The 230,686-nt window shown below is 46.0% G+C and carries 220 protein-coding genes, 4 tRNA genes, 1 other RNA gene, 5 pseudogenes and 1 riboswitch (2 of these 231 only partly in view); of the genes and pseudogenes, 135 read left to right on the top strand and 95 right to left on the bottom strand.

The features are described from left to right. The 12 genes and pseudogenes from hisC to cysM form a co-directional block, all read left to right on the top strand. Positions 1-492, top strand: partial view of a histidinol-phosphate transaminase gene (gene hisC / locus FD968_RS07515; protein ID WP_215365192.1) — the final stretch only. Its footprint begins 627 nt before the window's first position; 492 of the gene's 1,119 nt are visible here — the last part of the coding sequence; its start codon lies beyond the left edge, outside the window; its stop codon occupies positions 490-492. Beyond that, positions 489-1,370 (top strand): prephenate dehydrogenase/arogenate dehydrogenase family protein, encoded by an 882-nt coding sequence (locus tag FD968_RS07510; RefSeq protein ID WP_215365190.1) that lies wholly within the window; start codon positions 489-491, stop codon positions 1,368-1,370. Before hisC ends, FD968_RS07510 begins: the two co-directional genes overlap by 4 nt. Before the next feature lie 8 nt (positions 1,371-1,378). Further along, positions 1,379-2,698 (top strand): 3-phosphoshikimate 1-carboxyvinyltransferase, encoded by a 1,320-nt coding sequence (gene aroA / locus FD968_RS07505; RefSeq protein WP_215368107.1) that lies wholly within the window; start codon positions 1,379-1,381, stop codon positions 2,696-2,698. Positions 2,699-2,702: 4 nt separating this feature from the next. Beyond that, entirely contained in the window at positions 2,703-3,365 is a 663-nt protein-coding gene (cmk, locus tag FD968_RS07500; protein WP_215365188.1) for a (d)CMP kinase, read from the top strand. Positions 3,366-3,497: 132 nt separating this feature from the next. Beyond that, the gene (rpsA, locus tag FD968_RS07495) at positions 3,498-5,171 is read left to right on the top strand and encodes a 30S ribosomal protein S1 (protein ID WP_215365186.1); all 1,674 of its coding nucleotides are present in this window, start codon (positions 3,498-3,500) and stop codon (positions 5,169-5,171) included. A 52-nt stretch (positions 5,172-5,223) separates the two neighbouring features. Then, a pseudogene (locus tag FD968_RS07490) lies at positions 5,224-5,562 on the top strand (integration host factor subunit beta); the annotation flags it as partial. A gap of 66 nt (positions 5,563-5,628) precedes the next feature. Next, the gene (lapB, locus tag FD968_RS07485; RefSeq protein WP_215365184.1) at positions 5,629-6,840 is read left to right on the top strand and encodes a lipopolysaccharide assembly protein LapB; all 1,212 of its coding nucleotides are present in this window, start codon (positions 5,629-5,631) and stop codon (positions 6,838-6,840) included. 44 nt (positions 6,841-6,884) lie between these two features. Further along, the gene (locus tag FD968_RS07480) at positions 6,885-8,249 is read left to right on the top strand and encodes a UDP-glucose/GDP-mannose dehydrogenase family protein (RefSeq protein WP_215365182.1); all 1,365 of its coding nucleotides are present in this window, start codon (positions 6,885-6,887) and stop codon (positions 8,247-8,249) included. A 41-nt stretch (positions 8,250-8,290) separates the two neighbouring features. After that, a complete protein-coding gene (rfaE1, locus tag FD968_RS07475) occupies positions 8,291-9,220 on the top strand; it encodes a D-glycero-beta-D-manno-heptose-7-phosphate kinase (protein ID WP_215365180.1) in 930 nt (309 codons plus the stop codon). Further along, positions 9,217-10,236: an ADP-glyceromanno-heptose 6-epimerase gene (gene rfaD / locus FD968_RS07470; protein WP_215365178.1), complete on the top strand. Its 1,020-nt coding sequence runs from the start codon at positions 9,217-9,219 to the stop codon at positions 10,234-10,236. Before rfaE1 ends, rfaD begins: the two co-directional genes overlap by 4 nt. 87 nt (positions 10,237-10,323) lie before the next feature. Further along, positions 10,324-10,749, top strand: coding sequence for a helix-hairpin-helix domain-containing protein (locus tag FD968_RS07465; protein ID WP_215365176.1), 426 nt, complete (start codon positions 10,324-10,326; stop codon positions 10,747-10,749). A 41-nt stretch (positions 10,750-10,790) separates the two neighbouring features. Beyond that, positions 10,791-11,702, top strand: coding sequence for a cysteine synthase CysM (cysM, locus tag FD968_RS07460; protein ID WP_215365175.1), 912 nt, complete (start codon positions 10,791-10,793; stop codon positions 11,700-11,702). Positions 11,703-11,711: 9 nt separating this feature from the next. Here cysM and FD968_RS07455 read toward each other — a convergent pair whose 3' ends face one another. After that, positions 11,712-12,977, bottom strand: a complete 1,266-nt coding sequence (locus FD968_RS07455; RefSeq protein WP_215365173.1) for a lytic transglycosylase domain-containing protein — start codon at positions 12,975-12,977, stop codon at positions 11,712-11,714. 83 nt (positions 12,978-13,060) lie between these two features. Between FD968_RS07455 and FD968_RS07450 the strand changes: the two genes are divergently transcribed. The 5 genes from FD968_RS07450 (at position 13,061) to FD968_RS07430 (ending at position 19,273) form a co-directional block, all read left to right on the top strand. Next, complete coding sequence (locus FD968_RS07450; RefSeq protein WP_215365171.1) at positions 13,061-13,981, top strand: histone deacetylase family protein; 921 nt, start codon at positions 13,061-13,063, stop codon at positions 13,979-13,981. Between the two features lie 43 nt (positions 13,982-14,024). Continuing rightward, positions 14,025-15,677: an acyl-CoA synthetase gene (locus FD968_RS07445; protein WP_215365169.1), complete on the top strand. Its 1,653-nt coding sequence runs from the start codon at positions 14,025-14,027 to the stop codon at positions 15,675-15,677. Positions 15,678-15,761: 84 nt separating this feature from the next. Then, positions 15,762-16,511 (top strand): electron transfer flavoprotein subunit beta/FixA family protein, encoded by a 750-nt coding sequence (locus FD968_RS07440; RefSeq protein WP_215365167.1) that lies wholly within the window; start codon positions 15,762-15,764, stop codon positions 16,509-16,511. Then, positions 16,512-17,447, top strand: coding sequence for an electron transfer flavoprotein subunit alpha/FixB family protein (locus tag FD968_RS07435; protein WP_215365164.1), 936 nt, complete (start codon positions 16,512-16,514; stop codon positions 17,445-17,447). 38 nt (positions 17,448-17,485) lie between these two features. Beyond that, entirely contained in the window at positions 17,486-19,273 is a 1,788-nt protein-coding gene (locus FD968_RS07430) for an acyl-CoA dehydrogenase (protein WP_215365162.1), read from the top strand. A gap of 47 nt (positions 19,274-19,320) precedes the next feature. On the opposite strand, the gene FD968_RS07425 is transcribed toward FD968_RS07430, so the two are convergent. Further along, entirely contained in the window at positions 19,321-19,767 is a 447-nt protein-coding gene (locus FD968_RS07425; protein ID WP_215365160.1) for a hypothetical protein, read from the bottom strand. A gap of 17 nt (positions 19,768-19,784) precedes the next feature. After that, positions 19,785-20,315, bottom strand: coding sequence for an META domain-containing protein (locus tag FD968_RS07420; RefSeq protein WP_251367542.1), 531 nt, complete (start codon positions 20,313-20,315; stop codon positions 19,785-19,787). A gap of 224 nt (positions 20,316-20,539) precedes the next feature. On the opposite strand from FD968_RS07420, the gene rpsP reads away from it, so the two are divergent. The 6 genes from rpsP to FD968_RS07390 all read left to right on the top strand — a co-directional run bounded on the left by rpsP (position 20,540) and on the right by FD968_RS07390 (position 24,509). After that, positions 20,540-20,785: a 30S ribosomal protein S16 gene (gene rpsP / locus FD968_RS07415; protein WP_215365158.1), complete on the top strand. Its 246-nt coding sequence runs from the start codon at positions 20,540-20,542 to the stop codon at positions 20,783-20,785. A gap of 93 nt (positions 20,786-20,878) precedes the next feature. After that, a complete protein-coding gene (gene rimM, locus FD968_RS07410; protein WP_215365155.1) occupies positions 20,879-21,445 on the top strand; it encodes a ribosome maturation factor RimM in 567 nt (188 codons plus the stop codon). Between the two features lie 29 nt (positions 21,446-21,474). Further along, the gene (gene trmD, locus FD968_RS07405) at positions 21,475-22,221 is read left to right on the top strand and encodes a tRNA (guanosine(37)-N1)-methyltransferase TrmD (RefSeq protein WP_215365152.1); all 747 of its coding nucleotides are present in this window, start codon (positions 21,475-21,477) and stop codon (positions 22,219-22,221) included. Between the two features lie 136 nt (positions 22,222-22,357). Continuing rightward, positions 22,358-22,753, top strand: coding sequence for a 50S ribosomal protein L19 (rplS, locus tag FD968_RS07400; RefSeq protein WP_114636525.1), 396 nt, complete (start codon positions 22,358-22,360; stop codon positions 22,751-22,753). Between the two features lie 65 nt (positions 22,754-22,818). Further along, positions 22,819-23,556 (top strand): CoA pyrophosphatase, encoded by a 738-nt coding sequence (locus FD968_RS07395; protein ID WP_215365151.1) that lies wholly within the window; start codon positions 22,819-22,821, stop codon positions 23,554-23,556. Further along, a complete protein-coding gene (locus tag FD968_RS07390; protein ID WP_215365148.1) occupies positions 23,553-24,509 on the top strand; it encodes a CobD/CbiB family protein in 957 nt (318 codons plus the stop codon). Before FD968_RS07395 ends, FD968_RS07390 begins: the two co-directional genes overlap by 4 nt. On the opposite strand, the gene rsgA is transcribed toward FD968_RS07390, so the two are convergent. Further along, positions 24,454-25,467, bottom strand: a complete 1,014-nt coding sequence (rsgA, locus tag FD968_RS07385) for a ribosome small subunit-dependent GTPase A (protein WP_215365146.1) — start codon at positions 25,465-25,467, stop codon at positions 24,454-24,456. The two genes, FD968_RS07390 and rsgA, sit on opposite strands and share 56 nt — an antisense overlap. Positions 25,468-25,482: 15 nt before the next feature. Then, positions 25,483-26,733, bottom strand: coding sequence for a M48 family metallopeptidase (locus tag FD968_RS07380; protein ID WP_215365144.1), 1,251 nt, complete (start codon positions 26,731-26,733; stop codon positions 25,483-25,485). Positions 26,734-26,748: 15 nt separating this feature from the next. Here FD968_RS07380 and orn point away from each other — a divergent pair, with 15 nt between their 5' ends. Continuing rightward, complete coding sequence (orn, locus tag FD968_RS07375) at positions 26,749-27,333, top strand: oligoribonuclease (protein WP_215365142.1); 585 nt, start codon at positions 26,749-26,751, stop codon at positions 27,331-27,333. Here orn and mog read toward each other — a convergent pair. After that, on the bottom strand, positions 27,330-27,959 hold the full coding sequence (mog, locus tag FD968_RS07370) for a molybdopterin adenylyltransferase (protein WP_215365140.1): 630 nt from the start codon (positions 27,957-27,959) through the stop codon (positions 27,330-27,332). The two genes, orn and mog, sit on opposite strands and share 4 nt — an antisense overlap. 71 nt (positions 27,960-28,030) lie before the next feature. Between mog and pmbA the strand changes: the two genes are divergently transcribed. The 3 genes from pmbA to FD968_RS07355 all read left to right on the top strand — a co-directional run bounded on the left by pmbA (position 28,031) and on the right by FD968_RS07355 (position 31,345). Next, positions 28,031-29,332, top strand: coding sequence for a metalloprotease PmbA (gene pmbA / locus FD968_RS07365; RefSeq protein WP_371817760.1), 1,302 nt, complete (start codon positions 28,031-28,033; stop codon positions 29,330-29,332). Between the two features lie 65 nt (positions 29,333-29,397). Continuing rightward, a complete protein-coding gene (locus FD968_RS07360) occupies positions 29,398-30,480 on the top strand; it encodes a TRAP transporter substrate-binding protein (RefSeq protein ID WP_215365135.1) in 1,083 nt (360 codons plus the stop codon). A gap of 79 nt (positions 30,481-30,559) precedes the next feature. Next, the gene (locus FD968_RS07355) at positions 30,560-31,345 is read left to right on the top strand and encodes a sulfite exporter TauE/SafE family protein (protein ID WP_215365133.1); all 786 of its coding nucleotides are present in this window, start codon (positions 30,560-30,562) and stop codon (positions 31,343-31,345) included. On the opposite strand, the gene FD968_RS07350 is transcribed toward FD968_RS07355, so the two are convergent. Further along, entirely contained in the window at positions 31,342-32,025 is a 684-nt protein-coding gene (locus tag FD968_RS07350) for an alpha/beta hydrolase (RefSeq protein ID WP_251367540.1), read from the bottom strand. The genes FD968_RS07355 and FD968_RS07350 overlap by 4 nt on opposite strands. Before the next feature lie 88 nt (positions 32,026-32,113). Here FD968_RS07350 and FD968_RS07345 point away from each other — a divergent pair, with 88 nt between their 5' ends. Then, positions 32,114-32,341: a hypothetical protein gene (locus FD968_RS07345; RefSeq protein ID WP_215365131.1), complete on the top strand. Its 228-nt coding sequence runs from the start codon at positions 32,114-32,116 to the stop codon at positions 32,339-32,341. Next, positions 32,342-32,719, top strand: a complete 378-nt coding sequence (locus FD968_RS07340) for a hypothetical protein (protein ID WP_215365130.1) — start codon at positions 32,342-32,344, stop codon at positions 32,717-32,719. It abuts the gene before it with no gap. Between the two features lie 5 nt (positions 32,720-32,724). Here the strand turns inward: FD968_RS07340 and FD968_RS07335 are convergent, their stop codons facing one another. Then, positions 32,725-32,943 carry a hypothetical protein gene (locus tag FD968_RS07335; protein ID WP_215365128.1) on the bottom strand — a complete coding sequence of 73 codons (219 nt, stop codon included), beginning with the start codon at positions 32,941-32,943 and terminating at the stop codon, positions 32,725-32,727. A 242-nt stretch (positions 32,944-33,185) separates the two neighbouring features. Here FD968_RS07335 and FD968_RS07330 point away from each other — a divergent pair, with 242 nt between their 5' ends. Then, entirely contained in the window at positions 33,186-33,611 is a 426-nt protein-coding gene (locus FD968_RS07330) for a gamma-glutamylcyclotransferase (RefSeq protein WP_215365126.1), read from the top strand. A 14-nt stretch (positions 33,612-33,625) separates the two neighbouring features. Here the strand turns inward: FD968_RS07330 and FD968_RS07325 are convergent, their stop codons facing one another. The 8 genes from FD968_RS07325 to FD968_RS07290 all read right to left on the bottom strand — a co-directional run bounded on the left by FD968_RS07325 (position 33,626) and on the right by FD968_RS07290 (position 41,113). Continuing rightward, positions 33,626-34,423: a DUF4239 domain-containing protein gene (locus FD968_RS07325; RefSeq protein WP_215365124.1), complete on the bottom strand. Its 798-nt coding sequence runs from the start codon at positions 34,421-34,423 to the stop codon at positions 33,626-33,628. 93 nt (positions 34,424-34,516) lie between these two features. Beyond that, positions 34,517-35,389 carry a CoA ester lyase gene (locus FD968_RS07320; RefSeq protein WP_215365122.1) on the bottom strand — a complete coding sequence of 291 codons (873 nt, stop codon included), beginning with the start codon at positions 35,387-35,389 and terminating at the stop codon, positions 34,517-34,519. Between the two features lie 125 nt (positions 35,390-35,514). Further along, positions 35,515-36,600, bottom strand: a complete 1,086-nt coding sequence (locus FD968_RS07315; RefSeq protein ID WP_215365120.1) for an amidohydrolase family protein — start codon at positions 36,598-36,600, stop codon at positions 35,515-35,517. Positions 36,601-36,622: 22 nt separating this feature from the next. After that, entirely contained in the window at positions 36,623-37,324 is a 702-nt protein-coding gene (locus FD968_RS07310; RefSeq protein ID WP_215365117.1) for an extracellular solute-binding protein, read from the bottom strand. A gap of 76 nt (positions 37,325-37,400) precedes the next feature. Then, positions 37,401-38,054, bottom strand: a complete 654-nt coding sequence (gene maiA / locus FD968_RS07305) for a maleylacetoacetate isomerase (protein WP_215365115.1) — start codon at positions 38,052-38,054, stop codon at positions 37,401-37,403. A gap of 3 nt (positions 38,055-38,057) precedes the next feature. Then, positions 38,058-38,843 carry an alpha/beta fold hydrolase gene (locus tag FD968_RS07300; RefSeq protein WP_215365113.1) on the bottom strand — a complete coding sequence of 262 codons (786 nt, stop codon included), beginning with the start codon at positions 38,841-38,843 and terminating at the stop codon, positions 38,058-38,060. Positions 38,844-38,883: 40 nt separating this feature from the next. Then, positions 38,884-40,404 (bottom strand): aldehyde dehydrogenase, encoded by a 1,521-nt coding sequence (locus tag FD968_RS07295; RefSeq protein ID WP_215365110.1) that lies wholly within the window; start codon positions 40,402-40,404, stop codon positions 38,884-38,886. A 28-nt stretch (positions 40,405-40,432) separates the two neighbouring features. Further along, a complete protein-coding gene (locus FD968_RS07290; RefSeq protein ID WP_215365108.1) occupies positions 40,433-41,113 on the bottom strand; it encodes a GntR family transcriptional regulator in 681 nt (226 codons plus the stop codon). Between the two features lie 209 nt (positions 41,114-41,322). On the opposite strand from FD968_RS07290, the gene FD968_RS07285 reads away from it, so the two are divergent. From FD968_RS07285 to FD968_RS07260, 6 genes are read left to right on the top strand one after another with little or no spacing between them, the layout of a single operon-like run. Continuing rightward, positions 41,323-42,570 (top strand): ABC transporter substrate-binding protein, encoded by a 1,248-nt coding sequence (locus FD968_RS07285; RefSeq protein WP_215365106.1) that lies wholly within the window; start codon positions 41,323-41,325, stop codon positions 42,568-42,570. A gap of 10 nt (positions 42,571-42,580) precedes the next feature. Next, on the top strand, positions 42,581-43,441 hold the full coding sequence (locus tag FD968_RS07280; protein WP_215365103.1) for a branched-chain amino acid ABC transporter permease: 861 nt from the start codon (positions 42,581-42,583) through the stop codon (positions 43,439-43,441). Next, positions 43,438-44,373: a branched-chain amino acid ABC transporter permease gene (locus FD968_RS07275; RefSeq protein ID WP_215365100.1), complete on the top strand. Its 936-nt coding sequence runs from the start codon at positions 43,438-43,440 to the stop codon at positions 44,371-44,373. Before FD968_RS07280 ends, FD968_RS07275 begins: the two co-directional genes overlap by 4 nt. Before the next feature lie 2 nt (positions 44,374-44,375). Beyond that, entirely contained in the window at positions 44,376-45,116 is a 741-nt protein-coding gene (locus FD968_RS07270; RefSeq protein ID WP_215365097.1) for an ABC transporter ATP-binding protein, read from the top strand. Beyond that, on the top strand, positions 45,106-45,825 hold the full coding sequence (locus tag FD968_RS07265) for an ABC transporter ATP-binding protein (RefSeq protein ID WP_251367539.1): 720 nt from the start codon (positions 45,106-45,108) through the stop codon (positions 45,823-45,825). Before FD968_RS07270 ends, FD968_RS07265 begins: the two co-directional genes overlap by 11 nt. An 11-nt stretch (positions 45,826-45,836) precedes the next feature. Then, complete coding sequence (locus FD968_RS07260) at positions 45,837-46,643, top strand: alpha/beta fold hydrolase (protein WP_215365094.1); 807 nt, start codon at positions 45,837-45,839, stop codon at positions 46,641-46,643. Here the strand turns inward: FD968_RS07260 and FD968_RS07255 are convergent. Beyond that, positions 46,640-47,344, bottom strand: a complete 705-nt coding sequence (locus FD968_RS07255; RefSeq protein ID WP_215365092.1) for a phytochelatin synthase family protein — start codon at positions 47,342-47,344, stop codon at positions 46,640-46,642. The two genes, FD968_RS07260 and FD968_RS07255, sit on opposite strands and share 4 nt — an antisense overlap. A 230-nt stretch (positions 47,345-47,574) precedes the next feature. Between FD968_RS07255 and FD968_RS07250 the strand changes: the two genes are divergently transcribed. Both FD968_RS07250 and FD968_RS07245 read left to right on the top strand, forming a co-directional pair. Next, positions 47,575-48,129 carry a glutathione S-transferase gene (locus FD968_RS07250; protein ID WP_251367537.1) on the top strand — a complete coding sequence of 185 codons (555 nt, stop codon included), beginning with the start codon at positions 47,575-47,577 and terminating at the stop codon, positions 48,127-48,129. 104 nt (positions 48,130-48,233) lie between these two features. Then, the gene (locus FD968_RS07245; RefSeq protein ID WP_215365088.1) at positions 48,234-49,493 is read left to right on the top strand and encodes a hypothetical protein; all 1,260 of its coding nucleotides are present in this window, start codon (positions 48,234-48,236) and stop codon (positions 49,491-49,493) included. Here the strand turns inward: FD968_RS07245 and FD968_RS07240 are convergent, their stop codons facing one another. Then, on the bottom strand, positions 49,494-50,501 hold the full coding sequence (locus FD968_RS07240; RefSeq protein WP_215365085.1) for a GNAT family N-acetyltransferase: 1,008 nt from the start codon (positions 50,499-50,501) through the stop codon (positions 49,494-49,496). A 162-nt stretch (positions 50,502-50,663) separates the two neighbouring features. Here FD968_RS07240 and FD968_RS07235 point away from each other — a divergent pair, with 162 nt between their 5' ends. Further along, positions 50,664-51,158, top strand: a complete 495-nt coding sequence (locus FD968_RS07235) for a hypothetical protein (RefSeq protein ID WP_215365083.1) — start codon at positions 50,664-50,666, stop codon at positions 51,156-51,158. A gap of 37 nt (positions 51,159-51,195) precedes the next feature. On the opposite strand, the gene FD968_RS07230 is transcribed toward FD968_RS07235, so the two are convergent. From FD968_RS07230 to FD968_RS07220, 3 genes are all read right to left on the bottom strand, one after another. Further along, on the bottom strand, positions 51,196-52,038 hold the full coding sequence (locus FD968_RS07230; protein ID WP_215365081.1) for a DUF6671 family protein: 843 nt from the start codon (positions 52,036-52,038) through the stop codon (positions 51,196-51,198). A gap of 12 nt (positions 52,039-52,050) precedes the next feature. Further along, positions 52,051-53,019 carry a sodium-dependent bicarbonate transport family permease gene (locus FD968_RS07225; protein ID WP_215365079.1) on the bottom strand — a complete coding sequence of 323 codons (969 nt, stop codon included), beginning with the start codon at positions 53,017-53,019 and terminating at the stop codon, positions 52,051-52,053. 64 nt (positions 53,020-53,083) lie between these two features. Beyond that, on the bottom strand, positions 53,084-53,962 hold the full coding sequence (locus tag FD968_RS07220) for a LysR family transcriptional regulator (protein WP_215365077.1): 879 nt from the start codon (positions 53,960-53,962) through the stop codon (positions 53,084-53,086). A 125-nt stretch (positions 53,963-54,087) separates the two neighbouring features. Between FD968_RS07220 and FD968_RS10565 the strand changes: the two are divergent. The 7 genes and pseudogenes from FD968_RS10565 to FD968_RS07190 all read left to right on the top strand — a co-directional run. Continuing rightward, positions 54,088-54,750, top strand: a pseudogene (locus FD968_RS10565) (TerC family protein); the annotation flags it as partial. A gap of 96 nt (positions 54,751-54,846) precedes the next feature. Further along, a complete protein-coding gene (locus tag FD968_RS10560) occupies positions 54,847-55,356 on the top strand; it encodes a universal stress protein (RefSeq protein WP_251367678.1) in 510 nt (169 codons plus the stop codon). A gap of 157 nt (positions 55,357-55,513) precedes the next feature. Further along, positions 55,514-55,846, top strand: a complete 333-nt coding sequence (locus FD968_RS07210; RefSeq protein WP_215365072.1) for a hypothetical protein — start codon at positions 55,514-55,516, stop codon at positions 55,844-55,846. Between the two features lie 297 nt (positions 55,847-56,143). Continuing rightward, entirely contained in the window at positions 56,144-57,403 is a 1,260-nt protein-coding gene (locus FD968_RS07205; protein ID WP_215365069.1) for a TolC family protein, read from the top strand. Then, positions 57,400-58,746 carry an efflux RND transporter periplasmic adaptor subunit gene (locus FD968_RS07200; protein WP_215365067.1) on the top strand — a complete coding sequence of 449 codons (1,347 nt, stop codon included), beginning with the start codon at positions 57,400-57,402 and terminating at the stop codon, positions 58,744-58,746. Before FD968_RS07205 ends, FD968_RS07200 begins: the two co-directional genes overlap by 4 nt. A 3-nt stretch (positions 58,747-58,749) precedes the next feature. Further along, the gene (locus FD968_RS07195; protein WP_215365065.1) at positions 58,750-61,845 is read left to right on the top strand and encodes an efflux RND transporter permease subunit; all 3,096 of its coding nucleotides are present in this window, start codon (positions 58,750-58,752) and stop codon (positions 61,843-61,845) included. Next, entirely contained in the window at positions 61,842-62,165 is a 324-nt protein-coding gene (locus FD968_RS07190; RefSeq protein WP_215365063.1) for a P-II family nitrogen regulator, read from the top strand. Before FD968_RS07195 ends, FD968_RS07190 begins: the two co-directional genes overlap by 4 nt. Positions 62,166-62,464: 299 nt before the next feature. Here FD968_RS07190 and FD968_RS07185 read toward each other — a convergent pair whose 3' ends face one another. From FD968_RS07185 to tsaE, 4 genes are all read right to left on the bottom strand, one after another. After that, complete coding sequence (locus FD968_RS07185; RefSeq protein ID WP_251367535.1) at positions 62,465-63,280, bottom strand: hypothetical protein; 816 nt, start codon at positions 63,278-63,280, stop codon at positions 62,465-62,467. 228 nt (positions 63,281-63,508) lie between these two features. Then, a tRNA-Lys gene (locus tag FD968_RS07180) sits at positions 63,509-63,584 on the bottom strand. Between the two features lie 87 nt (positions 63,585-63,671). After that, complete coding sequence (locus FD968_RS07175) at positions 63,672-65,015, bottom strand: N-acetylmuramoyl-L-alanine amidase (protein ID WP_215365061.1); 1,344 nt, start codon at positions 65,013-65,015, stop codon at positions 63,672-63,674. Further along, positions 65,016-65,543: a tRNA (adenosine(37)-N6)-threonylcarbamoyltransferase complex ATPase subunit type 1 TsaE gene (tsaE, locus tag FD968_RS07170; protein WP_215365059.1), complete on the bottom strand. Its 528-nt coding sequence runs from the start codon at positions 65,541-65,543 to the stop codon at positions 65,016-65,018. 42 nt (positions 65,544-65,585) lie between these two features. Here tsaE and queG point away from each other — a divergent pair, with 42 nt between their 5' ends. From queG to FD968_RS07155, 3 genes are read left to right on the top strand one after another with little or no spacing between them, the layout of a single operon-like run. Further along, complete coding sequence (gene queG / locus FD968_RS07165; protein WP_215365057.1) at positions 65,586-66,686, top strand: tRNA epoxyqueuosine(34) reductase QueG; 1,101 nt, start codon at positions 65,586-65,588, stop codon at positions 66,684-66,686. A 33-nt stretch (positions 66,687-66,719) separates the two neighbouring features. After that, positions 66,720-67,505: an AzlC family ABC transporter permease gene (locus tag FD968_RS07160; protein WP_215365054.1), complete on the top strand. Its 786-nt coding sequence runs from the start codon at positions 66,720-66,722 to the stop codon at positions 67,503-67,505. Then, positions 67,502-67,855 (top strand): AzlD domain-containing protein, encoded by a 354-nt coding sequence (locus FD968_RS07155; protein WP_251367533.1) that lies wholly within the window; start codon positions 67,502-67,504, stop codon positions 67,853-67,855. Before FD968_RS07160 ends, FD968_RS07155 begins: the two co-directional genes overlap by 4 nt. Before the next feature lie 21 nt (positions 67,856-67,876). Here the strand turns inward: FD968_RS07155 and FD968_RS07150 are convergent, their stop codons facing one another. Both FD968_RS07150 and FD968_RS07145 read right to left on the bottom strand, forming a co-directional pair. Further along, on the bottom strand, positions 67,877-70,939 hold the full coding sequence (locus tag FD968_RS07150; protein WP_215365052.1) for an FAD-binding and (Fe-S)-binding domain-containing protein: 3,063 nt from the start codon (positions 70,937-70,939) through the stop codon (positions 67,877-67,879). Next, positions 70,936-71,622, bottom strand: a complete 687-nt coding sequence (locus tag FD968_RS07145) for a GntR family transcriptional regulator (RefSeq protein ID WP_215365050.1) — start codon at positions 71,620-71,622, stop codon at positions 70,936-70,938. The genes FD968_RS07150 and FD968_RS07145 overlap by 4 nt, the downstream gene beginning before the upstream one ends. A 177-nt stretch (positions 71,623-71,799) precedes the next feature. Between FD968_RS07145 and FD968_RS07140 the strand changes: the two genes are divergently transcribed. The 3 genes from FD968_RS07140 (at position 71,800) to FD968_RS07130 (ending at position 74,998) form a co-directional block, all read left to right on the top strand. After that, positions 71,800-72,984 carry an alanine--glyoxylate aminotransferase family protein gene (locus FD968_RS07140; protein WP_215365048.1) on the top strand — a complete coding sequence of 395 codons (1,185 nt, stop codon included), beginning with the start codon at positions 71,800-71,802 and terminating at the stop codon, positions 72,982-72,984. Positions 72,985-73,150: 166 nt separating this feature from the next. Next, positions 73,151-73,555, top strand: coding sequence for a heme-binding protein (locus FD968_RS07135; protein WP_215368101.1), 405 nt, complete (start codon positions 73,151-73,153; stop codon positions 73,553-73,555). Between the two features lie 6 nt (positions 73,556-73,561). Continuing rightward, complete coding sequence (locus tag FD968_RS07130) at positions 73,562-74,998, top strand: DEAD/DEAH box helicase (protein ID WP_215365046.1); 1,437 nt, start codon at positions 73,562-73,564, stop codon at positions 74,996-74,998. On the opposite strand, the gene gluQRS is transcribed toward FD968_RS07130, so the two are convergent. Further along, the gene (gene gluQRS, locus FD968_RS07125) at positions 74,999-75,949 is read right to left on the bottom strand and encodes a tRNA glutamyl-Q(34) synthetase GluQRS (protein WP_215365044.1); all 951 of its coding nucleotides are present in this window, start codon (positions 75,947-75,949) and stop codon (positions 74,999-75,001) included. It lies immediately after the preceding gene. A gap of 3 nt (positions 75,950-75,952) precedes the next feature. Here gluQRS and dnaE point away from each other — a divergent pair, with 3 nt between their 5' ends. Further along, positions 75,953-79,567 (top strand): DNA polymerase III subunit alpha, encoded by a 3,615-nt coding sequence (gene dnaE / locus FD968_RS07120; RefSeq protein ID WP_215365042.1) that lies wholly within the window; start codon positions 75,953-75,955, stop codon positions 79,565-79,567. Positions 79,568-79,580: 13 nt separating this feature from the next. On the opposite strand, the gene FD968_RS07115 is transcribed toward dnaE, so the two are convergent. Genes FD968_RS07115 through FD968_RS07105 form a run of 3 tightly spaced genes read right to left on the bottom strand, consistent with a single transcriptional unit; the run spans position 79,581 to position 82,271 of the window. Then, complete coding sequence (locus FD968_RS07115) at positions 79,581-80,720, bottom strand: glycosyltransferase family 9 protein (RefSeq protein ID WP_215365041.1); 1,140 nt, start codon at positions 80,718-80,720, stop codon at positions 79,581-79,583. Between the two features lie 11 nt (positions 80,721-80,731). Further along, a complete protein-coding gene (locus FD968_RS07110; protein WP_215365039.1) occupies positions 80,732-81,514 on the bottom strand; it encodes a glycosyltransferase family 2 protein in 783 nt (260 codons plus the stop codon). Beyond that, positions 81,504-82,271 (bottom strand): glycosyltransferase family 2 protein, encoded by a 768-nt coding sequence (locus tag FD968_RS07105; RefSeq protein ID WP_215365038.1) that lies wholly within the window; start codon positions 82,269-82,271, stop codon positions 81,504-81,506. Before FD968_RS07105 ends, FD968_RS07110 begins: the two co-directional genes overlap by 11 nt. 10 nt (positions 82,272-82,281) lie before the next feature. Between FD968_RS07105 and msbA the strand changes: the two genes are divergently transcribed. Continuing rightward, positions 82,282-84,045 carry a lipid A export permease/ATP-binding protein MsbA gene (msbA, locus tag FD968_RS07100; RefSeq protein ID WP_215365036.1) on the top strand — a complete coding sequence of 588 codons (1,764 nt, stop codon included), beginning with the start codon at positions 82,282-82,284 and terminating at the stop codon, positions 84,043-84,045. A 4-nt stretch (positions 84,046-84,049) separates the two neighbouring features. Here msbA and rng read toward each other — a convergent pair whose 3' ends face one another. The 8 genes and pseudogenes from rng to FD968_RS07060 form a co-directional block, all read right to left on the bottom strand. Beyond that, entirely contained in the window at positions 84,050-85,513 is a 1,464-nt protein-coding gene (rng, locus tag FD968_RS07095) for a ribonuclease G (RefSeq protein ID WP_215365034.1), read from the bottom strand. Next, complete coding sequence (locus FD968_RS07090) at positions 85,510-86,133, bottom strand: nucleoside triphosphate pyrophosphatase (RefSeq protein ID WP_251367531.1); 624 nt, start codon at positions 86,131-86,133, stop codon at positions 85,510-85,512. The genes rng and FD968_RS07090 overlap by 4 nt, the downstream gene beginning before the upstream one ends. 4 nt (positions 86,134-86,137) lie before the next feature. Then, positions 86,138-86,581, bottom strand: coding sequence for a 23S rRNA (pseudouridine(1915)-N(3))-methyltransferase RlmH (rlmH, locus tag FD968_RS07085; protein WP_215365032.1), 444 nt, complete (start codon positions 86,579-86,581; stop codon positions 86,138-86,140). 27 nt (positions 86,582-86,608) lie between these two features. Then, a pseudogene (gene rsfS / locus FD968_RS07080) lies at positions 86,609-86,995 on the bottom strand (ribosome silencing factor); the annotation flags it as partial. 46 nt (positions 86,996-87,041) lie between these two features. Then, positions 87,042-87,731, bottom strand: a complete 690-nt coding sequence (locus FD968_RS07075; protein ID WP_215365031.1) for a nicotinate-nucleotide adenylyltransferase — start codon at positions 87,729-87,731, stop codon at positions 87,042-87,044. Next, positions 87,728-88,639, bottom strand: coding sequence for an oxygen-dependent coproporphyrinogen oxidase (gene hemF, locus FD968_RS07070; protein WP_215368098.1), 912 nt, complete (start codon positions 88,637-88,639; stop codon positions 87,728-87,730). Before hemF ends, FD968_RS07075 begins: the two co-directional genes overlap by 4 nt. 39 nt (positions 88,640-88,678) lie before the next feature. Then, positions 88,679-89,956, bottom strand: coding sequence for a phosphoribosylamine--glycine ligase (gene purD / locus FD968_RS07065; protein WP_215365029.1), 1,278 nt, complete (start codon positions 89,954-89,956; stop codon positions 88,679-88,681). Positions 89,957-89,977: 21 nt separating this feature from the next. Then, positions 89,978-90,697, bottom strand: coding sequence for a YebC/PmpR family DNA-binding transcriptional regulator (locus tag FD968_RS07060; protein WP_215365028.1), 720 nt, complete (start codon positions 90,695-90,697; stop codon positions 89,978-89,980). A gap of 152 nt (positions 90,698-90,849) precedes the next feature. Here FD968_RS07060 and FD968_RS07055 point away from each other — a divergent pair. Beyond that, a tRNA-Leu gene (locus tag FD968_RS07055) sits at positions 90,850-90,934 on the top strand. Between the two features lie 47 nt (positions 90,935-90,981). Here FD968_RS07055 and FD968_RS07050 read toward each other — a convergent pair. The 3 genes from FD968_RS07050 to lptF form a co-directional block, all read right to left on the bottom strand. Beyond that, positions 90,982-91,923, bottom strand: coding sequence for a CysB family HTH-type transcriptional regulator (locus tag FD968_RS07050; RefSeq protein ID WP_215365027.1), 942 nt, complete (start codon positions 91,921-91,923; stop codon positions 90,982-90,984). 63 nt (positions 91,924-91,986) lie between these two features. Further along, entirely contained in the window at positions 91,987-93,141 is a 1,155-nt protein-coding gene (gene lptG / locus FD968_RS07045; protein ID WP_215365025.1) for an LPS export ABC transporter permease LptG, read from the bottom strand. After that, positions 93,138-94,256, bottom strand: coding sequence for an LPS export ABC transporter permease LptF (gene lptF / locus FD968_RS07040; RefSeq protein ID WP_215365024.1), 1,119 nt, complete (start codon positions 94,254-94,256; stop codon positions 93,138-93,140). Before lptF ends, lptG begins: the two co-directional genes overlap by 4 nt. Before the next feature lie 168 nt (positions 94,257-94,424). Between lptF and FD968_RS07035 the strand changes: the two genes are divergently transcribed. The 7 genes from FD968_RS07035 to FD968_RS07005 all read left to right on the top strand — a co-directional run bounded on the left by FD968_RS07035 (position 94,425) and on the right by FD968_RS07005 (position 102,377). Next, a complete protein-coding gene (locus FD968_RS07035; RefSeq protein ID WP_251367530.1) occupies positions 94,425-96,029 on the top strand; it encodes a leucyl aminopeptidase in 1,605 nt (534 codons plus the stop codon). Positions 96,030-96,043: 14 nt separating this feature from the next. Next, positions 96,044-96,508, top strand: a complete 465-nt coding sequence (locus FD968_RS07030) for a DNA polymerase III subunit chi (protein WP_215365022.1) — start codon at positions 96,044-96,046, stop codon at positions 96,506-96,508. 12 nt (positions 96,509-96,520) lie between these two features. After that, complete coding sequence (gene lgt, locus FD968_RS07025) at positions 96,521-97,312, top strand: prolipoprotein diacylglyceryl transferase (RefSeq protein WP_215365021.1); 792 nt, start codon at positions 96,521-96,523, stop codon at positions 97,310-97,312. A 12-nt stretch (positions 97,313-97,324) separates the two neighbouring features. Continuing rightward, complete coding sequence (locus FD968_RS07020) at positions 97,325-98,230, top strand: LysR substrate-binding domain-containing protein (RefSeq protein ID WP_215365019.1); 906 nt, start codon at positions 97,325-97,327, stop codon at positions 98,228-98,230. 133 nt (positions 98,231-98,363) lie between these two features. After that, the gene (locus FD968_RS07015) at positions 98,364-99,668 is read left to right on the top strand and encodes a malonyl-CoA decarboxylase domain-containing protein (RefSeq protein WP_215365018.1); all 1,305 of its coding nucleotides are present in this window, start codon (positions 98,364-98,366) and stop codon (positions 99,666-99,668) included. 166 nt (positions 99,669-99,834) lie between these two features. Beyond that, a complete protein-coding gene (locus FD968_RS07010) occupies positions 99,835-100,815 on the top strand; it encodes a tripartite tricarboxylate transporter substrate binding protein (protein ID WP_215368094.1) in 981 nt (326 codons plus the stop codon). 38 nt (positions 100,816-100,853) lie between these two features. After that, the gene (locus FD968_RS07005) at positions 100,854-102,377 is read left to right on the top strand and encodes a malonyl-CoA synthase (protein WP_215365016.1); all 1,524 of its coding nucleotides are present in this window, start codon (positions 100,854-100,856) and stop codon (positions 102,375-102,377) included. On the opposite strand, the gene FD968_RS07000 is transcribed toward FD968_RS07005, so the two are convergent. The 5 genes and pseudogenes from FD968_RS07000 to FD968_RS06980 form a co-directional block, all read right to left on the bottom strand. Beyond that, positions 102,378-103,196, bottom strand: coding sequence for a sulfite exporter TauE/SafE family protein (locus FD968_RS07000; protein ID WP_215365014.1), 819 nt, complete (start codon positions 103,194-103,196; stop codon positions 102,378-102,380). Continuing rightward, positions 103,197-103,415, bottom strand: a non-coding RNA gene (gene ssrS / locus FD968_RS06995) — 6S RNA. Between the two features lie 99 nt (positions 103,416-103,514). Beyond that, a pseudogene (locus FD968_RS10625) lies at positions 103,515-103,730 on the bottom strand (cell division protein ZapA); the annotation flags it as partial. Next, positions 103,711-103,992 (bottom strand): hypothetical protein, encoded by a 282-nt coding sequence (locus tag FD968_RS06985; protein ID WP_215365012.1) that lies wholly within the window; start codon positions 103,990-103,992, stop codon positions 103,711-103,713. The pseudogene FD968_RS10625 and the gene FD968_RS06985, both read right to left, overlap by 20 nt. 28 nt (positions 103,993-104,020) lie before the next feature. Beyond that, positions 104,021-106,033 (bottom strand): TonB-dependent receptor domain-containing protein, encoded by a 2,013-nt coding sequence (locus FD968_RS06980; RefSeq protein ID WP_215365010.1) that lies wholly within the window; start codon positions 106,031-106,033, stop codon positions 104,021-104,023. A 139-nt stretch (positions 106,034-106,172) separates the two neighbouring features. After that, positions 106,173-106,388: riboswitch (cobalamin riboswitch) on the bottom strand. An 82-nt stretch (positions 106,389-106,470) separates the two neighbouring features. Here FD968_RS06980 and FD968_RS06975 point away from each other — a divergent pair. The 6 genes from FD968_RS06975 to FD968_RS06950 all read left to right on the top strand — a co-directional run bounded on the left by FD968_RS06975 (position 106,471) and on the right by FD968_RS06950 (position 113,120). Next, positions 106,471-107,088, top strand: coding sequence for a Crp/Fnr family transcriptional regulator (locus FD968_RS06975; protein WP_215365008.1), 618 nt, complete (start codon positions 106,471-106,473; stop codon positions 107,086-107,088). Positions 107,089-107,302: 214 nt separating this feature from the next. Further along, the gene (gene oxc, locus FD968_RS06970) at positions 107,303-109,012 is read left to right on the top strand and encodes an oxalyl-CoA decarboxylase (RefSeq protein WP_215365006.1); all 1,710 of its coding nucleotides are present in this window, start codon (positions 107,303-107,305) and stop codon (positions 109,010-109,012) included. Between the two features lie 49 nt (positions 109,013-109,061). Beyond that, entirely contained in the window at positions 109,062-110,312 is a 1,251-nt protein-coding gene (gene frc / locus FD968_RS06965) for a formyl-CoA transferase (RefSeq protein ID WP_215296613.1), read from the top strand. Positions 110,313-110,381: 69 nt separating this feature from the next. Beyond that, positions 110,382-110,810 carry a PAS domain S-box protein gene (locus tag FD968_RS06960; RefSeq protein WP_215365004.1) on the top strand — a complete coding sequence of 143 codons (429 nt, stop codon included), beginning with the start codon at positions 110,382-110,384 and terminating at the stop codon, positions 110,808-110,810. A gap of 128 nt (positions 110,811-110,938) precedes the next feature. Beyond that, the gene (gene frc, locus FD968_RS06955) at positions 110,939-112,186 is read left to right on the top strand and encodes a formyl-CoA transferase (protein WP_215365002.1); all 1,248 of its coding nucleotides are present in this window, start codon (positions 110,939-110,941) and stop codon (positions 112,184-112,186) included. 1 nt (position 112,187) lies between these two features. Beyond that, positions 112,188-113,120, top strand: coding sequence for a methionyl-tRNA formyltransferase (locus FD968_RS06950; protein ID WP_215365000.1), 933 nt, complete (start codon positions 112,188-112,190; stop codon positions 113,118-113,120). A 13-nt stretch (positions 113,121-113,133) separates the two neighbouring features. Here the strand turns inward: FD968_RS06950 and panC are convergent, their stop codons facing one another. From panC to metG, 4 genes are all read right to left on the bottom strand, one after another. After that, positions 113,134-113,985, bottom strand: coding sequence for a pantoate--beta-alanine ligase (gene panC, locus FD968_RS06945; RefSeq protein ID WP_215364998.1), 852 nt, complete (start codon positions 113,983-113,985; stop codon positions 113,134-113,136). Further along, entirely contained in the window at positions 113,982-114,857 is an 876-nt protein-coding gene (locus FD968_RS06940) for a ScpA family protein (protein ID WP_215364996.1), read from the bottom strand. The genes panC and FD968_RS06940 overlap by 4 nt, the downstream gene beginning before the upstream one ends. Then, positions 114,850-115,038: a DUF3460 family protein gene (locus tag FD968_RS06935; RefSeq protein ID WP_215364994.1), complete on the bottom strand. Its 189-nt coding sequence runs from the start codon at positions 115,036-115,038 to the stop codon at positions 114,850-114,852. The genes FD968_RS06940 and FD968_RS06935 overlap by 8 nt, the downstream gene beginning before the upstream one ends. A gap of 103 nt (positions 115,039-115,141) precedes the next feature. Next, positions 115,142-116,812: a methionine--tRNA ligase gene (metG, locus tag FD968_RS06930; protein ID WP_215364992.1), complete on the bottom strand. Its 1,671-nt coding sequence runs from the start codon at positions 116,810-116,812 to the stop codon at positions 115,142-115,144. Positions 116,813-116,963: 151 nt separating this feature from the next. On the opposite strand from metG, the gene FD968_RS06925 reads away from it, so the two are divergent. The 5 genes from FD968_RS06925 to FD968_RS06905 are packed head-to-tail and all read left to right on the top strand — an operon-like array spanning position 116,964 to position 124,057. Next, a complete protein-coding gene (locus FD968_RS06925) occupies positions 116,964-117,815 on the top strand; it encodes a formate dehydrogenase accessory sulfurtransferase FdhD (protein ID WP_371817731.1) in 852 nt (283 codons plus the stop codon). A 40-nt stretch (positions 117,816-117,855) separates the two neighbouring features. Then, complete coding sequence (gene dcd, locus FD968_RS06920; protein WP_068948880.1) at positions 117,856-118,422, top strand: dCTP deaminase; 567 nt, start codon at positions 117,856-117,858, stop codon at positions 118,420-118,422. A gap of 13 nt (positions 118,423-118,435) precedes the next feature. Further along, positions 118,436-119,350: an ion channel gene (locus tag FD968_RS06915; protein WP_215364989.1), complete on the top strand. Its 915-nt coding sequence runs from the start codon at positions 118,436-118,438 to the stop codon at positions 119,348-119,350. After that, on the top strand, positions 119,347-121,614 hold the full coding sequence (locus FD968_RS06910) for an arginine/lysine/ornithine decarboxylase (RefSeq protein ID WP_215364987.1): 2,268 nt from the start codon (positions 119,347-119,349) through the stop codon (positions 121,612-121,614). The genes FD968_RS06915 and FD968_RS06910 overlap by 4 nt, the downstream gene beginning before the upstream one ends. A 52-nt stretch (positions 121,615-121,666) precedes the next feature. After that, the gene (locus FD968_RS06905; protein WP_215364985.1) at positions 121,667-124,057 is read left to right on the top strand and encodes a bifunctional diguanylate cyclase/phosphodiesterase; all 2,391 of its coding nucleotides are present in this window, start codon (positions 121,667-121,669) and stop codon (positions 124,055-124,057) included. Between the two features lie 7 nt (positions 124,058-124,064). On the opposite strand, the gene FD968_RS06900 is transcribed toward FD968_RS06905, so the two are convergent. From FD968_RS06900 to argH, 3 genes are read right to left on the bottom strand one after another with little or no spacing between them, the layout of a single operon-like run. After that, entirely contained in the window at positions 124,065-125,594 is a 1,530-nt protein-coding gene (locus FD968_RS06900) for a TRAP transporter large permease subunit (RefSeq protein WP_215364983.1), read from the bottom strand. Then, the gene (locus tag FD968_RS06895; protein ID WP_215364981.1) at positions 125,591-126,142 is read right to left on the bottom strand and encodes a TRAP transporter small permease subunit; all 552 of its coding nucleotides are present in this window, start codon (positions 126,140-126,142) and stop codon (positions 125,591-125,593) included. Before FD968_RS06895 ends, FD968_RS06900 begins: the two co-directional genes overlap by 4 nt. A 5-nt stretch (positions 126,143-126,147) precedes the next feature. After that, a complete protein-coding gene (argH, locus tag FD968_RS06890) occupies positions 126,148-127,566 on the bottom strand; it encodes an argininosuccinate lyase (protein ID WP_215364979.1) in 1,419 nt (472 codons plus the stop codon). Between the two features lie 43 nt (positions 127,567-127,609). On the opposite strand from argH, the gene hemC reads away from it, so the two are divergent. Together hemC and FD968_RS06880 are read left to right on the top strand one after the other, a co-directional pair. After that, complete coding sequence (gene hemC / locus FD968_RS06885; RefSeq protein ID WP_215364977.1) at positions 127,610-128,587, top strand: hydroxymethylbilane synthase; 978 nt, start codon at positions 127,610-127,612, stop codon at positions 128,585-128,587. An 18-nt stretch (positions 128,588-128,605) separates the two neighbouring features. Next, positions 128,606-129,430, top strand: coding sequence for a uroporphyrinogen-III synthase (locus tag FD968_RS06880; protein WP_215364975.1), 825 nt, complete (start codon positions 128,606-128,608; stop codon positions 129,428-129,430). Between the two features lie 14 nt (positions 129,431-129,444). Here the strand turns inward: FD968_RS06880 and FD968_RS06875 are convergent, their stop codons facing one another. Together FD968_RS06875 and FD968_RS06870 are read right to left on the bottom strand one after the other, a co-directional pair. Then, entirely contained in the window at positions 129,445-130,017 is a 573-nt protein-coding gene (locus FD968_RS06875) for a chorismate lyase (protein WP_215364973.1), read from the bottom strand. Between the two features lie 2 nt (positions 130,018-130,019). Beyond that, entirely contained in the window at positions 130,020-131,531 is a 1,512-nt protein-coding gene (locus FD968_RS06870) for a DEAD/DEAH box helicase (RefSeq protein WP_215364971.1), read from the bottom strand. A 251-nt stretch (positions 131,532-131,782) separates the two neighbouring features. Between FD968_RS06870 and leuE the strand changes: the two genes are divergently transcribed. After that, complete coding sequence (gene leuE / locus FD968_RS06865) at positions 131,783-132,460, top strand: leucine efflux protein LeuE (protein ID WP_215364969.1); 678 nt, start codon at positions 131,783-131,785, stop codon at positions 132,458-132,460. Here the strand turns inward: leuE and FD968_RS06860 are convergent, their stop codons facing one another. Continuing rightward, positions 132,461-133,858, bottom strand: a complete 1,398-nt coding sequence (locus FD968_RS06860) for a coniferyl aldehyde dehydrogenase (RefSeq protein WP_215364967.1) — start codon at positions 133,856-133,858, stop codon at positions 132,461-132,463. It lies immediately after the preceding gene. 49 nt (positions 133,859-133,907) lie between these two features. On the opposite strand from FD968_RS06860, the gene msrA reads away from it, so the two are divergent. After that, positions 133,908-134,480, top strand: coding sequence for a peptide-methionine (S)-S-oxide reductase MsrA (gene msrA, locus FD968_RS06855; protein ID WP_215364965.1), 573 nt, complete (start codon positions 133,908-133,910; stop codon positions 134,478-134,480). A gap of 7 nt (positions 134,481-134,487) precedes the next feature. On the opposite strand, the gene pdxH is transcribed toward msrA, so the two are convergent. Further along, the gene (pdxH, locus tag FD968_RS06850) at positions 134,488-135,123 is read right to left on the bottom strand and encodes a pyridoxamine 5'-phosphate oxidase (RefSeq protein WP_215364963.1); all 636 of its coding nucleotides are present in this window, start codon (positions 135,121-135,123) and stop codon (positions 134,488-134,490) included. A 22-nt stretch (positions 135,124-135,145) separates the two neighbouring features. On the opposite strand from pdxH, the gene FD968_RS06845 reads away from it, so the two are divergent. From FD968_RS06845 to FD968_RS06820, 6 genes are all read left to right on the top strand, one after another. After that, entirely contained in the window at positions 135,146-135,928 is a 783-nt protein-coding gene (locus tag FD968_RS06845) for a ThiF family adenylyltransferase (protein WP_215364961.1), read from the top strand. Between the two features lie 273 nt (positions 135,929-136,201). Further along, on the top strand, positions 136,202-137,527 hold the full coding sequence (locus FD968_RS06840; RefSeq protein ID WP_305848948.1) for an amino acid permease: 1,326 nt from the start codon (positions 136,202-136,204) through the stop codon (positions 137,525-137,527). A 12-nt stretch (positions 137,528-137,539) separates the two neighbouring features. Beyond that, the gene (gene ald / locus FD968_RS06835; RefSeq protein WP_215364955.1) at positions 137,540-138,658 is read left to right on the top strand and encodes an alanine dehydrogenase; all 1,119 of its coding nucleotides are present in this window, start codon (positions 137,540-137,542) and stop codon (positions 138,656-138,658) included. Positions 138,659-138,712: 54 nt separating this feature from the next. Then, entirely contained in the window at positions 138,713-139,288 is a 576-nt protein-coding gene (locus tag FD968_RS06830) for a TMEM165/GDT1 family protein (RefSeq protein WP_215364953.1), read from the top strand. Positions 139,289-139,332: 44 nt separating this feature from the next. Continuing rightward, the gene (gene pepN / locus FD968_RS06825; RefSeq protein ID WP_215364950.1) at positions 139,333-141,942 is read left to right on the top strand and encodes an aminopeptidase N; all 2,610 of its coding nucleotides are present in this window, start codon (positions 139,333-139,335) and stop codon (positions 141,940-141,942) included. A 73-nt stretch (positions 141,943-142,015) separates the two neighbouring features. Further along, positions 142,016-143,014 (top strand): class 1 fructose-bisphosphatase, encoded by a 999-nt coding sequence (locus tag FD968_RS06820; protein WP_215364947.1) that lies wholly within the window; start codon positions 142,016-142,018, stop codon positions 143,012-143,014. A gap of 84 nt (positions 143,015-143,098) precedes the next feature. On the opposite strand, the gene cphA (FD968_RS06815) is transcribed toward FD968_RS06820, so the two are convergent. Together cphA (FD968_RS06815) and cphA (FD968_RS06810) are read right to left on the bottom strand one after the other, a co-directional pair. Beyond that, on the bottom strand, positions 143,099-145,669 hold the full coding sequence (gene cphA / locus FD968_RS06815) for a cyanophycin synthetase (RefSeq protein ID WP_215364944.1): 2,571 nt from the start codon (positions 145,667-145,669) through the stop codon (positions 143,099-143,101). A gap of 33 nt (positions 145,670-145,702) precedes the next feature. After that, a pseudogene (gene cphA, locus FD968_RS06810) lies at positions 145,703-147,862 on the bottom strand (cyanophycin synthetase); the annotation flags it as partial. A 203-nt stretch (positions 147,863-148,065) separates the two neighbouring features. Here cphA (FD968_RS06810) and FD968_RS06805 point away from each other — a divergent pair. From FD968_RS06805 to FD968_RS06755, 11 genes are all read left to right on the top strand, one after another. Continuing rightward, complete coding sequence (locus tag FD968_RS06805; RefSeq protein ID WP_215364938.1) at positions 148,066-150,432, top strand: ABC transporter ATP-binding protein; 2,367 nt, start codon at positions 148,066-148,068, stop codon at positions 150,430-150,432. Then, positions 150,429-150,908 (top strand): DUF1854 domain-containing protein, encoded by a 480-nt coding sequence (locus FD968_RS06800; RefSeq protein WP_215364934.1) that lies wholly within the window; start codon positions 150,429-150,431, stop codon positions 150,906-150,908. Before FD968_RS06805 ends, FD968_RS06800 begins: the two co-directional genes overlap by 4 nt. 15 nt (positions 150,909-150,923) lie before the next feature. Next, a tRNA-Thr gene (locus FD968_RS06795) sits at positions 150,924-150,999 on the top strand. A 300-nt stretch (positions 151,000-151,299) separates the two neighbouring features. Then, positions 151,300-152,304 carry a Bug family tripartite tricarboxylate transporter substrate binding protein gene (locus tag FD968_RS06790; protein WP_371817730.1) on the top strand — a complete coding sequence of 335 codons (1,005 nt, stop codon included), beginning with the start codon at positions 151,300-151,302 and terminating at the stop codon, positions 152,302-152,304. A gap of 84 nt (positions 152,305-152,388) precedes the next feature. Beyond that, positions 152,389-152,916 (top strand): tripartite tricarboxylate transporter TctB family protein, encoded by a 528-nt coding sequence (locus tag FD968_RS06785; RefSeq protein WP_215364930.1) that lies wholly within the window; start codon positions 152,389-152,391, stop codon positions 152,914-152,916. Between the two features lie 40 nt (positions 152,917-152,956). Continuing rightward, positions 152,957-154,456 carry a tripartite tricarboxylate transporter permease gene (locus FD968_RS06780; RefSeq protein ID WP_215364926.1) on the top strand — a complete coding sequence of 500 codons (1,500 nt, stop codon included), beginning with the start codon at positions 152,957-152,959 and terminating at the stop codon, positions 154,454-154,456. Positions 154,457-154,548: 92 nt separating this feature from the next. Then, the gene (locus FD968_RS06775; RefSeq protein WP_215364921.1) at positions 154,549-154,920 is read left to right on the top strand and encodes a DUF2946 family protein; all 372 of its coding nucleotides are present in this window, start codon (positions 154,549-154,551) and stop codon (positions 154,918-154,920) included. Positions 154,921-154,989: 69 nt separating this feature from the next. Then, complete coding sequence (locus FD968_RS06770) at positions 154,990-157,149, top strand: TonB-dependent receptor (RefSeq protein WP_215364917.1); 2,160 nt, start codon at positions 154,990-154,992, stop codon at positions 157,147-157,149. After that, the gene (locus FD968_RS06765) at positions 157,149-158,393 is read left to right on the top strand and encodes a sialidase family protein (RefSeq protein WP_215364914.1); all 1,245 of its coding nucleotides are present in this window, start codon (positions 157,149-157,151) and stop codon (positions 158,391-158,393) included. The genes FD968_RS06770 and FD968_RS06765 overlap by 1 nt, the downstream gene beginning before the upstream one ends. Further along, positions 158,390-158,869 (top strand): TlpA disulfide reductase family protein, encoded by a 480-nt coding sequence (locus FD968_RS06760; RefSeq protein ID WP_215364911.1) that lies wholly within the window; start codon positions 158,390-158,392, stop codon positions 158,867-158,869. The genes FD968_RS06765 and FD968_RS06760 overlap by 4 nt, the downstream gene beginning before the upstream one ends. A 32-nt stretch (positions 158,870-158,901) precedes the next feature. Then, on the top strand, positions 158,902-159,378 hold the full coding sequence (locus FD968_RS06755; RefSeq protein WP_215364909.1) for a copper chaperone PCu(A)C: 477 nt from the start codon (positions 158,902-158,904) through the stop codon (positions 159,376-159,378). A gap of 69 nt (positions 159,379-159,447) precedes the next feature. Here the strand turns inward: FD968_RS06755 and ilvD are convergent, their stop codons facing one another. Further along, complete coding sequence (ilvD, locus tag FD968_RS06750) at positions 159,448-161,142, bottom strand: dihydroxy-acid dehydratase (protein ID WP_215364906.1); 1,695 nt, start codon at positions 161,140-161,142, stop codon at positions 159,448-159,450. A 230-nt stretch (positions 161,143-161,372) separates the two neighbouring features. On the opposite strand from ilvD, the gene FD968_RS06745 reads away from it, so the two are divergent. Next, the gene (locus FD968_RS06745) at positions 161,373-162,002 is read left to right on the top strand and encodes a response regulator transcription factor (RefSeq protein ID WP_215364903.1); all 630 of its coding nucleotides are present in this window, start codon (positions 161,373-161,375) and stop codon (positions 162,000-162,002) included. 109 nt (positions 162,003-162,111) lie between these two features. Next, entirely contained in the window at positions 162,112-163,107 is a 996-nt protein-coding gene (locus FD968_RS06740; protein WP_215364901.1) for a RodZ family helix-turn-helix domain-containing protein, read from the top strand. 27 nt (positions 163,108-163,134) lie between these two features. Here the strand turns inward: FD968_RS06740 and FD968_RS06735 are convergent, their stop codons facing one another. The 3 genes from FD968_RS06735 to ppa form a co-directional block, all read right to left on the bottom strand. Continuing rightward, the gene (locus FD968_RS06735; protein WP_215364898.1) at positions 163,135-163,473 is read right to left on the bottom strand and encodes a P-II family nitrogen regulator; all 339 of its coding nucleotides are present in this window, start codon (positions 163,471-163,473) and stop codon (positions 163,135-163,137) included. Positions 163,474-163,544: 71 nt separating this feature from the next. Then, positions 163,545-165,164 (bottom strand): NAD+ synthase, encoded by a 1,620-nt coding sequence (locus FD968_RS06730; protein ID WP_215364896.1) that lies wholly within the window; start codon positions 165,162-165,164, stop codon positions 163,545-163,547. Positions 165,165-165,206: 42 nt separating this feature from the next. After that, entirely contained in the window at positions 165,207-165,743 is a 537-nt protein-coding gene (ppa, locus tag FD968_RS06725) for an inorganic diphosphatase (RefSeq protein WP_068948849.1), read from the bottom strand. A gap of 172 nt (positions 165,744-165,915) precedes the next feature. Here ppa and FD968_RS06720 point away from each other — a divergent pair, with 172 nt between their 5' ends. The 4 genes from FD968_RS06720 (at position 165,916) to FD968_RS06705 (ending at position 168,962) form a co-directional block, all read left to right on the top strand. Next, positions 165,916-167,976, top strand: a complete 2,061-nt coding sequence (locus FD968_RS06720; protein ID WP_215364894.1) for a sodium-translocating pyrophosphatase — start codon at positions 165,916-165,918, stop codon at positions 167,974-167,976. 94 nt (positions 167,977-168,070) lie between these two features. Beyond that, complete coding sequence (locus tag FD968_RS06715; RefSeq protein ID WP_215364892.1) at positions 168,071-168,247, top strand: hypothetical protein; 177 nt, start codon at positions 168,071-168,073, stop codon at positions 168,245-168,247. A gap of 41 nt (positions 168,248-168,288) precedes the next feature. After that, on the top strand, positions 168,289-168,564 hold the full coding sequence (gene vapB / locus FD968_RS06710) for a type II toxin-antitoxin system VapB family antitoxin (protein ID WP_305848941.1): 276 nt from the start codon (positions 168,289-168,291) through the stop codon (positions 168,562-168,564). Continuing rightward, complete coding sequence (locus FD968_RS06705; protein ID WP_068948847.1) at positions 168,564-168,962, top strand: type II toxin-antitoxin system VapC family toxin; 399 nt, start codon at positions 168,564-168,566, stop codon at positions 168,960-168,962. The genes vapB and FD968_RS06705 overlap by 1 nt, the downstream gene beginning before the upstream one ends. A 64-nt stretch (positions 168,963-169,026) precedes the next feature. Here FD968_RS06705 and trxB read toward each other — a convergent pair whose 3' ends face one another. Further along, a complete protein-coding gene (gene trxB, locus FD968_RS06700) occupies positions 169,027-169,983 on the bottom strand; it encodes a thioredoxin-disulfide reductase (RefSeq protein WP_215364890.1) in 957 nt (318 codons plus the stop codon). 105 nt (positions 169,984-170,088) lie between these two features. Here trxB and FD968_RS06695 point away from each other — a divergent pair, with 105 nt between their 5' ends. From FD968_RS06695 to FD968_RS06680, 4 genes are read left to right on the top strand one after another with little or no spacing between them, the layout of a single operon-like run. Then, entirely contained in the window at positions 170,089-172,326 is a 2,238-nt protein-coding gene (locus FD968_RS06695; protein WP_215364888.1) for a DNA translocase FtsK, read from the top strand. 8 nt (positions 172,327-172,334) lie between these two features. Next, positions 172,335-173,030 (top strand): outer membrane lipoprotein carrier protein LolA, encoded by a 696-nt coding sequence (locus tag FD968_RS06690; RefSeq protein ID WP_215364885.1) that lies wholly within the window; start codon positions 172,335-172,337, stop codon positions 173,028-173,030. 27 nt (positions 173,031-173,057) lie between these two features. Next, the gene (gene serS, locus FD968_RS06685; protein WP_215364884.1) at positions 173,058-174,368 is read left to right on the top strand and encodes a serine--tRNA ligase; all 1,311 of its coding nucleotides are present in this window, start codon (positions 173,058-173,060) and stop codon (positions 174,366-174,368) included. 31 nt (positions 174,369-174,399) lie between these two features. Then, a complete protein-coding gene (locus tag FD968_RS06680; RefSeq protein WP_215364882.1) occupies positions 174,400-174,804 on the top strand; it encodes a hypothetical protein in 405 nt (134 codons plus the stop codon). A 64-nt stretch (positions 174,805-174,868) separates the two neighbouring features. On the opposite strand, the gene FD968_RS06675 is transcribed toward FD968_RS06680, so the two are convergent. Beyond that, positions 174,869-175,291, bottom strand: a complete 423-nt coding sequence (locus FD968_RS06675; RefSeq protein ID WP_215364880.1) for a type II toxin-antitoxin system VapC family toxin — start codon at positions 175,289-175,291, stop codon at positions 174,869-174,871. Continuing rightward, entirely contained in the window at positions 175,291-175,536 is a 246-nt protein-coding gene (locus FD968_RS06670; RefSeq protein ID WP_215364879.1) for an AbrB/MazE/SpoVT family DNA-binding domain-containing protein, read from the bottom strand. The genes FD968_RS06675 and FD968_RS06670 overlap by 1 nt, the downstream gene beginning before the upstream one ends. Before the next feature lie 133 nt (positions 175,537-175,669). On the opposite strand from FD968_RS06670, the gene FD968_RS06665 reads away from it, so the two are divergent. From FD968_RS06665 to FD968_RS06655, 3 genes are all read left to right on the top strand, one after another. After that, positions 175,670-175,759: transfer RNA gene (locus FD968_RS06665), tRNA-Ser, on the top strand. A 112-nt stretch (positions 175,760-175,871) separates the two neighbouring features. Further along, complete coding sequence (locus tag FD968_RS06660) at positions 175,872-177,374, top strand: amidohydrolase family protein (RefSeq protein WP_215364877.1); 1,503 nt, start codon at positions 175,872-175,874, stop codon at positions 177,372-177,374. A 51-nt stretch (positions 177,375-177,425) separates the two neighbouring features. Beyond that, a complete protein-coding gene (locus FD968_RS06655) occupies positions 177,426-177,680 on the top strand; it encodes a hypothetical protein (protein ID WP_251367527.1) in 255 nt (84 codons plus the stop codon). Positions 177,681-177,683: 3 nt separating this feature from the next. On the opposite strand, the gene FD968_RS06650 is transcribed toward FD968_RS06655, so the two are convergent. Continuing rightward, positions 177,684-178,541, bottom strand: a complete 858-nt coding sequence (locus FD968_RS06650; protein ID WP_215364874.1) for a hypothetical protein — start codon at positions 178,539-178,541, stop codon at positions 177,684-177,686. 224 nt (positions 178,542-178,765) lie between these two features. Between FD968_RS06650 and FD968_RS06645 the strand changes: the two genes are divergently transcribed. Next, a complete protein-coding gene (locus tag FD968_RS06645) occupies positions 178,766-178,984 on the top strand; it encodes a YdcH family protein (RefSeq protein WP_215364872.1) in 219 nt (72 codons plus the stop codon). 9 nt (positions 178,985-178,993) lie between these two features. On the opposite strand, the gene FD968_RS06640 is transcribed toward FD968_RS06645, so the two are convergent. Beyond that, a complete protein-coding gene (locus FD968_RS06640) occupies positions 178,994-179,335 on the bottom strand; it encodes a zinc ribbon domain-containing protein YjdM (protein WP_215364871.1) in 342 nt (113 codons plus the stop codon). A 38-nt stretch (positions 179,336-179,373) separates the two neighbouring features. Between FD968_RS06640 and FD968_RS06635 the strand changes: the two genes are divergently transcribed. Next, a complete protein-coding gene (locus FD968_RS06635; protein ID WP_215364869.1) occupies positions 179,374-181,215 on the top strand; it encodes an AsmA family protein in 1,842 nt (613 codons plus the stop codon). Between the two features lie 10 nt (positions 181,216-181,225). Here FD968_RS06635 and FD968_RS06630 read toward each other — a convergent pair whose 3' ends face one another. The 5 genes from FD968_RS06630 to FD968_RS06610 all read right to left on the bottom strand — a co-directional run bounded on the left by FD968_RS06630 (position 181,226) and on the right by FD968_RS06610 (position 182,774). Beyond that, positions 181,226-181,576: a phage holin family protein gene (locus FD968_RS06630; protein ID WP_251367675.1), complete on the bottom strand. Its 351-nt coding sequence runs from the start codon at positions 181,574-181,576 to the stop codon at positions 181,226-181,228. A 57-nt stretch (positions 181,577-181,633) separates the two neighbouring features. Continuing rightward, the gene (locus FD968_RS06625; RefSeq protein WP_215364866.1) at positions 181,634-181,939 is read right to left on the bottom strand and encodes a helix-turn-helix transcriptional regulator; all 306 of its coding nucleotides are present in this window, start codon (positions 181,937-181,939) and stop codon (positions 181,634-181,636) included. Further along, a complete protein-coding gene (locus tag FD968_RS06620; RefSeq protein ID WP_215364865.1) occupies positions 181,936-182,268 on the bottom strand; it encodes a type II toxin-antitoxin system RelE/ParE family toxin in 333 nt (110 codons plus the stop codon). Before FD968_RS06620 ends, FD968_RS06625 begins: the two co-directional genes overlap by 4 nt. A gap of 69 nt (positions 182,269-182,337) precedes the next feature. Further along, positions 182,338-182,538: a SlyX family protein gene (locus tag FD968_RS06615; protein WP_215364863.1), complete on the bottom strand. Its 201-nt coding sequence runs from the start codon at positions 182,536-182,538 to the stop codon at positions 182,338-182,340. A 14-nt stretch (positions 182,539-182,552) separates the two neighbouring features. Next, positions 182,553-182,774, bottom strand: a complete 222-nt coding sequence (locus tag FD968_RS06610) for a hypothetical protein (RefSeq protein ID WP_215364862.1) — start codon at positions 182,772-182,774, stop codon at positions 182,553-182,555. Between the two features lie 29 nt (positions 182,775-182,803). Between FD968_RS06610 and FD968_RS06605 the strand changes: the two genes are divergently transcribed. Next, the gene (locus tag FD968_RS06605) at positions 182,804-183,802 is read left to right on the top strand and encodes an LLM class flavin-dependent oxidoreductase (RefSeq protein ID WP_215364860.1); all 999 of its coding nucleotides are present in this window, start codon (positions 182,804-182,806) and stop codon (positions 183,800-183,802) included. 5 nt (positions 183,803-183,807) lie between these two features. Here FD968_RS06605 and FD968_RS06600 read toward each other — a convergent pair whose 3' ends face one another. Together FD968_RS06600 and FD968_RS06595 are read right to left on the bottom strand one after the other, a co-directional pair. Beyond that, on the bottom strand, positions 183,808-184,224 hold the full coding sequence (locus FD968_RS06600; RefSeq protein ID WP_215364858.1) for a putative toxin-antitoxin system toxin component, PIN family: 417 nt from the start codon (positions 184,222-184,224) through the stop codon (positions 183,808-183,810). 20 nt (positions 184,225-184,244) lie between these two features. Then, positions 184,245-184,793, bottom strand: a complete 549-nt coding sequence (locus FD968_RS06595; protein ID WP_215364856.1) for a YaeQ family protein — start codon at positions 184,791-184,793, stop codon at positions 184,245-184,247. A 79-nt stretch (positions 184,794-184,872) separates the two neighbouring features. Between FD968_RS06595 and FD968_RS06590 the strand changes: the two genes are divergently transcribed. From FD968_RS06590 to FD968_RS06575, 4 genes are all read left to right on the top strand, one after another. Next, positions 184,873-185,862, top strand: a complete 990-nt coding sequence (locus tag FD968_RS06590) for a tripartite tricarboxylate transporter substrate-binding protein (RefSeq protein WP_215364854.1) — start codon at positions 184,873-184,875, stop codon at positions 185,860-185,862. A 28-nt stretch (positions 185,863-185,890) separates the two neighbouring features. Beyond that, complete coding sequence (locus tag FD968_RS06585; protein ID WP_215364853.1) at positions 185,891-187,504, top strand: NAD(P)/FAD-dependent oxidoreductase; 1,614 nt, start codon at positions 185,891-185,893, stop codon at positions 187,502-187,504. Between the two features lie 26 nt (positions 187,505-187,530). Beyond that, entirely contained in the window at positions 187,531-188,946 is a 1,416-nt protein-coding gene (hemN, locus tag FD968_RS06580) for an oxygen-independent coproporphyrinogen III oxidase (protein ID WP_215364850.1), read from the top strand. A 167-nt stretch (positions 188,947-189,113) separates the two neighbouring features. Beyond that, positions 189,114-189,743, top strand: coding sequence for an OmpW family protein (locus FD968_RS06575; protein WP_215364847.1), 630 nt, complete (start codon positions 189,114-189,116; stop codon positions 189,741-189,743). 55 nt (positions 189,744-189,798) lie between these two features. On the opposite strand, the gene FD968_RS06570 is transcribed toward FD968_RS06575, so the two are convergent. Then, positions 189,799-190,398 carry an ATP-binding protein gene (locus FD968_RS06570; protein ID WP_215364844.1) on the bottom strand — a complete coding sequence of 200 codons (600 nt, stop codon included), beginning with the start codon at positions 190,396-190,398 and terminating at the stop codon, positions 189,799-189,801. A gap of 76 nt (positions 190,399-190,474) precedes the next feature. On the opposite strand from FD968_RS06570, the gene FD968_RS06565 reads away from it, so the two are divergent. Further along, positions 190,475-192,391, top strand: a complete 1,917-nt coding sequence (locus tag FD968_RS06565) for an ATP-binding cassette domain-containing protein (protein ID WP_215364841.1) — start codon at positions 190,475-190,477, stop codon at positions 192,389-192,391. A gap of 12 nt (positions 192,392-192,403) precedes the next feature. Here the strand turns inward: FD968_RS06565 and FD968_RS06560 are convergent, their stop codons facing one another. The 4 genes from FD968_RS06560 to FD968_RS06545 all read right to left on the bottom strand — a co-directional run bounded on the left by FD968_RS06560 (position 192,404) and on the right by FD968_RS06545 (position 196,308). Continuing rightward, positions 192,404-192,715: a chaperone modulator CbpM gene (locus FD968_RS06560; protein WP_215364838.1), complete on the bottom strand. Its 312-nt coding sequence runs from the start codon at positions 192,713-192,715 to the stop codon at positions 192,404-192,406. Between the two features lie 4 nt (positions 192,716-192,719). Continuing rightward, positions 192,720-193,709, bottom strand: a complete 990-nt coding sequence (locus tag FD968_RS06555) for a DnaJ C-terminal domain-containing protein (RefSeq protein WP_215364837.1) — start codon at positions 193,707-193,709, stop codon at positions 192,720-192,722. 62 nt (positions 193,710-193,771) lie between these two features. Next, positions 193,772-195,319, bottom strand: a complete 1,548-nt coding sequence (locus FD968_RS06550; protein WP_215364835.1) for a UxaA family hydrolase — start codon at positions 195,317-195,319, stop codon at positions 193,772-193,774. A 26-nt stretch (positions 195,320-195,345) separates the two neighbouring features. Continuing rightward, positions 195,346-196,308, bottom strand: a complete 963-nt coding sequence (locus tag FD968_RS06545) for a tripartite tricarboxylate transporter substrate binding protein (protein WP_215364833.1) — start codon at positions 196,306-196,308, stop codon at positions 195,346-195,348. A gap of 64 nt (positions 196,309-196,372) precedes the next feature. On the opposite strand from FD968_RS06545, the gene FD968_RS06540 reads away from it, so the two are divergent. After that, positions 196,373-197,518 (top strand): mandelate racemase/muconate lactonizing enzyme family protein, encoded by a 1,146-nt coding sequence (locus FD968_RS06540; protein WP_215364831.1) that lies wholly within the window; start codon positions 196,373-196,375, stop codon positions 197,516-197,518. Here FD968_RS06540 and FD968_RS06535 read toward each other — a convergent pair. After that, on the bottom strand, positions 197,505-198,440 hold the full coding sequence (locus tag FD968_RS06535) for a 3-hydroxyacyl-CoA dehydrogenase family protein (protein ID WP_215364828.1): 936 nt from the start codon (positions 198,438-198,440) through the stop codon (positions 197,505-197,507). The two genes, FD968_RS06540 and FD968_RS06535, sit on opposite strands and share 14 nt — an antisense overlap. Positions 198,441-198,582: 142 nt before the next feature. On the opposite strand from FD968_RS06535, the gene FD968_RS06530 reads away from it, so the two are divergent. The 4 genes from FD968_RS06530 (at position 198,583) to FD968_RS06515 (ending at position 202,318) form a co-directional block, all read left to right on the top strand. Then, complete coding sequence (locus FD968_RS06530; RefSeq protein ID WP_251367525.1) at positions 198,583-199,515, top strand: SMP-30/gluconolactonase/LRE family protein; 933 nt, start codon at positions 198,583-198,585, stop codon at positions 199,513-199,515. Further along, entirely contained in the window at positions 199,502-200,251 is a 750-nt protein-coding gene (locus tag FD968_RS06525; protein WP_215364825.1) for a GntR family transcriptional regulator, read from the top strand. Before FD968_RS06530 ends, FD968_RS06525 begins: the two co-directional genes overlap by 14 nt. A 6-nt stretch (positions 200,252-200,257) precedes the next feature. Then, positions 200,258-201,307 carry an Ldh family oxidoreductase gene (locus FD968_RS06520; protein ID WP_215364822.1) on the top strand — a complete coding sequence of 350 codons (1,050 nt, stop codon included), beginning with the start codon at positions 200,258-200,260 and terminating at the stop codon, positions 201,305-201,307. A gap of 69 nt (positions 201,308-201,376) precedes the next feature. Further along, positions 201,377-202,318, top strand: a complete 942-nt coding sequence (locus FD968_RS06515; RefSeq protein ID WP_215364820.1) for a tripartite tricarboxylate transporter substrate binding protein — start codon at positions 201,377-201,379, stop codon at positions 202,316-202,318. A 23-nt stretch (positions 202,319-202,341) separates the two neighbouring features. Here the strand turns inward: FD968_RS06515 and FD968_RS06510 are convergent, their stop codons facing one another. After that, complete coding sequence (locus tag FD968_RS06510) at positions 202,342-203,043, bottom strand: pirin family protein (protein ID WP_215364818.1); 702 nt, start codon at positions 203,041-203,043, stop codon at positions 202,342-202,344. A 79-nt stretch (positions 203,044-203,122) separates the two neighbouring features. Here FD968_RS06510 and FD968_RS06505 point away from each other — a divergent pair, with 79 nt between their 5' ends. Beyond that, the gene (locus tag FD968_RS06505) at positions 203,123-204,535 is read left to right on the top strand and encodes a TAXI family TRAP transporter solute-binding subunit (protein WP_215364816.1); all 1,413 of its coding nucleotides are present in this window, start codon (positions 203,123-203,125) and stop codon (positions 204,533-204,535) included. Here FD968_RS06505 and FD968_RS06500 read toward each other — a convergent pair whose 3' ends face one another. The 3 genes from FD968_RS06500 to FD968_RS06490 all read right to left on the bottom strand — a co-directional run bounded on the left by FD968_RS06500 (position 204,536) and on the right by FD968_RS06490 (position 206,704). Then, complete coding sequence (locus FD968_RS06500) at positions 204,536-204,994, bottom strand: phosphate-starvation-inducible protein PsiE (protein WP_215364814.1); 459 nt, start codon at positions 204,992-204,994, stop codon at positions 204,536-204,538. A 104-nt stretch (positions 204,995-205,098) separates the two neighbouring features. Then, complete coding sequence (locus FD968_RS06495) at positions 205,099-206,373, bottom strand: NAD(P)/FAD-dependent oxidoreductase (protein WP_215364812.1); 1,275 nt, start codon at positions 206,371-206,373, stop codon at positions 205,099-205,101. A gap of 13 nt (positions 206,374-206,386) precedes the next feature. Next, positions 206,387-206,704, bottom strand: coding sequence for a c-type cytochrome (locus FD968_RS06490; protein ID WP_215364810.1), 318 nt, complete (start codon positions 206,702-206,704; stop codon positions 206,387-206,389). Positions 206,705-206,911: 207 nt separating this feature from the next. Between FD968_RS06490 and FD968_RS06485 the strand changes: the two genes are divergently transcribed. The 5 genes from FD968_RS06485 to FD968_RS06465 are packed head-to-tail and all read left to right on the top strand — an operon-like array spanning position 206,912 to position 212,240. Beyond that, positions 206,912-208,633 carry a glycosyltransferase family 39 protein gene (locus FD968_RS06485; RefSeq protein ID WP_215364806.1) on the top strand — a complete coding sequence of 574 codons (1,722 nt, stop codon included), beginning with the start codon at positions 206,912-206,914 and terminating at the stop codon, positions 208,631-208,633. Next, entirely contained in the window at positions 208,630-209,913 is a 1,284-nt protein-coding gene (locus tag FD968_RS06480) for an exo-alpha-sialidase (RefSeq protein WP_215364804.1), read from the top strand. Before FD968_RS06485 ends, FD968_RS06480 begins: the two co-directional genes overlap by 4 nt. Further along, a complete protein-coding gene (locus FD968_RS06475; protein ID WP_215364802.1) occupies positions 209,913-210,533 on the top strand; it encodes a hypothetical protein in 621 nt (206 codons plus the stop codon). The genes FD968_RS06480 and FD968_RS06475 overlap by 1 nt, the downstream gene beginning before the upstream one ends. A 49-nt stretch (positions 210,534-210,582) precedes the next feature. Continuing rightward, complete coding sequence (locus FD968_RS06470) at positions 210,583-211,851, top strand: DUF3300 domain-containing protein (protein WP_215364800.1); 1,269 nt, start codon at positions 210,583-210,585, stop codon at positions 211,849-211,851. 20 nt (positions 211,852-211,871) lie between these two features. Continuing rightward, positions 211,872-212,240 (top strand): Rap1a/Tai family immunity protein, encoded by a 369-nt coding sequence (locus FD968_RS06465; protein WP_215364798.1) that lies wholly within the window; start codon positions 211,872-211,874, stop codon positions 212,238-212,240. Between the two features lie 74 nt (positions 212,241-212,314). Here the strand turns inward: FD968_RS06465 and FD968_RS06460 are convergent, their stop codons facing one another. From FD968_RS06460 to fabI, 6 genes are all read right to left on the bottom strand, one after another. Next, the gene (locus FD968_RS06460) at positions 212,315-213,301 is read right to left on the bottom strand and encodes a tripartite tricarboxylate transporter substrate binding protein (RefSeq protein WP_215364796.1); all 987 of its coding nucleotides are present in this window, start codon (positions 213,299-213,301) and stop codon (positions 212,315-212,317) included. Positions 213,302-213,397: 96 nt separating this feature from the next. After that, entirely contained in the window at positions 213,398-214,243 is an 846-nt protein-coding gene (locus FD968_RS06455; RefSeq protein ID WP_215364794.1) for a CoA ester lyase, read from the bottom strand. 12 nt (positions 214,244-214,255) lie between these two features. Continuing rightward, positions 214,256-215,632, bottom strand: coding sequence for an MmgE/PrpD family protein (locus FD968_RS06450; RefSeq protein ID WP_215364792.1), 1,377 nt, complete (start codon positions 215,630-215,632; stop codon positions 214,256-214,258). Between the two features lie 37 nt (positions 215,633-215,669). Beyond that, entirely contained in the window at positions 215,670-216,554 is an 885-nt protein-coding gene (locus tag FD968_RS06445) for a MaoC family dehydratase N-terminal domain-containing protein (protein WP_215364790.1), read from the bottom strand. A gap of 22 nt (positions 216,555-216,576) precedes the next feature. Beyond that, complete coding sequence (chrA, locus tag FD968_RS06440) at positions 216,577-217,914, bottom strand: chromate efflux transporter (protein WP_215364788.1); 1,338 nt, start codon at positions 217,912-217,914, stop codon at positions 216,577-216,579. Then, entirely contained in the window at positions 217,911-218,696 is a 786-nt protein-coding gene (gene fabI / locus FD968_RS06435) for an enoyl-ACP reductase FabI (RefSeq protein ID WP_215364785.1), read from the bottom strand. The genes chrA and fabI overlap by 4 nt, the downstream gene beginning before the upstream one ends. A gap of 50 nt (positions 218,697-218,746) precedes the next feature. Here fabI and FD968_RS06430 point away from each other — a divergent pair, with 50 nt between their 5' ends. The 5 genes from FD968_RS06430 (at position 218,747) to FD968_RS06410 (ending at position 225,154) form a co-directional block, all read left to right on the top strand. Further along, entirely contained in the window at positions 218,747-220,615 is a 1,869-nt protein-coding gene (locus tag FD968_RS06430) for an extracellular solute-binding protein (RefSeq protein WP_215364783.1), read from the top strand. Positions 220,616-220,626: 11 nt separating this feature from the next. Beyond that, on the top strand, positions 220,627-221,691 hold the full coding sequence (locus tag FD968_RS06425) for a microcin C ABC transporter permease YejB (RefSeq protein WP_215368087.1): 1,065 nt from the start codon (positions 220,627-220,629) through the stop codon (positions 221,689-221,691). Beyond that, positions 221,688-222,713 (top strand): ABC transporter permease, encoded by a 1,026-nt coding sequence (locus tag FD968_RS06420; protein WP_215364781.1) that lies wholly within the window; start codon positions 221,688-221,690, stop codon positions 222,711-222,713. The genes FD968_RS06425 and FD968_RS06420 overlap by 4 nt, the downstream gene beginning before the upstream one ends. Then, positions 222,710-224,347, top strand: coding sequence for an ABC transporter ATP-binding protein (locus FD968_RS06415; RefSeq protein ID WP_215364779.1), 1,638 nt, complete (start codon positions 222,710-222,712; stop codon positions 224,345-224,347). Before FD968_RS06420 ends, FD968_RS06415 begins: the two co-directional genes overlap by 4 nt. 147 nt (positions 224,348-224,494) lie before the next feature. Then, a complete protein-coding gene (locus FD968_RS06410; RefSeq protein WP_215364777.1) occupies positions 224,495-225,154 on the top strand; it encodes a C40 family peptidase in 660 nt (219 codons plus the stop codon). A 9-nt stretch (positions 225,155-225,163) separates the two neighbouring features. Here FD968_RS06410 and FD968_RS06405 read toward each other — a convergent pair whose 3' ends face one another. From FD968_RS06405 to FD968_RS06395, 3 genes are all read right to left on the bottom strand, one after another. Beyond that, entirely contained in the window at positions 225,164-225,436 is a 273-nt protein-coding gene (locus tag FD968_RS06405; RefSeq protein WP_215364775.1) for a BrnA antitoxin family protein, read from the bottom strand. Next, positions 225,420-225,689 carry a BrnT family toxin gene (locus FD968_RS06400; protein ID WP_215364773.1) on the bottom strand — a complete coding sequence of 90 codons (270 nt, stop codon included), beginning with the start codon at positions 225,687-225,689 and terminating at the stop codon, positions 225,420-225,422. Before FD968_RS06400 ends, FD968_RS06405 begins: the two co-directional genes overlap by 17 nt. 88 nt (positions 225,690-225,777) lie before the next feature. After that, complete coding sequence (locus FD968_RS06395) at positions 225,778-226,566, bottom strand: patatin-like phospholipase family protein (protein WP_371817759.1); 789 nt, start codon at positions 226,564-226,566, stop codon at positions 225,778-225,780. Positions 226,567-226,871: 305 nt separating this feature from the next. Here FD968_RS06395 and scpB point away from each other — a divergent pair, with 305 nt between their 5' ends. The 4 genes from scpB to nusA all read left to right on the top strand — a co-directional run. Further along, positions 226,872-227,558, top strand: a complete 687-nt coding sequence (gene scpB, locus FD968_RS06390; RefSeq protein ID WP_215364767.1) for an SMC-Scp complex subunit ScpB — start codon at positions 226,872-226,874, stop codon at positions 227,556-227,558. A gap of 3 nt (positions 227,559-227,561) precedes the next feature. Then, entirely contained in the window at positions 227,562-229,328 is a 1,767-nt protein-coding gene (rluB, locus tag FD968_RS06385) for a 23S rRNA pseudouridine(2605) synthase RluB (protein ID WP_215364764.1), read from the top strand. 172 nt (positions 229,329-229,500) lie between these two features. Continuing rightward, positions 229,501-229,992: a ribosome maturation factor RimP gene (rimP, locus tag FD968_RS06380; RefSeq protein ID WP_215368085.1), complete on the top strand. Its 492-nt coding sequence runs from the start codon at positions 229,501-229,503 to the stop codon at positions 229,990-229,992. Continuing rightward, positions 229,989-230,686 carry the 5' portion of a transcription termination factor NusA gene (nusA, locus tag FD968_RS06375; RefSeq protein ID WP_068948790.1) on the top strand. It continues 784 nt past the right edge of the window, so 698 of the gene's 1,482 nt are visible here — the first part of the coding sequence; the start codon lies at positions 229,989-229,991; the stop codon falls past the right edge of the window. Before rimP ends, nusA begins: the two co-directional genes overlap by 4 nt.

Here is a 230,686-nt window from a genome sequence, read left to right as displayed (position 1 = left end):
CGTTACGATGCGATCGCTTGGGTAAAACGTTTCCCTAATATGATTTTGTCGCGCAGCTTCTCAAAAGCTTACGGCTTGGCTGGCTTGCGTATTGGTTACGGTGTAGCTCAGCCGGACTTAACCGATTTACTCAATCGTATCCGTCAGCCATTTAATGTGAATAGCCTTGCGCAAGCTGCAGCGATTGCAGCTTTCCAAGACAAGGCATTTTTACAACAAGGATTTGAACTTAATCAGGCTGGTTACGAACAGTTAACTAAGGCATTTGATCAGTTGGGTCTGCGGTATTTACCTTCCGCGGGAAACTTTGTCTTGGTTAAAGTGGGTGATGATGACCAGGCCGGTGCTCGCATCAATTTGGAGTTACTCAAGCGCGGCATTATTGTTCGACCTGTTGGTAACTATGGCTTACCGCAATGGTTACGCATTTCCATTGGCTTGCCAGAAGAAAATGCGGCTTTTATTGCTGCCTTAAAAGATATTCTTAAATGACCATCATTAATCCTGCAAGTAATTTCGGTACCGTCACTATCGTTGGTGTTGGTTTGATTGGCGCCTCACTTGGCTTAGCTTTAAAAAAAGCAGGCGTAGTAACTAAAGTATTGGGCGTTGGTCGCAGCAAAGAAAATTTAGATCAAGCGCAAAAGATGGGTGCGATTGATGGTGTAGTGGATTTAGTTGAAGCAGCAAAACAATCTGATGTGATTGTGCTTTGTGTGCCAGTAGCGCAAATGCGCGCCGCATTCGAAGCGATGGAGCCGCATCTAGAGCCTCGCACAATGATTACTGATGCTGGAAGCACTAAGGGTGATGTCATCCTGGCGGCTAAAGAAGTGTTGGGTAAGAAGGCTTGTCAATTTGTGCCAGCACATCCGATTGCGGGAGGCGCACAGCATGGCGCGGCAGCTGCTAAAGCGGATTTATTCCAGGGCAAGCAAACCATTATTTGCCCGTTACAAGAAAACTCTCCTGAAGATACCGCCTTGATCACTGGCTTTTGGGAGTCTGTTGGCTCTGATGTGAAGAAGATTGGTGTCGTGCAGCATGATGCAATTTATGCGGCTGTTTCTCATCTCCCCCACCTCCTGTCTTATGCCTTAATGGCAAGCGTGGTGAACTCGGAAGATGCTGATCAAAAGTTGAGTCATGTTGGCGCCGGCTTTAAAGATTTCACTCGCATTGCAGCTTCTAGTCCAGAAATGTGGCGAGATATTTGCTTGGGTAATCGCACAGCGATTCTGAAGGAGCTGGATCAATACCTCTTGATCGTCAACCATATGCGCAAGCTCGTTGCGGAAAGCGATGGCGCAGGTTTAGAAAAATTATTTAATAAGGCGAGCAAAGCACGTCAAGACTTGGACGTCCTTTAATGAGTGGTTTGCCAGACATCAGTATTGGACCATTTCAGCGAGCGCAAGGCTCGATCGTGTTGCCAGGCTCCAAAAGCATCTCTAATCGTGCATTGCTATTAGCCGCTTTATCAACTGGCACAACTACTCTTAAGAATTTGTTGGATGCCGACGATACTCAGGTGATGCGCAACGCTTTGCGTCAGCTGGGCTTAAATGTCATAGATATGGCTGACAAGGTTTGCGTCGTTGAGGGTTGTGGCGGCAAGTTCCCTGTGCGGAATGCAGACCTCTTTATGGGTAATGCTGGCACTGCGATTCGTCCGCTCACTGCAGCTTTAGCTATGCAAGGTGGTAATTACCGCTTATCTGGTGTTGCTCGCATGCATGAAAGACCAATTCGGGATTTGGTAGATGGTTTGCGTCAAGTGGGCGCGAAGATTGAATATGAATTACAAGAAGGTTATCCACCAATCAAAATCTTGGCGGCAGATATTCAGATTAAAGATGTTGTGAAAGTACGCGGCGATGTATCGAGCCAGTTCTTAACGGCCTTGCTGATGGCTTTGCCCTTAGTTGCAAACGAGCCCGTTCGCATTGAAGTGATCGGCGAACTGATTTCTCGCCCGTACATCGACATTACATTGAAGTTAATGGCGCGCTTCGGCGTCAACGTGGCTTGCCCTGATCAACAATCATTCATCATTCCTGCAAAAACATCAGATGCTGTTTACAAAAGTCCAGGTCAGTTATCGGTAGAGGGTGATGCCTCATCAGCCTCTTACTTCTTGGCTCTTGGCGCCATAGGTGGTGGCCCGGTGCGAGTGCTGGGTGTAGGCAATGACAGTATTCAAGGGGATGTGGCATTCGCTGATGCGCTTGGGCTTATGGGTGCAAGCATTACCGCTGGCGAAGATTGGATTGAAGTAGCTGGTGTGAAAAATACTAATGGAAAACTGAGTGGCATCACGATTGATTGCACGGAAATTCCGGATGCTGCAATGACGCTTGCGGTTGCCGCTTTATTCGCAGAAGGTCCAACACGTTTAAATAATATTGCTAGCTGGCGCGTCAAAGAAACGGATCGTATTGCGGCAATGGCCAAAGAGTTAAAAAAGGTTGGCGCGATCGTAGAAGAGGGTGCTGATTACATCGTTGTGCAAGCTCCCGCCTCACAAAGCGATTGGAAGTCACCAAGTGAAGGTATTGATACTTACGATGACCATCGTATGGCAATGTGTTTTTCGCTCGCTGCATTTGGCCCAAATCCACTGAAGATTAATGATCCCAATTGCGTGGCAAAAACTTTTCCAACTTACTTTGCAGAGTTTGCGAAGGTAGTGAATTAAGTTCATGAGTACTTTTCCAGTCATCGCAATTGACGGACCTACCGCTTCTGGCAAAGGAACGGTGGCCTCCTTGGTAGCTGAGAAGTTGGGATTTCATTATTTGGATAGCGGCGCGCTCTATCGCTTGGTTGCTCTAGCCAGCGAAAAACAGGCAATTGACGTCAAAAATGGCTCAGAATTGGGTCTTTTAGTTCCTAAGTTATTGATTTCATTCAAAAATAGCCAAGTTTTTCTCAATGGTGAGGATGTTACTGACGCGATTCGGGTAGAAAATATTGGCCTGCGGGCCTCCACCTTGGCGGCTCATCCTGAGGTGAGGTCTGCATTGGTGGGGCTGCAGCGCAGTTTTCGCCAGGCTCCAGGCCTGGTGGCCGATGGCAGGGATATGGCCAGCGTGATCTTTCCAGACGCAGTTTTGAAGGTTTTTTTGACGGCAACGGCTTCCGCCAGAGCGGAGCGTCGCTATAAGCAATTGATAGCTAAGGGAATTTCTGCTAAACTTTCCGACTTACTGCAAGATTTGCAGGAGCGCGATGCCCGCGATAGTAGCCGAGGTACCGCACCCCTGTTAGTTGCAGAAGGTGCAAAAGTGCTTGAAACATCAGATTTGTCGATAGATCAAGCAGTTAAGACAGTTTTGGATTGGTATCAATCTGCAATTGTTTAGTTTTGTAAGTAGCAAGTTTTACGTAGTAGTTTTGGCGTCTTAAGAAACTCCACAACGCGATCATTAGCGTGTTTCTTTAAGGCTTTTTTAACCTAACCCGTCGGGCCTTCTGACGGCACAAAGTGAATACACATGTCTGAATCATTTGCAGAATTATTTGAAGAATCATTAACCCGATCGAATATGAAGACCGGCCAAGTTATTTCGGCTGAAGTTCTTCGCATCGACCATAACTTCGTCGTTGTTAACGCTGGCTTAAAGTCTGAAGCGTTTATTCCTGTTGAAGAATTCCATAACGACGCCGGCGAGATTGAAGTAGCTCCTGGCGATTTCGTTTCTGTTGCTATTGACGCCCTCGAAAACGGCTATGGCGACACCATCCTCTCCCGTGATAAAGCAAAGCGCTTGGCATCATGGTTGAATTTGGAAAAAGCGCTTGAGCAAGCTGAAATCGTTACCGGTACTGTTACTGGTAAGGTTAAAGGCGGCTTGACTGTGATGGTGAACGGTATCCGCGCATTCTTGCCTGGATCACTCGTTGATACACGTCCAATCAAAGACACCAGCCCTTACGAAGGTAAGACGATGGAGTTTAAGGTTATTAAGCTTGACCGTAAGCGTAACAACGTCGTGTTGTCACGCCGTGCGGTAGTTGAAGCTAGCCAAGGTGAAGAGCGTGCTAAGTTGATGTCTAACCTTAAAGAAGGCGCTGTTGTTACTGGCCTCGTTAAGAACATCACTGATTACGGTGCATTCGTTGACCTCGGCGGTATCGATGGCCTCTTGCACATCACCGATTTGGCATGGCGTCGTGTGCGTCACCCAAGCGAGATGTTGACTGTTGGTCAAGAAGTTACTGCGAAGATTTTGAAGTTCGATCAAGAAAAAAACCGTGTTTCACTCGGTGTGAAGCAGCTTGGTGATGATCCTTGGGTTGGTATTGCTCGTCGCTACCCACCAAACACCCGTTTATTCGGCAAAGTAACGAACTTGACCGATTACGGCGCGTTCGTTGAAATCGAATCTGGTATCGAAGGTTTGGTACACGTTTCTGAAATGGATTGGACCAATAAGAACGTTGCTCCAAGTAAAGCTACTGCATTGGGTACCGAAGTTGAAGTCATGGTTCTGGACATTGATGAAGACAAGCGTCGTATTAGCTTGGGCATCAAGCAGTGCAAAGCAAATCCATGGGAAGAGTTTGCACGTTCACAACAAAAAGGCGACAAGCTTTCTGGTGCGATCAAGTCTATTACTGACTTCGGCGTGTTCATCGGCTTGCCTGGCGGTATCGACGGTTTAGTTCACCTCTCAGACCTTTCATGGAATGAGCCAGGCGAAGAGGCTGTTAAGAAATACAAAAAAGGTGATGAAGTTGAAGCCACTGTATTGGCAATCGATGTTGAGAAAGAGCGTATCTCTCTCGGTATCAAGCAATTGTCTGGTGACCCATTCAACAACTACACTTCCGTGAATGACAAAGGTGCCTTGGTAACTGGTACCGTTAAAGCGGTTGATGCTAAGGGTGCAACAATCCACTTGGCTGATGAAGTTGAGGCTTACTTGCGCGCTTCTGAGATCTCAACGGATCGTGTTGAAGATGCACGCAATGTATTGAAAGAAGGCGATAGCGTAACTGCAATGATCATTAACATTGATCGTAAGTCACGTGCTATTAACCTTTCAATCAAAGCAAAAGACAGTTCTGATCAACAAGATGCAATGAACAAGCTCCAAGGTGATGCGCAGTCTGGCACAACCAATTTGGGTGCTTTGTTGAAAGCAAAATTGGACAATCAAGGCTAAATCAATACCGCCGCTTTCCACTAGGGGAGCGGCGGTTTTTTATTGATAGATCATGACAGATCAAGAGCAACAAGCAATTACCCGCTCCGAACTCGTGGAGAGCCTCGCGGAACAGTTTCCGCAGCTGCTACCTAGAGATGTGGAGTTGGCGGTAAAAACACTGCTGGACACAATGACTCAAGCATTGGCTGAGGGTAAGCGGATCGAGTTGCGTGGCGTTGGAAGTTTTGTACTTCACCATCGTCCTGCGCGCACTGGTCGCAATCCAAAGTCTGGCGAGAAAGTGTTGATTCCAGAAAAACGCGTTCCGCACTTTAAGCCTGGCAAAGAGTTGCGTGAGCGAGTAGATTACAAGCCATTGAAACAGGCGGGCCCCAAAGAGGGTTCAGGTGCCTAGTATTCTGGCTCATTCTCAGTGGTCCATTCGGACCATTTTTTTATTTAGAATCTGCACGCTATGATTCAGATAGCTACTGCTTGGTTACTGCTTCTGCCGGTAATGTTTGGCATAGGCTGGCTGGCATCACGCTGGGACTTGCGTCTTGAAAATCGCATGGATGAGCGTGAGCGTATGCGTCAGCAGCGCTCTACCTTTAAAGGTTTAAGCCTTTTATTGAACGAGCAGCCGGACCAAGCGATTGAAACATTGGTCAAGATTGCTCAATTAGATCCTGAAACGGTTGAGCTTCATTTTTCTCTTGGCAACTTATTCCGTCGTCGTGGCGAGACTGAGCGTGCTATTAAAGTACACCAGCATTTAGCCAACCGCGATGACTTAAAGCCGCGTGATCGCGATCATGCTGCTTATGAATTAGGCCGTGACTTCTTACGCGCTGGTTTATTGGATCGCGCTGAGGCATCGTTAAACCGTGTTGGTGACGGCAAGTATGCTGTTCCAGCAAAAGAGAGTTTGCTGGAGATGTATCAAGTAGAGCGTGATTGGAAAAAAGCCATCATCGCCGCTACTGAACTTGAGGGCTTACAGGGCAAATCGCATCAAACCGAGATTGCTCAGTTTCACTGTGAGTTGGGGCAAGATGCTTTGCGTCGCAAAGATTTAGTGGATGTAGAACAGTCAATCTCACGAGCGCTACAAGCCGTACCCAATCATGCTCGTGCCCTAATTTTGCAAGGTGATTACTTAATGGCATTAGAGCGCCCTGCACAAGCGATTGAAGCTTGGAGTTTAGTTGCCGCATCTCATCCCGCCTACATGCATTTATTGGCCGATCGTTGGATGGTGGCCCACGCTGCTCTCGGCAAGGAAAATGAGGGGCTTGATCATCTCTGCGAATTACTCAAAACCCAAGCCTCTGGCGAACTATTAGATATTGTTCATAAGCAGGTCATGAAAATTCGTGGACCTGAGGCTGCCAATGTGATGTTGGCTGAAGTCATGCAGCACTCACCAAGTTTGAGTGCCTTATCGAAGTTGGCAGAAACCCGTCTCGCCTTAGAGGAGGGAAGCGCCAATCCTGAAAGACTATTGGAGTTGCAATCGATTCTTCAGCTCTTGCGTCAGCGCACTACAAGTTTGGCTCGCTATACCTGTGGTAACTGTGGTTTCCGAGCCCGACGTTTTTATTGGCAGTGCCCTGGTTGTAATAATTGGGAGGCATACTCCCCAAGACGTTCCGAGGGTGCTGCACCAAGCGGCCCATCGATGTAATACCATTTATAAAAATAGATACTTAGACATTACTAGGGGTTTACTTGAAAGTTACGATTATCGGCAGTGGTTACGTAGGCTTGGTTACCGGCGCTTGTCTTGCTGAACAAGGCAATAATGTTTTTTGCCTAGATTTGGATCCTAAAAAGATTGAGATACTGAACTCAGGTGGGGTTCCTATTTACGAACCAGGCTTAAAAGAAATGATCGAACGTAATCGAGCTGCTGGTCGCCTACAGTTCTCGACTGATATCGCTGCTTCTGTAGCTCATGGCGATGTTCAGTTCATTGCAGTAGGTACACCTCCTGATGAGGACGGTTCTGCTGATCTTCAGTATGTTGTTGCCGCAGCTCGCAATATTGGGCGTCATATGAGTACCGCGAAAGTGATTGTGGATAAATCTACCGTACCAGTGGGTACAGCGGATAAAGTATCAGCAGCAATCACTGAAGAATTGGGAAAAAGAAGTTTGCCTGCCGAGCTCTGTTCGGTTGTATCTAACCCAGAGTTCTTAAAAGAGGGCGCGGCTGTAGAAGACTTTATGCGTCCTGACCGCATTGTGATCGGCACAGAGAATACTCCAGCAGGTTTGCGTGCGAAAGAGCAAATGCGAAAGCTCTATGCGCCTTTTAATCGCCATCATGAGCGCACCTATTACATGGATGTCAAGAGCGCAGAGCTCACTAAATATGCTGCGAATGCGATGTTAGCTACTCGTATCTCCTTTATGAATGAATTGGCCAACTTGGCTGATTTAGTGGGCGCGGATATTGAGGCTGTACGCCAAGGCATTGGTTCAGATTCACGGATTGGCTTTGGATTCTTATACCCAGGTACTGGGTATGGTGGCTCGTGCTTCCCAAAAGACGTATCTGCTTTATCTAAAACCGCAAAAGAGCATGGGCGCGATCTCAAGATCTTAGATGCAGTTGAGGCAGTGAATGAAATTCAGAAGTACGTTTTGGTTGAAAAGATTGAAAAACGTTTTGGCAAAGATCTCTCCAAGATGAAGTTTGCTATATGGGGCCTCGCATTCAAGCCAAATACTGACGATATGCGTGAAGCGCCTAGTCGCGTCATCATTCAAGAATTGGTCAAGCGTGGCGCCACAGTTATAGCTCACGACCCAGTCGCAATGCCAGAAGCAAAACATTGTTTAGAATTGGATTTTCAAGGCAATCCAGAGGGCCTCAAAAGGGTATCTATGGTTGCTGATCCAATGACGGCATTAGATGGCTGTGACGCACTGGTTATCGTGACCGAGTGGAAAGCATTCCGTAGCCCAGATTTTGATGCAGTCATGCAAAAACTCAAACACGCCATCATCTTTGATGGACGTAATCTGTACGAGCCTGCTTCTATGCAAGAATTGGGTATTGAATACCATGGCATTGGGCGACATAATTAAGCTCATATCGAAATAGCAAGAGATAAATAAAAAACCTTCAAATGGAAAAAGCCAACCGCGAACAATTTTCTAAGGCACGCCTGCTGGTAGTGGGTGATGTGATGTTGGATCGCTATTGGTTCGGTGATACTCATCGCATTTCTCCTGAGGCGCCAGTCCCAGTAGTGCAGGTTGGCAAGATCGATGAGCGTTTGGGTGGCGCCGCTAACGTTGCTCGTAACGTCGCAGCTCTCGGTGCGCAAACCACTATCCTGGGTATTGTTGGTAAAGATGAGCCAGGTCAGCGGGTTATTGATTTACTCAAGTCTGGTGGCGTTGAGAGTCAACTAGAAATTGATTCTGCAGTACCAACAATTGTGAAGTTGCGTGTGATTGCGCGTCAGCAACAATTGATTCGTTTGGATTTTGAAGAGGCTCCTAGTGAAAAAGCCTTGGCACATAAGTTGGAGCGTTTTGAGAAGTTAGTTGGCTCAGCTGATGTAGTTATTTTGTCCGATTACGGTAAAGGTGCCTTAGGTCAAGTAGCTCATATGATTGAGCAAGCTCGAGCGCAAAACAAAATGATCCTAGTTGACCCTAAGGGCGAAGATTACGAAAAGTATCGTGGCGCTACTGTGTTAACCCCAAATCGAAGTGAGCTGCGCCAAGTTGTAGGTCAATGGACGAGCGAAGAAGGTCTCACCAAAAGAGCACAAGACCTTAGAAAGTCGCTGAACCTAGAGGCATTATTGCTAACACGATCTGAGGAGGGTATGAGTTTGTATACCGATGCAGGCGTTAGTCACGTAAAGGCTCAGGCTCGCGAGGTATTTGATGTTTCAGGTGCTGGCGATACCGTGATTGCAACCTTAGCGGTTGCCTTGGCTGCGAAGTGGCCATTAGAAAAGGCAATGGATTTAGCAAATCGTGCTGGTGGTATTGTGGTTGGTAAGCTTGGTACTGCAACCGTTACTTCAGAGGAATTACAGTGACTATTATTGTAACTGGCGCCGCTGGTTTTATTGGCGCGAATATTGTTCAAGCGCTTAATGCACGTGGTGAAAAAAATATCATCGCAGTAGATGACTTACGTCCTGCAGATAAATATCGCAATCTCGCTGATCTCGACATCATTGACTATCTCGATAAAGATGAATTTCTAGAGGCTTTTCGAAGTGGACGCTTTGGTAAGGTAAGCGCAGTATTTCATGAGGGTGCATGCTCTGACACCATGGAAACGGACGGTATTTTCATGATGGCGAATAACTACCGCTACACCATGGATTTATTGGACATCTGCACAGATCAAAAAGTGCAACTTCTCTATGCATCATCGGCTGCTACCTACGGTGGCTCTGATGTGTTTGTAGAAAGTCGCGAACATGAGAAGCCACTCAATATTTATGGCTACTCTAAATTTCTCTTTGACCAGGTGATGCGCAAGCGCTTTGCAGAAAATGCTAATGCTGCGCAAGTGGTTGGTTTCCGTTACTTCAATGTCTATGGGCCACGCGAATCTCATAAAGGCCGCATGGCTTCAGTCGCTTTTCATCAATACCACCAATACAAGGCTAATGGCCATGTCAAACTCTTTGGTGAGTATGGTGGTTATGGTGCTGGTGAGCAAAGCCGTGACTTTGTGTCTGTAGAAGATGTTGTTAAGGTAAACCTCTTCTTTTTAGACCACCCAGAAATCAGTGGCATCTTCAATCTGGGTAGTGGACGCGCTCAGCCATTTAATGATGTGGCATATGCTGTTACAAATGCTATGCGTAAGTTGGATAAAGCACAGCCAGCAACTTTGCAAGAATTGGTCAAAGAAAAAGCGATTGAGTACATTCCGTTCCCGGATGCACTCAAGGGTAAGTATCAGTGCTTTACTCAAGCGGATTTAACAAAACTGCGCGCCGCAGGCTACAAAGAACCCTTCTTGAATGTTGAGCAAGGTGTAGGCCGTTATATCGAGTGGCTGGAGGCTAATTCTGGTTTTTTGGCTAACCCCTTGTAGGTCGGTCAACCCAAAACAATTCTCTTCGTTGTAAATGATCCACGTGCACATGGTGTCCGTGGATTTTTTATTTACTACGGAGAATGTATGACAAAAACTTTCAATTTGAGAAGTACGAGCTTTATGAGAAACGCTTTGGTTTCTACAGTACTGGCATTGTCTTCTTTGGGACTTGCTAATGCTTCGCCAATCAATGTCAATACAGCAACACAGTCTGAATTAGAGAGTATTAAGGGAATTGGCCCATCTAAAGCAAAAACTATCATTGCTGAGCGTTTGGATGGAGGTCATTTTCAAGATGCCAATGATTTGCAAAAGCGAGTGCGCGGCATTGGCATGAAATCTGTTGAAAAAATGGTGGATAACGGTTTAACCATAGAGGCCCCTAGCTCCTTTCGGGAGCCTAATAGCCGCACCAAGAAGGAAGGTGGAGCCTCTAACCGACGTAATTCACGTCATCAGGGTAGTCATCGCAATCAGCCGGAGCGTGCGACGCCACATCGCCGAAATTAAACCCTTCAGGGCGTAGGCTTGCTTATGGCTAAAATGAGCTTATGAGCAAACCTTCTTACCTAACAATTTCGCAGACTGTAGGCAATACCCCACTGGTGCGCCTACAGCGTATTCCTCGTTTAGAGAATGAGAATCGAAATAATGTGATCTTGGGTAAGTTGGAGGGTAATAACCCAGCTGGGTCGGTAAAAGACCGACCTGCGCTGTCGATGATCATGCGCGCACAAGAGCGTGGTGAAATTAAACCTGGTGATACGTTAATTGAGGCAACTAGCGGTAATACTGGCATTGCCTTAGCAATGACGGCTGCCATGCTAGGTTACAAGATGATCTTGGTCATGCCCGAGAATCAAAGTATTGAACGACGCCAAAGTATGGCTGCTTATGGTGCAGAACTCATTCTGACTGCAGCCTCTGGTGGAATGGAATTTGCAAGGGACTACGCCTTGCAGCTTCAACGCGAAGGTCGCGGCAGATTGCTCGATCAATTTGCTAATCCAGATAATCCTAGGGCACATATTGAAACGACTGGCCCAGAAATTTGGCGCGATACCGATGGCCAGGTTACGCATTTTGTATCGGCCATGGGTACCACAGGAACAATCACTGGTGTATCGACTTATCTTAAGTCAATGAACCCCGCGATTCAGATCATTGGGGCGCAGCCTGAGGAAGGTTCACAGATTCCAGGTATTCGTAAGTGGGCACCAGAGTATTTGCCGAAAATCTATCAAGGTGATCGGGTTGATCGTATTGAGTATGTCACGCAAGCAGATGCTGAAGACATGGCAAGACGTTTAGCGGTGGAAGAGGGAATTTTTTGCGGCATCTCTGCGGGCGGGGCATTAGTAGTAGCTTTGCGTATTGCTCGTCAAGTAGAAAATGCCACGATTGTCTTCATCGTCTGCGATCGTGGTGATCGCTACTTATCTACTGGTGTGTTCCCAGCTTAACTCACCTACTTAATTCACTTTAGGTTTTTTCTTGGTACTAGATTTTTTAGCCTTCAATTTTTCTGGGCTACTCTTTGAAGTTGCTCCTTTCATCGGCACCTCATTCACTAGGGCAGCTGGAACTACGCTTTGGTTTTTGTAGCCGAGCGCTTCTGCAAACTCAGCAACACTCTGTGCATAGAAGTAACTGCGGTTGTATTGCACAATCGTCAAGAAATTATTTAAGCCAACAAAATACTGTGCTTGATCGACCCCATCTTTATCAGGGTAGGGTAAATCCACAATCAACGCCTTGCTTTGGGGTTCTACGCCACCACGCTGAAGATCGCCTTGAGAAGGTAATAGGATGCCTTTTTCGATGAGTTCGGCAACGGCGTATTTGAGTTGTGGTTCACCGTCTGCCAACTGTTTTGCTGCTGATATTGCATTTTCTTGAACGGGGAAAGAAACAGGCATGCCTGCTTGCCAACCGTGTTTCTTCATAAAGTTGCCTACGCTAGCGATCGCATCTTTAGGACTTTGTTTGAGATCGATGCGTCCATCACCATCTCCATCAACTGCAAAGTTACGAATGCTGCTTGGCATAAATTGTGGCAAGCCAATTGCGCCAGCATAAGAGCTGTTTTGATTAAGGCAAGCATTAAAGCGAGCGGGATTAAGTCCTTGGATATTATTTTTGGCAGGTAATTTACCACCCGCTTCAGTCCAGCACATCAAGATCAGCTCCTGGAGTTGATCCTTAAATAACTGCTCGCGGGCGGGTTTATTCGGGGTGTCAGGGTAGCTAAAGGCTAGGGTGGATAAAACGTCTTTTACGCGGAAGTTCCCGGTTTGGCGCCCATAGATCGTCTCAATTCCAATAATGGCCACAATAATCTCTGCCGGAACCCCAGATTCTTGCTCCACCTGACTTAAAAAGGCTCGGTTTTCATCCCAAAATGCCTTCCCGGCCTTCAGGCGCACTGGCTCAATAAAGCGTTTGCGGTAAACCAGCCAGTTTTTCTTAAAGGCGCCCGATGGGGGTAATACCAATTTGCGTATGGAGGGAATCGTTTTAGCATCTAGGAAGCCGTTTTCTAGGGTCTGAAGCGGGATTTCTTGGGCTTGTGAGACTTGGTCCAATAGGGTGTTCAGATTTTGGGCGTAACGCGCCTCAGTAGCTGAATCATCAGCTTGGTTTACGATGGGTTGCGGGGTATTGCTTTCTTGAATGGGGGCGCTAGAGCAGGCGCCAAGTGCAAGCGCTAGAAGTAGATAGAAGGCACGAAAGTTCATGCGCAAGGACAAGGATTTTTGAGAATTAAGCACAATGAATTAGATTATAAAAAATACCGTTTTGCTATTAAGGATTACAGCTAATGACAACAGGATACATAACTCACCCAGACTTTCTGAAACATGAGATGGGCAGTCATCACCCAGAGTGCCCTGAGCGCATTCAAGCCATTAACGATCAGATGATTCGGAGTGGGGTAGATCGCTTTTTACATCACCTTGACGCACCATTGGCTAGCGAAGATCAACTGGAGCTGGTGCACAGCCCTGACCATATAGCCTTTGTTAAAGAGCAGGCACCTCAAAGTGGATATGCCATGCTTGATGGCGACACGATTATGAATCCTCATACATGGCAAGCATCCTTGCGTGCTGCTGGCGCAGCGATTGCAGGTGTTGATGCTGTTATGAAGGGCGAGGTTGAGAATGTCTTTTGTGCAGTGAGGCCTCCAGGTCATCACGCTGAACCAACCCGTTCAATGGGTTTTTGTTTATTTGATAACGTGGCCATCGCCGCACGTTACGCTATGGAGACCTATGGCATTGAGCGTGTCGCCATTATTGATTTTGATGTTCACCATGGCAACGGTACCGAAGCCGCATTCTTCAATGACCCAAGTGTCTTGATGTGTAGCTTCTTTCAGCACCCGTTCTACCCTTATAGCGGTCTTGATAGAGCTGACAATATGGTAAATGTGCCCTTGCCTGCGTCTACTCGTGGGGATGTCGTACGCTCGATTGTGGAGGAGCAGTGGTTGCCAGTGCTGCGTAATTTTGAGCCTCAACTCATCATTATTTCTGCTGGATTTGATGCGCATCGTGAAGATGATTTAGGGCAAATGGGCTTGGTTGAGGATGACTATGTCTGGATCACCAAGCGCTTGAAAGAAATTGCAAATCAGTATGCAAATAATCGTATTGTGAGTTGCCTGGAAGGTGGCTACAACTTGTCGGCACTGGGTCGCAGCGTCGTTGCTCACGTCAAAGCCTTGGCTGATATTTAAAGAATCGAAAAATTCAAAATCAAACTGTTATTGAAAGTAAAAGATGGCCAATATTTATGAACAAGGTTTAGATCGCAATCCTGCGAACTTCACCCCAATTACTCCACTTCTCTTTTTGGAGCGCTCCGCAGAAATTTATCCAAAGAAGATTGCGGTGGTTCATGGTAATTTGCGTCAAACTTGGGCGCAGACTTATGAGCGCTGTCGTCGCCTTGCTAGCGCCTTGCAAAAGCACGGTATTGGCTTGGGCGATACGGTTGCAGTGATGCTTCCCAATACGCCACCAATGGTTGAAGCGCACTTTGGTATCCCGATGGCGGGCGCAGTATTGAATGCCTTGAATACACGCTTAGATCCAGAATCGATCGCTTTTATGTTGAACCATGGTGAAGCAAAGGTCGTGATTGTGGATCCCGAGTTTTCAGGTGTGATGAAAAAAGCACTCGAGCTTGCCAAGAAAGAAACTGGCCGCGAGTTTTTGGTGATTGATGTAGAAGAAAAAGAATATGACGTGGCTGGTGAGAATCTAGGAAAGCTGACTTATGAGCAATTGCTGGCGGAAGGGGACCCAAAGTTTCCTTGGCAAGTACCAGCAGATGAATGGCAAGCAATTTGCTTGAACTACACCTCAGGTACAACCGGTAATCCTAAGGGTGTGGTGTATCACCATCGTGGCGCAGCCATTAATGCTGTCTCTAACGTGCTTGATTGGGATATGAATAAGCATCCAGTGTATCTATGGACTTTGCCTATGTTCCACTGCAATGGTTGGTGTTTCCCTTGGACTATCGCTGCTCGTGCCGGCGTTAATGTGTGCTTACGCCGTGTAGATGCTCAACATATCTTTGCTGCCATTAAAGAGCATGGTGTGACCCACTACTGCGCAGCGCCGATTGTGCATAACCTCTTAGTCAACGCACCTGATGAACTCAAAGCTGGTGTGCCAGCGGGCGTGAAAGGCTTAATTGCAGGCGCTGCACCTCCTGCTTCGATTATTGAAGGTATGGAGAAGTTAGGTTTTGATTTAACCCACGTCTATGGTTTGACCGAAGTGTATGGTCCCGCTGCAGTTTGCGTGAAACAAGATGAGTGGAATGATGTGGATATCGGTGAGCGTGCCCGATTAAATGCTCGCCAGGGTGTTCGTTACCACTTACAGCAAGCGATCGATGTACTTGATCCCGAAACAATGAAACCTGTTCCTGCCGATGGCGAAACCATGGGTGAGATTATGTTCAAGGGCAATATTGCAATGAAGGGTTACCTCAAGAACGAAAAGGCAACCCAAGAGGCTTTTGAGGGTGGCTGGTTCCATTCTGGTGATTTAGCTGTCATGAATCCAGATGGCTATATCAAAATGAAGGATCGCAGTAAAGACATCATTATTTCTGGCGGAGAAAATATTTCGTCTGTTGAAGTGGAGGATGTCCTCTATCGCCATCCAGCAGTGATTGCTGCTGCTGTGGTTGCTAAGCCAGATCCAAAGTGGGGAGAAACTCCTTGTGCATTTTTAGAGATTAAGCCGGGCATGGAAGTAACCCCGGCTGATATCATCGCCCACTGTAAGCAGCATTTGGCGGGCTTCAAAGTGCCCAAGGCGATTGTGTTCTGTGAGCTGCCTAAGACCTCGACCGGCAAAATTCAGAAGTTTGAACTTCGTAAGCAGGCAGGATCAGCCTCCGCTATTGATGTCTAGTTCAGTAGTGAGGGCGGTAAAATAAAGGGTTACCCGATTTTTTAGATAAATATCGTTTTAGAGATTGAGGATTGTGAAAGTCAGATGAAGATCTTAGTTGCGGTGAAACGTGTTGTTGATTACAACGTCAAAGTTCGTGTGAAGTCAGATAACTCTGGCGTCGATATTGCTAACGTCAAAATGAGCATGAATCCTTTTGATGAGATTGCTGTTGAAGAAGCAGTGCGCCTCAAAGAAGCAGGTATTGCAACTGAAATAGTGGTAGTGACTGCTGGCGTGACTCAATGCCAAGAAACCCTGCGTACGGCTTTAGCCATTGGTGCAGATCGTGCGATTTTGGTCGAGACCGATACTGAGTTGCAACCCTTGGCAGTAGCGAAGATTCTCAAGGCGCTCTCCGATAAAGAGCAAGTGCAAGTCATCATCCTCGGTAAACAAGCGATTGATGACGATAGCAATCAAACAGGTCAGATGTTGGCTAGCTTGATGGATATTCCACAAGCAACTTTTGCTTCTAAAGTAGTGATTGCTGATGGTAAAGCCACCGTGACTCGCGAGGTTGACGGTGGTTTAGAAACCATCGCTCTGTCATTGCCGGCAGTGATTACTACTGACTTGCGCCTCAATGAGCCGCGCTATGTCACTTTGCCCAACATCATGAAGGCTAAGAAGAAGACGATCGATATTGTTAAACCAGAAGATCTCGGTGTTGACATTGCCCCACGTCTGAAAACGCTCAAAGTAGAAGAGCCACCAAAGCGTAGTGCTGGTGTGATGGTTGCTGACGTAACCGCTCTGGTTGATAAACTCAAAAATGAAGCGAAGGTGATTTAAATGGCTGCTCTTGTAATTGCTGAACACGACAATCAATCCTTAAAGGCGGCGACCTTAAATGCCGTTGCTGCAGCTTTGCAGTGCTCCCCGGATGTGGATGTGTTGGTTGCTGGTAGTGGCGCTGACGCAGCTGCAACTGCAGCAGCTCAAATAGCCGGCGTACGCAAAGTGATTCAAATTGATGCCGCTAATTTGGCAGATCAATTGGCCGAACCTTTGGCCGCACAGATTCTTTCGATTGCGAATGGCTACAGCCATATCCTCGCACCAGCAACCGCTAATGGTAAGAATGTATTGCCACGCGTTGCTGCTAAGTTGGATGTGGCTCAGTTATCTGACATTACTAAAGTTATCTCTGCTGATACTTTTGAGCGTCCGATCTATGCAGGTAATGCAATTGCCACCGTTCAGTCTGGTGATGCGGTCAAAGTGATCACTGTGCGCACTACGGGATTTGATCCTGTAGCTGCTACTGGTGGATCTGCTGCAATTGAAAAGGGCGCCGCCGCTGATAGCGCTGGCAAGTCTTCTTTTGTCGGTCGTGAACTTACTAAATCAGATCGCCCAGAACTCACTGCGGCCAAGATCATCGTATCTGGCGGTCGTGGTTTGGGCTCTGGTGAAAAGTATCAGGAACTGGTTGTCCCTTTAGCGGACAAATTGGGTGCAGCCTTGGGTGCCTCACGCGCTGCTGTAGATGCGGGTTATGTCCCCAATGACTATCAAGTTGGTCAAACAGGCAAGATCGTTGCTCCACAACTATATGTTGCCGTTGGTATCTCGGGCGCGATTCAGCATTTGGCGGGTATGAAAGATTCCAAAGTGATTGTTGCCATTAATAAAGATCCTGAAGCACCAATCTTTGGTGTTGCAGATTACGGCTTAGTGGCTGACCTCTTCACCGCAGTACCTGAGTTAACGAAAGCCCTCTCATAATTTTATATTCCATTCGATTTGAATCAATAGGAGTTGTAATGCCATACGTAGCCCCCGTGAAAGACATGTTGTTTGTTATGAATGAATTAGCGGGACTGTCAGAAGTGGTGGCTTACCCATCTTATGCAGAAGCGGGAGCTGATGTTGATTTGGCCCCAGCCATCTTAGAAGAGTCGGCAAAGTTTAATCAAGATGTTGTGGCGCCACTCAATTGGACTGGCGATCAAAAGCCAAGCTCATTAAAAGATGGTGTAGTGACAACTACTCCTGGCTTTAAAGAAGCATTTGAACAATTTGCTGCTGCAGGCTGGCAGGGTGTCATTCATCCCGCAGAGTTTGGTGGCCAAGGTTTGCCAAAGCTGATTGCTACCGCCTGTTTTGAAATGGTTCACTCGGCTAGCTTGTCATTTGCTTTGTGCCCGATGCTGACGGATGGTGCAATTGAAGCATTGCTCACTGCTGCAAGCCCCGAGCTTCAAGAGCAGTTTGTGCCCAGTATGATTTCTGGTGAGTGGACTGGTTCAATGTGCTTGACCGAGCCACAAGCAGGCTCTGATTTATCGATGGTGCGCTCTAAAGCTGTGCCTGAAGGTAATGGCACTTACAAAATATTTGGTACTAAGATCTATATCACCTATGGTGAGCACGATATGGCCAAGAATATTATTCATCTAGTCTTGGCGAGAACGCCTGATGCGCCTGAAGGAGTTAAGGGAATCTCTTTATTTGTAGTGCCTAAGTTCTTAGTCAATGCAGATGGCTCTTTAGTTGAGCGTAATGATGTTCACTGTGTGTCTATTGAACATAAGCTAGGTATTAAGGCTAGCCCAACCGCTGTATTACAGTTTGGCGATCACGGTGGTGCGATTGGTTATTTGGTTGGCGAAGAAAATCGCGGTCTTGAATATATGTTTGTGATGATGAACGCCGCACGTTTTGCGGTGGGCATGCAAGGTATTGCTGTAGCAGAGCGCGCCTATCAAAAAGCGGTTCAATACGCTAAAGATCGTGTTCAAAGTCGTGACCTAGCTGGGTCTCCAGGTCCAGTGGCAATTATTCATCAGCCCGATGTGAAGCGCATGTTGATGACGATGCGCGCTTATGTTGAGGCATCTCGCGCCTTAGCGTATTACGCTGCCGCTGCATACGATGCACAGCATGCTGCGCCAGATGAAACGGTACGCAAAGCCAATCAATCCGTTTATGAATTCTTGGTACCCATTGTGAAGGGCTTCTCTACCGAGATGTCGATTGAAGTTGCCAGTCTGGGCGTGCAAGTGCATGGCGGTATGGGCTTTATTGAAGAGACTGGTGCTGCACAACACTATCGTGATGCACGCATTCTGACGATTTATGAAGGCACAACAGCGATTCAGGCGAATGACTTGGTCGGCAGAAAAACTGTCCGTGATGGCGGCGCTACTGCAAAAGTACTTGCACAACGAATTGCGGAAACTGAAAAAGAACTGGCTACCAGTGGTAGCGCGGATGCCAAAGCGGTGCTAAAGCAATTAACTGCTGGGCGTGCTGCATTTGATGAGGCAGTGGCTTATATCTTGGCAAATGCGAAGACAGATACCAAAGCGGTATACGCTGGTAGCTTTGCTTACTTACGTTTGTCCGGCTTAGTTTTGGGTGGCTGGCAAATGGCACGTGGCTTATTGGCAGCAGAGCGTTTGCGCGATAGCGATCCTGCCTTCTACAACACCAAGATTGCAACAGCCCGCTTCTTTGCCGAAAACTTATTGCCACAAGCGCAAGCTTTGGCGACATCGATTGTTGAAGGCGGGTACTCTACCAATGCATTAGAAGTGGAGCAGTTCTAAAGTATTGCCAATATCAAGTTAGCACTACATACGAAAGCTATTTGCTATTACTGGGATAGCTTTCTGGCTTCTTGGAGCTGAGAAATAAAGAATTGCTCAAATGCAATCGCCAAGAAGGTCATCATGACACCAGCGCCAAGCACTAGAGAAAAGATGACTGTCAAAATGACTAACCAGCCCGATTGACTGCGCTGATCTTCTGCAATGCCAGGATTAAATTGTGCATCCCATTTTTCATCAGGACGAAGACCAAAAGCAATTGTGGTGAGCCAACTTGCTTCAATTGCAATAAAGCCAAAAGTCAGTAGCACCCAACCAGGGCCTGAGTGAAAGTGTGCATCTTTGAGTAGACCCCAGCCAACAAATCCTCCAAATAATGCGAACAATTGTGCCCAAGCCCAGAAGGATTTGAGGCCCTGCAAATAAAAGCAATTCAGACCAGTGCCTGGAAATAATAGGCCGAGTGTACAAAATAGAAGTTTGGATTTTTTCATAAAGGTATTAATACTTTTTATTTAGTGGTCACAGAGCGTTGCGTAAAACTCAGCACTTCACGATCGGCGCCAATCATCAGTAGTTGATCGCCGTTACGAACAATGCTGCGGTAGTCATTGAGCTCGTACAGAAAATCATTTTCCAACTCCATGCGTTGCGGAGCGCAAGCCATTTTTGTACTGGCAATTTTGCTCAGGCTAAAGCCTCGAGAATCTTCATTGAGCTCTGCGGTAAAGCGATTGCATCCAGTAGATCCACTTACCCGTTGGCCATTGGCATCAAAAGTAATTTGAATCGGGTTGCTTGCTTCGCCTTGGGGTATTTGGCGGGCCCGAACCTCGCCATAGCTATTGGGGGGTAAATTCCAGCGAGTGAGCTCCCAACGGGTATTGCGTAGTTCGCTACTTGGCGGGCTGATTTTGGCGCCACAGGGGGGAATCACATTAGCGCAGGCACTCAAAAGCCCTAACGCTATGCAAGAAAGCACAATCCCGAGGTGCTTTAAAGAGCCTCTAAAGCGCATTAATGGGGGTATTTTATCGGGCATATTGTTATAAGTGACTGATTTATATGTATTTTTTATATTGATTTGGATTCTATTCTACTGTCTTCAACGCTTAAATAGGTGGAAGAAGTAGGGGTTTTCGTCTAGAATATGAGGTTTTCCGCTTTACCGTACGTTTAGTTGGTGAGCTGGAGCCCAAGATTTTTGTAGTAATTTCATTGGGTTGTAATCAACCTGTTTTCATTTTTAGATTTTAAGGAATAAGTATGGTCGTCATTCGACTGGCACGCGGCGGTTCTAAGAAGCGCCCTTTTTACAGCATTGTTGCTACTGATAAGCGCAACCGTCGTGACTCGAACTTTATCGAGCGTATCGGTTACTTCAATCCACAAGCAGCTGCATCTGAGCAAGCCATGCGCATTGCTCAAGATCGTCTGACTTACTGGACTGGCGTTGGCGCGCAAGTATCTCCAACTGTTGTTCGTTTAATTAAGAACAATCCTGCTGCTTAATATTTAGTTGCTTGAGGCTTCAGTCTTTAGTTGATGCTTCAAGTTTCGAAATTGATTGGTAGTTCTATTTTGGGAAAATAAGGTGACTTGCAAATGAGTACGCCTTCCCTAAATGATTTGATTGAACTTGGCGCTATTTCTGAGGCGCAAGGTTTGCAGGGGCAAGTGAAGGTTAGACCTCACTCACCAGATCCTGTAGCACTTCTCTCTTCTAAAGCAGTTTGGCTTTCATTGATCCCGCGCAGGGATGCTGGCGTTTCTGCGTCTGTAGAGCAGGCCTCCCTGATGCAATACAGGGTAAAGAGTGCCAAGATGCATAGTGGTAATGTTGTTGTCGCCTTGGATGGTGTGACTGACCGTGATCAAGCTTTAGCGCTTAAAGGGGCACGCATCTTGGTGGCTCGTGATGCGTTTCCAAAAGTAGAAAGCGATTCTTATTACTGGGTGGATTTGATTGGCTGCCAAGCAATCAATTTACAAAATGAAGCTCTAGGTGTTGTGCTTGATGTCACTGAAAATGGCGCGCATGGTGTAATTGCTATCGGTGATTTAGCCACAAAAGAAATGAAATATCTTGTGCCTTTTGTAAAGGAAGTGGTGCAAAACGTAGACTTGCCAAATAAAGCGATTACGCTGGATTGGCAATTGGACTGGCAGTAAAACTAAGGTAAACAATCAAAACAAACAACATGCGCTTTGATGTCGTCACTTTATTTCCAGAGATGTTTTCTGCGCTCACGCAGTGGGGTGTGACGGGTCGTGCCTGTGAGCATTCTTTAGCTAGCGTTCACTTATGGAACCCTCGAGATTTTTGCTCTGATCCTCGCAAGACAGTCGACGATCGCGCTTATGGTGGCGGTCCAGGCATGGTCATGATGGCTAAACCCCTTGAAGATACTCTTGCCGGAATTAAAGAGGCTCACCAAGCTGCTGGAGTCAAAACCGGTCCCATTTGTCTTTTAGCACCTCAAGGGGAGCGTTTTTCTCAAAAAATAGCCTCCAATATCCTCAATTTAGGAAATTTGACCTTTGTTTGTGGTCGCTATGAGGCGGTAGACCAACGCTTTGTAGATCGCAATGTGGATTTACAGCTTTCTATCGGTGATTTTGTGCTTTCTGGGGGTGAAATCCCCGCTATGGCCATGATGGATGCGGTTATTAGGCTGATCCCAGGCGCCCTAGGGGATGGCGAATCTGCCACCCAGGATAGCTTTATGAATGGCCTTTTGGACTATCCGCACTACACCAGACCCGAGATTTATGAAAATTTATCGGTGCCAGACGTGCTTTTGGGCGGACATCACGCTAAAATAGCGGATTGGCGTCGGCAGAAGTCTTTAGAGCTGACGTTCAGGTTAAGGCCAGATTTAATTGATTCGGCTAGAGCCAATGGGTTACTAACCCGAGAAGATGAACAATTTCTTCGCTCGCTGTAAATACTTTCAGTAGTGTGCAGTTGTGAATAAGTGGTTTGGTTTTTGGTTTAGTGAAATTGTTTTAACTGCATCCTCTATTAGGTCCGTTGATTTAAATCTCGGGATTAAACGCTAATATGATGTTTAAGGATTAAAAATGAATTTAATTGCAAAAATTGAGCAAGAAGAAATTGCTCGCTTAAGTGCTAACAAAGTATTGCCAAGCTTCGCACCTGGTGACACAGTAGTTGTTAGCGTAAACGTAGTTGAAGGTACACGTAAGCGTACCCAGGCCTTTGAAGGCGTTGTGATTGCTAAACGTAATCGCGGACTCAATTCCAGCTTTATCGTGCGCAAGATTTCTTCTGGTGAAGGCGTTGAGCGTACTTTCCAAACCTACTCACCATTGATCGCTAGCGTTGAAGTGAAGCGTCGCGGTGATGTACGTCGTGCTAAGTTGTACTACTTGCGCGATCGTTCTGGTAAGTCAGCACGTATTAAAGAAAAACTTCAAGCACGCGTTAAACCAACAGCTGCTGTTGCTGCTGAATAATTGCTGCATTGAGGTAAACAGAAAGGCGGCCTCGGTCGCCTTTTTTGTTACCTTAGAATATGACCATGTCCAAGATCTCAAAGCCTGAAGAAGATGCCATCAATGTTGCTGCGCCTCCTGGATTTAATGCGGAAGAGATTCCTATTCATGAGGTCTGCATTCAGGATAAAAAGGTAGCTCCCGAATTACTGGAGCCAAAGGCTTTAAAGGCACGTCTTCAGCATCAACCAGAATGGCAACCAGAGATTACGGATGAGAATCGCCATGTGATTGCTGCCGACATCATTGCTAAGCGTCAGGCGGCTGGAAAAGTCACGCGTGCAGCAGTATTGATCCCTTTGCTGCTGAAAGAAGGGGGCCTCTCTGTTTTACTTACACAAAGAACCAATCACTTACGTGATCATGCAGGGCAGATTAGCTTTCCGGGTGGGCGGATGGATCCGGAAGATCTGAGCCCAGATGACACGGCATTACGAGAGAGCCAAGAGGAAATTGGTTTAGATCGAAAAAGGGTTGAGATCATAGGTTATCTACCCCAATATTTGACAGTTTCTGGCTATAGCGTCACACCAGTAGTAGGATTAGTTCAGCCTCAGGCAGAATATGTCTTAGATGCATTTGAAGTGGCAGATGTTTTTGAGGTTCCCCTACGTTTTTTGTTGGATCCTGCTAACCACCAGGTCAGACTGTGGCAAAGTGAGCAGGGCGGCCGACGTTTTTATTCAATGCCCTATGAGAACCGCTTTATTTGGGGTGCTACTGCGGGAATGTTGCGTAACCTTTATCATTTATTAAAAGTATGACTTTCTTCTCCATTCTCTTCGCCCTCATTGCTGAGCAATATCGCCCAGTAACTGCTAATCATTGGATTGCTCGCTTGAGTACCCGTTGGCTGGATTGGGTCGCTGGCGAATTCGGTGGCAAGACTGAAGAAGGTGCAAGCCCAGTTGGTGCACGTATGGCCTGCTTGGTAGCATTTGTTCTACCTACTTTCTTGGTGTTCATGGTGTATGTCACTTGCATGGTGACCTATCCTATTCTGGGATTCTTGTGGAACATCGTCATTGCCTATTTATTTTTTGGTTTCCGTCAGTTCAGTCATTCATTTACCTTGGTACATGAAGCGATTGAGGCGCATGATTTACCGGCGGCGCGCGCTGCACTTGGCGAATGGTACGGCCCTGACTTGGATGTTTCAGATCTCTCTGAAACAGAAGTCATTTCATTAGCGCTTGAGCGCGCCATCATCGGTTCCCATCGCCATGTCTTTGGTGTGTTGTTCTGGTTCATGATGCCAATGGGTCCTGCAGGTGTAGTGCTCTATCGTTTGGCGGATATTGCCGCTCAGCGTTGGTCTGAGCGTGATTACAACTTGAGCGAAGCGGCTCGTCATTTCTTTTATGTACTCGATTGGATTCCATCACGCATTACAGCAATGGGCTTTGCGATTGTTGGAAACTTCGAAGGTGCAGTATATGCATGGCGCTATCTCACCCAAAAATGGTCTGATCCTTTATCTGCCGTGATCTTGGCTGCTGGCAGTGGTGCGCTAGGTGTGCGCTTAGGTGAGCCCTTGAGCGAGCCTGATAGTGACGAAGCCTTGCGTATGGCAGAGGCTGGAGAGCCGCTAATCTATGAAGTAGGTCTTGAGCCAACCGAGCGAACTATGCGTTCTGCTGTAGGTTTGGTATGGCGTTTGGTTATCGCTTGGATGGCTTTGTTGCTAATGCTGACCATCGCTCTTTGGCTTGGCTAATTCCCTGAATTTGGGTATCTGCTGTTTTCGAATCTGAACGTAGCTGTCTAAATAGCGCCAGTCTTTCTGGCGCTATTTCATTTTTGTCTACCGCATCACGCACTGCGCAATCGGGTTCAGACTGATGGGCGCAATTGTGAAAGCGACATTTACCATGCAAGTCTTTAAATTCTCTAAAGGCATGTTGCAATTCACTGACGGACATATGCGCCAAGCCAAACTCCTGAAAACCTGGTGAATCAATCAGTGCGCCCAACTTACCGGATGCGTCTCTTCCCCAGCCTTCAGGTAATTCAAAGTAACGACAGGCTGTGGTGGTGTGCTTACCAGTATCTAGGCGTACAGAATATTCCTGAGTCAGTGCCGCGGCATTTGGAACCCAGGCATTCAAGAGGCTAGATTTACCCATGCCTGACTGACCTACAAAGACAGATATTTTGCCGGCTAAGGCAGGACGCAACTGATCAATTGAGGTGGGATCAAATTTGGCAGAGACCTCACTGACTGGGTAGCCCATGCGCGCATACGGTTCAATGATCTTGCGCGCCTGCTCTAAGTTGTCTTTGAGATCGCACTTGTTGAGTAGGATATGCAAACCAATTTGATTGGCTTCAGCAGCAACCACGGCCCTGCCTAATAGGTCGGGCGAGAAAGCAGGTTGCGTAGCAAGCACTACTAGAATTTGATCAACGTTAGAAGCGATGATCTTGCTCTTAAATGCATCCGAGCGATAAAGAATATTTTCCCGTGGCTCAATCTCAATGATGCGTGCTTGATCTGCAGAGGTCATCTCCAGCAACATGCGATCACCCACTGCGCCAATGTGTTGCTTAGCAGGGGTACTTACCTGAATTAATGGGCCGTTCGGTGATTCATTGCCAAGTGCATCAGTCACCAGTCGCTGCGCTAAATAATGTCTTCCATAGGAAGCAGTCAGTAGCGCGCGAAATTGTTCCATTCTAATAATTTGAAATTAACTGAAACGCTGTAAGTTAGCAATGCGTAATGGAGCAGGAGGATGGGAGCTGTAGAAAGCGGTATAGATTGGATCTGGCGTCAATGTTGAGGCATTATCTTGATAGAGCTTTACTAGAGCGGAGATTAAATCTTGAGCAGAAGATTTTTCAGCCGCAAAGCCATCTGCCTCATATTCATGTTTGCGTGAAGCAAGACTTCCTAGTGGCGTAAAGAAGAAGCCAAATACCGGTGATACCAGCATGAACAATGCTAAAGCAAGGCCACCGTTATAACCATTGAGATTAGGCATCACACCTAGGTCGGTGTAGAACCAAACCTGCGTACTAACCCAGCCCAGCAATGCAAACATCGCAAAGCTCATCGCGAAAGAAACAATCAGACGTTTCCGAATATGCTTACATTTGAAATGGCCCAATTCATGAGCAAGAACTGCTTCTACTTCGCCAGGGTTTAATTTTTCAATTAAGGTATCAAAGAACACAATGCGCTTTGCTTTACCCATGCCAGCAAAGAATGCATTTCCGTGAGCGCTACGCTTGCTGCCATCCATCACAAATAAACCCTGACTAGCAAAATCACAGCGGGCTAGTAGCGCTTCAATTTGCGTTTTCAGCGGGCCTTCTTCTAGGGCTTCGAACTTATTAAACATCGGCGCAATGAATGTCGGGAAAATCCACTGCATCAATAGACTAAATATGGAGAGTACTGCCCAAGCCCAAAGCCACCAAAGATCACCCGCCTTTAGCATCAACGTGAGTATGACCCATAGCAATGGAACACCAATTGCTCCACCGACAGATAAGCCTTTAATCATGTCGCTAAAGAATAATTTTTTAGTCATGCGATTAAAGCCAAAGCGTTCTTCAAGGTAAAACTGCTTGTACCAAGAGAAGGGAATATCCAGGATCCCGGAGATAATCACTACTGATACCAATAAAGCGATTTGCTGAGCAACACCTTCGCCCAGGAATTGCAGCAAAGCGATATTAAGAATTTGCAATCCACCTAGTAAGGTGAAGGCAATTAAAATGATGGCGCTAACCCCGTTTTCTAAAATCGCTAGGCGCAATTTAGCAATCGTGTAGTCAGCCGCTTTTTGATGTTCTGCCAAAGTTACTTTTTCAGCAAACTCAGCTGGAACCGCATCTCGATGTTGGGCTACATATCGAATTTGACGTTGGGAGAGCCAGTGGCGTAGGCCAAAACTGGCTATAAAAGCGATTAGGAAAATAATTGTGAATGTCATGAGATCATTATAGATATGAGCGAACAAACGAATACTGCAGCAGTCAAGACGGCGCCAGCCAGTGAGCACCTCATCTGGGTGGATATGGAGATGTCTGGTTTGGATCCGGAAACCGAGCGCATCCTAGAAATCGCCATTATTGTGACTGATGCCCATCTCAATACGATAGCTACTGCCCCAGTTTGGGTGGTACATCAAAATGATGCGCTTTTGGATGCGATGGATGCTTGGAATAAGGGCACCCATGGACGCTCAGGACTGATTGATAAGGTTAAGGCATCCACTATGGATGAGGCGACCGTTGAAGCAGAATGCATTGCTTTTTTAAAGAAATACATCAAAGCTGGGATTGCGCCAATGTGTGGTAACACTATCGGTCAGGATCGTCGCTTTATGGCTAAGTACATGCCCAAATTAGAGGCGTACTTTCATTATCGAAATATCGATGTTTCCACTCTGAAAGAGTTGTGCAAACGATGGCACCCAGAGTTGGTAAAGGGCTTTACCAAAAAGCAGGCACATACTGCTTTGGCGGATATCGAAGAATCCATTGAGGAACTGAAGTACTACCGCGATAAATTTATCGTACCGCTACCTTAAGATGATTTCTTGATGGCGCTCTTAGGTCTGAAGGCTTTAATGACATCCTCATTGGTATCGATATAAGGTCCACCAATCAGGTCGATGCAGTAGGGCACTGCAGCAAAGATTCCTGGCACGATGGATTTGCCATTCTCATCCTTGAGGCCCTCGAGGGTCTCTGCAATAGCCTTGGGTTGACCAGGCAGATTGATTACAAGGGCAGCGTGCCCTTCAATTTCACGAAGAACGGCTGTTTGTCTGGACAGAATGGCAGTGGGGACAAATTTGAGGCTAATTTGACGCATTTGCTCGCCAAATCCGGGCATTTCTCGGGTGCCGGCATCTAAGGTTGCCTCAGGGGTGACATCTCGCCTGGAGGGGCCCGTGCCGCCCGTGGTGAGCACCAGGTCACAACCTAGCTCATCGACCAATTCAACGATGGTTTCAGTGATGATTTCAGATTCATCAGCGATCAGACGTTCATGAAAGACGCAGGAATTGCTCATGGCCTTCATGAGCCAGGTTTGCAGGGCGGGAATGCCCTCATCTTGATAAACACCCTTGCTCGCTCGATCCGAGATCGAGATTAGGCCAATTTTGACTTCGTTGGGGGAGCTGCGCTTCCAGGCTTCGTTATGCTTCATATTTCTATTCTAGCTATTATTAGGGCATGTTTACATATTCATCTAGCCAGTTTCAAGAAATTATCAATTTCATGCTCAAAGAGGCCAAAAGAAGGGGTGCCTCTGATGCTGTAGCTGAAGTTTCCGAAGGTCAGGGTCTCTCAGTAACTGTCCGCAAGGGCGAAGTAGAAACTATCGAACAAAGCTTAGACAAGCAAGTTGGGGTAACGGTATTTTTGGGTCACCATCGTGGCAACGCGAGCACGAGTGATTTTTCCCAGGCATCTTTAAAAGCAACGGTTGATGCTGCGTATCACATTGCCCAACATACAGCAGAAGACAATTGTGCTGGACCAGCCGAAGCAGAGTTACTGGAAAAAAATCCACTAGATCTTGATTTATTTCATCCATGGGATCTTGATGCAGCACGCGCTGTAGAAATTGCTCGTATTGCAGAGGGTGCTGCATTTTCAGTTAGCAAGCAAATTCAGAATAGCGATGGAGCTTCAGTTTCTGCCCATCATGCGCATTTTATGATGGGTACTTCCCATGGGTTTATGGGCGGCTATCCATTTTCACGTCACTATATTTCTTGCGCACCGATTGCGAGTGAGGGTGGGAAAAAATCGCATATGCAAAGAGATGATTGGTATTCAAGCTCACGCATACCAACTGAGTTGGCTGATCCTGCGGCTATTGGTAAATACGCAGCGCAGCGTGCCTTATCTCGCTTAAAGGCAAGGTCGCTTAGTACACGTCGTTGCCCAGTTATTTTTGAAGCACCCTTAGCGTCTGGGCTATTGGGCGGCTTAGTTCAAGCCGTTTCTGGGGGCGCGCTCTATCGCCACTCCAGTTTTTTGCTAGATAGCCTAGGCAAGCAAGTATTGCCTAAACATGTCAGCCTGTTTGAGAATCCTCACCTCAAAGCCATGACAGGAAGTGCGCCATTTGATGAAGAGGGTGTGAAGACGAGCGCACGTACTGTAGTTGACAAGGGAATCTTGGAAGGGTATTTCCTGTCCACATACTCAGCGCGTAAGTTGGGAATGAAAACCACTGGCAATGCAGGAGGTTCTCATCATCTAACACTGCAAAGTAAGAAAACGCCCAAGGGCGGATTGCCTGCTTTGCTAAAAGAAATGGGCACTGGTTTATTGGTCACTGAATTGATGGGGCAGGGCGTGAATTATGTGACGGGAGATTACTCTCGCGGTGCATTTGGTTACTGGGTTGAGAATGGTGAAATTCAATATCCGGTTGAAGAGGTCACGATTGCCGGTAATTTGCGCGATATGCTCTTAGACATCGAGTTGATTGGTAGTGATACCTTGATACGAGGCACCAAAGAAACTGGGTCTATTCTGATTGGCTCAATGACGGTTGGCGGAAAATAAACCTCGTTATAGAATCTAAAACAAAGAATCAATCAACAGCTATAAAAATCCTAAAGGAGACGGAGATGCAAAGACGTTCATTTCTAAAGAAAGCCACTGTAGGTGCTGGTATTGCCACGCTGGGCGCTCCGGCGATTGCGCAAAGCCTGCCAACACTGAACTGGCGCTTGGTATCTAGCTTCCCTAAATCTTTGGATACGCTCTTTGGGACCCCTGAAGTTTTTGCTAATTCATTACGTAAAGCGACTGATGGTAAGTTCAACGTTAAGATATTTGCTGCAGGAGAGGTGGTGCCCGCATTGCAAGTATTGGATGCCGTTCAAAACGGAACTGTTGAGTGCGGCCATACTGCTAGTTATTACTACTTGGGAAAAAATAGCGCCTTTATTTTTGATACTGCAGCCCCATTTGGCATGACTGCACGTCAACAATCTGCTTGGATGCTCCACGGTAATGGCATGAAATTGATGCGCGAGCTCTATGCTAGTTACAACATTGTGAATTTCCTTGGCGGTCAAACTGGTACGCAAATGGGTGGCTGGTTCCGCAAAGAAATTAAATCTCCAGAAGATCTAAAAGGTCTGAAGTTCCGTATCGCTGGATTTGCTGGTCAAGTGTTAGCAAAGTTAGGTGTAGTGCCACAACAATTACCTGCGGGTGAAATTTATTCTGCTTTAGAAAAAGGCACTATTGATGCCGCTGAGTTTGTAGGTCCGTACGATGATGAGAAGTTGGGTTTAGCCAAAGTTGCTAAGAACTACTATTACCCGGCCTTCTGGGAAGGCGCAGCAGGGTTGTCATTCCTAGTTAATAAAAAGCAGTGGGATTCGCTACCACCCTCTTATCAAGCAGCATGGGAAGCGGCCTGTTTCGAAGCACACACTGATATGTGCGCAAAATACGATGCTCTCAATCCACCAGCTTTGCAACGCCTCTTGCAAAATGGCGCTGTCTTGCGCAAGTTCAATACCTCCATCATGGATGCGTGCTTTAAAGCAAGCCAGGAAACTTATGCGGAAGAGTCAGCTAAGAATCCTCAATTTAAAAAGATCTTTGATGATTACCGTGTATTCAGAAACATGGAAGCCCAGTGGTTTGGGGTTGCAGAGCAAGCCTTTGCTCAATACAGCTTTAACAAGAAGCTCTAAAGAGTTCAGGTGCCAAGAGATCAAGGGCTCTAGCGAGCCCTTTTTCTTTTATCCTCCATTGACTTGGTAAGATCACTGAATGCTTGATTCCTTATTAGCACCATTAATCCAATCTTTTCACGCGCATACCTTTGCATTTTTTGTTACTGCCATCGCCAGCGTTATTGTGGTGGGCATCTCTAAGAGTGGCTTTGGGGCTGGCTTAGGCACCCTCTCGCTTCCATTAATGGCCAGTCAAGTCAGCGTTGGTGAGGCTCTGGCAATATTGCTTCCGCTATTGATCGCCATTGATTTGGTAGGTCTGCAACGTTTTATTCGTAATGCCAATTGGCGGATCTTGAAATTAGTGATCCCGCCTGCAATTATTGGTATGGGCTTGGGCATCATTTTCTTTAAATCGATAACACCCAAGACGCTCAGTCTCTCAATCGGTATCTTCACCTTACTTTTCTTGGTTCAGAATTTAGCGATGTCGCACTTTGACGCACGAGATGCTAAGCCATACCCTTGGCTTGGAAGGTTGATGGGGATGACTACAGGCTTTACTTCTTTTGTGGCTCATATTGGTGGGCCTCCCATCACACTCTTTATGTTACGAGAAAAATTACTTCCCATGGTCTATACGTCGACCCTGGGTATCTTCTTTACGGTAATTAACTTTGGAAAAATTGGGCCATACGCTTATTTGGATTTACTAAACTTTCAGCAGCTAGCCACCTCCTTACTACTTTTGCCCTGTGTTCCAATCGGCGTCTACCTCGGGTTCTATCTGGCTAAGCGTATTTCGATGAAGTGGTACTACCGGATGGTGCGCTTCTTCTTGTTAGTAGCTGGTATCAAGCTGGTGATAGATGGCTTGATCTAGTCTGATGGCTTAATCAATACGCTTTGCAAGAATCTCGAGATATCCATCAGTTCTTCACGATTAACAGAGTGCTCCATGGGGTATTCGTTCCAGTTGACTTGGTAGCCCATTTTTTCTAGTGCCACATAAGAAGCTTCGGCACGTTCAGGAACAACCACTGCATCGTACATACCATGTCCCATGAAGATCGGTGTATTTTGATTGGCTGAATGTTTTTCAGTAATCAATGACATTGCTAGAGGCAAATATCCTGAGAGGGCAATAATGCCCGCTAGCTTATGTGGAAAGCGTAGTCCAATATGCAATGCCATTGCGCAACCTTGCGAGAAACCTGCCAGAACAATATTTTCATAAGCTATGCCACGGCTAGCCTCTCTCTCAATGAGCTCCACAATAGAAGTAGCGGAGCGATGGATACCAGTAGCATCTTCTTGATCCATGAGATTTCTGCCAACAATGTCATACCAAGCTGGCATCACGTAACCGCCATTAACGGTGACTGGCATGCTCGGTGCACTGGGAAACACAAACCGAATTCCGGGACATCCCTCAAGACGTAATTCTGGAATGATGGGTACAAAATCATTGCCATCAGCCCCAAGGCCATGGAGCCAAATTACAGCAGCACTAGGATTCGGCGCAGTTTCGAGTTCGATGCAAGGCAGCATAATTTTAATCATCCCTTAAAAGATCTATTTTTCGATATGAGTCTAATCTATTGGGGTGTAATATGTCCAAAAGAGTTCTGATTGCATGCGGAGATATTGGATGAAGCCGTTCTATATTGATTACCCTCAGGAAAAAATAGAAGAGCATCAACACGCCTATCGATGTATGCATTGCAAGATTCCGACAACAGTGATTTTTGGCTTATTAGAAAATCATGCAGAAGATTGCACTTACCGCACACAACAAAGCAAATGGGTTCAATTAGAGGCAAAGCTCAAGCCCCATAAGGAGCACTTCGATGAACCCCATGCCGATGAGGTCGATTAAATGAAAACTTATCCGATTGCCATTGAGTTAACCGTTTGGTTTGATCTCGGCCTGAATCAATATGAGGTCACGATTGACGGAGTCTCCAAGATTTCAGTGAAAAGAACGGATGATGTTTTGCATAGCAGAGACTTATCTCCCGCCGAAACACAACTTCTCCTCGATGCCATTGAAACGCTTAAAGTTCCTGTGACTGAAGAGGTAGAGGCAAATGCAGGCAATAAAGCCTCATCAAGCTATGAGTTGATTATTGAGTCTGCACACTTCTCCTTAGAATTCAATTGGGAGAATTTAGATGTCGAAGCTAGTAGCTCTAATGCATTTGAATCCGTAGTGAAGTTGGCAAGCCTAGTGCAGAGCCTAGATCTTGATCACTAAGCGCCTTAAGCTTCTACAACTATAAAATCCCCTTGAGAAATCTTTTCTCTAAACTGAGAGAAGGAAAACAAGGCCTTAATTGATTTGGTATTAATGACCTCAATCTTGCCGTCTGGCGTGAGATTGGCAAGATACTCCCCCTCCGGAAACAGTGCTTCTGGAACAGTCTCCGTATTGTGAATCTGGGCGTTTAGCACTAGGCTTTTTGTAATTTTGATACGCATGCCTCATCATAGGTTCCAAAAATTAGTAGTAATTCATACTCTGCACAATTTGGAAAATGAGATGCACCAATTGGGTGTTTCAACGAGACAGTCCAGAAAGCCTTAAAACGACGCTTTTCAAGGATGGCCTATATGTGGCTTGGATTGTTTACGCACTCATCTAGTGCATCCTATGGAAGTGCAAAGCATAAATATCCTTTTGATAAAGCTATAGTTACAAGGACAATCTCAATAACGTATTCATGAGCTCCCCATATTTGTTCGTTTACGGAACGCTTAAATCTGATGCATTAAATGCCAATGCCCAGAGATTGCATCAACATGCTCGGTTGCTGGGGGCAGCTAAATGGCAGGGAGCGCTTTATCTCGTGAGCAATTATCCAGGTGCAGCGAGATCTAACAATCATGATGATGATGTCTTGGGTGAGGCTTGGGAATTACGCAACCCAGAAGCATTATTGGCATCTTTAGATGAGTACGAGGAATGTGCACCTAGTAGTCCAGGCCCTCATGAGTACGTTAGATCTTTAGAATCGATTTGGCTTGGTCAGGATGAGATAAAGGCTTGGGTGTACATCTATAACTTGGAGATCGCTCGACTCCAAAAGATTGAGTCTGGAAATTTTATTAATAAAAACCAGACCCTCATACGTCGAGTTACCAAATAACTCCACAAATATTCTTAATAAATCCAAGAGAGTTTGAGAAGATTGACCAGTGGGTCTGGACCAATGGCCATGGGTCCCAAGAATGGATGAATAAATAGCACCAAGAAATAGAGGATGCCCACCACGGTCGAGCTTAAAAAGATAAGCAACACTACATGCGTGCGCCGAGATTTCATCTGAAATAAGCAGGAGAACAGTAGAAAAATAACCAAACTACTCACTAGTCCAAACCATGCGGGGGGAGCTAAAGCAAAGCGGGCGTTATAGATCCTACTTCTGCGAAGCTCTGTCGCTTCTAATGAAAGACGCAAGAGTTGTTGATGTGCATTAGATTCCCCAAGATTTTGTGGTTTCAGATGGATTGCTAAATTTTCAATTACTAATAATTCTTGATAAGCCTTCACGCTAAATTGATCATTGCTGAGCATTGGCCACTCTTCGTTAATTACCGTATTCACATAGGCCCTCAATCCCTCTTTTCCTTTGCGCTCTACTTCAGGTGGAAAGGCGGAATAAATTCGGTACATATTATTGAGAGTGGTTGCTTCTTTGGCGACGGCATCGCTAACCCCGTTGTAGTTTTGCCAAACCAATACCGTTACGAATGCAAAGACTAAACTAAAGACAACGCCCATAGCGTTATAGATATAGCCTGCATACTCAGAATCTTCCCCAAAGAGTATTCCTGGAAAGACTTTTTGAGAGATCCAAAAAACGACAAAACAGGTTATCAAAATAATGAGCGTCAGCTCAAAGCGAAGAGCGACATCATAGGAAGTAAGTAGATATCTGAGAATTGGCAAATCCATCATTTGATATACCTGTATAGGATTAATGCAGTTTTGCTAAATAGCGCCTTATGGCATCCTAAACGATTTTTAGGTTTACGAATACCAACCTATCTCTTAGCTGGCAAAGGACTGAATGGAGTTGGCTAGAGCCAAGATCCGTTTAGCATCTTGAATATGGAGTTCCTCGATGAGTTTGCCATTGAGAACTGCAATACCTGCCCCAGACTTGATTGCTGCCTCATAGGCCGTGATGCGCTCTTGGGCTTCAGTAACTTCTTGGAGCGAGGGGCCAAAGTATTCATTGGCTAATGCAATTTGACTTGGATGAATTAAGGTCTTGCCATCAAAACCCATATCTCTGCCCTGAATGCAAGACTGTCGTAAGCCTGTCTCATCATCTAGAGAAAGATGAACTCCATCTAATACGCAAAGACCAAATGCTCTCGCTGCCAGAATCGAAAGTGAAAGCGCAGTTTGGGTTTCGAGTCGATTAGGGGTATGTCTCGCATGTAAATCTTTGACGAGATCTGAGGTTCCTAAAACTAAGGCTTCAAGAAGGAAATGTGAGCTAGCAATTTCCTCGAGTTTAAAAATTGCCTTAGGTGTTTCAATCATGGCCCAAATCGTTAAGTCAGGACGCGCTTTGGAGTCCTTGAGGATTTTAGCGACCTCTTGTACTTGCGAGGCAGATTCTACTTTGGGCAATACGATGGCATCAGCTTTGCTATTTGCAAAAGCTTTTAAGTCATCCAATCCCCACGGAGTATTAAGACCGTTAATTCTGACAACTGCTTCGCGATATCCAAAACCAGTTTCTAGGGCCGCAAGAATATTTTTTCGGGCGGTAACTTTGGCATCAGGCGCCACTGCATCTTCTAGATCTAAAATTAGCGAATCAGCCGCTAGTGTCTTAGCCTTTTCTAGTGCCCTAGTATTGGCCCCTGGCATATAGAGGACGGAGCGGCGGGGTCTACTGGTATTGATCATGATTGGGTGTGCTATTAAAAATAATGAATCAAAACATCATATCTGATACCCCTTAGGAGTCATAGAGAAGTTCGAGTACCCTCCTTGTATCACTCAGAGCGTATTTATATATTGTTTGCCCTAGTTTAAGAAAGATTTAATAGTCGGGCCGCATTGCCGCCCAAAATACTAATGCGATCAGCATTACTTAGACCTTTGGTTGCCATAACGCGCTCTACCGGAAATTCTTCCCAGGGGATAGGGTGATCAGTGCCAATCACTACCTGACTTGCGCCAACCTGCGAGACTAAATATGCTAACGCTTCAGGTGTAAAGACAAGTGAATCAAAATAGAGTTGCTTAAGGTATTCGGAAGGTTTTTTCTTAAGCACAATATTAGGATCACAATTTTGTGGTGAAACAAAGCAACTGTGATCCATGCGTGGTGCATAGGATCCCAAGAACCCGCCACCATGTGCTGCCAGTACTTTAAGTTGTGGGTACTTATCTAAAACACCTTCATAGATGAGATGCTGTAAAGCAATCGTAGTATCTAGGGGGTTACCGATGACGTTGGACATCCACCCGTTTCCCTTGAAGCGCTGAGCCAGTTGAGGGGTGCTTTGAGGGTGGATAAATAGAGCAACATTTAGCTCTTGAGCCTTGGCCAATACTGGATGATATTTTGGATCAGAAAAATCTTGTCCTGCAACACTTCCACCAATGGCGGCTCCGCGAAGACCTTGCTGTTTCACAGCAAATTCAAGTTGCTCAACGGCTAATTCTGGGTGCTGCATTGTGAGGGATGCAAAGGCAGCAAACTTATCTGGTCTAAGAGCACATAACTCAGCTAGATGGAGATTGTTTAGGCGACAGATTTCAGCAGCGGTTTCTTTATCCTTGCGATACCAGTAAGGATTGATGCTGAGCACTTGCATATCAATGCCTTGCGCCTCCATTGCTTTAATGCGTTCATTAATTTTGATGAAATGCTCTGGAACGCCCTTAGTCGGTGGTGGTACAGACTTGGCATCCTCAACCATCAAATCAATTGCATCTTGAAACATGCAGTGCGCATGGACATCAATCGTTTTAATGCGTTTGCCATTGATAAATACTGGGGTCACACGCTTTGGCTGACCTTCTGCAGCATGTGAGAGTCCGCAGCCGCAAAAGAATAATCCGCCCAAGGCTTTGCCAGATGTTTTTAGAAAAGAGCGACGATTATGCATGGATGACTTTCCTATCTATTTTTTAGCGAACAGCATTCATACCACTATGCTTAATTGGCTCTGCTGCGCTTGGTGAACTGAGGTATTGAATCAGCTTTTTGGCAGCGGTTTGGTTGGGCGAGTTAACAACAATAGCTGCTGCAAAAGTTTGAATGAGCTGAATATCGCTTGGAAGTGCGCCTACATAATCAACCCCGGGAATATTGACCAGCTCACTGCTGGGTTGAACAGCAATATTGGCTTCGCGCGCAGCCAAAACCGCAGTAGCTTGTGAGCCTCGTTCGGTCACTTGCACTGTAAGTTGATTTTTAATGCCAAGCCTTGGAAATAGTTCTTCTGTCAGATAAATTCCACTGGTGCTCCCTGGCACAACAATTTTTTTAGCCTTAACTAATGCAGTTGAAAACGCTTTGGTAGTTGAGATATCAGGCTTAGGGTTACCAACTGGTACAGCCAATCCTAAAGGTGCCCGTGCTAAATCCACATCTGAATTTGGAATAATCTTGTTTTGGGTCATCAGCTCTTCTAAGCCCTCACGCGATAAGATAACGACATCTGCTGTTGCGCCGGCAGCAAGTTGTGCTTTGATGGTTTTTGGACCGCTGCCTTGGGATGCGCCTGACTTGGTGACAACTTTAATACCAGTTACTTGCTCAAAAGCGGGAAGCATTTGGTTATATGGACCCGAAAAGCCCCCTGAGATCATGACTTCAAGCTGTGCCATTACGGGATTGCTGAGTATTAAAAAAAAGACGCATATATAAAGTCGCTTCAATTTGGACTCTGATGATATTTATTTGTTAGGAGACTTTGGGCGCGCCAGGCTGTTTAAGAGGGTGCGCATTTGCAAAAGCAGGCAGCTTCATGCAGTTTTCAAAAATGCCCTGTAGGGTCGGTGCAGTACTCATATCGACATTAAAAAGTTTGGCCCCAATGACATGAGATGCTAAGGCAATGTCAGCAATCGTCACTTCATTACCAAAGGCATAGGCTTTGGATTCGCCTAATTTAATCAACATACTTTCAATTGCTTGATTGCCTTTGGTAAACCAATGTTGCGACCACCGAGTTTGTTCGCCTTCGCCAAGATCCCACGCTTGATTTATAAAGTTTCTAACCCTAGGGACGATCAGTGGGTGTGTATCTGCAATAGTAATTAGCGATAGCGCCCTGATTTTCGCTTTCTCTATAGGGGTACCAGGAATCAGTTGTGGTTGTGGCCAGACGTCATCAATGTACTCGAGAATTGCAAGAGATTGCACGATTTCAAATTCATTGTGCTTGAGTAGCGGAACAACATGCTGCGGATTGAGTGAGCTATACACCTCTCCAAATTGCTCCCCGCCTGCTAAGTTGATGGATATTTCCTCAAAGGGAATTCCCTTTAGATTGAGTGCGACCCGAACGCGATAAGCGGCTAGGGATCGCCAATATCCGTAGAGGGTGACACTCATATATTAGGCATTAATAAAGTTGCGGATCGCATTCATAAACACGCCTGGAGCTTGCAACTGCGGAACATGCGCCAATCCTGGCATGATATTTAAGCTTGCATTTGGTAATCCAGCATGAAGCTCTACCGACATAGCAGAAGGGGTTGCCTCATCTAGTTCACCCACAAGCACTAAAACAGGTTGGGCTACTTTAGAAAGTTGATCTCTAATATCGAGGCTTGCTAAAGCTGCACACGCACCATGAAATGTATCTGTATCGAGAGCCAAGAAACGTTTTTTTCTATCCGCAACTAAGTCGGGATTCTGCTCTTGAAACTCGGGAGCAAATAAGCGACGCATTGCTACATCTGCAATCGCTTCTAACCCCTTTTCTTTGGCTGCTGCTGACATTCCGCGGAATGCGGCACGTCCAGGCTCAGAGAACATCGCTCCACAATCTGCCAATACTAGGCGTGAGGCTAATGCTGGATGTCGGATGCTAGTAATGAGGGCGATAAACCCGCCGTAGCCATTGCCTAAAAATATTGGCTTCTCAGACAGCTGGAGTGATTCAATTCCTTGAGCGATATGGTCTGCAATGGTATTGAGCTCACCACCCACAAAATCAGAGCCCTCAAAACCAGGAAGATTCAAACAAATCACTTGATGAGTTTTCACTAATTCTTCAGCTAAGGGTGCAAAAGAACTGCTATCTGCTAATAGGGAGTGGAATAAAACAATTGGTTTTCCTGAGCCAGAAATATCTAAGCTCAACTTCTTGTTGCCAATGGTGAGTGTTTTATTTGTCATGTGAATGAGTTCCTGAGGAGCGCTTATTAAGGGCTAATGATTAATTGAGACGTGGTTGGCTAGCAGTATCTTTGTACCAGTCAAATGGCGCATCATCCATGCGAATCATGATGCTCTTCGTTTCAAAGTGTTGATCAAAAGATTCTGTTCCGCACTCTCGGCCAATGCCGGAGTCCTTGATGCCACCCCAAGGGGAGGCTGGATCTAGGCGGTGGTGGTCATTTACCCAAACAATGCCGCACTTGAGTTTGGCGGCAACACGGTGTGCTCTAGTCACGTCATTCGTGCGGATCGCGCCTGCAAGTCCAAAAGGAGAATCATTGGCCAATTCAAGACCTTCCTCTTCGGTAGTAAATTTGGTGACTGATACAAAGGGCCCAAATACTTCTTCTTGGAAAATGCGCATATTTCTGGTGACATCGGCAAAGACAGTGGGCTCGACAAAGAATCCATCTTTCAATGCTGGGTCAGTTGGCACTTTGCCGCCTGCAACTAAACGTGCTTTATCTTCATTTAAACCAATATCAATGTATTTAAGAACGCGTTGTTGCTGGCGAGCAGAAACAACGGGCCCAAGCTGAACGCTTGCGTCAATTGGATTGCCAATGCGAATAGATTTAGCTTTAGCAGCTAACTTTTCAACAAACTCATCATAGATTTTGGCTTGCACAATTTGGCGACTTCCGCAAATACAGGTTTGACCTGCTCCAATGAAGGCACCAAAGGCAGCGTAATTCACGGCCTGATCAACATTGAAGTCATCAAATACGAGTACAGGAGTTTTTCCACCTAGCTCTAAAGTTTGGTGAGCGAAGTTGCTGCCAGCAAGTGCACCAGTAATGCGGCCTGCCTCAGTTCCTCCAGTAAGAACCCACTTTGCTAAGCCAGGGTGTTCAGCAAGTGCTTTACCTGTTGAGGGGCCAAGGCCAGTAATCACGTTAAACACTCCTGGAGGTAAACCGGCATCAACAAATAGCTGCGCCAGACGCAATGTAGTCAGTGGTGTGTATTCAGAAGGCTTAACGACAGTAGTACAACCTGAAGCGAGGGTGGGAGCCAAACTTTTTACCATGATCATCAGGGGATGATTAAACGGTGTTGAGTTGCCAACCACTCCAATTGGGGTGCGCAAAGTGTAGTTAAGGTAATTACCATCCACTGGAATCACAGAGTCGCGTCGTGCAATCGCTAGACCAGCGTTGTAGCGGAAAAAATCGGGTAAGCGGGAAACTTGTGCGCGGGTCTCATTTAATGAGCGTCCATTATTGGCAGTTTCTAGTGTGTAGATTTCTTCTAAATTAGCTTCAAAAACATCAGCAAGTTTATTGATCAGTTTTGCTCTTGTGCGATTTGACATAGCGCTCCACTCGGGGCTAGCAAATGCTTTAGCGGAACTCTTTACCGCCTTATCAACATCCGCATCAGTAGCGTGGGCGATTTGAGCAAGCATCTCTCCAGTTGCTGGATTTAATACGTCTAATAAATCCGACTGAGAGGCAGGTACTTCCTTACCATCAATGAATAATCCACGAATGGGTACTTGCTTGTTTGATGTTGACATAGTGATCCTTGTATAAAAATAATTTGAATTAGTTAACTATCATTCCGCGTGACACTGCATTGCTGACACGCTTACCAGCAGCAAGCACATGTTGTTCAGCTAAGCGTTGAGCAGATTTAATTGATCTCGCTTGAACTACATCAATGATCTCCCGATGCTCCTCTACAAGCGCTTCAGGTTTTCCGTGGTTCATATTGCTCACGCTAATCTGAACGGCTCTTTCCATTAAATCAATGAGATCAATGAGTTGATCGCGCATGCGGGGATTGCCCCCCAGCTCAGCCATCTTTCTGTGGAAGGATTTGTTGTATCCCACAAACCCTTCTGGCCACTGGTCTGCATGAAAACTTTTGAATTGATCGAGCGCCTGTAATTGCTCGTCAGTTGCATAACGAATGACGCGCTCAATGTTGGCTCTTTCGAGAGCGGCACGCAAATGAAACATATCAAGCATGTCTGAGATGGAAACTGGGGCAACGCGATAGCCTTGCCGTGGAATGGTAATGACCAAGCCTTCACGCTCTAGGCTAATAAGAGCATCGCGTACAGGTGATTTGCTGACTTCAAAACGTGCCGCTAATTCAGCTTCTCGGATTTCTGCGCCCGGCATTAGCTCGCACGTCAAGATATCGTGACGTAGCTGTTCATAAACTCTCTCACGGAGTAGACGACCGTCAGTTTCTAGAGTTTCGATGCTACTAGTTGCCATGGTTTCAAAGATATTAGATATCCATTAAATATTGATCGTAATATATCACAAGAGTTTTTTATGGGGATATGAGTTTATTTAAGTTATTGATTTATTTGAATAAATAATAATTTACAGAAGATATTGCTTTAATTTAAATTTATTGTAGTATATCAACTAAGCCTTAAAACTACTATTAAAAGACTAGCAAACATCGTGAGGAGACAATCATGTTGAAAAAGATTCACCTAAAGGCCGTAGCGCTTGCAGTGACGGGGGCGCTCTTAGCGCCAGCAGCCTATGCGGCTGACAACACGCCAATTCGGGTGGGCTTTTTAACCATTAAGTCTGGAGCGCTGGCCGCTGGTGGCAAACAGATGGAAGAGGCAATCAATCTGTTTATGAAAGAGCGCAACAATACGATTGCTGGCCGCAAGGTTGAGCTTTTTGTTGCCGATACCTCTGGCCAGCCTGCCGTCACTAAAACGAAGACACAAGAGTTGGTAGAAAAGGACAAGGTTCAAGTCATCATTGGACCTTTAGCTGCCTTCGAGGCACTTGCAGTAGATGACTACATTAAAAAAGTAGGCGTTCCAGTTATCTCTCCATCAGCTGGAGCAGAAGACTTAACACAGCGTAAACCAAACCCATGGTTTGTTCGTGGTGTGGGTAGTTCTGCGCAGCCAAGTCATGCATTAGGTGAATATGCTGCTAAAGATTTGAAATACAAACGTATTGCCATCATTGCAGATGACTTTGCTTTTGGTCATGAGATTGCAGCAGGCTTTCAGAGAACATTTGAAGAAAATGGCGGCAAGGTTGTTCAAAAGCTATGGACACCATTAAACGTAGCTGACTACGGTACTTACATTGGTCAAATCAAGCCTAACGTGGATGCGGTATTTGCAGCTTTTGCAGGTGGTAATGGCGTCAAGTTTGTTAAGCAATACAGTGAATATGGCCTCAAAGGAAAAATTCCACTGTTGGGTGCAATGACCACTGTTGATGAAGGTATCTTGCCTTTTATGGGTGATGATGCACTTGGGGTAATTTCTACTGGTTGGTATTCTGCGAACTTAAACAATGCAGCGAATGCAAAATTTGTTAAGGATTTCAACGCGGCTTACAAAAAAGATCCTGGTTACTATTCGATGGGTGCCTACGGTGCTGCCTTGATGCTTGAGCAGGCATTAAAGGATGTCAAAGGCAATATCGAAGATAAGAATGCCTTTATGGCCGCACTTCGTGCAGTTCAACTACCAAATGATCCAAGAGGTAAAGTTACTTTAGATGCTTTAGGCAATCCAATTATGGATATCTATATTCGTAAGGTTGAGAAAAAAGATGGCAAGCTAAGTAACGTTGTTATTAAAACTTATCCTGCAGTGAGTCAGTTCTGGACATATAAGACGAAAGACTTCTTATCTAACCCTGTTTACTCTAGAGACTACCCGCCTGCGAATAATTTAGAAAACTAATTCGCCGCGCATGTCTTTTTGGTTAATTCAAAGTCTCAATAGCCTTGCCCTAGGGGGAGTTCTCTTTACCCTAGCGGCAGGCTTTTCATTAATCTTCGGATTAATGCGCATTGCCAATCTCTCTCATGGCGCCTACTTTATGTTGGGCGCATATGTTGGCCTCAGCGTGATCGAGGCTGGTCATTCCTTCTTTTTCGCAATCCTTGCTGCTGCGATTGCAATTGGTTTATTGGGTTGCGTCGTAGAAAGAATTATTTTGCGTCGCTTGGCGGGTAATAGCTTGTCTCAGGTATTGGCTACTCTTGGTGTTGCCTTTGTGATTGCAGATTGCAGTCTTTGGTTTTGGGGTGGCGATCCTCGTCCTGTAGCTGCACCTAGTTTTCTAGCTGGTGGCGTTCAGATTTTTGGGCAAACATTCCCGCTTTACCGAATTGCTTTAGTAATTTTTAGTATTTTCGTTGCCCTCGGCTTATGGCTTTTGCTCGATAAAACAAAGCTGGGCGTCATGATTCGTGCCAGTGTTGATGATCGCCAAATGGCGCAGGGCATTGGTGTGCCAGCAACAAAATTATTTTCAATTGTCTTTTGCTTGGGTGCCGCATTAGCGGGTGTGGGTGGCATTGTGGCTGCCCCCATCCTCTCTGTCTATCCTGGTTTAGATGCTGATATGTTGCCGATTGCTTTAGTGGTGGTGATTCTTGGAGGTCTTGGAAGTTTATTGGGCGCGTTTATTGGAAGTTTTTTGATCGGCTTTATCTATAGCTTTGGTCAAGCACTTTTCCCAGATCTGGCTTACATCATTTTATTTTTACCAATGCTCATTATCTTGGCTGTGAGACCTCGCGGCTTGTTTGGAAAGATCACTGCTTGAACCGGATTTTTTATATTGCTATTTTGCTTGTGTTGCTTGCTCTCCCGCTCATTCTTGGGGGAACGTACTATACCAATCTAGCTAGCCAAATTCTGATTGCTGCAATCTTTGCAATGAGTCTGAATTTACTTGTCGGTTATGCCGGCTTAACTTCTTTAGGTCATGCAGGCTACCTTGGGTTAGCTGCTTACATTAGCAGTTGGTTGACGGTCAAACTTGGATGGAGCCATGCAAGCACAGCTGCGATCGCAATCGCAAGCACTACCTTTATTGCTGGGGTATTTGGTTTAATCGCCTTACGTGCGACAGGTATCAGCTTTCTGATGATTACCTTAGCATTTGGACAAATTCTATGGGGCTTGGCATATCGGTGGGCTAGCGTCACCGGTGGTGACAATGGAATATCGGGCATCACTAGACCCAGTCCTTTTGGTATTGACATGGGTGAGGCAAGCCATTTCTATTACCTATCTTTGTTTGTGTTTTTGTTAGTCTGGATTGCAATTGCAATCTTAGTGCGCTCTCCTTTTGGGGCAACTATTCGAGGAACTAAAGATCAACCACGTCGCATGAGTGCGTTGGGTTTTAATGTTTGGTTGATTCGCTGGATTACTTTTACTGCCTGTGGTTTCTTTGGTTCTATTGGTGGGATTATGTATGTTTACTATCACCAATTTATTAGTCCGCACAGCCTTTCCTTGGCAAATTCTGCTGAAATGTTATTGATGGTGATTGCTGGTGGTGCTGGTACCTTAATGGGACCCGTCATTGGAGCGGCTTTAGTAATGTTATTGAAGAATGTCGCTAGCCAATATGTAGATCACTGGGTGACTCTATTAGGCTTGGTATTTATTTTCATTGTGATGTTCATCCCAGGCGGAATTGTTGCTGGATTTGTTCGTATAAAAAATGCACTGAGCTCTGCCAAGTAAAGATGAATCCTATTCTTCAAGTTTCTGACTTAAGTAAATCCTTTGGCGGCCTGCGTGTTACCAAGGGAGTCAATCTCACCGTAAATCCAGGAGAGAGGCACTTATTAATCGGCCCAAATGGTGCAGGCAAAACCACGTTATTTAATTTAATCTCCGGCGATCTTGCTTCTGATTCAGGGTCGATTAGCCTTGCCGGACAAAATGTTACCAAGTTATCAACTGCAAAGCGTGCGCAATTGGATTTGGCGAGAACTTATCAAATCCTCACTCTTTTTGGAAAAGATAATTTAATTTCTAATGTTAAGTTAGCGCTGCTGGGCAAGATGTCGCTACGTTGGAAGTGTTGGGGATCTTTTTTAACGGAATCTGACCTTGATCAGAAGGCTTTAGAGGTTCTTGATAAGGTAGGCTTAGGTGCTAAAGCCTATTTGCCATTGGAGCAAACTTCTTATGGCGAGAAACGCCGTTTAGAGATCGCAATGGCTTTAGCTCAAAACCCAAAAATTCTATTGCTCGATGAGCCTTTAGCAGGCTTATCTACCGAAGAGCGAGAAACGATTACAGCCTTGCTGCAGCAAATTGACCGTAACATTACCATTTTGATGATTGAGCATGATATGGCAGCAGCTCTCGCTTTCGCTGATCGGGTAACGCTCTTGCATTACGGTGAGGTGATTACTACTGGCACCCGTCAAGAAGTGGTCAATGATCCGCGCACCAAGGAGATTTATCTTGGCCACTAATGCCATTTTAAAAGTTGAAGGCTTAAATGCTTTTTATGGCGATAGTCACATTCTTTATGACATCTCATTTGAGCTTAAAAAAGATACTGTTCTTGCGCTGCTTGGAAGAAATGGTGCGGGTAAGACTACATGTATCAGCTCCATTATTGGATTCTTGCCAGAACGTAGCGGTTTAATTGAGTTGGATGGTCTAGCACTACAAAAACTTTCCCCTGAAAAAATTTGCCATGCTGGTATTGGCATCGTTCCGCAAGGCCGACGTATTTTCCCTAGCCTGTCTGTTAAGGAAAATTTAGAAGTTGCCTATCAGGCTCCCCGCGCTGGTAGTTCACGCCAGTGGGCTCTTGAGGATATCTTTCAGTTTTTTCCTAGACTGCAGGAGCGTCAGAATCAGGTAGCGGGTAGTCTTTCCGGTGGAGAGCAGCAAATGCTCGCTATTGGCAGAGCCTTAATGACCAATCCAAAAGTCTTGTTATTGGATGAGCCATCCGAAGGTTTGGCGCCACAAATCGTTAAAGAGGTCGGAAATATTATTGCGCAGTTAAAGCCATTTATTTCGATTGTATTGGTGGAGCAAAACCTCAGTCTTGCTCTCAGTGTTGCGGATGATGTACTTCTGCTCAATGGGGGCAGGGTAGTCTTTGCTGGCGCCAAGACCTTATTTTGCGAAAAGCAAAATGAATTACAAAGTCATCTTAGCGTGGAATAGTGGATATCAATATGCAAGAACATTTAAGAACTGCCAAGATCGGCCAATACGATCTTCATTATTTAGATATTGGCGAAGGTGTTCCGGTAGTTCTAATTCATGGATTGGCGGGAGATTACAGTGCCTGGACAAGTCAGATTCAGCTTCTGAAAGATCATTTCAGAGTAATTGCATTTGATAACCGTGGTGCAGGAAAAAGTACGCAAGTAGATGAGCCCATTAGTACGCAAGACTTGGCTGTTGATACCTTGGGTTTGATGGATCATCTTGGTATTCAGTCTGCGCATATTGTGGGGCGTTCTATGGGCGGCGCAGTTGCACAACATATGGCACTGATGTCCCCTACGCGTGTCAAGTCTTTGGTGCTGTGCGCATCATTTGCTGTATTAGATCCCTTGGGCCGTCGCGTTTTACTGAATATGCGTGAAGCGCTTGAGTGGCGAATGAATTGGGCCGATCATGCACGTCATTCAGTACAAAATTTTGTTTCAGCAGACTTCTTTAATAACAAGCATGAGCAAGTTAAAAAGATTGAAGCTTTAATTGGCGGAGAAACAAGGCTGCCGGCTTGTTACATACGTCAGAATGAGGCTTGTCAAAACCATGATACTAGTTCTCAGTTGAGTCAAATACATCAACCGACTTTAGTAATGGCCGGAACCAGCGACCCTATTTGCTCACTCACTGCTACTAATATTCTCAGTGAGGGTATTGTTGGATCAGAGACAATACTGTTTGATAATGCGAGCCATTTCTTCTTAATGGAGCAAGCGGATAAATTTAACCAAAGCCTATTAGCTTGGCTAAATACGCATTAGTTCACTGTGATCTGAACGATTCCTCTGGATTTTCCAGAATCGGGGTCAGTGGTTTTTAATGATGCCAGCAAATCACTGGTCTTTACCCAAAATGGTGGGTACTTAAATTTAGCGACATCCAAAATCAATACAGAATCCGATTTGGAGTCATAGGCACCAATCGGTGAGAAGTGACCACTTCCCAGTTGGTTTAAGACCTTTCTATCAAAGTCGGCCATCACACGTTGATGAGGATTTGCCAAAGAAGATTTGATAATTTTTCTGAGTTCATTTACTGAAAGATCGCTACCATAATAAATTTTAGGGTTAGCACCCAATGCAACAAGGTACTGTCGAATTTGCTCAAGCGTTAATCCGCCCTTTAATACATCATCACGACTTTTAATCTTGGTAGTAGCTTCAGTAAAAATACTTTCTTCAGTGAAAAATGGATGGGGCGCAAGTTCTGGAGTAATTGGGCGGGCCATAGTTGGTAGGCTATTCAAAGTTGCTGCCATGGATGAGATGCCGCAAAAGGTGAGACGCTCTTGAGTATCTACATAACTCGCCAGCGCAAAATACTGGCGGTTGTAGTCGGAGCTGAGGAGGCGACTGGAGCCTGCTTTTGAGTTGATATAAACCAAATCTGCTGCAAATGCGCTGGAGAGTAAACCCGTAAGAAGGGTAAACGCAACGATGAAATGCCTGGTGATTTGGTTCATGGCGCTGCCTTTAATTAATGGGTTTCTATGCGGGGCAAGTCTATTAGTATGTAAGGTATCACAATACCCATCTAAATAGTTTATGGGTAAGCTCATTTTCGGGGCAAAGGAATATGGCAGCGATGAAAAACCCGCTTATGCCTCATAATTCAAAAAATCAAATAGGTAGCGTAGTAATGAAACCCATTCTGTATTCATATCGAAGATGTCCTTATGCCATGAGGGCCCGGATGGCACTGAAATACGCCAGCATAGATCTCGATCATAGAGAGATTGAGCTTCGCAACAAACCACAATCTATGTTGCTGGCATCACCCAAAGGTACTGTTCCAGTGTTGTGCGTAGATGGACTGATCCTAGAGCAAAGCATCGATATCATGCGCTGGGCCCTAGAGCAGTCGGATCCCGATGGTTGGTCTTTGGTTGATGAATGGGTGGCCAATGCTTGGATTGAAAAAAATGATGGGCCATTTAAGAAATTATTGGATCAGTACAAATACCCTAATCGACACCCTGAGTTAAATCCAGAAACCGTTTTAGCTGATGCTATCGAGTTGATGCTAAAACCTATGGAGGTTGCCTTAGTCTCAAATCAATTTTTGTTGGGCAATAAGATGGCCTGGGTGGATGTGGCCATCTTTCCTTTTATTCGCCAGTTTTCGATGGTCAACCAGCAAAAGTTCGATGATTTGCAGCTCCCTCAAGTCAAAAGATGGTTAAACCAATACCTTGAGTCTGAGTTATTTATCTCGGTGATGGGGAAGTATCCCATCTGGAAAGATTAAATGGATGAAAAAAGTCAGGTCCGAGTGCTTCCGCTATATGTAATACTCTCAAAACCTTCCCAACTGGCATTAATTGAACTTTATTAATTCTCAAACGTATTGAAATGAAACCATTGCTAAGACTTCATCAATATTTGACCATCAGCGTTGTAGGTTTTCTATTGGGCGGCTGTACCTCTGCTCTGACTCCAGACTTTGGGCAGATGTCTGCAAAATATGCTAATTCATTAGAGCAATACCAAATCAATATGATTTTCCAAAACATATTGCGTGCCTCAGAGAATAGGCCAGTAAGCTTTTTGGATATGCCAACTATTAACGGGTCTGGATCGATTGGGGTCGCACCTGCCGTTAGTGCTTTATTTTCTGGCGGGGCAATACCTTATAACGCTAGCTATAACGTCATTCAGGGCGGCCTTTCTTATGCTGTTCCAAGTACAACATTGACGTTGAATAATACATTTAATTTCACGCAATCCTCTTTGGATAATGCGACATTCTGGAAGAGTTATCTCAATGAACTTCCAAAAGAGACTGTGAAATATTTCTCTCACAATCACATACCCAAAGAGGTAATCTTAAGTATGGTGGTAGATGAAATTGAAATTTTTCAGCCAAATGGAAAGTCGGTGGTATTGATCAATAACCCGTTGAGGCCTGACCATGCAGAGTTCCAGCAATACCTCTACAAACTCATTAATGATGGACTTACAGCAGAGTTGATCGACACCTCGGAGTTGCTTGGGCCCCCGCTTACTATGGATAAAGTTGCACCAAGATTTGGAGATAAGGCTTTTGTCATGTTTAAAGAGTCTAATATCACGCTCAAGCAGGTTGGTAATTCTCAAAATCCGCTTTATCAACCCATTCAGGTTTCGAATCAATATAAGCTTTGCTTAAATTCTGATCGGTATGCCAACTACCTTCCCGTCAAGAAGTATGGTGAAACGCTTTACTGCGAAGATAATCTTGATGAAGATTTAAAGAAAACTACTGCAGCTAAAAAACGTCAGCCTACTCTCATTGTGCGAATTCGATCGACTAATAATATTTTTGAGTATTTGGGACAAGTTGTTAGAGCGCAGCTCGCTGATAAACCTTACTTGCTGACTTTGCCGCCAACAGCAACAACCTTTAATAGTAATAGGGGTAACTTGAATCAATATGCACTTTTGATTGTAGATAAAGATAAGCCATCTCCCAAACCTTTTGCCACGATTCAAGGGCTTGATGGCGAGACCTATACTATTCCAAGCGTAGATAACGGCTACTCACCCTTGTCTATTAAGTTACTAGCTCAATTAATGTCACTACAAAAGATTCCAGGCAGTATCCCTGCATCACCATCGGTATTGCTGAAATAACTATCCTGTCTTCTTGGACACTCGTAGCCATTCAGACTGCACATACTTCTTGATGTTTTCGCCTTCTACTCTAGCGGTGCTAATTTCATCAAAGTTGACGATCTGATTGAGTTTTTGCAGGCGTAAGACATCGCCATTGACAGAATAGTTGGGGAGCCAAGCACCCCAAAAGAATCCTATCTTTTCTAGTTCAACATAAGCATGCGAGGCCGCCCTTTGATTTAGTGGAAGATCCAAGTAGATGCTAGCCACATCCATGGGCTTGATTTTCTCTAGTGCGGTGCTAACGTGCGCATGTAAATCTTTCCCGATGTGGGTAATGCTAATTTGTGCTGTTTTTTCAAGATCATCCACTAGGCTAGTGCTTGTAGTGGCTCCATCGCCTGATTGAGTTAGGTCTTCAATCTTACGGTTGAGATTCAGAGTTTTGCTGAGGTCGGATGTGAACTTAATGTGATGCTTTGGTAAATAGATTGTTTGACTAATATCTTTAAGTGCTAAATAACAGGCCAATAAAGACATTCTGGTATCCGAATGATTCTCCAGGCCTTGCATTTTCATCATTGACGCTGGATCAGTGCCTAAAATGAGTCCAGTTTCTTTGGCCCCAAATTTAATCATTTCATGTTGACTATAAGGATGATTGGTGACGCATTCAGTCCAAAATCCTGGTAAGCCAAGCTCTGTAGCAATCTCAATTCTTTTTTGAGCCATACTTTCCGCAATATGATGCCCACGATAATCTGGATCAACAATCATCTTGCCTGCTTCTGGCGAGGCATTGTGTGGACCATCAAAAGTCAGTGCGCAATGCCCGATGACATTACCATCCTCATGAAGTGCGACTACAGAATGCATTACCTTAGCCTCAATGGCTTCTTGTAAGAGCGCTGGGTCATACATCATTGCATTGGGGTAGCTGTCACCATAACAACGTTTCACGCAATTAATAAGATGGGGAATATCCTCTAAATCTAGGGGTTTAATGACAGGAGAAAGATCATTCATGGCTGTAATATTGAATTGATATTAGGTGATTAATATAGTACTGGATTGTTGGTTAAAGTATGGTATCTAGCCAACATATTCAGTTTCATTTTTTGAGAGGTTTTCATGGAAAAAATGCATTTCACCAGAATGGACCAAGGGACGGTAGCCGATTTCGAGGTTATGAAAAAGGTACATGAACATACCTTGGAAAAATTGCCAGATCAGCTCTATGGACTCTTGGAAAACCTTGCTAAAGATACTGCTTACAACATTACTCGAAAAGAGCACTGCTTACAGGCTGCTACCAGAGCTTTGCGTGACGGCAAAGATGAGGAGTATGTTGTCGTCACCCTTTTTCATGATATCGCTGAACCACTTGGCCCATTTAATCATGGTGAGGTGATTGGATCTATATTGCATCCTTTTATCTCTAGAAATAATTATTGGATGCTGCAGCAGCATGGTTTGTTTCAAACCTATTTTTATGGTGATAAGCTTGGTCTAGATCCGAATGCACGTGATCAATACAAGTCTGATCCTGCATATGAGCAGACAGTAGAGTTTTGCGCTAAGTATGATGAAATCTCCTTTGATCCGAATTACAAGAGCGAGCCATTGTCGACATTTGATCCAATGGTAAGAAGGGTGCTCAAGAAGCAATGGGTTGCACCATAAATTTTAAAATTAGAATTGAATTGCTTCTATAGCTAAATCACGGATTGCAATGACTGCATTTTGAGGGATCGGCAAAACGCAGCACTTTCATTCCCTCTGTATCTTGATGATTGCATTTGCTACATCCCCAAATCTTGGCGATCTCTTGGTCTGTGGGTAATCCGCAGGCATTGCAAGGCAGTCCACGCTTAACGTCTTTTACCCAAAATCCAGGAGTTTTACACTGGGGGCATAAAGATTTCATCTTCTTTGCTAGATCGATTGTGGCTTTGTGGATATTATCCATTCTGGTTGGGTTAGTAAATGCACGAAGATCATTCTCAGCGTAGACAACCCCCTTGGATGAAAGTGCTTTAGCCCACTCAAATGCTTCTCTAAGGCTGGCAAAGTCTTTAATGCCTTTTTGGGATTTTGGATGGTGCTCATCAGTGGGTTTAATGACTAAGTAATGCGAGGGAAAGAGTGCAGAGTCAGCAAATTTTTCCAAATCCTCCCAGTGGCTGATATAGGCATTGTCATTTTGCGCGAGAGCACCAGAGAAGCCGGTAATCTCCAAGTCATGTTTGGTGTCGACCAAGACAACTAACTCGTTATTCCATGAGGCGATCCCAGCATAGGGATCATTTACAAAAGCACCTTCATTGGCAATTCCTAGGTCGAGGCTGAGCAGATCCATCCCAAGCTTGGCTTTTTTTCGAACAGCATCTAACTGGGTTCCGTATCTCGGGGTATCTTGCGTAAAGGTGCCCAGCAGATCAGTGTCATAAGCATCAGTATGCATAACTCGGCAACCAAGCTCAGCCAATAGTATGGGACCAATCACTTCTTCTTTGCCGTGCTTGGTCAGCAAACTAGCTATGCGATTATCAAAAATGCCCATCCACAAGATTCTCTACAGAAATTGTTTTGCCAAAATTGTATATAGCGGAATACCCAGAATGATATTAAATGGGAATGTAATACCTAGCGACATTCCCATATACAAGGCGGGATTCACTTCGGGTAAGGCGTGGCGTAAAACAGCCGGTACTGCAATATAAGAAGCGCTAGATGCGAGAACCATTAGCAATATGGTATTACCTAGTGGAAGCCCAATCAATTTGCAGAGTACTAGTGCCAGCAGGGCATGAGAGAGCGGTGATCCTATGGCGTAGAGCAGGGTAATTGGAGGTTTGCCTCTTAAGCCCGCAAGATTTCTGGCTGCCATGATTCCCATATCTAGCAAGAAAAAGGCCAACATGCCTTTAAATAAATCGATTGAAAATGGCGCCATTAACTTTTGACCATCATCGCCGCTCACTAAGCCAACAATCATTGATCCCAGTAAGAGAAGTTGCGCCCCATCCGTAAAAGACTCATGCAGTATCTTTGAGATGCTGGTGGCATCTTGTTTGGTATTCAGATTTTTAGCATGAGCAGACCGCGCTTTATTGGCTAGAACAATCGCTAAGATAATTGCTGGAGACTCCATCAGCGCCATCGCAGCCGCCATGTGACCGCCGTATCCAATATTGAATTGATCGAGATATTGAGTTGCGGTAATAAAAGTAACAGCGCTTACGGATCCATAAGTTGCCGCAATGGCAGCTGCATCAAATGCATTTAAAGTTCTTCTGAGTAGAAGATAGCCAATAATCGGAATGATGATGGCCAGGAAAATAGCCAGACCTAAAGAAAATGCAATCTCACTGGTAAATCCTGATTTATGGAGTGCAAAACCGCCCTTGAGACCTAAGGCCATCAATAGGTAAAGGGATAAGAATCGAGAGATTTGTGGCGGTATCTCGAGATTTGACTTCACGCTTCCCGCAAATACCCCGAAGATAAAAAATAAGATGGCGGGATCGAGAAAGTTTGTCATGGCTTAATTCTATGTGGGATTCAGAATTTATTCTTACCCCTATTTCTCATGGGCTTTTAAGTATTTACTGTTTAATAATTGCTTGAACTAAGGGGTGCTCAATTTTTTTCTCAGAGCGGATGGCATAAAAATATTCATGTATCTCATCACAATTTCCGAGTAGCTCAATTCCATAGGTTTCTTCGAGATCTTTCTCAATCAGCTTCCCTGCTGGAAACACCCCTAGACCACTGGCCGCAAAAGTTTTCAATAGGGCGCTATCTTCAAACTCCCCGACAATATTGGGCGTAATGCCATGCTTAGTAAACCATTGGTCAATGAGTAGTCGAACGGTAGAGTGCGATGTCGGCAGCAGTATGGGTAGCTCACTAAGACACTCCGGAAAGCTTTTCTTTCCTTGCTTGACGAATTGCTTTGGGCTAAACCAGGCGATTGACGTTTTAGTCAGTTCCTCACTATAGACGTTCAGGTTCTTGTTGTTTGGTGCTGGACGGTCAGCCAGCAGAATGTCGAGACGATGTAGTGCGAGATCGGCCAATAAGTCATCAAACTCACCTTCGTACGCAATAAGCTGTACGTCCTTATGTTTCAGAATGGGTTCTAGTAATTGTCTAGTGATGAGTTTTGGTAAGCCATCTGATACGCCAACAGTAATTTTTGTCTTGGGGGATTTGGCTGCATCTCGAACTGCTTCAGGAAGTTTTTCACCGATGGAAAAAATTTGATCGGCAATTTTGAGCGCTGCAAATCCAGATTCTGTAAGGGTGATGCCACGTCCTGCAGGCTTAAAGAGCATATACCCAAGTGATTTTTCAAGTTCGTGAACTTGCGCGCTAATGGTTTGAATAGCCATATCTAGGCGTTCTGCGGCCTTGGACATGCTGCCTTCTTTGGCTACAACCCAAAAATAGTAAAGGTGACGATAGTTATAAGAATTGCTCATAGTCAGTTTTTTCCGAAATTACTATCAATATATATCTGCTTTTAACTAAGCACAAATCCACCTAAATTGACCCCATCGAAAGCCATGGCATTCATGTGCTCATTACATTGATAGAGGTTATTAAATTGGAATTGTTTAGCCCCGAATTTTTTTCAGCACTACTAGCAATTATTGTCATTGACTTAGTTTTAGCTGGTGACAATGCCATTGTGATTGCGATGGCAGCCAGAAATTTACCTGCCCATTTACAGAAAAAAGCGATTGTTTGGGGCGCAGTTGGCGCTATTGCAGTCAGAAGTGCTATGACACTTGCTGTGGTGTACCTACTTAAAATTCCAGGATTAATGTTGATTGGCGGCCTGCTACTAGTTTGGATTGCTTATAAGTTATTGACGCCTGAGCAAGATGGTGATGGTGATCATGATCATGCCTCAACTAGCTTTTGGGGTGCAATGAAAACGATTGTGATTGCTGATGCAGTCATGGGTCTTGATAACGTCTTGGCTGTAGCTGGCGCCTCCCATGGAAGCTATATTCTGGTTGTTCTCGGTTTACTGATCAGCATTCCCGTAGTGATCTGGGGATCAACGCAAATTTTGAAATTGGTTGAGCGCTATCCATCCATTACCTATCTAGGCGCTGGTGTGCTCGCATGGACTGCGGCCAAGATGATGACCTCCGAGCCTATTGTTCGGGAATGGCAGTTATTTCAAAACCCAGCATTTGAATATGCGGTTCAAGCCTTGGTCATTCTCGGTGTTCTGGGTAGTGGATTTGTTAGAAGCAGGCTGGCACTTGAAGAGCTCATTGCGCCAGCTGTCGTTGTTCCAGCAGTATCTGAAATATCGCCTCAACAGCAGTCACTTATCTTAGGAGATAAAGTCATGAATAAAGTTTTGATTCCAGTAGATGATTCAAATAATGCATTGCTAGCCTTAAGGCATGCAGTCACCACATACGGTAAAGACTCTCATACCGAAATTCACATCTGCAATGTGCAACCTAAAATTTACCGTCATATCGGAAAATTTGTTAGCAAGAAAACTATTCATGAGTGGCAAGAGGAGCGTGCTTATTTTGCTGCAAAGTCAGCCGCTGAATTTTTAGAAAAATCAGGGGTCAGTTTTTCATTTACGCATGTCACTGGTGATAAGGGCAAGGCATTGCATGATGAAGCGACTCGCCTAGGATGCAGCCGGATCGTGATTGGCTCAGCCAAGAAAAACACCCTCAGTAGATTGTTTGAGAACTCTACTACTGCCAAGTTATTGGAGATTAGCGATATTCCTGTTGAAGTAGTCACGGGCAAAACATTGCCATCCCTAGAGCGTTGGGGTATCCCAGCATTGGGCGCTGGCGCAGCAACTGCCTTAATGGTTGCAGTAATCGATTAATAGTAAGTCCTGCGGTACTCCCATTAGCCCTCCTCGCGAGGGCATTTTTTTAATAAATACTCAGTAAAAAACAGAATTAATATCAATTAAATTCTGCTTTATTAAGAATAAAACTAGCCCTAAAGTGAACCCATGATGTTTTCAAAGGAGATAAAACATGGACGTCATTTTGGAATCTCAAGAATTGCCAGAGTCAGAATTAAAAACTTTCACCGAGAATCGGGTGAAGTACTCATTAAAGCGCTTAATTTGGTTAGTTAGAAAAATTAAGGTCAAGTATTCAGCGGTGCCTGAATCTAAGACTATATGTAATCAACATTGCTTAATTGAATTACAAACTTTTGATCATCAGAAGATTGCGTTCAGCGTCACAGCGCGTGATAAAAGAGCTGCTTTGGATATAGGTCTCAAGAAAGTCTATAAGCATGTACAAAAGGTATTACATAAAGCGCAAAAGTACGGTCGCTTATCTAAAAATGTGTATGTTTAATTTCATTATTCTGAGATTAAGTGTGATCTAATAAGATTAATAAACGGGGAGTAGCCTGCCCAGCAATGGGTCCCATATATCGACATTACGACTGCAAAGTCCGGTATATGGGTAATTTTTAAGGCAAGACCATTTACTTTTATAAAAGAAATGGCCCATTTGAACTTCATCCATTCTCCCTCGACTTCGACCATTATTTCGTGCTTAGCCGCCCTAAATTGGGGAGCTTTTGTGTGGAGAAAACTGAGATCTTCGGATAATTCGTATTTACCTTACCTAAAACGAGGAGTCATCAAGTTGTTTCGCTGGTTAGGAATAGTCTTCATTGTTGGATTGCTGGCAAGCAACGCGCAGGCTCAGAATTCGAAGTCATACACCATCAATGACCTTATTACTATTGCGCTAGAGTCTAGTCCGCAAGTATTGGCGGCACGCGATCAGTCTAAAGCTATCAAAGGGCAACTTTCTACTGCTCGCGCAATCCCAAATCCAGAGTTTGAAGTCGGCACTGGTCAGCAGCGGTCAGCTACCGGGCCTTTAACTGTTGGCAATGTTTCATCTTGGTCGGTTACTCAGCCGCTGGATATGCCTTACACCCGTTTTCCAAGAGTGAATGCAGCCGAGGCAAACCTCCGTTCGGCAGAGGCAACTCGCGTTGCATTCGAAATAGAAACCATCTCAAAAGTTCAGCAACGTTTTTATGAGCTCATGCGCCGCGAAGCGGAGGCAAAAGCATCTGAGGAAGATTTGAGTCTAACGAAGCAAATTCGTGATCGCATGCAAGTACGGTATGACGTAGGAGAGACGGCGCGTTTTGAGTTAATTCGAGCTCAGACGGAGTTTCTGAATGCGCAAATTACAGCAGAGTCGGCAAAATTACGTGTTGAACAGGCTCGCAGCCAATTACGACAAGTGGTGGGTCATGAGCTGCCACCCAATTTTTCAGTCGTTACGGAACAGCCTAAAGCAGAAACTTTGCCACCCCTTAATATTTTATTAAGCGAGATACAGGCTCAAAGTCCTGAGCTGAAAAAAGCAAAGGCAGATGTCGAGGCTACCGAATCGAGATTGAGTTTTGAGAAAAATTCTCGCTTACCAAGGTTAGCATTTAAAGCATCGCAATACAACGATCCAAACTTTACCGATCGCCTCTATGGTTTACAAATCAGCATTCCTATTTGGGACTTCAAAGGTGGTCAGATTGCTGAGGCTGAAGCCAATGCATCGAAGGCTAAGAATCAATTCAATGCCCAGAGCCAAAATTTAGAACAACAACTAGAGACATCCTATAAGTTATATCAAATGGCAACTTATCAGGTCAAAGTTTTGGATCAAGAGGTGGTGCAGTTGGCCGCCAGCGCCCAAAGGATTGCAGAGGTGTCCTATCGCTATGGTGAAAGAGGCATGCTGGAGTATTTGGATGCACAACGAACCTTTCGAGCCGCGAGGAATGATTTGATTAGGGCGAGATTTGATTTGGCTTCGGTTGTAACTGAGATTCAAAGATTAAGGGCTAGCCCAGATTGGCTTGCCAAAATAGAAAGTGGAAAGCAATGAAACCAGAGATTGCAGGCTTTGTGAGAAAACTCAGAGTTTGGAAGGCCTATATCGTGAGGAAGACAAGGCTTTATTCCAAAGAATGGCTATGCCAAGTCATACAGACGCAAAATGATTGGTATCAGATGGCTCATGACTGGGTCGCGAGTCGTGCCCCCGCTGTCACTAGTCGCTACGATGGTTCTCCTAGATGGTTCAAAACAGGTTTGTTTTATTTGCCTTGGTTATGCGCCTTCATCATCATGCTGAATTATTTCAATGTATTTGATCGCAGTCCAGCTATTAAATCTGTGCAAGATCCAAACGTTGTTGTGGTGAATGATGACTTACACAAAATGATTGCGGACGGCAAAGTTCAGATTGCTCCTTTTATAGAAGAGCTCCGTGCCTCTGGCCGAATTGATTTCAATGAACTGTTTCTTTCACGAATTGGTGCCAACGTCACCGGCCGGGTGTCAGAGATTCTGGCGGTACCTGGTCAGATGGTGAAGCAGGGCGATGTACTTGCCAAGATTACCTCTACCGAGTTAACGCAATCGCAATTAGCGTATTTGAAAGCAAAAAGTGCTAGCCAATTAGCCGATCAAGCTGCGAACCGTGCCAAGATTTTGTTCAAAGAGGATGTCATTGCACTTGCAGAATTGCAAAAGCGCGACGCTGAGTCTAGTAGCGCTAGGGCAGAGTACCGTGCAGCCAATGATCAGTTACGCGTGCAAGGCATGGATCAGGCGAGTATTGATCGTCTTGCTAAATCTGGTGTGATTGAATCCATCAATAATGTGATTGCCACTATCCCTGGTGAAATTGTTGAGCGCAAGATCAATAAAGGCCAGGTAGTTCAGCCGGCAGATGCCCTATTTACTGTTGCTGACCTCAATTCGCTTTGGGCAATCTCTGAGGTACCAGAAAGTAATGCTTATTTAATTCGCAAAGGTCAGAAGGCGTCCTTAGTGATTCCTGCTTTGCGAAATCAAGAGATAGAGGGCACGGTAGCCCATGTTGACTCCATAGTGAATCCACAAACACGTACTGTCGTTGTCCGTATGGAGTTGCCCAATAAAGAGGGTCAAATTAAGCCAGGCATGCTCGCAACGATGCTAATTGAGAGTCAGCCTATTGAAAAATTAGTTGTACCAGTTGGGGCAGTAGTACGTGAAGACAATCATGATCATGTCTTTGTGAGATTGGATGATGATCTGTATCGTATGGTTCCCGTCAAGCTGGGACCTGAGGGTAGGGGATATCGTCCGGTCATTTCTGGCTTGAGGGATGGCCAAGAAATTGCGACTGAGGGTGCATACCATCTCAATACTGAGCGCAAACGTCAATTGAGTGGTGGCTAGTAAATGATTGAAAGAATCGTTCGCCTCTCGCTGCAACAACGCTTATTGGTTGTCATTATTGCCATTGTATTAATGGTGGCCGGCTTGCTGGCAACCAAGCGTTTGTCAGTGGATGCCTTTCCAGATGTGACGAATGTTCAAGTGCAAGTGGCTGCTGAAGCGCCAGGTAAGTCACCAGAAGAAGTAGAGCGTTTTGTCACGATACCGATTGAGCTCGGCATGACTGGATTACCAGGTTTAACTGAGATGCGTTCACTAAACCGCAACGGCATATCTATTATCACCCTGGTCTTTACCGAAAAAACTGACATTTACTTTGCCCGTCAATTGGTTACTGAGCGCTTGATTGAAGTGGCCTCCAAAATGCCGGTAGGCATTACGCCAGTGCTTGCACCACCATCTACTGGCCTAGGCGAGGTTTATCAATACACACTTGATCACCCATCAGATCGACATCGCGAGCTTTCGGTAGATGAGTTATCGGATCGTCGGGCGGTACAGGATTGGATTGTGCGCCCTATGTTGCGTTCTATTCCGGGTGTTGCCGAGATTAATACTCAAGGCGGCTACGCAAGGGAGTATCAAGTCTTGGTAAACCCAGAAAGACTGCGCCATTACCAAATTAATCTACACGATGTGTACCAGGCGCTTGCTAGAAATAATGCGAATTCAGGCGGCGGTCAGTTGCCAAGCTATGCAGAACGTTATCTGATTCGCGGCCTTGGATTAATTACAAAGCCAGAAGATATTGGCAAAATCATTTTGAAAGAAGTGAAGGGTATCCCGGTTTATGTGAAAAACGTTGCTGAAGTCACTATTGGTAGCGAGATCAGGCAGGGTGCCGCCATTAAGAATGGCTATACCGAAAGTGTTGCTGGAATTGTGCAAATGATTCGTGGGGGTAATGCTCGCGAGGTGGTGAATCGTATCAAGCTTAAAGTTGCCGAAATTAATGAGGGCAAGCTGCTGCCTGATGGTTTGCAGATCGTCCCCTTCTACGACAGAACCGATCTAGTCAATGCCGCAATGTTTAACGTTGCTAAAGTATTGATTGAGGGCGTCATCCTCGTCATTATTTTACTTTTCTTATTTTTAGGTGACGTTCGCTCATCTCTGATTGTGGTGGCGACGCTGATATTAACGCCACTACTCACCTTCTTGGTAATGAATCGGTATGGTATTTCTGCAAATCTGATGTCGCTTGGAGGTTTGGCGATTGCAATTGGCATTATGGTTGATGGCTCAGTGGTGGTGGTTGAGAATACCTTTGCCAAATTGGGCGAGCGTCTGAAGTCTGGCGAGTCTAAGAACAGAATTATCTTAGAGGCTGCAGCTGAAGTCGGCAAACCAGTACTCTTTGGTGTTGGCATCATTATTTTGGTATTCATGCCATTGCTATCTCTAGAGGGCATGGAAGGAAAGATGTTTGCTCCGATGGCGATCACCATTGCTATTGCATTGGCGATCTCACTGATTCTGTCATTTACCTTATCTCCCGTTCTTTGTTCTTATATATTGAAAGGTGGAAGTGAGGACGATACTAAGATTGTAAAAAAATTACGTGCCCCATATGAGCGTTGGTTGCATTGGAGTTTGAGTCATCCCAAAATTGTAGTGAAGCGCTCATTAATTGCGCTAGTTATTAGCTTGGTTGGCTTTGTATTTTTAGGTAAGTCGTTTATTCCGGTGATGCAAGAGGGTTCAATTACCCCAGTGATCGTGAGAGCTCCAAATATCTCATTAGATGAATCCATTAAGTTAGAGTTTGAAGCTATTAAGCGCATCATGACCATTCCGGGGGTTGAGATGGCTGTATCCCGCTTGGGTAAAGGGGAGTCCCCTGCAGATCCAGGTCAGCCTAATGAGTCCGATCCGATTGTGACTCTTAAGCCCTTGGGCGATAGAGATCTCAGTCAAGAAGAAATCGCTCAACAGATTCGAGACAAGCTAAAAACGCTACCTGGTATTGAGTTAGCTATTTCACAGCCAATCGCTGCTCGTGTAGATGAAATGGTTTCTGGAGTTCGCTCACAAGTTGCTGTAAAGATTTTTGGTGAAGACCTTGCTGTCCTGCAAAAGTTGGGCTCACAAATTGGTCAAATACTTACCAAGATGAAGGGTAGTAACGACTTGCGTATAGAGCAAGCCTCTGGCCAGAACTATCTCAATATTAAGATTGATCGAGATGCGATTGCGCGTTATGGTATCAACGTATCAGATGTCAATGAAGTGATTGAAACGGCAATTGGTGGTAAGCAGGCCAGTACTATTTACGAGGGTGAGCGTCGCTTTCCACTCACACTCCGTTACCCAGGCCCATACAGAAACAATATTGACGCCATTGAAAATATTATTTTGCATTCACCGGATGGAGCCCAAGTATTAATGAGGGATCTAGCGGAGATCACCCTGGTAGAAGGGCCCGCCCAAATTTCTCGTGAGTCAGGAAAACGCCGTTTGGTTGTGGGCGTTAACGTTGAAGGTCGTGATTTAGGTGGCTTTGTGCAAGAGGCTCAGGGGTTGATCGCCAAAAATGTTGAGCTACCTCAGGGCTATACCTTGCAATGGGGTGGCCAATTTGAAAATATGCAAAGAGCAATGTCACGTCTTATGATCATCATTCCGCTCACCATTCTTGCGATCTTTTTCTTGCTGTTTATGTTATTTAAATCCATCCGCTTGGCTGGTCTGATTATTTTAGTTTTGCCATTTGCTTCTATCGGTGGCGTCTTTGGGCTCTTCTTAACGGGTGAGTATCTATCGGTGCCAGCAGCAGTTGGATTTATCAACTTATGGGGTATTGCAGTGCTTAATGGAGTAGTCTTGATCACATTTATTAAGCAATTGCGAGAGGATGGCTACAGCATGGAGGATGCTTTACTCTATGGTTGCGGTCATCGCTTTAGGCCAGTCATGATGACTGCCTCGGTTGCCATGTTGGCATTGGTGCCCATGTTATTTTCTGGTGGGCCTGGCTCTGAAGTCACCCGCCCTCTGGCTGCGGTAGTCATTGCAGGACTCATTACATCAACAGCATTAACCTTGTTAGTGCTACCTGTCTTATATAGATGGTTTGAAGAAAAAGAGGTGGAAGCATGATGGAAGTGAAAGCGGTAATACGTCCCAATAAATTAGCTGCATTACGGACGGCGCTGTTGGATACCCCAGGTTTTCCAGGTATGACTGTCACAAAAGTAGAGGGTTGTAGCGCACCTTCAAAATCGAATAAATCCACTATTAAAGATGAGTTGACTGATTATTCCGCGAAGGTACGCATAGAGATTGTCTGTAATGCAGAAATTGCCTCAGCATTGATGGATAAGATTGTGTCTATTTGCCAGACGGGCCAAATGGGTGATGGGGTGGTGTGGTGTACCCCAGTACCAAAAGCATTCTTTATCGCAAAATCATCGAGTTGATCGCACAAAGTAAACGCCGCCCGAAGATGGCTTTTGTATAACTGGTGGGTCGGGCGAGATTGGCTTCGCCGAGGCTTCGTTTTCTAACTCGCGACCAACGGATTAAAAGACTTAAGAATTGTATCGAACAGTAATCAAAACATTAACCTAAACCTGTCTAGAAAGTTATGTGATATCTGCGGCTGTTCTTGCGGCTTGCTTTGGATGACGGTGGAGGCCGATTGGTTTCCACTATGTCGTGTTGGAGTGTCGCATTTCCGGACACTTAGTTGTCGGGAAAACTGACAATACATTAGTTCTTAAAAATTAAACGATAGCTTGCCGTATACCGACCAGTCATATTGATTATAGGTTTGTACTACTTGCTTGCTTGCCCCAACCGCGAATAAGAAGTTTTTAGTCAGTCTATGGGTAATCATCGCATCTAAAGGTATAAACCATCCACCACCAGCTGAGTTGTAAATGACGCCATTTTCATCCCACATTCGGATTTGTGTGCTGGGTGTAATCTGAAACCCAAGGGTTGGGAAGAGTTGAAGATTACGCGCAAGCGGAGGTTGGCTTGTATTTAGCTGTGGTGAATTATTTTTAGTATCGAATCCATACATGTAGCGAGCAAGCGGGGAAAAGTCGGCTAAATTTAAGGGGGTGCTATTTGTGGGTCTAAAGCTGGCTCCTACTTGTGGACCAATTGCCCATTGACCATTGTTGCCAAATGGAAAGACGAGTCTAGCGCCAAAATTAGCCCCAATCTCTGGAAGTAAGTCTGGATGATTCCCCCAAAGAGTGAGCATGGTGTTACCGGTACTGTATTGCCCCGAGGTTTGTGCTGGGAAGCTAGGGCCATAGCTAGAAACATAGGCAGTATCTAACCTGAGTGTTCCGCGAAAACGATCAATATCTAACGGTTGATAGAAACGCAATTTGATTGTGTCGCTGTAGTTTTGATTACCTTGATAGTCATGGTATCCCCAAAATTCCAAAATGTGAGATCTGGAATATTCACCAGATATATTTTGGAAATAAGTGGAATATCGATTCTCATCTTCAGCCGCCCAAGAGGTTGGGAAAGCAGTTATTGCTAAAAAGATTGCGGATACCAGCTTTTTAAGCATGTGAGCAATGATAAGGTTTTTGATGGGGTAGGGTAAGTCTTGCAGTTTGTGACTAATCCTGAATAGCTATTAGTCACTCTTAGCAATTTGTTCAATTATTGATGTTTATCACAAAAATGCCCCAATTCCATAAGGGTATGAAGATTGAGCTTATTCTTCAAAAAGGTACGATACATTCGATTTAGCCAAAAGAAAAGGGACCACATTTCTGTGATCCCTTTGTATAACTGGTGGGTCGGGCGAGATTCGAACTCGCGACCAACGGATTAAAAGTCCGCTGCTCTACCGACTGAGCTACCGACCCAGTTAAGCCATAAATTATAGCAAGAAGTTTATTGGCGCTCCCTCAGCTTATGGGGTCTGCCCCTAAGCCCTTGTAGTTACAAGTAGCTTATGAGTTGACGCGTCTAGCAACCGGTGGATTTTTGGAAAAATAATCCTTAATCCCCCTCAAAATGGCCTCCGCAATACGATCCTGATAGCCATCATCATTCAATCTAGCTTCCTCTTGAGGATTACTGATAAAAGCTGTCTCTACTAGGATGGAGGGAATGTCTGGTGCCTTTAAAACAGCAAAGCTTGCTTGTTCTACCTTGCCCTTATGGAGGGGTGCAAAGCCACCAATTTGCTTCAGAACAGAGTTACCAACTTGCAATGAATCTTTGATCTGCGCAGTAGTCGACATATCTAATAGTAAATTGGCCACTTGGCGATCTTGGGTCTTGATATTGATGCCACCGATGAGGTCAGAGGCATTTTCTTTATTGGCCATCCATCGCGCCATCGAGCTACTGGCACCCATTTGCGAAAGTGCAAAGACTGAGGCGCCTTTAGCATGGGGCTGAATAAACGCATCCGCATGGATAGAAACAAAGAGATCTGCTTCAACGCGTCTGGCTTTTTGCACTCTGACGTGCAAAGGTACAAAGTAATCACCATCTCTCGTGAGATAAGGGCGCATATAGGCTTCACCTTCGATCTTGTCTTTGAGTCGTTTAGCGATGGAGAGTACAACATTCTTTTCTTTGGAGCCAAGAGACCCAATTGCACCAGGATCTTCGCCGCCATGACCAGGGTCGATGGCAATAGTAATCAGGCGTTTGTACTTAGCTGACGCTGGCGTTTCCTTAGTCTCTGGAATCGCCTGAGCTACAGGGGGTTTTGGCGCCTCTTTCTTAGTGGCAAACTGCGCAATCAAATCTACCTCTTCATTCGATTTGGCAAGAGCCGCTTCTTTACGGGCACTACTTTTCACTAATTCCATTAAAGGATCTGGTGGAGTAGTGGGGTACAAGTCAAAGACCATGCGGTAGTTGTATTCACCTGCGGGATCAAGCGTAAAGAGTTGTGGTTTGATCGGCTCTTTTAAGTCGAACACTAGACGCACAACCCCTGGCTGAAATTGTCCTACTCGTACTTGCGAGATATATGGATCATTGGGCTTTACCTTCGCCACTAAGTCCTTCAAGGTGGGATTAAGCTCTAGGCCCTGAACATCTACAACCAAGCGGTCAGGATTAGTTAGGATCTGTTGGCTAATCGGTAGCGGTGTGTCAGATTCCAAAGTAATGCGGGTGTAATCCTCAGAGGGCCAGACGCGAACGCCTAATATTTTTGCGCCCCAAGCAATCTCGACTTCGGTAAACAGTAAAGCGAAACTCAAGAACTTGGCTGAAGTCTTGAGATGCGCCCTTCTAGAAAGATTGGTTGTCCGATGAATTTTTTTAATGCGCATTTATTGAGTGACTTGGTTTAGAACGCAAAGGCCATCGTTGAGCAGTGCTGTCATAGTGATAGATCGTTCGCTCTCCTCGGCGCCTGCTAGTAATTCAATTTGAATGTCAAATGGGGGTAAAGTGCCTGCCGCTTTTTCTGGCCATTCGATTAAACAAAATCCAGGCACATCAAAATATTCTGCAAATCCAGCTTCTTGCCATTCCAAAGGATCACGCATTCTGTAGAGATCAAAATGATGGGCAGTAAATGTTCTACTGTTGGTTTTAAGTGGATATGGCTCGCACAGGGTGTATGTCGGACTTTTTACCTTGCCTTCATGACCTAACGCTTGAATTAGATATCGGGCAAAGGTGGTTTTACCTGCCCCTAGATTGCCAACCAGGGAGATATTGAGGTGCCCTTGTGGGTTTTGCTCCAGAAAACCAGAAATACTAGCGGCAAGCTGTTTGGCAAGGCTAGCGGTATCCGCTTCCTGCCTACAATGTTGCTTGGTTATTGCCAATGGGTTTTCTGGTGCTTGAGCCATTGTTCTAGTTTATTCAATTATTAAGATACATTCTCTATTCATATGCCTTTATCTGCCAATTTCTCCACTCTTGATGAGTCCAAGTTACGAACTTGGCTTGGAGATAAGGCTGTGGAATTGGGGTTTGATGGTTTGCGTATTACCGATACCCATCTGGGGTCAGCTACAGAGCGTTTGCAGGAGTGGTTGGCTGAAGGGCGTCATGGGCATATGGAATACATGCAGCGCCATGCTGATCTGCGTTCAGATCCCCAACTATTGGTGCCGGGTACAGTGCGTGTGATTTGCGTAACGATGAACTATCTTCCCGAGGGAAGTAATTTTGATCAAGAGTGGCAGAGGCTAGAGGATCCTCATCAAGCAGTGGTATCAATGTATGCCAGAGGGCGCGATTATCACAAGGTCCTGCGCAATCGGTTGCAAGATTTTGCTAAAGCCATCGAAGAAAAGATTGGTTCGTTTGGGTATCGCGTCTTTACTGACTCAGCACCCTTAATGGAAGTAGAGCTTGCACGTAAGGCGGGTTTGGGTTGGCGTGGGAAACATACTCTCTTGCTCAATCGAGAATCTGGCTCTACTTTTTTCTTAGGTGAGATTTTGGTAGATGTACCGCTCCCGATTGATTCAGAGTCAGAAGAGCATTGCGGCAGTTGTACATCTTGTATGGATGTTTGCCCAACTCAAGCGATCACTGCGCCATATCAATTAGACGCACGCCGTTGTATCTCCTATCTCACAATTGAAAATCCAGAAGCTATCCCAGTAGAGTTCCGCAGGGCGATGGGTAATCGAGTCTATGGTTGCGATGACTGTCAGTTGATCTGCCCATGGAATAAATTTGCTAAGACCACAGCGCTCTCAGATTTTGCTCAGCGTCATGGCCTAGGGCAAGCTAGCCTCTTGCATTTATGGTCATGGACCGAAGCAGAGTTTGAGCAACGTCACGAAGGTAGTGCAATTCGGCGTATTGGCTACAGTCGCTGGCGTCGTAATCTAGCAGTGGCCATGGGCAATGCGCTTGCTAGCCCTGCACTTGCTAATCAAGAGAAGGAAGCCATTCGTAAAGCATTGAGTGACGGCTTAGTATCAGCCGATGCATTAGTGGCTGAACATATTGAGTGGGCTCTCAACCCCTCTTTTTGAGCATGAATAAGCACTAGCTCTTACAATTACCCTATGTCATCAGCAGACCAACCCTATATTGATCCTAGTGAAATTGCGCTAGAGGGTTCTGCAGCAGAGCGCTTCAAGAGTCCTAAAGATGCCTTCTGGACAGGAATGCGAGATGCAGCAGGCGCTCCAGCAATGGTCCTCTTTGCTGGCATGGTGGGCTTCGGAGCGATGGGTAAGACCAACGGCTTTGATGTTTGGTTCACCACCTTCACTTCATTTTTTATGTTCGCCTTACCAGGGCAGGTGGTCTTGCTAGAGATGGCCATTACTGGCTCATCGGTAATTGCCATTGCATTAGCAGTGACCTTAACGTCGACCCGTTTCATCACGATGACGGTGACACTCTTTCCGCAGTTCGCCAAAAAAGATCGCAACCGTAGTTTGTATGCATCAGTGCATTTATTGGCGATGACTGCATGGGCAATCTCGATGAGAGAGTTTCATGCAATCGAAACTCAGCATCGTTTAGCCTATTTTGTTGGTCTAGGATTGCTCTGCTGGCTGATTTCTATTCCGGGAACCATCTTGGGTTTCTACTTGGCAGGCATGGTGCCTCCTGCAGTCACACTGGGCCTGGTCTTTATTAATCCACTATTTTTCTTGCTCACGTTTACGGAAGTGAAGCCTTGGATTAATCGCATTGCCTTACTGTTAGGTTGTATTTTTGGCCCGATTTTCTTTATCGTCGATCGTGATACTAGCTTGCTCACAGCAGGCCTTATCAGCGGTACCTTGGCTTACTTTATTGATCGTAAGTTCTTGCGCAAAAAGTCTGGAGTCGTCGGATGATGAATACCATGACCAATGCACTTTCTGGGTGGGGTTTATGGATTGCTTTGGTAGGCGCCTGCATTGGGACTTATTTCTGCAGAGCGATTGGCGTATTTCTCTCGCAAAGTATTAATCAAGATAGCGAAATCTTTCGTTGGTTGGCTGCGGTGACCTATGCCATGGTTGCGGCTTTAACGGTGCGCTTAATAGTCATGCCATTGGGATTGATGGCAACCGTACCTTTATGGGTACGTATCCTGATCTGTGCTTTGAGTATTGGCGTCATGGTCTCTAAGCCAACCAAGCGTTTAGTTCCGGCCTTATTGACTGGAACCTTGCTCATGGTTGGGTACGGCGTGATTCGTTAAGCGCCAAGCGCTTTCAATCAATTATTGCAGATGTGCAGCCAAGATTCTGGCGATATGGACAGCCTCTCTTTGAGTGCCATCGGCAATTTGATGACGACAGCTAGTGCCATCAGCTACAACCCAACTATCTGGTGATTTCCGAATACTGGGCAAGAGGGTTGCTTCAGCCATTTGCTTAGATACTTCGATATGTTCTGCTTCATAGCCAAAGCTACCCGCCATACCGCAACAAGAACTTTCAATGAGTTTGGGTTCTGCATTCGGAATGAGTTTGAGTAACTCCATCGCAGGTGTTACTGCTGCAAAAGACTTCTGGTGGCAGTGACCGTGAAACAGTACAGGCTTACTTGCTGACTTGAGGTGTAAATTGAGTTTGCCCGCTTTGACTTCATTGGCTAAAAACTCTTCTAAGAGTTGCGCCTGTTTGGAAACGGTGATCGCACGCTCATCAAAGCCCATTACTAAGGCTTCATCCTTGAGGGTGAAGAGGCAAGAGGGTTCTAGACCAATGATCGGAATGTTTTTCTGGGCATAGGGTGCAAGATGATTAACGAGCTCTCCCAAGGTTTCCCTGGCTTTATCGACCATGCCTGCTGCTAAGTAAGTTCTGCCGCAGCAAAACTCTTTAGAGCAATTATTTTGTTCTTGAGTTGACTTACTTTGGCTCTTGTGTGGAATATGCACGCTATAGCCAGCGGCAGTGAGTACTTTCAAAGCTGCTGCGAGATTTTCATCTTCAAAGTAGGCGTTAAAAGTATCGGCCAATAGCACCACACCCTTTTGTGCTGAGAGCTCATCAGGGCTGTATTGGTAAGTCTTGATAGCTGCTGATTTGCTCCAGAAGGTTTTGCTTTTCCAAACTGGCAAACTTCTTTGGGCGGAGATACCCATGACCCATTCTTGTAATTTGGCAATTGGCGCAATGTGATTACGCAGATTGAGAATGGTCGGTAAGAGTGGAATGCTACTAATCGTTCCTGCATATTTAGGAAGATAAGCCACTGCTAGATCACGTAAAGAATGGCCAACCCGTTTCTTATAGGCAGAGAGGAACTCAATCTTCATCTTAGCCATATCAACGCCAGTAGGGCACTCGCGCCGACAGGCTTTGCAGCTGACGCACAGCTCCATGACTTCTTTAATCGCATCGCTGCCTAGCGGTGAAGATTCATCTTTGATATCGAGTTGATTGGAGAGTGCTAAGCGTAAGGTATTGGCTCTACCGCGGGTAAGGTGCCTCTCATCACGAGTGACGCGATAACTTGGGCACATTACTTCAGCATCAAACTTACGGCAGTGACCATTGTTATTGCACATTTCTACAGCCTTAGCCAAGCCCATAGCGGGATCGCCGCCGGTACCCGGTGCGGTAGTTTCTTCTGTGACTGGATTATTTTGAACGTTCCAAGCTGACCAATCCAAGGCAGGTTGCAATGGAATAACTTTGTAGCTCGGGGGAAATCTAAAGTTGATGGAGTCATCCATCTTCGGTGGATTAACGATCTTGCCAGGGTTGAATAAGCCCTTGGGATCAAATGCCTGTTTAATTTCTGCAAGTGCTTCAGTAATTTTTGGACCGAACTGCCATGAGATCCATTCACCACGACATAAACCATCACCATGTTCGCCGCTATAGGCACCTTTGTATTTGCGTACCAATGCAGAAGCTTCCTCAGCAACCGCACGCATCTTTTGCGCACCATCTCTGCGCATATCCAGAATAGGGCGGACGTGTAATGTGCCGACAGAAGCATGGGCGTACCAAGTACCGCGCGAACCATATTTAGAAAAGACGTCTGTTAATGCTTGGGTGTAATCAGCCAAACTCTCAAGTGGTACGGCGCAATCTTCAATAAAGCTGACTGGCTTGCCATCACCCTTAAGACTCATCATGATGTTTAGCCCAGCTTTACGCACTTCCCATAGATTCTTTTGCAAGGATGTATCGGGCATGGACACTACTGAACTCGGTAAACCTAAGTCGCCCATGAGTTCTTGTAGGGCTGTAAGCTTTTCAAGTAAGGGCGCATGCGCTTCACCAGAAAACTCCACTAACAAAATGGCTTCTGGTGTTTGCGCAGTGTGATCAATCAGTGCAGTCTCAATTGTCTTCTTAAAGCTCGGATTGCTGCGCGCTAAGTCAATCATGGTGCGATCGACTAACTCAACTGCTGTAGGGCCTAGCTTCACAATGTGCTGAGCGCTATCCATAGCTTTATAAAAACTAGCGAAGTTCACAATACCCAAGACTTTATGTTTGGGCAGTGGTGCTAGTTTGAGCTTGAGGGATTTGAAATAGGCTAACGTTCCTTCGCTACCCACTAAGAGATGGGAGAGGTTGACGCTACCATCTTGCGTGTAAGGCAATTCACTTTGCGGGTGGAAGATATCCAGGTTGTAACCTGCGACACGTCTCAGTACTTTCGGGAAGTGGGCTTCGATCTCAGGTTGGAGCGAATGCGCCAAGCCTTTAACAAAGTCACCTAGCTGTTTAGCAACCCCAGAACTATTGGCATAGTTACCAAACTCCGCAATCTGACCATTAGCCATCCAAGCATTGATACCTAAAACGTTGTGCACCATATTGCCGTAGGCAATCGAGCGGCTACCGCAAGAGTTATTGCCTGCCATGCCCCCAATGGTGGCTTGTCCAGCGGTTGATACATCGACTGGATACCAAAGACCGTGTTGCTTGAGTGAGCCATTAAGGTGATCAAGCACGATGCCGGGCTCAACTTCTACATAGCCTTTATCAAGATTGAGATCGAGAACGTTTCTGAAATACTTGGTGTTATCAATGACAAGTGCTGCGCCAGTGGTCTGACCACACTGACTAGTGCCTCCACCACGGGGTAGAACGGGTACGCCAAGTTCTGCTGCAATCTGAATAGCTGTTGCAATATCTTCCGCAGTCTTCGGTAAAAACACTGCTACTGGCATTGCTTGGTAAATCGAGGCATCGGTTGCATAGCGTCCACGGCTAGCGCTATCGGTCATCACCTCACCAGAAGTTTCTTGGCGCAGACGCTTAGCTAGTGTTACTTGATCAAGCATCAACTCTTTGAGGTCTAAAGGTTTATTCATTTGGTCGTCTCCATGGTGCTAGTTTCCGCCTTGAGGAGTTGCACGACGACATCTCGTTTATTTTGTACATGCTGAATCATGATCTTGCGCATTCTCTTGCTATCACGGGCTTTGAGGGCATCGAGCATCTCTTGATGTTCCTCCACGGCCTTTTCCCATTTAACGCCGTCTTGGTTAGAGCGAAAGCGCAGCGCTTCGATACGGGCATTGACTTGCGTAAAGAGGCGAGACAACACTGGGTTGTTGGCAGCTTGATTAATGAGGTGATGAATACGCAGATTTAGTTTGTAATAACTGGATAAATCACGGCGCGCATACGAGGCCATCATTTCATATTGGAGTGCTTCTAATTCAGAGAGGGTGGTATCGCTAATGTTATTGGCGGCTAACTCACCCGAGAATCCCTCCAAGTCTGCGATCACATCAAAGGTGTGAATCACATCCTCCAAACTCAGTTGCACAGCAATGGCGCCACGATTCGCAATCAGCTCAACCAAGCCATCAGCAGCCAAACGACGGATCGCTTCACGAATCGGTGTACGCGAAACATTGAGGCTTTCAGCTAATTCACGTTCATTGAGCTTGCTGCCTGGCGCGATCTTTCCTTCAACCAAGAGTGATCTGAGCTTTTGGAAGGTTGCCTCATGCAGATTCTGAGAATTTGGCTGCTCTATGACCGTCATAGTGAGAACCTATAATTTGTATACAAAAATATCATTAAGCCATCATAAAGCATAAATTAGGGCTTTAAATCGATTAAATTGATATTTTTTTGTATGCAAAATGGAAAATTCCCAAAAATTGTCATACACTAGCATCTGAAATTACCACTTATAAACACCCTAAAAGTGAGACAAAGCATGTTGAAACTAGATAACCACGCATCAGGACGCCATTTCTTACACATACCTGGCCCAAGCCCAGTACCCCCACGCGTTTTGCGTGCCATTAGCTATCAGACCATCGACCATCGTGGCCCGGAGTTTGGGGCGTTTGGTTTGAAGGTTTTGGATGGCATTAAGAAAATTTTTAAAACTGAACATCCAGTGATAATTTATTCCGCTTCTGGCACAGGTTCATGGGAAGGTGCCTTAGTAAACGTTCTGAATGCTGGTGACAAGGTGCTTTTTTACGAAACTGGTCAGTTTGCAAACTTATGGCGTGCGCTTGCGGCCAAAATTGGTTTACAAGCTGAGGTAATCGGTAAGACTGGTAAAGATACCTGGCGTTGGGGTGTGGATGCTGCAGTGATTGAAGAGCGTTTGCGCAAAGATACTCAACATGAAATCAAAGCGGTATGTGTTGTTCATAACGAGACCTCAACGGGTATGACATCAAACATTGCTGCTGTTCGAAAGGCAATTGATGCTGCTAAACACCCCGCATTACTGATTGTTGATAGCGTGTCTGGTCTGGGTTCGGCCGACTATCGCCACGATGAGTGGGGTGTTGATGTAACGGTTGCAGGATCACAGAAAGGCTTGATGTTGCCGCCAGGAATTGGCTTTAATGCACTCTCGCCCAAGGCAATTGAAGTGAGTAAGCACAGTAAGATTCCTAAAGCCTATTTGGCTTGGGACGAAATTCTTGAATCCAATAAAAATGGTTATTGGCCAACCACACCTAGTACAAATTTAATGTACGGTTTGCATGAAGCTATGGATATGATGATGGCTGAAGGTTTGGATACGATTTTTGCTCGACACCAACGTTTGGCTGAAGCGTGTCGTCGTGCAGTTGCAGCGTGGGGCCTTGAAAATCAGTGTCAAGATTCCTCCGCCTATTCTCCAGTTCTGACTGCTGCAGTAGTTCCCGAAGGAATGGACGCAGATGTCTTGCGCAAACATGCATTAGAAAAATTCAATCTCTCTTTAGGAACTGGGCTTGGTAAATTGAAAGGTAAGATTTTCCGTATTGGTCATTTAGGTGATTGCAATGAGCTCAGTCTGATGGCGGCACTCAGCGGGGCGGAAATGAGTCTGGGAGCTATGGGGTATAAGCCCAAGGAAAGTGGCGTAGTTGCAGCACAAGAATTCCTCAAATAATCCTTATTTGGGCGCTTTAGGGCCCATATCTGTTGTAGCAAGGGTGGAGCAGGGCTTGAAGGTCTGAGTCTGGCTACACCCTTTATAATTCATGCACTTGTATTGATAGTACTTTCATCACATAAAACATATTCGAGACAATCGTATTTAAAAAGGATTCAACATGTTGGCATCTAAACCTTATTTAACTCAAGCTGATGTTCAGAAGATTTTGGATGCGGCGGATAAACATGCTGCTAAAAACAATTTTGCAGTGACGATTGCGGTTTGTGATGAAGGTGGTCACATGCTGGGTTTAATTCGTCGCGATGGTTGTGCTCCTTTGTCTTCTTACATCGCTCAAGAAAAAGCGCGTACTGCAGCAATGGGTAAACGTGAGACGCGGGTTTACGAAGAAATTATTAATAATGGTCGCCATGCATTTCTATCAGCCCCGCACGTATCGGGCATGTTAGAAGGCGGCGTCAATATCGAGGTAAATGGGTTTACCATCGGCGCAGTCGGCGTTTCCGGCGTTAAATCTGCGGAAGATGCTGAGACCGCTAAGGCCGGCATCGCCGCCATCTTGTAAGTTACCTTGACAAATACTGCTACTGAAATAAATTCATCTACAGGGGTTGGCGACTCAGTCGTTTCTGCGGCTGCCCCTAGTACCCTCCCTCCAGCAACAATCACTTTTGCTGATTTTGGTTTAGACCCGCTGATTCAAAAAGCGGTTGCTGAACAGGGCTACAACACTCCGACTCCGATTCAAGCGCAATCGATTCCGCATGTATTGGCCGGAAGTGACTTAATGGGCGCTGCACAAACTGGTACTGGTAAAACGGCAGCCTTTGTGTTGCCCATTATTCAAAAGATTTTGCGGCATGCGAGCAACAGCGCGTCGCCTGCGCGTCATCCCATCCGTGCCTTGGTCCTAACGCCTACAAGAGAGTTGGCAGTGCAAGTGGCTGAGAACGCCGCTAGCTATTCCAAACATACCGATCTGCGTGCCGCTGTGGTCTATGGTGGTGTGGATATGAAAGAACAGGTCTCCATTTTACGAAATGGTGTCGAGATTCTGATTGCAACGCCAGGCCGCTTGCTGGATCACATTGGCTCTAAGGTCGCCAATCTATCTCAGGTAGAAATTTTGGTGCTGGACGAAGCTGACCGCATGTTGGATATGGGTTTCTTGCCAGATCTCCAGCGCATCATTAATTTGATCCCTGCGCAAAGACAAACCCTATTGTTCTCGGCGACTTTCTCGCCAGAAATTAAAAAGCTCGCTCAAAGTTATTTGCGTACACCGGTAACGGTTGAGGTAGCTCGTCAAAATGCTGCAGCCGATACTGTCAAGCAAGTAGTGCATATGGTGTCATCCGGCGATAAGCAGCGCGCGATTGTCAAAGTCTTAGAGAATCGTACACGTCAAGGTTTGTCGCGTCAGTGCATCATCTTTACCAATAGTCGTCTAGGTTGCGCCAAGTTGGCGCGAGCTCTAGAGCGTGATGGTATTAAAGCAGGCGCGATTCATGGTGATAAGAGTCAGGGCGAACGCACCTTAACTTTGGATGCCTTTAAATCTGGTGCGATTGAAGTCTTAGTTGCGACGGATGTAGCAGCGCGTGGTTTGGATATTCCAGACATGCCATGCGTAATCAATCACGAGTTGCCTTATAACGCTGAAGACTTCATTCACCGCATTGGTCGTACTGGCCGTGCGGGTAGTAAAGGTGACGCGATTGCTTTGGTGGACGATAGTGAAAAACGTTTGCTCGATGACATTGAAAAATTGATGAAGCGTAAGCTGGATATCCAAGCCCTGCCAGAAGGCATTCCCGCTTATGCCAAGCCATCTTCAAACAGTAGTGCATCAGCAAAAATGTCAGACCCATTTTTCTACAAGCCTTACGAACCTAGTGCTAAGGCAGCATCATCTGATGATGTTGTTAAGCCTGAAGAGAAAAAAGTGGGCATTACTCCTGCAAAGCCAGCAGTTGGTGCTTTGCTAGGTGGCTTCAAAAAGAAATAATTACAACCTCCAAGCATGAGTGGCTGCTAAGAGCCACTCAGCAATGGTCGTGCTCTCACCATCGGGCAATCCAGTTAGACCCAAATGCTTTGCAGCCTTGCGCAATTCTGCAAGAGAGCACTTTTCATCTTGCGTGTTAATTTGGGTGGCCAAAGTTTGCTTGCTTAACTTTTCACCGTGCTCATTCAATACCAATGGAAGGTGTTTGTAGAGTGGTGTCGCGTATCCCAACAGCTTTTGTAAGTAAATTTGTCTAGCGGTATTGCTGAGTAAATCCTCGCCACGCACAATATGGGTGATGCCTTGGTCAGCATCATCAACAACCACAGCAAGTTGATATGTGAATAAGCCATCATTTCTGCGCAAGACAAAATCACCAAGCTGTTGATTGAGATTTTGGCTTTGATGACCAAGCACTAAATCCTCAAAATCAATGTGGCAATTTTCAGGCAGGGCAACTCTCCACGTATGGCTGGTTTGGGCTATCTCATCCTGCGAATACAGTTCAAGATGCTCCGGCCTGCAAGTGCCTGGATAAACCATCTCCTGATTGCGGGGTGTTTGGATCCCTAGGTTTGCTAGGGCATTGGCAATTATTTGCCGAGAACAAGAGCAGGGATAGAGTTTTTGTAGGCCATTGAGACGCCCTAGGGCTACTTTGTAGAGATCTTGGCGCCTAGACTGATAGCTGGGTTCTTCATCCCAGAATAGGCCGCAGGCCAGCAATTGCGACTGGATTTGCAGGTCCGCCCCGAGGATGCATCTAGGGGTATCCAAATCCTCAATTCTGAGCAGCCATTGACCCCCATTTTTACGGGCATCTAACCAGCTTCCAAGGGCTGCAACCAAGGAGCCTGCATGGAGAGGTCCGGTAGGCGAGGGGGCAAATCGCCCGCGATAGCCGTCGGCTGGGGATGGAGGGTTTTTGAGCTTGGACACAGCTAAAATCATCTCATGGCTTCACCCCGTTTTGTTCATCTTCGCATTCATTCCGAGTTTTCGATTACGGATGGAGTCGTTCGCATTGATGATGCAGTAGCCGCTGCCGCCAAAGACGAGATGGGCGCCTTGGCCCTGACCGACTTAAGTAACTTATTTGGCTTGGTACGGTTTTATACAGCCGCACGTTCTGGCGGCATTAAACCGATTGCAGGTGCCGATGTTTGGGTGAGTAATCCCCAAGATCCTGATCAGCCACATCGACTCTTATTGCTGGTGCAAAACCATTCTGGTTACCTCAATCTTTGCGAGCTGCTCAGTAGGGCCTCTTTAGATAACCAATCGCGTGGTCGTGCTGAAGTCGATTCAGCATGGTTTAGTGAACCTGCTGCTAAAGCAGAAGATAAAAAAGCAAAGAGAACCCTATCCTATGGATTGATCGCGCTTTCTGGTGCGCGCATGGGCGAGTTAGGCGCTGCACTATTAGCGGGCCAAGAAGATCAAGCGAAGATCGCTGCCAGGCGCTATGAAAAGCTCTTTCCAAAATCCTTTTACATTGAAGTACAACGTGGCGGTCACCCACAAGATGAGAAGCAACTTCAGCTGGCTTGCCATTTAGCTAGTGAGTTAGATCTACCGGTGGTGGCAACACACCCAGTGCAGTTCATGCAAAAGAGCGACTTCACGGCGCACGAAGCCCGCGTTTGTATTGCTGAAGGTGAGTTATTAGGCAACCCACGTCGTCAAAAGAAATTTAATGATGAGCAGTATTTCTTGACGCAAGCGGAAATGGAAAAACGCTTTGCAGATTTACCTGTTGCTTTAGCGAACTCGGTTGAGATTGCCAAGCGTTGCAATTTATCTCTAGTACTGGGTCAACCTCGCTTGCCAGATTTTCCGACACCACCAGGTATCACCTTGGATGAGTATTTGCTTGCTCAATCAGAGGTGGGCCTTGAGCGTCATATGGAGCGCAATTTCCCAGATCCAGAAGAGCGTGCCAAAGAGATGCCACGTTATCACGAGCGTCTGGTATTTGAGGTCAAGACCATTTCTCAGATGGGTTTTCCTGGCTACTTCTTGATTGTTGCAGACTTTATTAACTGGGCCAAAAATAATGGCGTACCAGTAGGTCCTGGTCGTGGATCGGGCGCAGGCTCTTTAGTGGCCTACTCTCTAGGCATTACTGATCTAGATCCCCTTCGTTACAACTTGCTCTTTGAGCGTTTCTTAAATCCAGAGCGGGTATCGATGCCCGACTTCGATATCGACTTTTGTCAGCACGGTCGTGACCGGGTGATTCAGTACGTTAAAGATAAGTATGGTAAAGACGCAGTGAGTCAAATTGCCACCTTCGGAACGATGGCAGCTAGAGCGGCGATTCGTGACGTGGGTCGAGTGTTGGAGCAGGGCTATAACTTCGTTGATGGTATTGCCAAACTCGTTCCGAATAAGCCAGGTCAATATATGACAATTGAAATGGCCAAAAAGGAAGAGAAGCAATTGGCTGAGCGCGAGAAGAATGAAGATGAAGTTCGTCAATTACTCTCATTGGCCCAACAACTTGAAGGAATGACCCGTAACGTCGGTATGCATGCTGGTGGTGTATTGATTGCCCCAGGTCGACTAACCGATTTTTGTCCACTCTATACCCAAGAGAGCAAGGATCAAGACAGCAGCTCGGTGATAAGTCAGTTTGATAAAGACGATGTTGAAGCTATTGGCTTAGTGAAGTTTGACTTCTTAGGATTAACAACACTCACTATCTTGGCTGCAGCTGAGCGCTGGATTAAAGCACTTCATGCTGATCGTAAAGATTGGAGTATTAGCGATATTCCACTTGATGATGAAAAAGCCTTCGATGTTCTAAAGCGAGCTAATACAGTTGCCGTATTCCAGCTAGAAAGTCGCGGCATGCAAGGCATGCTTCGTGAAGCTAAGCCTGACCGTTTCGAGGACATCATTGCATTGGTGGCTTTATATCGTCCTGGTCCAATGGATTTGATCCCCGACTTTATTGAGCGTAAGCATGGGCGTCAAAAAGTCGAGTATCCAGACCCGCGTATTGAGCCTGTTCTACGTGAAACCTACGGCATTATGGTTTACCAAGAGCAGGTGATGCAGATGGCGCAGATGATCGGTGGTTACTCACTCGGTGGCGCTGACATGCTCCGTCGGGCAATGGGTAAGAAAAAACCTGAAGAGATGGCGCAGCATCGCAAGATCTTTAGTGATGGCGCAAAAGCTGGTGGAATCTCAGAAGGTAAAGCGAATGAGATCTATGACTTGATGGAGCGTTTTGCAGGCTATGGATTTAATAAATCCCATGCTGCCGCTTATGCACTCCTAGCATATCAAACAGCTTGGCTTAAAGCTTACTATCCAGCCGAATTTATGGCAGCCAACTTATCGCTTGCAATGGATGATACCGATAAGGTCAAGATTCTGTATGACGATTGTTTAGCCAATCAAATTCGGGTGTTCTCGCCTGACATTAATACGGGTGTTTATGAGTTCACACCATTGCGTGCACCCGGTGCGGCACCTGATGCTCCAATCATTCATATTCGCTATGGTTTGGGCGCGGTGAGGGGTACTGGCGAAGCTGCGATTGAGGCGATTGTGAAAGCACGCGAAACCGGTGGCCCATTTAAAGATCTATTTGATTTTTGCGCTCGCGTAGATCGTAGGCAAGTCAATCGTCGTGCAATAGAAGCACTCATGCGCGCAGGTGCATTTGATAGTCTTTATAAGGACTCATTAGCCGTTGGCGGACATCTCTACGATATTCGCTCCACCTTGTTAGCTTCTTTGGCTAGGGCGATTGAGGCGGCTGAACAAGCGGAAGCCTCGATTCATCAAGTGAGTTTGTTTGAGGTTGCCGGTGAAGACCATCAACATCAGCCAGAGTTGGTACGTGAGCCTGTTTGGTCTGAGAAGAAGCGTCTTCAAGAAGAAAAGACGGCTTTAGGGCTTTGCTTAACAGGGCACATGTACGATGCCTATCGTGAAGAGACCGCCCACTTCATTCGTCAGCCCTTGGCAAAAGTGACCGAAGGTAAAGATCAACTAATTGCCGGAATAGTGACCTCTGCCCGTATGCTTACAGGTCAGCGTGGTCGCATGATGATTGCAACTATCGATGATGGTACTGCTGCACTAGAGGTTACTTTGTACAGCGAGGTTTATGAGCCTAATCGTTCATGGCTTAAAGAAGATGAATTACTTATTGCTAAGGTGAACGTCACGCCAGATAAATTTTCTGGCGGTATGCGCGTTGTTTCTGAGGCGGTGATGGATATCACCGGTGCCAGAATGCGTTTTGCTCGCAACGTTCATGTCTGTCTGGATTCTGCGGTCGATATCAGAATGCTACGGAGCCAGATTGGCCCTTACTTAATGGCCAATCGCACGCGAGATCCTAAGTTGGGGGCTCATGTATCAACTCCGAGCGGAAATGATGGTGTGAAAGGTTTGATGTTGACCGCAGCAGTCACTACCAGTGGCGGCGCTTGCTTAATGCAGTTCCCAGAAGAGATGCGCATTTATCCGGATGACGCATGCTTACATAGTCTCAATCAATTGCTGACATCAAAACAAAAAGATCCTGTACAGGTTCAGTATCACTAAGTACTGATAGACTTTATTGTTGTCCCAAGGCTTTTTCTACCGCCTCAATAACTTGAGCTGGCTCTAGTAGATCTAAACATTCACTATTACTGTCGGCACGATCTAAGCAGCCCGCTTTGCGACACGGTACGCACTCACCGGGTCCTTGCAAAATAGTGACGTTGCCAACAGTTTGTGTGCGTGCACGTAACTGATAAGGCTGTTTGCCAATAAAGCCATTGGGCCAAGGCCCAAAATTCGTTGGTGGCGTAGCTCCAAATAAGGCAATCGTTGGTGTATTGCAGGCGGCTGACAAATGGGTAATAGACGTATCTACACCAATATACAAAGTCGCTCCTCGCAATAAAGACCCAGCCTGAGGAATAGATAACTTGCCTGCAGTATCAATCACCTTTTGACGAATATTGGTTTCCAGTAAAGACAGAATGTCATGATTGAGTTGTAAATCTTGCTTAGCAGGCGAGGCGCTCAGTACCACTTGAAATCCACGATGGACTAAATGGGTAATCAGATGTTGCCAATGGGCAAGAGGCCAACGCTTATAGGCGGTTAGTGGGCCCGGATGAATCACAACGTAAGGCTGAGTGAGTTCGCTAGCAATCACTGGCGTTAGTGCTTCGCCAATGGGAGGTGTGATATCAATCGGCTTGGAAAATAAATCGTCCGGGTTTCTGAAAAAGACTTCCAGCAGGCGCAACTTTTCAGTAATCACGTGTTGAGAAAAATAATCAACATCAACGGTATGCATAGAAATCAATTTCTTCCATGCGTTTTGCTTTTCCGTTTTACTTTGCTTGCCCTGGGGGTGACCGCCTAAAACACCCACTCTTCGGAATGCGGCTACCAAACCATATAAGTAAGCGCGATCGCTCGGTTGGGTTACAAAGGCAAGGTCGTAACGTTGAAAGAGTTGATTGAATAAGGAGAGATATTCTCTAAATCTAGGGCGGTCTGAGGTTTCAATGATCTGAGCAATATCTGGGTTGCCTTTGAGCATATCAAGCTTGCCTTTGTAGCCCAGAAAATGAAACTCAGCATCGGGCCAAAGTTCACGCGCCTTACTAATAAGTGGTGTGGTAACTAGTACATCACCTATTTGCCGTGTGGCAATGAATAATACTTTTTTAGGCTGAAGGGTAGAGAAGTTAGTCATATGCAGAGTGCTTACATTGCCTTTGCCAAAATCTTCTCTCGTACACGCCGCGCATTTTCAGCGGCATTACTCTGATCATTCATTTTGTGATAAAGGTGCAATACTTCAGTGGACCAAGACCCAGACTTACGCTTGATGTGGTGACGTTGTAAGCGAAATACAAAGTCAGCATCTTCGTGACCCCAGCCAGTCAAAGTTTCATCAAAACCATTAATAGCATCTGCATCTGCCTTCCAGCAGGCTAGATTACATCCTTTGATACGCCGCCAAACAAATTTTTTGTAGTCCCGCCACACGCCATTACCGAATTTGATTTTAAGAGGCCAATATTTATTAATGCCACCATTAAGGCGATACATTAAAAGTTTAGAGGTAAATTTCTTAAAGTCCCAACGGGGGGTCGAAAGCAATTCTTTCGTAAGCGCTTCATTTAATAAAACTCGGCTGCCTGTAACTAGAAAACCTTTTTGGGCAAGTGCTCGATGATGTTCTATAAAATCAGGCTGAACAATACAATCCCCATCTAAAAAAATCAGGTAATCACCAGTCGCACTATGAGAGGCTAGATTGCGAATCAGGGCTAATCTAAAGCCCTTATCTTCGTGCCATATATGTTTAATATCCAGCCTAGAGGTGCCCGCATAACGATTAATAAATTCTCTAGTTTCATTGCGAGAGCCGTCATCTGCAATGATGACCTCAAAATTTTTATCTCCCTGTGTTTCTAGAGACTGCAAAACAAGATTGAGCGCATCCACCCGATTATAGGTAGCTACTATTACGCTAATTTTCATTTTGATCTTCTAGCTCTAGTAACCATATCTTCATGTAACGGTAGTAACTGCCTTCACCATTAGAAATGGCTAATGCAAGCCCATGCTTCCCATCCAAAAAACCTGCCTTGAGGAAATAAGTTCGAATAAAGGCCCATAAACCATGCAGAATTGCTTTGTATGGATTGCTTCGTTTACCGCGTGCGTAAGCCTGCTCTGCGGAGGCGCTTGAATAGCGATCAATTTTACTCAGCACTTGGGAGAAATTTCTAAAGCTGTAGTGCAGCATGGGATTTTCTAGCTTCGCAACAGAGCTATTTGGGATGAGCCTCTCATGAACCAAATCATCTGAGAAGCGTGCGGTTCCTCGCTTAAAGAGTCTGTCTACATAGTCGGGACTCCAGCCTGAGTGACGGATAAAGCGACCGCAGTACCAAGAGAGCCTGGGGATAGCAAAACAATCCACCTGGGCGCTATGGTGAATGGCTGTCAAGATCTCTGATCTGAGGGCAGGGGTGAGTCTTTCATCAGCATCCAGTGATAAAACCCAATCTTCAGTGGCTAGATCTAAGGCTCGGTTCTTTTGAGGGCCAAAACCAGGCCAATCTGAGGGCTGGCTAATGGTGGCGCCATACTTTTGGGCGATTTCTAGGGTACGGTCGGAACTATTTGTGTCGACCACTACGATCTGCTGGGAAATGCCTTCCAAGGAGGCTAGACAGTCCTCTAAATTGGCCTCTTCATTGCGGGTGATGAGTATGACGGATAAGGTGGGCATAATTCATTATATGAATGCTCAAGACCGTACCGCCCTAAATCGCCTAATTGCCTATCTTAAGCCCCATATCGGGCTCATTATCGGGTCTTTGGTGGCTATGGCTTTTGTGGCTGCAGCTGAGACCTCAATTCCCGCCCTGATGAAGCCATTATTAGACCGTGGCTTTACAGGTGAACTCAATGACAAACTATGGCAGGTGCCTGTATTTTTGGTTGGGCTGGCCCTAGTACGTAGCTTGGCACAGTTTTTATCGAACTATTTGCTGACCAGAGTGATTAATGCAGTGCTTCTCAAATTACGTCAGCAAATGTTTCAGACTTTGCTCCATGCAACTACTACTTTCTTCCAGAAGAATTCTGCATCTAACTTAATTAATGCCGTTGTTTTTGAAGTCAACAATGTACTCTCGATTATGGGGGGCATGCTGATTAGCTTAGTACGCGATTCTCTTACTGTAGTAGGTTTGATGGGTTATTTGATTTACCTGAACTGGAAGCTCACCTTAGTTGTTCTCATTATTTTCCCAATCATCGCTTTCATTATGAGTAGGATTAATCGTCGCTTGCGAGCCCTCAATCGTGAGCAACAAAATTTGACGAGTGAACTAGCCTATATTGTTGAAGAGTCGGCTGCAGGATATAAAATTGTAAAGGTGCACGGTGCTCAAGAATATGAAATGGAGCGCTTTCAAAAAAAGGCCGAGCGTTTGCGCCAATTCGCATTAAAGTCTGCTGTGGCCGGTGGCCTCAATCAACCGATTACCCAGTTGATTGCCTCTATGGCTCTATCGATTGTTCTAGTGATTGCCTTGATGCAGTCTGCCACCGAAGGCACTACGGTTGGGGGTTTCGCAGCATTCATTACTGCCATGATGTTGGTGATATCACCCTTAAAGCATTTGGCTGATATCAATCAGCCTTTGCAACGCGGCCTCACAGCTGCAGAGATGATCTTCGGCTTGATGGATCAACCCTATGAAGAGGATGAAGATCGTAAGCTGAGTATGAAGCCCCTTTATAAGGCTAAAGGCGCAATTCGTTTTGATAATGTCGGCTTTTCATACCAGCAAGAGGTGGGCCGACAAGATGCATTAACCGATATTAATCTCACCATTAAACCGGGTGAGATTGTTGCGTTTGTTGGACCTTCTGGTGGCGGCAAATCTACCCTAGTGAATTTGCTACCTCGATTCTTTAAGCCAACGAGTGGCCATATTTACTTGGATGATCTTCCGCTTGAGGATATCGTGCTCTCTGATGTTCGCAAACAATTAGCTTTTGTTAGTCAAGACGTCATCTTATTTAACGACACGATTGCAGCAAACGTTGCCTATGGCGCAACTAATGAAGCGGGTATTGATCGTGGTCGAGTGATGGAGGCTTTGGAAGCGGCAAACCTCAGTAGCTTGATTCGCGAGCTTCCTGAGGGGATCGACTCCATGGTGGGCGATAACGGCAACCGCTTGTCAGGTGGGCAGCGGCAACGCTTGGCGATTGCCCGGGCCATCTATAAAAATGCCCCAATCCTGATTTTAGATGAGGCAACTTCTGCATTGGATTCTGAATCAGAGCGACAAGTGCAAGATGCTTTAGAGAGACTAATGGCTGGTAGAACAACCTTGGTCATTGCCCACCGCCTTTCAACAATTGAGCATGCAGATCGAATCGTCGTTTTAGAGCATGGCAAGATTGTGGAAAACGGATCGCATGAAGAATTAATTAAGCAAGATGGCCTCTATGCCAATCTGCATCGCATTCAATTTTCCAACGCGTAGTTCTTTAACTTAGAACGATGTCGTACTGTTCTTGGCGGAAGCTTCCCTCGGCCTGAAGGGTAATGGGTTTGCCAATGAAGTCACCTAGCTGAGCTAGAAATTGATTTTCTTCCTCCAAGAAGAGATCAATGACGTCTGGCGCCGCCACAATACGAAATTCTCGCGGATTAAATTGACGATGCTCGCGCACAATCTCACGCAAGATCTCATAACAAATGGTTTGTGCGGTTTTGATTTCACCCTTACCCATGCAGGTAGCACAAGGCTCGCAGGTAATATGGGCAAGGGACTCGCGCGTGCGTTTGCGAGTCATTTCTACTAAACCTAATGCTGAGAATTCGCTGACAGAAGTGCGCGCATGATCACGCTCTAGGTTGCGTTTAAGTTCATGCAAGACTGACTCTTGATGTTCTTTGCCAATCATGTCGATGAAATCAATAATGATGATGCCGCCAAGATTGCGTAAGCGCAGTTGACGAGCGATGGCTTGTGCGGCTTCAAGATTGGTTTTAAATACCGTGTCATCTAGATTACGGGCGCCAACATAACTTCCTGTATTGACATCAATGGTTGTCATTGATTCTGTTTGGTCGATCATCAAGTAGCCGCCAGATTTTAAGTCAACACGTCGCCCTAAGGCTTTGTTGATTTCAGTATCGACATCAAATAAATCAAAGAGGGCGCGTTCACCACGATGCAAGGTGAGCTTGCCCAATAGATTGGGCATATACAAATTGGCAAAACCTTTAAGCTTCTCAAAGTTCTCAGCGGAGTCCACCCGAATTTGCGTAGTCTCTTCGCCAGCAACATCACGCAATACGCGCTCAGCCAGGCTTAGATCTTGATATAGCAGGCTAGGCGCAGCCTTATGTTTCATTGCTTCATGAATATTTTCCCAGGTAGTTCTGAGATAGCGCATGTCATGTTGTAGCTCGGTATCCGAGGCGTCTTGGGCACTCGTGCGCACGATGATGCCACCTTTTTCATCTTCAGCCATGAGGGTGGCAAGACGGGCTTTGATAGCCTCGCGTTCTTCTGGTTGGTCAATGCGCTGGGAGACGCCAATATATTTTTCAGTAGCTACATCGGTACCTGCTGGCGGGAGATATACCAAGTTACGGCCCGCAATACTGAGTTGGGTAGTTAAGCGCGCACCTTTGGTGCCCAAAGGATCTTTTAAGACTTGTACTAGCAAGGTCTGACCTTCAAAAAGCAACTTTTCAATTTGGGGCTGAGGATTGCTTTGGGTGATATCTGCCACATGCATAAAAGCAGTGCGCTCTAAGCCAATATCAATAAATGCTGACTGCATCCCTGGTAATACTCGAACTACTTTTGCTAAGTAAATATTGCCGACAATTCCGCGTTGACGAGTTCTCTCAATTTGTAGCTCTTGTACAGCGCCTTGCTGAATTAAAGCAACCCGCGTCTCTTGCGGAGTGATATTGATCAGAATTTCTTCATTCATATACTGTTAACTTGAGCGCGTTTGAGGAGTTGGGCAGTTTCATGCAGGGGTAGCCCCATGATACCGCTATAGCTGCCTCTAATGCAGGGGATAAAACTGCCACCACTCCCTTGAATGCCATAGGCCCCAGCTTTGCCAAAAGGTTCTCCACTGGCAATATAGGCCTTGATTTGTGCTTCAGAGAGATTGGAAAACTGAACCTCTGAAACTTGTAGCAAAAAAACGGGAGCTTCTTCAGGTCTGATCGTGAGCGCAACGCCAGTTAATACTTCATGAGTTTTACCGCTCAGCATATTCAGAATGCGTGCTGCATCAGCGGCATCAAATGGTTTACCTAGAATTTCACCTTCAGGATGATTGGGAAGGCTGACAGTTGTGTCTGCACACAAAATTGGTGCCCAAGGTAAATGACTTTTTTTCCAGCGCTCTAGTGCAGCAGCACTTTTTGCTAAGGTCACTCGCTCAACATAAGCACGGGCTTTTTCATGGGGCAGGGGTATTTCAATACTTTCAGTATCTTCACCAGCTTGTGGCAATAGCATTTCATAGCGAACACCAATCTGTTTTAAGAGTTCCTGGCGGCGTGGACTTTGAGAGGCGAGATAAACGAAAGAGTTCAAGACATTACTCGCGGTGATAGGGATGGCCTTGTAGTATGGTCCAGGCGCGATACAGTTGTTCAACGAGCAATACTCTAGCCATAGCGTGAGGCAAAGTTAGACTGGATAGGCGCCACATTGCTTGTGCACTAGCTTTGAGGCTGGCATCTAAGCCATCTGCGCCACCAATTAAAAAGGTGATATCAAAACCCTCTTGGCGCCAGCTCGCTAACTGAGTCGCTAGATTTTGAGTTGTTTGATCTTTGCCGCGCTCATCTAGCGCAATGACTCGTGAACTCTTGGGAATGGCCGCCAGAATCTTCACGGCCTCTTTTGCTGGCGTGAGATCAGGTTTAATTTCTTTAATCTCGATGCTGCAATCTGCCGGCATACGTTTGATGTAATCCTGGGTTGCAGTGGCAACCCAATCCGGCATTTTGTGACCAACTGAAACAATAGTTAAGCGCATCAGCTAATGAAATAGTTCAAAAAACTATTCGTCGTCTTCAGATTCACTGGCTTTTGCTAGCCCTTTAGCACCAGCCAACTTTACCCGCACTGGCTTGGCACCCCACATGCCTTCAAGCTGATAGTAGGAACGCAACATGGGCTGCAATATGTGAACGACGATATCACCGCAATCTACCAAGACCCATTCACCGGTTTCTAAACCTTCGATAGAGATGACTTCACCGCCTTTGGCGTTGACTTCTTCTTTAACCGACATTGCCAAAGAGCGTGTTTGGCGATTGCTAGACCCAGTAGCAATGATCACGCGATCAAATAATTCGCTGAGTTTAGTGGTGTCATAAACGCGAATATCCTGCGCCTTAACATCTTCTAGGGCATCAATAATGACGCGTTGTAATTTACGTAAGTCCATGGTGTTTGTGCAATATTTTCTAGTGTTGAGGATGATCTTAGCTTGATTACTGATACAAGCCCAGATTTGTAATGATTTCCAGTGTGTGTGATGGAATTTGCTCAGAGGCCACACTGCTACGAGCGGGGGATTGAAGACGATTTCTTAATTCAGTAGAGGAAAGGTCTACAGACATGCTTTCATCAACATAGATGAGGCCAGAAGCGCTATTTTCAAGGTCATGACAGCCCGCTGCTCGATGTTTTTCTAGCAATTCCTTTAGGAATGGGCTTGTCTCTGCGGCAAGGCCATAGTTTGGGCGACTCGCCACTGCAAAATTGACGTATTTCATGAGATCTTGCCAGGCATGCCAAGTAGGTAAGTTCACTAGGGAGTCAGCGCCCATGAGCCAGATCAAACTTGTTTCAGACCCAAAGCGTTCTCTTAGCGCTTTCGCAGTATCAATGGCATAACTTGGTCCAGCACGATCAATCTCAATGCGATCTATGCCGACTTGAGTCGAAATCTGGAGATACAAAAAGGCTCTTGCTAAATCTATACCGGCAGCTTCAGTTAACTGCAACCGTAATTCTGCAGGAGTGATACCAGCACCCTTTTGCCAAGGCTCACCACTTGGGATCAGTAGTAAGGTATCTAAGTTCAGTAGTTTTGCGAAATGACTGGCAAGTTTAAGATGGCCTACATGGGGTGGATCAAAGGTGCCACCCAGAATGCCGATTTTTTTACGAGCGCTCAAGCTACCCAATCCCGCGGCTTGAGGTAATAGTCATAAAGCTTCGCTTCTGGTGTCCCAGGCGCAGGCTGATAGTTGTACCACCACTGCACTACAGGAGGCATCGACATGAGGATTGATTCAGTACGACCCCCCGAGTGCAGACCAAAGATGGTGCCTCGATCAAATAAGAGGTTGTACTCGACATAGCGCCCCCGGCGATATTCCTGAAAGGCTTTTTGTTCGGGGGTAAAGGGGTCTTGATAGCGCCGCTGCACAATCGGCAGGTAAGCCTTGATAAAAGCATCACCGACAGCTCTGGTCATGGCAAAGCTTTGCTCAAAGCCTAGCTCATTAAAGTCGTCAAAAAAGACTCCGCCAATCCCTCTAGGCTCCTCACGATGCTTTAAGTAAAAGTACTCGTCACACCACTGTTTAAAGCGTGGATAGAGTGGTTCTCCAAATGGATCTAAAGCCTCTTTAGCACTTTGATGAAAATGCTGACAGTCTTGATCTACGCCATAGTAGGGAGTTAGATCAAAGCCACCGCCAAACCACCAAACCGGCTCTTTACCCTCTGCTTGGGCAATAAAGCAGCGCACATTCATATGGGTGGTGGGAACGTTGGGATTATGAGGATGAAAGACTAAAGAGACCCCCATGGCTTCAAAACGGCGACCGGCGACTTCAGGGCGGTGATGGGATGCTGATGGGGGCATTTGATCACCCCGTACATGAGAAAAGCCTACTCCCCCTTTTTCCAGGATATTGCCACCATCCAAAGTGCAGGTGCGACCATAGCCTTTGAGTTTGCTCTCTTCTGGCTTATGCCACTCATCAGCCACAAAGGCTTTGCCATCTAGAGCACTCATGGCACTGGTAATACGATCTTGCAGTCCTAAGAAATAGTCCTTGAGGACAGTGATGTCGATTGGGGGTTGTTGTGTTGACAAGAGTGATGTACTTTTGAGTTACTTGATTGCGCGATAACCAATATCTTTGCGATATTGCATACCATCAAACTGAATTTTGCTAATGGCATCGTAGGCTTTTTGTTGAGCACCTCGTACAGTATCGGCTAGACCAACAACACAGAGTACGCGACCACCTGAAGTCACTATCTTGCCATCTTGCAACTTGGTGCCAGCATGAAAAGTGATTTGATCTTCTGTATCCGCTGGAATGCCTGTGATGACATCGCCATTACGTGGTGTCTCAGGATAGTTATGAGCAGCAAGCACAACTCCAAGAGCGGTGCGACGATCCCATTCGAGTTCCACTTCATTTAACTTGCCTTCCACTGCGTGATCAAGTGCGTTAACAAGATCGCTGCGTAAGCGAGCCATGATGGGTTGGGTTTCTGGGTCACCCATGCGGCAATTGAACTCCAGAGTTTTGATTTTGCCATCGGGGGCAATCATGAGGCCTGCGTAGAGAAAGCCTGTGTAAGGTAGACCATCCGCTTCCATCCCCTTAACCGTTGGCATGATTACTTCACGTAATGCCCGCGCATGAATTTCTGGAGTAACAACAGGTGCGGGTGAGTATGCACCCATGCCGCCAGTGTTGGGACCCTGATCTGCATCTAGTAATCGCTTGTGATCTTGACTGGTTGCTAAGGCAAGCACATGTTTGCCATCAACGAGCACGATAAAGCTAGCTTCTTCACCAGTTAGAAATTCTTCAATCACAACGCGTGCACCTGCGTTGCCTAGTTTGTTATCGGCAAGCATCATGTCTACAGCAGCGTGAGCTTCTTCTAAACTCATCGCGACGACAACACCTTTACCTGCAGCCAGTCCATCCGCTTTAATGACAATTGGCGCACCCTTGGCGTCGATATAGGCATGCGCTTCTAAGGCATTCGAAAATGTTTGATAGTCGGCCGTTGGAATGCCATGACGCTTCATAAATGCTTTAGAGAAGTCCTTGGATGATTCCAGTTGAGCAGCAAGTTGGGTTGGTCCAAAAATACGCAAGCCATTGTTACGGAAAACATCAACAATCCCTGCTGCCAAGGGTGCTTCAGGACCTACAACGGTAAGATGAATCTTTTCTCGTTTTGCAAAGTCAGCCAACTCTTGCAATCCCGTAATTGGTAAATTCTCAATGCCAGCAGCCGTTTGCTTGGCTGTGGCAGTGCCGCCATTACCGGGGGCTACAAATACTGTTTGAACTTGAGGAGATTGCGCCAGCTTCCAGGCTAATGCGTGTTCACGGCCACCAGATCCAACGAGAAGAATTTTCATAATAGAAGGGCTAATAAAAGTTTAAAGAGCGGCGTTGGTAAAGACTTCTTGCACATCATCTAAGTTTTCAAGTGCGTCGAGCAGTTTCTGCATGCTCTCTGCTTGATCACCTTCAAGTGCAATCTCGCTCTCAGGACGCATAGCAACGGTTGCTAATTCTGCCTTCAGGCCCGCTTGGGTAATCGCATCTTGCACTTTAGGAAAATCTGGCACGGGCGTTAATACTTCTAGTGATCCATCGTCATGGGTGATGACATCATCAGCGCCTGCATCTAGAGCGACTTCCATGAGTTGATCTTCACTTGTGCCAGGGGCAAATAACATTTGTCCGCAATGCTTGAAGAGGAAAGCAACAGAACCTTCAGCTCCCATGTTGCCACCATTCTTATTAAACGCATGGCGAACTTCTGCAACAGTGCGAGTGCGGTTATCGGTTAAGCAATCCACGATGATGGCTGCACCATTGATGCCGTAGCCCTCGTAACGAATCTCTTCATAGCTCACACCTTCTAAGGTGCCAGTACCGCGCTGAATCGCTCTTTGAACGTTGTCATTCGGCATGTTGGAGTCTTTGGCTTTATCAACAGCTAAACGGAGGCGAGGGTTAGTCGCAAGATCGCCGCCGCCAAGTTTGGCTGCAACAGTAATTTCTTTAATGAGTTTGGTCCAAATCTTGCCGCGTTTTTCGTCTTGACGACCTTTGCGGTGCTGAATATTGGCCCATTTCGAGTGGCCGGCCATACTGGTAAGTCCTTTTAATAATTTGGCTATAAGACGCTATTTTAAGGGGTTCTAGACCCAAGGTAGGAGGCAGTTAAGCAATTTTTGTTACACTCTCATGTCTTAGCAGTAGCAAAGCAGCAAATTAAGCAGAATTTCCACTGCAAACACCTGCCTCGGTGATGGAATTGGTAGACGTGCCGGACTCAAAATCCGGTGCCGCAAGGCGTGGCGGTTCGAGTCCGCCCCGAGGCACCATTTACTGGTTGATCAACCCGTAAATTTCTCCCAAGTTTCCCTTAATGTTAGATCTCGTAAGTTTCCGTTTTCTCGCTCATTGCTTGCTCAACAATTTTCTTGGTGAGTGTGGGTGAAAAGAGTTCGATGAAGGTATACACAAAAGATCTGAGGTAGGCGCCTTGTTTGACGCCGAGGTGCGTGACATTGTTACCAAATAGATGACCTACGGGAATGACTTTGAGATTGCGATCTCTTTCTGGATCGTAAGCATGACCAGCAACAATGCCAATACCCATGCCAGTTTCAACATAGGTCTTGATGACATCGGCATCAATTGCTTCTAAAATAATATCGGGTGTGATGTTGCGTTGAGCAAAGGCTGCATCAATTTTGCTTCTGCCGGCAAACGCTTTGTCATAAGTAATGATGGGATATTTCGCAATCTCCTCAAGCGTCACTGATGCTTGATTGAGGAGTGGGTGACTAAGAGGCACCATGATGACGTGCTGCCATTGATAACCAGGTAGCGCTAGAACCCCTGGCGTATTAGCAATACCTTCGGTAGCAATCGCAATGTCCGCGCGATCATGACTCAATAACTCTGCAATTTGACCTGGACTACCTTGCTGGATGCTAACGCGTACTTTCGGGAAGCGTTTTGTAAATTCAGTAAGCACCTTAGGGAGTGCATAGCGGGCCTGGGTATGGGTGGTGGCAATTACAAAATTACCCTGATCCTGGCTTGCAAAATCCTTGCCAACGCGTTTAAGCGTTTCCACTTCATCGAGAATTCGCTCAATAGAGCTCAAGATACGTTTGCCTGGCTCAGTAAGCGAACGAATACGCTTTCCATGGCGACGAAAGATCTCAACGCCTAACTCATCTTCTAGTTCGATAATGGCCTTGGAAACGCCAGGCTGAGAGGTAAAGAGTGCTTTAGCAGCGGTAGTAAGGTTGAAGTTTTGTCTAACCGCTTCGCGGACAAAGCGAAATTGATGAAGGTTCATATGAAATTCCTATCTATATATCTACAACGATATAGGAATTAGATTCTATATGAATTTTGGGTATTAAGCTTTAGAGACCCAGCGCAAGGCGACGAGCGCTAGCAGGAAATAACACAAGGGCGGTATCAGGGCTGTTAAGAGGGTTGGCCAAGCGCTTAATAGGCCCACATTTGAAAACAGGGAATTGAATAGCTGGAAGCTCATGCCCAACATGATGCCGCCAAATACCTTGATACCGACACTTCCTGCCCGCACTTTTAGGTAAGCAAATGGCAGTGCTAAAGCAAGCATCACAAATATAGTGAAGGGGTAAACCACTTTTTTCCAAAAGGCAATCGAGTGGCGCTGCGTATCTTGTTTATTGTCCCTGAGGTGAGTAATAAAGCGACCCAAACTCACAATCGACATTTTTTCAGGGCTAATTAATAACACGCTCAAAATTTGGGGCGTGACCTCAGACTCTAAAGTCAGCGTGGGGTGTGTATAGGTTTGCGCAGAGAAGGCGGGATTCAGCGGGTCTGATTGTTTGGTCTCCTTGAAGCGCGTTTCAGTGACATCGTTCAAAACCCAAATACCACTCTCATCGAAATAACCAGATGGTGCGCTTCGAATAGACAGCAAGTTATAGGTATCGTTAAATTCGTACATACGAATATCACGAATCTCATTATCTTTATCGACTTTGCCCACATTCACGTAACGCACGCCTGGGCGAACAGGCCCGCTACCGTCTTCATCTCGGAGGCGATCTTTGACCCAAACACCAGTCTTAAATTGTGATGAGTAAGTGGCGCCCAAAGCCTTCATTCGAATTTGCTCTGATTTACTCTCGGCATAAGGACCAGCCCACTCGCTCATGATGAGTGTTAGGACCACCAGGGGTATAGAAATTTTAGTGAGTGCTATCAGGCCTCGTTTTACATCTAGCCCTGCGATGCGCAGAATGGTGAACTCAGATTGACTGGCCAACATCGCGAACACATAAATACTGCCGATCAAGCCTGCAATTGGAATGATTTCTGAGATGCGACTCGGCGCCTTGAGTAATACATGGAGTAATGCAATCGGTAGGGTATAGCCACCCTTCACCGAGCCGAGCTCGCTCAAAATATCAAAAAATAAAAATAGTGCCACCAAGGCAAATAAGATGAAGCCAAAGGCCGCATAGATTTGCTTAGCTAAATAACGCTCGTATATGTAAGGAAAGAGCAGCTTCATTTGTTAGCAAAAGAAGCTGGTAATTGACGACGCCACCACTTAATAGATGGATTGATGCGATTGCGGATTAAGAGTATTGCAATCAAAAAAGCCAAAAGGTGGATGGGCCAAACACCAATAAATGCACTAATCTTACCTTGCGCAACAAAGTTTTGCGTGAGATTGAGTAGATTGCTATAAATTAAATAGATGAGCACCGCGTAGAACATTGCTGTGTAGTTACCTAAGCGCGGATTGACATATGCTAAAGGAATGGCAATCAGCACCAAACCTAAAGCCATTAGCGGAAGCCCAATGCGCCATAACAACTCAGCGCGATTTTCATTCAATGTCATGGGGTTGCCATTGTCTTTGAGTAATTCAGTAACTGTTTTTTCTCGGTCTCGTGGTGCTGGCACTAAAGCCTCTTTACTGCGAATCTTGGTGGTGTAGTCATTAAATTCAAGAATTCTAAAATCGGGTGCAGTGGGTTGCCCTTCATAGCGGCGCCCATTTTTCAGAACGATGGATTTTTCTCCACCCTCGGAATTTTGAATATAACCAGTTGACGCTACGGCAATACTCAAGCGCCCGTTTTTGCTATCTGCTACAAAAATATTTTTTACTTCACTTTTATCAACGTCAAGCTCTTCAATAAAAAAGACGCGCTCAGCTCTTGCGGATTCTTTAAATTGCCCAGCGCTAACCATCGATACATCATCGCGTTGTTGAAAGCGTTGGCTAATGAGTGTAGTTTCACGGTTTGCCCAAGGCCATACGAAAAGTGCTAAGAGGGCAATGATGATGATGAGCGGAGTAGCAAATTGCAAAATTGGGCGGATCAGGTTGCTGATGCTCAATCCGCTAGCAAACCAGACAATCATTTCAGAGTCTTTGTACCAGCGTACTAAAACAATAAGGGTGGCCACAAATAATGAGACGGTTAATAGAACGGCGAGATAGCCTAGAGTAGCTAAGGAAATCAGAACGATGGCATCTTCAGGGTTGACTGCGCCATTGGCCGCATATCCCAAAATCCGAATCACCAGGGTGGTCACCATAATGGTGACCAAGACCAAAAAGACACCGCCTGTAGTAAAGCTAAGTTCGCGGCGTAGGGCTTCTTTGAAAATCATGAATGGCGAATGGTTTGGCTGGGAGTGATTCTGGTGGGGTTAAGGGTGATCTAAAGGGCTTATTTTGGCGTAGGAAAATAGGTTAATCTCATGTCGGAGGATAATGGATAAACATCCTCAATTTGTATCTTTCGCCCCTAAATCGACCTAAAAACACTGCAATAGATTATGACAATTCAATTTAGTACCAAGATTTTCCCCCAAGCCGACCTGCGGAGCTCAAAACAGCTCAAATCAAGCCTGAAGAGCTTGCTCACGCAAACCACCGACTGTTTGGTTTTGGGTTACTCCAAAGCAGACTTTGAAGGATTTGCTGGCAGCAAAGGCGCCAAGGTGAAGGCTGGTGTTTTAGCGGAGTTGGATTCGCTCTTGGGTGGTTCTGTCAGTCACGCCAATGTCTTGGGTGATTTAGATGGTAAGCAAGCATCAGTTTGCTTATTAAGGGCAGATAAATCTTGGTCTGGAGTGAAGGCTAAACGCATTTTATTGCTTGGTATGGGTGATCTGCATTTAACTGCTGATCAAAGTTTGTCTGCTTATGTCAAAGTGGCGCGTGCAGGACTCAAAGCGTTGAGCGGCGGCGCAATTGAAAATGCGCTTTGGTTTGCACCAAGTTTTACTCTTTCTAAAATCTCCGAGATGATTGCGCAAGAAGTGCGCCTCACCATTCAATATGCTGGCGATCAAGCCTATCGTTTTGGAGTTCGTCAACCAGCCATGAAATTTAAGGCTAAAGATAAAGCAGATACGTTTAAGCATTTAGTCTTTGCGGGCAATGATGCCTGTGCAAAAGAATTGAAATTGGCTGTTGAGCAAGGTACTGCCATAGTTGAGGGCATGCATCTAGCAAAAGACTTAGGTAATTTGCCGCCTAACATCTGCACTCCTACATACTTGGGGAAGACGGCGCAGGGCTTAGCTAAAAAGACTACCCTTAAGGTTGAGGTGTTGGGGCTTAAGCAAATTGAAGCTTTGGGCATGGGCTCATTTCTGTCTGTTGCCAAAGGCTCTGAAACCCCGCCACAATTTATTGTGATGCGTCATCAGGGCGGCAAGGCTGGAGAGGCGCCGATTGTTTTGGTCGGCAAAGGCATCACCTTTGATACTGGCGGTATTTCATTAAAGCCTGGTGAGGCGATGGACGAAATGAAATACGACATGTGTGGCGCTGCATCTGTCATTGGCACTATGTATTCCACTGCATTGATGAAGTTGAAGAAAAATGTCATTGGCGTCATTCCTACCTGTGAAAATATGCCATCTGGCAAAGCAACGCGTCCCGGCGATATCGTGAAGAGCATGTCAGGCCAAACCATTGAGATTCTCAATACTGATGCTGAAGGCCGTTTGATTTTGTGTGATGCGCTGACTTATGTAGAGCGTTTCAAACCAAAAGCAGTGATTGATATCGCAACACTGACCGGCGCTTGCATCATTGCCTTAGGTCACGTGCATAGCGGCTTGTTTTCGGATGATGAAAGTCTAGTGCGTGATTTAAGTAAGGCAGGTCAAGATTCTTTAGACACCGTTTGGCGCTTGCCTTTGGATGCTGCTTACCACGAACAACTCAAATCCAACTTTGCCGATGTTGCGAATATTGGTGGGCGTCCAGCAGGAAGTGTCACTGCCGCTTGTTTTTTGTCACGCTTCACTGAAAAGTACAAGTGGGCTCACCTAGATATCGCAGGAACAGCCTGGAAAAGTGGTGCTGCCAAAGGATCCACTGGTCGTCCCGTTCCTTTATTAGTGAATTTCTTGCTAGAGCAAAAGTAAAGCACTAAACCTATATGGCGCGAATCGATTTTCATAGCAATGTGAGCGACAAACTGGAGTATGCGTGTCGCCTGACTCGCAAAATCTGGAGTGCTACTCAGGAAGGTGAGCTGGTGCGTCACATTGTGATCGTAGGCGAAAAAGCAGATCTCAAGAAGTTGGATGATTTGTTATGGTCTTTTAGCGGCACGGACTTCTTGCCGCATTGCTATATTGAAGATGAGGCGGCAGCAGAAACACCGATCGTGCTCACTGATAACTTTGCTTCACCTAGCCTCAACGCCATTCCACATGCTGACGTAATGATCCACTTAGGAATGCGTATGCCGCAAGATGTGCCTGCATTAGTAGGGCGCTTTCCCCGAATTGTGGAAGTGGTTACTGTGAATGAAGCTGAGCGTTTAGCAGGGCGCGAGCGCTTTAAGGCTTATCGAGAGCTGGGCCATGAGCTGTATAACTTTGATCAATCCAAGAGTTAATTTGTATTCTTCATGTTGATCCATCCACAGTTTGATCCAGCAGCACTACGTATCGGATCGTTCGCAATTCACTGGTATGGCTTGATGTATCTAATGGCCTTTGCACAATTTTTATTGTTAGGCCGTTTACGCATTCGCAGTCCGCGCTATCAATCAATGGGTTGGACCTATAAGGATCTTGAAGATCTTTTATTTGCAGGCGTGTTGGGCGTGGTGCTTGGTGGTCGCTTAGGTTATGTTCTTTTTTACATGCCAGGCTTTTACCTTTCTAATCCCTTGAGCATTTTCAAGATCTGGGAAGGCGGCATGTCTTTCCATGGCGGTCTCTTAGGTGTATTGGTGGCCTTATGGTGGTTTGCAAAAAAACGGCAAACTACCTTTTTTGTAGTGAGTGATTTGGTTGCACCCTTAGTTCCCTTTGGTCTGGCATTTGGTCGCCTAGGTAACTTTATCAATGGCGAACTCTGGGGAAGACCATCTGATCTCCCATGGGCGATGGTGTTTCCGATGGTCGATTCCATGCCGCGTCATCCATCCCAAATTTATCAACTGTTGGGCGAGGGCATCCTCCTCGGCCTTGTGCTGTGGGTATACGCCAGTAAACCCCGCCGTGTCGGACAAATATCGGGATTGTTTTTATTGGGCTATGGGATTTGCCGCTTTTTAGCTGAGTATGCGCGTGAGCCCGATGCATTTTTAGGCCTCTTGGGCCTTGGTTTATCGATGGGTCAGTGGCTCTGTGTGCCGATGATGATCTTTGGTATCTATCTCTTGCGCCGCCATTCAGCATCAGCCCTTTCTTAAAGAACATTTCATATGCTTAATGATGAAGTGACGCTCAGAAAGCTAGAAATACTGTGCTCTTTTGTGAGAACAGGAAGCCTGGTGAAGACGGCTGATGAGTTGCAACTGAGTTCAGTCAGTATTCACAAAGCATTACATTCTTTAGAGGCGGGCATAGGTTGCCCTTTATTTATTAAAGAAGGCCGTCAACTCAAAGCACTTCCTGCTGCGATCTATTTAGCTGAAGCAAGCGTAGATCTACTGGATGATGTTGAGCGTGTTCTCAAGAAAACCAGAGCAAAAGCAGGCGTCGAGAGCGGTCAGATTCGTTTAGGTTCGATGTATTCCCTGACTGCCAACATTATTCCGCGCATCATCATGGGTACAAAAATTCGTAGACCAGATTTAGATATTGATCTGTATTTGGGTTCAAACGAAGATCTCATGAAAAAGCTGACCGAGGGTAATATTGATGCGGTAGTGATTGCAGCACCTGCTGATGATTCTTTAGAGGGGGTAGAAATCATCCCCTTATTCGAGGACCAACTCTTTTTTGCCTCTTCTAAAAATAACAAGCCAAAAGAGAGTGTTATTGATTTATCTAAATATGAGTCCGAGAAATTTCTGACCTTGCAGGATGGTTTTGCAACGACATCAGGCTTTTATGATGCATTTAAGTTGGCAGGATTTAATCCAAACGTTGTCATGAAGGTTGGAGACATCTTTTCTTTGATGAATATGGTGTCTGGAAATATGGGTAAAACCTTGCTTCCGGGTCGGGTCAGGGCATTAATGGGGGATGCCATTGAATTCACCTCTTTGTTGCCCAATTACCAGGTCACCCAGCGTATTGCCCTCATGTACCTACAGGCTAATGAATCAAACCCCAATATCCTTGCTTTAGCAGCTGAAGCCCGTATGTTGCATCGCAAGCAATAAATTACTGACTGTCAATATTTCCTCTATCATTAACTTTAAGTTAATGAAAATGCATTTCACTTAATTGATTCCCTAGATCAGCGGGAATACATTGAGGCTTGGATTTATTCACTGTTTTGATAGATAGGCTCCCATGCTGGAAAAGTTAGCAAAAGCTCGATACTTTTCGCGCGTCACTGGCGCAGTAAATCGTCTCATCTCTGAGAGAGGTGAATCGAATGCTGTGAGCATGGCTGATGATGTATTTAACAACTATCGCAAACTGACTAAAGACCAACACGTCAAGTTTTTCACTTTCTTATTTGAAAAGCTTAATCCAGATCCTGCTGCAGTGGTCAGTGCAGCACAAAATTTTTCAGCCGAAGCTAGTGCACGTAATTACATTAAGTTGCAGCGTGTTACAGAGCCTCCTCGACAAGAATTATTCCGTCGTTTAAATCGCGCAACTAATGGTACTGCTGCCTTGGTTGGCATGCGTCGGGATCTTCTACAGTTACTAGAAAAGCAACCAGAGTTGACTGCAGTTGATTTTGATTTACGTCACCTGCTGTCATCCTGGTTCAATCCTGGTTTCTTGAAGATGCATCGGGTTGATTGGAAGTCGCCGGCTGAGGTATTGGAGAAATTGATTCAGCATGAAGCGGTGCATGCGATTGATGGCTGGGATGACTTGCGCAGGCGCTTACAGCCTGATCGCCGTTGCTTTGCCTTCTTTCATCCACAGTTGCCCAATGAGCCATTGATCTTCGTTGAGGTGGCTTTGCTGCCTGAGATTCCGGCGGTGATTACACCCTTAGTAGATAAGAAGGCTGAGACCGTTCATCAAACTTCCCAGTACAAAGTGGCAGCGTTTTATTCCATTAGTAACTGTGAGCCTGGCCTTCGTGGCGTTTCGATGGGCAACTTTTTGATCAAGCGTGTTGCCGAACAGTTACATGCTGAGTTCCCCGGTTTAAAAACGTTTGTCACTCTCTCCCCAATTCCTGGATTCATGGATTGGGTTGCTGCTGGTGCGGATATTGGTAGCGACAAAACCGGTGTGCAATTAAAGCCGGCGGTTCGTACGGCTCGTGAGCAAGCTTTAGAGGTAATGGGTCTGACTAATCGCTTGTGGACCGAGCGCATTGGTGCGGGATGGCATCCAGATAATGCAACTGAAAAAGAAAAATCTGCTTTGTTATGTCTAGCCAGTATTTATCTTGGCTTAGGCTCTGCAGGCAGAAACGGCAACCCAGTAGCGAAGTTTCATTTAGGTAATGGTGCGAAGTTACATCAAATTAATTGGGCAGCTGATCTCTCACGCAAGGGCTTGCGTCAGTCGGCGGCTCTCATGGTGAATTATTTGTATGATCTTTCAGCGGTAGAGGAAAATCACGAGCGATTTACACAGGGGCAGATTGATTATTCCCGAGCGGTGGGTCGCTTGATGCAGCCCTAGGGAGTAAAAAAGCAGAATTTTGGGGGAGACGGTCTAAAGCAGAATCCAGAGAGCATTCGCTTTAGAATGAGTAAAAAACTGGGCAGCAAGATCCAGTATGGTTTTAGAAGTCAACACAAACAATGTACAAACAAGAGCCGAAGAGGCTTTGAAGGAGATAAACATGATGAAGCAATCAACATTGACGGCTTTGCTGCGAAAAGCATTGCTCGTTGCTTGTTTTGCACCTTTGGCCGCAATGGCTCAAGAGTGGCCAAACAAACCAATTACATTTGTGGTGCCTTTTCCAGCTGGTGGCGGAACTGATGCATTCGCAAGACCTTTAGCCGCTCAGCTGACTAAGCAGTTGGGTAAGCAAATCGTGATTGATAACCGCGGTGGTGCTGGCGGAACATTAGGAGCGTCAATCGCTGCAAAAGCGGCTCCAGATGGTTATACATTCTTTATGGGGGCTGCACACCATGCGATTGCTCCAGCGATGTACCCTAATTTAGATTACGACATTGAAAAGAGTTTTATTCCGGTAGCAATGGTTGCTAATCCACCGCAAGTAATCGTAGTAAATCCAAAGAACGTGCAGGTAAAAGATCTTAAAGAGTTCATTGCACTTCTGAAAAAGAATCCTGGCAAATTTAACTATGCCAGCGCGGGTAATGGTTCATCACACCACCTAGCAGGTGAGCAATTCAAAATGCTGACCAAGACCTTTATTACTCATATCCCTTACCGTGGTGCTGGCCCTGCGATGCAAGACCTCATTGCTGGTCAGGTGGATGTTGAGTTTGATGGTTTAGGTTCCTCTGCAGCACAAATTAAAAATGGATCAATTGTGGCTTTAGCAGTTGCATCACAAAAACGTGCCCCAGGATTTCCAAATGTTCCAACTGCTGCTGAAGCTGGTCTAGTTGGTTATGAGGTTTCTACTTGGTACGGTTTGTTTGCACCTAAGGGAACTCCGCAGCCTATCGTTGACAAAATGATTGCAGAAGTACAAAAGGCGATCAATACGCCAGACCTGAAGACGATCTGGACGAATAACGGTTCGGATACACCTAATTTGACTGGTGATGCTTTTGGAAAATTTGTTTCTGCTGATATTAAGCGTTGGGCAGCGGTTGCTAAAGCTTCTGGCGCTAAATTGGATTAACGCTAACTCCCTAAAATGATTGTTTGATTAGAGGTTCTATGAATTTGTATTCAGTATTGGAAAAAGGTTTTCCAAAAGATAAAAAAGCGTGTGCTTTAGAAACGCATGATGGTCTTTACTACTCTTGGGGTGACCTAGAGCGTGCTACTGCAAAGATGGCTAACCTCTTAAAGAGTCTCAAGTTGCCAGCTGGTTCGCGTGTAGCTGTGCAGGTAGAAAAATCTCCTGAAGCACTTTTTTTATACTTGGCCACCATTCGTGCTGGATACGTGTATTTGCCTCTGAATACGGCTTATCAAGCAGCGGAGATGCAGTACTTCATTGAGAACGCAGAGCCTGCGCTAGTAGTTTGCAGCTCTAAGAATTTCTCTTGGGTATCTAAGGTTGCATCTAAAGCGGGTACTAAGCATGTCCTTACATTAAATGAAGATCGCACTGGGACATTGCTAGAGCGTGCTGGTGGCTTGAGCGATACCTTTAAAACAGTAGCTACTAAGGATGATGACTTAGCAGCAATCTTGTACACCTCTGGAACTACTGGCCGTAGTAAGGGCGCTATGTTGACCCACAAGAACTTGTATAGCAATGCGCAAGTCTTGCAAAAGTTTTGGGGTTGGGTAAAAGGGGATGTGCTCCTGCATGCATTACCAATCTTTCATGTGCATGGCTTGTTTGTGGCAGCCCATGGCGCATTGATTAATGGCAGCAAGATGATTTGGTTGCCACGCTTGGATATTGCGCAACTGATGAAGCATATGCCGAAGTCGACTGTGATGATGGGTGTCCCGACATTCTATGTACGCTTGCTCGCTGATAAAGGTTTTACCAAGAATGTCGCGCGCAATATGCGCCTCTTCATCTCTGGCTCAGCGCCATTACTGACTGAAACATTCAATAGCTTCAAGAAAGTCATTGGACAACCCATTCTGGAGCGTTATGGCATGAGTGAGACGGTGATGCTGGTCTCCAATCCATACAAAGGTGCGCGCGTCGGTGGATCGGTAGGTTTGCCATTGCCAGGCGTCAAAGTCCGCGTCGTCAATGAAAACAATAAACCTTGCGGTGTTGATGAAATCGGCAGTATTCAAGTGAAGGGCCCGAATGTATTTAAGGGATACTGGCGTATGCCTGAGAAGACCGCTGAAGAATTTACTAAAGACGGTTGGTTTAAGACTGGTGACGTAGGTCGTTGGGGTGGTGATGCCAATGGTGGCAAAGCACCTAAGGACTACTTATGCATTGTTGGCCGCAGCAAGGATTTGATTATTTCTGGTGGCTATAACGTCTATCCAAAAGAGATCGAGAGTTTTATCGATGATATGGATGGGGTTGATGAGAGTGCTGTGATTGGTATTCCGCATCCTGACTTTGGTGAAGCGGTAATGGCAGTAGTGGTACCTAAAGCAGGCGCCAAGTTAAATGCGGAAGCGATGATTGCAACCCTGAAAACTCAGATTGCTAACTTTAAGATTCCTAAGCGCTTAGAAATTGTTTCTGACTTGCCGCGCAATGCCATGGGTAAAGTGCAGAAGAATATTCTACGCCAGCAATATACCGCGTAATTAAAAGCCAAATGCCTTGCGGCTTTCATTAAACATGAAGGCTGCAAGCATTAATAGCATCACACCAAAGATGCGTTTAAGTTGAGCAACATTAAGTTTGCGTGCCATCTTGGCGCCAAGTGGAGCGGTGAAAATACTGACCGCTACGATACAAGCTACTGCTGGAACATATACAAAGCCGAGAGATCCTGCAGGGAGGTTGGGGTGCCCCCAGCTGCCATACATATAACCAATCGTTGCAGCGGCAGCAATCGGAAATCCTAGGCCAGAAGAGGTGGCCATCGCGGTATGGGGCTTGACGTTGCACCAGAGCATAAAGGGTACGGTAATAAACGCACCGCCTGCGCCGACCAGGCTAGCCAATCCGCCAGCAAAGGTGCCAAAAGAAAATAAACCGAGTGTACCGGGTAACTCACGTCCTGCACCCGGCTTCTTATTGAGAATCATCTGGATTGAGGTGTAGACAATAAAGAGGGCAAAAAAGAGTGATAACCAAGAAGTATTGAGGGCTTCAAAAATTTCACTGCCACCAATCAAGCTGCCAATGACTAAACCCGGACTTAAGGCGGCAACTAACTTCCAGTCAATTGAGCCATGTTTATGGTGTGCCCATATGGCTGATGTAGTAGTAAACAAAATTGTTGCCATGCCTGTGGCAATGGCCATGTGCACGATCACTTCTTGACTAAAGCCCAAGTGATTGAAAACTAGAATCATGAAGGGCACTAAGATCATGCCGCCACCGATGCCAAGAAGTCCCGCCAAAAATCCTGAGATGCTGCCACACAGTGCGAGCATCAAGATATCGCTTAGTAACATGAATTCCCCGCCTTAGCCGCTAGGCCGTCATCCTGAACCCTAAGGTTCAAGGTGGAACGGCTACTCTGCTTCGGGTGCATTAAGAGGTTCAGGGAGTAACCAAGTCTAAGTTGGCACTGTGAACTTTCGAAACGCTCACGCCCACAAGGTAAAGATCGTTCCTGATGCTTGCGCATCGGTTCAAGGAACTATTGGCCTTGGCGAACCAGGCAGGGAAAGGGTTTGCATCAAATTATCCACTTGCTCTTCAAGCCCATGAATTTCTGCTTGAAGACGAGCTACTTCATCAGAGCTTACATTTGAAGAGGTGCTTTGTTGCGATTGATTTTTTTGTAAAGTAATTAAGTCACCAGCAATTTTGAGTGCAGCCATCATACTGGCACGTTCAATGCTGCGATTGCCGCCACTGATGGCTAATTGAATTTGTTCATCAACAAGCACGCATGCGGCACGGAGCAGGGGCTCATGTTCGGTACTGGTCGCTAAGGTGATCTTTTGACCTGCAAGAGTTACTTCAATGCGTTGTTGGCTCACTGTCGTCCTCTGGATTAGTTGGTGGAATTGCTTCGCCTAGTAAGTTGAGTTGGCGACCATCGCTTTGTTCTGGTAAACGACTCAGAATCCGTTGCACACGTTTCTGAGCATCCTCAATCTTGCCCTCAAGTTGCACGCGACTCTGATGAAGGTTACGCACAGCATCTTGAATCAAAGAAATCTTTTCAGAAAGGCGTCTGACGGATGCACTTAGGGCATCCAGATCTACATCGCCAGCGGAATGAGAGATAGGCTCGTTCATACTGGCATTGTAGTCTGAAACAAGAGGCTTATTTCATAGCGTAGCGCAGGCCTACGAATACATTGGATCCTGGGTTGGCATAGCCATAATTTGTCTGATACTGAGAATTAAAGACGTTATTCCAGCGGATAAAAGTGGATAAATTTTTCTCAATTTGATAGCTACCGTACAGACCTACCAATGTATAGCTTTGCATGTTGTAGGTATTCGCCGTTTGCGTTCCATTCACACCTCCCCAGCGAGGTCCTGAAAGGGTGATATTCGTACCGAAGTTGAATTTATTTATTTTGTAATCAGCCAGGAAATTGCCGACCCAGTTTGCTCGATTTGGTACATCTAAGCCTGTAGTTTGGTCTACGGTACTCATAGCATCGGCCGATGCTTTTAAAGTGAGATCATTGATCTTTCCATCAACACCTAATGAAGCGCCTTTAATTTGGACCAAACTAAAGTTCACTGGATGAGATCCAGAATAGTAGGCGGGGTTGCCGCAGTTGTAATCACTGTCATAGCAATTAATTGGAACTATAAAGTTTTCAATCTTGTTCTGATAGGCAGTTAAATGAACTCCATAGTTACGAGTCTCATAGTGAATTCCTGCTTCAAGGTTTTTATTTGTCTCTGGTTTAAGATTTGCAGTCCCGTAGCCTGGGTAGTAAAGATCATTAAATGAGGGGGCCCTAAATCCAGTGCCGTAATTAATATTTGTTCTCAATTCCTTGGTGATGAAATAACCATAGGCTGCGCTATAAGTTACCTTAGATCCATATTGAGATATTTGATCATTTCTAAGGGCTAGCGTTGCTAGATTATTGCCTCGTTTTAATTCGTAAGATCCAGCAATCGAATTAGTTGTGCGCTGTTGATTAATGTTGATATTGCTACAAGCATTTGGATCTCCGCAATAGGTTTGGTATGCAGAGTTATTCATATTTGCATATTGAATATTGCGTTCTAGTAGAACTTGTAATTTGTCTGTGCCAATATTAATGTCGTTTTGCCAAAGAAAATCATAAGATGGGGTTACTAGTCGATCATTACTTTGTGTGGTCAGACTTTGAGAAGCGTTTGTAGAGCTTGACGCCTGAAAGTAGCTTTGCCAGATATCGGAAATTTGATTTTTTGAGTAAGCTGAAAAAATGGCGAGTTGATTGATGCCTTGTGCTACCTCTGCATTGCCGCTTAAATATTCATTACTTGGGTATTGGTAGCTATTTTTACTCGCAAATATCTTTAATCCCAACTCTTGTCCTGCAGACCAAACTGTGGAGAGTGACCCACTTGCTCCCAAGCGGGTGTATCCCGTTGGCGTGGTTGGGTAAGGCGAGGGGAGGGTTGTAGAGTAGTTCGCTCCGCCCTTATAGTGGGGATTGTTTGGTGCCACCGTATTAAAGCCTGCTGAGTTCTCTTGGCTTAATCCAATGGAGTAGTTTGTTTTTCCTTCCACACCAATGGATCCAGACATTGAAGCGCTTGTAATGCTTGTGTTGTAAGTTCCGTAGCCAGCAGAGGCTTCAAATTGTGTAGGTCCACCACCTTTTTTGGTAAATATTTGCACAACACCACCCATGGCATCTGAACCATAAAAAGTGCTTTGTGGCCCATAAATAATTTCAATGTGATCTATGAGTGATAGTGGAATAGCGCTCCAAATTGCCCCACCCCCAGTTGAATCAATTTTGACGCCATCAACCAAAACTAAGCTTTGCGCATTACTTGCACCTCTTAGATAAACGCTAGAGAGATTGCCTGCACCACCTGAGCTTGATATTTGAATCCCTCGTTGTTGTTGCAGTAAGTCGGGAAGGCTAGACTGAGCAGAATTTTCAATTTCTTCCCTACTGATATATGTGTAATCAGCTAAAACATCGTTTCCAGATTTTGGTGTGCGAGTTGCAGTAACAATTACCGGATTAATTGGGTCTAGTGAGTTAGTAACCGATACGCTGGAATTGGTTTGTGAGCTTGCCGTGCTACTTAAGATAAATAGAGAGGCGCATAGAAATGCGTCAAGGTATTTCCTGCTGAACTGCTGCTTCATTGTTGACTTCCTGTTATCGATTGCCTAGCTCACTTCCCCGTAAGCTGGGTCGAACAGAATTTCTCGTGCAGGAGTTTGCGTCAATTTGGCGGCAGGGTTAGACCGAGCGCTGTCATCGGCGCGCGAAGATCCCCGTCCGCGAAATTCCACCTGTCTTGGCCGGTATCCGGGCTAGTAAATCTCAGAATCTGGCCTTCCCATGCGATTGACGCGCACAGTGGCGTATTCAGATTCCTGACCTCAAAAATGGTGATTTTTGAGGCATTTACCTACCGTTGCGGGGGCAGCACACGTTTAGTGTTTCCCGTTTAACTCTATTGCACAGCAATAAAGCACCACGACGCCTCCATTCTAGCTTGAAGAGGCTTGCAAAACAGGGTTAATTCGGCTTTTTGGGGTAAAAAAGCCTACAATGCTAGGTCTAGGACGAAAGATTCATGACTGTATTAGATAAGCACCCCGAAAAAAACTTGATTCGGCTTCAGCTGAGGCAAAACTCAGTCCTCAAAAGCCTAGATGAAGCCGCAATGGCCGAATTAGAGCGCCATCTAGAGGTCTCAGACCTCAAAAAATCAGAAATTTTGCTGCACCAAGGTGATCACCAGATGGAGCAGTATTTTGTCCTGGACGGCATTCTCAAGCGCATTGTTTCTAGTGCAGATGCAAAAGAAATGATTCTGCGCTTTGCCATCGAAAAAGATATTGAAACTAGCTATGCGGCATGGCGTCTTAAGACGGCAGCTCCTTACAGTATTGCTTGTGTCACCAAGGCCCGCGTGGCTCGGATGCCTCTGAAAAAGTGGGCCGAGTTTCTCGATGAGCATAAGTCGCTCAAGGAAAGCTTTGAATTCGAGGTGATGCGCTTGATGAGCGAGATCATGGCTCATACCATCACCCTCCACATGTTAGATGCCCCAGGTCGGGTGGAGCGCTTTTTGCGCAAATATGAAGACCTATTCGAGCTCCTCCCTAAAAAGGAGCTGGCTGCCTACCTCAATCTCTCCCCAGAGACCTTGAGCCGCCTCAAAACGAAGCACAAAGAACTGTTTATATAAGCCTTTTGAAGGTCCGCACCCCTTTGGGGATGAGGGATTTGAGGGAAATTGACCGAAGTCAATGATGAACCCTCACCCCAAGCCTAATATTCACCTCAGCCAAGCGGGAGCATTACCCGTAGTGCGATGAATAACTTAATTGGAGACACTAGCGAAAGCTAAGCTGCATGGGGCCACCCCCTGGTGGTAGCTTGTAGTTCACATAAAAATTTCTATGACAACAGATAACCAAAACACACAATTAACCGATGGCTTCCATCTCGTCATTGATGCTTTAAAAGCAAATGACCTCAATACGATTTTCGGTCTTGTTGGTATTCCAATTACTGACTTATGCCGTTTGGCACAAGCAGAAGGTATGCGCTTTATTGGTTTCCGTCATGAGCAGCATGCTGGTAATGCTGCAGCAATTGCAGGTTATATGACTCAGATGCCTGGTATTTGCATGACCGTTTCTGCGCCAGGTTTCTTAAACGGTTTAACAGCTTTGGCTAACGCTACTGTGAACTGCTTCCCAATGATTTTGATCTCTGGCTCAAGCGAACGTGAAATCGTTGACTTGCAACAGGGTGACTACGAAGAGATGGATCAACTCAACGCTGCCAAGCCCTATTGCAAAGCTGCGTATCGTATTAATCACATTGAAGATATTGGTATCGGCTTTGCTCGTGCAATTCGTGCTGCTGTATCTGGTCGTCCAGGCGGCGTGTATTTAGATTTGCCAGCACAGTTGCTGAGCCAAACTATGCCGGTTGAAGAAGCCAAGAAATCTATCTTCAAAGTGATCGATCCAGTTCCACGTCAAATCCCAGCCGCCGATGCAGTAGCACGCGCATTGGACGTACTCAAAGGCGCTAAGCGTCCCTTGATTCTTTTGGGTAAAGGCGCCGCTTATGCACAAGCCGATAAAGAGATTCGTGATTTGATCGAAAAGTCTGGTATTCCTTATTTGCCAATGTCCATGGCTAAAGGTTTGTTGCCAGATAACCACCCACAATCTGCTTCTGCAGCGCGTTCATTTGTATTGGCTGAAGCCGATGCAGTGTTGTTAGTTGGTGCGCGTTTGAACTGGTTACTTGCCCACGGCAAGGGTAAGACATGGGGCAAAGATCCTAAGAAATTTATCCAAATCGATATTCAAGCAAACGAAGTCGATAGCAACGTACAAATCGCAGCTCCATTAATTGGTGATGTTGGCTCATGCGTAGGCGAACTCTTGAAGGGTATTGCTGTAGTGCCGAAGCCAAGTGCTGAATGGATCAACGCCATCAATGAGAAAAAAGATAAAAACATGGCGAAGATGGCTGAAACATTGGCCAAAGAAGCGAACCCTATGAACTTCCATGGTGCATTGCGTGTGATTCGTGATGTGATCAAGAAAAACCCAGATGTGAACTTGGTCAACGAAGGTGCAAATACTTTGGATTACTGCCGTGCCATCGTGGATATGTACAAGCCACGTAAGCGCTTTGACTCTGGTACTTGGGGCATTATGGGAATTGGTATGGGCTACGCCATTGGCGCTGCTGTCACTAGTGGTTTGCCAACCGTAGCAGTGGAAGGCGATAGCGCCTTTGGTTTTAGCGGCATGGAGCTCGAAACCGTTTGCCGTTACAACTTGCCAATTACTACGGTTGTATTTAATAACAACGGCGTATACCGTGGTACTGATGTGAACCCTACAGGTGGTGCTGATGTTGCGCCGACAGTGTTTGTTAAAGATGCGCGTTACGACAAGATGATTGAAGCATTTGGTGGCGTTGGTTACTACGTAACGACCCCAGCAGAATTAGAAGCAGCGTTAACAGAAGCTATTGCTGCCGGTAAACCAGCCCTCATCAATGCTGTTATTGATGAAACTGCAGGTACTGAAAGTGGACGTTTAACAAACTTAAACCCATCCACAGCAGCTGCTAAGAAGTAATGTCAAATTCATTTGGAAGTAAATAAGAAACACTTAAGGAGAAACAAACATGACTAAACCATTAGACGGTATTCGTATTATTGACTTCACCCACGTGCAAGCTGGTCCTGCATGTACACAGCTTTTGGCTTGGTATGGTGCTGACGTGATTAAAGTAGAACGTCCAGGTTCTGGCGACGTAACCCGCAGCCAATTGCGCGATATTCCAGGCGCAGATGCTTTGTACTTCACCATGCTCAACGGTAATAAGCGTTCTTTGACACTCGACACTAAGACCCAAGAAGGTAAGGAAGTGTTGGAGAAGATGATTAAGACCTCTGATGTGATGGTGGAGAACTTTGGTCCAGGCGCCTTGGATCGTATGGGCTTCTCTTGGAAGCGTATTCAAGAATTAAACCCGAAAATGATCATGGCTTCTGTTAAAGGTTTTAGCGATGGTCACTCATACGAAGACTTAAAAGTGTATGAGAACGTTGCTCAGTGTGCTGGTGGCGCTGCTTCAACTACTGGTTTCTGGGATGGTCCTCCTACTGTTTCTGCTGCTGCTTTGGGCGACTCTAATACTGGTATGCACTTGGCAATTGGTATTTTGACTGCCTTGATGCAACGTGAAAAAACTGGCCGTGGTCAAAAAGTATCTTGCTCAATGCAAGACGCTGTATTGAACTTGTGCCGTGTGAAGTTGCGCGATCAACAACGTTTGGACAAAGTTGGCTACCTGGAAGAGTACCCACAGTATCCACACGGTTCATTCACTGACGTAGTTCCACGTGGCGGTAACGCTGGTGGTGGCGGTCAGCCAGGTTGGGTGTTGAAGTGTAAGGGTTGGGAAACTGATCCAAACGCATACATCTACTTTACAATTCAAGGTCACGCTTGGGAACCAATCACGAAAGCTTTGGGCAAACCAGAGTGGGCAACGGATCCAGCCTATATGACTGCCGAAGCGCGTCAAGATAAGATTTTTGACATCTTCGCAACGATTGAAGATTGGCTCAAAGATAAGACTAAGTACGAAGCTGTGGACATCCTCCGCAAGTTCGATATTCCATGTGCTCCAGTTCTCTCCATGAAGGAATTGGCTGCATCACCAGACTTGCGTAAGAGCGGTTCGATTGTTGAAGTTGACCACAAAGTACGTGGCAAGTATTTGACTATCGGTAGCCCAATCAAGTTTTCTGATTTGGAAATCGAAGTGAAGCCATCTCCTGTATTAGGTGAGCACACTGATGAAGTGTTGTCTGACCTTGGTTACAGCACGGATGACATCGCTAAATTGCATGCAGCTAAAGCAGTTTAATAACGATAATTCATTAGCATAACTTTGAAGGCGCTCCTTGTGAGCGCCTTTTTTCTGTAGACTGAAAATATGAATACCAATATAGATCTGCATCAATTAGTGGAGTGTGTCGGTGATGCCATCATTGTTGCCGATGCTCATGAAAAGATTGTTTTATGGAATCCTGCTGCAACTCGAGTTTTTGGATACTCTGAAGAAGAAGCACTAGGCAGTACTCTGGATATGATTGTTCCCGACCGTCAGAAGCATCAGCATAATGTTGGCTATGGCCATTCCATGGAGACAGGCACAACCCGCTATGGAACATCACTACTCAAGGTTCCTGCAAAGCATAAGGACGGTAGCAAGCTTTCAATTGCCTTTACCGTAGGGATGCTGTTTGATGACAATCACAAGGCAAATGGAGTGGTAGCCATCATTCGGGATGAAACTGCTCGATTTGCTGAGGAGAGGGCTCTCAAGAAACGCCTTGCTGACCTTGAAAATCCCCAGCCCTAGCCACATATAGACCTATTGGGTCAAAAAAGCAGGTCGTGCCCAAAAATTGGGCATAGACCGTTTTCCAAAATTCCCCGCTGGTAAAATTGCATTAATTCAAAATTTTTATTCTTATTGGGACTTAAATCATGGCAAAAGCACTAGAAGGGGTCAAAATCCTCGACTTTACGCACGTTCAATCGGGGCCAACCTGTACTCAGTTGCTGGCTTGGTTCGGTGCAGATGTGATCAAGGTAGAAAAATCAGGAGAAGGCGATGCTACTCGCGGTCAGCTACGCGATATTCCAGACGCGGATAGTTTGTATTTCACGATGTTGAACCACAACAAGCGCTCAATCACCGTAAATACCAAAACCCAAAAGGGTAAAGAAATTCTCGAGCGCCTCATTAAAGAGTGTGACGTATTGGTTGAGAATTTTGCACCGGGTGCATTGGATCGCATGGGCTTTTCTTGGGAACGTATTCAAGAATTGAATCCCATGATGATCATGGCATCGGTTAAGGGTTTTGGTCCTGGGCCATACGAAGATTGCAAAGTGTATGAGAACGTCGCGCAATGCGCAGGTGGTTCTGCATCCACAACTGGTTTTGATGATGGTCCTCCGATGGTGACGGGCGCGCAAATTGGTGACAGCGGCACTGGTTTGCATTTGGCATTGGGTATCGTGACCGCACTCTATCAACGCACTCACTCTGGTCGTGGTCAGAAGGTATTGGCAGCAATGCAAGATGCAGTATTGAACTTATGTCGTGTGAAGTTGCGCGATCAACAGCGTTTAGAGCGTGTTGGTTTGATGCAAGAGTACCCACAGTTTCCGAACGGTGAGTTCGGTGATGCTGTACCTCGCGCAGGTAATGCCTCTGGTGGTGGTCAGCCTGGTTGGATTGTGAAATGTAAAGGCTGGGAAACAGATCCTAATGCCTATATGTATGTAATTGTTCAAGCCCCAGTTTGGGAAGCGGTTTGTAAAGTGATTGGTCGTGAAGACTGGATTACGGATGTTCGCTTCGCATCTCCCATGGCACGCTTGCCACACTTGATGGAGATCTTTGGCGAGATCGAAAAATGGACTATGACTATGACCAAGTTTGAAGTGATGGACGTATTGAATAAATATGACATCCCATGTGGTCCAATTTTGTCCATGAAAGAAATTGCTGAAGAGCCTGCACTTCGTGCTACTGGCACGGTGGTTGAGGTTGATCACCCCATTCGTGGCAAGTACCTGACTGTTGGTAACCCAATCAAGATGTCTGATAGCCCAACCGAAGTGACTCGTTCGCCGTTGCTTGGTGAACATACCGATGAGATTCTCAGTGAGTTGGGTTATTCCACTGATGAATTGATTTCTCTCCGTCACGATAAGGTTATTTAAGATGCGGGTTGCGTTGATTGGGAGTGCCGATTTTGGTAAAGCTGCATTAGAAGCTTTTTTAGATCGTGGTGACGAGATCGTTGCGGTTTTTTGCCCTCCAGATAATCCCAAATCCACTAAACCAGAAGTGCTTAAAGAGGCAGCGTTAGCAAAGGGTTTAACACCTTTGCAGTTCGCCTCTCTCAAGGGGCCTGAGGCAGCTCAGGCCATGATTGATAGTCAGGCTGATATCTGTGTCATGGCATATGTACTACAGTTTGTGCCACAGGAGCTTTGCAAAATTCCGAAACACGGCACGATTCAATATCATCCATCGCTACTGCCAAAATATCGCGGCCCAAGTGCTATTAACTGGGCGATTGCTTTAGGTGAAGATAAAACAGGTTTAACGATCTTCCGTCCATCCGATGGCCTGGATGAAGGTGAAGTGATTTTGCAAAAAGAAGTGGCTATTGGGCCCGATGATACTTTAGGCAAGATCTATTTTGATCACCTATTCCCAATTGGTGTGAAAGCTTTGCTTGAGGCTGCCGATCTAGTAGTTGCTGGCAAGCATCAAGAGATCGTTCAAGATGAATCACTAGCTAACTATGAAGGTTGGTTTGATGCCAATGCGGCGCAGATTCATTGGGCCACACACATTAGTCAAATCTACAACCTCATTCGTGCTTGTAATCCTGCGCCCGGCGCATGGACCAAGTTTGGTGAGCAAAAAGTACAGATCTACGATTGCCATAAGCATGTTGCTGCTACCTTTGGCGCGGTCAAAGGTAAGCCTGGTGAAGTTACTCAGATCACCTTAGATTCTTTCTTCATCGCCTGCCACGGCGGACAGATCGAAGTTCTCAAAGCTAAAGGCGCTGCAGGAAAAGTCACTGGTGCCGAATTGGCTAAAGAATTGAATCTACAGGTAGGGCAGTTCTTTGCTCTGTAGATCAACCTAGAGATTAAATCTCTAGGTTATCAATCAAACGCGTTTTGCCAAGTTTGGCTGCCGTGAGAATCACGAGTGGCTCATTCGCTTGTAAGCTTTCATTGGATGCTGGCGCCAAGTCGCTTTGCTGACGAATTGCGATGTAATCAGGTTGCCAGCCACGACCTGCAAGGCTAGCAACTGCTTTCTTTTCAATATCAGATAGTGATTGCATGTTGCGTTCTTTTAATTGCAGGACTTGATCACGAACCTCTTTAAGTGTCTTTTGTAATTGCGGAGCTTCGGCACGCTCATCTGTTGAGAGGTAGCCATTGCGTGAGGAGAGAGCAAGGCCATCATCCGCACGAATCGTTTCACCAGGAACAATGTCGACTGGTAGCGCAAATTGCTTAGCCATCTGACGAATGATCATCAGTTGCTGGTAATCTTTTTTTCCAAACACGGCAACTTTTGGTTGCACGCAAGAAAACAGTTTTAATACAGCGGTGCAAACACCCTTAAAGAAGCCGGGACGGAACTCACCTTCGAGGATGTCACCTAGCTGCTGAGGTGGATCAACGCGATATTCCTGGGGTTGTGGATAAAGATCGCGCTCAGTCGGCGCAAAGAGGATGTAGACACCTTCTTTTTCTAGCTTCTCGATATCTGCCTGCATCGTGCGGGGGTAGCTATCGAAATCTTCATTAGGGCCAAACTGTAAGCGGTTCACAAAGATACTGGCAACCACAGGATCGCCATGCTGCCTTGCCAAGCGCATCAGTGATAAGTGACCTTCATGGAGGTTACCCATCGTTGGAACAAATGAAGCACGATTCTGTCCGCGCAAGTGGTCGCGCAACTCTTGAATGTCGCTAATGATTTTCATGCAACAGGGGTATAGGCGAGACGCACATAAATCGGCGCGTATGGCTCAGCTTGAGTAATTTCAATTAATGCTTCACGAGAGAGTTCTAGCATTGCAATAAAGTTCACAATCACTACCGGAATCCCATTACCAGACTTAATTGCATCTTCAAACAATTCACCAAACTCAATGAAACGGGTATTTTGCAAGCGACGCAGAATGCGGGTCATAAAGTCACGGACGGAGAGGGATTCACGCGTAATCGTGTGATGCTGATTAAGTTTGGCGCGGTGCAGAACATCACGCCAAGCCATTTGTAAGTCATCTAAATTGACTTCAGGCCAAGTAATGGCCACGGTCGTATCTACAAAGCCATGTGCCACCTGGAAGTCACGACCTTGTTGTGGAATTTGATCTAGTTCTTGAGCGGCCAACTTCATACGCTCGTACTCTAATAGGCGACGGACTAATTCTGCGCGTGGATCATCTACTTCTTCCTCGCTATCTGCTTTCTTCATCGGTAGCAGCATGCGAGATTTAATTTCAATCAACATGGCTGCCATTAATAAATACTCAGCAGCAAGTTCAAGATTGTGATGACGAATTTGGTCGATATAGCTTAGGTACTGTTGGGTCACCTGTGCCATCGGAATATCGAGAACGTTAAAGTTTTGCTTACGAATTAAATACAGTAAGAGATCGAGTGGACCCTCAAATGCTTCTAGAAAAACTTCTAGCGCATCAGGCGGAATATAAAGATCAGTAGGAAGTTTAAAGAGGGGTTCACCATACAGCTTGGCGAACGCTTCCGACATCCCATCGGTAACTGATGGAGTGCTATCTAGTAAATCCGGAATTTGCTCTGCGCTTGGCGCAGCGCCTGAATTAGTCATTCGAATAGACGTAAGCGCGTTGTTTTAATTTAGCGGCTTTAGCGCGACGCTGATCTTCAACGGTAAGGGGCTCTTTGTCCCACAAGAGGGCGCGACCGGCTTGTTGGTCAGCCTCGAGGTGTGGTTTCTCGGATTTGAGTTCATTCAAGAACTGGGTGAATTCAGATTGATATCTTGCCATGGTATTTCCTAAAATACTCAATTAATTCAATAACTTATAGAATTAATACTAAAAGTTATCTGAGGACTACGATCACCATTATAGGTGCTTTTTAGGCCCGTTTTTACAAGTTTGCAGCTAACAAAGCCTCAATTTGAGGGGCTTCAACTCGGGTCATGAGGTGCTTATAGGCCTTAATAGGATTCTTGCTGGAAAGCGGGGTGTTGATATCGCTCCAAGACTGGGGATCCAAGGATAGGAACTCTTCTACACCAGCTGCTACCTGTGGGATTACGGGCTTGAGATAGAGACTTAGCATCCGGAAGGCTTCTAAGGTCACGCTACAAACACGCTGTAAATCGGCCTCACGTTCTGGATCTTTAGCGATTTCCCAAGGTTTGTTTTCATCTACGAAACCATTGACCTTGTCGGCAAGCTCCATGATCGAGCGTAATGCTTTTGCATACTCGCGGCCTTCGTATAGAGTAGCAATTTTTTCACTGGCAGCGGTAATCTCTTTGATTAAAGGATTGTTCATGGCTTCATCAGAAACAATGCCACCAAAACGCTTGACTAAGAAGCCTGCACTGCGACTTGCGATGTTGATGTACTTACCCAATAAATCACTATTCACGCGAGCCACGAAGTCTTGAAGATTTAAATCCAAATCTTCCATGCTGTCATTTAACTTTGTTGCAAAATAATAGCGGAACCACTCAGGATTAAAGCCACACTCAATCACACTGTTCGCGGAAATTAATGTGCCACGTGATTTACTCATCTTCTCACCATCAACGGTTAAGAAGCCATGTGCAAAAACATTGGTTGGTGTGCGATAGCCTGCAAATTGCAAAGTCGCAGGCCAAAATAGAGTATGGAAATACAAAATATCTTTACCAATAAAATGGTATTGCTCGGTGGTGGTATCTGGCTTAACCCACTCATCAAAATTGAGACCTTTAGCCTGACAGTAATTGAGGAAGCTGGCGTAGTAGCCAATCGGTGCATCAAGCCAGACATAGAAGTATTTGCCTGGAGCATCAGGGATTTCAAAGCCGAAATAGGGGGCGTCGCGGGAGATGTCCCAGTCACCCAGTTTGCTCTCGCCAGGCTCACCAACCCATTCTTTCATTTTGTTACGAGCTTCTGGCTGCAGAGGCGTCTTCACTTGAGTCCACTCGCGCAAAAATGTTTCGCAGCGTGGATCTGATAACTTAAAGAAGTAGTGATCAGAAATCTTTTTAATCGGTGTTGCACCACTTACAACTGAGAATGGATTCTTCAAATCCGTTGGTGAATAGGTGGCTCCACATTTCTCACAGTTATCACCGTATTGATCTTTAGCGCCACACTTAGGGCACTCACCTTTAATGAAGCGATCCGGCAAGAACATTTCTTTTACGGGATCATAAGCTTGCTCAATGGCGCGTTTTTCAATCAAGCCTGCATCACGTAGCTTGATATAAATACTTTGCGCTAACTTTTCATTCTCTGGGCTATCGGTGGTGTAGTAGTTGTCAAATGAAATGAGGAAGTGATCGAAGTCACGCTTATGTTCTTTCCAAACATTGGCGATGAGCTCTTTGGGTGTGAGCCCTTCCTTTTCAGCGCGCAACATGATCGGGGTGCCGTGAGTGTCATCAGCACCCACGTAATGAACCTCATGACCGCGCATCCGTTGAAAGCGCACCCAAATATCTGTCTGTACGTATTCCACCAAATGCCCAATATGGATCTGACCATTGGCATACGGTAGGGCGGAAGTGACAAGGAGGCGACGCTGGGGGCTGCTCATGTAAAGCGGTCTTCAATCGGAAATAACAAGGTTAAATTAGGGCTTAATCCACAATTATGCGGGCTCGAGCAATGATTTTAGTCTGCGGTTAAAGTAAAACCCCGATTAGTCTCGATAAAATTGAAATTGAACCCAATTTAGAAGGCGCCTCATGTCAGTAGTGGCAGCAAAACCGAATATCCAGATGTCTAACGCCTCCGTGCCCTTGGTGCACGAGGTAGAGATATTGGATGAGGCTGGCCGTAGCAAGCTAGCCCATATCCCCGGAGAGCGCCCTCTAACGATCTATCTAGATAAACGGGAGGTGGTGACCTTGATGACCTTGGGTAGCGCCCCTGAAGCCTTGGTTTTGGGGTACCTACGGAACCAGCGGCTGGTTGAATCCCCAGATGACATTGAAAGCATTCAAGTGGATTGGGAAACCGATTCTGCTGCCGTCAAGACGCGCCGTAGTACGGTCGATATCGATGCCCTTACCAGCAAGCGCGTTGTGACCACAGGTTGTGGACAGGGCACGATGTTTGGTGGCCTGATGGAAGAGATGTCGGAAATTCGTCTGCCCGATGGACCTCTCTTATCCCAAGAGGCAATTATTAGCTTGGTTGATGCTATCCGAGTCCATGACTCAATTTATAAGAAGTCTGGCTCAGTGCATGCCTGTGCCGTATTTGAGCGTACCGCAGATGGCGGGGTTGCACTCCTACACTTTATTGAAGATGTGGGTCGCCACAATGCGGTCGATTCAATATCTGGATTGATGTGGCTTGCAAATAAGTCTGGCAAAGATTTGATCTTCTTCACCACGGGCCGCCTCACCTCAGAAATGGTGATTAAAGGCGCTCAGATGGGCGTTCCTTTTTTACTCACACGCTCTGGTGTCACCCTCATGGGTCTAGAACTGGCTCGTAAAACCAATCTCACCATCCTGTCTCGCTGTTCAGGTAAACACTTCGAGATCTACAATGCCCCTGAGCGGGTGGTTTTTACCCAAAAACCCCAATAAATTCGTGGGCAGGTGAGGGCGATGGTTTTACAATTCGTCCATGACTATTAAATCTGACCACTGGATCCGCCGCATGGGCGAGCAAGGCATGATCAGCCCATTTGAACCTGGGCAAATCCGCCAAGACGCCGCAGGCAACAAAATCGTAAGTTATGGCACATCAAGTTATGGCTATGACATTCGTTGCGCAGACGAATTTAAGATCTTCACCAACATCAACAGCACGATTGTTGACCCTAAGAATTTCGATGAGCAATCATTTGTCGACTTTAAGGGTGATGTCTGCATCATTCCACCAAATTCATTTGCATTGGCAAGAACGGTGGAGTATTTCAAGATTCCTCGCAGCGTATTAACCGTTTGCGTTGGTAAGAGTACCTATGCCCGTTGCGGCATTATTGTGAACGTCACTCCATTCGAGCCAGAGTGGGAAGGATATGTCACTCTAGAGTTTTCAAACACCACACCATTGCCAGCAAAAATTTATGCGGGTGAAGGTTGTGCACAAGTACTCTTCTTCGAGAGCGATGAAGTGTGTGGTACATCTTATAAAGATCGCGGTGGTAAGTATCAAGGTCAGCGGGGCGTGACCCTGCCTAAGACCTAAGCCATTTTCGGCAGTGCGTAAATTCCCATTAAGTCGCCGTCCTGCAAGGATTAACTTAGATGAGTATCGCGCTACACTCTCGCGCTCTGAAGTAGCGCGCCCTGAAAATAATTTCTATCATTGGCTGCTAGGTACCGGCTGGACAAGCTTTTTGCTGCTGGTGGTCTTTGTTTATTTATCTACCAATCTTCTGTTTGCTTTTGCTTACTTAGCTTGTGGTGATGGGGCTATTACCCATGCACAGCCCGGCTCCCTGCTTGATGTATTTTTCTTTAGCGTGCAAACCATGGCAACCATTGGTTATGGTCGTATGACTCCGATCGGACATATGGCGAACTCTATCGTGACCTTCGAAGCATTCTTTGGTATTGTGTATTCCGCATTAACAACGGGTTTAGCGTTTGCACGATTTACTCGTCCAACAGCTGGTATACGCTTTTCCAAGGTTGCGGTAGTTGGTAGTCATGACGGAATACAAACTTTTAAGTTTCGAGTGGCTAATGATCGCAGTTCGCATATTGTTGAAGCCCAATTAAGACTCTGGTTGATTGCTGAGAGCATGACCTCTGAGGGTGAGCGTTATCGCCGCTCAGTGGAGTTGCCACTGCATCGCTCAGAAAGCCCGGTGTTTTCATTGACCTGGACTGCCATGCATAGCGTGGATGACGAAAGCCCACTAAAGGACTATTTAGGCAAGACTGCCATTGAGCAACAGTGGCACCTCCTGATCACTTTTACTGGCTACCATGAGAGCTTAGCCAACCAGGTTTATGCCCGCCATGTTTACTTGCCAAGAGATGTGCAGCAAAATGCGAGTTTTGTCGATATAGTCACGGTTTCGCCAGATGGCGGTCGGGTCATTGATTTGACCAATTTTGATAAGTGGATTCCGAATACATCGGATAAGTTAGTAGGGGAGTTTTTATGAAATTTCGTTTCCCAATCATCATCATTGATGAGGACTTCCGTTCCGAAAATATTTCGGGTTCTGGTATTCGCGACCTCGCTGAGGCGATCGAGAACGAAGGCATGGAGGTCATTGGTTTAACCAGCTATGGTGACCTCACTTCTTTTGCTCAACAGGCTTCTCGCGCATCTTCCTTTATCGTTTCAATTGATGATGAAGAGTTTGTATCCGACTCTGAGGATCACGACCTTCCAGCATTAAATAATTTGCGTGCATTTATTACAGAAGTACGCAAGCGTAATGAAGATATTCCGATTTTCTTGTATGGCGAGACTCGTACATCACGCCATATGCCAAATGACATCCTGCGCGAGTTACATGGCTTCATTCATATGAATGAAGACACCCCAGAATTCGTAGCACGTCACATTATTCGCGAAGCAAAGGTATACCTCGATTCTTTGGCACCACCATTCTTCCGTGCCTTAACTAATTACGCTTCTGAAGGCTCTTACTCTTGGCATTGCCCAGGCCACTCTGGTGGCGTAGCATTCTTAAAGAGTCCAGTAGGTCGTATGTTCCATCAGTTTTTTGGTGAGAACATGCTCAGAGCTGACGTCTGTAATGCCGTAGAAGAATTAGGTCAGCTCCTAGACCATACTGGCCCTGTCTTGCAGAGTGAGCGCAATGCAGCCCGCATTTTCAATGCTGATCATTTATTCTTTGTCACCAACGGCACCTCAACATCTAACAAGATTGTTTGGCACTCAACGGTTGCTCCTGGCGATGTGGTTCTGGTGGACCGTAACTGTCATAAGTCAGTGATTCATTCCATCACCATGATGGGCGCGATTCCGATTTTCTTAATGCCCACCCGTAATCACCTCGGCATTATTGGCCCGATACCTAAAGAAGAATTTGAGTGGGCCAATATTAAGAAGAAGATTGACGCCAATCCATTCATTAAGAATAAGAACGTTGTGCCGCGTGTCATGACGCTGACTCAAAGTACTTATGACGGTATTGTTTATAACGTCGAGATGATTAAAGAGATGCTTGATGGCAAGGTTGACTCATTGCATTTCGATGAAGCTTGGTTGCCGCATGCTGCATTTCACCCTTTCTATAAAGATATGCATGCGATTGGATCAGATCGTAAGCGCACCAAGAAGAGTTTGATGTTTGCCACTCAATCAACTCATAAGTTGTTGGCGGGTTTATCGCAAGCTTCACAAGTGTTGGTGCAAGATGCTGAAGAGCATAAGCTTGACCGTGATTGCTTTAATGAGGCTTATTTGATGCACACCTCAACCAGTCCACAGTACGCGATCATCGCGTCGTGCGACGTCTCTGCTGCCATGATGGAATCTCCGGGCGGCACTACCTTGGTTGAAGAGTCGATTGCGGAAGCGATGGACTTCCGCCGTGCCATGCGTGAAGTGGATGATAAATTTGGTGCCGACTGGTGGTTCAAGGTTTGGGGCCCAGATCATTTGGCAGAAGAAGGTATTGGCGAACGCTCTGATTGGTTGCTAGAACCCAATGCAAGTTGGCATGACTTTGGCAAACTCGCCGAAGGCTTCAATATGCTTGACCCGATCAAGGCAACGGTTGTGACGCCTGGTTTGGATATCGAGGGTAATTTCGGCTCCATGGGTATTCCAGCGAGCATTGTGACCAAATACCTTGCTGAGCATGGCGTGATTGTGGAGAAGTGCGGTTTGTACTCCTTCTTCATTATGTTCACGATTGGTATTACCAAAGGTCGTTGGAATACGCTCGTTACTGAGTTACAACAATTCAAAGATCACTTTGATAAAAATGCTCCGCTATGGAAAGTCTTGCCTGAGTTCGTGGCAAAGCACCCACGCTATGAGCGCGTTGGCCTTAAAGATATCTGCCAACAAATTCATGAGTTTTATAAGAGCCGCAACGTAGCCCGCATGACGACTGAGATGTATACCTCGGACATGGAGCCCGCCATGATGCCTTCAGAAGCTTGGGCAAAAATGGCGCACAAAGAAGTGGATCGAGTGCCTCTAGATCAGCTGGATGGCCGCGTAACGGCAATGTTGGTTACCCCATATCCTCCAGGCATTCCACTTTTGATTCCTGGAGAGCGCTTTAATAAACGGATTGTGGACTATCTCTACTTTGCTCGTGACTTCAATGAGAAGTTCCCAGGCTTTGAGACGGATATCCACGGCTTGGTGAAGGCCGATCTAGATGGACGTAGCGAGTACTATGTTGATTGTGTCAGGCAAGAGCCTGATATTACCCTCTAGTTTTAATGCATATGGTTTGGGTACCTATCGGCAGATTAATCGAATTTGATTCATGAATACATCAAACTTTATTTTTTCTCTGTTTATCTTCTTTGCGATGTTTACATACGCGGGAGCTGCTTTATTAGCGGTCCAGTTTAGAAAAAATAGACCCGTTTATGTAACTTATTGGATTGCTGGCTGTTTATCGACTGGTACTGGGATCATTTTTCTAACCCTAAGAGAATATGTCCCAGAGTTCATATCTTATAAGGTAGGCAATGCTTTAGCTCTAGTCGGTGGATTACTCTCAAACTATGCCATCTCAAATCTCTCGGGGAAGGTGCGGAATTTCAAAAGGGTAGCTCTCGAAAATATTGCTGCAGGCTTGCTTGCAATAGCAGCCCTGATGTTGGTAGAAATTAATTACGGTAATCCATATCAGCCAACTCTTATTGCTTTTCTAAATGCCAGTATCTTTCTGTACGGATTTTTTCTTACTTACCAATACTATAAAAAGTCTTTAAACATTTTTGGCGGTGTTTTAGCGCTAGTTTATTTACTGGGCGGGTTGATATGGTTAATTAGGCTTTCAACTATTATATTTTTAGGCGTTGGATTTGCGTATCAGGGCGGTCCAATTAATGCGGTTACCTACATAGCATTGCTATTGATGGGTCTCTCGCGCTACGTGATATTTACTGGTCTAGTCCTCGGAATTGAGGAAAAAGAAAGACGTGATTTGTTGATCCAATTCAATGAACTCAAGGTTAACTTTGCCAATCAAAAAGCCACTCAAACTGAACAGCGCTTGCGGCATGTACTCAATGTAACGGGCGATGGCATTTGGGACTGGAATATCCAAACGGGTGAGGTAAAGCATAACGATCGCTGGATTGAGATGCTTGGTGAGGATCCAAATCAAACCTATTTTTCAGTCGAAGATTTTAAGAATCGCATCCATCCCGAGGATTTATCTCAGGTGATAGAAAGTCTAGAGAATGCTTTAGTAGGAAAAAAAGAGTACCGCCTGCAGTATCGAATGATTCGATCTGATCAACGGCAAATTTGGGTTGAAGATAGGGGGGATGTCGTCGAAAAATCGCCCGATGGCACCCCAATAAGAATGGTCGGAGCAATTCATGATGTCAGTGATCAGATTGCGTCTAAAGAAAAAATCGAAGAGCTGATCTTTTTTGATCCACTCACCAGGCTGCCGAATCGCCAATATATTAAGGACCGAATTCATAGGGCTATCGGTGAAGCTAGCCGCGGAGGTGTCTATTCTGGCTTAACTTATCTTGACTTGGATAGCTTCAAGTTAGTGAACGATACCTATGGCCACAATATTGGCGATAACTTATTACGAGAGTTTGGTAATCGTATTCAGCGCGCAATCAGACCGACCGATATGATTGCGCGTATCGGCGGTGACGAGTATTTGATCTTATTTGAGCGTCTTGGGTCTACTGCCGAGAGTGCTCGAGTGGCGCTTGAAGAGGGAATCAAGAGAATCTTAGTTGAGCTATCAGAAGAGTTTGATTTGGGTGAAATGGTCGGCGTTAAGGCTACTGCTAGTATGGGGGCGGTCGTTTTCGGTGGAGATGCGACTCAATTTGATGAGGTCTTAAAGCATGCAGATATTGCTATGTACGCAGCTAAAGAAGATCCACAGATTGCTTACCGATTTTTTGATGAAACCTTAAAGTCTAGCTTTGATCGTAAAAATGAACTCCATTTAGGGTTGAAAGAAGCGGCTGAGCAAGACCAGTTTTTTGTTGAATATCAACCGGTAGTTGACCGTCAACAACAGTGCATTGGCTATGAGGCATTAGCTCGCTGGAAGCATCCTTTGCTTGGAATGGTTATGCCGGATGACTTTATTCCATTTGCCGAGAAGAGTGGGCAAATGAATGAAGTGGGCGAATCTATCTTAAGAAACATTTTTAGCAATCAGTCTCTCTGGGCCTTTTCTGACGCTCATCGCAACTATATCTTGATGATCAACATCAGTGCTCATCAACTAATGAATTTGAGATTTGCTGACCAATTTATATTGCTGGCTGAGCAATATCAGATTCCGCTAGAGCGCGTTCATTTAGAGGTGACAGAAGGAACATTTTTAACGAATACGGAGTTGGCTATTGGCGTGATGGAGCGCTTATGCAGCAAAGGCGTTCAATTTGTGTTGGATGACTTTGGCACGGGCTATTCTTCGCTAGCGTATTTGCAAAAACTTCCTATCGAGCACCTTAAATTAGATAAATCATTTGTTGCCGGCATGATGGCCAATAAAGATGATCAAGCAATCGTAGATAATATTTTGAGTCTAGCAAAAACACTCAATATCCGAGTCATTGCGGAAGGCGTTGAAACCAAAGAGCAATTTGACCTATTACTACTAAAGGGTTGTGATTTTTTCCAGGGCTGGTATTTTGGTAGACCTGGGCAAATTGCTGGCTAATAGATTTTTACTTAACCGGCTTATCTAGTTGGAAGTTTACCGGAGCATCTTCATCCACTTTATTTGCTGGCGTATCTGATTTATTTTCATCGCCTGTGAAGTTAAAGTCCTGACTCTGAGCGACTACGGCGGGTTTATCAAGGAAAGTGGTCACTAGTGCCGGGAAAGCCATCACAAGTACCACCATGATGAGCTGCAATCCCACCCAAGGCAAAGCGCCCCAATAGATATCGCTACTTTTTACTTCTTTAGGGGCTACACCTCTGAGATAGAACAGGGCAAATCCAAATGGGGGATGCATAAAAGAAGTTTGCATATTGACGCACAGCATGACTCCAAACCAAACCAGTGCTGCGCTGGCAGCTGCTTGCGGATTGCCGTTCATAGAGTCCAGCAATACTGGTGAGAGCAACTTGACAGCCACTGGTGCTAGCATCGGCACCACAATGAAGGCGATCTCAAAGAAGTCCAAGAAGAATGCTAAGAAAAAGACAAAGAGATTGACGACAATTAAAAAGCCTACCCAGCCACCAGGCAAGCTGGAGAAAAGTTCTTCAACCCAGCGCCCACCATCGACTCCCTGGAACACTACTGAGAAACAGGTAGAGCCAATCAAAATAAAGACCACCATTGCAGTGATGCGCATGGTGTTTTGATAAGCCTCTTGAACAAGTCCTTTAAGGTTGGAGATACTGGCTCGCCTGATCCAGGCTAATAGTAACGCACCCATGGCCCCCATCGCGCCAGATTCAGTAGGGGTGGCAATACCGGTCATGATGGTGCCAAGAACCAGGAAGATCAATACTGCCGAAGGAATAATGCCCATCAGGCATTTTTTCCAAAGAGCCCAGCCCTTGAGGGTCAGAGCACTCTCTGGAACGGGTGGTAAATCGTTCGGACGAATACGCGCCAAGAAAAATGTATAGAGCGCAAATAAGGCAATCTGTAAAAGCGATGGACCCCAAGCACCAAGATACATGCTGCCCACATCTGCGCTACCACTTTGAGTTTTGAGTTGATCTGCTAAAACAATCAACACTAATGAGGGCGGTACTAATTGGGTAATCGTTCCAGAGGCGGCAAGAACGCCTGTGGCGTAGCGCATGTTGTAGCCATAACGCATCATCACTGGCAAAGAGATCATCGCCATGGCAATTACCTGAGCCGCGACAGTGCCCGTAATAGCCCCAAGAATGAAGCCTACGATGATGACGGAGTAACCCAAGCCACCACGCACGCGTCCAAAGAGTTGGCCCATCGAATCCAGCATTTCTTCTGCAAGGCCACAGCGCTCCAGAATCGCACCCATAAAAGTGAAGAAGGGGATGGCTAGGAGAAGATCATTGGCTAGCACGCTACCGAAGATGCGCTGAGGGATCGCTTGCAAAAAAGCCATTCCAAAAAAGCCTTCGCTCATCGCGATCAGAGAGAAGAACAGGCCTGCCGCCATCAATGAGAAAGCGACTGGGAAGCCTATCAACATAAAGATGATGAGGCCACCAAACATGAAGGGGGGCATCCACTCCAATGGAATCATTGCATGGGCTTTTCGTAATGAAGATCTTCGCGTGGCAAGACAATTTCACCGTTGAGTGCCCCGATACGTTTAATGATTTCCGATAAGCCTTGTAAGCTCAACATGAAGAATCCAAAGGGCACAATAAATTTAATCGGATAGCGCGCTAGACCACCAGAATTCATGGAATGCTCCATCACTAACCAGGATGGATAGAAGAGGGTGGTCCAAGAGAGCCAAGTAAACAAGAGGCAGGCTGGCATTAAAAAACAAACTAGTCCAAAAAGATCAACCCACAGTCGACCACGATCAGAGAGCTGGGAATAAATTAGATCGACGCGAACATGTTCATTGCGCTTAAGGGTATATGAGGCACCCAGCATCACTGCTGCGCTAAAGAGATACCACTGCAGCTCTAATGGCCAATTGTTGCTGATGTCTAATCCATAGCGAAGCAGGGCATTAACTGCGGATACTACGCAGGACAGCAGGATCATGATGCTAGCGGCTTTGCCTAGCAGTTGATTGATACGATCAATGCCCGCAGAGAGCTTGGACCAAAACCCCATGTGATTTAGAGGTCTGTGCGCCCCCGCTTAATGGCAGCGAGTACTTGTGAGGGTGCTGTGCCACCAGCGTGCTGGCGAGATTGCACAGAGCCATCAACCGTAAGTAGTGCAAATACCTCATCACTAATGAGTTCTGGGCGATTATCTAAACCGCAAGCAAAGCGCAGCTCAGAAAGACTCAGATCAGTCAGCATGCAGTTTCTGCCAACGCAAGCTTTGACAGCATGTGCAACAGCTTCATGTGCGTCACGGAAGGCTAGACCTTTTTTCACTAAGTAGTCTGCTAAATCGGTAGCAGTAGCAAAACCTTCTTCAGCCGCCGCTTTCATGACGTCAGCTTTTACTTCTATGTGCGGAACCATATCGGCAAAGATGCGCAAGGTATCTTGCACAGTATCAACCGCATCAAATAAAGGCTCTTTATCTTCTTGATTATCTTTGTTGTATGCCAGAGGCTGACTCTTCATCAATGTCAACAAAGACATCAAGTCACCATAGACGCGACCAGTTTTACCGCGCGCCAATTCTGGAACATCAGGGTTCTTCTTTTGCGGCATGATCGAGCTGCCAGTACAGAAACGGTCTGGTAAATCGATAAAGCCAAAACGAGGACTCAGCCAGAGTACAAGTTCTTCAGACAGGCGTGAGACATGCATCATCAAGATTGAGGCAAAGGCACAGAACTCAATCGCAAAGTCGCGATCAGAGACCGCATCTAAGGAGTTATTGCAGATACCATCAAAACCCAGGATCTTGGCAACTTGGTCGCGATCAATTGGGTAGGTAGTCCCAGCTAAAGCAGCGGCACCCAGTGGTAGACGATTAAAACGTGTACGCAAATCCGCGAGACGACTTGCATCGCGACTGAACATTTCGTAGTAGGCCATCAAGTGATGACCAAAAGTAATCGGTTGTGCAACCTGCAGATGAGTATGCCCTGGCATGATGGTAGCAGCATGCTTTTCTGCAAGATCTAATAAAGCAGTTCGCAAGGCTTTTAAAGTGACCGCAATCTCATCAATACTGCCACGTAACCACAGGCGTAAATCAGTTGCTACTTGATCGTTGCGCGAACGACCGGTATGCAAACGCTTGCCAGCATCGCCAACGAGTTCAGTAAGGCGAGCCTCAATATTGAGATGCACATCTTCTAGCGCTAACTGCCATTTAAATTCACCTGCCTCGATTTCGCTCTTGATCTGAGCCATTCCCTTTTGAATATCGGCTAAATCCTGAGCGCTGATGATTTTTTGGGCTGCCAGCATTTGGGCGTGGGCGAGGGAGCCAGCGATATCCACCATTGCAAAGCGTTGATCAAAGCCGATAGAGGCTGTATAACGCTGAACAAGTTCGTCAACGGGTTCGTCAAAACGGGCCGACCAAGCTTGGGCTTTGTTGGCTAGGGAATTTTTGGATGAGCTCATAAACACAGTATATTGGTGTAGGTCTTTGATTATTTTAAATGTTATGTCCCAAACCCTAAATTCTTCACCTCTATCCGCCGCTCTGGAAGCCCCCCAACGCCTTGTCATTGCCTCCCGCGAAAGTCGCTTAGCCATGTGGCAGGCGCAGCATGTGCAAGCCTGCCTACAAAAGCTCTATCCAGGCTGTGATGTCCAGATTTTGGGCATGACCACCCGGGGAGACCAGATTTTGGATAAAGCCCTCTCCAAAGTGGGTGGCAAAGGCCTTTTTGTCAAAGAGCTTGAGACTGCCCTAGAAGATGGCAGAGCCGATTTAGCAGTCCATTCTTTAAAAGATGTCCCGATGGTCATGCCAAGCGGGTTTGACCTGTCTTGTGTGATGGCTAGAGAAGATGCCAGAGATGCTTTTGTCTCTAATGATTACAGTAGCTTAGAAGACCTTCCTTCTGGCGCAATTGTGGGCACATCAAGCCTGCGCCGAGAGTCAGTCTTGCGAGCCAAGTTTCCCCATCTGAGGATTGAGCCCTTACGGGGCAACCTCGATACCCGCATGGGCAAACTCGATCGTGGGGAGTACCAAGCCATTATTTTGGCTGCCGCTGGCTTAAAGCGCCTTGGCCTAGAGTCCCGGATTCGGGCCTATTTACCCTATGACCCTTACACCCCAGCTGCTGGTCAAGGAGCCCTAGGGATTGAGACCTTAAGTGCGCACCCGCATATCAAAGACTGGCTCGCCCCCTTAAATGACTTACCGACTTTATTGGCCGTATCGGCTGAGCGCATGGTCTCACGTCAATTAGGCGGCTCTTGTGAAGTGCCCTTAGCTGCTCACGCCACTTGGGATCAACACCACCTGCAGATTCGCTCCTTTGTTGCTAGCACTGATGGCAAAGCCATTTGCCTAGCGCAAGGTAGCGCAGCCGTGCAATCCATTGAGGATGCAGAAGCCCTCGGCTTAGCGGTAGCGCAAGATCTGCTAGCCCAAGGTGCGGCGGAATTGATTCCGAAGATTGTGAAGTGATTTAGAGTAACAATCACGATGAGCACTAAAACCATTGTTATCACTAGGCCGAGTGGTCAAGCTCGTCAGTTGATCGAAGTACTTTCGCAGACGATTGAAAAGAGTGGTGTTGCAAAGCGCAGTCTTCCAGAAATCGTATCTCTACCTTTGCTCACGATTGTTCCTAAAGATGATGAACAACTTGCAGACCATATTGCTACCGTTTTAAAGGATGCTGACTTAGCAATCTTCGTTAGTCCTAATGCCATTGAATCTGTCATGCGTTTGCTAGAGCGTGATTGGCAGGATTTTTCTAAAAAGATCATTCCGATTGGGGTGATGGGTGGCAGTAGCGCCTTAGCTTTAAAAAACCACGGCATTGGCTTAGAAGCAAGGCCGACTCCAGTGATGATTCCTGCAAACAATGAACAATGGGATTCTGAAGGTTTGTGGCAGGAGCTTCAAGGTCTGCAGTGGGATTGGCACAACAAGAAGATAGTCATCTTTAAGGGTGAGGGTGGTCGAGATTGGTTAGCTGAGACGCTTAAAAAAGCTGGTGCAACAGTCGAGGCGATTTCTACATACACTCGCGTGCCCTTAGATACCAATAATTCTGTATGGCATGCCATACAGCAAATGGATATTTCTAAATCTCTTTGGCTGTTAACTTCTTCTGAGGCAGTTCGCTACCTAGGACAGGTTGCAAATCATCAACTACCACAAGGTTTACAAAGTGCTAGCGCCTTATGTTCACATCACAATATTGCTGATGCTGCCCAAGCAGTTGGATTTGGTGAAGTGTTTACAACTGATCCAGGCGATGAAGCGCTGATTAAAGCCACATTAGCCTGGCTCACCATTTGATAGGTCGGTAATTCTTAAGAAGCAGAGTAGCTTAATAGGGCTGGCAAGAAGATTTCATTGACTAAGATGGGATGACCCTTTAATCGATAGAGGGTACGACGTGCCCACAAAGGTGAGCTAAGTCCCGGATAATTCTTGGAGCATTTTTTCCACAAGGCGCTGCCTTTATCAAGACGAGCAATATCGCGTGGTGGCTTTGCCTTGGAATTCATTCGGGTTTTAGCAAACAAGACTGCACCCAATGGCTTGGTGCCAAGGCGTAATACAGCATGATTACTGCCACTCGAACTCAAAGTTGGAATCACGCTATGCGCCATCACCAATGGAATATTATTTACGCAGAGCAAGACTTCCCGAACGCGGCAACGTCTGATCTTGAAATGAAAATAGCGACTCTCATCGCTATTTAAGGTTTGAGAACAATCACGCAAAACCTGAACTTGCAGTTTTTGACCAATTGCTTTCTCAATTTTTTGGGTTAAAGACCCAATGTCACTTAGCCATGGTTGCCACTTTCGTGGCGCCCGATGAATTTCACCGGAACCGACTCGATTCCATGAAGAACGGAGACGATTACGGTGAGTCATATTTAGCTGCCGCTAAAGTTACGACGTTGACCGCCAGACTTTGGTTTAGCAAAACGTGGACCTGCCGGACGAGCTGGACGTGAATCCGCAGAACGTGCTGGACGTGAATCCGCAGAACGTGCAGGACGTGAGTCGCCTGAACGGCCTCCACCAGTATTGCCGCCACCGCTACCACCGCCACCAAAGCGTGACTCAGAGCGTGCGCCAGAGCCATAACGACCGCCACCACCGCCAGAGCGATTACCGCCAAAGCCACCGCCAGAGCGACCACCGCCAGGGCGGCCACCGCCACCACCAAAGCTAGGCTTGGCTTGTGGCTCAAGACCTGCGATAACAGAGGCAACGATATCTTGCTGTGTGAAGCGCTCGATATTGCGAATCTTGGCACGATCACGATGTTCAACTAAGGTGATTGCAACACCATTGCGACCAGCGCGACCTGTACGACCGATGCGGTGTGTATAGTCTTCTGGTTTCATTGGCAAGCCAAAGTTAATCACGTGACTGATACGTGGCACATCAATACCACGAGCCGCTACGTCAGTGGCAACCAAAATCTTGGTGTGACCTTTGCGTAAAGACTCAAGGCGACGCATACGCACAGCTTGAGGCATTGCACCGTGAAGGGCAGTTGCTTCGTAACCATTCGCACGCAATGTATCAGCAATCTTTTCACTTTCAACTTGGGTGCTTGCAAACACGACTGCTTGATCCAAAGAGGCGTCAGCCAAAATGTGCTCAAGAAGTTTGTGCTTGTGTGACATGCTGTCAGCCCAGTGCAACTTCTGCTCAATGTTGGCGTGCTTTTCACCGGCGTGAGCAAGTTCAATACGTTTGGCATCGGTAGTCAACTCGTTTGCTAAAGACATAATCTTTGGCGCAAAAGTTGCAGAGAACATCAAGGTTTGGTTGCGACCAGCGCAACGTTTATCAATGGCTTCGAGATCATCGGCAAATCCCATGTCGAGCATGCGATCAGCTTCATCGATAACGAGTTGTTTAACATCATCTAAGCGAATTGCTTTGCTATCGCACAAGTCGAGCAAACGACCTGGAGTTGCAACAACTAACAATGCACCTTTCAATGCTTGGATTTGTTTGCCGTAAGGCATGCCACCCATCACAGTGGCAATACGAATACCTTTCATGCCGCGAACTAAGTTCACTGCATCGGCGGCAACCTGTTGAGCTAACTCACGAGTCGGGCAGAGCACTAACACTTTAGGTTGTGCGCGACCTGGTACAGGTGAATTGTTCGGGTTGCTTTCAATCAGTTGATTAATTAAAGGCAATAAAAAGGCTGCAGTTTTACCGCTACCGGTTTGGCTGCTGACCAATAAGTCACCGCCAGCTAAAGCAGCAGGAATAACCTGAGCTTGTACTTCGGTGGCCTGGGTAAAACCCAGTTCAGCAACGTTTTTAAGGAGTGAGGCCGCAAGGGCGAAATTCTGGAATTCAGATCCAGAGCTCTTTGAGTCTTTCGGCTCGTGTTTAGTTTCTTTAGAAAAAGTCATGCTATTACACATCCCCTTAAAGGGATGTCTCCGTATGTTGCACCCATGGTTTTTTATAGGGTGCGATGGTCAAAGGCATCGACCATCAGACAAGCGGCAGCGCGTTTTTTACCTCTAGTGTTTATGACTTCTAAACGGTACGCTGAAATAGAGCTGGGGGGCGATGAATCAAATTGCTTTAAAAAGCCTCCCATTATGTCAGTTTGAGACCGTCATTACAAGGGTTTTCCCGAATTAATTATCATGTGGTGATGGAATGGTTCACATTCAGCCTCTTATCACCTTCAAATGCAGGAATCCTGGATTTCTCAAGTTACTTGCTTGGGACTGTGCTTGTCATCTTGTTGCCTGGCCCGAACTCACTATATGTACTGACCATTGCTACGCAAAAGGGTTGGCGCTCTGGCGCATTAGGCGCATTAGGAATCTTCATTGGCGATTCGATTCTGATGATTGCTGTTGCTCTAGGCGCTGCATCACTCTTAATGTCTTCCCCTGTGCTCTTCCAGCTTGTGCGCATCATCGGAGCAATCTATTTGGCTTGGATGGGGATAGGCTTATTGCGCAGTGGGCAGCAGCACTGGACAACACAATCTCATTCGCAGGTTTTTGAGATTCAAACACGTTTAATGCAATTGCATCCATTGCTTGCCGCGCTATCGCTATCACTCACCAATCCTAAGGCAATCTTTTTCTTTATTGCTTTCTTCTCGCAATTTATTCAGCCAGATTTTGCGCATCCAGCCATTACCTTTGTATATCTTGCGACGGTTCTACAGTTGATGAGTATGACTTACCTAGCAGGACTCATCTCTGTAGGGCAATTTTTCTCTACGTATTTCAAAAGCCGTTACCGCTTAACTGCGGGACTGTGGATGCTGGCTGGAATATTATTTATTGGCTTTGCAATTCGCTTATTGATTGTTTGATTACTTCAAGCGACGCAATAAGCGCTCAACCTGTTTTCCATAAGGTGGGCGTGCAGGTTTGGTGCCTTTGAGAAGATTCGTGCCCAAGAGTCCGCGTACCTGAAGAATAGGTTTTTGATGGCTGAAGGCATCAAAACCTGCTTTGCCATGGTAACTTCCCATGCCGCTCGCACCAACTCCGCCAAAGGGGAGGGAATCGACGGTCGCATGCAAGAAGACATCATTAATAGTGACACCACCCGAGCGAGTCTGCTCTAAAACTTGCTGCATATTATTTTTGTCTTTACCAAACCAGTACAGCGCCAATGGATTAGGTCTGCTATTTACATACGCAATTGCTGCTGCTGTATTTGCAACGTTGATGATTGGCAGAATAGGGCCAAATATTTCTTCATGAAGTACGCGCGCATCTTGAGGGATATCAATTAAGACAACAGGTTCAAACCGCCTTGCCCCTGCGGCAGGATTATTCAATAGTGGAATCACTTTTGCACCACGGTCGATAGCATCACTAACAAGGTGCTGCCAGTATTGCAATTGCGCATCATCAATCGGCCCAGTGAGCTCCTCCGGATTGCTAAATTGTGTTTGTGCTGCTGTTTGGAGTGCTTGAATGAACTCAGCTTGATAGCTAGCTTCAAGCAAAACATAGTCAGGAGCAATACAGGTTTGGCCACTATTGAGTAATTTGCCATAAATAATTGCTGACGCGGCTTCCTCGAGTTTTGCGGAGGCATCCACAATGGCAGGAGTCTTGCCGCCAAGCTCTAGTGTTACCGGTGTCAGGTTCTCGGCGGCAGCACGCATCACTTTTTTGCCAATCACTTCAGAGCCGGTAAAGAGGAGGTGTGCAAAGGGCAAAGCAGAAAATTGTTCCGCGACATCAGATCCGCCAGTAGTAACGCAAAATTCACTGGGGTGAAAATATTCTTGTATCAAGCCTGCTAAAAATCCAGAAGTGCGGGAGCTGCGCTCAGAAGGTTTGAGCCAAACACGATTGCCAGCAGCAAAGGCTGCAATGGCAGGCACCAGAGCTAGCTGCACTGGGTAATTCCAGGGGCTCATGATGCCAACTACACCAAGAGATTGATTCTCAAGCCAAGCTTCAGATGAGCCCATATAAGAGGGGGTTTCCATTTGCGCTGGTTTCATCCAGCCTTTCAAATGTTTACGCGTGTATTTACAAGCTTGATACACCATCTGAAATTCAGCGAGACGTGTTTCGATTGGGTGACGAACTCCAAAATCTGCAATTAAGGCTTTGCACAATTTTTCTTCATTTGCCTCGAGCATCTTTTGAATACGACCAATGCGCTCCAGCCTTACTTCTAATGTGGGATTAGGTTCTGCAGCGTAGGCTGCTTTGATTTCATCAAGCTGGATGGTGAAGCGATTCATGTTGAATTAATAGTTGGCAAGCATTTAAATAAGGCATTAGGATAAAGCCATGACTGAAATTACTGATAAAAGTCCAGCCACACTAGAGCGAGCTACCCTGGGTGGGGGATGCTTTTGGTGTCTCGAAGCTGTTTACCAGCAAATCCAAGGCGTTAAAAGCGTCGTTTCGGGCTACGCTGGGGGCGCTCGGCCCAATCCTTCCTATGAATCTGTTTGCACCGGTGTGACGGGCCATGCAGAGATCGTGGATGTCGAGTTTGATCCTCAAGTCATCTCATTTAGAGATCTTTTAGAAATCTTTTTTGTGATTCATGACCCCACTACATTGAACTATCAAGGTAATGATCATGGGACGCAATACCGCTCCGTGATTTTTACCCATAGCGATGAACAGACTAAAATTGCGCACGAGGTAGTACAAGAGTTGGAAGATTCTAAAATCTATGCCAGTCCAGTAGTGACGCAAATCGAACCAGCGCCAACGATTTATCCTGCAGAGGATTATCACCAGAATTATTTCCAGCAGCATCCTTATCAAGGGTATTGCGCTGCTGTGGTAGCGCCAAAGTTGGCAAAATTTAGAGCGAAATTTAAATCACTCATTGCGCCGCAATACGTTTAGCGCTGAACTACGGAGCTAGTCGATTAATTTTCCAATGACTACCATTGAGCTTGTAATGGATGCGGTCATGCAATCGGGAAGGGCGGCCTTGCCAAAACTCAATCTCCGTTGGGCGTAGGCGATATCCACCCCAGTGCTCTGGGCGTGGAGGCGCATCACCAAACTCTGATGTAAAGCGCTTTTCTGCTTCTTCCAAAAACTCACGATTTGGAATAGCCGCACTTTGCGGTGAAGCCCAAGCGCCGATCCGCGAGGCTGGTGGACGAGAATGAAAGTACTGATCGCTTTCTTCAGGGCTCACGCGCTCAACCGTTCCCTGAATGCGTACTTGGCGCTCAAGCTCATGCCAATGAAAAAGGAGCGCAGCTTGAGGGCGAATAGCGAGATCTTTGCCTTTTTGGCTCTCGTAATTGGTAAAAAAGGTAAAGCCGTTTTCGTCTGCGCCTTTTAGTAAGACAATACGAGCTGATGGATTTCCGGCTTTATCAGCAGTAGCCAGTGTCATAGAGTTAGGTTCAGGACACTCTGCTTTGACGGCTTGGTCAAACCAAAGCTGAAAAAGTGGCAAAGGCTGGTGTGGAACCTCGGTTTCGGAAAGCTGACCAAAGGTATAGTTTTTGCGGAGTTGAGCGATGGAGTCCATTTATTCAGTATAAAGAGAAGCTATGGCAGAAGACAAGATTGAAGGCGTAGAAGAAGGCGGCATAGAAGAACGTCGTTTCGGAGGAGTTTCTAGGCTCTATGGCCCAGATCTACGCGCACGCTTTCAAAATGCCACGGTTGTCGTGGCTGGCCTAGGTGGTGTTGGCTCTTGGGCTGCAGAAGCTCTAGCGCGCACTGGCATTGGCCATTTAGTACTGGTCGATTTTGATCACATTGCTGAGAGCAATACCAATCGTCAACTGCATGCTGTCGAGGGTCAATATGGCAAAGCCAAAGTCGAGGCGATGACTCAACGTATTTTGCAAATTAATCCTGAAATCAATATCACAGCATGCGATGAATTTCTGGAACCAGAAAATCTCGATCGCATTATTCCTGCAGACGCCTATGTATTAGATGCTACTGATTCAGTGCAAACCAAAATTGCGCTATCCGTTTGGTCTCGATTAAATAATCGTGCGCTGGTGATGTGTGGTGCCGCTGGTGGCAAGACGGACCCTACCTCAGTACGTTGTGATGATTTGTCACGCACAGAGCAAGATGCCTTGTTGGCAAAGGTACGCCAAGGACTGCGCCAAGATCATGGCTTTTCAAGAAATCTCAAACACAAGATTGGCATCCGAGCCATTTATTCCCACGAGCCGCGAGCAGGGGCGTCTACTGGTGGTTTAGCGTGTTCAGGTTATGGCTCAACCGTCATGGTGACTGCTGCATGTGGTCTAGCAGCTGCGGCAGAAATTCTCAATTTGATCGGCCAGAATCAAAAATCTGCCATAAATCCTTAAGGGGATTCCCTGTAGGAAATTACTGATTCTGTTGCAGTCATATCCATCCCGTGAATATGATTCCTGATGTTGCAAAAGCAATTTCTTAATTTCAAGTACTCACTTTTGATTATTTGATCACTTTAGTTATTTTTATCCCCTAGTACAGATCAGAAGTCCTCCCTAGACTTTGCTTCGTTGGTAAACCGCCAATGACAAATCGAAAGGAGGTCTCTTTTGCAGACTGAACAAACCGGCTTGAAACGCCACCTGAAAGTTAGACACATTCGTTTAATGGCCTTGGGCTCAACGATTGGCGTTGGATTATTTTTGGGATCTGCGAGTGCAATCCAAATTGCTGGCCCATCCATTCTCTTAGGATATTTACTCGCTGGAATCGTAGCCTTCATTGTTCTGCGCACCTTGGGCGAGATGGCAGTGCATGAGCCCGTAGCGGGATCATTTGCCGCTTATGCCAATAACTATGTAGGGCCGCTAGCCGGATACATGGTGGGTTGGGGTTATTGGACCTACTGGATTGTGGTCGGTATTGCAGAAGTGACTGCTGTTGGTATCTATATGGGCATCTGGTTTCCAGAAGTGCCTCAGTGGATTTGGGCGCTGTCCTCAATCATCATGATGGGTTTAATCAATCTCATCGCAGTCAAAGTCTTTGGTGAGTTTGAGTTTTGGTTTGCACTCATTAAGGTGGTCGCTATCGTTGCGATGATCACATTAGGGGGATCAGTCATTCTCTTTGGCTTTACGAATGATTGGCAGCCAATTGGTTTAAGTAATCTTTGGCAGCACGGCGGCTTCTTCCCAAATGGCATTAGCGGGATGTTGCTGTCATTGCAAATGGTCTTATTTGCTTACGTTGGTATTGAGATGATTGGCTTGTCTGCTGGTGAAGCTGAGAATCCCAAAAAAACCATTCCCATGGCAATTGATTCCTTAGCGTGGCGCATCTTAATTTTCTACATGGGTGCCATCCTTGTGATCTTGGCAATCTTCCCCTGGAATGAAGTGGGTCAGCAGGGTAGTCCGTTTGTAGTGATGTTTGAGCGGATTGGCTTACGTGAAGCTGCGGGTCTCATCAACTTTGTAGTGATTACTGCGGCACTGTCTTCTTGTAACGCCGGCATCTTCAGTGGTGGACGTCTTTTGTATGCCTTGTCTACCAATGGTTATGCCCCAGCGTCATTTGCAAGGCTCTCTAAATACGGTGTTCCTCATCGTGCGGTAATGGCTACCGTGGGCGTGTGTATGTCTGGGGTAGTGCTGAACTACTTTGTGCCTGATAAGGCTTTTCAATACATCATGGCTGCAGTCACTTTTGTGGGCTTGATGGTCTGGATTGCCATCCTGTTCACGCAAATGAAATTCCGTCGCTCATTGACGAAAGCGCAAGTAGCCGAGTTAGGCTATCGCGCTCCTTGGTGGCCTTATTCCTCATGGTTTGCTCTGGCATTCATTTTCTTAGTAGTGGTGCTGATGGGCTTTCATGAGGATGCGCGGATGGCTCTTATCTTGGGTCCGTGTTTATTGGGTGTCTACCTCGTGATGTTTTACATCGTGGGTTTACATCGCAAAACGAAAACAAGTCGTCAATTTAAATAAAAGGAGATAGCTATGATCATTGGTGTTCCACAAGAAGTAAAAAATAATGAGTTTCGGGTAGGGCTCACCCCAGGTAATGTCAGCGGGCTATGTCGACACGGACATTCAGTCTTGGTGCAAAGAGGTGCAGGGGCGCAAATTGGGCTGAGTGATGAGTCATACCGTATCGCTGGAGCTACGTTAATTAATAGCGCAGCGGAGGTCTTTCAAAAAGCAGAAATGATTATCAAGGTTAAAGAGCCTCAACCACAAGAGTGTGCGATGTTACGTGAAGACCAAATTCTGTTCACCTACTTGCATCTCGCTCCAGATCCAGTGCAAACCAAAGCATTATTGGCTTCAGGCGCAACCTGTATCGCCTATGAGACGGTTACTGCCATGAATGGGGTCTTGCCTTTACTTGCTCCAATGAGTGAAGTGGCGGGGCGGATGTCAATTCAGGCAGCCGCATCTCATTTAGAAAAAACCCAAGGCGGTCTCGGCGTTTTAATGGCTGGCGTGCCTGGTGTTTCACCAGCTAAGATTGTGATTCTGGGTGCAGGCGTAGTGGGGCGCAATGCCTTGCAAATGGCAGTGGGTTTGGGTGCAGATGTTTGCATCTTTGATCGCGATATTGAGCGTCTCAGGCAGATTGATATGTTCTACGGCAATCGCGTACGCACTTTCTACTCCGATAGTTTGCTCATCGAGCAAGAAGTGTGTGAGGCTGATGTAGTGATTGGTGCTGTTTTATTGCCAGGCGGTGCTGCACCTAAACTAGTCACGCGAGAGATGATCAAGAAGATGAAAGCGGGCGCGGTGGTGGTGGATGTGGCAATTGATCAAGGTGGTTGCTTTGAAACATCAAAGCCCACAACGCATGCAGATCCAACTTTCTTGGTTGACGGAGTCTTGCATTACTGCGTAGCCAATATGCCAGGTGCTGTAGCCAGAACCTCCACCTTTGCATTAACTAATGCAACCTACCCATTTATAGAAGCGATAGCCAATCGCGGCGTTCCTAAGGCTTTATCCATTGATCATCACCTTCGTAACGGCTTGAGTGTTCATAAAGGTGTTTTGACTTCTAAACCAGTTGCACAGGCTCAGGGTCTGGACTTCGCTCTGGCGGAGGAGTTTTTTATGGCCTAGTCATCTTGAAGATTTAAACTGGCTAGATACATACTTATTAAAGCCAGAAGATTTATGGATTTTTCAGCCTTAACCCTCTCCGCTGGTGTTGTTGCATTGGCGGAGATGGGTGATAAAACTCAATTACTGTCGTTAATGCTTGCTGCGCGCTATCCCAAGCAGGCGCTCGCCATTATTGCGGGCATTTTTATTGCCACCATTGCAAATCATGCCTGCGCTGCATTACTTGGTCATTGGTTGATGACCTTGGTTTCTCCAGATGTGATGCGCTGGATTTTGGGCGCTAGCTTCTTAGGTATTGGTTTATGGCTTTTAGTTCCTGATCACATTGATGATGCAGCGGACTCTAAAGTAGCCGATCGCGCCTTACAAGTGTTTATGTTGACTGTGGTTTTGTTCTTCTTGGCTGAGATGGGGGATAAGACACAAATCGCAACGATTGCCTTGGGTGCGCGATATGAGGATGTTGTTTCAGTAACGATAGGCACCACATTGGGGATGATGTTGGCCAATGCCCCAGCGGTTTGGATTGGGCAGAAATTTACCCAGCGCATGCCGATCAAATGGGTGCACGCCGTTGCCGCTGTGACCTTTATTGCGATTGGCATAGCAACCCTGGTGTGGAGTTAATGGACCCCTCTGCATCAGCTGGCCTCACGACTTAAAATAGGCAGATGAAAACAGATCTACCCCAGAGCTTTCGTCGGCTCGAATACCGCCCTCCCGTTTATACCTTTGATCAAGTCGAGCTAGATATCGCTTTAGATCCTGCTCGGACGATTGTGAAAAGCAAAATCGAAGTATTACCAGGCAACAGTTTTCAGCCCGGGGCACCGTTGGTGTTGGTGGGTCAAGATTTAGAGTTTGTCAGCTTAAGAATCAATGGTGAGGCGCATCGTCATTTCGAGCTTACGCCAGAAACCTTGACGATTCATTCTTTGCCAAACGATGGCAAGGATAAATTCATTGTTGAAATTATTGCCGTTAATGCCCCTGACAAAAATACCACCCTAATGGGTTTGTATGTTTCGAATGGAAACTTCTTTACTCAGTGTGAGGCAGAAGGCTTTCGCAAGATTACTTATTTCTTGGATCGTCCTGATGTCATGGCACGTTATCGTGTGACTCTACGTGCACGTGAATCTGAGTGTCCGGTGTTGTTATCCAATGGCAATTTATTAAATGAAGAGAAGTTGCCTAATGGTTGGCATAGTGCAACCTGGGAAGATCCATTTCCGAAGCCTTCTTACCTCTTTGCCTTGGTGGCTGGCAAGCTGGAGTGCATTGAAGAAACGATCACGACGAGCAGTGGCGCTAAGAAGTTATTGCAAATCTGGGTAGAGCCGCATGATTTGAAGAAGACCCGTCATGCAATGGATTCTTTGATTGCCTCGATTCATTGGGATGAGAAGCGCTTTGGTCTTGAGTTAGACCTTGAGCGTTTCATGATCGTGGCCGTTGGAGATTTCAACATGGGCGCGATGGAGAACAAGGGTTTGAATATTTTCAATACCAAGTTTGTTCTTGCGCAAGCAGAAACTGCAACGGATGCTGACTTTGCCAATATCGAGAGCGTTGTAGCGCATGAGTACTTCCATAACTGGACTGGTAATCGCGTGACTTGCCAAGATTGGTTCCAACTTTCCCTCAAAGAGGGTTTAACCGTCTTTAGAGATCAAGAGTTCTCGGCGGATCAGATGGGTAGTGAGTCTGGTAGAGCAGTGAAGCGTATTGAAGATGTGAGATTACTGCGTCAATTACAGTTCCCAGAAGACGCAGGTCCAATGGCTCATCCTATTCGTCCTGATGAGTATCAAGAAATCAATAACTTCTATACCGTTACCGTGTATGAAAAGGGATCAGAGGTTGTACGAATGTATCAAACCTTGTTCGGCAGAGATGGCTTTCGCAAAGGCATGGATTTGTATTTCAAGCGCCATGATGGACAAGCGGTCACTTGCGACGACTTCTTGGCGGCAATGGCGGATGCCAATGGTAGAGATCTAACGCAGTTCAGAAACTGGTACAGCCAGGCGGGTACGCCACGCGTCAAGGTTGAAGAGTGCTACGATGCTGCCAAAAAGCAATATCACCTCACATTGACACAAAGTTGCGCGCCAACTCCTGGTCAGCCCGAGAAGAAGCCGTTTCACATTCCATTGAAGATACGCTTGATCACTCCTGCCAATGATCAGTTAGAGCAATTACTGGAATTGACGGAGCCAACTCAGTCATGGACGTTTGACAACATCAGTGAATGTCCAGTGCTATCGATTAATCGCAATTTCTCCGCACCAATTAATCTAGATTTTGAGCAAAGTGAAGCAGATCTCTTAATCTTGTTCTCGAGCGATGATGATCCATTTAATCGTTGGGAAGCGGGACAAAAGCTGGCAATGCAAATGATTTTGAATAATCGCTTGCCTGATGTGGCACTAATTGATGCTTATCGCAATCTGTTGCTAGATCCTAATCTTGATCCTGCATTCAAAGAGCTTTCTTTGACTCTGCCTGCTGAGTCTTACTTATATGAGCAGTGCGCTAGCGTGGACCCACAAAAGATCTTTACTGCTCGCCGAGCCTTCCGCCGAGAGATTGCTAAGCAGTTGCCATTGGTATGGGCTGCGCTCTATCAGCAGAATCAAACACCGGGCCCGTTTAAGTCGGATGCCACCGATTCTGGCAAGCGCGCATTGAAGAACCTAGCACTCAGCATGCTGCTCGAGGCTGATCCAAAGATCTGGGGACCAATGGCAGTTAATCAATATCAGATTGCCGACAATATGACGGATCGCTATGCAGCGCTAGCAGCATTAGTGATTCATGGTGCTAAAGGTGCGGATGATTGCTTAAATGATTTCTTTAGTCGATTTGCCAATGATGCCCTGGTGATTGATAAATGGTTTGGGTTGCAATCGAGCCGTCCACCGGTGGATGGACTTGAACCAACGCTCGCTGATGTTAAACGTCTGCGTGAACACCCAGCCTTCAAGTTGAATAACCCAAACCGTGCACGTAGTGTGATTCATGCTTTCTGCTCGAATAATCCAGCAAGCTTTCATCAGGTAGACGGCAGCGGTTATGCGTTTTGGGCTGAAAGTGTTCTAGCTCTAGACCCCATCAATCCACAAGTGGCCGCTCGCCTTGCGAGAGCCTTGGATCGCTGGCGCGTATTTGCACAGCCCTATCAGGATCAGATGAAAGCGGCTTTGGCGCAGGTTGCTGCATGCCCAACCCTCTCTCCCGATGTGCGAGAGGTCGTTGGCAAGGCTTTAGGTAACTGATTTCCGGGTTCTATGGATAACAAGGCAAAATAGAGTCTATTGAATATATGCAGCAATCATCGGAGAAACCGTTTTGTCTTCTAGTACCCATACCAATTTCAAGCAATATCTAGCAACGGCTAAACCAAAAGGAGCTGAAGTACCTGTTGGTTTACAAGATTTACTCAGTGCTGTCGTCAATACTTGCTCTACCTTGAGTCATGAAGTAGCCCAAGGTGCTTTGATTGGTTTATTGGGTTCTGCTGGTACCGGCAATGTGCAGGGTGAAGTTCAGCAAAAGCTCGACATCATTGCCAATGACTTATTAATTGATGGCGTTAAGGGTTGCAAGTCTCTTGCTGGATTGGCCTCTGAGGAAATGGAGTTGCCAGTTCCAGTGCAAGGCACCGGCGACTATCTTTTATTGTTTGATCCATTGGATGGCTCGTCGAACATTGATGTGAACGTATCGATTGGTACGATCTTCTCAATCCTGAAAAAGCAAGATCCGCAAGCGCCATTAGAAACTGCTGATTTCTTATTATCAGGACGACACCAAGTAGCGGCAGGGTATGTGGTTTATGGCCCTCAAACAACTATGGCCCTGACTTTAGGTGATGGCGTAGTGATGTTTACTTTGAATAAGGTGACCGGTGAATTCCTACTCATCAAAGATACGGTCACGATTTCACATTCCACCAAAGAATTCGCAATCAATATGTCGAATATGCGCCACTGGGCTGATCCCGTGCGCCGATATGTTGAGGAGTGCCTGGCCGGTGTGGGCGGTGCACGTGAAAAAGATTTCAATATGCGCTGGATTGCATCGATGGTGGCCGATGTCCATCGTGTTCTTTCTCGTGGTGGCGTCTTTATGTATCCGTGGGATCAACGTGAGCCGCATAAGCCAGGCAAATTGCGTTTAATGTACGAAGCTAACCCAATGAGCTTCTTAGTGGAACAGGCAGGCGGTGCATCCACCAATGGTTCGGAGCTCATTATGGATTTGCAGCCCACCGATCTTCACGAGCGTGTCTCTGTAATGCTGGGGTCCAAAGAAGAAATCGATCGCCTGCGTCATTACCATTCATAAACTCAAACTTTCGTTGTATATAAAAGCAAAAACCCAATCAAATGATTGGGTTTTTTGTTTCCTGCTTAGAAGGTTTGCTTGATCCTATGGTCGCACCTTTTCTTTAAGATAGGCTAGTGATTCTTCTACCTGGTCAATCAAGATTAAACAGATGTCACCTTCAGAGACTTCACTCAAAGCGGTATCGATAGCCAAGAATTCCCCGTGAATTTCTTTGACTTCTTTCGCCTTGGTAGCTCCGACTAATCCTTCTTGTAAAAGCCTTAAGACTTCGCCATCTTCGCGGCCACGTTGGCAAGCATCTTGATAAAGAATGACATTGTCAAAAGCATTACCTAAAATACGAGTCAAATCCCGAATATCTTCATCACGACGATCGCCTGCACCACTAATAACGACATGACTCCTCTTGGGCTTCATCGCTTCGATGGCGCTGGTGAGCGCGCGCATAGCATCTGGATTGTGACCATAGTCGGCAATTACCGTAGCACCTTTATGCTGGAACTGATTAAAGCGACCCGGTACTGAATTAGCGGTGCTCTCAAAGCTATGTAAACCGCTAGCAATCTTCTCAGCATCCAGACCTAGTGCCCATGCCGCGCCAATTGCAGCCATTGCGTTTTCTATCTGGAAGCCAAGTACACCGTTTTGCGTTAGTGGAATCTCACTGACGGGGAGGCGATACATCACCCGCGCTCCTTTAGAGGCAACTATATAAGTGCCATCAAAGAAAATCACTTTCTTATTCTTGGCGCGGTGTGCGGTAATGACGGGATGATGTTGATTCTGGGCAAAGAAGATCACTCGACCAGAGCACTTATCACCCATTTTGGCAACCATTGGATCGGCCGCATTGAGAACAGCTGCGCCGGTAGGGGCTACGTTTTGCACAATGACGCGCTTGAGTACTGCTAAATCTTCCACGCTGGCGATGAAGTTGAGACCTAAATGGTCACCTTCACCAATATTGGTCACGACCGCAACCTCGCAGCGATCAAAACCAAGGCCTTCACGCAATAAGCCACCGCGAGCGGTTTCTAAAACGGCAGCATCCACATCTGGGTGCATTAATACGTTGCGCGCGCTCTTTGGACCACTGCAATCGCCAGTATCGATGAGGCGATGATTGATATACACGCCATCCGTACCTGTCATGCCGACGCGCAGACCTGTCTCATTGAGTAAGTGAGCAATTAAGCGGACTGTAGTGGTCTTGCCATTTGTACCTGTCACCGCTACTACTGGAATGCGACCATCTTCACCAGGGGGGAACATCATATTGATGATGTCCTCACCAACCGGACGGCTCTTGCCATAAGAGGGCTTTAGATGCATGCGTAATCCAGGTGCAGCGTTCACTTCTACAATGCCGCCACCTTGTTGCTCGAGCGGCTTGTAAATTGCCTCACACAAAATATCGACACCAGCAATATCGAGGCCAATCATTTGGGCGGCTGCAACTGCGCTAGCAGCAACATCCGGATGTACGTCATCTGTCACATCGGTGGCAGTTCCACCAGTACTCAGGTTGGCATTGTTGCGCAGTAAAACGCGCTCGCCAGTCTTGGGCACATATTGCGGTGTTAGACCGTTGCTTGCTAAATGCGCTAGAGCAATATCATCAAACCGAATCTTGGTTAAGGCGGTTGCATGTCCATCGCCACGCAATGGATTTTGATTTTCTTTTTCAACGAGCTCAGCAACGGTATGTTTGCCATCACCAACGACTTGTGCAGGCTCACGACGAGCTGCTGCAGATAAATGATTGCCTACTACTAAGAGGCGATAGTCAGCACCCGGTAGGTAGCGCTCTACAATCGTCTCGCGACCAAAGCCTTGCGTGACTACGAAGCCGGCACGCACTTCTTCTTCGGTTTGGATGTTCGCAACAACCCCTTTGCCTTGATTGCCATCTTTGGGTTTGAGAACAATCGGGCCACCAATTTTTTGGGCAGCGCGCCAAGCATCATCCGCAGTGGTAACGACTTCACCAGTCGGGACAGATACTCCAGCAGCAGCTAGAAGATTCTTAGTGAGCTCTTTGTCTTGCGCAATCGCTTCAGCAATCGCGCTGGTATCACTGGTTTCTGCTGCTTGAATCCGTTTTTGTTTGCTACCCCAACCAAATTGCACCATGCTGCCTTCTGTCATGCGACGGTAGGGGATGTTGCGTTGCACCGCTGCATCCACAATTGAGCCAGTACTTGGCCCAAGACGCACATCTTCATAAAGCGCTTCTAGTTCAGATAAGGCGGCTGCTAAATCAAAAGGGGCATCATTTAAGGTTGCTTGAATGAGCGCAAAGCCAAAGTCAAAGGCCATGCGGCCAACCACTTCTTCGATATATTCGACGACAACTTGATAAACACCTTCATCAATCGTCTGTACTGTACGACTAAAGGTCACTGGGCAACCAGCTTGCGCTTGCAATCCTAGCGCGGCATGCTCCAGTGCATGCGCTAAAGAGAGTGGCTCGGTGAGGCCGCCACGACGCATACTACCAAGCTGAGGAAAACGTTCACGAATCTTGTTTTCAAATTGGGGGATGGCATCAATGGATCGCTCTGAAGCATCGCAAGTAACGATCGCTTCTAAAGCAGTGTGGCGACTCCATAAATTGGGGCCACGTAGCATACGGATGCGGGTGATTTCCAATTAAGCCCCTATTGCAGTAGTAGCGTCTGGCACAAAAGTCTCGGCGCCAGCTTCGATCACATTAAACGGTATATCTAAAGCCCATGCCGCAGCAATCGCTGCACCTAAATTCATGGTCTTCCAGGGCGAAGAGCTGCTCGCTTCAGAATGGCGTGGGACTGGAATGGACTTCTGATCCAGCTTGCCAGACTTCAGGGTGATTTGTTGTTTACCAACAAGCACAACGCGACCACCATTTTGCAGATGGTTTTGAATGAGCTCTGAATCCGAGTTCTCGCTAAAGAAGATCACTTCGCCATCACAGAGTTCAGCCATTTTCACGCACAGCGGATCATCGGCATTCAGAACACCAACACCTGTTGGAAGAACAACATCAATTTGGGTGCGGACAATACTAAAGACTTGATCTTCATCATAGATGGCATACTGTGGGAAGTTGGCTTTAGGATCAATATTCAGCACAACACCAACTTGGCAGCGGTCGTAGGCTAAACCTTCGATCAGCATAGATAGGTGATTGTTTTCGATCACCGCTGCTTCAACTGCGCGATTGAGAAGAGTACGACGAGCATTTTCCCAATTGGATACGTTGGTATTCGGAATGGCGCGGTTACCAAAAAATAAACCCTTGCTACAAGATAAGCCAACATAGACGTTAGTCAGACGTAGGAAGTGGGCAACCATTTCAGCGACAGGTGTCTTGCCATTTTCACCACAAATACCAACCAATGGAACACGGAAATCTGTGCCAACAGGGAAGAGGTGGTTTGCAATCTCTTTACCAACGGGTTGTGGCTTTCCGCTCGCGGGTTTGAGATGCATTAATAGACCAGGGCCAGCGTTGACTTCGACGATAGCGGCATTTTGCTCTGCGAGCGGGCGGCTAATGTCTTGAGCGACTAGATCAACACCCGCAATCTCTAGGCCAACGACGCGCCCTGCTAAGGCAACTTGGCTTGCAACATCAGGATGAATCAAATCAGTGACATCAAATGCGACATTGCCATTACTCTGAATTAATACTTTGTGATCGACTGCTGGAATGCTGTTACCGGTCAATTGTTGACGAGCAAGCTCTAGTTCTACTGCAGAATCAATTCGTACTGGATTGAGTGGATGTTCTTCTGCGGTGCCGCGGCGTGGATCAGAATTAATCTGTATCTGAATCAGTTCTTGAACTGTGTGCTTGCCATCGCCAGTAACCCATACGGTTTCGCCTTTAGCAGCAGCAACTACTTTATTACCAACCACCAGAATGCGATGCTCGTCACCAACAATGTGACGCTCAACTAGCACTTCACTTCCTTCATCAATCGCTACTGCATAAGCAGCTTCAATTTCTTGTTGGGTATACAGGTTGATGAAAACACCGCGACCATGATTTCCATCAATGGGTTTAACAACGACTGGTAAGCCAATGTCTTGTGCTGCTTCCCAGGCGTCATCAGGACTAGTAACGGTTCTACCTTCTGGGGTCGGTACACCAGCGCTACGCAACAAACTCTTGGTTAAATCTTTATCTCTAGAAATCGTTTCAGCAATCGCGCTGGTTTGATCTGTCTCAGCTGTCCAAATGCGACGTTGTTTAGCGCCGTAACCCAGCTGAACTAAGTTGCCTTCGGATAGACGAATAGAAGGAATGCCGCGCTCTTCCGCTGCATTAACGATACAAGCTGTACTCGGACCGAGTAATAAATCATCTCCAAGATCACGCAGCTTTTCAATAATGTCTTGAACTAAAGTAACGCAATCTTGATTGTCTTGTGCCAGCGCGAGATAGAGATCGCGAGCGTACTTCAATGCAGTTAGCGTTACTTCTTCGTTGATAGCGCTCACCATCACTTTGTAAACGCTACGACGATCACCATCACGAGCTTTGCCAAAACCACCAGGAATTCCTGCTAGATTTTGAAGTTCGAGCGTCAAGTGCTCCATGATGTGAGCTGGCCAAGTGCCTTCTTCAACGCGTTTGAGAAAGCCACCGGTTTCTCCATAGCTGCATCGATGCTCAATCAGGCTAGGGACGGCCTTAACCAAGCGGTCGTAAAAGCCAGGAATTAGATTGGATGGGTAGTCTTCGAGATCCCCGATATCGATCCATACCTCAATGACGGGGTGGTAAGTCCACATATTGGGGCCACGGAGATGCTTAACACTCAGGATCTCGATGGATTTATCTAGTAATTGGGGCATTTAAGGTGTTGCGAGGGGTCGACGCCATGTTTTAGAGGTCGGCGCGCTTGACTGTCTCTCAGTTTCTAGTTTTATTCAAAATCCACAAAAATAGCAAAAATACATAAAAAGGACTACCTAGCTAATTTAACGGTTTTCTACCCCTGAAAGTTGACATAAGCAATAAATCTAAAAAAGCTAGCTCCACTATACTTTTGGAGTTGATGAAGCCACAAATCCTACCTTTTGCCCCTGCGCTGCCAAATGATTGGCAGACCGTTTTTAGGGGCGAAAAATCCCCAATTCAAAGCCTAGAGGCAGTGCTGACTTGGGTCGAGCTAGATTTGGATGCAAATTTACGCTTTGAAAGAAGCCTTCTGCTGCTGACCGAGCAAGGATTGTTTTGGTCCGATGGTCAGCAATTTGAATCTTGGCCGATTAGCTCCGAAGCGCATCTAGCGCATGGTGATCACGCTGGGGTGGGACATTTAAAGCTAGAAACGTCAGATGCTTTGCAACGGATTTGGTACTTCACCCTAGCGGTCAATCCTCAGGTCTTACGTCTGCAGTCTAGTTTTAGACAGCTGCTTCGAGGTGAGGAGCACACAGATGCTGAAGTGGGTGAGTATGACAAGCAAGTTTGTCCGGTTTGCTTGAGTCCTAAGCCGGCTAACTCAGACGTTTGTCCAACGTGCGATCCTGAGGATGACAAGCCACCATCGACTTGGACTTTATTTAAGTTGTGGCGTTTCGCTAAGCCCTATAAAAAGCAATTACTCTTGGGTTTCATATTGACGCTGCTATCAACTGGCGCAACTTTAATTCCGCCGTATCTTACGATGCCCTTGATGGATCATGTCTTGATTCCTTATGAGCGTGGTAACCCCATTGATTTTGATTTAGCCACCAAATATTTATTAGCACTTTTTGGTGCTGCCATCATTGCGTGGGGCTTGGGTTGGTGGAAGACTTACTTGCTCGCATTAGTGAGTGAGCGAATTGGTGCCGATCTTCGTAATACGACATTTGAGCATTTACTCAAACTCTCGCTGGAGTACTTTGGCGGTAAGCGTACTGGTGACTTGATTGCCCGTATTGGCGCAGAGACAGATCGAATTTGTGTCTTCCTATCCCTTTACGCATTGGACTTTGCAACTGATGTCTTGATGATCACCATGACGGCAGCCATCTTGGTATCGATTGATCCTTTATTGGCTTTAGTGACCTTAGCGCCGCTGCCATTCATTGTATGGATGATTCATGTGGTGCGCGATCGTTTGCGCTTTGGCTTTGAGAAGATCGATCGCATCTGGTCTGAGGTGACGAATATTTTGGCCGATACCATTCCTGGTATTCGCGTTGTGAAAGCATTTGCTCAGGAAGATCGTGAGCTCAAGCGTTTTGTGGATTCCAATAAACACAATCTCCAAATTAATGATCGCGTTAATCGCGTTTGGGGTTTGTTTTCACCAACAGTCACGCTCTTAACGGAAACTGGTTTATTAGTAGTGTGGGGATTCGGTATCTGGCAAGTTGCACATCAAAAAGTCACTGTCGGTGTGTTGATTGCCTTCCTTGCCTACATCGGCCGCTTTTATATACGCTTAGACTCGATGAGCCGCATTGTGTCGCATACCCAAAAAGCAGCGGCGGGTGCTAAACGTATCTTTGATATTTTGGATCACGTCTCCAGCGTTCCTGAGCCGATTAACCCTGCGCCGCTCGGTCCAGTCAAAGGTCGTATCTCAATGCATGGCGTGGGTTTCCGCTACGGCAATCGTGCAGTATCTAAAGGGATTGATTTAGATATTGCCCCGGGCGAAATGATTGGTTTGGTAGGGCATAGTGGCTCCGGTAAGAGTACTTTGGTCAACTTGATTTGCCGTTTCTATGACGTGAGCTCTGGCTCGATTGCATTAGATGGGCGCGATATTCGTAGTATTGGGATTGCAGACTATCGCAAATGTATTGGCTTGGTATTGCAAGAGCCATTCTTGTTCTTCGGGACGATTGCAGAGAATATTGCTTATGGCAAACCTGATGCTACTCGCGAAGAAATTATCGAAGCAGCTCGTGCTGCTCATGCCCATGAATTTATTCTGCGTTTGCCATTAGGGTATGACTCGCTCGTCGGTGAGCGTGGTCAATCTCTATCTGGTGGTGAACGTCAACGAATCTCGATCGCACGCGCGCTCTTGATAAATCCAAGCATTTTAATCTTGGATGAAGCTACATCATCCGTTGACACGACGACCGAAAAAGAAATTCAGCGAGCTTTGGATAATCTGGTTAAAGGTCGCACCACCATTGCTATTGCACACCGTCTCTCAACCCTGAGAAAGGCAGATCGCCTCGTAGTCTTAGATAAGGGTGAGATTGTCGAGATTGGTTCCCACGAGCAGTTAATGGATGCCCAAGGTGCCTACTACACCTTGTATCAAGCTCAATTGCGCCATGCTGCAGAGTTGGTTGAAGGTGGTGCGATTGGTGAAAGTTTGGAAGAGGGCCCGCAAGAGCAGAAGGAAGAAAGAATAGAAAAGCAGGAAGAGAAATTACAAGAGATCGCAAAAAATATTGGGGGTGGGGTATGACGCAAGCTCATCAAGTTACCCAACAACTTATGCGCGATCCATTGGGACGCTTGGTATTTATTGATGCAAAAGGTGAGCATCACATTGGCGTTTATCCAGTGCGAGCATTTCCGATAACGTCTCCAGGCTCTGGTGTTGGCATCATGAATCAATCTGGCAAAGAAGTCCTTTGGTATCCCGATGTTGCCGCCATATCAAAAGACGAGCTTACCTTGATTGAAGATGAATTGGCTGCGCGCGAGTTCATGCCGGTGATCGAAAAAATTATCAAGGTTTCTACATTCGCCACACCAAGCATTTGGGATATTGAAACCGATCGTGGTCCCACTCGTATTCGCCTCAAGGGTGAAGAAGATATTCGCAGAATCGCTGGCAATACTTTATTGATTGCAGACTCTAATGGCCTGCAGTTCCTTATTAAAGACTCCACTGCATTAGATAAAGTTAGCAAGAAACTCCTAGATCGTTTCCGCTAGAATTTATTGCGGTAAGCCGCTTTAGCTCAGTTGGTAGAGCAGTTCATTCGTAATGAAAAGGTCGCCAGTTCGATTCCGGCAAGCGGCACCATTCACACAGATTATTTAGGGTAAACCCTAGATCTCAACCTTCTGCTATTTCCGAAAATATCATCCCTTATTTTTGTACGTTTTTTGTGCATTCAATGCGATTATTAAGATTGGATGTAAGTACACTAGCCTCTGGTCTTTGGCTTGATTTATCAGGGTTTCTACTAGATTAAAGAAGCTCTCGCGTGTCGATTTTGAAATTATTGATGGTAGTCAAGTTCAACTGGCGCATCTTGTTTAAAAATCACTCACATATTAATAAGCCAAATTAAATTGGTAACCATTTTTGGAGACATACTTTATGAAGATGAAGTTAAAAGGCGCATTGATTTCTGCCGCATTAGCCCTCGGCGTCACTGGTGCTTCACCTGCGTTTGCAGCATGGGAACCAAACAAGCCAGTTGAATTCATCATTCCTGCTGGTCCTGGTGGTGGCGCAGACCAAATGGCTCGCATGATCCAAGGGATCATCACAAAAAATAACTTGATGAAGCAGGCTGTTATTCCTGTTAATAAGGGTGCAGGTGCTGGTGCTGAAGGTTTCTTGGCAATGAAAGAAGCTAAAGGTGATCCAAATAAGATCATCATCACACTCTCGAACTTATTTACAACCCCATTAGCAACTGGTGTTCCATTTAACTGGCAGGACATTACTCCAGTAGCCATGTTGGCATTGGACCAATTTGTGTTGTGGGATAACGCTGAAAAGCCTTACAAGACAGCCAAGGAATACATCGATGCAGCTAAAGCAGCTGGTCCTGGCAAGTTCAAAATGGGTGGCACTGGATCTAAACAAGAAGATCAGATCATTACAGTAGCGCTTGAAAAAGCAACTGGCGCGAAGTTTACTTACATCCCATTTAAAGGGGGTGGCGACGTTGCTGTTCAGCTCGTTGGCAATCACATTGATTCATCTGTGAATAATCCAATCGAAGCCGTTGCTCAATGGCGTGCTAATAAGTTGCGTGCATTGTGCGTATTTGACGATACCCGTATGCCATATAAAGAGAAGATTACGGATACCCAATCTTGGAATGACGTTCCTACCTGTAAGGAAGTTGGTGTGCCAACCGACTACGTAATGCTCCGTGGCATCTTCATGGCTCCAGGCGTAACTCAAGAGCAGGTTGACTTCTACGTTGAGTTATTCAAGAAAGTACGTGCTACACCAGACTGGAAAAAGTTTATGGCTGATGGCGCATTTAACCAAACATTCATGACTGGTAAAGAGTTCCGTAACTGGCTCACATTAAATGAGGCTTTACATAAGCAGTTAATGGCCGAAGCTGGATTTTTGGCTAAGTAATTTTGTTAAAACAAGATAGGGCCTCCAGTAGGGGGTCCTATTTTTTAAGTAAGCGCTTTAAATCAACCTTAGTAAAAATAAAAAATGTCTGAACATACAAATAATTCAAATCAAGATTCAGTAATTAGCGTAAGAGCGATGGACATCATTACTTCGCTCGCGTTCCTTGCCATAGGTCTTACAGTCATGATTGGCAGCCTGAAGTTGGGCGCTAGTTGGGGTGCTGATGGTCCTGAAGCGGGATATTTCCCTTTCTACATCAGTTTGATCATCATGCTTTCGAGCACAGTGACTTTGTATCAAGCTGTCATCGTGAACAAGAATAAGGAAACAGAAACTTTCGTTGAGAGAGAGCCTTTTAAACAGGTGATGGCAGTATTGTTGCCAGCGATCGTTTTTGTTCTGGGCGTTCAATTAATCGGTATTTATGTTTCCTCTGCCCTTTACATTGCTATTTTTATGGTTTGGCTTGGGAAATACCCAATCTGGAAAGCGGTTGTCGTATCTGTAGGGGTGAGCGTAGCTCTGTACCTCATGTTCGAGTTCTGGTTCCAAGTTCCATTGCCTCACGGCTCCTGGTTCAACCCCCTCGAGTTTGTTGGTGTGAACTAAAAAATATAAATAAAAAAGATAAGAGAAAAAGGAGTTCAAGTTGGAAGAAATTAGCGCTCTATTCAACGGCTTTGCCGTTGCAATGACACCCTTTAACTTACTGTTAATGTTGGTTGGTGTAACGCTCGGTGTGATCATCGGTGTGTTGCCAGGTTTAGGCGGTGCAAACGGTATTGCGATTCTGTTGCCGTTGACCTTCACAATGCCACCAACCTCAGCAATCATCATGCTCTCCTGTATTTACTGGGGTGCGTTGTTTGGCGGAGCGATTACATCGGTGCTCTTTAATATTCCTGGTGAGCCATGGTCAGTTGCGACAACCTTTGACGGTTATCCAATGGCACGTAATGGTAAAGCAGGAGAGGCATTGACTGCAGCCTTCACATCTTCATTTGTAGGTGCGTTCTTTGCGATTGTGATGATTACCTTCTTGGCACCATTGGTGGCTAAGTTTGCACTCCAATTCGGTCCACCGGAATTCTTCTCGGTGTACTTGCTCACCTTCTGTAGTTTTGTGGGGATGAACAAGGGGTCGCCGTTTAAAACGATCTCCGCCATGATGTTGGGCTTCGCCTTAGCTACTGTTGGTATGGATACTGTTACCGGTCAATTGCGTTTGACATTCGGTCATCCAGAATTGATGCGCGGTTTTGACTTCTTAATCGCGGTGATTGGTCTGTTTGGTATTGGCGAGATCCTTCTCTCAATGGAAGAAGGTTTGGCATTCCAAGGTGCGGCTGCGAAGATTCGCGGTAAGGTTGTCTTGGAAACATGGAAGCAATTGCCAAAATACTGGGCTACTTCATTACGTAGCTGCTTGATTGGTTGCTGGATGGGTATTACTCCTGGTGGCGCAACTCCTGCATCCTTTATGGCGTACGGTGTTGCTAAGCGCGTATCCAAAGAGGGCGATAAGTTTGGTACTGGAAAAATGGAGGGCATCGTTGCTCCAGAAACAGCAGCTCATGCTGCTGGTACTGCAGCGCTTTTGCCAATGCTATCTCTCGGTATTCCAGGCTCACCAACAGCAGCGGTATTGCTCGGTGGCTTGTTGATCTGGGGTTTACAACCTGGCCCTTTGCTTTTCGTAGAGAAGCCAGACTTTGTTTGGGGCTTGATCGCAAGTATGTATTTGGGTAACTTGGCCGGCTTGTTTGTTGTATTAACTTGCGTGCCATTGTTCGCCTCCATCTTGAGAATCCCATTCTCAATCATTGCGCCAGTCATTATTGTGATTTGTGCGGTGGGTGCATATACCGTTCACAACGCCATGTTTGACGTTTGGTTGATGTTGGGCTTCGGTGTTCTCGGTTATGTTTTCAAAAAGCTCGATTACCCAATGGCGCCAATGGTCTTAGCCTTGGTCTTGGGCGACCGTGCAGAAGATTCTTTCCGTCAATCCATGCTGTTCTCTCAAGGCAGCTTAGATATTTTCTTCTCTAACCCATTGGTAGGCGGCATTACTTCTCTGGCATTAGTACTGCTCTTCTGGCCATTGATTGGCAAGGTGATTGGCAAGAAAAAAGCTGCAGCAGCATAAGAAACTCGCTAGAAATAGCGATTTCAAAGGAAAAAGGGGCGTCAGCCCCTTTTTTCATGGAAAAGTGAAAACTCCGATAAAATTCATACACCATGAATTTCCACAAAAACCGCCTCATTCACTGGATTGCAGCTGCAGCCATTGCGATGAGTGCACTTGCGCCAGCAGTGTCACAAGCGGTATCGCTTGCAAAACACGGACAAGGTTTTGCGATGGAGATTTGTTCTGCTGATGGCACTAAGGCAGAAATCAAGGTGCAGACTGAAGACCAAGAGGTCGCCGATCAAGCGCAGCCTTGCCCGTATTGCGTTGCTCAAAATACGATTACTCCAGCATTCAATACCAACCTTACATTCCAGGCACCGCAAACGCTAGCTTTGCTGCCAGCACTGTTCTATCAATCACCCAAACCACTCGCTGTTTGGGTAACACCTCCCTCAGCAGCTCCGCCAGCAAAAGCCTAAACATCTTTAGGGCATAGCCTAGCTATGTAGTTGGCAACCCAGTTGCCGCCATGTTGTGTGGAGAAGTAAATGTTGTTGAAAAAAAAGAAAATTAGCGTATGCATTGGCATGCTATTTGGGTCGGTATTCATCAATGCGCAGGCGCAGATTGCGCCCCCGCCGGATTATGATCAGAAGCTTAGCAATGTGATTGTTAATGCAACTCGTTCTGGTACGCCGTTAGATGAAATTCCTCTTAACACCACAATATTGACTAAAGAGGTTTTGGAGGTTGCGCCTGACCAAACAATTGACCAGATATTAAAGAATGTGCCTGGCGTAATTATTAGTGATCAACCTTATTACTATAAGGATCCAACCGGTCAGTCTATCAACGTTCGCGGTCTTGGAAACGCAAGAACATTGGTATTGATTGATGGGGCTCCTGCAAATGATGCATTCTATGGAACCGTCGAGTGGAATAAGGTTCCCATGTCTTCTATAGAAAGCGTGGAGTTTGTGAGAGGTGGAGTTTCTAGCCTTTGGGGAAACTATGGCATGGGTGGGGTTATCAACATACTCACTAAAACACCAAAAAATAGTCAGCAAGATGTATCGGCTAGTTATGGTTCTTTTGGGACTGGAAATATTGCTGCCTCGAAAGATATTATTGCCTCTGAGGATATGCAACTTAGATTTTCTGCGGACTATTTCAGTACAGAGGGCTATAAAAGCTATGCAACCATATACCCTGGGAAGCCGTCGAACTGGGCAACTGGTATGAGCGATAGTAAAGCAATGAATTCAAACGTTCGCCTACAGGGCAACTTTAAAGTGTCTCAAGATACAACAGGCTTTTTCAGAACTGGGTATTACACGATGGAGGACCTAAGCACCAATTACTCAGTTGCTAAAAATTTAGTACAAAAGGCAGATTTTGCAACCGGAACTACAACTAGATTGTCAGATTCAGAAAAGGTGGCGGTAACTGTTTATGGGGAGACTAGCGGATTTAATAAACCCAATGCAGGGTCTGCTTCACCTAACGGGAAAATTACAGCAGTTTCACAGGACAATTACACTACTTTTGCTGGATCAGCCCTATATACAAAGAATTTAACTGGGATAGTAGATCAAGTAATGTTTGGAGCCGACGCTCGGACCATTGGCGCCTCCAACGACGGGAAGAACTACAACTCTAATCAAACTACTTTTAATACTGTTTATGCTCAAGCCACCCAAAACTTCTATGGTCTGTTGGGTCAAATTAAAAGTAAGTCAACGTCAATCCCTCTTGAGGTCACCTTAGCTGCAAGGTTGGATCAGTACACAAGTCAGGTTCCTACAAATACTGTGACCCTCACTTCAACAGGTGTTACTACTGCCACTCCAGTGCCAAACATTCAAAAAACGCAATTAAATCCAACCCTTGGCATTCTGTATAACCTCAATAAGGACTGGGATCTGCGATCTGCAGCCTATCAAGCCTTCCATGCACCTGGCATGAATAATTTATTGCGTTCATACTCTTCGAGTTCCGGTGGATCCTATTTTGCAAATCCTAACTTAACGCCGGAAACAATGACGGGTTATGAGGTGGGGACTGACTATCGTTGGCGCAGCGGTTTTTTTCAGTTAACTGGCTTTAATAATTTTATTAGAAATGCAGTTGCTTCTTATACATTAGCCAACAATTCTGCAGACAATGCGCTTGCGAAGACCTTGTGTTCTAATTCGAGCGCTACTTATGCGGGTAATGTGGGCGTATGTCAAGGCAGCGGTGTCAATTACTATACAAATAACCAGAACTTGCAAAGCCAAGGTATTGAGACGCAGTTCCATTACGATATTAGTTCACGGTGGGCGACAGATCTTAATTACGCATATACCCAGACTCGTCTTACTTGGAGTGGAACTGCTGACCCAGCAAACCGACAGGTTGGCGGCGTTCCGTTAAATCTTGGAAGTGCTGGGCTTACTTGGTATCCTGTTGAAAAAGCAAGTCTCACTGCTACAGTTAGATACGCAGGTTTAACGTGGGTTAAAACAAATCATAGCGATCCCCCTGTACCTCCATCTGCAGTCGTTGGATTAAAGGCCAATTACCAAATTACCCCGCAAGCTTCTACTTATCTTGCTATTACCAATTTATTTAATCGAAACTATGTGACTTTCGGAAATTCAAGTGCCTCGAACTATATAGCAGCGCCTCCGCAATCAATCACCGTTGGCGCGCGTATCATCTTCTAATGTTTAAAAGACGCCAACTCCTTGCCTTTAAAGCACTCTTGATCAGTGTTTTAGGATTTGCTGCGCTCAATCATGCAGTGGCGCAGATGTCTCATTCCTCTCAGGTGATGGGTATATCCCCAGCAAAGTCTGCTTGTATTGGGTCAGGCTTGGAGTGTGCCAATGCCGCAACCCCGTTTCTGATGGACGATGGCAGACTACTATTGGCATGGACCGCCAATGGGATGGTAGCTGTAGCGCAGTCATCGGATAAGGGCAGGACATTCTCTATTCCAGTCAAGATTGCTGAGCATGGCAAGTCACTTGATGCTGGATCTGATGCGCGCCCCCAAATTGTTGCGGATGCTCGCAACAATGTTTTTTTAGCCTATGCCTTTTTCAAGGATTCCAATTGGAATGCCCAGGTCAATATCGCAAGATCTTCTGATGGTGGAAAAACATTTACTGCACCCCAATCACTGGTTAATGATGGGTCTAGCCAGCGTTTTCCATCGGTAGTGATTCGGCCAGATCACTCTATCTTGATTGCATGGGTCGATAAGCGCTTAGTAGCGGATGCTAAGAAAGCAGGGCAACAGCGTTTGGGTGGATCAATAGCCTATTCTTTCTCGAGTGATGCTGGAAATTCCTTTGCACCAGAAAAGATTGCCAATGAATCCAGTTGTGAGTGTTGCCGTATTGGCGCCAGCATAGATCCACAAGGTGGGGTTGGCATCATCTATCGAGCAATCTTCCCTGGAGGCATTCGGGATCATGCTACTCAAATCATTACGCCATCCACTGCGGGCAAAGTACAACGCGTTTCTCGTGATGAATGGAAAACTGATGCATGCCCACATCATGGCCCAAGTATTGCCATCTCAAGTACTGGAAAAATGCATGTAGCTTGGTTTACTCAGGGTAGTGCTCGCACGGGTGTTTTCTATGCGAGCTCTAGCAATCAAGGTGAGACCTATTCCAGACCACAAAGGATAGGCGCAGAAAATGCCAATGTTTCTAGACCTTATTTATTGGCTATCGATCAATCGATTTGGTTGGTATGGAAAGAATTTGATGGCATCAAAACCTCTATCTACCTTAAGCAATCTCATGATGATGGCAAAAACTGGTCTAACCCAAGGGCGATTACAAGTACGACTGGCTACAGTGACCATCCTTTGTTGGTAAGCCAAGGGAAAGAAGCGTACCTTTCTTGGCTCACTCGAGATGATGGCTATCAATTGCTTCCATTAAACTCAAAATGATGAAAAAAATACTGATCCTCCTGGCAATATTCTTCGCGCTAATGCAGTCTGTATGTGCACAAAGCCCCACAATAAAGCCCTATCAAAAAGGTGATTGGAAGGCCTTAACCAAACCTTATGCAGGGCAGGCCATAGCTATTCACTTTTGGGGTGTTACTTGCGCTCCTTGCGCAAAAGAAATGCCGCAGTGGGGTCAGTTCCTGACTCAAAATAAAAACGCCAAGATAATTTTTATTCAAGTAGATGATGTTTCACCAGAAAGCGCCATCAAGATGCTCTCGGCTGCCAATGTCAAGCCCGCAAATAGTTACACCCTGACATCACCGTTTGATGATGCTCTGCGTCATGAGATTGATCCGCAATGGCGCGGCGAGACCCCAATGACTTTGTTAGTTGATAAGAACGGCAAAGTCACTCGAAAAGTGGGAAGCATGGATTTCAAGAAGTTAAAGCAATGGTATTTAAGCGGGGCATAACTAACCCAGCCAGATTAATTAAGGAGAATCAAATGAAGAAGACATTATTCAAAGCATTAGCGTTGGGCATTCTTGGCCTAGGTATTTGTGGGTCTCTGATGGCGCAAAATGCTACAGTTGGTCCAATCAAAATTGAAAATGCCTACACACGCGCTACCGCTCCAGGGCAGCAAGTAGCTGGCGGCTTCCTTAAAATTGAAAACAAAGGCGCTACTGATCAGTTGGTATCTGCAAGCTCTCCAGTAGCTGGCGAAGTGCAGTTGCATGAAATGGCCATGGATGGCAATGTAATGAAGATGCGTCAGGTAAAAGATATTGCTGTGCCTGCTAATGGTGCGGTTGAGCTCAAACCAGGCGGTTTGCATTTAATGTTTATGAATATCAAGACTCCTTTGGCTGCTGGTGAAACTGTCCCAGTCAAGCTGAAGTTTGCAAAGGCAGGCGAGGTTGATGTGAAGATGCCTGTGAATGCAATGGGTGCTGGACATGGCGGAGCCATGAAGCACTAAGCAATCTAAGCGTTATAAATAAAAAGCCCCTGAACACAATCAGGGGCTTTTGTTTTGCCGCTCATCTATTTAGGTGAGATCTAGATCTAAATCGGTCACTGCTCCCTTGCTGGCACTGCTTGCAAGACTTGCATACTTTGCCAAGAGACCGCGGGTATAGCGAGGCTTAGGTTGCTTCCAGGCTGCACGGCGCTTAGCAATTTCTTCATCACTTACATTGAGTTGAATGAGTAACTTATGTGCATCGATAGTCACTGAGTCACCTTCATTGATCAGGGCAATCGTGCCGCCAACATAAGCCTCAGGAGCAACGTGACCAACGACCATGCCCCAAGTGCCACCAGAGAAACGACCATCAGTAATCAGGCCCACAGACTCACCTAAGCCCTGACCAACTAATGCAGAGGTTGGGGAGAGCATTTCACGCATACCAGGACCACCTTTAGGACCTTCGTAGCGAATGATCACGATGTCACCATCTTTGATCTTTTGCGCCATGATCGCCGCCATCGCATCGTCCTCAGAATCAAAGACACGAGCAGGACCAGTAATCGATGGGTTCTTGAGGCCTGTAATCTTGGCGACGCAACCTTCTGGAGAGATATTGCCTTTCAGAATCGCTAAGTGACCTTGCTTGTACAAAGGATTGTCTAAAGTGCGAATCACTTTTTGATCAGCGCGTGGTACAGAGGGAACATCCTTCAATACTTCAGCAATGGTTTTGCCAGTGATCGTCATGCAATCACCATGAAGCAATCCGCCATCGAGCAAAATCTTCATCACTTGCGGAATACCGCCAGCTTGATGTAGGTCGGTTGCTAAATACGTGCCCGATGGTTTCATGTCAACAATGACTGGAACACGCTTACGAATGCGCTCAAAGTCATCAATCGTCCAGTCGATTTCCGCAGCACTAGTAATCGCTAAGAAATGCAATACCGCGTTAGTAGAGCCGCCAACTGCCATAATGACACTCACTGCGTTCTCAATCGATTTCTTAGTGATGATGTCGCGTGGGCGTAAATTGTTCTTAATGGCTTCTACTAAAACACGGGCAGATTCTGCAGCGCTAGCCACTTTTTCGCCATCTTCGTTGGCCATCGTAGAAGAGTAGGGCAGGCTCATACCCAGGGCCTCAAAGGAGGAACTCATGGTATTGGCTGTATACATACCACCGCATGAGCCGCTACCTGGACAGGCGTTCTGCTCTACTCCTTTGAGATCTTCTTCATTCATGCGGCCGGATGTAAATTCACCAACAGCTTCAAATGCAGAGACGATATTGAGATCTTTACCTTTGTAATGACCCGGCTTAATCGTGCCGCCATAAACATAAATTGCTGGAACGTTAGTACGAGCAATTGCCATCATGCCGCCTGGCATATTTTTATCGCAACCACCAATCACAACGACGCCGTCTTGCCATAAACCGTTGACACAAGTCTCAATACTGTCGGCGATGACTTCGCGAGAGACAAGAGAGTACTTCATACCTTCAGTACCCATGCCAATACCATCAGAGACAGTTGGTGTGCCAAAGGTTTGTGCTTTTGCGCCAGCTTCTTCCAGGGCAATCACGACAGCATCTGTTAATTTTTGTAAGCCACTATTACAAGGGGTGATAGTGGAATGGCCATTTGCAACGCCAACCATTGGCTTAGAAAAATCCTTTTCTTGATAACCCATGGCGTAATACATCGAGCGATTAGGTGCGCGAGCGACTCCCTCGGTGACCATGCGTGAGCGTTCGTTAAGGCGTTTCATGCTTATTACTCCAGAAAAGGTTCATTGCGAAAGGCTCTATTGTGCCGTGAGATCGGTTCGGAGGTGCCTAGCTTAAAAAGGTAGGCTTGACCTCATAATATGCTGCGCTGCAATACAAAAAAACTATACAAATCATCAATTTAGGCGCTAAATATTAGCTTGATAGCTAATAGCTTAGTAGATTAGGCTGTAGTACATTTTCTTATCAACCCCTTTTTCCTTTAAATTCAATGACTAAAGCTGGACATATCTACCTGATTGATGATGACGAATCTATGCGAGTCTCGTTATCTAGAATGCTGCGTGAGCTGGGCTACCTGGTAGATGACTATGCGTCAGCCAAGGTATTTATGGAAAAGTCCGTACCTGTCTCTCCAGCCGTGATCCTCTTAGATATGCAAATGCCCGATATGACAGGACTAGATTTGCAAGAGCAGCTCCTCAAATATGGCCGCAAAACCCCCATCGTGTTTGTGAGTGGTCAAAGCCATCCACATCAAATTGTTCAAGGCTTAAAAAAGGGTGCGCTCGACTTTCTGTTCAAACCATTCAATTTGGAAGAGTTGTTAAAGGCAGTTGCTGATGCAATTGATTTTGATAGAAGACAATTAAAGCGCGTTTCTATTGATGTAGAAACCAAACGAGATTATGAGAGTCTGACTCCCAGAGAGCGTGAAGTCTGTGCATTGTTGGTACAAGGGCTACTAAATAAGGACATAGCGGTGAAGTTGGGCACTACCGATGCCACCATTAAGGTCCATAAGGCTCGGGTGATGGATAAGATGCACGTGGATTCAGTACAGAACTTGGTAAAGAAATACCTTGAGTCAGACTTAGAGAATCATCCCTTGAGTCACTAGCCCAAAAGCTAATTACCCTAATGGTACATAAGTACTAATATTCAATAAAGTATTAAAGTTATCAACAGATTAGAGTTATCAAAATAACAAATAGTGAGATAGATCCTCAGTGGGCAATCAAGCAAAACTTCCAGAGATTCGAAAAGAAGCTTTTTTAAAAGCTCGGGAGAGTCTTGGTTTAAGCACGAAAGATTTATCTGGAATGGCTTGTCTATCTGTTCGCCAAATTGAACAAATCGAAAATGGTGAATCCAGTTCTTTCTATGGCCCACAAATTAAAGTCACCGCAGCAAAAAAAGTTGCAGCACTGTTAAAGCTGAAAGAAGAAGATGCTTTTGATTTTGGTGCCGCACCACCAGCGAAAAAAATAGATACCGAAGCGGTAGTGGCGGAGACAAAATCTGCTGACGCGAAAAATACTCTGCCAGTAGAAAAAAATACGGCACCAGTGAAGTCTAGTGAGATTAAGGCTGCTGCAAAAGTAAAAGAAACTAGTGTTATTTCATCAGCACCATCTAGTAATCAAAAAAATCCTCAGAAAAAATTATTGATTCTTTTGGGTATTGCTGTGGCATTAGTGTTTTCCGCTGTAAATCTGCGCCCCTTATTTTTTCCGGAGCCGGTGAAGGAGGAGGTCGTCATTATTGAAGAGTCTGCTCCAGTAAATCCACCAGCAGAGCCGCCGGTCGAGATTAAGCCAGAGGAAAAGCCGGGTGCAGCCGCCTTTGCCGTTGCCCCGCCTGCTTCGGTAGCTGCTCCAGCAGTTTCTGCGGAATGTCCTGCGGCTGATGCTTCAGCAGCGAGTTACAAAACGGATGCGCCTAAAAAAGCTGGTGATATGGTGTATTTGCAATCGAAGACTGCGCAAACGGTTTGTGTAGTTGATGCTAGCGGCAAGACTCAAAACAAAACCTTGGAGCCTGGAGTGGGAGCAAGTGTTTTCGGAAAGCCGCCTCTAAAGGTCTTAACCTCTGGGCAGGCTCAAGTGGATATGTATTACCAAGGCGTAAAAGTTCGCCTATCTAATACCACTGCTAAGACGATTATTTTGGAGCCGGTTGAAATCGTTCAGCCTGCCGCTCCAACAGATTCTCAGTTACGTTAATCCCTGAGTTTTTAAAAGGCGGTTTGATTAAACTGCTGATTCGTTTGTTTCGCCAGTGCGAATGCGAATAACCTGCTCAACTGCAGTAACGAAAATTTTCCCGTCACCAATTTTGCCGGTACGTGCAGCTTTGGTAATAGCCTCGAGTGCAACCTCAACACGATCAGTAGGAACAACAGCCTCTACTTTTACCTTAGGCAAAAAGTCGACTACGTATTCAGCGCCACGATAGAGTTCGGTATGACCTTTTTGACGGCCAAAGCCTTTGACTTCGGTCACGGTTAAGCCGGTAACGCCCACTTCAGCCAAGGCTTCACGAACTTCATCGAGTTTGAACGGTTTAATGATGGATGTAATGAGTTTCATGTATTTCTCCCTATTGCAGTAATCATACCTAGAACTGGAAGGAAGTGCCAAATTTGGCCTTCTCTGACCGTCTAAGCTCTAAATTGAGAGGTAATCGGATAGCGCCAGTCGCGGCCAAATGCGCGGGTGGTGACGCGTACTCCTGGAGGGGCTTGGCGACGCTTGTACTCGTTTAATTTGATCAAGCGGGTCACTTTTTCAACGCTCTCAGCGTCAAAGCCCGCGGCAATGATTTCTTGGATTGATTGGTTTTGTTCCATATAGCGCTCAACGATGCCGTCTAAGACTTCATAAGAGGGTAGGCTGTCCTGGTCTTTTTGATCGGGGCGCAATTCAGCGGAAGGGGCGCGTGTCAGGATTCGTTCTGGAATGATTGGAGCAATGCTATTGCGATAAGCACACAGGCGGTAGACCAAGGTTTTGGCGATATCTTTAATCACTGCAAAGCCGCCGGCCATATCACCATAAAGAGTGCAATAGCCAACAGCCATTTCACTCTTATTGCCAGTGGTGAGTACTAATCTACCTGTCTTGTTCGAGAGTGCCATGAGCATCGTGCCCCGCACACGTGCTTGAATATTTTCTTCGGTGGCATCGACCTTCATGCCCTTAAATTGCTCTGCTAAAGATTGTTCTAAAGCATCTACAGGACCACTAATTGGAATCTCATCATATTGAACGCCAAGATTCTTAGCTAGTTCACGGGCATCGATCCAAGAGATGTCGGCCGTATAACGGGACGCCATCATCACGGCACGTACTTTATCTGCGCCCAGGGCATCCACTGCAATGGCTAGTACTAGAGCAGAATCTACGCCACCTGAGAGGCCAATAATCACGCCTGGGAAGCGATTCTTGGTCACGTAATCACGAACACCCAAAACCAAGGCTTGATAGGCTTGCGCCTCAACGCTTTGGGGTGGAGAGATTAAGCCTTTTTCGAGCTCACCTGTGGGGCTAACATCCACAATACCTAGGCCAGTTTCAAACTGGGGCATAGACATCACCACTTCACTGCTTTTATTAAGCGCAAATGATCCGCCATCAAATACCAACTCATCTTGACCACCAACTGCATTGACATACACCAAAGGCATCTTAGTTTGGTCTATGTGGCTACGCAACACATCAATACGCAGTGCTTCTTTTTTCAGGTGATAGGGGGAAGCATTTGCAACGAGTAGGATTTTTGCGCCAGCAGCGTGAGCTTGTTTCGCAGGACTGGGGTGCCAAGCATCTTCGCAGAGAATCAAACCATATTGAATACCTTCGCATTCAAATACGCAGGGTTGATTACCAGGTACAAAGTAGCGCACCTCATCAAAGACTTCATGATTGGGCAATTCTTGTTTGGCATATCCTGCGATGACTTTGCCGTTGCGCAAAACAGATGCATAGTTTTGCAGACCCCTAGAAGTTTGTTTTGGATGACCTACGATGACCGTAAGGTCGGCATGCTGGGCCAACTCTTTCATCAAGATCTCAAGCTGCTGCTCCGCTGCTTGGATAAACGCAGGGCGTAGCAATAAATCTTCTGGGGGATAACCAGTAAGAGAAAGCTCTGGTGTCACCACGAGCTTAGCGCCTTGGGAAAAGGCCTCTAGAGCGGCTTTGTGAATCAGTTGCGCGTTGCCAGCCAGATCACCCAGTAGAGGGTTGATTTGGGCCAAGGCAATTTTTGGTGCGTTCACTCCGAATCACAAAGCCTTTGCTATTAATTAATGAGCGCTAGATTAAGCGTGCTCTTTGTTGTAACGATCGATGCCCTCAAGAATTTCTTTATGAGCATCCGCAACGCCACCCCAGCCTTTAACTTTGACCCACTTGCCTTTTTCAAGATCCTTGTAGTGCTCAAAAAAGTGTTGGATTTGATTTAAACGCAATGGGTTCATATCTTCTGGTTTTTGCCAATGGGTATAGATTGGCAAAATTTTGTCTTCTGGAACTGCCAACAACTTGGCGTCTTCACCGCCTTCATCTTCCATTTGCAAAACGCCAATCGCGCGGCAAGCAACTACCACACCTGGAATGAGGGGGAATGGAGTAATGACGAGAACATCAACAGGGTCGCCATCACCGGCGATCGTTTTATTGATGTAGCCATAGTTACACGGATAGTGCATTGCAGTGCCCATGAAACGGTCAACGAAAATAGCGCCACTCTCTTTATCCACTTCGTACTTCACTGGATCAGCGTTCATTGGGATTTCAATAATGACGTTGAAGCTCTCAGGGATCTTTTTGCCTGGCTTGACGTTGTCGAGACTCATAAATACTCCGAATAATGATTAGTAAATACCCTGATCCTATTGAGGGGGCGCAGGGGTGATTCTGCTACATACTGATACAGCTTAAAGACCATAGTTTAAAGCTTTCAGAAACGGGGTCTACCTAAGCGCGGTTAATACAAAACAATAAAGATCAACTTTAGGGAGTTCAAGTATGAGCAATGTCACTTTAGGCTTGTATTTTGCCTTGGCGTGCGGTGTCCTGGCCGTGATTTACGGTTTTGTGATGCGCGGCTGGATTTTGAAGCAAAGTACGGGCAATGCCAAGATGCAAGAAATTGCAGAGGCGATTCAGCAGGGTGCAGCAGCCTATCTATCGCGCCAATATAAAACGATTGCTGTAGTGGGAGTGGTTCTGACCATTCTGATGGCACTCTTTTTGGATTTTGCGACAGCGATTGGATTTGTCGTGGGTGCAGTCCTCTCTGGTGCTTGCGGCTTCATTGGTATGAATGTTTCAGTTCGCGCAAACGTGCGCACTGCTGAAGCGGCTACTAAAGGAATGAATGAAGCGCTTAACGTAGCATTTAAGGGTGGTGCTATTACTGGTATGTTGGTAGTAGGCCTTGGTCTCTTAGGCGTTGGCTTGTTCTTTATGTTCCTCGTCTCGATTGGCGCAGGACAAGACCTCTCTTCCGTATTGCATCCTCTCATTGGCTTAGCATTTGGATCTTCATTGATTTCCATCTTTGCGCGTTTGGGCGGGGGTATCTTTACCAAAGGTGCAGACGTTGGTGCTGACTTAGTTGGTAAAGTTGAAGCAGGGATTCCTGAAGATGACCCACGTAATCCTGCTGTGATTGCCGATAACGTAGGTGATAACGTTGGTGATTGCGCAGGCATGGCCGCTGACTTATTTGAAACGTATGCAGTGACCTTGATTGCAACAATGGTGCTGGGCTCACTCATGGTGACGGGTGCTCCAGTCGCAGCAATCGTTTATCCATTGGTGCTGGGTGGTGTATCGATTATTGCCTCCATCATTGGCTGTTCTTTTGTGAAGGCAACCCCAGGCATGAAGAACGTAATGCCTGCTTTGTACAAAGGCCTCATCATTGCTGGCGGTTTGTCACTCGTTGCCTTCTACTTTGTAACGAACTTCATCATGCCTGATGACGCATTAGGCATTCCAGGCAGTCAGTGGCGTTTATTTGGTGCAACGATTGTTGGCCTTTTGCTAACTGCAGCCTTGGTATGGATTACCGAGTACTACACTGGTACGCAGTTCAAGCCAGTACAGCATATTGCTGAAGCTTCAACCAAAGGTCACGGCACTAACATCATTGCTGGTTTAGGCATCTCGATGAAGTCCACTGCTTACCCAGTGCTGTTTGTTTGCGCAGCGATTTACGCAGCGTATTGGTTAGCAGGTTTGTATGGCATTGCGATTGCTGCTACTTCCATGTTGTCAATGGCCGGTATTGTGGTTGCCCTAGATGCATACGGTCCAATTACTGATAATGCAGGTGGTATTGCTGAGATGGCAGGTTTGCCACAAGCAGTGCGCGATATTACTGATCCATTAGATGCTGTAGGGAACACCACTAAAGCAGTGACCAAAGGCTATGCGATTGGTTCTGCTGGCTTGGCTTCATTAGTGCTCTTTGCTGACTACACCCATGCATTAGAGGGTATCGGTCAACAAGTATCTTTTGATTTGTCGAACCATATGGTGATCATTGGTCTGTTTATCGGAGGCATGATTCCTTACTTGTTCGGCGCAATGGCGATGGAAGCAGTAGGTCGTTGTGCTGGTGCGGTGGTAGAGGAAGTGCGTCGTCAGTTCCGAGATATCCCAGGAATCATGGAAGGTACTGCTAAGCCTGAATACGGCAAAGCTGTAGACATGCTTACTTCTGCAGCGATTAAAGAAATGATTGTTCCATCATTGCTTCCAGTAGTTGCACCAATTGTTGTTGGTCTCTTGCTTGGACCTGCTGCATTGGGTGGCTTACTCATGGGTACGATCGTGACGGGCTTGTTCGTAGCGATCTCGATGTGTACGGGCGGTGGCGCTTGGGACAATGCTAAGAAATATATCGAAGAAGGTAACTTCGGCGGTAAAGGTTCTGAGGCACACAAAGCTGCTGTGACTGGTGACACTGTAGGCGATCCCTACAAAGACACTGCTGGTCCTGCAGTAAACCCACTCATTAAGATCATCAACATCGTGGCATTGCTCATCGTGCCACTCTTGCCAGTGATCTCAAGATAACAATCGTTGTTGCGTAAATAAAAAGCCTAGCATTGCTAGGCTTTTTATTTACGGGTCTGAGATAGGCTGTAATGAGGGGGATTATTATTTGGGTATGAGTGAAATTGAAATCATAAAAATCCAGGTCGACCCAAGTAATCCAACAACATTCCCCAAGGGGTTTGTTGACAAATCTAAATTAGATGCAACCACCGAAGAGCAAATCATGCAGCAAGAAAAGCAAGATGATCTGGAGTGGGAATGCTTTATTAATAATTCCCCTAAGCTATAGATGCTTAGAAGGGTATTTTTTGGGGATTGCATAGGCGTTTGATGCAATATACAATTGCTATATACACTGGGAGATTAAAAATTATGGCTATTTCAACTGTTTTTACAAATAACCGGACTCAAGCCGTGAGATTGCCTGCTGAAATGCGGCTGCCAGAAAATGTTCGCAAGGTTAATGTTCGCGCAAAGGGTCGGGAGCGAATAATTGCCCCAATTGAAAACATGTGGGACAACTACTTTTTGGGCGATGCTCGTGTAAGTGATGATTTTATGAATGAAAGAGGCTCTCAAGAGCAAAGTGATAGAGAGTCTCTCTAATGCTTAAGTACTTGCTAGATACCAATATTGTTATTTATGTAATGAAGCGAAAGCCACTAGAAGTGCTTAAGGTCTTCAATAAAAATGCAAACCGAATGGCTATATCAACAATTACGTTGGCGGAGTTGATGTATGGCGCAGAAAAGAGTCAACAGGTTGAAAGTAATCTTAATAACATTGAAGACTTTGTCAGTCATTTAGAAGTTTTACCGTATGACATAAATGCAACCCAGCATTATGGTCAAATCAAATCATTCTTGGAGAGTAAGGGTAAACCTATTGGAGTAAATGATATTCATATTGCGGCTCATGCTAGAAGTCATGGTTTAACCCTGGTAACAAATAATCTATCCGAATTTAAAAGAGTCCCTAATCTTGCCCTTGAAAATTGGGTTTAGAAAAAACGTCCCAATAAAGATGCCTAGCATTTCTAGGCATTTTTATTATTATAAGTTTAGAAACTTATTCCAAAGTCTCTAAATAACGCTGTGCATCCAATGCAGCCATACAGCCTGTGCCAGCGCTGGTAATAGCTTGGCGATAGATGTGGTCTTGTACGTCACCAGCAGCAAACACACCAGGGATGTTGGTAGCTGTGGCATTACCCTCAAGGCCTGAGTGAGTTTTGATGTAGCCGTTATTCATATCGAGCTGACCAACAAATAGGTCGGTGTTTGGTTTGTGACCAATCGCAATAAAGGCGCCAGTTACTGCAATATCTTCAGTGCTGCCATCTTGTTTCTTGATGCGAACACCAGTCACACCTTTTTCATCGCCGAGAACTTCGTCAAGAGTGGCATTCAATTTCAGCTCCACTTTGCCTTCAGCAACTTTAGCCATCAGGCGATCATTCAGAATCGGCTCGGCACGGAATTTATCGCGACGATGAATCACGGTCACTTTTTTAGCAATGCCAGTGAGGTAGAGCGCTTCTTCAACCGCTGTGTTACCGCCACCGACTACACACACATCTTGATTGCGGTAGAAAAAACCATCGCAAGTTGCACAACCAGAAACGCCGCGACCCATGAATGCTTCTTCACTGGGCAGGCCAATGTATTGAGCGGACGCACCTGTGGAAATAATTAAGGCATCGCAGGTGTAGGTTCCAGAATCGCCAACCAAGCGAATCGGCTTCTCTTTAAGCGCTGCTGTATGAATATGATCAAAAATGATTTCGGTATTAAAGCGCTCAGCATGTTTCAAAAAGCGGTCCATCAGCTCTGGGCCTTGGACGCCATCGGCATCAGCTGGCCAGTTTTCAACGTCAGTGGTAGTCATCAATTGACCCCCTTGAGCCAAGCCAGTAATGAGGGTAGGCTTTAAATTGGCTCGGGCGGCGTAGACTGCGGCGGTATAGCCAGCAGGGCCTGAACCGAGGATAAGAACTTTGGAGTGTTTTGGGGTATTTGTAGTCATACCCAAATTATAGATTTGCTTGTTTACAATCAGCAGAACATGGCCAGAACCGTATACCCGAAGTCCCAATTACCCCAGCCCCCAGATAATGGTGGGCAAGGCCGGATGCCCCGCCTGCTCCTAGAGGCGCGCTGGTTCATTTCCTTGGGTCTATGCCTTGGACTATTTGCCATTTTGCTGACTTATTCCAAGGCGGATCCAGCCTGGTCCCATGCTAGTTTTGAGGCCCCTAAGAACCTGGGTGGTCGTTTTGGCGCCTATTTAGCCGATTTAATGCTTTATATCTTTGGTATTTCTGCCTTTTGGTGGGTGGTGCTTTTTGGACGTCGGGTTCTCCATGGCTGGCGTGAGCTCTGGAGTATTCCATTGCCCCCTGATCCAGATGCCAAGCCCGACTCTTTATTAATGCGTTGGTTGGGCTTTGGCCTGACTTTAGTTTGCAGTATGGGTCTTGAGTCTATTAGGATGCATTCGCTGTCCTGGGAGCTCCCTAGACCGCCTGGTGGCATTTTGGGTGAGTTGATCGGTGACCCCCTGCAAATGTCCTTAGGTTTTACAGGTGCAACGCTCGTTCTTCTCTTTGGGCTCTGTGCTGGACTGTCTTTGTTCCTCCATTTCTCTTGGTTGGATGTTGCAGAAAAAGTAGGGCGCTTCTTAGAAGTGACTTTTCTACGCATTCGTGAGCATCGAGACAGTGAAGAGGATCGTAAGCTTGGTGAAGCTGCAGCTGAAGAGCGCGAAGAATTTGTTGAAGAGATTCGGGGGCGCGTTGAAGTGGCAGCCCCAGTTCAAATCGTGCGTGCTCCAGTAGAGATTCCAAAGAGTGCCCGGGTAGAGCGTGAGAAACAACAACCATTATTTGTTGACATTCCTGATTCAGAATTGCCTCCACTTGCATTACTCGATCCAGTGCCAGAAGCAAAAGAAACCATCTCTGCTGATGTTTTGGAATTTACCTCTCGTTTAATCGAGCGCAAGCTAGCAGAATTTAATGTGCAAGTAACGGTCATTGCTGCTTACCCTGGTCCAGTAGTTACGCGTTACGAGATTGATCCAGCGATTGGTGTGAAGGGTAGTCAGATTGTGAACCTCTCTCGCGACCTGGCTCGCTCACTAGGTGTTGTGAGTATGCGTGTTGTGGAAACAATTCCAGGTAAAACTTGCATGGCTTTGGAATTGCCAAACCCAACACGTCAGTCGGTTTACTTGTCAGAGATTCTGACTTCACAGGTCTACAACGACAACCATTCATTGCTCACCCTCGCTTTAGGTAAAGATATTTCTGGTAGCCCCATGGTGGCTGACTTGGCGAAGATGCCGCACTGTTTAGTAGCGGGTACTACTGGTGCTGGTAAGTCAGTTGGTATCAATGCCATGATTCTGTCTCTGCTCTTTAAGGCCAAGCCTGATGAAGTGCGTCTGATCATGATTGATCCAAAGATGCTCGAGATGGCTATCTATGACAAGATTCCACACTTGCTTTGCCCAGTGGTCACTGATATGAAGCAAGCGTACAACGCGCTGAACTGGGCTGTAAATGAGATGGAGCGTCGCTACAAACTCATGAGTAAGTTTGGCGTACGTAATCTTGCTGGTTTTAATAAGAAGATTCTGGAAGCAGAAGAAAAAGGTGAGAAGCTCACCAATCCATTTAGCTTGACACCGGACGATCCTGAGCCAATCTATAAAGCGCCCGTCATCGTCATCGTGATCGATGAGTTGGCTGACTTGATGATGGTCTCCGGCAAGAAGATTGAAGAGTTGATTGCGCGTATCGCACAAAAAGCACGTGCTGCTGGTATCCACTTGGTATTAGCGACACAACGTCCTAGCGTTGATGTGATTACCGGCTTGATTAAAGCCAACGTACCAACTCGCATTTCTTTCCAGGTCAGCAGCAAGATCGACAGCCGTACGATTTTGGATCAGCAGGGTGCAGAAGCATTGTTGGGTATGGGTGACATGCTCTACATGGCCCCAGGTACTGGATTGCCTGTGCGTGTTCATGGTGCATTCGTATCGGATGATGAAGTACACCGTGTGGTGGAGTGGCTCAAAGAGAAGGGCGAAGCCAATTACATCGATGGCGTGCTCGAAGGCGCAGATGAATCTAATATCGATGCTTTAACAGGTGAGAGCGGTGGTGAGGCTGACCCTCTCTATGATCAAGCGGTTGCCATCGTTCTAGAAAATAAGCGTCCATCGATCTCATTAGTTCAGCGTCACTTGCGCATTGGCTACAACCGCGCGGCACGCTTGCTCGAGGATATGGAAAAAGCCGGTCTTGTATCGAAGATGGGCAATGGCGGCAATCGCGAGATTTTGCATCGCTCTTCAGAGTAGGAAACACCTTGCAAAGATTCTTATCTGCAGTAACGATTCAAATCACCTTCGGTATTGCAACGATTCTATTTTCAGGTACGGCAATCTCTCAAAGCGAGAGTGGTGCAGAGCAGCTGCGTCAGTTTGTGCGGAATTCCAAAACAGCAGAAGGTGACTTTATGCAGCAACAGTTGCGCGCACCTAAGGCAAATGAGTCACAAGACAAAGGTCTTAAAGTGGTTCGTCAAACACAAGGCCGCTTTGTATTTCAGCGTCCTGGTCGTTTTGTTTGGGATACTCAAAAGCCCTATGAACAAAAACTGATCGCCAATGGCAATCAACTCATTTTGTGGGATAAAGATTTAAATCAAGCAACCTTTCGCCCAGCTGGGCAAGCGCTGGCATCGACACCAGCAGCTATTCTGTTTGGTGAAAATTCTTTAGATCAACATTTTGATTTAATTGAAGGCGAGGAGCGCTCTGGTATGAAGTGGGTTGCCTTGGTTCCGAAAAGTGATCCCAATGCCAAGAAGCAAAATGATTTGCCGTACACCAAGATTTCGATCGGCATGGCGAATGGCCTACCTAAAGCATTGGAGTTAATGGATGGCCTAGGCAGCGTGGTTCTGGTTACTCTGGATAAGATCCAGCTCAACGTCAATTTGCCAGTCAATCGCTTTAATTTCACCCCACCCGCAGGGGCTGAAGTCTTACGCTTAAACTAGAGCCTATATTGAAAACTAGAGCAACATATGATCGATCCGCAATTACTCCGTAAAGATATCGCTGCAGTAGCAGCGCGCTTAGCTACTCGTAAATTTCAGCTTGATGTTGAGAAATTCAACGCCCTGGAGTCTGAGCGCAAGTCTTTGCAAACCCGTACCGAGGAATTGCAAGCAAAGCGCAATCAATTATCAAAAGCGATTGGCATGAAGAAGGGCAAGGGCGAAGATGCCTCTGCTGAAATGGCTGAAGTTGCCGGGGTCAATGCTGATATGGAATCAGGTGCCGCTCGTTTAGCTGTTTTGCAGGCAGAGATTTCTGATTTCTTGATGGGGATTCCAAATTTACCTGACGAGTCTGTACCAACTGGTAAAGATGAAACTGAAAATCAAGAGATCAAACGTTGGGGTACAGAGCCCATGTTTGATTTTGAGGTTAAAGATCACGTAGATCTTGGTGGTCCATTAGGATTAGATTTTGAAGTAGCAGCGAAGATCAGTGGTTCACGCTTTGTTGTTCTCAAGGGACCAATCGCGAGATTGCACCGTGCTCTAGCGCAGTTCATGATCGATACTCACGCTACAAATCATGGTTACCAAGAAGTGTATGCACCCTACATGGTAAATGCTGCTTCCATGCGTGGTACTGGCCAACTACCTAAATTTGAAGAAGATCTCTTTAAGGTGCCACGTCAGATGGGTGGCGAAGATGGGGCAGGCGAGGCCAAGACAGAAAACTTCTATCTCATTCCAACGGCAGAAGTTCCGGTAACCAATTTGGTTCGTGATGAGATCGTCAACGCAGATACTCTGCCATTGAAATTTGTGGCTCATACTCCGTGCTTCCGTTCTGAAGCCGGTAGTTATGGTCGTGATGTGCGCGGTATGATCCGTCAACATCAGTTCGACAAAGTCGAGTTAGTGCAAATCACCAAACCAGAGGACTCTATGCAAGCCCTTGAGGATTTAACGGGTCACGCAGAAAAGATTCTTGAATTACTCGAGTTGCCTTATAGAAAAGTATTGCTCTGTACTGGTGATATGGGATTCGGCAGTACGAAGACCTATGACCTAGAGGTATGGGTGCCCTCACAAAAAGCCTATCGCGAGATTAGTTCGTGCTCAAGCATGGGTGACTTCCAAGCACGTCGCATGCAAGCTAGATTTAAAGCAGGTCAGGGCAAGCCTGAATTGGTTCATACCTTAAATGGTTCTGGACTAGCAGTGGGAAGAGCATTGGTTGCATTGATCGAAAACAAGCAACAAATCGACGGCAGTATTGCGATTCCTAAAGCACTCCAGCCTTACTTGGGTGGCGTAGAAGTACTCAAACCAGTTTAATAATTAATCAAGCAAAAAAGAGCTCTCTCAAATGAATAAGCGCTCGTTATTTTTATTTCTGATTGGCGCATCATTTATTTCTTCAGGTGCTTTTGCAGCCGAAAAAACCTATCGCTGTGAGGTGTTGAGTGATGCCTACATCAAAAGTAATGGTGAGTTAGATATCATTAAAGATAGCCCCAGAGTAGGTCAAGAATTTGCAGTGATCAAGAAAACTGGCGAAGTTATTGGCGATGTAATGGATTCTTTAGGAAAACCTAAGGTAATTGCATCTGGAAGCAAGACCAATTCTTATAAAGTCATTTGGACACAAAAGGCTGCAGGCCAAAATGGCGCCTTTGTAGACTATCTCAGTATCGAAGGGTTTGCAAAAGACGGAAAGTACCCATTTGGATTCTTTTCTGGTGGACTTCTCTTAACAGGCGTCTGTGAGTAATGGTGTACCTCTAGCCTTAATTACCACTCGCTTTGGGTAATTTAAGGCCCGCTATAGTCAGCCCCTAAAGAACTATAGTTTTTATTTTTAGCCGAGAAGCATTCTTTTCGAGTACTTTATCAAGGGTGATGATTGATTTTGCTTTGAAAGATTTTGCGGCTGCGAGATGTAACGCATCTCCAGCCCTTAAATTTGATTTGCTGTCAATCACTAAAATTCCTGCAGAATAATAAGTCTTACTCTCAATGGGCATTAGCTCTATATCATTTTGGCAAAGAGTGTCAAATTTTTTCCAAGCCTCACGACTCTGCTTCTCCGTTATTTGATTGGTTCTGACTTTAAGACTGAGAGCACTGGAAAATTCAGTAAATGCCCAAGTCGAGGAGATCATTTTTGCAGAGCTTTTATCATGCCATTTATCAACGGCATCACTTTTCGGTTCAGTTGTACACAAGGCCACAAAAATACTGGTATCAATATAGATCATCAGTAGCGCGCCTTTGAGCGAACTTCCTCCATTACTGATTTGCCCATCTTCAACGTAGCTCTGAATGCTCTTAGTTGAGCGGCAATTTCTTTGCGTTCTAATTTTTGAGGTCGAATGACTAATGAGCCATCCTTTGAAAGGGTTGCTTCAACTTTGTCCCCATCTTTTAGCTTGATTTCTTTGATGAAGCTAGCTGGAATACGAAGTGCCAGGCTATTGCCCCATTTTGAAATTTGGATATTCATGATTAGTCCTTAAATAGATATACATAAATGTATATCTATACTAATGTAAATTATTGGGTGTGGCCTGTCAATTTTTAAGCCAATATCACCGGGATGGTTTTATGTATCGCTGGCTATAATGACCCATCGATTCGGAGAGGTGGCAGAGTGGTCGAATGTACCTGACTCGAAATCAGGCGTAGGGTCAAACCTACCGAGGGTTCGAATCCCTCCCTCTCCGCCAATTCCCTCAATACAAGGCATTGAACTCAGAAGTATTCCTCTAATAGTTAGTTTGCGATACAGTAAAGCGGTACCAAAGAAGCTAACATTTTTTGTTATTGGAAACGCATATCATGATGACGCCTGATGAGATAGAGAAATTAATTCCTGCAGAAACTGCTTCATTTCGCTCGCCCATTCCGACACAGGCGATTTCTAGTGATGAGTTTATGCCTGCCCCTCAAACACCTAAGCAAAAAGAATTTGAGAGGCGCGTTAGAGAAATTGGTTCAAGGCTTGCAAAGCATCAAGGTGTATCGCGACGTAGATTCTTTCAAGGTGCTGCTGGAATGGCAGCAGCTTTTGTTGCGATGAATGAAACCTTTGGCCCGCTGTATGGGGTTAGTCAGGCTGAGGCAGCAACACCAGAGTTGGCAAACGAACGTGCTGCTTCGCTCAAAAGCCAATTCATCATGGACATGCACACTCACTTTCTAAGAGATGACACGCGTTTGGAAGGGTTTGTGAGATCACGCGAAGCAGTAGGGAGGGCGGCTTGGAACCCTGCTTTGGCTGGTAAGCCACAAACTTTGGATGACTTGAAGTTTGCCAACTACTTTAAAGAAATTTTCTTAGATAGCGATACCAAGGTTGCCTTAATTTCTGGGTCGGGCTCTGAAGATCCTCGAGACTGGTTCTTAACTAATGAAATGAAGGCGCAGGCGCGCAAGACTGTAAATCAAGAGGCTGGATCTAAGCGCATGTTCTCCCATGCGATTTTCATGCCAGGTATGCCAGGTTGGTTAGAGAAAGCAGAAGCTGATTACGAGAACTTGAAGCCAGATTCATTTAAGGGATACACCATTGGCGACAATACCAATAAGCAGCTTTCTACACATCCGTGGCGGCTTGATGATGAGAAATTGCTTTATCCGTTTTACGAAAAGCTAGCAAAGTGGAGTAAGGCACAGCCAAGCCTTGCTAATGTCTGCGTGCATAAAGGCTTATATCCGCCCTCGGTAACGCAGCAGTACCCACATCTTTTGCCTTATGCCAAGGTAGATGATGTTGCTAAGGCGGCAAAAGATTGGCCACAATTGAATTTTGTGATTTATCACTCTGCCTTTCGTTATACAGGCGGCACTTGGGATGAAGGCTGGCAGCAGTTCAGGCGTACTGGTCGAATTGACTGGGTAACAGATTTGGCGCAGATTCCTCAAAAGTCAGGTGTCAATAATGTCTATGGTGATTTAGGGCAAATCTTCGCTCAGAGCACCATTGCTGAACCAAGACTATGCGCTGCTATGTTAGGCCAACTTATTCAGGGCCTTGGTTCGGATCATGTTGTCTGGGGAACGGATGCTATTTGGACAGGCTCTCCACAATGGCAGATTGAGGCCTTACGTCGCCTTGAGATCCCTGAGGATATGCAAAAGAAATATGGATTTAGTCCTTTAGGCGCTGCTGATGGACCAGTCAAGAGGGCAATCTTTGGTGATAACTCTGCGCGACTATACAACTTTACTCAGGCACAGCGTGCTGCGCTTGAGGGTGATAAGGTAGCTTTGGCTAAATCTCATTACGATGAGTTTGGTGATGGTAGAACTAATCTGAGATATGGCTATATGCAAGCATAGAATAGTGCGAATGATTTTGAAGGTAAAAAAATGAATAGTTTTAAAAGTGCATTGAATCGATTTTTCCTATTATGTGCTAGCTTAATTTTGCTTGCATGCTCAACCCCAGCAAGTCAGTTTGGTGTGTACCAGCAATCTGATGGAACGATAGGCGTGCATTCGCCAAAGGATGCTAAGGAGAGTGAAGCTCAGGAAGCTGCTCTTGCAGAATGCAAGAAGCTTGGAAAGCGAACTGTTTCGCTGATCGACAGTCGGAAAACGGTCAATGACCGTTTTCCGATGACGTATAACTATCTATGTAGATAGGTCTTAACTAAGCAACCACTTCTTAATAGACTTATTGACGCACATTGCATCTAAAGCAAGACCAAAGAACTCGGAGCCATTAGTGACCATGCTTTCAATTGCCTCAACCTTGCCAGACTTGATGCCACGCAGATAAGTAGCAGCACGATAGCGTAAGAAGTGCTCTGTTTCGCCTTCTTCATTCTCGGTAGAGCAGAGTTCTAGACTGCCATAGCGAGTTTCTGGGTTGATATTGAGAATAGACAGGCTTAAGGCACCTACCAACTTCTCTGGTACTGGGATTGGTACATAAGAGTAGAGGGAAATCAGCATTTCTTCTTCATCAACTTCAATGATGTGATCAATATCCAATACATCATGTTCCGTTAATTCAGTTTCGCCCGAATCGCCGCCGCCAAAAGTAGATTCAAACTGCAACATGGCAGTATTGCTGCCTTTAGAGATTTCGATCATGTCAGGATAGCCAAGCAAGCCTTTCCACCAGTACATGAGGGAGAAGGTGCAAGGTTTTACTTCAACTAAACCTTTGCTAGTAGATTTAGCAAAGTAGAGGCCATAGAACTCATCATCTTTTTCTAGACCATATTGATCTACCTTAGATGATTTAGCTGCCGACTTAGAGGATGCCTTTTTGGCAACCTTCTTTGCTGCTGATTTCTTGATGGGTTTTTTAGCCGGCGCTTTTTTTGCAGCAGGCTTTTTTGTAGCGACTTTCTTCGCCACTGGTTTTACTACCTTTTTCACTGTCTTTTTGGCAGCCACTTTTTTAGCGGCAACTTTCTTGACAGCTTTCTTTATAGGGGCTTTTTTTACCACCTTGGTAGCTACTTTCTTTTTTGCTGGTGACTTCTTTGTAGCCATGGTTTATTACCCTTCTTTTTGGTAGTTAATGTGCTTAAGCACTGGTAGATATTACTGCAAATTAATTGCAATAAAGACCAAAGCTATATGGGGTTTTTCCTGCCAATTACAAGGGTAGGGGCGGAATTAATATGTTGCCTGACTTATTTTTCTCTTGGGCTGGAATTGATACGCCGAAATCACGTAATATGAATGAACCCAATTACTTTTGAATGAGGGAATCTATGTTTCCAGAATACCGCGAATTAATTACCAAATTAAAGACAACAGACCGTCACTTTTCCCATCTGTTTGATAAGCACAATAATTTAGATGCAAAGATTTTGCGTATGGAAGACCATAAAGAGCCAAGCACACCAGAGCAGATTGAAACTTTGAAAAAAGAGAAGCTGCTAATTAAAGATCAAATTTACGCTGTCCTCAAGAAGGCAAGCACCGGTTAGGCGAATACATTACGCTTTCTTTAGGAAGCAGGCTTTGAGCAACATATTGCCTGCTTCTGTTTTGCAGTCCACTTCATGGTCACCAGAAACCAGACGAATGCCCTTAATCTTGGTGCCAACCTTTAGGGTAGTCGACGAACCCTTTACCTTGAGATCTTTAATCAGGGTCACACTATCCCCATCTGCCAAAAGATTACCATTCGCATCTTTCACAATCAAACCTACCTCCTCCTCAACTGCAGCAGCAATGGGCCATTCATGGCCGCATTGGGCGCAAACATAGTTATTGCCATCGGGATAGGTCATGTCTTCTTGGCAGGCGGGGCATTTCGGTAAGTTATCTGTACTCATCTAGGGATTTTAGTCTAGCCCTTTAGAATGATGATGAAATGAACAAAACACTCAAACTCTTCTTGCTTGTCTTAGCCGCAATTTTTACTATCGCCATATTAGGAGTTTGGTATGCATCGTCATCGATTAACCCGGCTCAGCTCACACAATTACTCAGCTCATCCATTAAGGATGCTACGGGCCGTGATTTGAAAATTGCTGGGCCTGTTAGCTTGAAATTGTTCCCTTCACTTGGAATTACTGCAGAGCAGGTTACTCTGAGCAATGCATCATGGGCGAGTAAGGCTGATATGCTGACAGTCAAGCGCTTAGAGTTGGATATTGAATTACTTCCACTATTGAAAAAAGAAGTTGCCTTCAATGCAATTATTCTAAATGGCGTTGATGCTTACTTGCAGACAAATAAATCTGGTGATGGTAACTGGGATTTCACACTCCCCATTGTTTCCTCTAGCTCTAGTAATGCCTCTGCCTCGACTCTCAATAGCGCTGTAGCTGGAACTGCCACACCTTCAACATCGACCTCGGATCAAATTGATCCAATCAGAATCAGAAATCTCAGTATCACTGATGCAAATTTGAGCTATCAGGGTTTTGGTTCAGCTCCAACCTTGATTGCAATACCGAGGCTTTCAATTATTGGCAGAAGCACCAAAACAGAAATGGCAGCGCAAGCACAGTATGGCAATTATCAACTGGGCATTAAAGGCAATACCGGCAATCTTCATGATGCATTAAATGACTGGAATATTAGTCCAGTCAAATTACCCTTGGATTTCAATTTGACGGTAAATGGTAAGACTCTGGAGATCAATGGTGAAGTCGATAAAAAGCCGAAGGCACTCCCTAGCTTTGATATCAAGCTTAGCTCTAAAGCATTTGAGTTGACACCCTTAGTGGGTTCGGCGGCAATTGCTGGGGCTGGCGGGACAAGTGCTGCTACAGCGAGAGTCTCCCCACCATCAGGGCGATATTTCTTTAGCGAAGATATTTTGCCATTTGATGTCCTGCCGGAGGCTCATGGCAAACTGGTGATGAATATTGAGGAGTTGAGTGTTCCTGGGCACCTACCCATGACGAATTTAAAGGGCACCTTTCTCTTTAACGGTCCAAAGATTGATATTAATGACCTCTCTTTTGGTCTTGGCAAGGGCAGTGCAAATGTGCAGATGAGTCTTTCTCAGTTTCAAGGGGCAAATCCTACAGTTTCAGCGAAGGGCTTGGCGAAGGGGTTCACCTTAGAGCAAGTGATGGATACGATAGATGCTCAGACCAAGGTGAAGGGTGGTGATGCACAGATAGCCTTCAATTTGCGTAGCACAGGAAACTCAATGCATCAGCTTGCCAGTAGGGCAAATGGCGCAGCGCAAATTTCTATTGGTAAGAGCAGTTTAGATTCTCGCTTTATTGATGGCAGTGGCGATCTCATGATTTCGATTGTGAATGCGGTAAATCCCATGCGTAAGAAAACAGACCAAACGCTCTTAGAGTGCGCGGTTATCTACTTGCCGGTCAGCAATGGTCAAATCACCCTGAATGACTCTATCGGAGTTGTAACCGACCGCTTAGATATGGTGCTATCCGGTTCAATAGATTTAAAAACAGAATCTCTCAATATCAAGATTGATCCTAGAGAAAAATCTGGGCTGACCACTGGCGTCAATTTGGGTGGCCTTGTAAAACTGCAGGGCACCTTGCTTAAACCCCAAGCCGGGGTTAATAAAGAGGGTGTAGTGAATAGTGCTGTCAGTATTGGCTTGGGGTTTCTGACGGGCGGTGCAACGATCTTGGCAGAGAATGCTAAATCACTCGCAACCAAGTCACAGCCCTGCAAAGCAGCACTGCACTCTTGGTCGGATATTTACCCTGGTGCGAATTAAGGAAAAAGAATTAGAAAACTAAGCCACTGATAAACAGGCTAAATAGAGAAATAAAGATACTGGCAAAGAATGCGGTCCAGAAACTAGAAATCGTAAAGCCGCTTACGACCGCAGATACCAGCATCAATACCAAAGCATTGACTACCAATAAAAATAGACCCATCGTTACCACGGTCAGTGGCAAGGTCAGCAGGATGAGCAAAGGCTTTACGATGGCATTAGCAAAGCCAAGCAGGAGTGCTGCAATCAAAAGTGAGCCACCATCAGCAAATCGTAGGCCGCTAAAAATATAGCTAGCCACCCAAAGAGACAAAGAAGTTAAGCCCCATTGGACTAGAAATAGCGTTAAGTTACCCATGATCGATTCCTTTGTAATTGTTTTTGATGATTAGTCTTACTTTGGTATGGTATCAGTAGATTAGGCAGCAATTTTTTGCCTAGGAGTCTTAATGGGCCTAAAGTGAATTTGAATTTGGGAATTGGTTGCCTGTGCAAACTTGGCTAAAGTTCTCATGGAAGGCAGGCTGGAGCCACTTTCTAGCCTTGCGATTGCTGATTGTGAGGTTTGCATACGAGCCGCAAGCTCCTCCTGTGATAGCCCACTTTTCATCCTAGCTTCAATGATTTCTCTCGAGATTTCGAATTCAACACGAGATTGTTCATAAGCTTTTTTATAAGATGGTTCTTTTAGCCAGCGTTTGTGTAGGGTTGAAATCTTGGTCATATTAGTTTGGCCTCTTTTGCTCTTTGTTTTGCGATATTTAAGGCTGCAGTTGGTGTCTTTTGTGATTTTTTAATAAATACATGCAAGATCACTATCTTTTTTGATAGGGCAATAACGTAAATGCCTCTTGCAATCCCATCTCTTCCTGAAACTCTGATTTCCCAAAATTTACTTCCTAAACTTCTGATATGTGGCATACCTACTTGTTTGGGGCCAAATTGCTCCAATAAACCAGAAACTCTTACAAACCGACCCCTCATATCATCGGGAAGCTTCTCCAATTCATTGTCAACACATGCATTTAAGGTCTCAACTTCCCAATTTATCATTCATAAATTATATCAATATTGATATATATCAAAAATGATATTAGATAAATCTCAGGAAATCAAGGGTTATTAATAATGCGGTGGAATTTCATCTTTTAAGCTACCACCACCTGCGCTGCCACTACTGGCCTGTTCTTTAATGGCTTTGAGCTCGTGATAGAGAAATTCAATTTGTTGTTGTTGCTTGTAGACAATCTCATTGAGTTTCTCAATGAGGTCTTCAGTAAAACTGAGCTTAATTTCAAGGTCGGTGATTCTGTCTTCAGTCATATTCAGGACCTTATTTATTCAGTAATGAGTTCAAAACGCCCATCTTCCATTTCGGCCCTTGGTCTAATCCAAAAATCATGCGATTGCATAGATTCATAGACATACGCTGGCTCTAATGTGGCCTCCACATTTGCCAGAAGAAGTACCTTATAAAATCCACCAGTCTTCTTATGTCTTAACTTTGTGCCAGGCTTAAAAAGTCCATCATCTGGATCGGCCATTTTGGGTTTACTCATAAAACGTACTTTCTCGGTATGATTTGGTGATGGCAAATTCCATCCCGTACTCCATTCTAGATATATCGCCTATTCCCCAGGGGTTTACGGCGGCCGATGCGCTGCGTAACTCCTTGGATGTAGCTCAGCATGCTGAGAAATGGGGCTATACCCGCTATTGGGTAGCCGAACATCACAATATGACTGGTAATGCCAGCTCTGCAACAGCCGTATTGCTAGGTTATTTGGCGGCGGGTACCTCTCGAATCAAAGTGGGCTCTGGTGGCGTTATGCTCCCCAATCATGCCCCACTAGTGATTGCTGAACAATTTGGCACCCTAGAGTCGCTATATCCTGGTCGCATTGAGTTGGGTTTGGGTCGGGCACCCGGTACTGACCAAATGACTGCGCGTGCCTTACGTCGTGATCTACTGGGGAGTGATGACCGTTTCCCTCAGGATGTACGTGAGCTACAACACTACTTTGGCCCCATTCAAGAAGGGCAGTCTGTCAAAGCAATTCCAGGAGCTAATACCAATGTGCCAATTTGGATTTTGGGTTCGAGTCTTTATGGAGCTCAATTAGCTGCGCACTTTGGTTTGCCTTATGCATTTGCCTCACACTTTGCCCCCGAGCAGTTATTGGAAGCAATGTCGATTTATCGCGAACTCTTTAAGCCATCCGCCCAACAAACTACACCTTACTCTGCATTTGTGATGAATGTGGTGGCTGCCGATACAGATAAAGAGGCTCAACATCTCTTTACAACACTACAACAAAACGTTGTACGTATGCGTCGCAATACCCGTGGTCAATTACCGCCGCCTATTGCAGACCTTGATGAGTTTTGCGAACCCCATGAGCAAGCTGCTGCAGCACATACCCTGCAATGTTCTTTAGTGGGGTCACTAGAAACAATTCAAAAGGGAATGCGCGCTTGGTTGAATCGCACCGGCGCAAATGAAATCTTATTTACTGGGCAGATCTTTGATCATCAGGCACGTCTTAAATCATTTGAGATTGCAGCTAAGGCTGCTCAAAGCCTTTAAGTCGATTACTCGATAATCGCGTTGTAGTCAGAGGTGATGGCCACACCTTCCTGGATAGCCTTATTAGCAAGCTTGAGTACTTCATTGTCTTTGCTGATTAAGATGCAAGGCTTGGCTGTATAGGCAAGGTTTAGAAAGACTTGATCATCAGGATCTTGGCATTGCCATGGCGCCTTGATCAGCATTTCATCAGTAACTGTTCTTGCCAAGTTGCGCCACTGATTCAGGATGGCTTCTTGAGTAGCATGCTCGAGGTTGAAAAGGGGGCGACTGATGACATCGGCTAACTCTTCGATAGTTTTAGGACTAGCTAAAGCATCCACTTGGCCATCAATCAATTTTTGCTTGAGATGAATTGCTCTGAAGTCATTAAATACAAAAATATCTAGTAAGACATTGGTATCAAAGACAACAGACTTCATTTCACCGAGTCAATCTTGAATTAATTTTGGTTGGAGCGCCAGATTTCTGGGGTGATAGTGACCTGGCCATTATCTGAAGAGACATAGACTTCGCCATCTTGGACGTTCACATGAATTACCATGCTTCGTTCAACCAGTTTATTGAGCTCATTGGCTTGTTCTGCAGGGATAGAAACCACTTGTAGGTTACGAGCACGGTTTAATTTGTTGGCGATACCGTCCCACCAAATTTTGCTGGTGTGACCGCCATAGCAATAAACGATCACTTGATCTGATCTGCCGCAGGCTTTCAGGATGCGGCGCTCATCAGGTTGACCAATTTCGATCCAGAGCTTAATCGCATCAGTAAGATCTTTAATCCATAAATCAGGCTCATCGGTATCGCTTAAACCTTTGGTGAAAGCGAGATCTTCATGGGCTTGTAATGCAAAGGCTATGATTCTTACCATCATCCGCTCGTCAGTTTCTGAAGGATGCCTAGCAATAGTGAGGGAATGACTGCCGTAGTAGTGGCGGTCTGAATCTGCGACATGAAGGTCGGCTTTATGAATAGTTGCGCGGAGAGCCATACGGCATTATCGCCTTTAAATGAAAGCGCCCCAGATTGCCGTATCATTTTAGAAATTGATTTCACCCTTGGGGGCTTACATGGACACCAGCAGCACTTGGAAAATTCGCGCTATAGCGACCTTCTTATTGGGCCTATGCCTTGCTTGCGTACATTCCTTGGCATTAGCTGCAGATCCATGGCCAACCAAGCCTATTAAGATCATCGTTCCTTTTTCGCCAGGCAGCGTTCAAGATGCCTTGGCAAGATCATTCTCTAATGAGTTGGGTGCTGCCTTAGGTGTGTCAGTAGTAGTTGAAAATAAAGCAGGAGCGGGGGGTACCGTTGGTACTGGCATCGTTGCTAAATCCGCCCCTGATGGATATACCTTTGTAATGGCAGCCGCTAGCCACAATATCAATGGCAGTTTGTTTAGCAAGCTCAGTTTTGATCCAATCAAAGATTTCACAGGCGCTGCTTATATCGGCACTAGTAGCTACATCATGATGACGAATGCAGAGTTTCCAGCCAAGTCTGTTGCAGATTTCGTTGCTTTAGCTAAAGCAAATCCAGATCAATATAACTACGCTAGTGCTGGTAACGGTAGCGCCTCACATCTGGCCATGGCTTATTTTGATAGCATGGCTGGCATACAGCTCGTGCATATTCCCACTAAAGGTACTGGTGATGCGATTACTGAATTATTAGCAGGACGTGCACAAGCAGTTATTGCCGCAAACGTTGCTGCCTTGCCTTTTGCAAATGATTCACGGATTCGCTTCTTAGGAGTTTCCTCAGAAAAGCCGTCGCCATTTGTGCCTGGCATTCCACCAATTGGCAATACCGTCAAGGGTTACGCCTTTGATAGCTGGTTTGGCTTGCTTGCCCCTGCAAATACTCCAAAAGATGTCATCACGAAAATACAGTCTGAGATGACCAAGTTATTAAAGCAGCCAGAGATTGTTGAGCGTATGCGTCGCCAGGGTATTGAAGTCGGCAATCTATCTTCGGCTGAATTTAATCAGCTATTAATTAGAGACTACGTGCGCATGGCAAATGTAGTGAAGGCCTCAGGAGCGAAAGCTGAATAAGGTCAAATACTGTGTATCGTAGAGCCCCATGATCCGTATTACCGAACTGCGCCTACCAATTGATCACGCCCCAGAAGCGATAGAGGCGGCGATTCTGAAGCGCTTAAATTTATCCCCAAAGGATTTAATCTCTTTTGAGATCTTTAAGCGTAGCTATGATGCGCGCAAGAATGTGGCTCTGGCCTTTATTTACACAGTAGATCTTTCAATTAAAAATGAAGCGACAGTACTGAAGCAACTTTCCAATGACACGCATGTTAGGCCATCGCCAGATACTAGCTATCACTTTGTAGCCAAAGCACCGGATTCTGTAATTTTAGGCAAGGCATTACGTCCAGTAGTGATTGGCTTTGGGCCATGCGGCATCTTCGCTGCTTTGGTATTGGCGCAAATGGGGTTTAAGCCGATCGTGCTTGAGCGCGGTAAGCAAGTGCGTGAGCGGACTCAGGACACATGGGGGTTATGGCGTAAAAATATTCTCAACCCTGAGTCGAATGTGCAATTTGGAGAGGGCGGGGCGGGTACATTTTCTGATGGCAAGCTCTATAGCCAAATTAAAGATCCAAAATTTTATGGACGTAAGGTGATTAATGAGTTTGTCAAAGCTGGCGCGCCTGCAGAAATTCAATATGTAGCCAAACCTCATATTGGAACATTCCGCTTAGTAGGTGTAGTTGAAAAAATGCGCCAAGAAATTATTGACCTAGGCGGCGAAATTCGTTTCTCACAAAAAGTGATTGGCTTTGATATTGAGAGCGAGCAGATTACTGGGGTCAAAATTGAAGGACAAGCTGATTTGCCGGCAAGCCATGTTGTATTGGCCTTAGGTCATAGCGCCCGAGATACTTTTGAAGCCCTGCATGATGCTGGTGTGTATATGGAAGCAAAGCCATTCTCAGTGGGCTTCCGTATTGAGCATCCACAATCTTTAATTGATAAGGCACGCTTGGGCCCACATGCTGGCAATGAGTTGATAGGTGCCGCTGATTACAAGCTGGTTCACCATGCTAAGAATGGTCGTGCTGTCTATAGCTTCTGTATGTGCCCTGGTGGCACAGTAGTGGCGGCGGCTTCAGAGCCTAATCGCGTGGTGACCAATGGTATGAGCCAATACTCTCGTAACGAGCGTAATGCGAATGCGGGTATTGTTGTTGGCATTACTCCTGATGACTATCCAGGTGGTCCGCTTGCAGGAATTGAGTTTCAACGTCAGCTTGAGTCAAAAGCATTTGAACTAGGTGGTGGAACTTATGAAGCTCCAGGGCAATTGGTTGGAGACTTTATTGCAGGTAAGTCGTCTACGGAGTTTGGTAGTGTCATACCGTCCTATAAGCCCGGTGTGCACTTGACTGACTTGGCGCAAGCGTTACCCGCTTATGCGATTGAGGCTATTCGTGAAGCGATACCTGCATTTGAAAAGCAAATTAAAGGCTTTTCGATGAAAGACGCTGTACTAACCGGTGTTGAGACTAGAACTTCTTCGCCTTTACGTATTACTCGTGGCCCAAATTTTCAGAGTCTGAACATTAAAGGTCTCTATCCCGCTGGTGAGGGCGCTGGTTATGCTGGTGGTATCTTGTCTGCTGGGGTCGATGGGATTAAAGTAGCAGAAGCGGTAGCACTTGACTACCTTGAGAAGTAATACGGATATCAGTCAATACTCTATTTATGAATTCAGCAGTAAGTCACAGCAAGGCGGAAGCTAAGGAAGCTCTCTTTCATCCCGAGCTACTCCAGAAGTTTGATATTAATGGGCCTCGCTATACCTCTTATCCTAGCGCTGACCGTTTTCATAGTGCGTTTTCAGAACAAGATTATTTGGGCGCACTCAAAAGAGTAGCAAAGGCGAATGAGCCTTTATCCCTTTATTTTCATTTGCCATTCTGCCCAAATATTTGCTACTACTGTGGTTGCAATAAGATCATTACTAAAGATCATGGTCGTAGTGCAAAGTACATTAAATATCTAGCTAAAGAAATGGCGATGGTGACTAGTGCAATGGGCACTCAAAAAAAGATCCCCATTACGCAGTTACATTGGGGCGGTGGTACGCCAACATTCTTATCTCATGAAGAGATGACCGAATTAATGCATCACACTCGAGAGTATTTTGAGTTATTGCCTAGCGGAGAATATTCAATCGAGATTGATCCACGTCGAGTAACAGAGCAAGACATTGCTTTGCTTGCCGAGTTAGGCTTTAACCGCATTAGTCTAGGAGTTCAGGACTTCAATTTGGCTGTACAAGAGGCGGTGCACCGGATTCAGACAATAGAAGAGACTCAGGCGGTTATGGACTGGTCTCGAAAGTATGGCTTTAAGTCTCGTAGTGTCGATCTTATCTATGGTTTGCCTAAGCAAACCCCGGCTACTTTCAAAGAAACCGTTGATGCAGTTTTGGAAATGAATCCAGATCGCCTATCGGTCTATAACTATGCTCATTTGCCACATATCTTTAAACCGCAACGCCGTATCGCTGAGGCAGATCTACCCCCGGCTGCAGATAAGTTAGATATTTTGTCCAATACGATTGAGCGCTTAGGTGAGGCAGGCTATGTCTTCATTGGCATGGATCATTTTGCAAAGCCGGATGATGAATTGGCCATCGCCCAGAAAGAAGGCAAGCTTCATCGTAACTTTCAGGGCTACTCTACTCAAGCAGAATGTGATCTTTTAGCCTTTGGTATCTCCTCTATCGGCAAGGTCGACGATTGTTACTCACAAAATGTGCGCACGCTTGATGAGTACTATGCAGCATTGGACCTTGGCCATCTACCTGTCTTAAGGGGCCTGCAACTGGACAAAGATGATTTGCTTCGTCGTGAGTTGATTGGCGAATTGATGTGCCAATTTTCTTTAAATACAAAAGCATTCTCAAAGGATCATCAGATTAATTTCCAGGATTACTTTAAGACTGAGATTGAAGAACTCAAAAGTCTAGAGGAGGCAGGGCTTCTAGAATGGCAAGAGGGCGATATCTACGTGCCGATTAAAGGGCGTCTGCTTGCAAGACGAGTCGCCATGACATTTGATCGCCACCTTCGTGAGTCTCAAGCGCTTGGAACTTATTCCAAAGTACTTTAGGGTAAACCACAATCTATTTGATCTGGATCAAACAAGTATCAAATCTCTGTTGCTTTTAAGCAAAGAAAAAAATTACAGCGTTCATTCATTTGATTTAAGTCAAATTGCCTTAAGAGTATCAATTTCAAAATAGAACCATCGAAATTGATAACAAAAGGGGTAATACCATGCGTCTTAAATCACTAGTGGCAGCAATGGCTGCAGTAGCTTCCTTAGCTCCAATCGCATCACAAGCTCAATCTGCCAGCGAGAACCCATGGATGGTGCGCGTGCGTGCAACAGACTTGATTTGGCAAAATGGTCAAACTAGCTCAGTGAGCGCATTAAATGTTAAGGCGCAAGATAAAATTATTCCTGAGTTTGATGTGTCCTATTTTTTCACCAAAAATATCGCTGCAGAATTAGTTTTGACTTATCCGCAAACCATTCAAATTAATTATGGAGCTGGTCAAAATCAACTTGGGACAATCAAGGCATTACCTCCTTCTTTACTGTTGCAATACCACTTCACTGATTTGGGCGCATTTAAGCCTTATGTTGGTGCGGGTGTGAACTACACAATTTTCAGCAGTCGCAATAATCTGGGCAATGGTGCCTACTCAGTTGGCGGTTCAAGCACTGGAGTTGTTGGTCAAGTAGGTGCTGATTACATGTTTGATAAAAATTGGGGTCTAAACCTTGATCTTAAATATGCCACTATGTCTACCAATGTGACTGTTACTTCTACTGGCGCAGATGCTGGCAAGTTGACATTAAATCCTTGGATGCCGTCTGTTGGCATAACTTACAAGTTCTAAGAATTCAGTTCTTGGTACTTGAGATAGGGCTCCTTAGGGGCCCTATCTTTTTTATTTATTGATTTACCAAGTCATCTATGAGTTTTTCAAAACTCGGTTCACTGAATTGCAAATTATCAAAACGCTTTATTGATTCGTGATTCGGTGGATTAATTCTGCGTTTTACGTATTGATCCCAGTGCGCTAGCTTCCAGTCATCCCTGGGATCACCACGTTTTTGCATACGCGCCTTTGCTTCATCGACTTCAAGATCAATCCAAGCAATCGAAATACTGGTTTGGGGTGGCATTCCCAATGCCTCCGCATTAAACATTCTGCCACTCTGAATTTCCTTCGAGAATGGCCCTACCAAAATCACATTGACACCAAGTAATAAGTTCTCCTTGGCGATATCCAATAAGCCCTGATATTCCCAATCGCGTAAATTCTCAAGATAGTAGGGACTATCACGATCATTGGGATTTTGGGTGGTGAGCGCCATCACGTGGGCGCTATAGGCCCCATAAACCGTATCTTTATCCAGAAAGAAAAAGTCTTCCCCAGTCTTCTCAACAATGAGGGGTAGTGCCTTTTTGGCTAAAGTGGACTTTCCAGTCCCGGCGTGGCCTGCGAAGAGGATAAGGCGGGGAGTGGATGGGGTGAGTTTGCAGATCATTTATTGCTAGTCTCGCAGAAATGAGGGGTAAGAGTGAAAAAATCTCCTGTTTTGCTGAAGTGACGATAATGTCGCCATGGCTTTAATCGTACTCACTGATGCAAAACTGGCTTTCGGCCACGTTGACCTCCTCGCAAATACTGCTTTTTCCCTAGAATCTGGCGAACGCGTTGGCCTTATTGGCCGCAATGGCACTGGCAAATCCTCTTTATTGAAGATCTTGGCCGGTATTGAAAAAATGGATGATGGCTTGTTGCAGTATCAGCAAGGCTTACGCATTTCCTATGTTCCGCAAGAGCCGATTTTTGATGCTGAAGAAACCGTGTTTGAAGCGGTTTCTAAGGGTGTAGCGGAGGCGAAGGCTCTGCGTGAAGAGTATGAGGCGCTGAGTGTCGGTGAGTGGGACGATGCTGCTCACCATCGCTTAGATGAGGTCCAATCAAAGTTGGAAGCTTTAAGTGGTTGGAATTGGGAGCAACGTGTTCACGAAACTCTTGATCGCTTGCATCTAGATGCTGAAGTCAAAATCAGCAATCTTTCTGGCGGAACAAAGAAGCGCGTTGCACTAGCTCGTGCTTTAGTGGAAATGCCTGATGTTCTTTTATTAGATGAACCAACTAACCATTTGGATTTGGATTCGATTGCATGGTTAGAAGAACTTCTTAAGGAGTATCAAGGCTCTGTCATTTTGATTACCCATGATCGTGCTTTCTTGGATAACGTCTGCACGCAAATTGTCGAGCTTGATCGCGGTATCTTGCGCAGCTATCCAGGCAACTTCACGCAATACGAGGTGCTAAAAGATCAAGAGCTTAATGCAGAGTCCCTTGCTAATGCCAGGGCCGATAAATTGCTGGCTCAGGAAGAGGTTTGGATACGCAAAGGGGTGGAAGCGCGCCGTACCCGCAGCGTAGCTCGTATCGCTCGCTTAGAAAAGCTTCGCTCTAGTCGTGCTGAGCGACGAGATGCGATAGGGCAGGTTAAGCTTGCTGTATCTGCTGGCGATCGCAGCGGCAAGATCGTTGCTGAGTTAGACGACGTCAGCAAGTCTTACGATAGACCAATTGTCAAAGATTTCACGGCAACCATATTGCGTGGTGATAAGGTTGGCTTGCTTGGGCCTAATGGTGCGGGCAAAACTACATTACTCAAGTTGATTTTGGGGACGATCAAGCCAGATTCAGGAACTGCCACCATGGGAACTCGTATCGAGGTGGCTTACTTTGATCAGATGCGTGAGGGTCTCGATCTCAATGCTTCACTTGAGGACTACATCAGTCCAGGTAGCGAGTGGATTGAAATCAATGGCAATAAAAAACACGTTAAGAGTTATTTAAGTGATTTCTTATTCGCGCCTGAGAGAACCAATTCACCGGTAAGTACTTTATCTGGTGGCGAGCGTAATCGCCTTTTGCTTGCTCGCCTGTTTGCCCGTCCAGCAAACGTCTTGGTTTTGGATGAGCCAACCAATGACTTGGATATTGATACACTCGATTTGCTCGAGCAATTATTGCAAGACTATAAGGGTACGGTGTTCTTGGTCAGCCATGATCGTTACTTCTTGGATAACGTCGTCACGAGCATCATCGCTCATGAAGGTGATGGATTCTGGCGTGAGTATGAGGGTGGATATGAAGACTGGAAGATTCAAAAGGCCCGTTCAGACAAAATCCGCGCTGCTAATTCCAATCAAAAGACACCTCCTAAGATAGAAGTAAAGCCTGAGCCAGTAGCCGAAGTTAAGCCGGTGGCTAAAAGTGGGGTGCAAAAACTTAACGGCAAAGAACGTCAAGAGCTTGAAACCTTACCTTTGCAAATTGAAGAATTAGAAACGGAGCAAGCGGATATCGGGATTGCGATGAGCAACCCGGATTTGTATAAGAATGAGCCAGAGTTAGCTGCCAGTATGCAGGCCCGTTTGAGTGAGATTACTGAGCAGTTAGAGCAAAAGTTACAGCGCTGGGAGCAGCTCTTAAGCCGCTCCGAAAGCTAATTGATGAATAGTTTAATTACCGCGCTTTAGCTGAGAGCGTAATTCAGCGATTTCATCAAGCAGGTCTAAAGCCAAGGCAACGCCCGGAACATTGAGCTCTAAATCATGGGCAAGATGCGCTGCCGTCTTAGCCCTTCTCAAAGAGTCTCCGCCGAAGCGCCAATCTTCTGGTGAGGAGCCACTTGGACTCAATACTCCCTCGGTAACCCATGACATGATCATGTCTTCCGGTGTGCGTGAGGCATGCGAGAGTTCCACAATACTCATGTGCACTTCATTCTCAACAACACTACCTTCAATCCAGGTGATATTGGTTTGGTTCATCGCATCATCCCTTCAAATGGGTTCTAGGGTTGAAATCAAAAGCCTTCTCAAAAGCTTGATAAGCCTCTTTGTGGGCATCAGTATCTGCAGGTGGCAGAGCAATCGTTGGCACAACATAGAGGTCGCCAGGTTCAGCACTCGGAACACCTTTACCTTTAAGACGCATCTTACGACCAGCGATAGTACCCGCTGGAATCTTGAGCTCTAAGGTAGACCCCGCAGGGGTAGGGACATTTACTGTAGTGCCCAATGTGGCTTCCCATGGTGCCAATGGAATATCAATGAAGACATCTTTGCCATCAACGCGATAGATTGGGTTGGGGTGGAAATCAATTTCGAGATAAAGATCGCCTGCTGGTCCCTCACCAATGCCAGGACCACCTTGGCCTGAGAGCCTGAGGTTTTGTCCGGCCTTAATACCTTTGGGAATACTGACATCCAGCTTGCGCTCTTGTGTGCTGACATGACCACTCGCATCTTGAGTTGGCATGTGTAATGCAATCGTACGCTTAGCGCCGTTATAAGCATCAGCAAGATCAATCAAAATTTTGGCGTGATGATCTTGACCCTTGAAATTCATACCCTGGCGAGTATTGCCGCTATGACCACCGCGGCCACCTTGACGATGCTTTCCTCTGCCAAAGAGGGATTCAAAGAATTCGCTTTGATCACCTTCAAAGCCACCGCCGTAACCTGGGTGGCCACCACCATAACCGGCATCAGAATATTCAAAGCCCTCGTTCCAATTCGGTGGAGGAGTAAAGTCTTGGCCGTTTTTCCAGTTTTCACCAAAGCGATCGTATGCTGCGCGCTTCTCGGTGTCCTTCAAAACAGCATAGGCCTCACCAATCTGTTTGAACTGTTCTTCAGCACCAGCTTCTTTGTTGACGTCTGGATGATATTTGCGAGCTAGCTTACGGTAAGCCGCTTTGATCTCTGCCTCGGTGGCCGAGCGGGCGACACCGAGGGTTTCGTAGTAATCCCTAAATTTCATAAGCCTGTATTAATCCTTAAGCATTCATCATCAATACCTTAAGGATTAATTCTACAGGCGTATTAGCTCATCACGCCAATTTGCCAGGGCACAAACTCATAATCGCCCAATCCCAAAAGCTCGCTTTTGGAGGGCTCTCCAGAGGCGGTTCTGAGGAATAGCTCAAAGATGCGCTGACCCATCTCTTGGACGGAAACCGTACCATCTAAAATTTCGCCGCAATTGATGTCCATATCCTCAGTGAGTCGCTGGTACATTGGAGTATTGGTGGCCAATTTGATGCAGGGAGCCGGTTTAGAACCAAACATGGATCCACGACCAGTTGTGAAGGCAATAAGATTGGCTCCACCGGCGATTTGCCCGGTAGCAGATACTGGATCAAATCCTGGTGTATCCATAAAGACAAATCCTTTAGCGGTGACTGGCTCTGCGTATTTATAGACTTCCATCAGTGGGCCTGTGCCACCTTTCATCGAAGAGCCTAAAGACTTCTCAAAAATATTGGCAAGACCACCAATTTGATTTCCGGGGCTGACTTGACCATTGATTTGTACATCACGGCCAACGGAGTACTCATCTTTCCACCAGCGAATCCGTTTGATGAGTTTTTCCCCAACTGCTTGACTAGCGGCGCGACGGGTGAGAGTGTGTTCAACACCATAGATTTCGGGAGTCTCAGACAAAATTCCGGTGCCGCCGTGGCGAGACAAAATATCAATCGCAGCACCTAATGCTGGATTAGCAGTAATGGAAGAAAAACCATCAGAGCCACCGCATTGCAAGCCAACAGTGAGGTGACTGGCCGAAACAGTTTCACGCTTGGCTTTATTTGCTTCCGGAAGAAGTGCTTTAACAGCTTCAATACCTGCTTCAATCGTTTTGCGAGTACCACCAGATTCTTGCATGATGAAGGTATGCAAGTTTGTACCTTCTTTAAGGTCTTCTTGTTCCATCAAACCTTTGAGTTGATTACGCTCGCAACCTAAGCCAACAATGAGTGCAGCAGCAAGGTTGGGGTGACGCGCATAACCAGCCATTGTGCGGCGAAGAAGCTGCATTGGTTCACCACTCATTTCCATGCCACAACCAATGTCATGACTAAATGCCACTACGCCATCTACATTTGGAAAATCTTTTAAGCGCTCGGGAGTAAACCAATCCGCAATTTTGTTCACAACGGTTGCAGAGCAATTCACGGTAGATAGAATGCCAATGAAATTGCGTGTACCCACTTTGCCATTTGGTCTGACATAGCCCTGAAATGTAGCGCGCTCAGATTCTGGCAACATTTGCGTTGGTTTGAATTCGCTGGAATAAGCGTAGTCACGATCAAATTCACGGAACTCCGTGTTATGGCTATGAACCATGGTGCCTGGTTCAATATCGGTATTAGCAAAGCCCACAGTCACGTTGTATTTCAGAATAGGCTCACCCTTAAGAATCTTTTTGGTGGCAATTTTGTATCCAGCAGGCACTTGACTGCGACTTGTAAAGTTCTCGCTAGGCACTTCAGTGCCAATACCAACGTCGACTCGCGCTACGACAATATTGTCGTTAGGGTGGAGGCGAATGATTGGGCCAATCAGGCGTTTTTCGGACATTTCAATCATGGATTTCTTTCAATGAGATGGTTTGATTATTCAGCAGTCGCGCCAGATTTCTTCACAATAGGGCCCCACTTAGCAACTTCTGATTTGATGTATTCGCCTAATTGGTTGGGTGTGCTAGTAATAATTTCAAAACCTTTGCCATTAATTTGGCCTTTGATTTCTGGATTATTGAGAACGCTAATGAGTTGGGCATTGAGCTTATCAACAATCGCCTTAGGCGTATTAGCGGGCGCAACGATTGCGTATACAAGTTCTACTTCAAATTTAGGGAGGTACTCTGAGATCGCAGGAATCTCGGGAGCATTTGGTGAGCGTTTCAGACTAGTAATGCCCAGTGGAATCAATTTGCCAGAGCGTACATAGGGCAAAGCCGCTGGAGTGCCAACGAGTGCAGTTTCAATTTGACCGCCCAGTACATCTGTTAACGCAGGCGCAGCGCCTTTGTATGGGACGTGGAGAATGTCTGTGCCTGCCTGAGTATTAAATAACTCACCACCAAGGTGAAGGGGTGTGCCAGCGCCAGAGGAAGCAAAACTCACTTTGTTTGGATGCGCTTTAGCGTAAGCAATTAGTTCTGGAATGGTTTTAAATGGCGCAGAAGGGTTTGCAACAAATAATAATGATGAGGATGCAACCAGGCTTACTGGTGCAAAGTCCTTAACCAAGTTGTAATTTAGTTTCTTATATAAGGTTTCATTAATCGCTTGCGTACCCACCATCATCAGAAATAGGGTGTAACCATCTGGTTTAGAGTTGGCTACATATTCGGCGGCAAGGTTAGCGCCAGCACCAGGTTTGTTTTCAATGATGATAGGCTGACCAAGATTTTCACCAAGCTTTGGGGCAAAACCTCTGGCCAAAACATCTGATGGACCCCCTGCGGCAAATGGAATCACCAACCTGATGGGTTGATTCGGGTAGTTTTGGGTTTGAGCACTGGTGGCAAAGCTCATGCTGATCAGCGACAATGCTAAAAAGATTTTTCTCATGTAATGTTCTCCGTATTCCTGATGTTTATTCTTATCTAATCTTGCTTTAAATGCTTTACAAAAAATGAAAATTACTCAAGCAACCATTTTTCCTCTATCGATACCACTGATTGAGCCAATCAAGATGGCCAAAGAGCTTATTGTGGATGCTAAAACTGTATTGCTTTGTTTGACGGATGATGAGGGACGCCAAGGCTGGGGTGAAGCCTCAGTTGCGCCACTCATGACCGGAGAAACTCTCGATAGTCTATTGGCTAGTGTGAAATATTTGGTAGAAAAAGCGCGCGCAATCGACTGGAATGACCCGGCACTCTTTTCTAAATCCTGTGATGCCATTTTGTACGGCAATCCCTCTGCCAAGTCCTGTCTAGAGATGGCCTTACTAGACTTATATACCCAGAAAAAATCCATTTCTCTGTGGAAATACTTGCGCTCATTGAATGGCGATGTTGATACCTCAGACCCAGCTGAGATTCCATTGCTGCGTATGCTGGGTGGAACGCTAGAGAAGGAGATGGCTGATGCCAAATCTTTTCGCGAGGCTGGATTTAAATATTGGAAAATTAAGACAGGTTCTTTATCGCTTGAAGAAGATTTGCATCGGGTGGAGATACTTTCAGGTCTGCTAGAAGGAGATGTGATTTCAGTGGACGCCAATGGCGCCATGTCTTTAGAGAATGCCATCCGTTTTTGTGGATCACCACAGGCTAGTAAATTATCGTTTGCAGAACAATTGATTAATGCAGACTCTGCTTTGGCTGATTTCGCAACACTCAAACAGCGCTCAGTTATTCCGATTGCCTTGGATGAATCCATCCATGGTTCAAATGAAATTGAAGAGTTCATGAAGGCAAAAGCACTCGATGGCGCTAGCTTAAAGCTCATTAAGACTGGGGGAGTGCTAGAAGCCTGGAACTGCGCGCAACTCTTGCGAGCAAACCAGCTCAAGCTTAACCTTGCCTGCAAAGTAGCAGAAACATCTCTCTCTGGGGCTGCAACAGCCTCCATTGGTTTTGCGATCGGAGAGGTTCCTTGGGGGTTTAGCATGTCAAATCAGTATCTGCGTTTCGATATTTGCGATCGCCCATTATCCGCAAAGCGTGGCCATCTCGATGTCGCTCAATTGAACGACGTGGGAGTTGGTGTTACACCTAATCTGGAGCGTGTGAAAGATGCTGTGGCTCAAGGCTACTCCATCATTCAATATTAAGAACGTCAAAAGCGGCTTTTAATCTGCGGGAGTAGGAGTCCGAAACCGTTTTGATTTGTTCTGGAGTCCATTTCCGAAAACCTTCGCCTGCTTTCATACCAGTTTTGCCATCGGCCATTAACATCACTACCTTTGGTGGCAGGGTAGTGATGTTGGAGAGCGATGGGTAAATTTCTTTTGCAGCATTAGCCATTCCATCCCAGCCTGAAATCTCTTTTTGGGTCATCGGGCCCACAGCGGCGTATCGGAAGCCAAAGCTATATCGCACGGCATCGTCAATATCTTCTGGAGTTGCAATACCCTCTTGCACGAGAGAGAGGGCTTCTCTCATCAAGGCGTGCTGGATGCGGTTGGCTAAGAACCCGGGAATATCTTTCTTCACTAAAACCGGCTTTTTGCCTATTGCCTTATAAAGCTCGCAGGCTTGTTCTGCAAATTGGATATCAGTCTTTTGTCCCATCACAATCTCAACCAATGGCACTACTTCTGCTGGCATGAAATAGTGGGCACCCATCATGCGGTTTGCAGTCTTAAGACCTTCTGCAATTTTGCTAATTGGAAAGCCAGAGCTATTGCTGCCAATGGGAATGTTGCTGGGTACTACTTGATCGAGGTATTGAAAAACCTGTTGCTTCAGTTCTAGGTTTTCTGCCACTGTCTCAATTACCCATGAGCACTGACCCCAATCTTGCCAGTCTTCGAGGATTCCAACGAATTGCTGCTTCTTAAGGTCAGCTTCATCTTTGGTGGCACCGTCTCCAACCACGCCAATTTTCTTTGCCAAGGTGATGGCCTTGTCTAAACAGGCATCCCCTTTCTCTTTGGATCTACCTAGAATGATTACAGGGATGTTTTGGGCAATAAAGCCGGCTGCGATGCCAGCACCCATGATGCCGGTTCCGATAACAGCTACAGATTTCATAATTTTGAACCTATACGGTTAAGTATTAAATGAGCTCAGATCGATTACGATCAATAAGTGCTTAAGATTAGCATTATTTATGGTTTAATAGGTAAATAATAAAACTTACTTATCCGTATAACTTATCCAAGGAGACCCCTTCATGACGATGCATAACCCCTTTCAACCTGTTGAGAAAATCAAAACGGAAGTTTTTTCAACCATGCCAGCGAAATTTAGGAATAAATCTCGCACAGGTTGGTCTGATCCAAATCGTCAAGGCGCAGAAGTAGAGTGCTTTTTAGAGGGGCCTTCCTTTGATCGCGAAGGCAATCTATGGTTTGTGGATATTCCATTTGGCCGTGTCTTCCGTATTGATACCAAGGGTGAATGGGAGCTGATTACGCAGTACGACGGATGGCCAAATGGCTTGAAGTTTCATAAAGATGGTCGCGCATTTATTTGTGACTACAAAGCTGGCTTACTTGCGCTAGATCCAAAGACCGGAAAGATCGAAACCATTCTCGGTTCGATGTATAGCGAAAACTTCAAAGGCTTAAACGATCTACATTTTGCTTCTAATGGCGATTTGTATTTCACTGATCAAGGGCAGACTGGTATTGCAGATCCAACAGGGCGGGTATTTAGATTGCGCGCCAATGGCCAATTGGATCGCTTGGCGCTTAACGTGCCGAGCCCTAACGGCATCACACTCAATACACAAGAAAAGCATGTATTTGTAGCGGCTACTAGATCGCAGCAAATCTGGAGATTGCCATTGATGGCCGATGGCTCTGTATCTAAGACGGGTGTAGCTGTTCAGTTAACTGGTGGCGTTGCTGGACCTGATGGTATTGAGATGGATTCAGAAAACGGCTTGTTGGTATGCCATCTTGGTATTGGCATCTGGAGATTTGATAACAATATGTTGCCAACCCATTTGATCTATTCTGAGAATCCACATCACCATCATTTAGCCAATATGTGCTTTGGCGGTGCAGACGGAAAAGACCTCTACATCACTGAGTCTTTATCGGGAGACATTCTCAAGGCACGTGTGCCGGTTGCTGGTAAAAAAATGTTTGGACTTTCCTAAATTGGCTGAGCGATTACCGTTATATAAGTCTCTAGCTAATACGCTAGAGCAGCGAATCTATAACGGTGATTGGCCGGTTGGGTCGCTCTTGCCTGCCGAGGCGGATCTCTGTCGAGATTTTCAGTCTAGCCGCCATACTTTGCGTCATGCGCTGCAAATATTGGAGGCCAATGGCTTGATTTATCGCCATCAAGGTGCGCCAACAAAAGTGGTGTCACGCCAGCGCTTGCGTAGATTTACCCAAAGCTTTAATTCGCCAATCGATATTTTGAGTTACTCACGTGATACCTATCGTGAAAATCTGGTTGAAGAATTTATCGAGCTAGATCAATCCTTAAGTCAAATTGTTGGCGCACCAATTGGCTCATCTTGGTATCACATTGGCGGTATTCGTAAACGCCAACAAGCAGAGGAAGTCATTGCTTGGACGGATATTTATATCTTGCCTCGGTTTGCATCTTTAACTAAAGATCCAGAGCATACGCAGGTGATGGTCTATGAGCAGATCGAGAAAAAATATGGTGCTCGAATTGAGCGGGCTGAAGTAGATGTCTATGCAGCACTACCATCGCATGAGATTGCCAGAAAGCTCAATATCAAACCCGATACCTCCTGCTTGGTGATTATTCGTCGCTACTTTGATGATCAGGATAAGTTGTTTGAGGTAACGGTGACGCATCACCCAGAAAATAAATACGTCTACAGTATGGAATTTAAAGCGAGCTCAGAAGCTTAAATTACGATGAAATACTTGGCTATAACCGACGCGCAAGCTTTTATATCGAATGCGCTTCAGTCGCAGAAGGTACCTGCGGCGGATGCTGACATTATTGCTAATCTCATGGTGAAGTCTGACTTAGTAGGAGCAGATGGTCACGGTATTTTCCGCTTGCCGGCTTACCTTAAGAGAATTCGTGCGGGTGGCGTGAACCTCAACCCGAATATTCATATTGAGCGTGAGCAGGGTGCAACAGCACTGATTAACGGTGATAACGCCTTAGGTCATTTAGTGATGAATAAAGCTGTTGAGCTTGCAATCGAAAAAGTAAAACAACATAGCGTCTGCTGGATTGGGAGTCATTACGGCAATCATTCAGGAGCGGCCTCTGTCTATGTGCGTAAGTTAGCCGAGCAAGGCTATATTGGCATCTATATGGCAGTAGGTAATGCCAACCATATGGCACCTTGGGGTGGTATTGATTTGCTGCTTTCCACTAATCCAATCGCGATTGCAGTACCTGCAGGCGATGGCCCAATAGTGCTCTTAGATATCGCAACAACCGTTGCTGCTTACGGTAAGGTGAAAGTCGCAGCACAAAAGGGTGAATCGATTCCAGATGATTGGATGATTGACCGTCAAGGTAAACCTATTACGGATCCAAAAAAATCTGCTGAAGGCTCTTTACTACCTATTGGCGGTTATAAAGGTTATGGCTTAGCGGTGATGATTGGATTGCTCGCGGGCGCACTAAACAATGCGGCGGTTGGCAAAGGTACGATTGATTTCAATGCGCATCACGACTTAGTTACCAATACCGGGCAAACTATTATTGCCGTAGATCCGAGTGCCTTTGGAAACAAAGAAGAGTTTGTTGCTAGGGTGATTGCTTTAGTCGAGGATTTAAAGAATTCTGCGACTCTACCTGGAGTTAAAGAGGTACGCGTGCCAGGTGAAGGGGCTGCAAAAACTATGGCAGAAAGAAGTCGAATGGGAATTCCGGTTGCCCCTGAATTGCTGGAGGCCTTAAATGCTTGCGCAAAAGAGTGCGGCATTCCTGCATTGAATTTATAAATCTACAGAATTACTGGAGGAGACAATATGTTTAAAAAATTCATAAAAAACATAGTAATAAGTGCAGTAATGATTCCGGCGGTTGTTCCAGTGCTCATGGGTTCAGCATTAGCTGCTTACCCAGATAAGCCAATCAAGATGATGATTGGCTATGCCCCCGGAAGCTCTACCGATATTGTTGGCAGAATGATTGCCAATGATCTCAGCCTTGCTCTAAAACAGCCAATCATCGTAGAAAACCGTGGCGGTGCTGCCGGTAGCTTGGCTGCAGACGCTGTTGCAAAAAGTAATCCTGACGGCTATACCATTTTGTTTGCACAAAATGGTCTTGCGATTAATGTGGCGGCTAATCCGAGATTACCATTTAATGGGCAAAAAGATTTATTGCCAGTTGTTGGCGTAGCGGCTACTCCACATATTCTGATTGTGAACAACAATTCTCCAGCCAAGACAGTTGCAGACTTGATGGCTATGCTCAAAGCGGATCCTGGTAAGTTGAGTTTTGGATCTTCAGGTATTGGTAATTCAGATCACATGGCAGGTGAATTATTTTTAGCTACTACTGGATTACAAGCGATTCATATTCCTTATAAAGGTGGATCACCAGCCGCTACTGACTTAGTAGGCGGTCAGATTGACTTCTATTTTGCTGGCATGCCAGTTGGCTTACCTTTATATAAGGGTGATAAGGCTAGAGCATTGGCGGTCACCAGTAAAAATCGCTTTAGCGGTGCGCCAGAGTTGGTCACCATTCAAGAAGCGGGCGTGAAGGGTTATGAGATGGCTTTATGGCAAGGAGTTTTTGTGCCTGCAGGTACGCCGCAAGCCATCATCAAAGAGTTAAATAACTCTGTACTGAAACTCTTAGAGACTCCAGAGATGAAAGATCGTTTTCAGAAAGCTGGCGTTCAAATTGCGCCAATGAATACACAGCAATTTTCAGACCTATACTTCTCAGATATTGCACGCTGGAAAGTCGTGATTGAGAAAGCAAAAATTAAGTTAGATTAAAGCTTCTTTCCCTGTGAGAGTTATTAAGCGCTGAGGTCAAATACCAAGACTTCAGCGTTTTTTCCATTGGAGAGGCTTAACTGATTTTCATCTTGAATCATCAGCGCATCTCCATCATTCAAGGTTTGGCCGTTGACATCTAGAGAGCCGCGAATCAGATGAACATAGGCTTTACGCTTTGGATCTACTACTAGTTGCGCAGATTGGGCGCCATTAAATAATCCCGAGTACATTTTGGCATCAGCTGACATCGAGACAGATCCTTCTTGACCAGTGGGAGAGGCGACCAAACAAAGCGCGCCATTCTTGTTTACTTGAGGAACAGTTTTCTGTTCGTAGCTAGGCGCAACTTCCAGAACATTCGGTTCAATCCAAATTTGCAAGAAATGCGTCGTCTGATCTTTTGCGTGATTGAATTCGCTATGCATGACGCCAGTACCTGCACTCATGCGTTGCACATCTCCTGGGGGTATGCCTTTAATATTTCCCATACTGTCCTCATGGGCTAACTCGCCAGAGAGAACGTAACTAATAATTTCCATGTTGCGATGACCATGCTTGCCAAAGCCCATCCCAGGAGCAACGCGATCCTCATTGATTACTCTGAGGTTGCCCCAGCCCATAAATTTAGGGTCGTGATATCCCGCAAAGGAGAAGGAGTGGAAGCTTTTGAGCCAGCCATGATCGGCATAGCCCCTATCGGTGGATTTTCTGAGAATTAACATATTTAGAGCAGTTTATTCTGATGAATTAGGAATAAGGACATTATCATTAGCTTTTAGGATATTTGCTGATTGGTAGTCTATGGCAAGCTTTAAACAGAGCGTTCATGAAACTTTCTTAGGTATTACTGAGACTGCTCAGGAGTGGTGGACTGACTTTACTCAATTTTTGCAAGAAGCATGGCCTCTCTTAATCTTTTTACTTATGCTCTTGATGGGCATTTGGTGGTACGCAGATCCACCCCCTCCTAGGCATGTGCTGATGGCCACTGGATCACCGGGCGGCTCCTACGAGATGTTGGGCAAGAAGTATGCCGAATTCTTTGCCAAGAAGGGCGTTGTTCTTGAGTTGACGCCAACTAAAGGCGCCCAAGAAAATCTTGCACGCCTGAGTGACCGTAATGATCCAGTGCAAGCAGCATTTGTCCAGGCTGGTGTAGCGCACCCGAAAAGTGTTACCGGCATTCAATCGCTAGGCGCGATTGGTTACGATCCCATTTGGTTTTTCTATGTTGGCCCAGAGGTGAAGTACAGCGAGTTTGAAGTTGTAGGAGGACATGCTAAATTTTTCTCCAATCGCAAAGTTTCAGTGGGGGTGGAAGGCAGCGGAACTCATGCGCAGGCAATGCGCATATTGAAGACCACTGGAATAGATCAAACTAAGGTGCAATTTCTGAACTTGCCTGGCGAAAAGGCAGTAGAAGCTCTTCAAAAAGGCGAGATTGACGGGGCATTCCTCGTGGATTCCTTTGATGCACCAAATGTGCAGGCGCTGCTAGCAGATCCCAAAATGCATCTGGTGACATTTAAGCGCGCTGAAGCCTTTGCCAAGATTATTCCTTATCTGCAGATTCTCAAGGTACCCGAGGGCGCCTTTAGTCTGTCACGTAATTTTCCCAGTGAAGATTTAAAGCTCGTTGCAACGACTACCAATCTCTTAATTGATGACCGCATGCATCCAGCAATTCAATTTCTATTTCTAGAGGCTGCAAGAGAAATTAATGGAAGAGAGTCATTCTTTACCAAAAGAGGTGAGTTTCCCTCCTTCAAGGATTCTTTATTGCCAGAAAGTCCTGTTGCAATTCATTATGAGAAAAACCGCTATCCACTGATCGCGACCTATTTTCCATTTTGGTTAGCGGAGTTTATTAGTAGATTGATTTTTGTCTTATTGCCATTTTGCGTATTGGCTTACCCAGCTTTACAAGCATTGCCAAGCTTTAGAACTAGGCGAATGTATAACAAGATTAATCGCCTATATGGTGAGCTCAAGACCTTTGAGCAGGACTTGTTAACAAACTATGACGAAGCTAAGCGCGATGAATATCTGAAGAAATTAGACTTGCTGGAGTATCAGGCGCTCAATATCAAGGTATCAAAACGCCTCGCTGGTGATTATTACGCTCTACGTACCAGCATTGATTACGTCCGAAATTGTTTGAATAGGGGCGTGCACCCCTATCAATATGACGCTGGCGTTGATATGGATCTCTAGTTACTCACCATCACTGGTTCTACTTGGGAATTTGAAAGAGGCATAACGGACAACTGCATTTGCTAGCGCTAGAACTAAGATGGTGATGCCCATAAAGAGGATGGCCAAGTCAGCCTCATGTTTTGTATTGACCAAGTCAATGATCAAACGGGTCACCGCAGTAATGGCAACATAGATCAAGAAACGCACTGGCATATGGTTGGTCTTGAAATAAATACCCACCATGGCGCCAATTTCTAAATAGATAAATAGTAACAATAAGTCTTCAATTGATGCGGAGCCTTTTTGCATCATCCCTATGAATGCAACAGCTGCAGACCAAACAGTTGCGGCACCAATGCCAAACAAGGCAATTCGATGAAAGAGTGATACAAAGAGATTGCCAACGGGCACAGTCCATTTTTCAATGATGGCCTCGATCTTGGTCGCATCTTTGGGTGAGGTAGGGGTCATACTCATAAAACCTCCAAGGTGGTATAGATTGAGTTAAGTATATTTCTCAAACGGGCTAAATCAATAAAAAAGAGGCTTGATAGCCCCTTTTTTATCAGTGTTGCTCTGGATTAGCCTAGTGAGTCTGCCCAGATGTTATGAGCCCATCCCCAGGCATAAACCCCTTCTAGGGTAGATGGTGCAGGTGAAAGCCCTCCAGAGCCAGGAACCGTTTTAAAGGTCTTCTCTGCAGTGTTGTATTGATGCACGCTCGCAACGTGAACCACTTCACGCTCATTCACAAAGCTATAGCAAGTATTGGTAAGAACAGGGGCTGGATTGACATCCCAACCACTCAGCTCAGCAACAATGGCTGCCGCCGCTACTTTGGCATGTTGGTTAGCCATGTGACCTGACTTGGGCATTGCTGGAGCAATTTGAATGGAGTCTCCCAGCACGTGGATATCTTTTTGTGCAGTAGATTCAAAATTCAGGAAGTTGACATTTACCCAACGACCATTGGAATTTGCTAGACCTGTTTTTACTGCAATCTCACCGGCACTCATCGCAGGAAGTAGATTTAAAACATCTGCCTTAATGTCATCTTGTACTTCAAACTTCAAGGTCTTGGTTTTAGCATCTACCGCAGTCACATTGTGCTTTGGTAGGTACTCAATGATTCCGGAATATTGCTCGGCCCAAACCTTTTTAAATAAAGCCCCTTTAGAAGTGACGTCCTGGTTGGCATCCAATATCAATACTTTAGATTTTGTTTTGTTTTGTTTGAGATAGTTTGCTACTTGGCAAGCCCGCTCATAAGGCCCAGGAGGGCAGCGATAGGGCGCTTCTGGAATGCTGATGGCAAAAGTTCCACCATCACGCATGGATGCTAGCTGTTTATGCAATGCAACTGTTTCAGGACCCGCTTTCCAGGCCTGCAATGTGACGCCTGCCTTATTAGCTTGAGCTAAGCCTTCGATGCTATTCATCATCAAAGCTACGCCTGGCGAAACAATGGCTTTGTCATAAGGCAAGGTTTTGCCAGAAGCCAGTTTGACAGTCTTCTTAACAGGGTCAATGCTGGTCACGCTATCTTGAATTATTTTGACGCCATGACGTTTGCTTAAATTGTCATAAGGACTTGTAATCTCGGAGATAGTGCGCGAGCCTCCTACAACTAGATTGGATAGTGGGCATGAGACAAACGACGCATTTGGCTCAATGAGGGTTACCTTGGCTGTGTTATTCGAAAAGAGACGCAAATACTTGGCCGCAGTAGCTCCACCATAACCACCGCCAATGACGAGGATTTCTGCTTTTTGTAGGTTTGCGCGTGCTTGACCAGAGAAGCCTGCAAGCATGCCAAGTGCTGCTGCACTTTGGCCGATAAAGTGTCGACGATCCATGGTGATCTCCTAATTATTTCTTGCCAAGTTGATTGGCGATGATTTCGAGTTGCTCGTCAGAGTAGCCTTTGGCTAACTGCGGCATGATGGTGCCTTCACGTGCTCCAGATTTAAATGCCTTGAGTTGGGTGAGCATTTGTTCGCTGGTCAGATTGTTAATAAGTGGCATGCCGCCATCAACCACACCTTTGCCATCAGTGCCATGACAGTTTGCACAGGTTGCCGCCAAACTGCGGTGATAGAGCTTAGTAGCATCTGCCGATTGGGCCTGACTGAATCCGCTTGCCGTAATAAGGCTCAATATGGCGCCTAGCAATAAGGCTGATTTCATTTGTTTTACTCGCATAGAAAACAATCTCCGTTCATATGAATATGCGCTAAAAGTAGACTGCCGCATAAAAGTTTTTCTAGCCCTATCTTAAACAAGAAATCCCATATTAGGGGTGTATGCCTCATAGGGATTTTTCATAAGCTCATACGAAAAACTATATAGCTGGGCATTTCTATGGTTAATGGCTTAAGCCTATAAACTATAGCCATGCGTGGCTCATTTCCCCTTCGGTATGCACTTCTAACCCTGGTTTTAGCGGTATTTACCTATCTGTATGGTTTAGATAGTCGCTTTGCCCCCAAAAATGGGGATGAATACCCTTATATGCACATCGTGCGTATGACGGCGGATGCTGGTAATTGGTTGCCACTTCAGTCACAAATGGATGGTATTAAAAATACCAAGCCGCCACTCATTTTTTGGCAGGGCATTGCCAGTACCAGTTGGGCGAGTCAATGGAGTTTAGAAAATCTACGATGGCCTAGCGTTCTCTATACAGGACTGACTGCATTTTTTCTTTTTTTAGCTGTACGTCGATTTACCGGTAAAACGCAAACAGGATTCTTAGCTGCGCTCATTTGGCTATCCTTTTTTGCAACGTATCGTTACGGACGGCCATTCCTCACCGACCCACCTGAAGTGTTCTGGCTCAGCTTGCCATTTTGGGCGCTCTTATATTGGGGCAAGAGTGCTTTTGAATCTAAATTCTTATTCCCAGTTTTAGCGGGTCTCTGCTTCGGTTTAGCGCTCTTTGCAAAATCGTTTGCTTATATCGCCCCAGCTTCTTTAGCTCTGGGTTTGTATTACTGGCATTGGCGCAAATGGAGTATTCCTGAAACGCTGATTCGAGATCTTTATAAATTCATCTTCATTGTTCCATTGGCATTGGGTGTCTTTGCTTTATGGTTTGCATTAGATCCACAGCCAGAGGCAGTTTGGCGGGAGTTTGTGCTGGGTGAGAATGCAGGAAAGTTCACCGCTCGCAGCTCAAACTACTTTATGGATTTGATTCGTGGTGGCGATAGCATTTGGATGCTACTGATTACAACGATCGCGAATACAGGCCTATTTACCTTTGTGCTGGTATCCACCTTGATGCAATGCTGGCGTGAACGTCGTTTCTTATCAGCAGAAGAAACTTTATTGCTATTGTTGATCAGTGCTTTTTTTGTTGTATTTAGCTTGCCAAGCCAGCGCTCCGGTCGTTATTTATTACCAGTGATGCCAGCGTTTGCAGCGCTGATTGCTTTGCACTGGAAGCGCTTACCTTTATGGGGCTTCCGGATTGCTCTCCTATTGCAACTGATTGTGTTGGCAACTTTGCTTTGGCTCGGGATTAACCTACAGACCTCTCACTTTATGGGTGAAGCAGGGTCTTGGACTTACGCACTTTGGCACTGGCTCTTGATGGGTATCACTGTCATTGCAGTCGTCATGGGCTTAATGAAGCGTGATCAATGCAAGGCGCTTGCCTTAGCAGGGTGCTTTTTGACTTATTGCGCTTTAACCAGCAGCCTCAGTCCATTAGAAGCTCAGTTGGGTCGTTTTTCTGCTCAAACCATTACGCAAGTTCAAGGTAAAGATGTCTGGATTCCGTGTGACTATCGGGCAAAAGATGAAGAATACCGCTTGCTATTGCCTGGCACTCAATTGCATGGTTATCTGGCAAAAGATGCGGCCGATGTAGAGGCGCTTACAAAAACCTATCCTTTGGTGGCCGTGCACTCACCCTTAGGTGTCGCACCAAGGATCTGTGAGTCCTGCCAGATTATTGGCCACAGAATGGAAATGAGGGCGCGTCATTCCAATGAGGAAATCAAAGCCATGTTGCTAGGCAACATTGGCGAACATTTATTTGTTACTGAATACTTAATAGCAACCCCAGTTACTAATGCCGATCTGCTGAATGTAAAGGATGTATGTAGATGAGTCGTGTCATAGCGCTGTGCTTTTTATTGTTGGCTGCTGTAGTGGGCTTTATCCATATTGATAGCCGTCCAGTTTGGGCGCCTTTTTCAGTCAATGAAGTTGTTGTACTTGAAGTAGATGAGGCAGATAAGGCCGATAAGGCTGATAAAGCGCCAGTAGAAACAAAAACCACTGCTAAGACAAAAGCACCAAGCCAAATACCGATCCCCAATCCACGAACTGATTGGTTACCAGATACTGGTGCTCCTTCAGTTCATGCTGCCTCACTCATCGCTTTAAAAGATGGCAGTGTGAGAGCATTTTGGTTTGCAGGTAGCAGGGAAGGTGCGGCCGATGTTGTCATTAATACAGCAGTGTTTGATCCAAAAGCTAACTCCTGGGCAGCACCCACTGTAGTCATCGATCGTGTGGCTGCAGAAAAAGGCTTATCACGCTACATCGCAAAGCTAGGCAATCCTGTGCCTGCACGTTTAACGGATGGTCGTCTGCAATTGTTTTTTGTTACCGTCTCCATTGGCGGTTGGGCTGGAAGCTCTATATCCACGATACTTTCCGATGATGATGGCTTGACTTGGGGTCGTCCTCAGCGCTTGATTACTTCGCCTCTGATTAATTTAAGCACTTTAGTGAAGTCGCCCGCAATCCACTTTGCTGATGGGCGTTTAGGGCTGCCTGCTTATCATGAGTGGATTGGACGCTTTGGCGAGTTTTTAAGATTAGATGCAGGTCAAGTCATCGATAAACGACGTATGAGTTCCGGTCGTGGCGCTATTCAGCCAGCAGTATTTGTCAATGAGTCACAAGAGGCTACTGCATATTTCCGCCAGACAAGAAGCGCAGGGCAGCCAAAGCAGATTCCTGTAAGCCATACTCAAAATGCAGGCCAATCATGGCAGTCAGTTGCCGATCTTGAGATTGCCAATCCGAATTCTGCAGTTGCAGGATTGACTCTTCAGAATGGTGCCCATATTTTGGTGCTCAATAATATTGAAGCGGGGCGCCATCGCTTGGTATTGATGATGAGCAATCCTAAATCAGGGCAATGGCACGTGATTGAAACGCTAGAGAATGATGAGGCCTTGCCTGATCCGGAGCGTAAAGAGTTTTCTTATCCTTATCTCATCAGCGCTACTGGTAATGACGCACATTTGGTCTATACCTGGGATCGTAAAAAAATCCGCCACCTCTATTTTTCAAGTCCATGGCTTGCTCGTGCCTATAGTCAATTGCCAGTGCAGACGAATAACGAACCCGTTGCTGATGTGAAGGAGGCACAATAATGAACAATCTGATGCAAACCTTCGCCTTGATAGAGATGTCTATCACTAGCTCTCTCATCTTGATTTGGGGGATTCAGAAGCTTTCTGGGCAAGAGTTCCCATTTGGCGCAAAAGCAATATTACTTCTGATTCTTGCGAATCTCTTTTTCTGGCCTCTCGGAATGTCTATGGAGCTTCCGTTGGCAGCTTACGTACGTGGTGTAGTGGGTGATTTGAGTATTGTGAGTACTTTATTGTTGTGGTCCACCTTGCTGCCAGTCAAGAAGGGTACTCCAATGGCATTCAAGTTCAGCGTCGCCATCATTGCATTAGGTTTTTATCCTTTTGCATTGGGTCTTGGCATGATTGATCCTTATGTATGGGGATACGGCTCTATTGCGTTTTTTATTGTTGTTTTGGTATTTGCCGTGATCTGCGGACTTGCTCATTGGACCAAGGGAGTTTGGATTATTGGTTTAGCCATCATTGCTTGGGGTGTTCATTGGCATGAGTCTCCCAATCTTTGGGACTACCTCTTAGATCCCTTCTTAGCCATTTGGGCTATCTTTGGACTTTTAAGTGCCGTTATGCATAAGCGTAGAGAGAAAGCACGCTCTGGATATTTATTTAGACCAGGTTAATTCCTATTTAAATGCAAAGTAGTAAAGTGAGATCGATACTGAGGCAGACATGAAACAGGTAAGTCAAAAAAATATTTCCGCATGGAATAACAAGGGTGGATTACTTGCGCTAGTGACGATTGCTTGCGGATCCCTCCTGAACGGATGCGTCATGAACCCTGGCCCATATCAGGAGAGTGGATATTATTACCCTCAGGGTTATATGCAAAGCGGCGGCTACGGCAACCAAGGCTACACTCAAGATTCAAGTTATAACGCTGGCCCACAAACCATTTCTACTGCGCAATTACAGTCATTGGTTTCTCCAATCGCGCTTTACCCAGATTCCTTGCTCTCGCTGATGTTGCTGGCTTCCACCTACCCATTAGAAGTGGCTGAAGCCTATAACTGGCGAAACAGCAATGCTTCTTTAAAGGGTGATGCATTACAAAATGCACTCAAGGCACAATCGTGGAACGATAGTGTCAAATCTATCATATCGTTTCCACAGGCATTCAATATGATGGGCAGTAAGTTACAGTGGACCCAAAACTTGGGTAACGCTTATAAGCTTCAAGCTGCAGATACGATGAAAGCAGTACAAGTCTTAAGAAAAAAGGCTTTGGATGCGGGTACTCTGAAGTCTAATAAAGAAATTACCGTCACCACTGATGCAAATGGCAACATCTTGATTGCCCCAGCCAACACCAAAGTGGTTTATGTCCCAAGTTATAACCCTACCGTAGTCTATGGACCATGGCCATATCCCGACTACCCACCGTATCCTGTCTACGACCCCGCTTGGGGAATGATGGCTTTTGGTTTAGGTTTTGCGATTGGCGATGATTTTTGGACTTACCCCAATTGGAATAACGGCACGATCAACTCTACAACCATTAATCCATCTGGTCGCATACCTTCTCGTGCCATTATTGGACCTGCAAGCATTGCTAATCAGCAACGCTTACTCAATGACTGGAGAAATAACGCTACGCCACAAGAGAGACAGGCTGCTCGCACAGATGCTCAGCGTGCTAACAATGCTTTCCAGAAAGACGCCACACCTCAAGAAAGAGATCAAGCGGCGCGTCTAAATCAAGAGGCGCGTAATGATGCCCAAATGGATAGATCTGATCCCAATATTTATCGTGAGGCTGCCCAAGAAAATGCCATGCGTGATCAAGCACGTTTTGATAGCGACCAAGATCGCTCACGTGGCTTTGGCGGTGGTCACATGGATGGATTCAGTGGGGGCGGTGGCGGAGGTCATATGAGCGGATTCGGTGGTGGCCACATGGGTGGATTTGGTGGTGGCCACATGGGTGGCTTTAGGCGTTAACTTTTTTAGAGAAGAGAATTATGAAAACATTACCAGCAACATTCTTACTAATTGCATCCATTCTTTCCTTCACGCCTGGTGCATTTGCGCAGAAAGACCTTCCGGCTGATGACGCTAGCACGGCCGCATTTGTTGAACTCTGCAAAAATCCTAATGATGAGCAAGGCCGCAGTTTTTGTTTCGGTTTTGGTGAGGGCGTATATCAGCAATACTTAGCGAGTCGCGCTCCAAATGCACAGCCATCCATTTGCTTTGCGAGCAAGACCGAGACTCGCAACCAAGTCTTACAAAAGTTCTTGGTATGGACTAATGCCAATCCTCAATTCAGCAAAGAGAAGGCAGCCAAATCTTTAATGCGCTTCTTTACCCAGAGCTATCCGTGCAAGTAGACAATTAAGCAGTAACTGGGCAATAAAAAACCAGCCGAGGCTGGTTTTTTATTGGATGCAGATCGATTAAAAACTTAGTCTGGGATATTCGCTTTACGAATGACTGGACCCCAAACGTTGATTTCAGTATCAAGGTGATCCTTAAGTCCCTTAGGTGTTGCCTTGCTCGCTGAAACGATATCAATGTTGGCATCATCCAAACGCTTTTTCACGTCTGGTGAATTCAACGCCTTCTTCAGAGCAGCATTGAGCTTATCCAAGACAGGTTGTGGAACGCCTTTTGGTGTGTAAATGCCGTGCCAAACTTTCACTTCAAAGCCTTTCATACCCTGCTCATTAAGGGTTGGCACGTTTGGAATCGCTGGCAAGCGCTTCAAGGTGGTTGTACCGAAGGCCTTCACACGACCATCTTTGATGTAAGGAATGGTTTGTGTAGTTTGGTCACACAAGAGGTCAACTTGACCGCCTAATAGGTCAGTCAGGGCTGGGCCAGTACCTTTGTATGGGATGTTGGTCAGCTTAACTCCCAAGCGACTTTGGAATAACAAACCGCAAAGTTGTGAAACTGCACCAGGACCGGCGTTGGCCATAGTGACTTTGGAGCCGTTGGCTTTGATGTAAGCCTCGAGTTCTTTAAAGTTGTTTGCTGGCAAATCTTTTTTACCCAGCAATACCATTGGTACGTCGGCTACTTGACCAATGTATTCAAAGTCTTTCATTGGGTCGTAGGGTAATTTGTCGTAGAGCGCATTTGCAGTAGCCATACCCATGTGGTGAATGTAGATGGTGTATCCATCTGGGGCAGAGCGGGCAACCTTAGTGGAGGCAATCGTGCCACCAGCGCCGGGAACGTTTTCAACTACAACGGTTTGACCTAAAGCTTGACCCATTGGCACAGCAATTAAGCGCGCAATAGAGTCAGTTGGACCGCCCGCAGCAAAAGGAACAATCATCTGGATGGATTTGGTTGGCCAGTCTTTTTGGGCAGCAGCAGTACCAGCATTAAATGTGCTAGCAGCGATTGCACAGAAACTAGCAAGCAGTGATTTACGTAATTTCATGGTTAGTCTCGAGTCTTTGTTATTAAAAGCGTTTGGATACAACTTTACTGCCGTTCATTTTGCCATTTTTTTGGCGAAATTGAACTTGTCCGTATATTAGTGTTTACCAGCAACTGCTAAGGTTCTTTGCGCCAATAACACTACTGGGCGATCAATCATTCTGCCATCGAGCTTCACTGCGCCGCCTTTTGAGGCATGATCCGCCTCTATAACCCTCTGCGCCCATTGAATTTCTTCTTCGGTCGGCATGAAGGCTGCCTTCACAATAGCCACTTGCTTAGGATGGATGCAGAGTTTTGCGCCAAAGCCCATGCGTTTCGCACGTTCCGCATCATCTGTAATGCGAGGAAGATCATCCGTTGAAGGCGTAACCCCATCTACAGGAGGGGCAATTTGGGCTAAGCGAGAAGCTAAAACGATTTGATAGCGAGCCGTTTGTAATTCTGTTTCTTGTGGATCACACATCATTCCCAAGTCAGCTTGCAAATCAAGATTGCCAAGCGCAAGACGAAGTACTTGATTGGCATTGGAAATTTCACGCAGGCGATCTAGGCCAATCGCAGTTTCAATCATTGGAATGATGGCAGTGTTTGGAAGTACGAGGGCTGCACCATTAATTTGATCTGCTGACTCACTCTTGGGAATCAGTAAACAGCCTACATTTAATTCCTGAGCCAAAATAAGATCGGCAGAATAAAACTGGGTTCCAGGTGCATTGGTACGAATCACTAGGCGTTTTTTCTGCTCTACAGAAAATGAAGGCCAGGCAGTACGAATAGCATTGCGTGCGGTTTCTTTATCTCCTTCTGCAACCGCATCCTCTAGATCCAGCACAACACCATTCGCGCCACTATCTAATGCCTTGATAAAACGCTCAGGGCGCGTGCCAGGTACAAATAAAAAGTTGGAGCTAAAACCTAAAGGGGTATCAAGTGGATTCATCGAAGTGCTGATTTATTGGCTAGGAAGTAAAGAGCCTATCTTGGCTTGTTTGCGGATATTCCACAAGAGATCAATTGCTGTATTCATCTCTTCAGGGCTTGCGCCACCACTAAAGGCAGCTAAGCGCATGGCTTTAGTGGTGATCTCAGTGCGAGAGAGGGTATTACCAGGATCGCCCTTGGGTTCATCAACTCGACCATCCAGTATCTGACCATTATTTAAGTGCACTTTGACTTTGCCAATCCAGCGTTGTGGATAAGCGCCATCAACTTCAGGATCGAGCGTCATGGTAACGCGATCTCTAAATAAGCAAATCGCATCATCATGAAAGTGTTCATCGAATTCTTGTAGGCCAGCAAACTGATAGTGAGCGATCAGTGCTAGCACGGTACCCATTGAGAACTTTGATTGATGCACGGTCGCTGGATCGGTCACTGGACCTAAGACGTCAATCGCGCCTTGGTGCACTAAGGTTTCTACTTTAGCGATATCACTAGGCTTGAGTTTATTTGCCAGCATCACCTGGAGTAGTGCATCAGCAGCAGGGTGGGTATGGCGGCAAGAGGCGTGATATTTAAAGCTGGTTTCTGCTAAAGCCCAGCGACTACCCAAGCGGTCAACTAATTTGCTGGGGTTTGCATCGCTAGACATGCCAGCAGCCAAACCTTGTTTACCTTCTAGGATATGTTGTGCACCTGTAAAGCCGGCTTGCGCAATGTAGGCAGACATTAAGCCGGTAGCGGCAGCGTGTGCAGTGTGTAGTTGTTTAGAGTCCGCGGCATCGCGTAAAAATTCCCAAAGACCTGCTGATTGTGTGCCGGCAGAACCAAAGGCATGTAGCATTTGCTCAGCATTGAGCTTCAACAAGCGACCCACCGTAGCGGCAGCAGCAATTGTGCCGGCAGTACCAGTGGTATGAAACACTTTGTAGTGTGAGCGACCTAAGAATTCACCGACTCGAATACCGACTTCATATCCTGCCACTGCGGCAACCAACATCTCTTCACCTGAAGTGCCAATCGCTTGTGCGCAGGCCAAGGCTGGAGGAAACACTACAGTAGCCGGATGAAAGACTGAGCCGTTATGCACATCATCTTGTTCTGCCACATGGGATGCAGCAGCATTAGCCATCGCTGCCAAGAATGGACTGGAAGTCTTGCGTGTGATGAGGATTTCAGAAGGGCCGGCGTGAGCAGCATTAAAGCCACCCATGTTTTGAGCAAATTGAGTGATCGTCTCCACTGGACGTGAACCTTTACCCGCCACTGCCGAGCCAAACCAATCCACTAAAAGATCTTCGGCACGACTAATGACATCCTGAGGAATGTCGGTAATCTTGAGATTAGCTGCAAAGCTCGCAAGCTCTCGTGATAGATCTTCAGTAGTCATTTCGTATTGTCTCTATTGATTTGAATTTGCAATTGGATTAAGCGAGTACAGCAGTCGCTTGCATGGTGAGCCAGCCTTCATGATCTTGCGCCCAAATAGAAATCGTTTTTCCAGAAGGATCTTCTTCTAAATCTGGCTTAGCGCAGACTTTGAATAGATTGATATCAAAAGTAGGGCGTATGGCGCGGAACTCAAAGCTTTTCAACTGGCAACCTGGAATGCTTTGACGCACGAGATCGACGAGCAGAGTGGCAATGAGCGGACCGTGCACAATCAGGCCTGGATAGCCCTCAACTTCGGTTACATACTTGCGATCGTAGTGAATGCGATGCCCGTTAAAAGTTAATGCTGAGTAGCGAAACAAGAGAACATCATCTGGAGTAATAGTCTTGCTCCATTTGGCATCTGTAGGCGCTGGTGTTGGCGCTACCGGTTTGTCATCAGGACCTGGAGCATCGCGGTACACGATGTCATGTTCTTCAATAATCGCCAAACCTTTTTGATTGAAGATCTCATGCTTGACTAAAACAAAAATTAAATCCCCAGTACGGCCCGCTTTATGGGTCACCGATTCAATTTTGGAAACACGTTTGATCTCATTGCCAACAGTAAGCGGCTCTAGCCATTGAATACGACTTCCAGCCCACATCCGACGCGGTAGTGGCACAGGTGGCAAGAAACCACCACGCTTAGGGTGACCATCAGGACCAATTTCAGACTGACGTGCATGGGGCAAGAAATACAACCAATGCCAAAGTTCTGGCAAAAAGCTACCTTTGGTTGGCTCGGGATCGGGTCTATCTAAAGTTGCCGATAAAGCCCGTACCGGCGCAGCAGTCACAGTGTCGGTAAGAGTCTCGGTTTTGCCGAGCCACTCTTGAAGATGGGTGATGGTTTGAGGTTCGATTCGCATATCTTCCATTATGCCAATCTTGGGAAAAAGCTTAGCTGATCAACATTCCGGCAAAGTAGATCAGTAGTCCTGCTAGGGCGCAGCCACCAAGAACCGTCATAACGCCTTTTTGGAACTTCAATAAGGCTAATCCCGCTAAGCCACAAATGATGATGGAGATCCAAGAAATCGAGCCACCTAAGCCATGAGGTAAAAACACATGATAGGCAAAAAACAGACCCAGATTGACGATGACGCCAACTACTGCTGCAGTGATTGCAGTCAGTGGTGCAGTAAATCCAATCTTGCCATGCGTTGATTCCACCAATGGACCGCCAACCAAGATAAAAAAGAAGGATGGCAAAAAAGTAAACCAAGTGGCCACAACAGCACCGAGTGTGCCAAACCAAAAGGGGCTGCTATTACCGATGAGATGCTGTATGTGTCCGGCGAGATAACCGACAAAAGCCACTACCATGATGAGTGGTCCTGGAGTGGTTTCACCAAGCGCTAATCCATCAATCATTTGATTGGCGCTCAACCAATGAAATTGATCGACTGCACCTTGATAAACATAGGGCAGTACTGCATACGCACCACCAAAGGTGAGGAAGGCGGCCTTAGTAAAGAACCAGGCAATATTGGGGTAGAGCGTTTTCCAGCCAAAGATAGCAATCAAGAGGCCAATCGGTAGTAGCCAGCAGGTAAAAGCAATGGCGCTATGTAACAAAGTCTTTTGATAGTTGAACTGCGCATGTGCTGGTGTGGGCGTGTCGTCATCAATGAGGGCACCACCATCGCTGTTGACAGCCTTGCTACCATGACCTACTTGTTGAAAATATTCTGGATACTGTTTGCCACCCCAATAACCTATTGCTGCAGCAATTAACACAATGATGGGGAAGGATAGGTTCAAAATAAAGATGGCCAAAAATGAACCCAATGCAATCCACTGCAATGCTTGATTGTGAATCGTGCGTTTACCAATACGGATTGCCGCATGCAGAACAATGGCTGTCACAGCGGGTTTGATGCCAAAGAAAATCGCTGCGATCCAAGGCACTTGTCCGTAGGTGAGATATACCCAAGACAAGGCAATCAAAATCAATAGTGAGGGCAGTACAAACAAAGTACCTGCCAAAATGCCGCCCCAGCTACGATGCATGAGCCAGCCGATATAAGTCACCAGTTGTTGTGCTTCAGGTCCAGGTAAGACCATGCAATAGTTGAGCGCATGTAAAAAGCGCCGCTCAGAAATCCAGCGACGCTTCTCAACTAACTCTTGATGCAGAACGGCGATTTGTGCTGCGGGGCCTCCAAAGCTGATAAAGCCTAGCTTGGTCCAGAACTTGAGGGCCTCACGCAGGGTGACTGCTGAAGGAACGCTCAAGCGTCTTCCATTCCACCTATAACTTGGCTAAAGCCGTTGTCTACATAAATGATTTCAGCGGTAATGCCGTTTGCCAAATCAGATAACAAGAAGGCGGCAGTATTGCCCACATCATCAATCGTTACATTGCGACGTAGTGGTGCGGTTTGTTCAACAGCTTCTAAAATCTTGCCAAAGCCTTTGATACCAGAAGCAGCCAATGTTTTGATTGGGCCCGCAGAAATACCGTTTGCACGAATGCCCTTGGGCCCAACGGAACCGGCAAGGTAACGTACAGATGCCTCGAGCGAAGCTTTTGCTAAACCCATGGTGTTGTAGTTGGGAACATTCTTCATTGAGCCTAAGTAGGTCAAAGTGAGCAATGAAGATTTATCGCGCAACATGGGTAATGCTTCTTTTGCCATGGCTGGGAAGCTGTATGCAGAAATGTCATGCGCAATCTTGAAGCCTTCGCGTGAGAGACCTTCTAGAAAGTCACCGGCAATTGCCTCGCGTGGCGCAAAGCCAATCGCGTGTACAAAACCGTCAAACTGAGGCCAGGATTTTGCTAAATCCTTGAAGAGGGCGGAAATCTGCTCATCGCTGCCTACATCACAGTCAAAAATGAGCTCGGTATTGAATTCTTTTGCAAAATCGACAATACGGTCCTTAAAGCGCTCACCTACGTAGGTAAAGGCAAGTTCAGCACCTTCACGGTGGCAGGCCTTGGCAATGCCATAGGCGATGGAGCGGTTGGAGAGGAGGCCGGTAATGAGGATTTTTTTGCCGGAGAGAAAGCCCATGTTGTGTCCTTTGCTTCAAATATGATTTGCTATCTACAATTGTTGCATATATGCCAGCTCAAACCCTTTTTCGCCAAACTGCCCATTTCTTACTGCTAGCTCTGCTAGTGGGGCTTAGCGGCAATTTTGTGCAAGCGGCCCAAGGAATTGCGCAATACGGTAAGCCAAAGTATGCAGATGGGTTCGCCCATTTTGACTACGTCAATCCCAATGCGCCTAGAGGCGGCACCCTGACTTTGCCAAATCCAGGTCAACGAACCAGTTTTGATAAGTTCAATCCCTACACCTTGCGTGGTGTCACAGCTCCTGGAATTGATTTGATGTTTGAATCTCTTGCCGAGGGTAGCGCGGATGAAGTGTCGAGTATTTACGGTTTACTTGCTGACGATATTGACGTTGCTAAGGATCGTAAATCAGTCACCTTTCATATTCGGCCAGAAGCCAAATTTTCTGATGGCACGCCAGTGATGGCTGCAGATGTCAAACATAGCTTTGATACATTAATGAGTGGCCTTGCACATCCTCGTTATAAAACGACTTTTGCCGATGTGAAGCAAGCGGTCGTGATTTCAGATCGAGTGGTGCGCTTTGATTTCAAGAATAACAATACAGAACTACCGATCATGGTAGGGACGCTACCCATCTTCTCTCGCAACTGGGGCAGGCGTCCAGACGGCACCATGATTGCGTTTGACAAGATTGCCTTTGAAACTCCGATTGGTAGTGGACCTTATCTGATTGAGTCCTTCAAGGCTGGCAAGTCGATTACCTATAAGAGAAACCCACAGTACTGGGCCGATCAATTGAGTAAGCCTTTAAATGTGCGCGTTGGGTTTTATAACTTTGATCGCGTCCTATACAAACTCTATAGCGATGATGCTGTGAGACTTGAGGCATTTAAAGCGGGTGAGTTTGATGCATTGGTAGAGTACCGTGCCAAGATCTGGGCTAAAGGGTATGTCGGCTCTAAGTTTGATAACGGCACACTCTTAAAGAAAGCCTTCATTAATCATAATGGTGCTGGTATGCAGGGCTTTGCCATGAATGTGCGCAAACCCACTTTGCAAGATCCACGCGTTCGCCAAGCATTGGGTTTGGCTTTAGATTTTGAGTGGCTCAACCGCCAAATATTTTTTGATCAGTACGGTCGCATCAATAGCTACTTTACCAATAGCGATTTGAGCGCCAATTTCGATGGTCCTCGTAAACCTACAGAAGCTGAGTTGAAACTACTGAGACCACTCAAAGCTAAATATCCACAGTGGGTGCCTGATGCCGTCTTTGGTCCGATGCCTGCGCCGCCTTCAACCAAGTCGCCAGGCAGTCTGCGGCAGAATCTTCGCCAAGCCCGTGAATTACTCATGCACGCTGGCTGGCAATATCGCGATGGTGCACTCCGCAATGAAAAGGGCGAACCATTTCGGATTGAGATGGTCGAGAACGGCGGATTTTTCTTAAGAGTGCTTTCTGCTTATGGCCGCAACTTAGAAAAGTTGGGTATTCAGTTAGACATTCGTACGAGTGACTTTGCTTTGTATCAAAAGCGCATGAATGAGTACGACTTTGATATGACGACAACGCGCTTTCCTGATTCACAAAATCCTGGAAATGAATTATGGGATCGTTTTGGCAGTCAAGCGGCCAAAGAAAAAGGCTCTGACAATATCATCGGCATTCAATCACCCGTTGTCGACGCTTTAATTGAAGAGATTACAAAGGCGCAAAATCGTGAAGAGTTGCGTGCTGCTTGTAGAGCGCTCGATCGTGTACTGTGGAATAGTTATTACGTGATACCCCAGTGGTATAACCCAACACATCGTGTTGCCTTCCGCAATGAGATGCGTTACCCAGAGCCTCCTTTGTATTACCAGGCAGAGCCTTGGATCATGCAAAACTGGTGGAAAGAGGAGGCTAAATAATGCAAGGACAAATGCGCGCCTACATCTTCAAACGTTTATTGCTCATGATCCCAACCTTGTTGGGCGTCTTGACCTTGACCTTTGCTGTAGTGCAGTTTGTACCAGGCGGCCCTGTGGAACAAATGGTGCTCGAACTCAAAGGTAAGGGCGATGCAGCAGTTGGCGGCACCGAGTCCTCTGGTGCTGGTGCGACGTACCGTGGACGCCAAGGTATCGATGCCCAACGCTTAGAAGAAGTTAAAGCCCTTTATGGTTTTGATAAGCCACCGCTTGAGCGTTATTTCATGATGTTAGGTCGCTTTGCCCGCTTTGATTTGGGTGATAGTTATTACCAGCATGAAAGCGTGTGGCGTTTGGTGGTCTCTAAATTACCGGTGTCGATCAGTATTGGCTTGTGGACATTCTTTATTACCTATTTAGTATCGATTCCACTGGGGATTGCTAAAGCAGTACGTGATGGTTCACGCTTTGACGCTGTAACGAGCACAATGATCTTGGTGGGTTATGCCATTCCTGGTTTTGTATTGGGTGTGCTCTTATTGGTGATCTTTGGCGGCGGTAGCTTTCTGCAAATCTTCCCCTTGCGAGGATTGACCTCGGATAACTGGACCGAGCTGAGTTTGATAGGCAAGGCGATGGACTATCTTTGGCACTTAGTCTTACCAATTACTGCATCTGTTTTGGGCAGTTTTGCAGTGGTCACTATGTTGACCAAGAATTCTTTCTTAGAAGAGATTCGTAAGCAGTATGTCTTAACTGCAAGAGCAAAAGGCTTAACTGAAAAGCAAGTGTTGTGGAAGCATGTCTTTCGCAATGCGATGTTGCCGCTGGTTACTGGCTTTCCTGCAGCCTTTATTGGCGCCTTCTTTACGGGATCGCTGTTAATTGAAACCTTATTTTCACTCGATGGGCTCGGTTTGCTCTCTTATGAGTCGGTGATGCGCCGTGACTATCCAGTAGTGTTCGGTACTTTGTATCTATTTACCTTGATCGGCTTATTCACAAAGTTGATCTCTGATCTCTGCTACGTCTATGTTGATCCGCGTATTCAGTTTGGTGCTGGAGGTGGCTCATGAGTCGCTGGCAACGATTTAGAAGTAATCGTAGAGGCTATGCCAGCTTGTGGATCTTCGTGATTCTCTTTGGCCTTTCTTTATGCGCTGAAATCATTGCGAATGACAAGCCATTGATCGTGCGTTATGACGGCCATTTTTATTTCCCGATCGCCAAGAATCAAGCGGAGACAGTATTCGGTGGAGATTTTGCAACACCAACGGATTTCTTGGACCCAGATATTCGTCGCAACATTACGAGTAATGGTAATTGGGCTATCTATCCACCCATTACCTATAGCTATGAGACGCTCAATTACTTCTCACAAGTTCCCAATCCTGCACCACCTTCATGGCAAAACTGGCTAGGCACTGATGATCGTGGGCGCGATGTGCTTTCACGTCTCATTTATGGTTTCCGCTTATCCATATTGTTTGGCTTGGCATTAACCATCGTAGGGGTAACGGTTGGCATCATCACGGGATCCTTGATGGGATTTTTTGGTGGCAAATTTGATTTGATCTCTCAACGATTGATTGAGATATGGTCAGCCATGCCAGAGCTTTATCTCTTGATCATCTTTGCCTCGATTTTTAATCCTAGCGTTTCGCTTCTGATTATCTTATTAGCAGCATTTGGTTGGATGGGCTTATCTGATTACGTTCGTGCTGAGTTCTTTCGCAACCGCGCCTTAGAGTATGTGCGCGCTGCCAGAGCATTGGGCCTGACGAATGTACAAATCATGTGGCGTCATATTCTGCCTAATAGTTTGACGCCGGTGATTACTTTTTTGCCGTTTCGTATGAGCGCCGCGATTTTGTCGCTCACGAGTTTGGATTTCTTGGGCTTAGGCGTGCCTCCGGGTACGCCAAGCTTGGGTGAGTTGCTTTCCCAAGGCAAGGGCAATTTAGACGCATGGTGGATTTCACTATCAACCTTTGTGGTCTTGGTGGCAACGCTACTGCTACTCACTTTTATGGGCGAGGCACTGCGTGACGCCTATGACTCTCGAAAAGCGGGTCTGATGAGTGGAGGTCGCTCATGAGCTTGCTACGTTATGAGGATTTGTCAATTTCCTTTGGAGGAGGTCGCCGCGAGAAGTTCGCCGTCAATCATTTGGATTTAGAAATCGGTATTGGCGAACGTGTTGCCCTGGTTGGCGAATCTGGCTCTGGCAAAACCTTAACAGCGCTTGCACCATTAAGGCTAGAGCCCGAAGGTGCCAAAGTCTCTGGAAAGATTCTGTGGAACAAAAAGGATGGCAGTGGCACGCTAGATTTGCTGTCTTTGCCGATTGAAGATATTCGTGAAATACGTGGGCGCGAGATCGCTATGGTGTTTCAGGAGCCGATGACAGCGCTTAATCCACTCTTTACGATTGGCAATCAAATTATTGAGGCAGTGCAGATCTATCAACCCCTCATCTCAAAGTCTGATTGCATTGATGCAGCCATTGATTTGCTCAAAAAGACAGGCATCCCTGAACCAGAGCGTCGTTTCCATTCTTATCCCCATCAACTCTCTGGGGGGCAACGTCAGCGCGCGATGATTGCCATGGCGCTGGCTTGTAAACCACGTCTCTTGATTGCAGATGAACCAACAACGGCTTTGGATGTGAGTTTACGTTTGCAAATTTTGGATCTACTCAAGGAGTTGCAAGAAGAATCCAAAGAGCATGGTGGCATGGGTATTCTGCTGATTACGCATGATCTCAATTTAGTGAAGCACTTTGCGCAGCGGGTTGCAGTGTTAAACCAAGGCAACCTCATGGAGTCTGGCTCAACAAAACAAGTCTTTGAACATCCAAGCGATCCTTACACCCGTGCCTTGGTTAACAGTGAGCCTGTGCGTGAACTTGCACCGGTCATGCCTTTGGCGCCAGTTCTCTTAAAGACGGAAGAGTTATCTGTTGCTTACCCAAGCTCAGAATCAAGCTCCTGGTTTAAAAAAGCGCCACCACATAAAGTATTGAAAAAAGTGTCCTTCAATCTCAAGCAAGGCCAGACGATTGGCGTTATCGGTGAGTCAGGCTCAGGCAAGACCACCTTAGGCATGGCTGTCCTTGGCTTATTAGGTGACTCTGCGGCGCAAGTAACGGGTGATGTCGATGTGCTGGGCAAGGATTGGCAGAAATTAAAAGCAGTAGAGCGTCGCGCAATGCGCTCAAGCTTACAAGTGATTTTTCAAGATCCGTTTGGCTCGTTATCACCGCGTATGAACGTGATGCAAATTATTGCTGAAGGATTGGATGTGCATTATCCGAAACTGTCTGCGGCGGAACGTGAATCTCGCGTAGTGGATATGCTCAAAGAAGTTGGTTTAGATCGCTCGGCGTTAACGCGCTACCCTCATGAGTTCTCTGGTGGTCAACGTCAACGTATTGCGATTGCGCGTGCCTTGATTTTGCGCCCACAGATTTTGGTCTTGGATGAGCCTACTTCAGCATTGGATGTATCCATTCAAAAACAGGTCTTAGCTTTGCTCTCAGAGCTACAGAAGAAGTACAACCTGGCTTATCTGATGATCAGCCATGACCTGGCCGTGATTCGGGCTATGTCGCACGAGGTTATTGTGCTCAAAGAGGGCAGAGTGGTGGAGTTTGGGGATACCGAAACCCTTATCAAGCACCCCAAGCAGATCTATACCAAAGAGTTATTTGCGGCCGCCGAGCTTACTTAGCTCTAGTTCAAAACCACTCTTTTGGGACTAATTTGGTGCATTTTTCCAATAATGACCCCTAAAAGGTGCAAAAAATTGTTTATAAACAAAGACTTAAGACTACAGTCAAGGCTTGGTTAAATAAGGGTTCTTTGTTAAACTGATCCGATGTCACTGAAAAAAGCGCTACTTTCTCAAACCTTGGGTTTTGCCTTGGGTTTGACTGTCTCGTTTACTGCCTTCGCAGCGGATACGACTGCGCCTGACAATTCAACCGCAACTGCAGATGCAGTGGTTCCAAAAGAAAGTATGTTCCAGGCGGGTAGGGCTTATATCGCTCGAGTATCTGATCGTTTGGCCGATACCGTTACCGGAAAATCTGAAGAGTTAATTAATCGCGCGATGGAAGTGATTGGCGTGCGCTATCGCTGGGATGCAGAATTGCCTCAGTCTGGTTTGGATGGCAGCAGTTTTGTTGGTTACGTCTTTAAAGATAAATTGGGCTTCTTGTTACCACGCAAGTCCACACAAATGAGTCGTGTTGGAAAGCCAATTGGTCGCGATGAATTACAACCTGGCGACCTCGTATTTTTTAACACGATGCGTTTAACGTTTTCGCATGTGGGCATTTATGTTGGGGACAACAAATTTATTCACTCACCATCCAAAGGCACTAGTGTTCGCGTTGACGATCTTGGTAGCCTGTATTGGGATAAACGCTTTGATGGCGCCCGTCGTCTCGACGGTAGTGACAACCTCAATGATGCTGAGCGTCAAGAGTTGTTAAACGAAGTGAAGAACCTCAAGCGTAAGTCACGCAGTCTTTAGAAAATTTAGTCACGTCAGTGTATGTTCTTCAAGCCATTGCTTGAGTGCATGATCAATTTTCGTTTGCCATCCAGATCCAGTTGCCTTGAAGGATGCAATTACATCACTCGATAAACGAATGGTAGTAGAGACTTTAGTGGGGCTTATTTGCGGACCTCTAGTTTTGCGTGCTGCAAGTTTTAATTGTAGAGATTTTGGAAGCGAATTTATTTTTTTGGATGCCTTCAGTTCCGTCTCGGTCCATTCAAAATCATCTTTATCGTTTTTATTTTTTCTGTTCATAGATTGCTAGTTCTCGTTTATTTGCCTTCCTAAAGCTAATTACCCGAATTCCTTTTGGCGTTTCGGTGAATACTAGGGAATGCAGCCTGCTTCCAAGGTAACCAATCGCACATCTACGAATTTCTCCGTAGTCTTTTCTCTTGTCGATCGTGAAATTTGCTGTCTCGAAATCAAAATCCACCACCCGGTCAAAGGGAAGATTTCGTTCGAGGATGTTTTGCGCGTTTTTTGCCCAGTCATAAGTAATCTCCATAGGTCTAATTGTAACTACAATTAGACCTATGGAACTATACCATGATTACAAAAAGGACATATTATTCAGGGGTTTATGACCTGCCGGCTCAGCCTTTCAGCTTTTCCTTAATCAATGCTATTTGCTCTTGGGCTGCGACTTCGCCAGCCAAGATCGCCGCGTTTCTAGATTTGAAATCACCACTACTCATTTGTTTGAGTTGTGGGGTAATCACAATATCCGCACTCTTGAGTTCATATTGATTAATGCTTCTTTGCATAATCGAAATAGTGTGCTGTAGAACGCCAAAGGTTCCACTCGCGTCTTGATGAACAGGTTCTGAAGAAATATTCACCGCAATCACCAGGGTCGCACCCATCTGTCTTGCAAAGCTGACGGGTACCGGTGCCACTAGGCCGCCATCCAAATATTCTTTGCCACCAATTACAGTAGGTTGAAAGACTCCAGGTACGCTGCACGATGCACGTACTGCTTGACCAGTATTGCCTGTGCGAAATAAAACCCCTTTGCCAGATTGCAATTCAGTAGCAACAATTCCCAAAGGAATGCGCATCTGCTCAATCGTTTTGTTCTGTACTTCACGGTTGACCATGTTTTGAAGGGCATCGCCTTTAATGAGGCCGCCAAAACGTCCAGCAAATGGCAAACCCCAGTCAGCAATCGTGGCTTCATCGAGATTTTGAGCCAGGCGATTGAGATCGTTCCCAGTGGCACCAGAGGCAAAGAGGGCTGCGATCACGCTACCAGCACTGCTACCAACAACGATATTGGGATGAATGCCTTGCGCTTCGAGGGCTTTAATGACGCCCACGTGGGCAAATCCCCGGGCAGCGCCAGCACCAAGAACCAATCCGACCACGGGCTTTTTGGGCCCCATGAGACTACATGAACTCAAGCCGCTTGCACCCAATAGTGCGCCCATTCCGATGCCAAGACCTAATAAATGGCGTCGTTCAGGGGAAACCGGGGGTTTTGATGAAATATTGTGCATGTGGCTATTGTATTGAGCCTACCTTATAATGGGTGCACGGTGAACGAAAAGGACTTCGTTGCAGCGCGGGCATATTCCCTAACTAGAAATTATGAGATGGATTGTCCGTAGTCGCTAGAGAACACCAAAACCCATTACTGAAATACATTTTTTAAAGCCTACTCAGGTTCAATCCTGATAGCCCGACTTTTATGGACGACCACAACAAGCGCGTTATTGAAACAGCCCTCCTGTGCGCGCAGGAGCCACTCTCAGTTGCTGACCTTTCTCGCCTGTTTGTTGAGGACATCACTACCGCTGATATTGATGAGGCCTTAGTAGAGTTGCAACGCGCTTGGGATGACAAGGGTATGGAGCTAGTGCATATTGCTACTGGCTGGCGTTTTCAGAGTCGTTTATCAATGCGCGAGTATCTTGACCGCTTGACGCCTGAGAAGCCACCTAAGTATTCCCGTGCAGTGATGGAGACCTTGGCGATCATTGCCTACCGTCAACCGGTTACTCGCGGTGAGATTGAAGAAATTCGTGGCGTTGCTGTGAGCAGCAATGTGATGAAGCAATTAGAAGACCGTGGTTGGGTTGAAGTGATTGGTCATAAAGATACGATTGGCCGTCCCGGTTTATATGCCACGACGAAACAATTCCTAGATGACTTAAGTCTGACTAACCTACAAAGCCTACCGATTTTGGAAGATGCTGCACCGATGGCAGCCGCAGAGCATTTAGGTCAAGCAGTCATGGAGTTTGATCCTACCGCCACTGTAGAAACGGTTGTGATTGAAGAGGCAGAAGCAGTAGTGATCGAAGAAAGCAGCGAAATCATCACCGAAGAAGTTACCCCTGAGTCTGATGAGCAATCAGACGAAACAAAACAATAATTAATGACAAGTTCTAACGAAAACGATTCAAGCCCAGTAGTACCTGCAGCAACATCATCACAGACTGATACAGGGTCTTCTCATACAGAAGCCCCTCAGGGTGAGGGTGGTGAACGTGCGCCCCGCGAAGATCGTGGCCCACGCCATCCTCGTCGTGCAGGCAGCGGCAAGCACCCATTTAATAAGAAGCGCCCCTTCAATAAGGACAAACCGCGTCGTGAAGGTGAGGGTTCAAATGGCCCTCGTGAAGGTGGCGGCAATCATTCCGCAAAGCTAGCACCAAACCCTGCAGATGTTGAAGCCTTATTTGCTTCAGTTGTTTCGGGTGAGTTTGACGCTGCATTAGATGCGCCAGAAGTATTGGAAGCCAAGAATCCAGATGGCTTAAACGAAAGCGAAATCTCTCATCAAACGGGTGCAGAGCGTCGTGCGCAACGTGCACAGCGTTCACGTGAAAATGAAGATCCGGATGCGCCGACTGAAGAAGAGATGAGTAGTCTGCAGTTTGCAAACATCGATGAATTGCCGCTGAGTTTGCGTGATGAAGTATGGTCTGATCTAGACGGTCTAGACGATGATGCGGATGATGAAGATACCGTTAAACTTCATAAAGTATTAGCTGATGCCGGCATGGGTTCACGCCGCGACATGGAAGATTTAATTGTGCAAGGGCGCGTATCTGTTAATGGATTGCCTGCACATATTGGTCAGCGTATTGGTCCGACCGATCAAGTACGCATCAATGGTAAAGCAGTGCATCGTAAGATTCAAACAAAACCGCCACGCGTCATCATGTATCACAAACCTGCTGGCGAAATCGTTAGCCAGTCAGACCCAGAGGGTCGTCCAACGGTATTTGATCGTTTACCAAAACCCCGTCAAGGTCGTTGGATTGCTGTAGGTCGCTTGGACTTCAACACTGAAGGTTTATTGCTATTCACTACTTCTGGTGAGTTGGCGAATCGTTTGATGCATCCACGTTACGGTGTTGAGCGTGAATACGCTGTGCGTATCTTGGGTGAGTTGAGTCAAGACAATATGGCGCAACTAAAGAGCGGTATTACGCTCGATGATGGTCAAGCTAAATTCTTACGCCTAGCGATGGGCGGTGGTGACGGTGCTAACCGTTGGTACCACGTTGCATTAACTGAAGGCCGTAATCGCGAAGTGCGTCGTATGTTTGAAGCAGTTGGTCATACGGTATCTCGCTTAATCCGAACTCGTTACGGCATTTTCTTATTGCCTCCACGCTTAAGGCGCGGAAAGTGGGAAGAGATTGAGGCCGGCGGTATCTACAATTTGATGAAGTCTGCAGGCTTAAAAATGCCACAACCCCAAGACAAGGCTCGCAACCCAAATGCTGGTGGACAAAGTCGTAACCCTGCTGGCGCAGACTTTCAACCTGACCCAATGCAAACTTCGGTTTCTTACTGGGGTTCACGGGACGCTTTAACCCTGGCAAGTGGTCACAATGGTCTCACTCACCAAGGTAGGGGTGGCAAACCTGGCGGTGGCGGTGGATCTGGCGAGGGACGTGGTCCTTTCCGGGGTCGAACCCAAGGCGGTAGGCCTGGACAGGGTGGTCAAGGTGGGCAGGGCGGAAACGGTCAAGGCCGTAATAAAGCTAAAAAAGTGCACCATGGCCAGTCTGCATTCGTGACAGGCAACCCCCAAAGTCCTGGAAATGGACCCAAACGGGGCGCTCCTAAAGGGCGCAAACCCTTCAATAAGGGCCCTAGAAAACCCCGAAATCCTGGCGAAAGCTTCTGATTTCTAACAGTTTTCTCTAAAAATCAGCTATAATTTTGGTCTTGCAGCACAAACATGCTGCAAGTGTTGTTACCGACTGATGTTGCGATCAACGTAAGTCGGCCTGTTCTGAATTTCGAGAATATGGGCTTTGAAGCCCATTTTTTTTTGCCGTTTTGGTTTGAAGGGTGTTGTGAAGGATCAAAAGATCATCGCTGCAGAGTTGGAAAACTTGGGCTACACGCTAGTAGATATCGAGCGTGAAGCTGGGGGTTTGCTGCGCGTCACAATTGAAAACCCAGATTACGAGCGTTTGATTACTGTTTTGGATTGCGAGAAGGTGAGTCATCAGTTGAGCTACACCTTGCCAGTAGAAAACATTCCTTACGAGCGTTTGGAGATTTCCTCTCCAGGTTTAGATCGTCCTGTAAAGACAGCAGTCGATTTTGAGCGCTTTACTGGAATGGAAGTGGATATGAAGTTGCGTGTTGCTGTTGGTAACCGTAAGAATTTTCGTGGTGTGTTGCAAGGTTTGCTGAGTGGTGAATTGAATTCACCTGATGCGAAATTTGGTTTGGTGTTCGAGGCAGTTGATGGTCAGCCGTCTCAATTGGAGTTTTCTTTAGCCGAGGTCGATAAGACTCGGTTGGTCCCTGTTATTGATTTCAAAGGAAGAAAGTCATGAGCCGAGAAGTTCTCATGTTGGCAGACGCCCTAGCGCGTGAAAAGAACGTTGATCAAGTGATTGTGTTTGAGGCGCTTGAAATGGCGCTGGCATCAGCCACTAAGAAGCGTTATCCCAATGAAGATGTGGATATTCGTGTATCGATTGACCGTGAGTCAGGCGAATACGAAACCTTCCGTCGTTGGTTGGTTGTTCCTGATGAAGCTGGTCTACAAGAGCCAGATAAAGAGATTTTGCAATTTGAAGCCAAAGAGCAAATTCCCGACATGGAAGTTGGCGACTACATCGAAGAGCAAATCGAATCTTTAGCATTCGGTCGTATCGGTGCGCAAGCGGCTAAGCAAGTGATCTTGCAACGTATTCGTGATGCTGAGCGCGAACAGATTTTGAACGACTACCTCGAGCGTGGCGAAAAAGTCATGACCGGTACCGTGAAGCGCGCTGACAAGAATGGTTTGATTATTGAATCTGGTCGTGTTGAAGCTTTGCTCCGCCGCGATCAAATGATTCCAAAAGAGAATTTGCGTTCCGGTGACCGCGTACGTGCTTACATCCTCAAAGTGGATCGTGAAGCTCGTGGCCCACAAATCGAACTTTCTCGTACCTGCCCAGACTTCTTGATCAAGTTGTTTGAGAACGAAGTGCCAGAGATGGAGCAGGGCTTGCTAGAGATCAAGGGCGCAGCTCGTGATCC

Source organism: Polynucleobacter sp. AP-Titi-500A-B4 (assembly GCF_018688095.1).
Taxonomy (GTDB): domain Bacteria; phylum Pseudomonadota; class Gammaproteobacteria; order Burkholderiales; family Burkholderiaceae; genus Polynucleobacter.
The sequence above is the reverse complement of the archived record's forward strand: the minus strand, read 5'-3'. Positions and strand labels throughout refer to the sequence as shown.

Bases quoted from the DNA above. Each gene is read 5' to 3' on its own strand.
- FD968_RS07510 (WP_215365190.1), top strand. From the start codon at position 489: ATGACCATCATTAATCCTGCAAGTAATTTCGGTACCGTCACTATCGTT.
- cmk (WP_215365188.1), top strand. From the start codon at position 2,703: ATGAGTACTTTTCCAGTCATCGCAATTGACGGACCTACCGCTTCTGGC.
- rpsA (WP_215365186.1), top strand. From the start codon at position 3,498: ATGTCTGAATCATTTGCAGAATTATTTGAAGAATCATTAACCCGATCG.
- lapB (WP_215365184.1), top strand. From the start codon at position 5,629: ATGATTCAGATAGCTACTGCTTGGTTACTGCTTCTGCCGGTAATGTTT.
- rfaE1 (WP_215365180.1), top strand. From the start codon at position 8,291: ATGGAAAAAGCCAACCGCGAACAATTTTCTAAGGCACGCCTGCTGGTA.
- FD968_RS07465 (WP_215365176.1), top strand. From the start codon at position 10,324: ATGACAAAAACTTTCAATTTGAGAAGTACGAGCTTTATGAGAAACGCT.
- cysM (WP_215365175.1), top strand. From the start codon at position 10,791: ATGAGCAAACCTTCTTACCTAACAATTTCGCAGACTGTAGGCAATACC.
- FD968_RS07455 (WP_215365173.1), bottom strand. From the start codon at position 12,977: ATGAACTTTCGTGCCTTCTATCTACTTCTAGCGCTTGCACTTGGCGCC.
- FD968_RS07450 (WP_215365171.1), top strand. From the start codon at position 13,061: ATGACAACAGGATACATAACTCACCCAGACTTTCTGAAACATGAGATG.
- FD968_RS07445 (WP_215365169.1), top strand. From the start codon at position 14,025: ATGGCCAATATTTATGAACAAGGTTTAGATCGCAATCCTGCGAACTTC.
- FD968_RS07440 (WP_215365167.1), top strand. From the start codon at position 15,762: ATGAAGATCTTAGTTGCGGTGAAACGTGTTGTTGATTACAACGTCAAA.
- FD968_RS07435 (WP_215365164.1), top strand. From the start codon at position 16,512: ATGGCTGCTCTTGTAATTGCTGAACACGACAATCAATCCTTAAAGGCG.
- FD968_RS07430 (WP_215365162.1), top strand. From the start codon at position 17,486: ATGCCATACGTAGCCCCCGTGAAAGACATGTTGTTTGTTATGAATGAA.
- FD968_RS07425 (WP_215365160.1), bottom strand. From the start codon at position 19,767: ATGAAAAAATCCAAACTTCTATTTTGTACACTCGGCCTATTATTTCCA.
- FD968_RS07420 (WP_251367542.1), bottom strand. From the start codon at position 20,315: ATGCCCGATAAAATACCCCCATTAATGCGCTTTAGAGGCTCTTTAAAG.
- rpsP (WP_215365158.1), top strand. From the start codon at position 20,540: ATGGTCGTCATTCGACTGGCACGCGGCGGTTCTAAGAAGCGCCCTTTT.
- rimM (WP_215365155.1), top strand. From the start codon at position 20,879: ATGAGTACGCCTTCCCTAAATGATTTGATTGAACTTGGCGCTATTTCT.
- trmD (WP_215365152.1), top strand. From the start codon at position 21,475: ATGCGCTTTGATGTCGTCACTTTATTTCCAGAGATGTTTTCTGCGCTC.
- rplS (WP_114636525.1), top strand. From the start codon at position 22,358: ATGAATTTAATTGCAAAAATTGAGCAAGAAGAAATTGCTCGCTTAAGT.
- FD968_RS07395 (WP_215365151.1), top strand. From the start codon at position 22,819: ATGTCCAAGATCTCAAAGCCTGAAGAAGATGCCATCAATGTTGCTGCG.
- FD968_RS07390 (WP_215365148.1), top strand. From the start codon at position 23,553: ATGACTTTCTTCTCCATTCTCTTCGCCCTCATTGCTGAGCAATATCGC.
- rsgA (WP_215365146.1), bottom strand. From the start codon at position 25,467: ATGGAACAATTTCGCGCGCTACTGACTGCTTCCTATGGAAGACATTAT.
- FD968_RS07380 (WP_215365144.1), bottom strand. From the start codon at position 26,733: ATGACATTCACAATTATTTTCCTAATCGCTTTTATAGCCAGTTTTGGC.
- orn (WP_215365142.1), top strand. From the start codon at position 26,749: ATGAGCGAACAAACGAATACTGCAGCAGTCAAGACGGCGCCAGCCAGT.
- mog (WP_215365140.1), bottom strand. From the start codon at position 27,959: ATGAAGCATAACGAAGCCTGGAAGCGCAGCTCCCCCAACGAAGTCAAA.
- pmbA (WP_371817760.1), top strand. From the start codon at position 28,031: ATGCTCAAAGAGGCCAAAAGAAGGGGTGCCTCTGATGCTGTAGCTGAA.
- FD968_RS07360 (WP_215365135.1), top strand. From the start codon at position 29,398: ATGCAAAGACGTTCATTTCTAAAGAAAGCCACTGTAGGTGCTGGTATT.
- FD968_RS07355 (WP_215365133.1), top strand. From the start codon at position 30,560: ATGCTTGATTCCTTATTAGCACCATTAATCCAATCTTTTCACGCGCAT.
- FD968_RS07350 (WP_251367540.1), bottom strand. From the start codon at position 32,025: ATGATTAAAATTATGCTGCCTTGCATCGAACTCGAAACTGCGCCGAAT.
- FD968_RS07345 (WP_215365131.1), top strand. From the start codon at position 32,114: ATGAAGCCGTTCTATATTGATTACCCTCAGGAAAAAATAGAAGAGCAT.
- FD968_RS07340 (WP_215365130.1), top strand. From the start codon at position 32,342: ATGAAAACTTATCCGATTGCCATTGAGTTAACCGTTTGGTTTGATCTC.
- FD968_RS07335 (WP_215365128.1), bottom strand. From the start codon at position 32,943: ATGCGTATCAAAATTACAAAAAGCCTAGTGCTAAACGCCCAGATTCAC.
- FD968_RS07330 (WP_215365126.1), top strand. From the start codon at position 33,186: ATGAGCTCCCCATATTTGTTCGTTTACGGAACGCTTAAATCTGATGCA.
- FD968_RS07325 (WP_215365124.1), bottom strand. From the start codon at position 34,423: ATGATGGATTTGCCAATTCTCAGATATCTACTTACTTCCTATGATGTC.
- FD968_RS07320 (WP_215365122.1), bottom strand. From the start codon at position 35,389: ATGATCAATACCAGTAGACCCCGCCGCTCCGTCCTCTATATGCCAGGG.
- FD968_RS07315 (WP_215365120.1), bottom strand. From the start codon at position 36,600: ATGCATAATCGTCGCTCTTTTCTAAAAACATCTGGCAAAGCCTTGGGC.
- FD968_RS07310 (WP_215365117.1), bottom strand. From the start codon at position 37,324: ATGGCACAGCTTGAAGTCATGATCTCAGGGGGCTTTTCGGGTCCATAT.
- maiA (WP_215365115.1), bottom strand. From the start codon at position 38,054: ATGAGTGTCACCCTCTACGGATATTGGCGATCCCTAGCCGCTTATCGC.
- FD968_RS07300 (WP_215365113.1), bottom strand. From the start codon at position 38,843: ATGACAAATAAAACACTCACCATTGGCAACAAGAAGTTGAGCTTAGAT.
- FD968_RS07295 (WP_215365110.1), bottom strand. From the start codon at position 40,404: ATGTCAACATCAAACAAGCAAGTACCCATTCGTGGATTATTCATTGAT.
- FD968_RS07290 (WP_215365108.1), bottom strand. From the start codon at position 41,113: ATGGCAACTAGTAGCATCGAAACTCTAGAAACTGACGGTCGTCTACTC.
- FD968_RS07285 (WP_215365106.1), top strand. From the start codon at position 41,323: ATGTTGAAAAAGATTCACCTAAAGGCCGTAGCGCTTGCAGTGACGGGG.
- FD968_RS07280 (WP_215365103.1), top strand. From the start codon at position 42,581: ATGTCTTTTTGGTTAATTCAAAGTCTCAATAGCCTTGCCCTAGGGGGA.
- FD968_RS07270 (WP_215365097.1), top strand. From the start codon at position 44,376: ATGAATCCTATTCTTCAAGTTTCTGACTTAAGTAAATCCTTTGGCGGC.
- FD968_RS07260 (WP_215365094.1), top strand. From the start codon at position 45,837: ATGCAAGAACATTTAAGAACTGCCAAGATCGGCCAATACGATCTTCAT.
- FD968_RS07255 (WP_215365092.1), bottom strand. From the start codon at position 47,344: ATGAACCAAATCACCAGGCATTTCATCGTTGCGTTTACCCTTCTTACG.
- FD968_RS07250 (WP_251367537.1), top strand. From the start codon at position 47,575: ATGGCACTGAAATACGCCAGCATAGATCTCGATCATAGAGAGATTGAG.
- FD968_RS07245 (WP_215365088.1), top strand. From the start codon at position 48,234: ATGAAACCATTGCTAAGACTTCATCAATATTTGACCATCAGCGTTGTA.
- FD968_RS07240 (WP_215365085.1), bottom strand. From the start codon at position 50,501: ATGAATGATCTTTCTCCTGTCATTAAACCCCTAGATTTAGAGGATATT.
- FD968_RS07235 (WP_215365083.1), top strand. From the start codon at position 50,664: ATGAAAAAGGTACATGAACATACCTTGGAAAAATTGCCAGATCAGCTC.
- FD968_RS07230 (WP_215365081.1), bottom strand. From the start codon at position 52,038: ATGGGCATTTTTGATAATCGCATAGCTAGTTTGCTGACCAAGCACGGC.
- FD968_RS07225 (WP_215365079.1), bottom strand. From the start codon at position 53,019: ATGACAAACTTTCTCGATCCCGCCATCTTATTTTTTATCTTCGGGGTA.
- FD968_RS07220 (WP_215365077.1), bottom strand. From the start codon at position 53,962: ATGAGCAATTCTTATAACTATCGTCACCTTTACTATTTTTGGGTTGTA.
- FD968_RS10560 (WP_251367678.1), top strand. From the start codon at position 54,847: ATGAATAAAGTTTTGATTCCAGTAGATGATTCAAATAATGCATTGCTA.
- FD968_RS07210 (WP_215365072.1), top strand. From the start codon at position 55,514: ATGGACGTCATTTTGGAATCTCAAGAATTGCCAGAGTCAGAATTAAAA.
- FD968_RS07200 (WP_215365067.1), top strand. From the start codon at position 57,400: ATGAAACCAGAGATTGCAGGCTTTGTGAGAAAACTCAGAGTTTGGAAG.
- FD968_RS07195 (WP_215365065.1), top strand. From the start codon at position 58,750: ATGATTGAAAGAATCGTTCGCCTCTCGCTGCAACAACGCTTATTGGTT.
- FD968_RS07190 (WP_215365063.1), top strand. From the start codon at position 61,842: ATGATGGAAGTGAAAGCGGTAATACGTCCCAATAAATTAGCTGCATTA.
- FD968_RS07185 (WP_251367535.1), bottom strand. From the start codon at position 63,280: ATGCTTAAAAAGCTGGTATCCGCAATCTTTTTAGCAATAACTGCTTTC.
- FD968_RS07175 (WP_215365061.1), bottom strand. From the start codon at position 65,015: ATGCGCATTAAAAAAATTCATCGGACAACCAATCTTTCTAGAAGGGCG.
- tsaE (WP_215365059.1), bottom strand. From the start codon at position 65,543: ATGGCTCAAGCACCAGAAAACCCATTGGCAATAACCAAGCAACATTGT.
- queG (WP_215365057.1), top strand. From the start codon at position 65,586: ATGCCTTTATCTGCCAATTTCTCCACTCTTGATGAGTCCAAGTTACGA.
- FD968_RS07160 (WP_215365054.1), top strand. From the start codon at position 66,720: ATGTCATCAGCAGACCAACCCTATATTGATCCTAGTGAAATTGCGCTA.
- FD968_RS07155 (WP_251367533.1), top strand. From the start codon at position 67,502: ATGATGAATACCATGACCAATGCACTTTCTGGGTGGGGTTTATGGATT.
- FD968_RS07150 (WP_215365052.1), bottom strand. From the start codon at position 70,939: ATGAATAAACCTTTAGACCTCAAAGAGTTGATGCTTGATCAAGTAACA.
- FD968_RS07145 (WP_215365050.1), bottom strand. From the start codon at position 71,622: ATGACGGTCATAGAGCAGCCAAATTCTCAGAATCTGCATGAGGCAACC.
- FD968_RS07140 (WP_215365048.1), top strand. From the start codon at position 71,800: ATGTTGAAACTAGATAACCACGCATCAGGACGCCATTTCTTACACATA.
- gluQRS (WP_215365044.1), bottom strand. From the start codon at position 75,949: ATGATTTTAGCTGTGTCCAAGCTCAAAAACCCTCCATCCCCAGCCGAC.
- dnaE (WP_215365042.1), top strand. From the start codon at position 75,953: ATGGCTTCACCCCGTTTTGTTCATCTTCGCATTCATTCCGAGTTTTCG.
- FD968_RS07115 (WP_215365041.1), bottom strand. From the start codon at position 80,720: ATGACTAACTTCTCTACCCTTCAGCCTAAAAAAGTATTATTCATTGCC.
- FD968_RS07110 (WP_215365039.1), bottom strand. From the start codon at position 81,514: ATGAAAATTAGCGTAATAGTAGCTACCTATAATCGGGTGGATGCGCTC.
- FD968_RS07105 (WP_215365038.1), bottom strand. From the start codon at position 82,271: ATGCCCACCTTATCCGTCATACTCATCACCCGCAATGAAGAGGCCAAT.
- msbA (WP_215365036.1), top strand. From the start codon at position 82,282: ATGAATGCTCAAGACCGTACCGCCCTAAATCGCCTAATTGCCTATCTT.
- rng (WP_215365034.1), bottom strand. From the start codon at position 85,513: ATGAATGAAGAAATTCTGATCAATATCACTCCGCAAGAGACGCGGGTT.
- rlmH (WP_215365032.1), bottom strand. From the start codon at position 86,581: ATGCGCTTAACTATTGTTTCAGTTGGTCACAAAATGCCGGATTGGGTT.
- purD (WP_215365029.1), bottom strand. From the start codon at position 89,956: ATGAAAATTCTTCTCGTTGGATCTGGTGGCCGTGAACACGCATTAGCC.
- FD968_RS07060 (WP_215365028.1), bottom strand. From the start codon at position 90,697: ATGGCCGGCCACTCGAAATGGGCCAATATTCAGCACCGCAAAGGTCGT.
- FD968_RS07050 (WP_215365027.1), bottom strand. From the start codon at position 91,923: ATGAACCTTCATCAATTTCGCTTTGTCCGCGAAGCGGTTAGACAAAAC.
- lptG (WP_215365025.1), bottom strand. From the start codon at position 93,141: ATGAAGCTGCTCTTTCCTTACATATACGAGCGTTATTTAGCTAAGCAA.
- lptF (WP_215365024.1), bottom strand. From the start codon at position 94,256: ATGATTTTCAAAGAAGCCCTACGCCGCGAACTTAGCTTTACTACAGGC.
- FD968_RS07035 (WP_251367530.1), top strand. From the start codon at position 94,425: ATGACAATTCAATTTAGTACCAAGATTTTCCCCCAAGCCGACCTGCGG.
- FD968_RS07030 (WP_215365022.1), top strand. From the start codon at position 96,044: ATGGCGCGAATCGATTTTCATAGCAATGTGAGCGACAAACTGGAGTAT.
- lgt (WP_215365021.1), top strand. From the start codon at position 96,521: ATGTTGATCCATCCACAGTTTGATCCAGCAGCACTACGTATCGGATCG.
- FD968_RS07020 (WP_215365019.1), top strand. From the start codon at position 97,325: ATGCTTAATGATGAAGTGACGCTCAGAAAGCTAGAAATACTGTGCTCT.
- FD968_RS07015 (WP_215365018.1), top strand. From the start codon at position 98,364: ATGCTGGAAAAGTTAGCAAAAGCTCGATACTTTTCGCGCGTCACTGGC.
- FD968_RS07010 (WP_215368094.1), top strand. From the start codon at position 99,835: ATGAAGCAATCAACATTGACGGCTTTGCTGCGAAAAGCATTGCTCGTT.
- FD968_RS07005 (WP_215365016.1), top strand. From the start codon at position 100,854: ATGAATTTGTATTCAGTATTGGAAAAAGGTTTTCCAAAAGATAAAAAA.
- FD968_RS07000 (WP_215365014.1), bottom strand. From the start codon at position 103,196: ATGTTACTAAGCGATATCTTGATGCTCGCACTGTGTGGCAGCATCTCA.
- FD968_RS06985 (WP_215365012.1), bottom strand. From the start codon at position 103,992: ATGAACGAGCCTATCTCTCATTCCGCTGGCGATGTAGATCTGGATGCC.
- FD968_RS06980 (WP_215365010.1), bottom strand. From the start codon at position 106,033: ATGAAGCAGCAGTTCAGCAGGAAATACCTTGACGCATTTCTATGCGCC.
- FD968_RS06975 (WP_215365008.1), top strand. From the start codon at position 106,471: ATGACTGTATTAGATAAGCACCCCGAAAAAAACTTGATTCGGCTTCAG.
- oxc (WP_215365006.1), top strand. From the start codon at position 107,303: ATGACAACAGATAACCAAAACACACAATTAACCGATGGCTTCCATCTC.
- frc (WP_215296613.1), top strand. From the start codon at position 109,062: ATGACTAAACCATTAGACGGTATTCGTATTATTGACTTCACCCACGTG.
- FD968_RS06960 (WP_215365004.1), top strand. From the start codon at position 110,382: ATGAATACCAATATAGATCTGCATCAATTAGTGGAGTGTGTCGGTGAT.
- frc (WP_215365002.1), top strand. From the start codon at position 110,939: ATGGCAAAAGCACTAGAAGGGGTCAAAATCCTCGACTTTACGCACGTT.
- FD968_RS06950 (WP_215365000.1), top strand. From the start codon at position 112,188: ATGCGGGTTGCGTTGATTGGGAGTGCCGATTTTGGTAAAGCTGCATTA.
- panC (WP_215364998.1), bottom strand. From the start codon at position 113,985: ATGAAAATCATTAGCGACATTCAAGAGTTGCGCGACCACTTGCGCGGA.
- FD968_RS06940 (WP_215364996.1), bottom strand. From the start codon at position 114,857: ATGACTAATTCAGGCGCTGCGCCAAGCGCAGAGCAAATTCCGGATTTA.
- FD968_RS06935 (WP_215364994.1), bottom strand. From the start codon at position 115,038: ATGGCAAGATATCAATCTGAATTCACCCAGTTCTTGAATGAACTCAAA.
- metG (WP_215364992.1), bottom strand. From the start codon at position 116,812: ATGAGCAGCCCCCAGCGTCGCCTCCTTGTCACTTCCGCCCTACCGTAT.
- FD968_RS06925 (WP_371817731.1), top strand. From the start codon at position 116,964: ATGTCAGTAGTGGCAGCAAAACCGAATATCCAGATGTCTAACGCCTCC.
- dcd (WP_068948880.1), top strand. From the start codon at position 117,856: ATGACTATTAAATCTGACCACTGGATCCGCCGCATGGGCGAGCAAGGC.
- FD968_RS06910 (WP_215364987.1), top strand. From the start codon at position 119,347: ATGAAATTTCGTTTCCCAATCATCATCATTGATGAGGACTTCCGTTCC.
- FD968_RS06905 (WP_215364985.1), top strand. From the start codon at position 121,667: ATGAATACATCAAACTTTATTTTTTCTCTGTTTATCTTCTTTGCGATG.
- FD968_RS06900 (WP_215364983.1), bottom strand. From the start codon at position 125,594: ATGATTCCATTGGAGTGGATGCCCCCCTTCATGTTTGGTGGCCTCATC.
- FD968_RS06895 (WP_215364981.1), bottom strand. From the start codon at position 126,142: ATGGGGTTTTGGTCCAAGCTCTCTGCGGGCATTGATCGTATCAATCAA.
- argH (WP_215364979.1), bottom strand. From the start codon at position 127,566: ATGAGCTCATCCAAAAATTCCCTAGCCAACAAAGCCCAAGCTTGGTCG.
- hemC (WP_215364977.1), top strand. From the start codon at position 127,610: ATGTCCCAAACCCTAAATTCTTCACCTCTATCCGCCGCTCTGGAAGCC.
- FD968_RS06880 (WP_215364975.1), top strand. From the start codon at position 128,606: ATGAGCACTAAAACCATTGTTATCACTAGGCCGAGTGGTCAAGCTCGT.
- FD968_RS06875 (WP_215364973.1), bottom strand. From the start codon at position 130,017: ATGACTCACCGTAATCGTCTCCGTTCTTCATGGAATCGAGTCGGTTCC.
- FD968_RS06870 (WP_215364971.1), bottom strand. From the start codon at position 131,531: ATGACTTTTTCTAAAGAAACTAAACACGAGCCGAAAGACTCAAAGAGC.
- leuE (WP_215364969.1), top strand. From the start codon at position 131,783: ATGGAATGGTTCACATTCAGCCTCTTATCACCTTCAAATGCAGGAATC.
- FD968_RS06860 (WP_215364967.1), bottom strand. From the start codon at position 133,858: ATGAATCGCTTCACCATCCAGCTTGATGAAATCAAAGCAGCCTACGCT.
- msrA (WP_215364965.1), top strand. From the start codon at position 133,908: ATGACTGAAATTACTGATAAAAGTCCAGCCACACTAGAGCGAGCTACC.
- pdxH (WP_215364963.1), bottom strand. From the start codon at position 135,123: ATGGACTCCATCGCTCAACTCCGCAAAAACTATACCTTTGGTCAGCTT.
- FD968_RS06845 (WP_215364961.1), top strand. From the start codon at position 135,146: ATGGCAGAAGACAAGATTGAAGGCGTAGAAGAAGGCGGCATAGAAGAA.
- FD968_RS06840 (WP_305848948.1), top strand. From the start codon at position 136,202: ATGGCCTTGGGCTCAACGATTGGCGTTGGATTATTTTTGGGATCTGCG.
- ald (WP_215364955.1), top strand. From the start codon at position 137,540: ATGATCATTGGTGTTCCACAAGAAGTAAAAAATAATGAGTTTCGGGTA.
- FD968_RS06830 (WP_215364953.1), top strand. From the start codon at position 138,713: ATGGATTTTTCAGCCTTAACCCTCTCCGCTGGTGTTGTTGCATTGGCG.
- pepN (WP_215364950.1), top strand. From the start codon at position 139,333: ATGAAAACAGATCTACCCCAGAGCTTTCGTCGGCTCGAATACCGCCCT.
- FD968_RS06805 (WP_215364938.1), top strand. From the start codon at position 148,066: ATGAAGCCACAAATCCTACCTTTTGCCCCTGCGCTGCCAAATGATTGG.
- FD968_RS06800 (WP_215364934.1), top strand. From the start codon at position 150,429: ATGACGCAAGCTCATCAAGTTACCCAACAACTTATGCGCGATCCATTG.
- FD968_RS06790 (WP_371817730.1), top strand. From the start codon at position 151,300: ATGAAGATGAAGTTAAAAGGCGCATTGATTTCTGCCGCATTAGCCCTC.
- FD968_RS06785 (WP_215364930.1), top strand. From the start codon at position 152,389: ATGTCTGAACATACAAATAATTCAAATCAAGATTCAGTAATTAGCGTA.
- FD968_RS06775 (WP_215364921.1), top strand. From the start codon at position 154,549: ATGAATTTCCACAAAAACCGCCTCATTCACTGGATTGCAGCTGCAGCC.
- FD968_RS06770 (WP_215364917.1), top strand. From the start codon at position 154,990: ATGTTGTTGAAAAAAAAGAAAATTAGCGTATGCATTGGCATGCTATTT.
- FD968_RS06765 (WP_215364914.1), top strand. From the start codon at position 157,149: ATGTTTAAAAGACGCCAACTCCTTGCCTTTAAAGCACTCTTGATCAGT.
- FD968_RS06760 (WP_215364911.1), top strand. From the start codon at position 158,390: ATGATGAAAAAAATACTGATCCTCCTGGCAATATTCTTCGCGCTAATG.
- FD968_RS06755 (WP_215364909.1), top strand. From the start codon at position 158,902: ATGAAGAAGACATTATTCAAAGCATTAGCGTTGGGCATTCTTGGCCTA.
- ilvD (WP_215364906.1), bottom strand. From the start codon at position 161,142: ATGAAACGCCTTAACGAACGCTCACGCATGGTCACCGAGGGAGTCGCT.
- FD968_RS06745 (WP_215364903.1), top strand. From the start codon at position 161,373: ATGACTAAAGCTGGACATATCTACCTGATTGATGATGACGAATCTATG.
- FD968_RS06735 (WP_215364898.1), bottom strand. From the start codon at position 163,473: ATGAAACTCATTACATCCATCATTAAACCGTTCAAACTCGATGAAGTT.
- ppa (WP_068948849.1), bottom strand. From the start codon at position 165,743: ATGAGTCTCGACAACGTCAAGCCAGGCAAAAAGATCCCTGAGAGCTTC.
- FD968_RS06720 (WP_215364894.1), top strand. From the start codon at position 165,916: ATGAGCAATGTCACTTTAGGCTTGTATTTTGCCTTGGCGTGCGGTGTC.
- FD968_RS06715 (WP_215364892.1), top strand. From the start codon at position 168,071: ATGAGTGAAATTGAAATCATAAAAATCCAGGTCGACCCAAGTAATCCA.
- vapB (WP_305848941.1), top strand. From the start codon at position 168,289: ATGCAATATACAATTGCTATATACACTGGGAGATTAAAAATTATGGCT.
- FD968_RS06705 (WP_068948847.1), top strand. From the start codon at position 168,564: ATGCTTAAGTACTTGCTAGATACCAATATTGTTATTTATGTAATGAAG.
- trxB (WP_215364890.1), bottom strand. From the start codon at position 169,983: ATGACTACAAATACCCCAAAACACTCCAAAGTTCTTATCCTCGGTTCA.
- FD968_RS06695 (WP_215364888.1), top strand. From the start codon at position 170,089: ATGCCCCGCCTGCTCCTAGAGGCGCGCTGGTTCATTTCCTTGGGTCTA.
- serS (WP_215364884.1), top strand. From the start codon at position 173,058: ATGATCGATCCGCAATTACTCCGTAAAGATATCGCTGCAGTAGCAGCG.
- FD968_RS06680 (WP_215364882.1), top strand. From the start codon at position 174,400: ATGAATAAGCGCTCGTTATTTTTATTTCTGATTGGCGCATCATTTATT.
- FD968_RS06675 (WP_215364880.1), bottom strand. From the start codon at position 175,291: ATGATCTATATTGATACCAGTATTTTTGTGGCCTTGTGTACAACTGAA.
- FD968_RS06670 (WP_215364879.1), bottom strand. From the start codon at position 175,536: ATGAATATCCAAATTTCAAAATGGGGCAATAGCCTGGCACTTCGTATT.
- FD968_RS06660 (WP_215364877.1), top strand. From the start codon at position 175,872: ATGATGACGCCTGATGAGATAGAGAAATTAATTCCTGCAGAAACTGCT.
- FD968_RS06650 (WP_215364874.1), bottom strand. From the start codon at position 178,541: ATGGCTACAAAGAAGTCACCAGCAAAAAAGAAAGTAGCTACCAAGGTG.
- FD968_RS06645 (WP_215364872.1), top strand. From the start codon at position 178,766: ATGTTTCCAGAATACCGCGAATTAATTACCAAATTAAAGACAACAGAC.
- FD968_RS06640 (WP_215364871.1), bottom strand. From the start codon at position 179,335: ATGAGTACAGATAACTTACCGAAATGCCCCGCCTGCCAAGAAGACATG.
- FD968_RS06635 (WP_215364869.1), top strand. From the start codon at position 179,374: ATGAACAAAACACTCAAACTCTTCTTGCTTGTCTTAGCCGCAATTTTT.
- FD968_RS06625 (WP_215364866.1), bottom strand. From the start codon at position 181,939: ATGACCAAGATTTCAACCCTACACAAACGCTGGCTAAAAGAACCATCT.
- FD968_RS06620 (WP_215364865.1), bottom strand. From the start codon at position 182,268: ATGATAAATTGGGAAGTTGAGACCTTAAATGCATGTGTTGACAATGAA.
- FD968_RS06615 (WP_215364863.1), bottom strand. From the start codon at position 182,538: ATGACTGAAGACAGAATCACCGACCTTGAAATTAAGCTCAGTTTTACT.
- FD968_RS06610 (WP_215364862.1), bottom strand. From the start codon at position 182,774: ATGAGTAAACCCAAAATGGCCGATCCAGATGATGGACTTTTTAAGCCT.
- FD968_RS06605 (WP_215364860.1), top strand. From the start codon at position 182,804: ATGGCAAATTCCATCCCGTACTCCATTCTAGATATATCGCCTATTCCC.
- FD968_RS06600 (WP_215364858.1), bottom strand. From the start codon at position 184,224: ATGAAGTCTGTTGTCTTTGATACCAATGTCTTACTAGATATTTTTGTA.
- FD968_RS06595 (WP_215364856.1), bottom strand. From the start codon at position 184,793: ATGGCTCTCCGCGCAACTATTCATAAAGCCGACCTTCATGTCGCAGAT.
- FD968_RS06590 (WP_215364854.1), top strand. From the start codon at position 184,873: ATGGACACCAGCAGCACTTGGAAAATTCGCGCTATAGCGACCTTCTTA.
- FD968_RS06585 (WP_215364853.1), top strand. From the start codon at position 185,891: ATGATCCGTATTACCGAACTGCGCCTACCAATTGATCACGCCCCAGAA.
- hemN (WP_215364850.1), top strand. From the start codon at position 187,531: ATGAATTCAGCAGTAAGTCACAGCAAGGCGGAAGCTAAGGAAGCTCTC.
- FD968_RS06575 (WP_215364847.1), top strand. From the start codon at position 189,114: ATGCGTCTTAAATCACTAGTGGCAGCAATGGCTGCAGTAGCTTCCTTA.
- FD968_RS06570 (WP_215364844.1), bottom strand. From the start codon at position 190,398: ATGATCTGCAAACTCACCCCATCCACTCCCCGCCTTATCCTCTTCGCA.
- FD968_RS06565 (WP_215364841.1), top strand. From the start codon at position 190,475: ATGGCTTTAATCGTACTCACTGATGCAAAACTGGCTTTCGGCCACGTT.
- FD968_RS06560 (WP_215364838.1), bottom strand. From the start codon at position 192,715: ATGAACCAAACCAATATCACCTGGATTGAAGGTAGTGTTGTTGAGAAT.
- FD968_RS06555 (WP_215364837.1), bottom strand. From the start codon at position 193,709: ATGAAATTTAGGGATTACTACGAAACCCTCGGTGTCGCCCGCTCGGCC.
- FD968_RS06550 (WP_215364835.1), bottom strand. From the start codon at position 195,319: ATGATTGAAATGTCCGAAAAACGCCTGATTGGCCCAATCATTCGCCTC.
- FD968_RS06545 (WP_215364833.1), bottom strand. From the start codon at position 196,308: ATGAGAAAAATCTTTTTAGCATTGTCGCTGATCAGCATGAGCTTTGCC.
- FD968_RS06540 (WP_215364831.1), top strand. From the start codon at position 196,373: ATGAAAATTACTCAAGCAACCATTTTTCCTCTATCGATACCACTGATT.
- FD968_RS06535 (WP_215364828.1), bottom strand. From the start codon at position 198,440: ATGAAATCTGTAGCTGTTATCGGAACCGGCATCATGGGTGCTGGCATC.
- FD968_RS06530 (WP_251367525.1), top strand. From the start codon at position 198,583: ATGACGATGCATAACCCCTTTCAACCTGTTGAGAAAATCAAAACGGAA.
- FD968_RS06520 (WP_215364822.1), top strand. From the start codon at position 200,258: ATGAAATACTTGGCTATAACCGACGCGCAAGCTTTTATATCGAATGCG.
- FD968_RS06515 (WP_215364820.1), top strand. From the start codon at position 201,377: ATGATTCCGGCGGTTGTTCCAGTGCTCATGGGTTCAGCATTAGCTGCT.
- FD968_RS06510 (WP_215364818.1), bottom strand. From the start codon at position 203,043: ATGTTAATTCTCAGAAAATCCACCGATAGGGGCTATGCCGATCATGGC.
- FD968_RS06505 (WP_215364816.1), top strand. From the start codon at position 203,123: ATGGCAAGCTTTAAACAGAGCGTTCATGAAACTTTCTTAGGTATTACT.
- FD968_RS06500 (WP_215364814.1), bottom strand. From the start codon at position 204,994: ATGAGTATGACCCCTACCTCACCCAAAGATGCGACCAAGATCGAGGCC.
- FD968_RS06495 (WP_215364812.1), bottom strand. From the start codon at position 206,373: ATGGATCGTCGACACTTTATCGGCCAAAGTGCAGCAGCACTTGGCATG.
- FD968_RS06490 (WP_215364810.1), bottom strand. From the start codon at position 206,704: ATGAAATCAGCCTTATTGCTAGGCGCCATATTGAGCCTTATTACGGCA.
- FD968_RS06485 (WP_215364806.1), top strand. From the start codon at position 206,912: ATGCGTGGCTCATTTCCCCTTCGGTATGCACTTCTAACCCTGGTTTTA.
- FD968_RS06480 (WP_215364804.1), top strand. From the start codon at position 208,630: ATGAGTCGTGTCATAGCGCTGTGCTTTTTATTGTTGGCTGCTGTAGTG.
- FD968_RS06475 (WP_215364802.1), top strand. From the start codon at position 209,913: ATGAACAATCTGATGCAAACCTTCGCCTTGATAGAGATGTCTATCACT.
- FD968_RS06470 (WP_215364800.1), top strand. From the start codon at position 210,583: ATGAAACAGGTAAGTCAAAAAAATATTTCCGCATGGAATAACAAGGGT.
- FD968_RS06465 (WP_215364798.1), top strand. From the start codon at position 211,872: ATGAAAACATTACCAGCAACATTCTTACTAATTGCATCCATTCTTTCC.
- FD968_RS06460 (WP_215364796.1), bottom strand. From the start codon at position 213,301: ATGAAATTACGTAAATCACTGCTTGCTAGTTTCTGTGCAATCGCTGCT.
- FD968_RS06455 (WP_215364794.1), bottom strand. From the start codon at position 214,243: ATGAATCCACTTGATACCCCTTTAGGTTTTAGCTCCAACTTTTTATTT.
- FD968_RS06450 (WP_215364792.1), bottom strand. From the start codon at position 215,632: ATGACTACTGAAGATCTATCACGAGAGCTTGCGAGCTTTGCAGCTAAT.
- FD968_RS06445 (WP_215364790.1), bottom strand. From the start codon at position 216,554: ATGGAAGATATGCGAATCGAACCTCAAACCATCACCCATCTTCAAGAG.
- fabI (WP_215364785.1), bottom strand. From the start codon at position 218,696: ATGGGCTTTCTCTCCGGCAAAAAAATCCTCATTACCGGCCTCCTCTCC.
- FD968_RS06430 (WP_215364783.1), top strand. From the start codon at position 218,747: ATGCCAGCTCAAACCCTTTTTCGCCAAACTGCCCATTTCTTACTGCTA.
- FD968_RS06425 (WP_215368087.1), top strand. From the start codon at position 220,627: ATGCGCGCCTACATCTTCAAACGTTTATTGCTCATGATCCCAACCTTG.
- FD968_RS06420 (WP_215364781.1), top strand. From the start codon at position 221,688: ATGAGTCGCTGGCAACGATTTAGAAGTAATCGTAGAGGCTATGCCAGC.
- FD968_RS06415 (WP_215364779.1), top strand. From the start codon at position 222,710: ATGAGCTTGCTACGTTATGAGGATTTGTCAATTTCCTTTGGAGGAGGT.
- FD968_RS06410 (WP_215364777.1), top strand. From the start codon at position 224,495: ATGTCACTGAAAAAAGCGCTACTTTCTCAAACCTTGGGTTTTGCCTTG.
- FD968_RS06405 (WP_215364775.1), bottom strand. From the start codon at position 225,436: ATGAACAGAAAAAATAAAAACGATAAAGATGATTTTGAATGGACCGAG.
- FD968_RS06400 (WP_215364773.1), bottom strand. From the start codon at position 225,689: ATGGAGATTACTTATGACTGGGCAAAAAACGCGCAAAACATCCTCGAA.
- FD968_RS06395 (WP_371817759.1), bottom strand. From the start codon at position 226,566: ATGGGGCCCAAAAAGCCCGTGGTCGGATTGGTTCTTGGTGCTGGCGCT.
- scpB (WP_215364767.1), top strand. From the start codon at position 226,872: ATGGACGACCACAACAAGCGCGTTATTGAAACAGCCCTCCTGTGCGCG.
- rluB (WP_215364764.1), top strand. From the start codon at position 227,562: ATGACAAGTTCTAACGAAAACGATTCAAGCCCAGTAGTACCTGCAGCA.